This is a genomic window from Pseudomonas sp. ok272 (genome assembly GCF_900109995.1).
Taxonomy (GTDB): Bacteria; Pseudomonadota; Gammaproteobacteria; order Pseudomonadales; family Pseudomonadaceae; genus Aquipseudomonas.
In genome coordinates, this window is sequence record NZ_FOCB01000008.1 from 1 (window position 1) to 230,686 (window position 230,686).

Here is a 230,686-nt window from a genome sequence, read left to right on the forward strand (position 1 = left end):
CTTGCCAAGAGGCTGGATGTGCCGGCCTCTTCGCGAGCAAGCCCGCTCCCACCCTTGATCTTCAGTGAGCACAGTATTCGTGTACGACGCCGATCTCTTAGTGGGAGCGAGCCTGCTCGCGAAAGCGTCTAGCCGATCTACTTGAACCGCCGCTCCACGCCGCGTTCCACCAGGATCTTCGCCGAGATCTCTTCCACGGAGAAATGCGTGGAGTTGATGTGCGGGATGTTTTCGCGACGGAACAGGTTCTCCACTTCACGCACCTCGAATTCGCACTGGGCGTAGCTCGAATAGCGGCTGTTGGGCTTGCGCTCGTTGCGGATCGCGGTGAGGCGGTCGGGGTCGATGGTCAGGCCGAACAGCTTGTGCTGATGCGCGCGCAGGGCGGCCGGCAGTTGCAGGCGTTCCATGTCGTCTTCGGTCAGCGGGTAGTTGGCGGCGCGGATACCGAACTGCATCGCCATGTACAGGCACGTCGGGGTCTTGCCGCAACGCGACACGCCGACCAGGATCAGGTCGGCCTTGTCGTAGTAGTGGGTGCGGGCGCCGTCATCGTTGTCCAGGGCAAAGTTCACCGCCTCGATGCGCTCCATGTAGTTGGAGTTGTGGCCGATGGAATGGGACTTGCCCACCGAATACGAAGAATGCTCGCTCAATTCCTGCTCCAGCGGGGCAAGGAAGGTCGAGAAAATGTCGATCATGAAGCCGTTGGACGTGGCGAGAATCTCGCGAATGTTCTGGTTGACGATGGTGTCGAAGATGATCGGGCGAAAGCCGTCCTTCTCAGCGGCGGCGTTGATTTGTTGTACCATGGCCCGCGCTTTATCCACGCTGTCGATATACGGTCGGGTGAGCTTGGTGAAGGTAATGTTTTCGAACTGCGCCAACAGGCTTTGACCCAGGGTTTCGGCTGTAATACCGGTGCCATCGGAAATAAAGAAAGCAGATCGTTTCATTTGCGCCTTGGGCCTTAAGCTGGTGACGATTCTTGGATATGATAGGCGCGATTTGCCGGCCTGGATTGGCCCGCATTCTCACTTATTTTCCAGGTCCAGGCCATATCGCTGGCAATCGCTCTGAAGAGCCGCCAGTAACCTGAGCTTTTCCAACACAGTTAGTGGAGAGATCACCTTGGTAGAGTACGTAGTTTCCCTCGATAAGCTCGGCGTCCATGATGTAGAGCATGTGGGGGGCAAGAACGCATCCCTGGGCGAGATGATCAGTAATCTTGCGGGTGCCGGTGTCTCGGTCCCGGGTGGCTTCGCCACGACGTCTCAGGCGTATCGTGATTTCCTCGAGCTGAGCGGTCTGAACGAGCAGATCCACGCCGCGCTCGACGCGCTGGACGTTGACGACGTGAACGCCCTGGCCAAGACCGGTGCCCAGATCCGCAAGTGGATCATGGAAGCCGAGTTCCCGGAGAAGCTCAACGCCGAGATCCGCACCGCCTTCGCCGCACTGTCGGCCGGTAACCCGGATATGGCCGTGGCCGTACGCTCCTCCGCCACCGCCGAAGACTTGCCGGATGCCTCCTTCGCCGGCCAGCAGGAGACCTTCCTGAACATCCGTGGCGTCGAGAACGTGATTCGCGCGGCCAAGGAAGTGTTTGCCTCGCTGTTCAACGACCGCGCCATTTCCTACCGCGTACACCAGGGCTTTGATCACAAGCTGGTCGCCCTGTCGGCGGGTGTGCAGCGCATGGTCCGCTCCGAAACCGGTACCGCTGGCGTGATGTTCACCCTCGACACCGAGTCGGGCTTCCGTGACGTGGTGTTCATCACCGGCGCCTACGGCCTGGGCGAAACCGTCGTCCAGGGCGCGGTCAACCCGGACGAGTTCTACGTCCACAAGCACACGCTGGCTGCCGGTCGTCCTGCGATCCTGCGCCGCAACCTGGGCAGCAAAGCCATCAAGATGATCTACGGCGACGAGGCCAAGGCCGGTCGTTCGGTCAAGACCGTCGATGTGGACAAGGCCGAGCGCGCACGTTTCTGCCTGTCCGACGCCGAAGTCAGCGAGCTGGCCAAGCAGGCGATGATCATCGAGAAGCACTACCAGTGCCCGATGGACATCGAATGGGCCAAAGACGGCGACGACGGCAAGCTCTACATCGTTCAGGCCCGCCCTGAAACCGTGAAGAGCCGCACCCAGGCCAACGTCATGGAACGCTACCTGTTGAAGGAAACCGGCACTGTGCTGGTGGAAGGCCGTGCCATTGGCCAGCGCATCGGTGCCGGTAAGGTACGCATCATCAAGGACGTTTCCGAGATGGACAAAGTCCAGCCGGGCGACGTTCTGGTCTCCGACATGACCGACCCGGACTGGGAGCCGGTGATGAAACGCGCCAGCGCCATCGTCACCAACCGTGGCGGCCGGACCTGCCACGCGGCGATCATCGCTCGCGAGCTGGGGATCCCGGCGGTCGTGGGCTGTGGCAACGCCACCCAGTTGCTCAAGGACGGCCAGGGCGTCACCGTTTCCTGTGCCGAAGGCGATACCGGCTTCATCTTTGAAGGTGAACTGGGCTTTGACGTGAAGAAAAACTCCGTCGACGCCATGCCGGAACTGCCCTTCAAAATCATGATGAACGTCGGCAACCCGGACCGTGCATTCGACTTCGCGCAGCTGCCGAACGCGGGTGTGGGCCTGGCCCGCCTGGAGTTCATCATCAACCGCATGATCGGTGTGCACCCCAAGGCGCTGCTGAACTACGACGGCTTGCCACCGGAAATCAAGGAAAGCGTCGACAAGCGCATCGCCGGTTACGACGATCCGGTCGGTTTCTATGTCGAGAAACTGGTCGAGGGCATCAGCACCCTGGCCGCCGCGTTCTGGCCGAAAAAAGTCATCGTGCGCCTGTCGGACTTCAAGTCCAACGAATACGCCAACCTGATCGGCGGCAAGCTCTACGAGCCGGAAGAAGAAAACCCGATGCTGGGTTTCCGTGGTGCGTCGCGTTACATCAGCGAAGCGTTCCGTGACTGCTTCGAACTCGAATGCCGCGCCCTCAAGCGCGTGCGCAACGTCATGGGCCTGACCAACGTCGAAATCATGGTGCCGTTCGTGCGTACCCTGGGCGAGGCCAGCCAGGTGGTTGACCTGTTGGCTGAGAACGGCCTGGCGCGAGGTGACAACGGCCTGCGCGTGATCATGATGTGCGAGCTGCCGTCCAACGCAATCCTCGCCGAAGAGTTCCTTGAGTTCTTCGATGGTTTCTCCATCGGCTCCAACGACCTGACCCAGTTGACCCTGGGCCTGGACCGTGACTCCGGGATCATTGCGCACTTGTTCGACGAGCGTAATCCGGCGGTCAAGAAGCTGCTGGCCAACGCGATTGCCGCCTGTAACAAGGCTGGCAAGTACATCGGTATTTGCGGTCAGGGACCTTCCGATCACCCCGACCTGGCCAAGTGGCTGATGGAGCAGGGTATCGAGAGTGTTTCGTTGAACCCTGACTCCGTGCTGGAAACCTGGTTCTTCCTGGCCGAGGGCCAGGCTGCGGTTTGATACGCGAATGAAGTCTCGACCTGCTGCGGTGGGTCGAGGCTTTGAGATTCAAGTAGGGCGGGCTCCAGTGGATGCCGCCCTTTTTTGTGCAAGAGCATTATGCAAAGCAGCAGTCACTTATTTCCTGTCGCCTTGATCAGCGCCGAGCGTCGCGGCGATCTGAGCGAGGACGTCTATCGCTTGAAACCGGGTAACAGCCCCGACAGTACGGTGGAGCTGGCGGTGACTCGCTTGGGGATGGCCAATGAGTCCGTCGTGCGTGGCGTGCCGGTCATCCTGTTGCACGGTAGTTTCTCCAACCGGCGCTTCTGGTACTCCCCCAAGGGGCTTGGGTTGGGCGCATACCTGACTCGCGCCGGGTTCGATGTGTGGATCCCGGAGATGCGCGGCCACGGCTTGTCGCAGCGCAATCAGCAGTACCGTAAGAATCGTGTGGCCGACTATGCCCGCTATGACTTGCCCGCGATTGCCGCATTTGTCCGCGAGCAAAGCGGGCAGGTACCGCATTGGATCGGTCATTCCCTGGGGGGGATCACCCTGGCGGCTGCGCTGGGTGGACAGTATCTGGGTGCGCCGGCGGTGGCGTCGGCTGCATTCTTCGGGACGCAGGTCAGTCGCACCTACTGGTCGCTGAAAATTCCTCCGGTGGAGTGGGGTGGGCGCTTGATTCTCAAGCGCTTTGCCCAGCTTTCGGGTTCGCGCCTCAAGCGTGGCCCGGAAGACGAGCCCATCGGCCTGGCGCTGGAAAGCATGCGCTGGTACGGCCTGTTCGGGCGCTTCGGCGATGCCGAGAAAAACTGGTGGGCGGGGCTGGCGCAGGTGCAGGTGCCGGTATTGGCGGTCAGCGCCAGTAACGATCATCAGGACCCGGACTGGGCCTGCCGCAAGCTGTTCGAGCAAATCGGTTCCGAGAACAAACACTATGTGTGCTTGGGGCGTGAGCAGGGCTTCTCGGATAACTTCGGGCACGTTGAAATGCTGATCAGCAAGGCGGCGCAGGTCGAAGTCTGGCCGTTGGTTCAGCGTTGGTTAAGCGATCAGGTGGCACCCTTGCTGGCGCAAAACTCGGATTCTACCGGGGCAGTCTGAGGGGGAGGCTCTAACAAGGGCGTTTCGCTTCGAACAGTGAAGGGCTAAGATGTGACGCATTGAGTGTTTTTGGTCACTTTCAGTGGCCAATACAGTTCTGGAGTTCGTGGTGGCGGGGTTGAACCAGACTCTCCATCGCCCGTTTCATTTAATGTGCCATCCTCGATTGTCTGCCTCTTTTACAGGAGTTTTTCGATGAACCATTACCTCACGCCCGATCTGTGCGACGCCTACCCGGAGCTGGTCCAGGTGCTGGAACCGATGTTCAGCAATTTTGGCGGCCGTGATTCCTTCGGCGGCGAAATCGTGACCATCAAGTGTTTCGAAGACAACTCGTTGGTCAAGGAGCAAGTCGAGCTCAATGGCAACGGCAAAGTGCTGGTGGTTGATGGCGGTGGTTCACTGCGCCGCGCGTTGCTGGGCGACATGCTGGCGGAGAAAGCGGCGAAGAACGGCTGGGAAGGGCTGGTGATCTACGGTTGCATCCGCGACGTCGATGTCATCGCGCAAACCGACCTGGGCGTGCAGGCACTGGCCAGTCACCCGATGAAAACGGACAAGCGTGGCATTGGCGACCTCAATGTCGCCGTGACGTTTGCCGGTGTTACGTTCCATCCGGGCCATTACGTCTACGCGGACAACAACGGTGTGATTATCTCGCCAAGCCCGCTGAAGATGCCTGAGTAAGACCATGATCCAAGGCCAGGGGTGAGGATGTTCGAGGAAGAAAACGCGCAGTGGGGATTGGTCCATGCCCTGGTACTGGATGGCAAGGGTGGCGCGCGTTCGATTGCCCGGACGGAGCTCGATGAGCTGCAATTGCAGCCGGTCGAGAGCCTGTGGCTGCACTGGGATCGCAGTCATCCGCAAACCCGGACCTGGTTGCGCAAATCCAGCGGCCTGAGTGAGTTCAGCTGCGACCTGTTGCTCGAAGAGAACACCCGGCCGCGGCTGCTGGCATTGCCGGACTCCGAGTTGCTGCTGTTCTTGCGCGGGGTCAATCTCAACCCGGGCGCCGAGCCGGAAGACATGGTCTCGGTGCGGATCTTCGCGTCGGCCCAGCGGGTGATTTCCCTGCGGATGCGGCCTTTGCGCGCCACGGATGAATTGATCGTGCAATTGGCTGATGGAAAGGGGCCCAAAACCAGCTCTGAACTCATCCTCTATATGGCTCAGTACCTCACCCATAAGGTGCAGGATCTGGTCAGCGACCTGTCGGAAGTGGTCGATGAGGAAGAGGAAAAACTGGATTCCGACGAACGGTATACGCCCGAGCATGGGTCGATTTTACAAATCCGCCGGCGCGCGGCTGGGCTCAAGCGTTTTCTGGCGCCACAACGGGATATTTTTGGCCAGTTGACCCGGATAAAACTGCCCTGGTTCGTCGACGACGACGGCGATTACTGGAACGAATTGAACAACAGCCTGACGCGTTACCTCGAAGAGCTGGAATTGACCCGCGAGCGCGTGGGACTGGTTCTTGAGGCCGAAGACCGGCGATTGAGCGTCAAGATGAGCCGCACGATGTACCGTTTTGGCATCATCACCGGGATCTTTTTACCGATGAGTTTCCTGACCGGTCTGCTGGGCATCAACGTCGGCGGGATTCCGTTCTCGGCAAGCCCCTATGGCTTCGCGATTGCGTGCTCGATCATGGTCTCGGTGGCGCTGGGTCAATGGTGGTTGTTCCGGCGTTTGCGCTGGGTATGAAGGAGCGCCATGTGACCCGACGAAATTTGATCGCGTCTTTCACAGACATCACGAGAGGTGCGTATGCACGATCCGTTTGAACAGTCTTTGCGTGACATGCTCAAGGCATCACCGTCCACCCGCGACGATGACGCGTGCCTGGGGCGCGTACTGAAAACCGCCAACCGCCAGGTTGGCGCGGGTGATCTGTTCAGTTTGCTGGGGCGCTGGCTGCCGGCACTGATGATTGCCCTGAATAACGGATCGGCCCATGTCGCGCCGGTTTCCCGTCGTAAACCTACCGCTCGCACTGCTGCTAAGGCTGATTGAATATGGAACTTGATCTCTGGACCCAGAGCCTGGTCACAGCCATGACGGCGTTGTGGACCAAAGTGGCAAACTTCATTCCGAACCTGTTCGGCGCGCTGGTGGTGCTGCTGTTGGGTTTCGTCGTGGCCAAATTGCTCGACACCCTGCTGTCCAAATTGCTCGCGAAGTTGGGTCTGGATCGTTTGATGGGGGGCACTGGTCTGACCAAAATACTGTCCCGTGCCGGCCTTCAAGTGCCGATATCGACGCTGATCGGCAAAATTGTCTACTGGTTCGTTTTACTTATTTTCCTGGTTTCTGCTGCCGAGTCCCTTGGCTTGGAGAGAGTTTCAGCTACGCTGGACATGCTGGCGCTGTATTTGCCGAAAGTATTTGGCGCCGCGCTGGTGTTGTTGGTCGGGGTTCTGCTGGCTCAACTGGCCAATGGTCTGGTGCGCGGCGCAGCTGAAGGGGTAGGGCTCGATTATGCTGCCGGGCTGGGGCGGATCGCCCAGGGCCTGGTCATTATCATCAGTATTTCGGTTGCGATCAGCCAGTTGGAGGTCAAGACCGACCTGCTGAACCATGTGATCGTGATTGTGTTGATTACCGTTGGTCTGGCTGTTGCCTTGGCCTTGGGCCTGGGGAGCCGCGAGATCGCGGGTCAGATTCTTGCGGGAATCTATGTGCGTGAGTTGTATCAGGTTGGGCAACAAGTGCGTGTTGGTGAGGTCGAAGGCCAGATCGAAGAGATCGGCACGGTTAAAACTACATTGCTGACCGATGAGGGTGAGCTAGTCTCACTCTCCAATCGGATCCTCCTGGAGCAGCATGTAAGTAGCCGCTAACCCGGCAAACCCTGCTAATGTACGCCGCCGCAAAAAATGCCTGATGCCTGGGCTGCGGCGGACATTGACCTGACTGTCGGCCCGACTTGTTTTGAATAAAGCCCAAACGTTGTCCACGCGCTACGACCCCCGCGAGCTCTCTGATGAGGAGTTGGTCGCGCGCTCGCATACCGAGCTTTTTCACGTGACGCGCGCCTACGAAGAGTTGATGCGGCGTTACCAGCGAACATTATTTAATGTTTGCGCGCGATACCTTGGGAACGATCGCGACGCAGATGATGTCTGTCAGGAAGTGATGTTGAAGGTGTTGTACGGTCTGAAGAACTTCGAGGGCAAATCGAAGTTCAAGACATGGCTATATAGCATCACGTACAACGAATGCATCACGCAGTATCGAAAGGAACGGCGTAAGCGTCGCTTGATGGACGCTTTAAGTCTGGACCCCCTCGAGGAGGCATCTGAAGAGAAGATGCCGAAACCTGAGGATAAGGGCGGACTTGATCGCTGGCTGGTGTATGTGAACCCGATCGATCGGGAAATTCTGGTGCTACGATTTGTCGCAGAGCTGGAGTTCCAGGAGATCGCAGACATCATGCACATGGGCTTGAGTGCAACAAAAATGCGGTACAAACGCGCTCTAGATAAATTGCGTGAGAAATTTGCAGGCGTTGCTGAAACTTGAGTATCAGCGCAAATATCTCTTACGTGTAGGCAAGTTCTGATAGACTTGCCGCCGAGTTGTCCCCCGGTTTGCGGGACTGCTTTACAATCACCAGATGGGGATTTAACGGATGAAACTGAAAAACACCTTGGGCTTTGCCATTGGTTCTCTTATTGCCGCTACTTCTTTCGGCGTCCTGGCACAAGGCCAAGGCGCAGTTGAAGGCGAGTTGTCCTACGGCAAAAAGTACAACGACAGCGTTAAGAACGTTGAAGATGGCTACCAGCCAGGCGCCTCTATCGGCTACTTCCTGACCGACGATGTCTCGGTTAACCTGACCTACGGTCAAGATGATCACACCCGTTCGAACAACGGCACTGGCAACCAGAAGCTTGGTGGTGATCAGTTCGGTCTGAACTCCCAGTACCACTTCGGTACCGTAGGCGACGCTATCCGTCCTTACGTTCAAGGCGGTGTGAAGCACGGCAGCCTGACCAACGTTGCTGCCGATGGCCACACTGGTCGCGACCAGTCGACCTTCCTGACCGCTGGCGCTGGCGCCAAGTGGTACATCACCGACAACTTGTTCGCTCGTGCTGGCGTTGAAGCCGACTACAAGCTGGACAACGGCAAGTGGGACTACATCCCATCCGTAGGTCTGGGTCTGAACTTCGGTGGCAGCGGCGGCAAAGTCGCTCCAGCTCCAGTTGTTCCAGCACCGGCTCCAGAGCCAGTAGCAGAAGAGCCAGTTGCTGAAGTGGTTAAGGTTGAGCTGGACGTTAAGTTCGACTTCGACAAGGCTACTGTTAAGCAAAACAGCCTGTCCGACGTTCGTAACCTGGCTGACTTCATGAAGCAGTACCCACAAACCACTACCGTGGTTGCTGGTCACACTGACTCCGTAGGCCCAGACGCTTACAACATGAAGCTGTCCCAGCGTCGTGCCAACGCAGTGAAAGAAGTCCTGGTCAAAGACGGTATCGCTCCTAACCGTCTGGAAGCTCGTGGCTTCGGCGAAACTCAGCCTATCGCTGACAACGCCACTGAAGCTGGTCGTGCTATGAACCGTCGCGTAGAAGCAGCGGTTGAAGCTCAAGCTAAGTAATTAGCCTGCAGCTCTGAAAAACCCGGCTCCGGCCGGGTTTTTCTTTGCCTGCGATTTGTCGACTCCAAGGTGTTCTACGGGCACTGGGTCCCCGAGTGGGGTGTGGCAGGCTGCGACCTTTCGATGTCATTACTGGTGGCGCCTGCGAGCCGGATCGCCATGACCAGCGCCGGGCGGTGTTGGGGGCGTGCTCGACATTGAGGCAGGTACAACCGAGGTCCTTTCCGGGGCATCGCTGCCGTTGACCCAGGCCGGGGGGGCAGAGGCAGGTTTGCAAGGCATATGCCATTGCCGGCTGATTGTGTCGTGCGCTCGCGTGCGACCCCGTTGCCCGGCTATAATCGCCGCCTTATTTCGCCGCCGACCGAGTCAAGCCCGCCCATGTATACCCTGGCCCGCCAACTGCTGTTCAAACTGTCCCCTGAAACCTCCCACGATCTGTCCCTGGACTTGATCGGCGCGGGCGGACGTCTGGGCCTGAACGGCTTGCTGTGCAAGGCCCCGGCGCATGTGCCGGTGAATGTCATGGGCCTGGACTTCCCGAACCCGGTAGGGCTGGCCGCTGGCCTGGACAAGAACGGCGCGGCCATCGACGGGTTTGCCCAACTGGGCTTTGGCTTCGTCGAAATCGGCACCATTACCCCACGGCCCCAGCCGGGGAACCCCAAGCCACGCATTTTCCGCTTGCCGCAAGCCGAGGCGATCATCAACCGCATGGGCTTCAACAACCTCGGCGTCGATCACTTGCTGGCCCGTGTCGCGGCAGCCAAGTACACAGGCATCTTGGGGATCAACATCGGCAAGAACGTCGACACCCCGGTCGAACGGGCCGTCGACGATTACCTGATCTGCCTGGACAAGGTGTACGCCCACGCCAGCTACGTGACGGTCAACGTCAGCTCGCCCAATACCCCGGGCCTGCGCAGCCTGCAGTTTGGTGACTCGCTCAAGCAACTGCTCGAAGCCTTGCGCCAGCGCCAGGAAGACCTGGCCCAGTTACATGGCAAGCGTGTGCCGTTGGCGATCAAAATCGCCCCGGACATGACCGATGAGGAAACCGTGCAAGTGGCACAAGCGCTGATCGAAACCGGGATGGACGCGGTCATCGCCACCAACACCACCCTGAGCCGTGTCGGCGTCGAAGGCATGGAGCATGGTGACGAGGCGGGCGGTCTCTCGGGGGCTCCGGTGCGGGACAAGAGCACGCACACGGTCAAGGTACTGGCGGGTGAGTTGGCGGGACGTTTGCCGATCATCGCGGTGGGCGGGATTACCGAGGGCAAGCACGCGGCTGAGAAGATCGCTGCTGGCGCCAGCCTGGTGCAGCTCTACTCCGGCTTCATCTACAAGGGCCCGGCGCTGATTCGCGAATCGGTGGATGCCATTGCGGCATTGCGCTGAACGCGCAATAAAAAGGGCTCCTTGAAGGAGCCCTTGGGCCGAAGCCCGCCGTCCGGAGGGGACGTGCGTGGTTAAGTCGTTACTCGCTCAAGTTGTTGTGCAGCGTTCCTTTTTTTGGTTTTTGATCAGCCGACGGCGTGAAGCTCGTTGAGTCTATGGATTCCCGCAGTGCCGGTCATACCGTCCCAGTTGTCGCCGCGTCCTTCTCGCCAGCCGTTAATCCAGGCTTGACGTACCGACGGTAGAGTAAATGGGCAAAGCTCACGGGATTTACCACCAACGCCATATTGATATCCGCGCAAAAATGCTCTTTCCAACGGATCACGCTTAAGTCTTCTCATAGGGTGTTTCCCTCACTTGTTGACTGTAGTGTCGCGTCGACCTCAATCGAGGTCAGGCAGAAAACGACCTGCCGATGGCGGCTCGCTGCCGGCGTGGCGAGCCAAGGTGTTGACGTCGTTGCGGCGTCAACCTGTGTTGAGTTCTAACCAATGCGTCACATCGAGGGAATGATCGTTTTGTCATAAGGACGTAACGATATTGGTGCTAAAGCCATAAGAAAAAACACCGCTGTACCCGTTTGCTGGGCAAAGCCCGCTATGATCGGCCTTTGGCCACAGCATCCGGTGCAGGCTTGCGTACCAATGTCCGCCCGTGATGCTCGGGTACTATTCGACGAAGGGTCGAGTTAAGACATTTTGTTGCAACCAATTTTTTATCTGCCCGGGCATCTAAGCTCACTCCAGCCAGTTGGCGGATGAGCGGCCAGGGTGGGACGGCACACCTTCGTGCCACGCGAGCGCTCTTTTAGAAAAGCGCTTGATTGAAAACCGAGCGGGCAATGCGTTGCCCGTTCACGTATAGCCAAAGGCTTCCCGATGACTGATCGTTACGAACTCTTCCTCACTTGCCCCAAGGGCCTCGAAGGCCTGCTTATCGAGGAAGCCGTCGGGCTTGGCCTTGAGGAAGCGCGCGAGCACACCTCGGCCGTGCGCGGCATGGCCACCATGGAGACCGCTTATCGCCTGTGCCTGTGGTCGCGCCTGGCCAACCGGGTGCTGCTGGTCCTCAAGCGGTTCCCGATGAAGGACGCCGAAGACCTGTACCACGGCGTGCTGGATATCGAATGGCAAGACCATATGCTCAACGACGGCACCCTGGCCGTTGAGTTCAGTGGCCATGGTTCGGGCATCGACAACACCCACTTCGGCGCGTTGAAAGTCAAAGACGCCATTGTCGACAAGCTGCGCACCCCATCGGGCGAACGTCCATCCATCGACAAACTCAACCCGGACCTGCGCATTCACCTGCGCCTGGACCGTGGCGAAGCGATCCTGTCCCTCGACCTGTCCGGTCACAGCCTGCACCAGCGTGGCTATCGCCTGCAGCAAGGCGCGGCGCCGCTGAAGGAAAACCTCGCGGCCGCGATTCTGATTCGTTCCGGCTGGCCGCGTATCGCGGCTGAAGGCGGCGCGCTGGCCGACCCGATGTGCGGGGTCGGTACGTTCCTGGTGGAAGCGGCGATGATCGCGGCCGACATGGCGCCCAACCTGCGCCGTGAACAATGGGGCTTCACCGCCTGGCTGGGGCACGTACCGGCGCTGTGGAAAAAACTCCATGAAGAGGCCTCTGCTCGCGCCGCTGCCGGCCTGGCCAAGCCACCGCTGTGGATTCGCGGTTATGAAGCCGACCCACGGCTGATCCAGCCGGGCCGCAACAACGTCGAGCGTGCGGGCCTGAGCGAGTGGATCAAGATCTACCAGGGCGAAGTCGCGACCTTCGAGCCGCGTCCGGACCAGAACCAGAAAGGCCTGGTGATCTGCAACCCACCGTACGGCGAGCGCCTGGGCGACGAGGCGAGCTTGCTCTATCTCTACCAGAACCTTGGCGAACGCCTGCGCCAGGCTTGCCTGAACTGGGAGGCGGCGGTGTTCACCGGCGCGCCGGACCTGGGCAAGCGCATGGGCATTCGCAGCCACAAGCAGTACGCGTTCTGGAACGGTGCCTTGCCGTGCAAGCTGTTGCTGATCAAGGTGCTGCCCGATCAATTTGTCACTGGCGAGCGCCGTACCCCGGAGCAGCGCCAGGCCGAACGCGAGCAGGCAGCCTACGATCAGGCCCCGAGCGAGCCGCAAGAGCGCCAGTACAACAAGAACGGCAACCCGATCAAGCCGGCACCAGCGCCGGTTCCAGTGGTCGAGCAGCCACGGCTGAGCGAAGGTGGGCAGATGTTCGCCAATCGCCTGCAGAAGAACCTCAAGGCCCTTGGCAAGTGGGTCAAGCGTGAAGGCATCGACTGCTACCGTGTCTACGACGCCGATATGCCTGAATACTCGATGGCCATCGACCTGTATCACGACTGGGTTCACGTGCAGGAATACGTGGCGCCGAAATCCATCGACCCGGAAAAGGCCTCGGCGCGGATGTTCGATGCCCTGGCCGCCATTCCCCAGGCGCTGAACATCGACAAGAACCGTGTGGTGGTCAAGCGCCGTGAGCGGCAGAGCGGCACCAAGCAATACGAGCGTCAAAGTGCCCAGGGCAAGTTCGTCGAGGTCAACGAAGGCGGCGTCAAGTTGCTGGTCAACCTGACCGACTACCTCGATACCGGCCTGTTCCTGGACCACCGGCCAATGCGCATGCGCATTCAGAAAGAGGCGGCCGGCAAGCGCTTCCTCAACCTGTATTGCTACACCGCCACCGCCAGCGTGCACGCGGCCAAGGGCGGGGCGCGCAGTACCACCAGCGTCGATCTGTCGAAGACCTACCTGGACTGGGCGCGTCGCAATCTGTCGTTGAACGGGTTCTCGGACAAGAATCGCCTGGAGCAGGGCGACGTGATGGCCTGGCTGGAGAGCAACCGCGATGAGTTCGACATGATCTTTATCGATCCGCCGACCTTCTCCAACTCCAAACGCATGGAAGGCATCTTCGACGTGCAACGCGACCACGTGCAGTTGCTGGACCTGGCCATGGCACGCCTGGCACCGGGCGGGGTGTTGTACTTCTCCAACAACTTCCGCAAGTTCGAGCTCGAAGAAAACCTCACGGCCCGCTACGCCGTCGAGGAAATCACCGCACACACCATCGATCCGGACTTTGCCCGTAACAGCAAGATCCACCGTGCCTGGAAAATCATGGCGCGCTGATCGATTGGATCCATAGGGCCTTGATTTTTCTGGGCTCTATGGGCTTTTGGCGCTAGCCAAGCGGATGGTTGATGGCTATAACGTCAAGTAGCCAAGTGACATCACCGCACGCAGGCGTTCCGAGTGTTGCCTATGCTGTCGCACCCCGCTCGACCCAAGATCCTGGGCTTCATCAGTGAAGATGTTTCGGCCTGGCTCATCGCGTTGCTGGTTTTGCTGGCCGGCGGGATGCTGACGGGCCTGCTGGCGTGGGCCACACTCAATGCTTATCACCAGCAGGTGGCGCAACGCTTCCAACTGCTGGTCAGTGAGCGCAAGAGTCGGATCACCGAGCGCTTCGAGGAGCAGGAGCAGCGCCTGGACAGCCTGCGGCGTTTTTTCGTCAACTCCGATGCGGTCTCGCAGGAAGAGTTCGACGGGTACACCCAACCCTTGCTACAGCGCACCCTGGCCTATGGCTGGGTGCCGTTGGTGTCGGGGGAGCACCGCGCTGAGTTCGAGCAACAAGCGCGAGCTCTGGGTCTCAAGCAGTTTTCCATTCTCGATATCGATGCCGCGGGCAATACGCACGTGGCAGCGACGCGCGCGCAATACGCGCCGTTGTTGTACAGCCAGACACTGAGTGTGTCCGGCGCGCCGCTGGGGTTGGACCTGCTGGCCCAGCCCGAGCGTCACGCCGCCTTGGAGAAAGCCCGCGACCTGGGGGTGATGGTGGTGTCGCAACCACTGCAGTTGACGGGTGTCGACCCTGAATACGCCCATGGCGTGCTGCTGATAGAGTCTGTCGTGGGTCACCCGGTCGATGGCAGTACGGGGTTGCAGGGCTACGTATTGGCCGTCATCAGCATGCGGCAACTGGTGGCCGACGGTTTTCCGTTGCAAAGCCAGGACAACCTGGTTGTCGACATTCAAGGCCAGTCCGCCGATCGCCAGCCGCAAGTGCTCTACGCCTCAAGCAATGCAGTCGCCAGTCAGCCGCTGCGATATAGCTCGATCCTGCGCCTGGGGGACCAGGTCTACGACCTTGATATTCGTACCAGCGCCGCGTTCGAGCAGGCCAACCAGTCGACGATCAATAGCCTGGTGGTGATGGGAGGCTTGCTGAGCCTGTTGCTCAGTGCTCTGTTGTACATCCTGGTCAGCCAGCGCCAACGGGCCTTGGCGCTGGTGGAGCAGCGCACCCGCGAATTGCGCACACGTGAGCAGGAGTTGCGCCAGGCGCACTCCCAGTTGCAGGGCGTGCTGGATGCGGCGACTCAGGTGGCGATCATTGCCACCGACCTGCGGGGGGTGATTACAACCTTCAATGCCGGGGCCGAGCAGATGCTCGGGTATCGCGCCGATGAGGTGCTCGGCCAGACCGCGCTGCACAGCCTGCATCTGCCCAAGGAGCTGGCGGCGCGTGCCGCCGAGCTGAGCCTGCTGCACGGGTGGCCGGTACCGGCGAGCCAGGCGATGTGGTTGGACAGTGGCGACCCGCACGATCAGCAGGCTCGCGAGTGGACCCTGGTGCGCCAGGATGGCAGCCATGTGCTGGTGAACATGTTGGCCACCGCGGTACTCGATGAGCATGGCCTGCGCGTGGGGCATCTGGCGATCTGTATCGATATCACCGAGCGCAAGCGTGTACACGAGGCGCTGGCGGCGCGGGACCTGTTGCTCAAGAAACTCAGCGCCCATGTGCCGGGGGGGATCTACCAGTTCAAGATGGCGGCCGACGGTCACTTCAGTGTGATCTACGCCAGCGATGGCATCCGCGATATCTACGAGCTGGAGCCAGAGGTATTGCTCAAGAGCGCCGAGGCAATTTTTGAGCGCATTCACCCGCAAGATGTGAGTCGCGTACGGGCCTCGATCCGCGTCTCATCGCAACGACTCAGCCCGTGGCGCGAAGAGTACCGCGTGCTGTTGCCCACACGCGGCCTGCGCTGGGTGCGTGGCGAGGCAACCCCGGAGGAACTGCCCGGCGGCGGGGTGCTGTGGCATGGCTACATCTCAGATGTATCGGACATGAAGCGGGTCGAGGAAGAGTTACGAGCCTTGTCGGTGACCGACTCGCTGACCGGGATTCACAATCGGCGCTATTTCCAGGAGCGCCTGAGCACCGAAATGGCGCGGGTGGAGCGCAGCGGCGGGCAACTGGCGGTGATCATGCTGGACCTGGATCACTTCAAGCGCGTCAATGATGTGTATGGCCATGCGGCCGGTGACCGGGTGTTGCAGGCAATCTGCGAGCGCATCAGCCACCGTTTGCGCCGCACAGACGTGTTCTGTCGCCTGGGCGGCGAGGAGTTCATGGTGTTGTGCCCGGACGCTGACGGCCAGCAGGCCTATACCCTGGCGGTCGAGCTTTGGCAAAGCCTGCGGGCGACGCCGATTGATGGCCTGGGCACGGCGACGGCCAGTTTCGGGATTGCCAGTTGGCGTCTGGGCGAGGGGGCGGACGCGTTGCTGTTGCGCGCGGATTCCGGGGTCTACGCGGCGAAGCAGGCGGGTCGGGATCGGGTGGAGGAAGAGCTGCCCTAAAAGGCAGAACGCGGTCAACATGTGGGAGCAACGGTCTTAGCCATGCCGTTCGTCACCGCCATCGCGAGCAGGAATCTGGGTTGAGCCCGTAGGCGCGAGGCTTGCCCGCGAAGAGGCCAACCCATTCAACATCGATGTCGCCAGGCTTACCACCTTCGCGGGCAAGCCTCGCTCCTACAAGGAATTGAGCTGCGCCAATATCATCATTGACTGACCCGGCCCGCTCTCACCTTGAGCCCAGGCCTACAACGCCGACGGCGCTGCCGCCAGTTTCGGCTGGCGATACAGGTCCAGCAGCACCTGATCGAGCACCGAGGACGCGCCAAACGGGGCTTTGTCGTTGAGGATCGCCACCACGGCCCAGGTGTTGCCGTTGTTGTCACGGCTGAAGCCGGCGATGGCGCGCACGGTGTTCAGGGTGCCGGTCTTGACGTGGGCTTCGCCGCGCATGGCGGTGGTCTTGAGGCGTTTGCGCATGGTGCCGTCGGTGCCGGCAATCGGCATCGAGCTTTCGAACTCGGCCGAGTACGGGCTTCTCCAGGCGGCTTGCAGCATGCTCGCCATTTCCCGGGCGCTGACCCGCTCCGCGCGGGACAGACCGGAGCCGTTCTCCATCACCAGGTGCGGCGCGGTGATGCCTTTCTTCGCCAGCCATTGGCGCACCACTCGCTGGGCGGCCTTGGCATCGTCGCCATCGGCGTCGTTGCGGAACTTCGCGCCAAGGCTCAGGAACAACTGCTGGGCCATGGTGTTGTTACTGTATTTGTTGATGTCGCGGATGATCTCTGCCAGGTCCGGCGAGAACGCCCGGGCCAGCACCTTGGCATCCTTGGGAACCGCGCCCTGGCGGTCTTTGCCCTGGATGCTGCCGCCCAGCTCCTGCCAGATCGCGCGCACGGCGCCGGCGGTGTAGGTCGCGTGATCGAGCAGCGACAGGTAGGTCTGCGAGCTGCAGCCATCGGCCAACTGACCGGCGACGGTCACGATCACGCTGCCATCGGCCTGGGTGACTGGGTTGTAGCGCACGCCACCGGTGCACTGCTTGCCGCTGATGGGTTTGACCTGGTTGTCGACACGAATGTTGGCAATCGGCGGTTCGACGGAGACCAGGACCCGGCCCGAATCGTTGCGTGCCACGAAGCGCAGGGCCTTGAGGTTGACCATCAGTGCATCGGGCTTGACCAGGAACGGCTTGTTCTCGTCGTTGCCGTCGTCGTTGAACGTTGGCAACAGCGGCTGGTTGAAGAAGCTGCGGTCCAGGATCAGGTCACCGGTGACTTGCTGTACGCCATTGGCCCGCAGGTCGCGCATCAGCAGCCAGAGCTTTTCCATGTTCAGCTTCGGATCGCCGCCACCCTTGAGGTACAGGTTGCCGTGCAGGATGCCGCCGTTCAGGGTGCCATCGGTGTAGAACTCGGTCTTCCACTGATAGTTGGGGCCGAGCATTTCCAGGGCCGCGTAGGTGGTCACCAGCTTCATGGTGGAGGCTGGGTTGACCGAGACGTCGGCGTTGAACACAGTGGGGGTGCCGGGGCCGTTGAGGGGGATCATCACCAGCGACAGGGCGTTGTTCTGCAGCTTGCTGGCCTTGAGGGCTTTTTCGACATTGGGTGTCAGGGTGGTATTGACGGGGGCGGCGCTGATCGGGAAGGCCAGTGGCACGAGCAGACTGGCCAGTAACAAGGGACGCAAAGATTTGATCATATGAAATAAACCCTACAGCCGAGGGGAAAAAAAGATGAGGGCATGAAGATAAATTCCCTCTGTGGTCACGAAAGTGTCGGCATTATGCCCAAGGTATAGCGGCTTGTGCCGTACTGGAGGAGCCTAAACCTCTATTTTTTTTACCGGCGGTAGCGCCCGCCCCCCAGAGAGACGGGCAATCAGTGGCTGAAAATGCTAGAGTGCCGGCCGTAATTACTTATGAGGATTGTTCCAATGGCGACTAACCGTTCCCAGCGTCTGCGCAAAAAGCTGTGCGTTGATGAATTTCAAGAGCTGGGTTTCGAACTGAACCTGGATTTCAACGAAGGCCTGTCTGAAGAAGCCATTGACGCTTTCCTCGACGCTTTCCTCAAAGAAGCCATGGAAGCCAACGGTCTGGGTTATGTTGGCGGCGACGACTACGGTCTGGTTTGCCTGCAGAAGCGTGGCTCGGTGAGCGCTGAACAGCGTGCCGCCGTAGAAGCGTGGCTCAAGTCGCGTAGCGAACTGAAGAGCGCTGAAGTCAGCCCGCTGCTGGACGTTTGGTACCCGGAAAAGCCGATCAATTCGGTCGCTTGATGTTCTAGAAAAAACGGCGACCCAAGGGTCGCCGTTTTTTTATGCCTTATGCTTTACGCCAGTTGAGAATCAGCAGCGTCACCACCCCCGCGACAATCCCCCAGAATGCCGAACCGATGGAAAACAGTGTCAGCCCCGATGCCGTGACCATGAAGGTGATCAGCGCAGCCTCCCGCTCCTTGACCTCGCTCATGGCGATGCTCAGGCCGTTGATGATCGAGCCGAACAACGCCAGCGCCGCAATCGACAGCACCAGTTCCTTGGGCAGGGCGGCGAACAAGGCGGCCAGTGTGGCGCCGAAGGTCCCGGCAATGCCGTAGAAAATCCCGCACCACACCGCCGCGGTGTAACGCTTGTTGCGATCCTCGTGGGCATGCGGGCCGGTGCAGATCGCCGCACTGATGGCCGCCAGGTTAATCCCGTGGGAGCCGAACGGTGCCAGCAGCAACGAGGCGATGCCCGTGCTGGTGATCAGCGGCGAGGCCGGAACGTCGTAGCCATCGGCGCGCAGCACGGCGATGCCGGGCATGTTCTGCGAGGTCATGGCCACGACGAACAGCGGGATGCCGATGCTGATGGTCGCCGCGAGTGAGAAGTGCGGGGTGGTCCACACGGGTGTCGCGACTTCGAGCTGAAAGCCGGTGAAGTCCAGCAGACCCATCACGCCCGCCAGCGCAGTGCCGATCAGCAGCGCGGCCAGCACGGCGTAGCGCGGCGACAGGCGCTTGACCACCAGGTACGTGAAGAACATCCCCAGCACCAGGCCGGTGCGGTGCTGGGCGGCGACAAAAATCTCGCTGCCGATCTTGAACAGAATCCCGGCCAGCAAGGCCGCTGCGAGCGAGGCGGGAATCTTTTTCATCAGCCGTTCGAAGCTGCCGGTCATGCCGCAGATCGTCACCAGCACGGCGCAGGTGATGTAGGCGCCAATCGCCTCGCCGTAGGTCACCCCCGACAGGCTGGTGATCAACAGTGCCGCGCCGGGTGTCGACCAGGCGATGGTGATGGGGGTGCGATAACGCAGGGACAGGCCAATCGAGCACACCGCCATGCCAATCGAGATCGCCCAGATCCATGAAGAAATTTGTCCCGTGGTCAGGCCGGCGGATTGCCCGGCCTGGAACATCAGGACCAGCGAGCTGGTGTAGCCGGTCATCATCGCGATGAAACCGGCGACGATGGCTGAGGGCGACGTATCGGCCAGGGGACGAAGTCGTGTGTGCGTGGCGTCGTTCATGACGGTGGGATTCCTTCGTGCGGATGTTTCGTATTGTGGGACGAAGCCTAAACTCAAACGTAACCTATCGTTGCAATACAGCCGCTGGCGTAAACGGCCATACAGTGTGTTGCCACCTGAGGTTGTGTACAATGCGCCGTGTTTTTTACGCAAAACTTGCCCGCGACCCGCTGTGTCGTATTACAGTCATCGCCTGATCGCCGCAGTTCCTCCGACCCGAGAACCCATGAACGAACAGTTGCAGCCCCTCAAGAAACAACCGCGAGCAGGCAAAGCCGGCCGCAGCGGAACCCAGGACGATATGGTCTACGCACATATCTTCGAGGCCATCCTCGAACAACGCCTGGCGCCCGGTACAAAGTTGAGCGAAGAGGCGCTGGGGGAAATTTTCGGAGTCAGTCGCACCATCATTCGTCGCGCGTTGTCGCGCCTGGCCCATGAAGGCGTGGTGTTGCTGCGACCCAACCGTGGCGCGGTGGTGGCCAGTCCCAGTGTCGAAGAAGCGCGCCAGGTGTTCCTGGCACGGCGCCTGGTCGAGCGGGCGATCACCGAACTGGCGGTCGAGCATGCGAGTGCGGCAGAGCTGGCCGAGTTGCGGCAGATGGTCAATGACGAGCGCGACAGCTTCTCCCGTGGCGACCGTGGTGCGGGCATCCGGCTGTCCGGCGAGTTCCACCTGAAACTGGCGGAAGCGGCGAAGAACACCCCGCTGATCAGCTTCCAGCGCAGCCTGGTGTCGCAGACGTCCCTGATCATCGCCCAGTACGAAAGCGGCAACCGTTCGCACTGCTCGTACGATGAGCACACCCAACTGATCGACGCCATCGAAGCTCGCAATGTGACACTGGCGGTGGACCTGATGATGCATCACATGGACCACATCGACAGCAAGCTCAACCTCGACGAGGAAAGCGCTTCAGACGATTTGCACGCGGTGTTCTCGCATTTGCTGCAGACCAAGAAGCCGGGGCGGCCAACCGCTAAAGCCTGATCGACGGTGGTGCGGCTTTCGCGAGCAGGCTCGCTCCCACATTGGGCCAGTGTTCACAAAGCCCTGTGGGAGCGAGCCCGCTCGCGAAGGCGGTCTGAGAGGCGAGACAAACATCCCCGGCAACCCACGGTTGCCGGGGATTTTTTATGCCCGTGAACCTTAGCGCTGGTGCACCAGGTTGCCTGCGGCGTAGGTCTGCAACACCGTGCGGTCATCCCCCAGCGTCATCAAGACAAACAACGTCTCGGCAATGTTCTTCGCCTGTTTCAGGCGGTAGCTGAGCAGTGGCGTGGCGTTATAGTCCAGTACCAGGAAGTCGGCGTCGGTGCCGGGGTGCAGGGTGCCGATCTGGTCTTCCAGGCGCAGGGCGCGGGCACCGCCCAGGGTCGCCAGGTACAGCGATTTGAACGGGCTCAGGCGTGCGCCTTGCAGTTGCATGACCTTGTAGGCTTCGTTCAGCGTGTGCAGCAGCGAGAAGCTGGTGCCGGCGCCAACGTCGGTGCCCAGGCCCACGTTCAGGTTGTGCTTCTCGGCCATCGGCAGATTGAACAGGCCGCTGCCCAGGAAGAGGTTCGAGGTCGGGCAGAAGGCGACTGCCGAACCCGTTTCGGCCAGGCGCGCGCATTCGTCGTCGCACAGGTGCACGCCGTGGGCGAACACCGAGCGCTCGCCCAGCAGGTTGTAGTGGTCGTAGACGTCCAGGTAGCCCTTGCGTTCCGGGAACAGTTCCTTGACCCACTCGATCTCCTGCAGGTTCTCACTGATGTGGGTCTGCATGTACAGGTCAGGGAACTCGGCCAGCAGTTGGCCGGCGAGGGTCAGTTGCTCCGGGGTACTGGTGGGGGCAAAGCGCGGGGTGACGGCGTAGTGCAGGCGACCCTTGCCGTGCCAGCGCTCGATCAGCGCCTTGCTTTCGCGGTAGCCGGACTCGGCCGTGTCGGTCAGGTAGTCCGGCGCGTTGCGGTCCATCATCACCTTGCCGGCGATCATGCGCAGGTCGAGCGCTTGCGCGGCTTCGAAGAATGCGTCCACCGACTGCGGGTGCACGCTGCCGAACACCAGCGCCGTGGTGGTGCCGTTGCGCAGCAATTCCTTGATGAAGAGATCGGCGACCTGTTCGGCGTGGGCCTTGTCGGCGAACTGGCTTTCGCACGGGAAGGTGTAGGTGTTGAGCCAGTCCAGCAACTGTTCGCCGTAGGCGCCGACCATCCCGGTCTGGGGCAGGTGGATGTGGGTATCGATCAGTCCCGGGGTGATCAGGGCGTCCTGGTAATGGGTGATTTCAACGTCTGAGGGCAGGCTGGCGAGCAGTTCGCTGGCCGGGCCGACGGCGCTGATGCGGCCGTTCTCGGTGATCAGCAGGCCATCTTCAAAGTACTCGTACGAGGCTTCGATCCCCACCACGGCCGGGTCGGCAATGCTGTGCAGGATGGCGGCGCGGTAGGCTTTGCGAGTCAAGGGCATGGAATGTTCTCAGCGTGTGGCTTGGCTGCGGCGAGAGGCCGGCAGCAGTTTGGCAATCGGTTCGGCGCGCACGGTCTGCTGGCCGAAGTTGGCGTTGTAGGTGGCGATGATTTCGCCGGCGATGGAGATGGCGATTTCCACGGGCAACTTGCCTTTGACTTCGCCGATGCCCATCGGGCAGCGCATGCGTTGCACGGTGCTGCTGTCGAAACCGCGGTCGCGCAGGCGGTGTTCGAATTTCACCCGCTTGGTCTTCGAGCCGATCAGGCCGAAGTAGGTGAAGTCGTTGCGCTTGAGGATCGCGGCCGTGAGCTCCAGGTCGAGCGAGTGATTGTGGGTCATGACGATGCAGTAGCTGCCAGCGGGCAGGTTGTCGACTTCGTCCACGGGCTCCTCGCTGACGATTTTACGCACGCCAAGGGGGACCTGCTCGGGGAACTCGGCTTCGCGCGAGTCGATCCAGCGTACGCGGCAGGGCAGGCTGGCCAGCAAAGGCACCAGCGCCCGGCCGACGTGGCCGGCACCAAACACGGCAATCTGTGCTTGCACCTGGCCCATGGGTTCGAACAGCAGTACGGTGGCGCCGCCGCAGCACTGGCCCAGGCTGGCGCCGAGGCTGAAGCGCTCCAGGTGGGTGTCTTGCTTGCCGGCGGCGAGCATCTCGCGGCCGATGTGCATGGCCTTGTATTCCAGGTGGCCGCCACCGATGGTGTCGAACGTCTGGGTGGCGCTGATGACCATCTTCGAACCGGCATTACGCGGGGTAGAGCCGAGTTCTTCGATGATGGTCACCAGCACGCAGGGCTCGCCCCGGGATTGCAGGTCGGCGAGGGCGTCGATCCAGTTGTACATGTTCACCTCGACATCTGTGTTGTCTGTTCGGGCTTCTTCGCGACGCGGTTTCAGGACGACGCCAGCTCGGCTCCGGTCTGGGTCGCCTTTGCCACCTTCAACTGGCGCATCTGCTCACACCCCCACAGCACCCGCTCCGGTGTGGCCGGCGCGTCGATCTTGGGTTGGTGCTTGTAGTCGCCCAGGCTGGCGACAGCGTCCTTGATCGCGCACCAGGCCGCGATGCCGAGCATGAACGGCGGCTCGCCCACGGCCTTGGAGTGGAACACCGTGTCTTCCGGGTTCTTGCGGTTCTCCACCAGTTTGACCCGCAGATCCAGCGGCATGTCGGCCACCGCCGGGATCTTGTAGCTGGCCGGACCATTGGTCATCAGCTTGCCCTTGTTGTTCCAGACCAGCTCTTCCATGGTCAACCAGCCCATGCCCTGGATGAAGCCGCCCTCGACCTGGCCGATGTCGATGGCCGGGTTCAGCGAGGCGCCGACGTCATGCAGGATGTCGGTGCGCAGCATCTTGTACTCGCCGGTCAGGGTGTCGACGAGCACCTCGCAGCACGCCGCGCCGAAGGCAAAGTAGTAGAACGGACGGCCGCGGGCCTGGCTGCGGTCGTAGAAGATTTTCGGGGTCTTGTAGAAGCCGGTGCTGGAGAGCGAGACCTGGGCGAAGTAGGCCTGCTGGATCAAGGCTTCGAAGGTCAGGATGTGGTCGCGCACCCGCACGTGGCCGTTGTGGAACACCACGTCCTCTTCGCTGACCTTGTAGTGCCGCGCGGCAAACTCCACCAGGCGCTGCTTGATGATCTCGGCGGCGTTCTGGGCGGCCTTGCCGTTGAGGTCGGCGCCGCTGGAGGCGGCGGTCGGAGAGGTGTTGGGCACCTTGTCGGTATTGGTCGCGGTGATCTGAACCCGGTCGATGTCCACCTGGAACACTTCGGCCACCACCTGGGCGACCTTGATGTTCAGGCCCTGGCCCATCTCCGTGCCGCCGTGGTTCAAGTGGATGCTGCCGTCGGTGTAGACGTGCACCAGGGCACCGGCCTGGTTGAGGAAGCTGGCGGTGAACGAGATGCCGAACTTCACCGGGGTCAGCGCCAGGCCCTTCTTCAGGATCGGGCTGTTGGCGTTGTAGCGGCGAATCGCTTCGCGGCGCTCGGCGTACTGGCTGCTTTCTTCCAGTTCGGCGGTCATCTCTTCGAGCATGTTGTGCTCGACGGTCTGGTAGTAGTGAGTGATGTTGCGCTCGGTCTTGCCGTAGTAGTTGGCCTTGCGCACCGCCAGCGGGTCCCGGCCCAGGTGCCGGGCGATTGCGTCCATCACTTCCTCGATGGCGACCATCCCTTGCGGGCCGCCGAAGCCACGGTAGGCGGTGTTTGACGCGGTATTGGTCTTGCAGCGGTGACCGTTGATGGTCGCGTCGCCCAGGTAGTACGAGTTGTCCGAGTGGAACATCGCGCGGTCGACGATGGACGCCGACAGGTCAGGTGAGCAGCCGCAGTTGCCGGCCAGTTCCAGGGCAATGCCGTGCAGGCGCCCGGTGCTGTCGAAGCCCACGTCGTATTCGACGTAGAACGGGTGGCGCTTGCCGGTCATCAGCATGTCTTCGACCCGGGGCAGGCGCATCTTGGTCGGCTGGCCGGTCAGGTGCGCGATCACCGCGCACAGGCACGCGGGGCTGGCGGCCTGGGTTTCCTTGCCACCGAAACCGCCGCCCATGCGGCGCATGTCGACGACGATCTTGTTCATCGACACGTCCAGCACTTCAGCGACCAGCTTCTGCACTTCGGTGGGGTTTTGCGTGGAGCAGTAGACGATCATGCCGCCGTCTTCGGTGGGCATTACCGAGGAGATCTGGGTCTCCAGGTAGAAGTGTTCCTGGCCGCCGATGTGCAAGGTGCCTTGGATACGGTGTTCGGCGCTGGCCAGGGCGGTGGCGGAGTCGCCGCGCTGGTGGGTGTGGCTGTCGAGCACGAAGTGGCGCTTGCGCAGGGCCTCGACCACGTCCAGCACCGGTTCCAGGTCTTCGTATTCGATGATCGCCGCCATCGCGGCCTTGCGTGCGGTTTCCAGGTCTTTGGCGGCGACGGCGAGCACCGGTTGGCCGACGAACTGCACATCATCGATGGCCAGCAGCGGGTCGCCGGGGAGCAGCGGACCGATGTCCTTGAGGCCCGGTATGTCGTTGTGGGTGATGGCGATGCGTACACCTTCGAAGGCGTAGCAGGGCTGGGTGTCGATACTGATGATCCTGGCGTGGGCGCGATCCGACAGCCGTGCGTAGACGTGCAGTTGGTTGGGGAATTCGAGCCGGTCATCGATGTACTGCGCTTCCCCGCACACATGCTTGGTGGCGCTGTCGTGCTTGACGCTGCGGCCGACGCCGGTGGTGAGGTCCTGGGCAAACAGTTGCGCCAGTTCGGCTTGGGTCTTCTCTACAGCGTGATGATTAGACATAAGCGGTCACCCGAGTCTCGATGTGCGGTGTTTGCAGTTCGATGAAGTACTTGCGCAACAGGTTCTGTGCGCTGAGCAGGCGGTATTCCTTGCTGGCACGGAAGTCCGAGAGCGGCGTGAAGTCTTCGGCCAGGGCGGCGCAGGCGCGCTCGACGGTGGCCTGGTTCCACTGGGCGGCGAGCAACACCGCTTCGCAGCGCTTGGCGCGCTTGGGGGTGGCGGCCATGCCGCCGAAGGCTACGCGGGCATCGCTGATCACGCCGTTGTCGATGCGCAGGTTGAAGGCTGCGCACACGGCGGAAATGTCGTCGTCCAGGCGTTTGGAGACCTTGTAGGCGCGGAACAGTTGTTCGGCGCTGGCGCGCGGCACGATGATCTTCTCGATGAACTCGCTTTCCTGGCGCGCCGTGACCCGGTAATCGATGAAGTAGTCTTCCAGCGCCAGGGTGCGGCGGGTGTCGCCCTTGCACAGGACGATGTGGGCGCCGAGGGCGATCAGCAACGGTGGCGAGTCACCAATGGGCGAGGCGTTGCCGATGTTGCCGCCCAGGGTGCCCTGGTTGCGGATCTGCAATGAGGCGAAGCGTTGCAGCAGTTCGCCGAAGTCCGGGTACTCGGCCTTCAAGGCGTCGTAGCAGTCGGACAGGGCGGTGGCGGCGCCGATTTCCAGGCGGTCGTCGAAGTGCTCGATACGCTTCATCTCGGCGACGTTGCCAACATAGATCATCACCGGCAGGGTGCGGTGGAATTGGGTGACTTCCAGCGCCAGGTCGGTGCCGCCGGCCAGCAAGCGGGCTTGCGGGTAAGCGTCGTAGAGATCGGCCAGGTCGGCGACGGTCAGCGGCACCAGGCAGCGTTTGTCGCCACTGTTGAGTTCGCCGATGTCAGTCGGGGCGAAGGCCTTGAGGCGGGCGATGGTCTCGGTTTCGCGGGCATCGAACTGGTCCGGCTGCTTGCCGCAACAGGCCTGCTCGGCGGCTTCCAGGATCGGCCGGTAGCCGGTGCAGCGGCACAGGTTGCCGGCGAGGGCTTCATGGGCTTTGTGAGCGTCGGGGGCGTCGCTGTTTTTTTGCAGGGCAAACAGCGACATGACAAAGCCTGGGGTGCAAAAGCCGCACTGCGAGCCGTGGCACTCGACCATGGCGTGCTGCACGCTGTGCAGTTGGCCTTGGTGCTTGAGGTCTTCGACGCTGATCAGTTGTTTACCGTGCAGTGACGAAACGAATGTCAGGCACGAGTTGAGGCTGCGATAGCGAATGTGTTCGCGGCCGTCGGTATCGGCTTGCAACTCACCGACCACCACCGTGCAGGCGCCACAGTCACCGCTGGCGCAGCCTTCTTTGGTACCGGGTTTGCCCAAATGGTCGCGCAGATAGTTCAGCACGGTCAGGTTCGGGTCCAGGGCGTGCTCGCTACGGAGCTCCTGGTTTAGTAAAAACTGGATCACGGAAGGCCTCGCAGACTCATTATTGTTGTTGATCGACGAAAGCCGAATCTATCAGGTCTGACTTTTCGGTCAATCATTTTCTGACTTCAGGGTCAGGAAATTGGCTTTTTCCGATCAACACGCGTTTCATTGATTATTGACCCTTTGGGGCTACCTCGCTTTTTGCGTGCATCGTGCCAACTTCTGCACTGCTGGCCCTGCGTCATAGGCCATCAAGTGCGCTACACTGCGCCGCTTGTGCAGATCGAAAGTTTGAAGGACAACCATGACGTTCAAGGCGCCGGACAGCCTCGCCGAGCAAATCGCTCACCACCTCGCCGAGCGCATTATCTGCGGCGAAATGAAGCCGGGAGAGCGCATCCAGGAACAGAAGGTCACGCTGGCACTCAATGTCAGTCGCGGTTCGGTCCGCGAAGCCTTGCTGATCCTTGAGCGCCGCCACCTGATCGCGATCCTGCCGCGACGTGGCGCCCATGTCACCGAACTCACCGCGCACAAGGTACAAAGCCTGTGCACGCTGATGAGCGAGCTGTACATTCTGTTGGGCAATGCCGTGGCCAGTGGCTGGCAGTTGCAGTCCGACATGGCGCCGTTCCTGCAGATCCAGCAGCGCCTGCGTGCCAGCCTGGAGCGCCAGGACATCCGCACCTTCGTCGATGACAGCTTCAATGTGATGCGTGCGGCGTACCCGTTCGCCAACAACCCGTACCTGCAGGAGACCGTCGAGAACCTGCAGCCGGCGATGAGCCGCGCCTACTTCCTGGCCCTGGAACAACGCAAGGCCGAGATGAGCGAGTTCCTCGAACTGTTCGAGCGCTTGCTGGCGGCGGTGCTGGCCCGTGACCTGCCGCAGATTCGCGTGGTGCTCTCGGCATACGCCCAGCGCAGTTGCGAGCTGGTGCTGTCTGCGTTGCCGGCCGCCTAAGCGTGCGGCTCAAGTGCATCAAGCTGGCGGGGTTCAAATCCTTCGTCGATCCGACCACGGTGAACTTCCCCAGCAACATGGCGGCAGTGGTCGGACCCAATGGCTGCGGCAAGTCGAACATCATCGATGCCGTGCGTTGGGTGATGGGCGAGAGCTCGGCCAAGAACTTGCGTGGCGAGTCGATGACCGACGTCATCTTCAACGGCTCCACCACGCGCAAACCGGTGAGCCAGGCGAGTATCGAGCTGGTCTTCGATAACTCCGACGGCACGCTGCTCGGCGAGTACGCGGCCTATGCGGAAATCTCCATTCGCCGTAAAGTCACCCGCGAGAGCCAGACCACTTACTACCTCAACGGCACCAAATGCCGTCGTCGCGACATCACCGACATCTTCCTCGGCACCGGCCTGGGGCCGCGCAGCTATTCGATCATCGAGCAGGGCATGATCTCCAAGCTGATCGAGTCCAAGCCCGAGGACTTGCGCAACTTCATCGAGGAAGCGGCAGGCATCTCCAAGTACAAGGAACGCCGCCGCGAGACCGAAAACCGTATTCGCCGCACCCACGAAAACCTAGAGCGCTTGACTGACCTGCGCGAAGAGCTGGAGCGCCAGCTCGAACGCCTGCATCGCCAGGCCGAGGCGGCGAAGAAGTACCAGGAATACAAGGCCGAGGAGCGTCAGCTCAAGGCTCAGTTGTCGGCGTTGCGCTGGCAGGACTTGAACGAGCAGGTGGGTCAGCGCGAAGCGATCATTGGCAACCAGGAAGTGGGCTTCGAAGCCCTGGTGGCCGAGCAGCGCAACGCCGATGCGAGCATCGAACGCTTGCGCGATGGGCATCATGAGCTTTCCGAGCGCTTCAATCTGGTGCAGGGGCGTTTCTACTCGGTCGGTGGCGACATCGCCCGGGTCGAGCAGAGCATCCAGCACGGCCAGCAACGCTTGCGCCAGCTGCAGGACGACCTCAAGGAAGCCGAGCGCGCCCGCCTGGAAACCGAATCCCACCTGGGCCACGACCGCACCTTGCTGTTGACCCTGGGCGAAGAGCTGGACCTGCTCACTCCCGAGCAAGAAGTCACCCACGCTGCCGCCGAAGAAGCCGCTGCCCTGCTGGAAGCGTCCGAGTCCACCATGCACGGTTGGCAGGAGCAGTGGGACACCTTCAACCTGACCGCCGCTGAACCCCGTCGACAGGCGGAGGTTCAGCAGTCGCGCATCCAGCAATTGGAAACCAGCGTGGAGCGCCTGGCCGAGCGTCAGCGGCGGTTGGCGGAAGAGCGTGACTTGTTGGCGGCCAATCCTGAAGACGCGGCGATCCTTGAGCTCAGCGAACAACTGGCGGCCAGCGAAGCGACCCTCGAAGACTTGCAGGCCAGCGAAGAAGCGCAGGTCGAGCGCCTTGAGCAGTTGCGTCAGGAGCTGCAACTGGCCCTGACCAATCAGCAGCAGGCCCAGGGCGACCTACAGCGTCTCAATGGCCGGCTGGCCTCGCTTGAAGCGTTGCAGCAAGCGGCGCTCGATCCAGGTACCGGAACCGCCGAGTGGTTGCGCGAGCAGAACCTGGTCGCGCGCCCGCGCCTGGCCGAAGGCTTGAAGGTTGAAGCGGGTTGGGAACTGGCGGTGGAAACCGTGCTCGGCGCCGATCTACAAGCGGTGCTGGTGGATGACTTTGGCGATTTTGACCTGGCCGGGTTCACCCAGGGCGATCTGCGCTTGCTCAGCCCGGCCAGCGATGGCCTGCGTGCCCCGGGCAGCCTGCTGGACAAGGTCGAGGCACAGGTCGATCTGTCGCCCTGGCTGGGACAGGTCACGCCGGTGGACAGCCTTGAGCAGGCCTTGGCGCTGCGCGCTCAGTTGGCGGCGGGGCAGAGCGTGATCAGTCGCGACGGTTACTGGGTCGGTCGGCACTTCTTGCGGGTGCGCCGCGCCAGTGAAGCTGAAAGCGGCGTGCTGGCCCGAGGCCAGGAAATCCAGGGTCTTGGGCTAGAACGTGAAGAGCGTGAGGCCAGCGTTGAAACCCTGGAGACCACGTTGCAGAACCTGCGGGCCCAGCAGCGCCAGCAAGAAAACGGCCGCGAGCACTTGCGCCGTTTGCTGCAGGACGAAGCGCGGCAGCAGGGCGAGCTGAAGGCCCAGTTGTCTGCCGGCAAGGCCAAGGCCGAGCAATTGATGCTGCGCCGCACTCGTCTCGACGAAGAGTTGGGCGAGTTGGGCGAACAGCGTGAGTTGGAACACGAACAGATCGGCGAAGCGCGCCTGCAACTGCAGGACGCCCTCGACAGCATGGCGCTGGATACCGAGCAGCGCGAACTGTTGCTGGCCCAGCGCGACAGCCTGCGCGAGCGCCTGGACCGTGTGCGCCAGGAGGCTCGCCAGCATAAGGACCACGCCCATCAGTTGGCGGTGCGCCTGGGCTCACTCAAGGCGCAACACGACTCCACCCGCCAGGCGCTGGAGCGCCTGGAACTGCAGTCCGAACGCCTGACGGAAAAACGCGAACAGTTGAGCCTCAACCTGGAAGAGGGTGAGGCGCCGCTGGAAGAGTTACGGCTCAAGCTTGAAGAGTTGCTCGACAAGCGCATGAGTGTCGACGAAGAGCTGCGTACGGCGCAGATCGCCCTTGAAGACGCTGATCGCGAACTGCGTGAAGCCGAGAAGCGCCGCACCCAGGCCGAGCAGCAATCGCAGCTGATTCGCGGTCAGCTTGAGCAGCAGCGTATGGAATGGCAGGCCCTGACCGTGCGCCGCAAGACCTTGCAGGATCAACTGCTTGAGGACGGCTACGATCTGCATGGGGTGCTCGCCACGCTGCTGAGCGACGCCAACGAATCGGCGGCGGAGGAGGAACTCGAACGTATCGCGGCGCGGATCCAGCGCCTGGGTGCGATCAACCTCGCGGCCATCGACGAGTATCAGCAGCAGTCCGAGCGCAAGCAGTACCTGGATGCGCAAAACGCCGACCTGGTGGAAGCGCTCGACACCCTGGAAAACGTTATTCGCAAGATCGACAAGGAAACCCGTAACCGCTTCAAAGATACCTTTGATCAGATCAATGGCGGATTACAGGCGTTGTTCCCAAAAGTTTTCGGTGGCGGCAGCGCTTATTTGGAACTGACGGGCGAAGATCTACTCGATACAGGGGTGACGATCATGGCGCGTCCACCGGGCAAGAAGAACAGCACCATTCATTTGTTGTCGGGCGGTGAAAAAGCCCTGACGGCACTGGCGCTGGTATTCGCGATCTTCAAACTCAATCCGGCACCGTTTTGTATGCTCGATGAAGTTGACGCCCCGCTGGATGACGCTAACGTTGGACGTTATGCAAGATTGGTCAAAGAGATGTCGCAGACTGTGCAGTTCATCTATATCACCCACAACAAGATCGCCATGGAAATGGCCGATCAACTGATGGGGGTGACGATGCACGAGCCGGGATGTTCGCGTCTGGTTGCCGTGGATGTCGAGGAAGCGATGGCAATGGTGGATGCCTGAAGCCTTGGGTTGTAGGTTGTATGCCTGCCGGAAGTAAGGATTTTTACCCGTATTCGTTGATGGCTAATCGACATATTCACGCGAGCCTATGTGACAGACGGTGTAAAGTTACCTTTGGTCGTGCTAGTTTAATGTCAATTTTTCGTATACGTGGGCAAAACGCCTGTCAGAACATAGAGTTGGCGCCACGTTTTAAAGCGGTTTGCACGTTGTAAACCCCTTATTTTTCAGCATTTTTTATAGAGGCACGGGATTACATGGAAATCGGTCTGCGCGAGTGGCTGATCGTCATCGGCATTATTGTCATTGCCGGTATTCTTTTTGATGGCTGGCGGCGCATGCGTGGCGGCAAGGGCAAACTCAAGTTTCGCCTGGACCGCAGCCTGTCCAACCTGCCGGACGAGGACAGCAGTGCTGAACTGTTGGGCCCGCCGCGCGTGCTGGATACCCACAAAGAGCCGCAACTGGACGAGCACGATTTGCCATCGGTGAGCATGCCGGCGCGGGAGCCGCGTGAGTCGAGTTCCAAGCGTGGCAAGCGTGGCCACGGTGAACCGGCCCAGGGTGACTTGAACCTCAATCTCGACCTGGACGGCGGCCCGAGCTTCAGCAGCCGTGACGATGATTTCCCGGACGACAGCAAACCGTCGAGCGCCGCTGCCGAAAAAGAGCAGCCACGAGCCGAAGAAGTCCTGGTGATCAGCGTGATCTGCCGTGATACCGGTGGTTTCAAGGGGCCGGCCCTGTTGCAGAACATTCTGGAAAGTGGCCTGCGCTTCGGCGAGATGGACATCTTCCATCGCCACGAAAGCATGGCGGGTAACGGCGAGGTCCTGTTCTCCATGGCCAACGCGGTCAAGCCCGGGATCTTCGACCTGGACGACATCGATCACTTCAGCACCCCGGCCGTGAGCTTCTTCCTCGGCTTGCCGGGTCCGCGTCATCCCAAGCAGGCATTCGACGTGATGGTCGCCGCCGCTCGCAAGCTGTCCCAGGAACTCAATGGCGAGCTCAAGGATGACCAGCGCAGCGTACTGACCGCGCAGACCATCGAGCACTACCGTCAGCGCATCGTCGAGTTCGAACGTCGCGCCCTGACCCAGAAGCGTTGATTTGTAGGCGCCAGGCGCCGGCGAAGGCGATCTCGCTAACGCCTGCTTCTGCCGCCAGGCTTCTACAATGATTTGTACAGCATCAACAGATTGAGCAGCCTCGGCTGCTCTTTTGCTTTATGAGAGAACACCCATGACCGCCGCCGAAAACCGCATTCTAGCGCTACGTGCTGAGTTGGATCAGCATAACTACCGTTACCACGTACTCGATGAGCCGAGCATCCCGGACGCCGAGTACGACCGGTTGTTCCATGAGCTCAAGGCGTTGGAAGCGGCCAACCCCGAGCTGATCACCCGCGATTCGCCGACCCAGCGCGTTGGCAGCGCGGCGCTCTCGGCCTTTAGCCAGGTGCGCCACGAAGTGCCGATGCTCAGTCTGGGCAACGCCTTCGAAGAAACCGACATGCGCGAGTTCGATCGCCGGGTGACGGAAGGGCTGGACTTGCCCGTCGGCGACTTGTTCGGCGCCGGCGCCGAGGTTGAATACAGTTGCGAGCCCAAGCTCGATGGCCTGGCGGTCAGCCTGCTGTACCAGGACGGCGAGCTGGTGCGTGGCGCTACCCGAGGCGACGGCACCACGGGCGAGGACATCAGTGTCAACGTGCGCACCGTGCGCAACATTCCGCTCAAGCTGCAGGGCAGCGGCTGGCCGGCGACCCTCGAAGTGCGCGGCGAAGTCTATATGTCCAAGGCCGGTTTCGAGCGCCTGAATGCCACCCAGTTGGAGGTGGGCGGAAAGACCTTCGCCAACCCGCGCAATGCGGCGGCGGGCAGCTTGCGCCAGCTTGATTCGAAGATCACTGCCAGCCGCCCGTTGGAGTTCTGCTGCTACGGCCTCGGCCAGGTCTCGACAGATATCAGCGATACCCACATCGGCAACTTGCAGCAGCTCAAGGCGTGGGGCATGCCCGTCAGTCGCGAGCTGAAGCTGGCCAAGGGCATCGATGAGTGCCTGGACTACTACCGCGACATCGGCGAGCGTCGAAACGCGCTGCCCTATGAAATCGACGGCGTGGTGTTCAAGGTCAACAGCATCGCCGCGCAGCGCGAGTTGGGCTTCCGTGCCCGTGAGCCGCGCTGGGCGATTGCCCATAAATTCCCGGCGATGGAGGAGCTCACCGAGCTGCTCGATGTCGAGTTCCAGGTTGGCCGCACCGGGGCAGTGACGCCGGTCGCGCGACTCAAACCGGTGAAGGTGGCCGGCGTGACCGTCTCCAATGCGACGCTGCACAACATGGATGAGGTGACGCGCCTGGGCGTGATGATTGGCGACACGGTGATCATCCGTCGTGCCGGTGATGTGATCCCGCAAGTGGTGCAGGTGGTCATCGAGCGTCGTCCAGGCGATGCCCGCCCGGTACAGATCCCGCAGTCCTGCCCGGTGTGCGGCTCCCATGTCGAACGCACGCAACTGGTCAAACGCAGCAAGGGCCGCGAGACCCTCACCGAAGGCGCGGTGTACCGCTGTGTCGGGCGCCTGGCCTGTGGTGCACAGCTCAAGCAGGCGATCATTCATTTTGTCTCGCGCCGGGCCATGGACATTGAAGGGCTGGGCGAGAAGAGCGTCGAGCAGTTGGTCGATGAGGGGCTGGTCAGCTCGCCCGCGGATCTGTATGCGTTGACGTTCGAGCAGATCGTCGACCTGGAAGGCTTCGCGCAGCTGTCGAGCAACAACCTGCTGGCGGCCATCGCCGACAGTAAAAAGCCCGGGCTGGCGCGTTTTATCTACGCCCTCGGGATTCCCGATGTCGGCGAAGAAACGGCCAAGGTGTTGGCGCGCTCCCTGGGCTCGCTGGAGCGTGTTCAGCAGGCGCTGCCGCAAGTGTTGACGTACTTGCCGGATGTGGGCCTGGAAGTGGCCTACGAGATCCACAGTTTCTTTACCGATGCTCACAACCAGCAGGTGATCGAGCAACTGCTGGGCCATGGCCTGGAGATTCAGGATCAAGGTGAGCTGGGTGCCGAGTTTGCCGCCAGCACGACCCTCGGTGGCTTGCTCGACAAGCTGCATATTCCCTCGGTCGGCCCGGGTGGCGCGCAAAAGCTGGCGGACAAGTTCGGTTCGCTGCAGGCGGTGATCGCTGCCGATTGGCTGGACATGCGCCAGGCTCTGCCCGAGAAGCAGGCCAACGCGGTGCGTGAGTTCTTCGCCATTGAAGGCAATCGCCAGCAAGCGCTGGAAGCCGAGCAGCAGTTGTGCGCGTTCGGTATGCACTGGCAGAGCGAGAAGAAAATCGTCCAAGGGTTACCGTTGGCTGGGCAAACCTGGGTGCTGACGGGGTCGTTGGAGCTGATGAGCCGCGACATCGCCAAGGACAAGCTCGAAAGCCTCGGCGCCAAGGTGGCGGGCTCTGTGTCGGCCAAGACCTATTGCGTCGTCGCAGGTCCCGGTGCCGGTTCCAAATTGGCCAAGGCCAATGAGCTGGGCTTGAAGGTGTTGGACGAAGAGGCCTTTGTCGCGTTTCTACAGGGGCACGGCATCGCCGTGTAGTTGGCGGATCATGATCTATCCCTGGCTCGCTCCAGGGATAGATCGCCACATGCCGTTTCTTCGAGCGGCCCGGCGTGCAATAGCAAGTGCTTGAGTCCCCTCATGTTTTTAATCCGCGCCAACGGTTGTAACTTCGTCTGAGATAGGTACAATGGCGCGGCTCGCCGTCAGGTGAGCGTCGTTATGGTGACCCCATCGGTCCCCCCGCAACGATTACCCGTAAACCTGGTCAGATCCGGAAGGAAGCAGCCACAGCGGGAACATTGTGTGCCGGGGTGTGGCTGGTGGGGTTGCCTCCATAACGCCAGGCTTGTGACGTGCAAGTCGCCGGCGTTCGCTAGACCCGCGCTTTCCTCCTGTTCGAATCCCTCTCTCAAAAAATCCGTATGCCTCCTTGCGACTGCCGACCTGTGTGGTCTGTCGTGCGACAGCGCGTGTGCCTGTCCAGTCGAGCGGTTGCGCCCGACTGGTTTGCCGGGCGTTACTTGGCTTTGAGCTGGCCCTGTAGGTACATAGAGATCGAGCCATGGTCAGGGATTGCGCAGAGGATCACGCCGGGCGGGCCGGGAACTTTTTTGCTGTCTGCGGTGATCACGTTGTCCATGTGGAAATACTGTCTTCTCTCCAGGTTATTGGTGTGGACGGCGTAGTAAAGCAAGTCCCCCAGGGCTTTGGTGAAGACTTGATAGCATTGCTCCTCCTCGCTCAAGTTCATCTTTGCCAGTTCTTTTTGGCTAATGACATCCCATTGCATCATCACCGGCTCCTCGGGCGTTGACTTGGGGGTCGTCGCAGCAGTGTCCATCGCATAGCTGATTTTCGGCTTGTTATCGTTGTAGTTGTAGCGCAGGAACTTCCAATCCTTCATCGCGTAGGCCAGGGCTTTTTCCGGGTCCAGATAGAGCGTGGTGTCATAGGTGTTCTGGACGCGCTTGCCAATGAGCTCCGATGCGGCTTGAGCCGTTTGCAGGCTGGCGAACAAAGTGATGGTTGCCAGGGTGCTGGCGAGGGTGGTCATTCTCATGCGTGGTATCCGTTCCGCGGCGCGGGTGAATGGTGGCTTGGTGATGGCGTGTATGCTTGCATGGGCCCCTTGGATGGTCAACGGGGCGGGGTTGGAGTGGCTGACGCTCAGGGCCCGGCAGTCTCGTCGCTGGCGGTGTAGAGGCGGATGATGTCGTCGATTTCCCCGGACATTTTCATTCGCAGCAGCGTGCGCAAAATCCGTTGTACGGGCAGTTTCGGGTCGTTGCGGACATAGCAGCCAACATGCTGTTCCTGCAGCACCGCGACCGTGCGCAGTTTCCGTTGGGGTTCCAGCCGCTGATTGAACCAGTCCAGGGTCCATTGGTTGCTGATGCCGTAGTGGTTGCGCCCGGCCAGGAGTTTTTGCAGTACCTGGTCCTGATTGCGAGCGTCGTCGCGCCTGAACTGGAGGCTGTCGAACCGGGGTTGCAGGGTCGGGTAGCTGTAGCCGAGCACCGTGCCGATGGACTGCGCCTCGATACGGGCGAGGTCCGTCGAGGCGGGGCGGCCCTGGGTGGTGACGAGCAGGTCACGCTGGAACCACAGCGGAATGCTCCAGATGTAGTCGCCGGACTGGTTCGGCAGCCAGGCTTGGGCGGCATAGCAGCGAACATCGATCTCCGCGTGCTCCATGCTGCTCTGCACCCGAGCACGGGCCAGTACGTGGAACTCGGCAGGCATGTCGACCTGGGTGGCCAGGCTGAGCATCACATCGTACAAAATGCCCTGGGTCGGTCGACCTTGCTCGATCTGTACCATGGGCATGGCCCAGCTGTCGGTAATCGCAAACCGTAGAGGTGCGGGCGCGGCCAAGGCGCTGGTGCCGATCAACACTAAAGCCCCCAAGGCTGAACGCATAGACTCTCCAGCGGCTGCCGGGCACCGATTAAATGGCCCAGATCACCAGCTTAGCCACATTAGCCGAGCACACCGGATGCAATTTTGCCCCTGCTCCGCTAGCATTAGCCGCTTCTGCTTTCCAGTGGCGACGGTTTTCGATGAGTTATCAGGTTCTTGCACGTAAATGGCGTCCGCGCTCGTTCCGCGAAATGGTCGGCCAGACCCATGTGCTCAAGGCTCTGATCAATGCCTTGGACAGCCAGCGGCTGCACCATGCCTATTTGTTCACCGGCACCCGCGGCGTCGGCAAGACCACCATCGCGCGGATCATTGCCAAATGCCTGAACTGTGAAACCGGTATTACGTCGACGCCGTGTGGCGAGTGTTCGGTGTGCCGCGAGATCGATGAGGGGCGCTTTGTCGACCTGATCGAGATCGACGCCGCGAGCCGGACCAAGGTCGAAGATACCCGCGAGTTGCTCGATAACGTGCAGTACGCCCCGAGCCGCGGGCGCTTCAAGGTCTACCTGATCGACGAAGTGCACATGCTCTCCAGCCACTCGTTCAATGCGTTGCTCAAAACCCTTGAAGAGCCGCCGCCCTACGTCAAGTTCATCCTGGCGACCACGGACCCGCAGAAACTTCCTGCAACGATTTTGTCGCGGTGCCTGCAGTTCTCGCTGAAGAACATGACCCCGGAGCGGGTGGTCGAGCATTTGACCCACGTGCTGGGTGTCGAGAACGTCCCGTTCGAAGACGATGCCCTGTGGCTGCTGGGTCGCGCCGCGGACGGTTCGATGCGCGATGCCATGAGCCTGACCGACCAGGCCATTGCCTTCGGCGAAGGCAAGGTGATGGCAACCGATGTGCGGGCCATGCTCGGCACGCTGGATCACGGCCAGGTCTTTGATGTCCTGCATGCGTTGATCGAAGGCGATGCCAAGGCGTTGCTCGAAGCGGTGCGTCACTTGGCCGAGCAGGGTCCGGACTGGAATGGCGTGCTCTCGGAGATCCTCAACGTGCTGCACCGTGTGGCGATCGCCCAGGCGCTGCCGGAAGGTGTCGACAACGGCCATGGCGATCGTGATCGGGTGTTGGCCCTGGCCCAGGCGTTGCCAGCCGAAGATGTGCAGTTCTATTACCAGATGGGCTTGATTGGTCGTCGCGATCTGCCGCTGGCGCCCGACCCGCGCGGTGGTTTCGAGATGGTGCTGTTGCGAATGCTCGCGTTCCGCCCGGCCGACACCGCGGATGCACCGAGGCAACCGCTAAAGCCAGTGGGGATCAGCCAGGCCACAGTTGATTCCGCACACTCAGTGGCTGGCGCGCAACGTGTAGCGCCGGTAGCGGCCCCGGTTGCGGTCGCTGCGGCCCCGGTGGCCGAGGTGCCCGCGCCTGAGCCTGTTGCGCCCGTGCCGGAACCAGTGGTCGAGGCCGTGCCGGAGCCGGTGGTGGTTGCCGAGGCTGTCGTCGACCTGCCCTGGAACGACCCCGTAGAGCCTGTCATCGAGCCGCAGCCAGCCATCGAGCCGGTGCTGGAAACCGTCGCCGAGCAGCCTGACCTGACCCCTCTGCCTGGGCCTGTTCCGGACAGCGTGGTGCCGGATGCGCCGGAATGGGCCGCTGCGCCGATTCCCGAGCCGACCGTGGCTCACGTCGCGGCCGCTGCGCCGGAGATGGACCAGGACGACGAGCCGCCGCTGGATGAGGACTACATCGAGCCGGACATGGATTCGGCCTACAGCTACCTCGATGAGCTGGCCAGCGAGCACGCGGCAGAACCTGCGCCTGAACCCGAGCCGGAACCCGCGGCAATGCCGGCCACCGGGCTGGCGCTGCAGTGGCTGGAGCTGTTCCCCAAGCTGCAGATTTCCGGCATGACCGGCAGCATTGCGGCCAACTGCACCCTGATCGCCGTCGAGGGCGACAGTTGGCTGTTGCACCTGGACCCGGCCCACAGCGCGCTGTTCAACGCCACCCAGCAACGTCGACTCAACGATGCGCTGAACCAGTACCATGAGCGCACCCTGACGGTACGCATCGAGCTGATCAAGCCCGAGCAGGAAACCCCGGCCCAGGCGGCGTCGCGCCGACGTGCCAACCGCCAGCGCGACGCCGAGGATTCGATCCACGGTGATCCTTTGATCCAGCACATGATCCAGCACTTTGGCGCGGTGATCCGCAGCGATACTATTGAACCCGTCGAGGCCCTGGTCAGCCAGGGCTAATAACTGAGGGCGTTCGGCTCGATGAGCCGGGCGCTGTTCTTATCCAAGTAGATTTGAGGTGATTCCCATGATGAAAGGTGGCATGGCCGGCCTGATGAAGCAGGCGCAGCAGATGCAGGAAAAAATGGCCAAGATGCAGGAAGAACTGGCCAACGCCGAAGTCACCGGTAAAGCCGGTGGCGATATGGTCACCGTGGTGATGACCGGTCGTCACGACGTCAAGAGCGTGACCATCGACCCGAGCCTGGTAGAAGGCTTGAGCGAAGACGACAAGGAAATGCTCGAAGCCGTCGTCGCGGCCGCCGTCAACGACGCCGTGCGCAAGATCGAAGCCAACAGCCAGGACAAGATGTCCGGCGTGACCGCTGGCATGCAACTGCCACCGGGCATGAAGCTACCATTCTGATACGCATTGGCGTGTCAGGTGGACGACAAGAATGCCAGGCCCTTCGCCTGGCATTTTTGTTTGTGGCGATTGGGCGGATGAGCATTTGACGTCGGCCTTCGGGCGCGGGTATAAACCGCGTCTCGTTGAGTTGTCGGATTTTTCTGCCATGAGCTTCAGCCCTTTGATTCGCCAACTGATCGACGCCCTGCGTACGTTGCCCGGTGTCGGCCAGAAAACTGCCCAGCGCATGGCGCTGCAACTGCTTGAGCGCGACCGTAGCGGTGGTTCGCGGCTGGCCTTGGCGCTGAGCCAGGCCATGGAAGGTGTTGGCCACTGCCGGCTGTGTCGCACGCTGACTGAAGACGACCTGTGCCCGCAATGTTCCGACACCCGTCGCGATGACACCCTGCTGTGTGTGGTGGAAGGCCCGATGGATGTCTATGCCGTGGAGCAGACCGGGTTTCGCGGTCGCTACTTCGTCCTCAAGGGCCACTTGTCGCCGCTCGACGGCTTGGGGCCGGAAGCCATCGGCATCCCGCAACTGCTGGCGCGGATCGACGCGGCAGGCAGCTTCACCGAGGTTATTCTGGCCACCAACCCCACCGTAGAGGGTGAGGCCACCGCGCACTACATCGCGCAGTTACTCAGCAACAAGGGCCTGATCGCCTCGCGCATTGCCCACGGCGTGCCGTTGGGTGGTGAGTTGGAGTTGGTGGATGGCGGTACGCTGGCGCACTCGTTTGCCGGGCGTAAGCCGATCGTCCTGTAAGCCCGGCGGGGCAGCGGGTTCGCGGGCAAGCCTTAATGCCAGTCAGTTAAGGCGCCAAACCTGTGGGAGCGAGCCTGCTCGCGAAGACGGCAACACAGCCAACATCTCCGTTGACTGACCTACTGCTATCGCGAGCAGGCTCGCTCCCACGTGGGTTTCGCTTAACTGACTGGCATTAGGGCAAGCCTCGCTCCAAAGAAACGGCGCCTCGGTTTGCCCGCCTCAAACAAACCGGTTGTAAGCCAAGCAAGCGCTCGGTTAACGTCGGCGAACCCTTCAGTGGAGTTCGCCGATGCCTGCCTTCCAGGAATACTTCGATCCCAGCCATGAATTGGTCCGCGACAGCGTAAGGCGTTTCGTCGAGCGTGAGATCCTGCCTGACATTGATCAATGGGAGGAGGCCGAGGGTTTTCCCCGTGAGCTCTACCTCAAGGCCGGTGCCGCAGGCATCCTCGGCATCGGCTATCCCGAGGCGCTCGGTGGCAGTCACGAAGGCGATCTGTTCGCCAAGATCGCCGCCAGTGAAGAACTGATGCGTTGCGGCTCTGGTGGGTTGGTGGCGGGGCTCGGGTCGCTGGATATCGGCCTGCCACCCATCGTCAAGTGGGCTCGCCCCGAGGTGCGTGATCGGGTCGTGCCCCAGGTGCTGAGCGGCGAAAAAATCAGCGCCCTGGCGGTCACTGAACCCGGCGGTGGTTCCGATGTGGCCAACCTGCAAACCCGCGCGGTGCGCGAGGGCGACTTCTACCGGGTCAATGGCAGCAAGACCTTTATCACCAGCGGCATACGTGCCGACTTCTACACCGTGGCGGTGCGCACCGGTGAGCCGGGGTTTGCGGGTATCAGCCTGCTGTTGATCGAAAAGGACACACCAGGGTTCACCGTTGGCCGCCAGTTGAAGAAAATGGGCTGGTGGGCGTCAGACACTGCCGAGTTGTTCTTCAATGACTGCCGGGTGCCCATCGGTCATCTGATCGGTGCCGAAAACATGGGGTTCGCCTGCATCATGGGCAACTTTCAAAGCGAGCGCCTGGCGCTTGCCCTGATGGCCAACATGACAGCGCAACTGGCGCTGGAGCAAAGCTTGGGCTGGGCGCGACAGCGCGAGGCGTTCGGCAAGCCGATCGGCAAGTTCCAGGTGCTCAAGCATCGCCTGGCGGAAATGGCCACGGCGCTGGAGGTCTCGCGCGAGTTCACTTACCGCCAGGCGGCCAAGATGGCGGTCGGCAAGAGCGTGATCAAGGAAATCTCCATGGCCAAGAACTTCGCCACCGACACCGCCGACCGGATCACCCACGACGCGGTGCAGATCCTCGGCGGTCTGGGCTACATGCGTGAAAGCCTGGTGGAGCGGCTGTACCGTGACAATCGGATCCTGTCCATTGGTGGCGGCACGCGTGAAGTGATGAACGAGATTATCAGTAAGCAGATGGGGCTTTGACTCGAGGCTGCCGACGCCTTCGCGAGCAGGCTCGCTCCCACGGGGTGGGTGCCCCGGTGCAGGTGTTGGGTTTTACTGCTCGCTCAGCGCAAACCGGGTCAGGCAGAACGTCGGGATGCCCATGTCTTCAAGGCGTTGGGAGCCGCCCAGTTCCGGCAGGTCGATGATGGCCGCCGCTTCGAAGATCTTCGCGCCCATGCGTCGTGCCAGGTTGGCGGCGGCGATCAGGGTGCCGCCCGTGGCGATCAGGTCATCGAACATCAGTACCGAATCACCTTCGCACAGGCTGTCGGCGTGGACCTCGAGGAAGGCCTCGCCGTACTCGGTCTGATAGCCCTCGGCGAGGACGTCGGCAGGCAGCTTGCCCTGCTTGCGGAATAACACCAGCGGCTTGTTCAGTTGATAGGCGAGTACCGAGCCGATCAAGAAGCCACGCGCGTCCATGGCGCCGATGTGGCTGAAGTCGGCTTCGACGTAGCGGTGGGCAAAGGTGTCCATCACCAGGCGCAACGCCTTGGGCGATTGGAACAGCGGCGTGATGTCGCGAAAGATCACACCCGGCTTGGGGAAGTCGATGACGGGGCGGATCAGGGATTTGATGTCGAAGGCGTCAATGAGCATCGAAGGGGTGTCCTGGCAGGCTACAAACACAGCAGTATAACGGCGGTCGGGCCGGTTCGCGCGACCGCCAGTTAACCCTTAACTGTCCAGCGAACCGCCGGCCAGCGCGCACAGCTGGATCGGATCGAGGATGTGCACTTCCTTGCCTTCGGCGGCAATCAATTCGTTCTGCTGGAAGCGGGTGAACACCCGGGACACGGTTTCCACGGCCAGGCCCAGGTAGTTGCCGATTTCGTTGCGCGACATGCTCAGGCGGAACTGGTTGGCCGAGAATCCGCGGGCACGGAAGCGGGCCGATAGGTTGACCAGGAACGTGGCGATGCGTTCGTCAGCGGTTTTCTTCGACAGCAGCAACATCATTTGCTGGTCGTCGCGAATCTCGCGGCTCATCACGCGCATCAATTGACGGCGTAACTGCGGCAGTTGCAGGGCCAGTTCATCGAGGCGCTCGAAAGGAATCTCGCAGACCGAGGTCGTTTCCAGGGCCTGGGCGGAAACCGGATGGCTTTCGGTGTCCATGCCGGACAGGCCGACCAACTCGCTTGGCAGGTGGAAGCCGGTGATCTGCTCTTCGCCGCTGTCACTCAGGCTGAAGGTTTTCAGGGCGCCGGAGCGTACTGCAAAGACGGAGTCGAACTGGTCGCCCTGGCGGAACAGGAACTCGCCCTTTTTCAGGGGACGGCCGCGTTTTACGATCTCGTCCAGCGCATCCATGTCTTCCAAATTCAACGAAAGTGGCAGGCAGAGAGGGGCCAGGCTGCAATCCTTGCAATGAGCCTGGTTGTGAGCGCGCAGTTTTACTGGCTCAGACATTTCTTAAGTCCTTGTGGGAAAACACACATCAGACGTAAGGATAACCCGCGGGGTGGCCTTGAGACCAGTCTGCGGCAACATAGCGCAGGGCCATTGCATTTATAGGGCGTCTAGATCACCCGTGAGAAACGCTGGCGATTCTGCTGTTGCAGGTAGGCATCGAACACCATGCACACCGAGCGAACGAGCAGGCGTCCGGCCGGCAGGACCCGGATTCGTTCGCTGTCGAGTTCAATCAGGCCGTCGTCGGCCATCGCGTCCAGTTGCGGCCAAAGTTCGCCGAAATAGCCGCGAAAATCGATGTTGAAGGCGTGTTCGAGGGTGGCGAACTCCAGGTGGAAGTTACAGATCAACTGCTGGATCACGGCCCGGCGAATGCGGTCGTCCTGATTGCACAGCAAGCCACGGCTGGTTGCCAGTTGCGCGTTGGCCAGGGTGTTCTGGTACTCGTTGAGGTCGCTGCTGTTCTGGCAGTACAGGTCACCAATTTGACTGATGGCGGAGACGCCGAGGCCGACCAAGTCGCAATGGCCGTGGGTGGTGTAGCCCTGGAAGTTGCGCTGCAGGGTCGACTCTTCCTGGGCGATCGCCAGTTCATCATCGGGCAGGGCGAAGTGATCCATGCCGATGTAGCGATAGCCGGCGGCGGTCAGTTGCTCGATGGTGCGCTGGAACATCAACAGTTTCTCGGCCGGGGCCGGCAGGTCGTCGGTATTGATCCGCCGCTGTGGCATGAAACGCTCGGGCAGGTGGGCGTAGTTGAACACCGAGAGGCGGTCGGGTTGCAGGCTGATGACTTCGTCCACGGTACGGGCGAAGTTGTCGGCAGTTTGCTTGGGCAAACCGTAGATCAGGTCGATGTTGATCGAGCGAAACTGCAGGGTGCGCGCGGCGTCAATCACTGCACGGGTTTGTTCCAGGCTTTGCAGGCGATTGACCGCCCGTTGTACTTCGGGGTCGAGGTCTTGCAGGCCAATGCTTACGCGGTTGAAGCCCAGTTCACGCAGCAGGCCCATGGTGGACCAATCGGCTTCCCGCGGATCGATCTCGATACCGTAGTCACCCGAGTCGTCGTCCAGCAGGTTGAAGTGTTTGCGCAGGTGGGCCATCAACTGGCGCAGTTCGTCGTGGCTGAGGAAGGTCGGGGTGCCGCCGCCGAAGTGCAGTTGCTCGACTTTCTGCCCCGGATCGAGGTGGCAGGCGATCAGTTGGATCTCCTGCTTCAGCCGCTGCAGGTAGGGCAGGGCACGGCTGCGATCCTTGGTGATGACTTTGTTGCAGGCGCAGTAGTAGCAAATGTTCGCGCAGAACGGTACGTGAACGTACAGCGATAGCGGCCGCTGGGCCTTCCGGCTATCGCGCAGGGCGTGTAGCAGGTCGAATGAGCCCACGTGGCTGTTGAATTGCACCGCGGTCGGGTACGAGGTATAGCGGGGGCCCGCCAGGTCGTAGCGGCGGATCAAATCGGTGTCCCAACGAATGGTGTCGAGCATGCGGGCGTTCCCCCGGATAGGCTGGCAGTACCGGCGAGTCTAGGGGGTTGCCACGGTGGGCATGTTGATTTGCATCAACGCCAGCTTAGGGCGCGCCGCCGACTTAGTGACCCATCAGCCAATGCTGATGCGGCCCCGGCAATGTCCAGAGTCCGAACAGGATCACCAGCAGGCCACCGGTCATGCGCACGCTACGCTTGCGCAGCAACCCGGTGACCCGCTCGGCGGCCAGGCCGGTGGCGAGCAATACCGGCCAGGTGCCGAGGCCGAAAGCCAGCATCAGCAGCGCACTGTCGAGCGCATTGCCCTGGCTGGCGGACCAGAGCAGGGTGCTGTAGACCAGGCCGCACGGCAGCCAGCCCCACAGCGCACCCAGCAGTAACGCGCGCGGCAGGCTCGACACCGGCAGCAGGCGGTTGGCGACGGGCTGTATGTGGCGCCACAGGCCGCGTCCCAGGCTTTCGATGCGGGTCAGGCCGCTCCACCACCCGGCCAGGTACAGGCCCATGGCGATCAGCAGCAAGCCGGCCAGGACGCGCATGAACATCGCCGCCGGGCTGTTGGCCACGGCCCAGCCGGCCAGGCCGATCAACAGGCCGGCGGTGGCGTAACTGAGAATTCGCCCGAGGTTGTACGCCAGTAGCAGGCGAAAGCGCCGGCTGCGCTGTTCCTTGGGGATGGCCAGGGTCAGCGCGCCCATCAGGCCGCCGCACATACCCAGGCAATGCCCGCCGCCCAGCAGTCCGAGGATCAAGGCCGATACCAGCAGTGGCGCCAGTTCAAGCATGGGGTGGGGCCTTGTCGGTCGGCTTGGCTGGATCGACGGCCGGCGGCTGGTCGGCTTCGTGGATGGCGGCCTGGTGGTTAGGGTCCTGGTCGTCGAACAGGATGCTGTGGGCCGGGCCGTCGAGGTCGTCGTACTGGCCGCTGTCCACGGCCCAGAAAAAGATGTAGATGGCGATAGCGACGATCAGCAGCGCTGCCGGGATCATCACGTAGAGAGCTGGCATTTTTACTCCATGCCCGTGCGGCTCAGGCCGGCAGCGGGCGGGTTTCTGGCGTGGTGGGCGTTGGCGACGTCTTGGGCATGCGGGTCAGGCGCAACGCATTGAGGACCACGGTCAGCGAACTGATGGACATGCCCACCGCAGCCCATACCGGCGTGATCCAGCCGAGGGCGGCGAACGGCAACATGAGGCCATTGTACAGCCCGGCCCACAGCAGGTTCTCGATGATTACCCGGCGGGTCCGACGTGCCAGGCTGAAGGCTTGTACCAGGGCGTCCAGGCGGTTGGACAGCAGCACCGCATCGGCGTTGGTCTTGGCCAGGTCGGTGGCCGAGCCCATGGCCACGCTGATGTCGGCGGCGGCCAGCACGGGTACGTCGTTGACCCCGTCGCCGAGCATCAGCACCTTGCGCCCTTCCAGCTGCAGTTGGTTGAGCACCTGCAGTTTGTCGTCCGGGCGCAGGCCGCCACGGGCCTCGTCGATACCCAGTTCGGCGGCAACGCTGGCGACCATCGGCGAGCTGTCGCCCGACAACAGCAACGTCCGCCAACCCCGCGCCTTGCAGGCGGCGAGCAGGGCCGGGGCGTCGCTGCGCAGGCGGTCATCGAGCACGAACCAGGCGAGCGCGCCATGGCGGTCACCGAGCAACAGCCACTGGCCAGCTTCGTCGGGCATGCTCGGCACGGCACAGCCGCTGAGTTCGCAGACGAACCCCGGCTGGCCAATGCGCAGGCGCTGTTCGCCGACCACGCCTTCCAGGCCCAGGCCGGGTGTGCTCAGCACGTCTTCGGCGGCCAGCGGCGCACGGCCGAAGGCGCGGGCAATCGGGTGTTCGGAACGGTTCTCCAGGGCCGCGGCAAGCCCCAGGCACTGGTCGCTGTCGAGCGTGCCCAGTGGGCGGATCGAGCGCAGCGCCAGGCGTCCTTCGGTGAGGGTACCGGTCTTGTCGAAGATCACCGTATCGATCTGATTGAGCCCTTCGAGCACATGGCCGCGGGTCAGCAGCAGTCCCAGCTTGTGCAAGGTGCCCGTGGCGGCAGTGAGGGCGGTCGGGGTGGCCAGCGACAGGGCGCACGGGCAGGTCGCGACCAGCATCGCCAGGACAATCCAGAATGCCCTGGACGGGTCCAGCTCCCACCAGAGCAGGCCGATGGCGGCTGCGGCCAGTAGCGAAAACAGCAGGAACCATTGCGCGGCGCGGTCGGCAATTTGCGCCAGGCGCGGTTTCTCGGCCTGGGCGCGGTCCAGCAGGCGGACGATGGCCGACAGCCGGGTGTCCTGGCCCAGCGCGAGCACTTCAACGGTCAGCGCGCCCTCGACATTCAGGGTCCCGGCGGTCACGGCGTCGCCCTGGCTGCGCGGCTGGGGCAGGTATTCGCCGGTGAGCAGCGATTCATCGACGCTCGACTGGCCCTCAAGAATCTTGCCGTCAGCCGGCAGGATCGCGCCGGGATGGACCAGCACGCGGTCGCCCAGGCGCAACTCACTGAGCAGGATGCGCTCGCTCTGGCCGTCCGCACCCAGGCGCAGGCACGACGCCGGCAGCAGGTTGACCAGTTGGGCGGTGGCAGCGGCCGTTCGTTCGCGGGCGCGGCGTTCCAGGTACCGGCCCGCCAGCAGGAACAGGGCGAACATGCCCACGGCGTCGAAATACAGCTCGCCGACACCGGTGATCGAGGTCCAGATGCCCGCCAGGTAGGCCAAGCCAATGGCCAGCGAAACCGACACGTCCATGGTCAGGTGGCGAGTGCGCAGGTCGCGCATCGCCCCCTTGAAGAACGGCGCGCAGCTGTAGAACACGATGGGTGTGGTCAGGAACAGCGCGACCCAGCGCAGGATAGTGTGCAGCTCGGGGCTGAGGTCAATGTTGAACTCCGGCCAGGTGGCCATGGTGGCCATCATCGCCTGGAACCACAGCAGGCCCGCCACACCCAATTGGCGCAGGGCCAGGCGGTTTTCGCTGGCCAGTTGTTCGCTGGCGCGGTCGGCCTGGTAGGGGTGGGCGGCATAGCCGATGTGGCGCAGCTCACTGAGCAACTGGCTCAAGGGGATTTGTGCATCGGCCCAGCGCACGTACAGGCGATGATTGGACAGGTTGAGGCGGGCCTCGGCCACGGCGGGCAGGGCGCGCAGGTGTTTCTCGATCAGCCAGCCGCAAGCGGCGCAACTGATGCCTTCCATGAGTAGCGTGGTTTCAGCCAGGTCGCCGTCGTGGCGCACGAACGGTTGTTGCACATCGGCGCGGTCGTAAAGCGCCAGCTCATCCACCAGTTGCACCGGCAGGGTCTCGGGGTTGGCCGAGGCTTCGCTGCGGTGGCTGTAGTAGTGCTCCAGGCCACCGGCGACAATCGCCTCGGCCACGGCCTGGCAACCCGGGCAGCAGAGCTCGCGAGTCTCGCCGAGGATCACGGCGGTAAACCGACTGCCAGACGGGACGGGCAGGGCGCAATGGTAGCAGGGGGTTGGGGTGGTCATGCGATGGGATCTATATCGTCCGGAAGGGCCTCATCGCGAGCAGGCTCGCTCCCACCGTTGAGTATCGAATGTGGGAGTGAGCCTGCCCGCGATGCGCGAAGCGCGGCGTTACTGTTTCAAGTCTTCAGCGCCTTGCAGCGGCTCGTCGCCCAGCAGCAGGTCCTTGTCGTGGCCGACCTGTTCTTCCTCGAACATGCGCCATACGTGCTCGTCCTGGCTGCCCAGCAGCTCGACGAAGCGCCGGCCTTCAACCTTGTCGTTCAACTGGCCGATGTAGCGGCCCGGTTCAGCCTCGCTGCGGGTGAGGATGATCTTGCGGTCCTTTTCCGGCTGGGTTGGCGAGATCAGGTTCAGTTCCAGGGTCTGCGGTTGGCTGTTGCCGGCCAGGTGCAGGTCGACTTCGCCGGTCATGCCGTCCAGGTGCACGGTGGCACGCAGCAACAGGGTCTGGGCCAACAGCTCGCGGTCCAGCGAGCGGTTGATGCCTTTGCCGGCCTCGTAGTAGTTATCGTTGACCAGGTTGTCAGGGTTGTTCACCGCGATGGTCACCATCGACAGGGTCAGCGTTACCGAACAGGCCAGGATCCCGATGATGATCCAGGGCCAGAGGTGCTTGTACCAGGGGCTGGTGGCAGTTGCTGCGGGCATGATGACTTCTCTTGGTTCTTAGCGAATTTGTGGGCCGATGAATCGGCTCTTGGCTTCAACGTGGATGCTGTCGTCTTCGGCGTCCTTGAGGATGAATTTCACCTCGTTGGTGCTCGACGGCAACTGCTCCGGTGCGCTCGACAATTCGACCGGCATGCTGAAGATTTCACCGGCGGCCACCTTGATCTCACGCTTGCCTTGCAGCTTGAGGTCCGGCAGGCCGGAGGCGTCCAGCACGTAGGTATGGTCGCGCTGGTCCTTGTTCATGATCTTGAGGCTGTAGACGTTCTCGATCCGCCCTTCGGCGTTTTCGCGGTACAGCACGCGGTCCTTGCTGACGTCAAAGCCCACCAGCGAACGCATGAAGAACGCCGTCACCAGCAGACTGATCATCGCCAGCAACACCAGGGCATAGCCGATCAGGCGTGGGCGCAGTTTATGGGTTTTCTGCCCGGACAGGTTGTGCTCGGTGGTGTAGCTGATCAGGCCGCGCGGATAGTCCATCTTGTCCATGATGGCATCGCACGCATCGATACACGCCGCACAGCCGATGCATTCGATCTGCAGGCCATCGCGGATGTCGATGCCAGTGGGGCAGACCTGGACGCACATGGTGCAGTCGATACAGTCGCCCAGGCCTTGGGCCTTGTAGTCCGCACCCTTTTTGCGTGGGCCACGGGCTTCGCCCCGGCGGGGGTCGTAGGACACGATCAGGGTGTCTTTGTCGAACATCACGCTCTGGAAGCGGGCGTAAGGGCACATATAGATGCACACCTGTTCGCGCAGCCAGCCGGCGTTGCCATAGGTGGCGAGGGTGAAGAAGCCGACCCAGAAGTAGGACCAGCCGTCGGCCTGGCCGGTAAAGAAATCGATCACCAGCTCGCGAATCGGCGAGAAGTAGCCGACGAAGGTCATGCCGGTGACGAAGCCGATCAACAGCCACAGGCTGTGCTTGCTGAACTTGCGCAGGAACTTGTTGGCGCTCATTGGCGCCTTGTCCAGCTTGATGCGTTGGTTGCGATCGCCTTCAGTGACTTTTTCGCACCACATGAAGATCCACGTCCACACGCTCTGCGGGCAGGTGTAGCCACACCAGACGCGCCCGGCGTAGACCGTGATGAAGAACAGGCCAAAGGCGGAGATGATCAGCAGGCCCGACAGCAGGATGAAATCCTGGGGCCAGAAGGTTGCGCCGAAGATGAAGAACTTGCGCTCGGGCAGGTTCCACCAGACGGCTTGATGGCCGCCCCAGTTGAGCCAGACCGTGCCGAAATAGAGCAGGAACAACCCGGCGCCACCGAACATCCGCAGGTTGCGGAACAAGCCGGTGAAGGCGCGGGTGTAGATTTTTTCCCTGGGAGCGTAAAGGTCGACGCTGTTGTTGGCGTTCTTGTTGGGTGGCGTGACGTCGTGTACTGGAATCTGGTTGCTCATCATTACATCCCACGGCAGTGGAAAAACGCCTCGGTCAGTACGTGCCAACCGCGGTCAAAAAAGGGTGCTGCAGTGGCGCAATGATACGCCGGTAGCACTCGTGCAAGGGTGCGACCTTTGGTCGCGTTGGGGGAAATCAATCGATGGTGTAATGACTTGAATCAATTGACTTGTGAATTATGGACGGTTTTCCACGGTGTCGGGCTCATTCGTCCCAGGGATTGATCAGGGCAACGCCACTGGATTGAAAGTCACCGATGTTCCGCGTCACGACGGTAAGGCCATGCACCAATGCCGTGGCGGCGATCAAGGCGTCGCTCTCGTTGGTCTGGTCCGGAACATGCAGGCTGGCACAGCGCAATGCCACGGCGGCATCGACTGGCAGGATCCGCGCATCGAACGCTGGCATGACGTGGCGCTTGAGCCATGTGCGTAGCACCTTCCCTTGGGCGGGGTCACGACGCTCCATGCGCAGGACCCCGGTCTCCAGCTCCTTCAAGGTGATGGCCGAAATGAACATGCGCGGGGCAATCACCGTTTTGGCCCACGCGACGACGTTGGCATCCGCCTGGGGCTTGCGTAGTTCAGAAATGACGTTGGTGTCGAGTAGAAACATCAGGACAGGTCCACAGGGCGATGGGTGATCGTGGCACGCTCGGTATCGAACTCGATGTCAGCCGTTTCCGGCATCACCAGCAATTCGACGATGTCGGCATGGGTGCCGGTCAGCTGTTGGTAGTCCTCTATGCTTAGCAGCACATGGGCGGGTTTGCCTCGGTCAGTGATGAAAACCGGGCCCTGGCGAGCGGCTTTTTTGGCGCCACTTGTGTCTTGGTTGAACTCACGGCTGGAGATGGTGGTGACGGTCATGGTGCGCCTCCGGTTACCTGGCTGAATGTAGATACGTTACTACCTCGCTGTTGCGGGCGGCAAGTGTCAGGCTACAGACGGTCGGATTGATACCGGGGCTTGGTTCTGGCGGTCGTCACGAACAGCAAGCCAACCGCAGGGTTATAAGGTGTTCATGGAAATCAAACGTGATGGAAAGCTCATGCAGGGTGCCGGTCCGGATAGGCACTTGGCTAATGCTCGGGCGTGTGGCCATGAAGGCGGTAAGTTGAAGCGTGATTAATGTGTCCATATGTCTGGCGTTATAGTGCTCAATGAAGGGGTGAGGTATGTTTTGTTCGTGGCAGTCGTCGCTGCGACAACTCACTATTAATGGATATTGGTTAAGTGGACTTATATAAACAACTTGGCGGGTTGCTGGCTGTTGCGTTATCGCTGCTGGCGCCACCGGCCTGGGGGGCTGAGCCACAGGGCGCGCCCCGCCACCTGGTGTTTGTCTCGGATCCGCAGTACCCCTGGACGGATCTCATCGATGACGGTCTCCCGGACCCCGACGAGAACGCGCGGGCGAAGAGACAGATAGAACGACAGTATTCCGATATTGCCAACTTCAGGGCGCGACAGGGAGGGGCGCTGTCCGTGCCGGTGATGATCAATGGCGACATTACCGCGTTCGGTCATTCTGCTGAACGTTCGTATATGAAGTCGGTATTTGAAAGTAAGTTGGAAGGGGTTTATGACTACGGCCTGGGTAATCATGACTACGCCAATAATGTGGATGATTGCTTTTTGAATAACTGTGCGATCGGGAGTGTGATCGATCTTAAGGAGCGTTATTGGGGGAACGTCGCGACGTTCGATCTTGCGGCACGAGCTTCCGGGTTGCGGACGATCTATTACGGCAGTCTTGCGTATTCGAAGAGCTTTGGGGATGTGCACATGATCCAGCTGAACAATGAGCCGACTTATGCGGTGAGCTTTTCGGGTGGTAACCCCTTTGGCGGGAGCATTTTTGAAATCACCTCGGCACTTGACTGGCTGGAGCAGGACTTGAGGAAGGCGCGGGCTCAGGGGCGAATAATCATTGTGAACATGCACAAGGCCTATGACTGGCAGGGGGGCGCAGAGCAGATCGCCAGGTTCCAACAGCTGATTGAGCGGTACCGGGTGACAGCAGTGTTCGGAGGGCATGATCATTGGGGGGTGGGCAGTTACTTTGACTGGAACTCGCGGGAGTACTTCGGTGATGTGCCGGTGTTCCTGAGTGGGTCGGCGTCGCAGCAAAGTTATTTGATCGCCAGTTTCAGCGAGGACCGGCAACAGCTGAGTATCAGCGTTGTACGAGACAGCGACTGGAGCCAGCGCACCGAGGTGAAGGTGATCCCGGCGTTGAAATGATCGGCTGCAACGAAAACGGCCCCGTCCATTCACATGGGCGGGGCCGTTTTTTGTCGCTTCAAGCGTTTGCTTTACTCGGCGTCAGCTGCCTTCTCACCGTGAGACAGGCTGTAGACGTAAGCGGCCAGCAGGTGAACTTTATCGTTACCCTGCATCTGCTCTTGCGCAGGCATGACGCCCTGGCGACCGTAGCGGATGGTCTGCTGCAGTTGAGCGAAGCTCGAACCGTAGATGAACGCCGCCGGGTGAGTCAGGTTAGGTGCGCCCATTGCTGGTGTACCCTTGCCTTCCGGACCATGGCAGACCGCGCAGTTGGTGGCGAACAGCTTCTGGCCAGCAACCGGGTCGGCCTTCGCGCCTTCCGGCACTTTGCGCCCATCGAGGTTGGTCAGCACGTACGCGGCAACGTCAGCAACGCCTTGCTCGCCGATCACGTCAGCCCAGGCCGGCATCACGGCGTGACGACCAGCCATGATGGTGGCCTTGATGGTTGCCGGCTCGCCGCCCCAGCGCCAGTCGGCGTCGGTCAGGTTAGGGAAGCCATAGGCGCCCTTGGCATCGGAACCATGGCACACCGAGCAGTTGGAGGCGAACAGGCGGCCACCCATCTTCAGGGCTTGTGGGTCCTTGGCGACTTCTTCAATCGGCATGGCGGCGAACTTGGCGAAGATCGGGCCGAACTTGGCGTCCGACTTGGCCATTTCCTTTTCCCACTCGTGCACGCCGGTCCAGCCAGACTGGCCGTTGGCGAACGGGGTTTTGGTCTCGTTGTCGAGGTAGGTGTACCCCGGCAGCAAGCCTTTCCAGTTGCCCAGGCCTGGATACAGCGCCAGGTAGCCGAGGGCGAACACGATGGTGCCCACGAACAACATGAACCACCATTGCGGCAGTGGGTTGTCGTATTCCTCGATCCCGTCGAAGGCGTGGCCAACTTTCTCGTCTGTCTGTTCGCTGCGCTGGCCCTTGCGGGTGGACAGCAGCAGCCAGGTCAGGGCGAAGATGGTACCCAGACTGAGGACTGTGACATACAGACTCCAGAACGTAGTCATTCTTTGTTACTCCTAGAAGCGTGCTCGACGTGCTTGATGGCTTCGGGATCATCCGCGAAAGGCAGCAAGGTCGCGTCTTCAAACTCCGACTTGCGCTTGGGGCTGAATACCCACAGCGCCAGACCAATAAAGGCCACCATCACGACGACGGTGCCCAGGCCACGAATCATCCCGATATCCATCTAAATCACCGTTTGCTTTTGATGATGGTGCCCAGGCCTTGCAGATAGGCCACCAGCGCGTCCATTTCGGTCTTGCCCTTCACGGCATCCTTGGCACCGGCGATGTCTTCGTCGGTGTAAGGCACGCCCAGGGTGCGCAAGACTTCCATTTTCTTCGCGGTGTACTTGCCGTCGAGCTTGTTTTCCACGAGGAACGGGTAAGCCGGCATTTTCGACTCAGGCACGACGTTGCGCGGGTTGTACAAGTGCGCACGCTGCCAGTCATCGGAGTAACGGCCGCCAACGCGGGCCAGGTCCGGACCGGTACGCTTGGAACCCCACAGGAACGGGTGGTCCCAGACGCTTTCACCGGCGACCGAGTAGTGGCCATAGCGTTCGGTTTCGGCGCGGAACGGACGGATCATCTGCGAGTGGCAGCCGACACAACCGTTGGCGATGTAGATGTCACGGCCTTCCAGTTCAAGGGCGGTGCGAGGCTTCATGCCCTCGACCGGCTTGTTGGTGACGTCCTGGAAGAACAGCGGGACGATCTGGGTCAGGCCACCGATGCTGACAGCGATGACCATGAAGAAGGCCAGCAGGCCGATATTCTTCTCGACTACTTCGTGCTTCATCAGTGAGCTCCAACTACAACGATCTTGGCGGCAGCTTCAGCTTGTGCCGGGTCCGAGGCGCGGACGGTACGGAACACGTTGTAGGCCATGAACAGCATGCCGCTGGCAAAGAACGCACCACCGATGGCACGAACGATGAAGCCAGGGTGGCTGGCTTGTAGCGCTTCAACGAACGAGTAGGTCAGGGTGCCGTCTTCGTTGATTGCACGCCACATCAGGCCCTGGGTGATGCCGTTGACCCACATCGAAGCGATGTAGAGCACGGTACCGATGGTCGCGAGCCAGAAGTGAGTGTTGATCAGCGGGGTGCTGTACATCTGCTCGCGGCCGAAGATTTTCGGGATCATGTGGTACAGCGCGCCGATGGAAATCATCGCTACCCAGCCCAAAGCGCCGGCGTGTACGTGGCCGATGGTCCAGTCGGTGTAGTGCGACAGCGAGTTGACGGTCTTGATGGCCATCATCGGGCCTTCGAAGGTCGACATGCCGTAGAACGCCAGCGATACCACGAGGAAGCGCAGGATCGGGTCGGTGCGCAGCTTATGCCAGGCGCCCGAGAGGGTCATCATGCCGTTGATCATGCCGCCCCAGCTCGGAGCCAGCAGGATGATCGACATCGCCATGCCCAGGGACTGAGCCCAGTCCGGCAGTGCGGTGTAGTGCAGGTGGTGAGGACCGGCCCAGATGTACAGGGTGATCAGTGCCCAGAAGTGCACGATCGACAGGCGATACGAGTAGATCGGACGCTCGGCCTGCTTGGGAACGAAGTAGTACATCATCCCCAGGAAGCCGGTGGTCAGGAAGAAACCTACCGCGTTGTGGCCGTACCACCACTGGATCATTGCATCGGTCGCACCGGCATACGCCGAGTAGGACTTGAAGAAGCTGACCGGCAGCGAGGCGTGGTTGACGATGTGCAGCATCGCCGTCACGACGATGAAGGCGCCGTAGAACCAGTTGCCCACATAGATGTGCTTGGTCTTGCGCTTGGTGATGGTGCCGAAGAACACCAGACCGTAGGTCACCCAGACGATGGCCAGCAGGATAGCCAGGGGCCATTCCAGCTCAGCGTATTCCTTGGTGGTGGTGTAACCCAGCGGCAAGGTAACGATGGCGCCAACGATCACCGCTTGCCAACCCCAGAAGGTGAAGGCGGCGAGGCTGTCGGAAATCAGTCGCGTTTGGCAGGTACGCTGCACGACGTAATAAGAGGTGGCAAACAGTGCACATCCACCGAAGGCGAAGATCACCAGGTTGGTGTGCAGTGGGCGTAGGCGTCCAAAGCTCGTCCATTCCAGACCGAAGTTCAACTCCGGCCAGACCAGTTGCGAGGCGATGAAGACACCGAGCCCCATGCCAAGGATCCCCCAGACCACCGTCATGATGGCGAACTGGCGGACTACCTTATAGTTATAAGCAGTCGGACTGATTGCTGTGCTCATTCTAAGGTTCCACGGTTTGGGTGTTTTATTAGGGATAAAAATCGGCCGCAAGTATGGAGAAAGCGGGGGGTCATTGCAACGCGCCATGACCTGGGTCAATGCTTTCAAAAGCTGATTCTGCGGCCTTTCCATGCGCCGCGTAGGGACAAATTCGCCCTGGGGCAAAATGTCTCGGCGGACGAAAAAGGCGAGGGGGGCGGGTCAGTTGTAACCAGGTGTGTGCAAACGAGGCGGGCAGGTGACAGGTGGCAACTTGCGCGACAGCCGGTAACTACCAGCCTTTGCGGCCTGTCATCGAGCAGATTCGTTGAACGTATCCTGAGCGCTTGACCCGTGACCGGCTATTGCCAGTCCGCTTCGCAGCAGCTTAGACGTGAATTCGCAGAATCGAAAGGAGGGTTGTCGCGGGGTGCGACAATGGGTCGCAAAGGGGCAGGGAACTGCCGCATCCGGGGATGCGGCAGCGAAGCATTTACCGATTACTCATTATTGCCTGGTGGTTGTGGCGCTGGGGCCTTGGCATCGTGGGACAAGCTGTACACATACGCGGCCAGCAATTGCACTTTGTCGTTACCCAGTAGTTCGTTCTGCGCCGGCATGTGGCCCTGGCGGCCATGGCGAATGGTCTGTTGCAACTGGGCCAGGCTGGTGCCGTAGATGAACGCGGCCGGTTGCGTCAGGTTCGGCGCGCCCAGCACGTCCATGCCCTGGCCAGTGGCGCCATGGCAAGCGGCGCAGGTGGTGCTGAAGGCTTGCTGGCCGGCGGCCAGGTCGACATTGCTGTCGGCCGGCAGCGGCAGGCCAGCCAAGTCGTGACGGACATACGCCGCGACGTTCTTCACCCCGCTTTCTCCCAGTACTTCGCCCCAGGCCGGCATGGCCGCGATCCGGCCACCCATGATGGTGGTCTTGATCGTGTCGGCACTGCCGCCCCAGCGCCAGCTGCTGTCAGCCAGGTTAGGGAAGCCGAACGCGCCCTTGGCATCCGAGCCATGGCACACCGAGCAATTGGAGGCAAACAGGCGGCCACCCATTTTCAGTGCTTGTGGGTCTTTCGCCACCTCTTCCACGGGCATCGCCGCAAATTTGGCGTAGATCGGCCCATATTTGGCATCGGCCTTGGCCATTTCCTTGTCCCATTCCTTGGTCTGGGTCCAGCCGCCTTCATAGCCTGGCAGGATGCCTTTCCAGTTGCCCAGGCCCGGGTAAAGGATCAGGTAGCCGACGGCGAACACCAGGGTGCCGGCGAACAGCATGAACCACCACTGTGGCAGCGGATTGTCATATTCCTCGATGCCGTCGAAGGCATGGCCCATGGTCTGGTCGACGCTGTCCTTGGTTTCGCCCTTGCGGGTGCCGACCAAGAGCCAGGTCAGGCCGATCAGGCTGCCAATGGTCAGTACGCAGATCCACGTACTCCAGAAGGTGGTCATGGCCGGATGCTCCTTGTTGCAGGTTCTTGAGTGTTGGCGTCATCGGGCAACGGCTCGTCGGCGAAGGGCAGCAGGCGCGCTTCGGCAAATTCCGAGCTGCGCTTACCGTTGAACACCCACAGCGCCAGGCCGACAAAGGCCACGAACACCACGACCGTGCCCAGGCCGCGGATCATTCCAGTGCTCATTTCGCTTCCTAGAAAAGACAGGGCCATGGCTCACCTCTTGCTCTTGATTGCAGTGCCGAGCACTTGCAGGTAGGAGACCAGGGCGTCCATCTCGGTCTTGCCTTTCACCGAGTCTGCGGCACCGGCGATGTCTTCGTCGGTGTACGGCACGCCCAGGGTGCGCATCACTTCGAGCTTGGTCTGGGTGTCGCTGTTGTCCACCGGCTGGGTGACCAGCCATGGGTAGGCGGGCATCTTCGACTCGGGCACGACGTTGCGCGGGTTGTACAGGTGCGCGCGGTGCCAGTCATCGGAGTAGCGACCACCGACACGGGCCAGGTCCGGGCCGGTCCGCTTGGAGCCCCACAGGAACGGGTGGTCCCAGACGCTTTCACCGGCGACCGAGTAGTGGCCGTAGCGTTCGGTCTCGGCGCGGAACGGGCGGATCATCTGCGAGTGGCACTGGACGCAGCCTTCGCGGATGTAAATGTCGCGGCCTTCCAGCTGCAGCGCGGTGTAGGGCTTCATGCCTTCGACCGGCTTGTTGGTGACGTCCTGGAAGAACAGCGGGACGATCTGGGTCAGACCGCCGATGCTCACCGCGAGGACCATCAGCAGCAGCAGCAGGCCGACGTTTTTCTCAATCGTTTCGTGTTTCATGGCGGACTCCTCAGGCCATCTGCGCTGCGGCGGCGATTTCGGCAGGCTTGGCGTCACGCACGGTGCGCCAGGTGTTGTAAGCCATCAGCAACATGCCGCTGAAGAAGATCGCACCGCCCACCAACCGCACGACGAAGCCTGGGTGGCTGGCCACCAGGGTTTCGACGAAGGAGTAGGTCAGCGTGCCGTCTTCGTTGACTGCGCGCCACATGAGGCCCTGGGCGATGCCGTTGACCCACATCGAAGCGATGTAGAGCACGGTGCCGATGGTCGCGAGCCAGAAGTGCGCGTTGATCAAGCCGACGCTGTGCATCTGCTGGCGACCGAAGATTTTCGGGATCATGTGGTACAGCGCGCCAATGGAGATCATTGCCACCCAGCCGAGTGCACCGGCGTGTACGTGGCCGATGGTCCAGTCGGTGTAGTGAGACAGGGCGTTGACGGTCTTGATGGCCATCATCGGGCCTTCGAAGGTCGACATGCCGTAGAACGCGAGGGACACCACGAGGAAGCGCAGGATTGGGTCGCTGCGCAACTTATGCCAGGCCCCCGAGAGGGTCATCATGCCGTTGATCATGCCGCCCCAGCTCGGAGCCAGCAGGACCAGTGACATCACCATGCCCAGCGACTGCGCCCAGTCCGGCAGCGCGGTGTAGTGCAGGTGGTGCGGGCCGGCCCAGATGTACAGGGTGATCAGTGCCCAGAAGTGCACGATCGACAGGCGATACGAATACACCGGACGCTCGGCCTGTTTCGGCACGAAGTAGTACATCATCCCCAGGAAGCCCGCCGTGAGGAAGAAACCTACCGCGTTATGCCCGTACCACCACTGGACCATGGCATCGGTCGCACCGGCATACACCGAGTAGGACTTGGTCAGGCTGACCGGGAGTTCCAGGTTGTTGACGATGTGCAGGATGGCCACGGTAACGATGAAAGCCCCGAAGAACCAGTTGCCAACATAGATGTGCTTGGTCTTGCGCTTCACCAGTGTGCCGAAGAACACGATGGCGTAGGCGACCCAGACGATGGTGATCAGGATGTCGATCGGCCATTCCAGCTCGGCGTACTCTTTGGAGCTGGTGTAGCCCAGCGGCAGCGTGATCGCCGCCAGCAGGATCACCAGTTGCCAGCCCCAGAAGGTGAACGCGGCGATTTTCGGCGCGAACAGTTGGGTTTGGCAGGTGCGTTGCAGTGAGTAGTACGAAGCGGCGAACAGCGCGCAGCCACCAAAGGCAAAGATCACCGCATTGGTGTGAAGCGGGCGCAGGCGACCAAAGCTGGTCCAGGGCAAGTTGAAGTTCAGTTCGGGCCAGACCAATTGAGCCGCGAGAAAAACCCCGAGCCCCATGCCGACGATGCCCCATACCACCGTCATAATGGCGAATTGGCGGACCACCTTGTAATTATAGGCGGTGCTTGTAGAAGTGTTCATGGTTCCCCATCCACGGATCAGTTGAAGTGAAGGCGTCTGCACGCGGCAGCACGCTTCCTTCGCCTGGAGTTATAGGCAGATTAAAAGCGAGGTAAGCATGGGCAATGAAGTCGGGGGCGGTATTGACGGGGATCAATGGGCGAAGTGCGTGCGTGACCATGGCTGGCTGTGGGATGGCGCAGGCGTGCCGCTGTCGGACGCCTCGCGCACCTTGATCCTGGCCCATGGCGCAGGCGCACCGATGGACAGCAGCTTTATGAGCGACATGGCTGCACGCCTCGCCGCTCAGGGTGTCAACGTGCTGCGCTTCGAGTTTCCCTACATGGCCCAGCGACGTGTCGATGGCGGGAAACGCCCACCCAACCCGGCGCCCAGGTTGCTGGAGTGCTGGGCGCAGGTGTACGCACTGGTGCGACGTCATGTCGCTGGGCGGCTGGCCATCGGTGGCAAATCCATGGGTGGGCGCATGGCCAGTTTGTTGGTCGATGAGTTGGGGGCGGATGCGCTGGTGTGCCTGGGGTATCCGTTTTATGCGGTGGGCAAGCCGCAGAAGCCGAGGGTCGAGCATTTGGCCGGATTGAAGGCGCCGACCTTGATCGTCCAGGGCGAGCGCGATGCCTTGGGCAATCGGCAAGCGGTGCAAGGTTATGACCTGTCGCCGAGCATCGAGCTGATGTGGCTGGTGGCGGGGGATCATGACTTGAAGCCGTTGAAGGCTTCGGGGTTCAGTCATGAGCAGCATTTGGCGGCTGTGGCGCAGAAGGTGGCTGCATTTCTTCAGTGAAAGGTTGACTGCCAGCACTGACCTCTTCGCGAGCAGGCTCGCTCCCACAGTGATCGGTGGTGATAACGCCCTGTAGGAGCGAGGCTTGCCCGCGAAGACGGCGGCACAGCTCGCATAACCTTCAAGCCGATCATAAAAAACCCGGAAGCTTTCGCTGTCCGGGTTTTTTGTCGAGCCGTCGTGGTCAGCGGTTAAATCGCTCCACCAGCGAATACTGGGTGCTGGCGGTCTTGGTCAGCTCTTCGCTGAGCAGTGCCGAGTTTTGTGCCTGCTCCGAGGTCCGGTCGGCCAGATCGGAGATGTTGCTGATGTTGCGGCTGATCTCTTCGGCCACAGCGCTTTGCTCCTCGGTGGCCGCGGCGATCTGGGTGGTCATGTCGGTGATGTTGGCCACCGCTTCGCTAATCCCCACCAGTGCCTGGTCCGCTTCCAGCACCCTGGCCACGCCTTCCTCGGCCTGGCGATGTCCGGCTTCCATGGTTTGCACGGCGGTGCCGGCGGTTTGCTGGAGCTTGGCGATCAGGCTGTGGATCTGCCCGGTTGATTCGCTGGTGCGTTGCGCCAGTTGCCGCACCTCGTCGGCCACGACCGCAAAGCCACGTCCCATCTCGCCAGCACGGGCGGCTTCGATGGCGGCGTTCAAGGCCAGCAGGTTGGTCTGGTCGGCAATGCCTTTGATCACGTCCACAACGCCGCCGATCTCGTCGCTGTCCTTGGCCAGTTGGGTGACGGTCAGCCCGGTTTCACCGACCACCACCGACAAGCGCTGGATGGCGTCGCGGGTTTCACCGGCGATGTCACGCCCGCGGCTGGTCAGGCGATTGGCTTCCTGGGTGGCGTCAGCGGTGCGCTGCACATGGCTGGCGACTTCCTGGGTGGTGGCGGCCATCTGGTTGACGGCGGTGGCCACTTGCTCGGTTTCCAGGCGCTGGCGTTCCAGGCCGCTGGAGCTGTCGTGCGCCAGGGCATCGGATTGCCGCGCTTGTTCGGTCAGGTGCTCGGCGGTGTCCTGCAAGCGAGTGAGGCAGGTCTTCAGGCGGGCTTCCTGGCTGAGGATCGACATCTCCAGGCGTGCCTGCGCACCCCGGCTGTCGGTATACATCCGGGCGATCAGCGGGTCGGACGTGGTCTGCTCGGCCAGGCGCAGCAGGCGCTTGAGGCCGCGTTGTTGCCAGCTCAACCCGAGCAGGCCCAGCGGTACCGACAAGCCGGCCGCCAGGGCAAAGCCCCAGTGCGAGTTGAGGGTGGCGCCAATCATGAAGCTCAGTTGGCTGACCAGAATGAACGGCAGCCAGTCCTGGGCGACCGGCAGCCACTTGTCGGTGGAAGGAATCGCCGACTTGCCCTGGTTGATGCGTTGGTAGAGTGCTTCGGCGCGGCGGATCTGCTCGGCGCTGGGCTTGACCCGCACCGACTCGTAGCCGACCACCTGGCTGCCGTCGAACACGGGCGTGACGTAGGCGTTGACCCAGTAGTGATCGCCGTTCTTGCAACGGTTCTTGACGATGCCCATCCAGGGCAAGCCTTGCTTGAGCGTGCCCCACATATGCGCGAACACCGCCGCCGGCACGTCAGGGTGACGAACCAGGTTGTGTGGGGCGCGGATCAGTTCCTCACGGGAAAACCCACTGATCTCGACGAAGGCATCGTTGCAGTAGGTGATCACACCTTTGGCATCGGTGGTGGAGATCAATCGCTGTTGTGCCGGAAAGGTCCGTTCGCGTTGTGTGATGGGTTGGTTATTACGCATGGCTTTTTCAATCCGCAAGGCTTTGACAAGGTGTCGGCACTGAGGCGCTTTTATTGAATTTATTTTTTGCTTTGCATCAGGTTATGCGGGCTGTGGGATTCATCGTGTTATGACGTCAGATTAAAAGTTTTCAGGGTTTCCCAAAGTATTCGCTCAGCGTATGATTTCGCGCCCCATTCTCTTGGGGTTTGCGTGTGTCAATTAAAAGTCGTTGTTAGGTCGGCCTCCGTTTCGATGTGCCTCTAATAAATAAATAGTTACTAGCTAACTGAATTGATTGGCTTTTCAAGCGTATTCCGGATCATTGAGCGTGGTTCGGTGCAGTCATCGCATGAGGTGATGGCGGTAGCGTTGGGAATATAAAAAAGGTGGGGAAGTTGATGGGTAGCAAGGTTGCAATTATTGGGGCGTCATTTCGTTTTCCAGGCTCCACTTCGGCAACTTTTTGGCAGAACTTGCTGGAGGGACGCGATTTTATTACCCAGGTTGATCCGGCCCGTTGGTCCCATGACGAGTTCTTCCACCCTGACAAAGCCAATCCGGGCACTTCCTACACCTTTGCTGCCGGCACCCTGGGAGATATTTCCACCTTCGATGCAGGGTTCTTCAGCATTTCTCCACGCGAAGCCGCGATCATGGACCCTCAGCAGCGCCTGTTGCTTGAACTGGGCTGGGAAGTGTTCGAGAACGCCGGGGTAAAACCCTCGAGCGTGCGCGGCAGCCAGTGCGGTGTGTACCTGGGTATTGCCAGCACCGATTACGCCTATCGCCTGTCCCATGACCTGTCGTTGGTGGATTCCTCCACGGCCACGGGTAACACGCTGAGTATCGCGGCCAACCGGCTGTCGTATATCTATGATTTGCGCGGTCCGAGCATGGCGGTCGATACGGCCTGCTCCTCGTCACTGGTGGCTTTTCACCAGGCGTGCCAGGCCATTCAAAGCGGAGAGATCGACCAGGCGTTGACGGGCGGCGTCAGCCTGCACCTGCACCCCTTCGGTTTCCTGATCTTCTCCAAGGCCTCGATGTTGTCGCGCAAAGGGCGCTGCAACGTGTTCGATGAAGCCGGTGACGGTTACGTGCGCTCCGAAGGCGGCGGCTTGTTCTACCTCAAGGATTACGACAAAGCCGTTGCCGATGGCAACCCAATCCTGGCCGTAGTCGCGGGCAGTGCGGTCAATACCGACGGGCGCAAGTCCGGCTTGACCGTACCCAGTGCCGAGGCCCAGGCGGCATTGATGACGCAAGCCTACGCCAAAGCGGGCATTTCACCGGCCGACATCGATTACCTGGAGGCCCACGGCACGGGTACCCCGGTGGGTGATCCGATTGAAAGCCGGGCTATCGGCTTGGCATTGGGCCAGGCGCGTGCTGCCGACCAGCCGCTGCTGATCGGCTCGATTAAAAGCAACATCGGTCACCTGGAGGCCGCTTCCGGAGTCGCGGGCCTGATGAAGGCGCTGTATTGCGTTACCGAGCGGCAGGTACCGGCCACCATTGGTATCAAGAACCTCAATCCGCGTATTCCATTCGCCGAACTCAACCTCGATGTCGTCACGCGCAACCAAGCCCTCAAGCCCAACGGCACGCTGGTGGTGGGCGTCAACTCGTTCGGTTTTGGCGGTGCCAACGCCCACGTCATCTTGCAGAGCCACACCTGTGAGGCGTTACCGGCGGTGATTCCGGCTGTTTCGGCACCTGTGCCGTTGATGGTCACGGCCAAAGACAGCGCCGGGCTGGCCGACATGGCGCAGAGCATTGCCCAGCACCTGAGTGATAGTCCGGCTGCGAGCCTTTACGACGTCGCCTACCAAACCATGCTGCGTCGCGATCTACACGCCCAACGCGTAGTGGTCTTTAGCGGCGACCCGCAACAAAGCGCTCAGGCGCTGCTGGATTTCGCCCTGGATCCGGCCGTCCCGGCCTTGAGTTCAATCCTGGAGAGCGGGCGAGCACTGGATCACGTCAAGGGGCCGGTGTTTGTATTCTCCGGCAATGGCTCTCAGTGGGAGGGTATGGGCAGGGCGTTGTTGGGCGATGCGGTGTTCCATGCCGCCGTGAGTGAAGTCGACGCCATCTTCCAGCCGCTGTCTGGGTACTCGCTGATTGCCGAGTTGGCGGGCGAGTATGGGCAAGACCGCTATCAACTGACGGAAATCGCCCAGCCGGCGCTGTTCGCGCTGCAAGTAGGCGTGACCCGTATGTTGTTGAACCAGGGCGTAGTGCCACAGGTTGTAATGGGGCACAGCGTCGGTGAAGTGGCGGCCGCCTGGGCTTGCGGTGCGTTGTCGTTGGCCGATGCGACCCGAGTGATCTATCACCGCAGCCGCCTGCAAGGGTTGACTGCTGGCTCCGGGCAGATGTCCGCTGTTGGCTTGTCAGGTGACGACACGGCGAAGCTGTTGCAGGAGCTGGGCCTGACCGATGTGGTCGTGGCCGGCGAGAACAGTTTCAAGGGCGCCACCGTGGCGGGCTCCGTGGCCGGCCTGGAACGCTTGGAGCAGGTGCTGACTGAGCGCCAGGTGTTCGTCCGCCGACTTGGCCTGGACTACGCCTTTCATTCGCCGGCCATGGACATGATCGCTGAGCAGGTCGTCGACGCGTTGCGCGATATCGTCCCGCGTGCCAGCCAGATCCCGATGTACTCCACCGTCACGGGTGGCGAGTTGAGCGGGGAGTCCCTGGGTGCCGAATACTGGTGGCAGAACATTCGCCTCCCGGTGTTGTTCCAGTCGGCCTGCGAGACAGTGTGCCAACAGGGCTATAACGTTTTCGTAGAAGTCGGCCCGCACGCGATCTTGCGTAGCTATGTCACGGATGCCTTGGTTGCCCAGGAGCAGCAGGGCGTGATGATTGCCACGTTGCTGCGCGATAAAGATGCATTTGAACAGCTCACTCGCACCGTGGCCAAAGTACTGATCAGTGGCGTCGAAACCGATCTGCAATGCCTGTTTCCTCATGCCGGCCGTTTCGTGCGCTTGCCGAACTACGCGTGGCAGCGTGAGCGCCACTGGCACAGCGATACCCCCGAGTCGTCCGGCGTGCTGTCTCGCGAGGCGGTGCATCCACTGCTGGGTTACCCGGTCGCAGACCACGCGCTGACGTGGGATAACCGCCTGGACACGCAACGCTTCCCAACGCTGGCGGACCACAAGGTTGGCGATGCCGTGTTGTTCCCCGGTGCGGGTTTCACCGAGTTGGTCATCGCCGCCGCCCAGTGCTACCAGCCGGGCGAGTACGTCGATATCGAAGAGCTGGAGATTCACAGCCCGCTGGTGCTGCATGCCGATTCGAGCAAGCACGTGCGGGTGCAGATCGACAGCAGCGATGGCGCGATCAGCGTTGCATCGCGCAGCATTTCCCAGGATGAGCCGTGGGCGCGGCATGTGGTCGCTCGTCTGCCGGGCGAGGCTCGTGGCGTGTTGCTGGCTGAGCCGGCACCGGTACTGCCGACCCGGGTGCCGGACTTTACCCGTGCCGATCACTTGAACATGACGGCGGCCGTGGGCCTGAATTACGGCCCGGCCTACCAGGCCATCGAAGCCGGCTGGATCGACGGTGACCAAGTGCTGGCGCAGCTCATTGCGCCGAGCGAGATCAGTGAAGAGCTGGCGACGCTGCACCTGCACCCGGCGCTGCTGGACAGCGCGTTCCAACTCATCACCCAATTGTTGAGTCGTGATACCAAGGCGAGCAACGGTCTGGCGTTCATCCCGGTAAAGCTGGGGCGGATCAATTTCGCCACCTGCAGCCTGCCTCCATGCCTGGCCAAAGTGCGCCTGGTGCGCCGTTCGGAGCACTCTCTGCTCGCTGATTTCACCCTGTATGACGCCCAGGGCCAGGCGGTGGTTAGCATCAAGGACGCGCGGTTCCGCGCAGTCAAGTTGCACAAGGATCGCAGCGCGGAGTTGAAGCTGGTGGATTTCGCCGGTGTCGCCAAGCCTTATCCGCTGGCCGCTCGGGTGCCGGCGCTGCCTTCGTCGTCATTGCACGACGCGTTGGTACATAGCCTGGCCACGGTGATCGATGAGCCAGCACTGGTGCGTTACAGCCTGGAAGTCGACCCGCTGTTGGACAGCCTGTGTGCCAGCTTCGTATTGGAGGCTATCGAGCACCTGGGCGGTCAACTCAGCGCTGCGCAACGCCAGCAATGGCAGCTTCAGGCGTTGGAGTTGTCGGGATACCTCGATCACTTGCTGGAACAGGCGGTGCTCGACGGCAGCCTGATTGCCGGCGCTGACCACTGGCAGGTTGCCGATCAGGGGGAGCGTGTCAGTTCCAAGGACATCTGGCAGGAGCTGTTTCGCAGTTATCCGGAACACTTCCAGATCATCCATTCGGTGGGACGAGTTGGCCTGCATCTGCTGGGTTTGCTCAGCGGTGAAGTGAAGCTTGAAGCACTGCTGCCGCGAGAAACGTCGCCGGCCCAGTTGGCCCGCCAAGTGTTGGGCGCCAGTGGTTATCAGGCGTTGCTGGACGCGATCAAGCAACACATCGAGCAGCGGCTGGCCGTGTTACCGGCGGGCCAGCGTTTGCGCATTCTCGAGCTGGGTTTCGGGGGTGTGCCATTTGCCGCACAACTGTGCGCGCAGCTGGATTTTGACCGCGTCGACTACCAGTACAGCGCAACTGACCTGGAGCCGGCCAGCCTGCTTTCGGCCGAGTTTCCAGACTTGAAACTGCTGGCCCTGGCTGACGTTGCACCGGTGTCTGAGTTGCCTGGCAATGGCTTCGACCTGGTCCTGGCCGCCACCGATCTGGCAGCGCTGGAAACCATCAGCGAAGGCCTGCGCCACAGTGCGGCAAGGCTGTCGGCGGGTGGTCAGTTGCTGTTGTTGGCGCAACACCCGGCACGTTGGGCTGACTTCGTGTTTGGTGCGCAACCGGCCTGGTGGTTGGCTGGGCAGGAACAGCAACGTTTGTCGGCACAGCAGCGCCCAGGGTTCTGGCAGCAGGAACTGCGTCGTCACGGCCTGAGCGTCGACGACGCGTTGGAGTTCCTGCCGGCGATGTCCAGCGGCAGCTATGTGCTGGTCGGTGCGGCTGACAGCGTCGCGCCATTCGATCCGCAACCGCTGCCGGTACAGCGCTGGTTGTTGGTGGCCGATGAGCACGGTGCAGAAGGTGTATTCGCTCGTCAGTTGACCGATGCACTACGCGGGCAGGGGCAAGCCGTCGATGCGCTGGCACCGGCTTCGGCCGAGGTTATGGCCAGTGGTTTGCGCACAGGCCCGGCACCGCAGCATGTGCTGTTGCTCAGTGGCCTGTTCGGCACCGAGGGTCTGGATGCCCAGGCCGACCGCTGCATGCGCGCGGCTGCATTGGCCCAGGCGTGCGAACAGGCGGGCATGACCCCGGATTGCTGGCTGTTGACCCGAGGGGCGGCCGTGCATCTGCAACCGCCTGCCGGGCACGTGAACGAAGGTCTGTCCTCGCTGGCTGACGCCGCGCTGTGGGGCTTTGGTCGCACGCTCGCCAACGAAGCGGTGGGTTGCCGGGTGCGCCTGCTGGACCTGGGTGAAGGTGCCGGGGTCGAGGCGCTGTTGCCGGCCTTGTTGAATGCTGACGATGAAACCGAACTGGCTATCAGCGCCGCCGGGGATCGCTATGTTGCCCGTCTGCGCGTGCGTCCCGATCAGGTGCAGGACAGTGCCGAGATTGCCCACGCGGCGCAGGTCAGCCTTGGTTTCGAATTGCCCGGTCAACTGCGCAACCTGCGTTGGCAAGCCCATGCGCCGCGCATACCGGCGGGCGATCAGTTGGATATCGAGGTGCATGCCACTGGCCTGAACTTCCGCGATGTCATGTACGCCCTTGGCCTGTTGTCGGACGAGGCCATCGAGAACGGCTTCTCCGGGCCGACGCTGGGCTTTGAGTTTGCCGGTGTGGTGCGGGGCAAGGGAGCCCAGGTCGCGGGCGACTTCCAGCCGGGCGACCGGGTTGTCGGCTTCGGTCCATCGAGCTTCGCCAACCGCCTGGTCACCAATGCCAATGCGGTGGCGAAGATCCCCGAGGGCATGTCCTTTGAAGCGGCAGCGACGATCCCGAGTACGTTCTTCACGGTGTATTACGCACTGCATCACCTGGCACGCGTGGAGCCGGGCGAAAAAGTCCTGATCCATGGCGCGGCCGGTGGCGTCGGTATCGCCGCCATCCAAATCGCCAAGTGGCTGGGCGCTGAGATCTATGCCACCGCCGGCAGCGACGAGAAGCGCGACTTCCTGCGTCTGCTGGGCGTGGAGCACATCTTCGACTCGCGCTCGCTGGCGTTTGCCGATGAGATCCTGGCCATTACCGATGGCCGGGGTGTCGACGTGGTCCTCAACTCGCTGGCGGGTGAGGCGATCAATCGCAACCTGCAGGTCCTCAAGCCGTTCGGGCGATTCCTGGAACTGGGCAAGCGTGACTTCTATCAGAACACCCGCATCGGCCTGCGGCCATTTCGCAACAACATCAGCTATTTCGGCATCGACGCCGACCAGTTGATGAGCGAGCGTCCAGAGCTGACTCGGCGCTTGTTCGGCGACATGATGCAACTGTTCCGCGACGGCACGCTCAGCCCGTTGCCCTACCGTGAGTTCGACGCTAACGACATCGTCGAGTCCTTCCGCTACATGCAGCAGGCGCGGCAGATCGGCAAGATCGTCGTGACCTATCGCACGCCTATCCAGCAGGTGTTCAACGAGTCGGCCGTGCAGTCGCAGGCGTTGCAACTGGCCGCCGACGGTACTTACCTGGTCACGGGCGGGCTCAGTGGTTTCGGCTTGCGCACCGCGCAATGGCTGGTGGATAAAGGGGCTCGTCGCCTGGCACTGCTGGGACGGCGCGGGGCGGCCACCGAGGAGGCTCAAGCCGCGCTGACGGCATGGCGCGAGCAGGGCATTGAGGTGCAGGCCGTGGCTTGCGATATCACCGATAGTGCCCAACTGCGCAGCGTGCTGGTGGGTATCGAGGCCTCCACAGCGCCGTTGCGTGGCATTGTGCATGCCGCCACGGTGTTCGACGACGGGCTGATCCGCAATCTCACGCAAGAACAGTTGCAACGGGTGCTGGAACCCAAGGCCAAAGGCGCGCAATACCTGCACGAATTGACCGCGCACCTGGCGCTGGATTTCTTCGTCTTGTACTCGTCGGCGACCACCCTGTTCGGCAACCCGGGGCAGGCCAACTATGTGGCAGCCAACCACTGGCTCGAAGCCCTGGCGCGTCATCGTCTGCAGCAAGGGTTGCCCGCCACGGTCGTGCTTTGGGGTGCCATCGACGACGCGGGTTTCCTGGCGCGCAACCAGGAGATCAAGGATGCCCTGCAAAGTCGCATGGGCGGCGCGGCGTTGCAGTCGCAAGTAGCCCTCGACACCCTGGAACAACTGCTGCTGCAAAAGCGCTCCGGGCTCGGCGTACTGGAGCTGGAGTGGAAAGCCCTGTCGCGCTTCCTGCCGGCCGCTGGCGCACCCAAGTTCAGCGAGCTGGCCAGGTTGCACAATGGTGAGCAGGACGAAGAGAGCAATAGCGACGATATCCAGCGTCTGCTGCTGGAAATGGACGACCCGGAACTCATCGAGCTGTTTGCCGAAATGCTCAAGCAGGAGATTAGCGAGATCCTGCGCATTCCCACCAGCAAGCTCGATAGCAGCCGACCGCTCCAGGAGCTGGGGTTGGACTCGTTGATGAGCGTCGAATTGGTGGTGGCGGTCGAAGAGCGCTTTGGTATCCGCCTGCCGGTGATGGAACTGAGCGAAACCTCCAGCATCGCCAAGTTGACCGTGCGTATTCTTGAACTGCTGCGCGGTAGCCAGGACGCCGAGTCCGCCGCCAGCGTCGATGACACTGTACAGGCCATGACCGACGAGACCCTGGTGCGCCATGGCGCCGAGCTGTCCGAGGTGCAACGCGCGCTGTTCAGCGAAGGCGTGCGCCGTCCGGATTCCGAAACTTCCCGCTTGATTGAATGACCACTGACTATGACCACCAACCGTTCACCAGGGCTTGGCACTTCGATGAAGGACAAGCTGATCCAGCAAGCCCTGGAGCGACGCCTGCGCCAAGCAGGTGACAACACGCCAGCGGCTTCGTTGGCGGATGTGAACCTCAACGCCCGCTCCGTGCCTGAGCAGTTCTACCGCTTCGATCAGCACCCTGGCTATCAGCAGCTGCGGATCATGCATGACGGCGCGGCGCGTTTTGGCCTGAGCAACCCGTTCTTCAAGCTGCACGAGGACCTGGCCGGTGCCGAGACGACGATTCAGGGCCAGCGCTTCGTCAACTTTGCCAGCTACAACTACCTGGGGTACTCCGGGCACCCGGTGGTTGCCGAGGCGGCCAAGGCGGCCATCGACCGCTATGGCACCTCGGTATCGGCCAGTCGACTGGTGTCTGGAGACCGGCCAATCCATCGCGAATTGGAAGCCGAGTTGGCCAGGCTCTATGGCGTTGATGATGCCATCACCTTTGTCAGTGGACATGCCACCAACGTCACCACCATCGGCTATCTGTTTGGTCCTCGGGACCTGGTGGTGCATGACGAACTGATCCATAACAGCGTGCTGCAAGGCATTCAGTTGTCGGGTGCGCGGCGCCTGAGCTTCGCCCACAACGACTGGCAGGCCCTGGATCGTTTGCTCAGTGACCAGCGCCAGCATTTCGAGCGGGTGCTGGTAGTGCTCGAAGGCATCTACAGTATGGATGGCGACTATCCGGACCTGCCGCGCTTCGTCGAGCTCAAGCGCAAGCACCGCGTGTTCCTGATGGTCGATGAGGCTCACTCGTTGGGCGTCATGGGCGCCAATGGCCGGGGCATTCGCGAGCACTTTGACCTGGCGGGCGCCGATGTCGATATCTGGATGGGCACCTTGAGTAAAACCCTGGCCAGTTGCGGTGGGTATATCGCAGGTGAATCGGCGCTGGTAGAGCACCTGAAGTTCATGGCCCCGGGATTTCTCTACAGTGTCGGCATGCCGGCCTCGGCGGCGGCGTCGGCGTTGGCCGCCTTGCGGTGCATGGCCCACGACGGCGAACGGGTCGCGACCCTGCAAGCCCGTGGCAAGCAGTTCTTGGCGTTGGCCGCCGAGGCCGGCCTGGACACCGGTACCAGCACGGGGCTTGCGGTCATTCCGGTGATCACGGGCAGCTCCTTCAAGGCCACGAAACTGTCCGGGGCCTTGGCGCTACGGGGCATCAATGCCCAGCCGATCCTGCACCCTGCCGTGCCGGAGAAAGCCGCCCGGGTACGTTTCTTCGTTTCGTGTCAGCACACCCCCGAGCAAATTGCCGAAACCGTGGCGATCGTCGCCCAGGAGCTGAAGAAGCTCTAGGGACGTGGCGGTTCATGCGCGCGCTGGGGGCAGTCAGCATTGTGTGTGGATGCAGGTGCCCGCAGCCGCGCGGGTGTGGGGCCGCTGCTAGAACATGCCCTTGAGGTAGCGGCGCAGTTGACGACCGCGTGGCCAGTGGGCGAATCGGCCAGTGCTGGCGCGCGCAGCGTGTGCCTGCGCCTGTTGATGGCTGCAAGGCAGGCCACGAACCTGCACCAGATGCTGCAAGTCATCCGCTTGACTGATCGTGTGCGGCGATGCGGCGTCCTGCTGCGCGCGGCAATCAACCATCAGCGATGTCGGGGCGTCGCGTTCGGATGACGTCCAGGTGCCCGGACTGATGCGCCACACGGGCAGTCCGCAGGCCTTGGCGCGCAGGTGCACGTCGGCGGCTTCGCTCGCTGCCCACACCAGCAACTTGCCGCGTTCGCGGGCCACCTGCGCCATCAGCCCGCTGCTGTCCTTGGAGAACTTCAACTGGCCCCATCGGCTGTCGAGCAAGCGGCGCAAGGTGGCGTGTTGGCGACGAGGCACGCCAAGTACGGTTACGTTGCCGGCGAACAGCGAGTCCTGGTGTTTTTGCCGCGCCAATTGATGGGCCACGGTCATCACATCGCAGCGTTGGTCCGTCAGTGGATCGACATAACGGCAGTAGCGGATGTACGCCGCTGCCACCAGTTGTTCAAGGCTCGGCTGGGCCTGGCGACGAGGGATGGCCAGGCGATCATCGGTCAAGCCCCAGCCGGCATAGAATGGCAGGCCGAAACAGGTAACCGGGATGCCCTGGATCAGCGCCTCCAGCCCCGCCTGACTGGTGCCGACATAGACCCGTGCCGCCCGGCGTGCCAAGGAAGCCCAGGACACATGGCGGCTTTCCAGTGTGACGCCGCGGGCCAGGGCCGCGTCGAGCAGGCAGCTTTTCTTGTGGCCGTTGATGCAGTCGGGGTGAATGCGTACGCGGACATCCGCGGTGGGGTTTTGCGCCAGCGCTTCGTCGAGCATGCGAATGAAATCCGCCTCCCGAAGCCCGCCGCCAGGGATGGAGAAGTCACCATAGGTCTGGTCCACCACCAGGATCAGTGGTGTGTCGCGGCCCAGCGGATCGTCGGCGGGCAAGTCCGGAGCGTTGTTGTACTTGCCGATGCCACTGCTGCGCATCAGTGCGATCAACTCGTGCGCGGTGGCCAGTTCCGAGGGGAGCAGTGAGCTCGGGGTCTGTAGGATGTTCTCCAGCAACGACGGTCGATCGGCCAGGTAGTGGATGCCGATCGGGTCGACCACCATCGACATCGGTGTATCGCCTTCCACGCCAAGGGAAGAGGAGCGTAGAAAGCCGTCTTCCAGCGCCACATAAGGAATGTCCCAGCGCTTGCACAATACCCGTGCCTGGTCGGACGAGCGCTTGTAGCCGATCCCGGCAATCGCCTTCAAGCCCTCGGGCCGCGTTTTGCCACGCCGCCACAACCAATGGGGGGAGCCTTCGGGGTCGAGAAATTCGCTCAGGTGGAAGACTTTCCACATCACCCATTGCGACATGATCCCTACCCAGCCAGGGCCTTCCACCAGCGATTGAAGGGGAGGGAGTCGATTCATTTCGGGAGCGCTCATGGGTGGGGCGACAACCTGCGGCGCAGGTTGAGGACAGTGGGGACTGGCAGCAGGCGGTTCAACGTCACCGGGAACCTGTGTATCGAGGTGAAGCCATGGCGGGCATAGAGCGCCCGCGCACCGAGGTTGTTCGCCTGTACCTCAAGCTCGATGGTTCGATGACCGCTGTCCTGAGCCCGTTCGCAGGTCGCGTGCAACAGGGCGCTGGCCACGCCTTGGCGGCGTGCGGTCTTGCGCACACGCAAGCCATACAGGTAAAAGCCGTAGCGCCACTCGCGGCACTCACTGATCGCAAACAAGCCATAGCGCAGTAAGCCGCTGAGCAGGCCGAACTCATTGATGAACGGACGAATGCCGGGAGAGAACGGCCCGCGCCGGTGTTGTTTGAAGGCGGCATAACCTAGCGGGACGCCGTTGCGACAGGCTATCAGGACGCGGTCCCAGTTGATGGCCTGTGCCAGTAAGCGATAGCGGCAGTCTACGTCCCCGAGAATGAATGCCAGCGAGCCGCGCCCCGACGTGATCCAGCGGGCAATCGCCGGGTCGCGCTGCGCAATGCTGGACGCGAGGACGATGTGCAGCGGCTCAGTCATTGCGGGCGGGGATCAGGTGATCGATGAAGGTCTTGGCCAGCCGCTCCACGCCCAGGTCTGCCGGTGCACTGGCATTGCGCACGGTATTGGACCAGATGAAGTAGTTCGTATCGCCATTTGGCTCGCCGAGCGCGGTGTAAACATCGGGCAGGATGGGGACATGGTCGCCAAAGAAGCACAGCCCGGTAGGCGTCGTGCGCGCCAACAGGTGTTCACGCAGTTGGCCGAGCATGCGGTCGGCGTTGCTCAGGTGACGCACATAAGGGGCCAGGTCGCGCAGGTCATCCGGGAGCGGGCGGTCGAACCATTGCGCGCAGTCTGCGGCGTCGACGTTCTCCAGGTGCAGCGGGCCATGGTTTTCCATGGTGATGGCGTGAATGTACAGCGGCTGGGTACGGGATGGGTCGTCGAGCAAGGCGCTGATCTTTTCGCCCACGGCACAGTCACCGATGAAGGGGCCGGCTTTTTGCTGCTCGGTGAAGCTGCGCACGTCAATGAACTCGTCGAAGCCCAGCGCCGGCAGCACCTTGTCCCGACCGTAGAAACCGCCGACGTAAGGGTGTACGCATACCGTGCGGTAGCCCTGGCGCTTGAGTGCCGTGGCGATGCTGGCGACGCCCAGGCGCGCCAGGTGACGATAGGGGTTGAAACGGTGGACGCCGAGTTGATCGACCTTGATGCCGGTGAGGAAAGCGAACTCGGTGCGCACGGTGTTGGCGCCCCAGGCGGCCACATGCAGATTGCCCTGGGCCAGCGCTTCGCCCCGCAAGGTGTCGAAGTGGCTGAGTACCTGCGGGCGAATGCCAGGCCATAGCGCGCGCGCATCGAAGAACGATTCGCTTTGTACCGACACCAAGTCCGGCAGCCCGCTGGGGGAGGCGTCAGGCGCCTGCTCGGTGCAGAAAGGTGAGTTCAGTTGGGCGAGGTCCACGGGCCGGCGAGCGGCAAAGAAGTATGTCCAGAGGCAGGCGGCCAGCCCCCAGCGACTCAGGTCGAGGCTGGCATCAAAGGTCGGTTGGAGTGGCTTCAGTGCGCCAAGCATCATCAGCGCCAACCCGCCCAGCAGCCAACATGTCGCAACGACGGGGGCGTCGGTGCCGACGGGCTCGAAGTACAAGCCACAGGCCAGGTAGATCACAAACAGCACCGCCAGGCCAATGGCCTTGCCGATGCCGAAGAAGGGCAAGTACAGGCGTGGATAACGTACCGCGTCGCTGAAGTACTCGAAGTCCGCGCAGACGAAGGGCTCGCGCAGTGAGTGGTACTTGGCGTTGCTCACCAGCACGATCAGCAGCCACAGCGCCAGGACATTCACCGCGCTGAAATGGGCCCGGCCGGTGATCAGGTACAACAGGCCGACGGCAAAGGTCCAGGCGCCAGCGTGCAACAGCCAACTGCGCAATGGACGGCGCCAAACGGGGCGGGGGGCCAGGAGCATTTCCATGGCACACGACAGGAGAAATCCAACGACCACAATCGAGCACAAAGCGCTATTGAAAAAATCAGGCACCGTAATCCAGCCAACGCAAAATGATTGACGACAGCCGGGGCGGGATGACCGCCAAGGCCCAACATCCAAGGTTCAACGGGAACGGAAAACTGATGCGCGCCTGGTTCGCTGCCAGGCCCCGCTGAATCCGCCGCGCGGCTTTTTCCGGGCGCCACAGCAGGGGCTTGGGACCGGGCATTTCAAAGCACATTTTCGATTCGACGTAGCCGGGCATGATCACGTTGATCTTCACCCCATCTGGCGCCACCAGGTCGCGCATGGCTTCGCCGTACGCCTTGATTGCCGCCTTGCTGGCGCTGTAGCTGGGGGTGGCCGGCAGCCCGCGCCAGCCGGCCAATGAACTGAACAGGGCGATCTGCCCCGACTTGCGCGCGCGCATGGCGGGCAACGCGGCCTGTACGGTGGCCAGTGCCGCGAGCACGTTGATTTCGATCAGCGCGTGAGACAGTTCCCAGACCTCGCCTTCGCCGTTGTCGCCCGTCGAGGTATTGACCCCGGCACCGACAATGATCAGGTCCGGTTGTTCGCGGGCACTGATCTCACTGATCCAGTTGCGCAAGGCGTCGAGGTTTTGCACGTCCAGGGAATGGAGCACTACCCGGGCACCGGCGGCGCGGCACTGCGCGGCCATTTCTTCCAGGCGGTCAAGGCGTCGACCTTGCAGGATCAAAGTCACCCCCGGTGCCGCATAAGCAGGCGCCAGGGCACCACCGATACCGCCTGTGGCGCCGGTGATGAGAATGCAGCGTGGAGCGGGGGCGCGCGTCATAGGTACTGTTCAATTCTTGAGGTTTTGGCCAGCAACACTTCCACAGAGTTGGTCACGGCCATCTCAATACCGCAGCGGGTGTAGAAGCCGCCGTTGACCTGGGTGGTGTGAATCACCGTGCTGCGAAAGCGCTGGAACAGCGTTTCGTCAGGCGGTTGAGGTGAACTCCAGAACTCCTCAAGGCTGCCTTGGTGGGTCAGGCCATCGAGGTTGTAGATCGGGTCGCTCAGGGCGATGGTCGGTATGTTGTGCATCAACGACGATCCACCGACGGTGCTATTGACCGTGATCACGCCCGCGACATGAGACAACAACGTTGGCATGTGCCCGCTTTCGAGGAATTCCACTCGATCCGCGATGCCGAACTTATCGGCAATGCGCCGGGTGATGCGTTGGTAGTTGACGATGCCTGGGGTCAGGGGGTGATTCTTTACCACCAGTCGCGTGTCGCTGCCGGCATGACGGGCGAATGAGCCCAGCACATGCTTCAACACGTCCTTCATGTGTTTGAACGGCGAGTGGTCGCGGATCTGTGCATCGCTGTCCAGTTGCAGTGGCAGCAGGAAGGTGCGATGGCGATTGCGCGCCACCTCACTGATCACCTCGGAGTCGTGCCCCTTGGCCTTGAGCAAGCGCAGGCCCTGGCGAATGTAGCCCGCGTACTCAACCGCCGCGTTGAACGGTGCGTGGGTCTGGTAGTGAGGGAAGACGATTTTGTTCAGTGCGCCGCCGATGTGGTACGCCACATCGTGGAACGCCCGCGAAGCGAAAGACAGGCGGAACGCATTGCCGTTGTGATAACGCGGGATGTACTTGCCCACTTCGCGATACCACTCAGGGTCGCGGGGCAGCAACGAATGATTGTTGACTCCGTTGCGCTCAAGGGTGACCCAGTAGGGACGGAAGTAGCCTTCCTCGAACACATGCACGCGAATGCCCAGCGACTTGGCCAACTGCACCGCCGGTTGGTGCACCGGACGGCAGTCGCCGAACAGCACCACGTCGGTGATGTGCTCGGCCCGGAAGCACTGGCTGTAGAAATCCATCAGTTGCTCGGGGCGTGCCGAATAAAACACCCGGGCACCGCTGCCGTACAGGGTATCGCCAATGTTGAAGTTAACGGATTTGACGAGTTGCCCTTCGGCACGCAGGGCTTGCGCCAGCGCGGCGAAAAACGGCGAACTGACGCCCTGCAGCAACAGGAACGAGTTGCGTGGCTTGGCCGTTACCAGGCGCTTACTGCGCTGCACCGGAGCTACGAGGCTCTCAGGCGGCGTTTGAAGGGCGTAAGCAGTAAACGCAGGATCATCTCTGGCCATGTTGACGCTCTTCCTTGCTGAGGGACTTCATCCCAGTTCTGTATCTCGATTAACGTGCGTTCGGGTGTGGTGAATTTCTGGGTGATGCGGCTGACATAGGTCGGGTAGCGGATCAAGGTGCCGGCCACCAGCTCATCGAGCGTCAAGCGCCGGGTACGACGTGCCTGGACGTTCGCGCTCAGGTCCTGATCGCAGGTCAAACCCCAGCCGGCATAGAACGGCTGGCCGTAGGTGGTCACCGGAACACCGCGCAACAAGGCCTCGAAGCCGGATTGCGAGGTCAACACATGGACCTCGTCCACCTCGGGCAACAGTTCGTGAAAGGGCACATCGCCCACCACCTGATTGCACCAGTCGCTGGAGCGTTCTTCGTCAATGCCGGCCTCGCGGGTGCCGGCCAGTACTTCGGGGTGCGGCTTGTACAACAGCCACGCCGTTGGGTGGCGTGTGCGCACCGCCTTGAGCAAATCGAGATTGCGTCGGATCTGGTGCGCGCCGTAGTGGATCGACGCATCGGACTCCACCTGGCCGGGCACCAGAATCACCTTGTCGACGCCGGCCGGACGCTTCCACGTGCTGCCGGGCAGGTTGTACTTGGTGACCCCGGCCTTGCAGATCGCTTCACGCAAGGCAGCGGCTCGTTGCAGCAAACCCGGGCTGCACGGCTCATGTTGCAGCAGGTGCTCCAGGCGCGAAGGGCGGGTAGCGTCGTAATAGATGCCCAGGTCGTCGAAAACCCAGGACAGGGGACGAGTCTTCTTCGCGCCCAGGCCGACCGATCGCAGGAAGCCGTCTTCGACGCGGCCCAGGTGGTTGGCTTTGTTTTGTTGCGCCAATGTCAGGTCGTGCTGGCAACCCCAGGTCACCACCCCGGCGTCGCTCGCCAGATTTTTGGGATGCGGGGCGAAACGAATGGCCGAGCCATCGAAGAAGTCCTGCACCAACGGTTGCTTCCATGTGCTGAAACCGACCATCTGCAGGTCTTGCGGCAAGCGACTGCGCATCCGTCGTTGCAGTCCGAGCCAGGTCAGCACCGCCTCAGGTGGGCAAGGCTCGCCGGTCTCGGGATCAACGTAGCGCGGGTATTCCACCAGCGCGGCGTGCAGCAACTGTTCAAGACTCACCGGCTGGCGCCGCGTCGGCGCGGGCAGGGCATCGACGGTCAAGCCCCAGCCGGCATAGAACGGCATGCCAAAGGTATGCACGGGCACGCTCCACAACAAGGCGTCGAAGCCCAATTGCGAGGTCATCACATACACCGCCTGGACGGCCGACAGCAACTCGGCCGGGTGCACGTTATCGCTGATCAACTGCACCCGTGGCCGCTCGCGCAGCGCCGCCAGGTCAAAGTGCCCTTGCTTGCGCCCGGCCACCACATCCGGATGAACCTTGACCACCACTGTGCTGTGGGGGTGCTGGGCCAGTGCAGCCTCGAGCATGCGCTCGAAATCGGCGGCGGTCGCGCCTTGCAGCGAAGCATCGCCGCGGGTCTGATCGGCGACCAATACACAGGGCTGCGGCAGCGAATAGGGGTGGATGCGTGCGGCGTTGTACTTGGACACCCGTTCTTCGCACCAGCTCACTTGCAGGGCGCGGGCCCGCAGTATTTGCGCTTCGGTGAGCGGGACGGGAATCAATTGCTCCAGGCGCGAGGGGGCGCTGGCATCGTAGTAAATGCCCAGCGGGTCGACCACGAGTGATAACGGCGGATCGTCGCTACCCAGTCCCACCGAACGCAGGAAACCATCCTCGACCGTGAGCAATGGCAAGCCGGCGTCTCGCGCCGCCGCCTGGGCAACCAGGGCGCTGGGCTTACGGCCCCAGGCAAGCACCTCGTCTGCTTGAGCGAGGTCGCTGGCGGTGCCGTGGGCTAACCGATATTCGGGGAGTAACGCAGCAAGCGTGGAAATCCGCTGCGCACCCTTGGACAAAATCAGCAAAGTGCGCAGATGGGGAGAGTCTTGATCCATAAAAAACAGCGGCTATCCGTAACGAGCGCAGTCATTTGCCAGGCATGAGTAGGACATGTCTGACAGAAAAAGCTCAATCAAATTGGCCGCGCATACTAATACAAATGGCTTGGTGGCACTCACAAAATTACGATAATTCGGTAAGATTTTTCACATGCTGCATGTAGGAGCGCTTAAGTGGCATGAAGGGGACGTCTCTGCACGTTAGCGCGACCACCCATGGTGTGGTGGTGCTCGATCGTGAAGCCGAAACCACAGATGCCGACGTTCAGAGGTGGATCAGGCTAGAGGGAGAGCGTCAGCAAGTACTCATACTTCTCGCGTAGCAGGTCAAGCTTCCCGCGTTGCTGGTACTCGGCAATGGTCTTGGGACGCAGGAAATGCCACAGGGCATTTTGTAGGAAAAAATAGTCCGCGTTGCGCAGCGCGCTGGGTGCATCGAATCGCTGATCCAGTGCCTCGACATAACGGCTCAAGAACTCGCCACGGACCTTGGCAAACTGCACCATGTCCCGTTGACGAAACATCGCGCTCAGGTAGGCGCCCGCATCAAAGCCGACCCGGCCGATCTTCACCTCGCTCCAGTCGATCATCTGCAAGCCGGCAGGGGAGACAAAGAAGTTCTTGGCCAGGTAGTCCATGTGGCAGAAACAGCGCGGCGTCTGGTTGGCTTGTGCTTGGGCGCGACGCAACGCCGGCTGCAATTTGCGCAAGCGTGCGGCCAGGCCTTGAAAGCGCGCGTCGCCTGCGGGCAGCGCATCGAGCGAGGGCAGGTAGCGCACAAAGTTGAAGCGCCAGCGCAGCAGGTACCAAGGTCGGAAGAAATCCATCTCCCAGAACCGATAACCCTGGCGCCAGCTATTCGTTTGCACGTGCCGATTGGACCGCTCTTCAATCTCTGCAATACCCTGCGCAATCTGTGGCGCAATCCTGGCCATGCGCGGTGCTTGACCGTGCACAAAGCGTGTGAAGATCAGGCTTTCCCATGGTGTTTCAATGACGCCCAGGCAATCGGGGTGTTGGAAGTGCACGCTACCGGCCAGCGCGCCACGCTCACGATAAAAGCGCGCCTCCAGGCTGGAAATAAACAGCACCTTGCGGATCGACTTTTCTACCACGTCGAAGGTGTCACCACTGTGCAGGTGGGTTAGACGGTGATGGCGCACGTAATTGACGAACGAGGCGTTGGATTCAAGGTCTTGGGTGCTGACGTGGTACTCGCCCGGCGTGTAGCCGAACACATGAGCCAAACGCTTCTCCAGGCTGGCATGACCCCACCAGAAAACATCTTCACGGCTGTACGGCACTTGTTGCTTTGATTCGGTATCCATGGGCTCCAACTGTCGACAACCACTGTAGTGCGATCTGATGGTGCGCGTCGCGACTCATCAAACGAGGCGCGATAGTACGGATAACATCCAGTGATTGCTATTAATGCGGCGATTGCGTCGTCAACACACAGCGTCCGGCAAGGGTGATCAACGTTCCCTCTATGGCAGTGAGCCGCTACCATACGCGCCACTTCAATCAAGGAACGATAGCGTCCCCATGAATCACCTTCCTATCGCCAAAGAAGCACTCTGTGCCCAGGCGCAAGCCATCAGCCAGCTTGCAGAACGCCTTGATCACCAATTCCAGCACGCTGTCGAACTGATCCTCGGATGTAAGGGTCGTACTGCCGTTTGCGGCATGGGTAAATCGGGGCTGATTGGCCAGAAAATGGTTGCCACCTTCGCCTCTACCGGCACCCCGAGCTTCTTCCTGCATCCGGCCGAAGCCTTTCACGGCGACCTCGGCATGCTCAAGCCAGTCGACGTGCTGATCCTGATTTCCTACAGCGGCGAGACCGAAGAAGTCATCAAGTTGATCCCAAGCCTGAAATCCTTCGGCAACAAGATCATCGCCATGACCGGCAACGGCCAGTCCACGTTGGCCAAACATGCCGACATCTGGCTCGACATCGGCGTGGAGCGCGAAGTCTGCCCGAACAACCTGGCACCCACCACCTCGACACTGGCGACCATGGCCATGGGCGACGCACTCGCTGTCGCCCTCATCACCGCCCTCGACTTCAAACCCATGGACTTCGCCCGCTACCACCCCGGTGGCAGCCTTGGTCGTAAACTGCTGACCCGGGTCAGCGACGTCATGCACACCCATCTGCCCAAAACCACGCGCGATACCTCCTTTCACGACTGTTTGCTGGTCATGACCTCCAGCCGCCTGGGACTGGCGCTGGTGATGGATAACGACAAACTGATCGGCATCGTGACCGACGGCGACTTGCGCCGCGCACTGCTGGACAACCCTGGCGTGGTCAACGAAAACGTGGCGAGCTTCATGACCGCCAACCCCCATACCGTGAAGGCGAATGCACAGTTGTCGGAGGCTGAGGCTTATATGCTGGATCATAAGATTCGGGCGTTGCTGGTGACGGCGCAAGGGAGTGATGAGGTGGTGGGGGTTGTGGAGATATTTGATTAGAAGTGTTGTTTTGGTGTGTTTACATTTGATATTTTGGGTTGGGGTATATGAAAAAATTCTTTTGTAAAAATCCTTCAAAGTTTGAGAAGGAGCTAAATGCTATTGTTGAAACCAAGGACACCCTGAAAGTATCCTCTTTAGAGAATGGAATTATATTGCCGTTAAGGTTGACGACTCTTTCTAAGAAAAACACCTATGAGGGAGGGGTGTGTGATGGGGAGTTCAACTTCGTTGCCGGTTATTTTCGGAAGAGGAATGATTTCAAGGGCAATAAGACCTGCGTCCAGGCGTACTCTCCTGAAAAAGAAATAAGATATATAGATGAGGAGGTTGTTTTTGCGGGTATTTACTTTAATCATTTTGGTCATGCTATAACTGATGGGTTTTCCAGGTTGTGGTATTTATCAAAAGATAATCTTAAAGATAAAAAAGTTGTGTTCGTTAATGAGCCGGGTAATAAATACGACTGGATGAATATTCTTTGTTGTCTTGGGTTAACTAAAGACAATGTAATTGTTTTGCATGAAGATGAAAGCCCTATTAGATTTCGGAAAGTGCATATTCCGGATCAATCATTTTATTTTTTTGAAAGTTTTCATCAGGATATGATTGTTCCCTATGATTTGATTAGGCGGAATGTAGCGAGTAATGGCTCTGGCCCTGAAAGACTTTATTTGTCAAGAACCATGTTGAAGGATCCTGATTGCATCAATGAAGAGTATTTTGAAAGTCTGTACAAAGGCTTGGGTTATGAGGTTTTACATCTGCAGAATTTGAGTTTTTCCGAGCAGGTTGCAGCAATATCTTCCGCTAAAGAAATTGTATCGACTGTAGGCACTTTGACGCATATGGCGTTGTTTGCGGGAAATAATGTAAGTCTGGTTGGGTTGTTGCGAAGTAATAGTACGATTCCGGAGTTTCAGTATGTTATCGATAAAGTGAGGGAAGTGAATTTTGCTTATGTAGATGTAAGCTGTAATTTTTTACCTAGTCATGGTGAGTCGCGTGTATTTTATATTGGTCCAAATGAAAGCTGGAGAAGATTTTTTCTTGAGCGATATGACAGGCTCTTGAGTGGTGATATTTACGATTATATTGATCGCACGGGTCATAACGTTGGCGAGTACCTGAGGCGGTGGATAAATGTTTCTTTGAAGAGGAGGAATTTTAAATTTATCGCAAAGGCAAATATATATGACGTTGTTGAGAATTTGGAGAAGATAGAGTATTCGGGGCTTAAAGTTAAAGTTAGCGCAAGGAAAGAAATTGGTGATTTATATGATTTGGGAAAAAAGCTTCTAAATAAGAAATTTAATCTTCTTATTTCCAGAGATGGATCTGTATTTGACGTAGATAAAACGCTAGTGTTTTTGGCTGGTGGTCAACTGAAGGCGATCGTCGGAAAGTCGCATAATAATGAGGCTTATTGGAGTGTTATAGATGGTGGGCTTAAAATAATGTCTATCAAGGAGAGCGTCACGCATGAGTATTTCGAGCCAAAGATAAGTGGCGGGAAGATGTTTTTTTCCGGTGTTTTCAAAAGCAATCCATTTATTTTATTGCGCTTGGAAGAAGTCGTGGATGACAAGAAATCTTGAGCGAAAATTCGGGTGCGTTCTTGTCGTTAGACGGTGCAGCGCTTAGTTGGCACCGCTCTGGTATCTGGTCGACTGGGCAACTGATGGGGGGAGGTGGTGAGTGGGGCGTAATAATTTTTAAGCAAGAGCGTGATTCTAAAAAACATTGGGCAGGAGTATATTTCCGGCTGCGATGCAAGTCATTCGCCTGAGGTTAATATTTATGCAGGTGAGGTTCAAATTGGTTGGTTGTTGCGTGTTAGGTAAGTTGATTTTTTGCTAGGGGCTGATTTATGGTGCGACGACATACTTCTCTGTCGTCGCACTTTATTGGTCCAATCTTAAGAAGATTTTTCGTCCATATAGGCCAGTAAATTCTTATACATGTCTTGCAGGTTGGTCTTCGGATGCCATCCAAGAGTATTTAACTTTTGAGTGTCTAGGTTGATTTTTACAGTCGGTGCATAGCCTAGGTTTTCAAGATGCTCGGGCACCTTAATGACTACGTTGATTGTGTCCTGAGCGCACTCTTTGGCAACGAGTTCAGCCATGGCACGAATACTGATGTAGGTGTCACTGTTTGCCACGTTGTAGGCTTGGCCACTCTGGCCACACAACAGAATGATAAGCAGTGCAGTAATGGCATCGGCCGTATAAAGATAGTCCCTTTGTGTATCGCCCGGGGTGTGCAGAACAATGTCTTCACCGCGGCGAACGCTCGCACAGAATTGTGCGAATACCCGATTGTCTTCGGGGAAAATACCGGGGCCGAAAGTCAAGGTTAGGCGTGCTGTTTTTACCGGGACGCCATATTCACTGTGGTAGGCACAGCACAAGGTTTCTGCAGCCTGCTTGCTTTCTGGATAGCTGCTGCGTACTTGGAAAGGATCTATGTAACCAAAATCGATCTCGGATACTTTTCCCTCCTTGCTGACCGCACCATAGACTTCCATGGTCGACAAATACACCATCGAGGTCACGCCGTGCTCATGAGCGAAGCGAAGCAGGTTATCGGTTCCCCATAATGTAGTCTTGATAGTCTCCACCGGTGCCTGCACGAAGGATTTCGACTGGGTCACGCTGGCCGCATGCAGCACGTAATCGACAGGGCCTTCGATATCCAGTGGCGTGAGGATATCCCCCTCCAGGTACTGTAATTCGCTGCAGGCCGAATAGGCGGAAAAAGTGCGCTCGGCCTTTTTCTTGTCACGGACCAGGGCTATCACACGGGTTCGGTTCTGGTGTACATGGTTGGCGTACAGGATGGCCTTGACCAGTAGCCCGCCCATCAGGCCCGTGGCCCCGGTCACCAGCACGGTTTTATCTCTCAACATCGCCCATGGAACAGACTTCTCATGGGCGATTGCCTCAAGATCGTTAAGAAGTATCGCGCTTTCTTGTGGAAATAAAGGCATGGTCATTCCAATCCGTAAAGTTGAGTGTCTTCCCTGGAATCCAGAATGGCCCGGAAGATATAGAAGTCTATGGGAGTGGTAATCTTGATATTGATGCTTTCATAGAGCACGGAGTGCAATGGCTTTTCGAACCATTGCATCAATGTTGCGGAGTCGATCATATCCGTTTCCCCGCACTCGATGGCCTTCAGGTGAGCCGACAAAATATCTTTCAAATAGAAACTCTGGGGGGCTTTGGCGACTTCGCAATAGTTTCGGTCAAGAATCTCATTGGAAACCTTGTCCTGGGACGTCAGGATGATGGTCTCAATCGCTTTGGATACGGTAATAGCACTGCCATTGGCCAACACCGAGTCGATGTTGTCAGAAATCAACTTGGCGTTGATCAACGGCCTGACACCATCGTGGATGAGTACGACAGTGTCCTTCGGACACCGCTCGGAAATGCTGCGTAGCCCTCGGTAGATCGAGTCCTGCCCGGATGTGCCGCCCGGCACGATAGAGATGACTTTGTTGATATTGAACTTGGCAAGCAGGTTCTGAAGGTAGGGAATCCATTCTTCCAGGCACACGACCACGATGCTGTTGATATCGGGATGAGCTTCGAAATGCTCTAGCGTGTAAATGATGATCGGCTTGCCATGCAACTCCAGAAACTGTTTCGGCCTTGTTCTGGAGTTCATGCGCTGGCCGGTGCCCCCGGCGAAAATCAATGCAGTATTCATGATAATGGTCTCGATCAATCTTGAACGCAGTTCGTTGCTGAATCTGATGGCGCAGGTTTGAAAGCTTTTGTTTTGGTTTTTTGGTAGTCCAGCATGTCGTCATAAATACGCTTGCTACTGTCCAAGTCGCTGTGTGCGAAAAAGTCATTTTGGCGCGCAAGATAAAAGGGTTTGACGTTGCAATTATCCAGCATGTAGCTGCAGATATTGTTGACTAGTTCATCATGCTCAGTGCAGATCTCACCAAAGCCCATGGTGTCGTAGAAGAATCCACCTTCCTTGTAATGCGGTGGAAGTTTAGGCGGGTGGTAATAGACAACAGGTTTGCGCATGTAGGCAAAGTCAAATTGCACACCTGAATAATCGGTTACCATCAGGCTCGACTCGGTTAAGATCTCTTCATAGTTGATGCTCAATGAAGGTATGATTTCTATTCCATCACGCTTAGGGTAGTCGTCTATTTGAGCGCTAACCGTTGGGTGAAGTAGATAAATAATCTTATAGCCGGTTGCCTTGGCTGTTTCAATCAGGCGTGCGTCGGATAACAGTGAGTTATAGATTTTAAAGTAATCAGTATTTTTGAAGCCTGGGTAATAAGGTTTTGATTCATTTTTTGCCGTGGCGGGCATGGCGATATAGTTCCGCCAGGTGGGGGTTATGAGTATTTGCTTCTTGTCCTGGTTTACCAGTCCGTCATAGCGCGGGATTCCAGTAAGCTTTAGGGCCGACTTGTCTTCATATCCATATACAGGATGAGCAAGGTTTTGGATCTCGTATTTTGAGGCGCAGTAATATCTCTTCATGTTATTGAAGAGCCTGTTCGAGTTGAATGCCAGTTGCTGGACCGTCAAACCATGCTGGATGCAGGCTACGTCCGCACGGAGTAGATTTTGAAAGTAAATGATATCGCTGTCAGTGAACGAGTTAAATGAGTGGACGCCGCCATGGGTGGTGAAGATGGCTTCTGCATGAAGGAAGTGCAATTTATGCTTCAGGGTCCCGTATTTCAGCGGGCGATAGCCTTCGCTGCGCAGGCGAGCATAATCCGGCGATGTCTCGTTCAGGACGTACGCTGCTGATATTCCATCTTTGCGAGTGACGGCGTGCTTGTAGAAGTATTCGCCACAGTCACCCGCTTTGTAGAGCTTGTCATAGGTAAGCCAAATTCTGCTTCGGCTGAAAAATGGATAAGATAGCCAGTAGAGACAGCGAAGCGTGAAGAGCTGAGTGGGACACTTGTTGCTGAACAACATGTTGCTGAGTAATGCGTATTCAGCCTTGATCCGTGTGGTGAGCGTTGCCTTCTTCACGCTGATGGTTTTTTTGTTTGTAGCAAGGCGAAGGACGAACCCAGATGAGGCCCAATACGTTTTAGGAAGGCTGGAAGAGAGTCTGGATGTGTGGCGCTTCGTTATGATGGAGAGATCAACTAAATGGCCGTCGATCTTCAGCTTGAATGCAATGGCCCCAGGAGTAGATAGAAGTTTTTGTTTCGGTATTGCCACTTTGAAGGTGTGTCGCTTATGCACCGAAACGGAGAAGTACTTGGCGTGGGCGTAGCGATAGGTTTCTTGAACGATCAGTGGTTCTTTTGCATAGAACGCCAATAGCCGACACTTTGTTAGATCAACAAAATTATCTATAGAAGCTTCAATTATGAGGTTTTCTTCATCGTATTCAAGAAGCTCCAGCAGAACCTTTTGGTCGTTGGCCTTGAATAGAACTGTATTGTCTTGCTCGAGGAATGTATTTCCCTCGTAGTAAAAATATTTAGGGGTGTATTGGTCTTTGTACTTTAGATGCAGGAAGGTATATTTGATGAACTGTGTTAGTGTAAAAAACTTTGATTTTGTCGTGATTATGTCGGCATCTATTTGGTTGAGTAGATTGCCGCACAACTCAAAAAACGTTTCGACTTCTTCGTCGATAACATGTTTTGAGTTTGTATTTATGTTGTGTTGGAAGCGCCATTTTAGTTGGTAGGTGGCAGCGTGTTGTAGGTATTTAGGCAGGGTTCCGTCGCTATAGACGTGATTTTTGAAGAGTGGAATTAGAAAGTCTCTTGTCGTCTGCCAATACCACTCGGCCCTTAAGGCGAATGTCGAGCCCACCTCAGTTGACTCCAGGGAGTTGGTGGTCCTGAACGCAGCTGTTTTTGCGAACCCAAATTTCGGATTGGATTTGAGCAGACGGTAGATGAAGTCAAGGCCGAAATCGTATTCAAGCGATTCATTGAAACTACTGGAATCAAAGCATGCTTTTTTCAGGATGATTCCCGAAAATACGATTGGTACTAAATCAGGGTGCTCGTTCAACTCGATCAGTGCAGGCGAGTCTTTTCTGAAAATGAGATCGAACTTCTCGGTGTCCCTGAACAGGCAGGCGGTGTTGAGTGAAATAAATGAAACGAGTTTGGTCTGGGTTTTGAAAAAGACGCAAGCCTTCGCCAGTGAGCCGACAGGGAACATATCGCCAGGCAAGGCAAAGGTAATGTAGTCGCGGGTCGCGAGTTTGACGGCTTGATTGTAGGCCGCAGGAAGAGTGAGGTCCGGGCAGTCTACGAGGGTGATGAGCGAACGAAACCGTCTCAGCAAGCCCTCTGTCTCAGCCGCTTGTAAATCCTCGGTCGTCATGTTGAGGACGATAAGCTGCGGCAGTTGGTCGATTCGCTTAACGTCGGCCGTGAATTTCTGTACTAGAAACGATTTTATCGTCTCCAGGAAACGCTGAAGATTGCCAGTGTAGGGCACCACTGCGGTTAACATATGGATCCTTTCCTATTGAATTGAATATCAGTCGCTGCTGGCCTGGATGTTGACTGAGCGATCTACTGCTGTTGTTACAGAGTCGGGAAGTGCTCGCCTGTCGGCATCCAGCTAACGTGCTTGCACGTTGTAATGGGCTCTATGTCGACGTGCCCTTCCCGAGATTAAGCAGGATGTCGCGATGCCCGCTCTCTAGGTTTAGATGTAATACCGAGCCGCCTAGGCTTGCTGGGTAAAAAGCAGTAAAAAGCAGTAAAAAGCAGTAAACAGCGGTAACCAAGTGAAGAGGGTGTCCAGCGACTTGATTGGTTTGGAAGCGAACAGCGAGTGGTTTTTCCGGGGCTATCCACCGACTACAGGACGGTATTGCAGTAGCGGAGGAAGGGGCCGAGGCTTGCCAGCACGAGTAGGTGATGCTCGGTGCTGGCTACTTCGCGGCCGCGCTGTTCGGTGTAAACCAGGCTCTACAGCGCAATATCTGCCGATAGGCTCGAGGAGAGACCACACTACGGCGAAACGCCGGAGTGTGGCCAAAGCCTTGAGTCTGAGTTGCCCGGCAGAGTGACTGGGGCAATCGGGCTACCCGGTACTCGCTCTTAAAGGTGCTGAATGACCGCCGGTCAATTGGCGCCCAGTGCTCGTCCCAGTACCAGTGTTTGCACAATCGGCCCAATAATCTTCTGCCACTCGTAAACCGCTGCGTTGGTTACGTAAATCGTGTCATCGGGCTTCAACATAACCTGGCGGGCATAGAAAATGGCCGCGGGGTCGCGCATATCAATGCGCATGACTGTCGGTTTGGTCGCTTCACCTTCGCCCATTCGGAATACGAATACACCTTTAGGGTTGGCATTCGCTTCTTTCAGGCCGCCCACAGAGCCTAGGGCATCCAGCAGGCTGGTGTTCTGCGCAGGCAGGTCATGCAGGCCTGGGTCACCTACCGCACCCATGGCGACGAAGCGCTGGCGAGCTCGGTCGAGGATGACTTCCGAGTTCGGCTTGAGGACGAAGTTGTTCCCCGCCAACACGTCTTCGTAGTTGAAGCTGCTGGCTTGGTCGCCATTACGCACGGTGACGTTGACCAGATGCGGTTCCAGTACCGGGCCGCCGGCCTGGTTGACGGCGTCCAGCAGGGTCAGTGGGCCTTGCAGGGTGGAGAAGCGCCCCGGGGCTTTCACGGCGCCGGCTACGAGCACGGAGCCGGACAGGTCGCCCACCAGGTCGACGTGTGCCTGAACATCTGTGGTCACGCCCTTGAGCTTTTGGCGGATCAGGTTTTCGACCTGGATCAGGGTCATGCCAGCAACGAACTGATGCCCTACGTAAGGCAACGAGATCATGCCTTGGTCGTCGATGCGCACCTTGAGTTGGGTGCCGCCGGTGGAGAGTGGGGCGAACAGGCCGCTGCCTTCCGGAGCGTTATCGGTAATCAGCACATTGATCTCGTCTCCGCCCATCAGGCGTACGCTTTGCGCCAGGGGGCTGGAGACGTTCGCCTTGGCCGGTTTGGTGGCCGGACGCATGAACGGGGCGATAGTGTTGGCGTTGATCTCTACCAAGTCATACGCGGTGTTGCTGCTTTCGATGTCACCTTTGTAAGGGCCGGCACCGGACAGGGTGTTGGCGCAACCGGACAGGGTCAACGTCACCAGCAGCAAACCCGCGACAGCACTGTTTCGCATGCTCACGTTCAGGGGGCGAAGGGGCAGGGCAGTAAGGGATTTAATCACGATGATCCTCGATCGATGCAATTAGGAAGCGGGTAATGCCGTAGAGCAGCAATAGCGCCAGGAGGATGGTCGCCAGGTTGTACAGGCGCTCTGGATAGAGGGCGATCTGTGGGGTGTTCGGGCTGACCACGGTCACCAGGGTGCGAATTTTTTTGCTGGCTTCGATACGGGCGTTGTCGAGTGCGGCAACGGCGGTTTTGTAGGTTTCTTCGGCGATGCCGGCGTCCAGGGTCAACTGGTGGAAACGCGAGGCAACCACGTTGAGTTGGTCGCCATCGGGTGCGGACACCAGCAAGCGCTTTTCTGCGTTCAACTGCTCACGGATAGCATTGACCCGTTGCTGCTGTTGCTTGACCTGGGGGGAATCCGGGCGAAGTTTATAGAGCATCTGGGTGAGGACGGCACGTTCTTTGGAATGTTCGCCTTCCAGGGTGTCGATGATGCTGGCGCGACCTTGGGCGGAGCTTTTGCCGTCCAGAACTTTGTTGCGGTTCTGGAAGCTGAGCAACTCTTCCTTGCGCTGTGTGGAGTTCTTTCTGGCGCCTTCCAGTTCAGTTTGGGCAAAGCGCATCTGCTCGCGAGCGATGCTGTGGGAGACTTCGTTTACGAAGTGCTCGCTGGCTTCGAGTATGGTCTTGACCATCTCTTCGGCCAGTTCCGGGCTGAAGGCTTGTACTTCAACTTTCAGCAGACCGGTGGTTTCGTCGTAATGGGCCGAGACCATGCGCTGGTAGTACTCGAGCAGGTCTTCACGCGGGGTATCGGTCGACAGCCAGAAGAACGGGTCGTTGCGCTGCTTGCTGTACTGCTCGACCCAGTGCAGGCGGTCTTCGAGCAACAGCATCATGTCCATCGACATGATGTACTCGCGCAGGTACAGGGTCTCTTCTCGAGACGCCGGGTTGGCCCCCGTCAGCAGCATACTCAGGCCGGGCAATTGTGCACCCGGATTGCTACCTTCCTGACGCACCACGACCTGGGCGGAGCTGACGAAGCGGTCCGCAGCAAAGAAGCCGTAGTAGATGATGGCCAGTACCATCGGTACTACGATTAGCCCCATTGTCAGGCGCCAGCCCTTGAATTTACCCGTACTACTCATATGCACACGCATCCTTGAAATGAAACAGTCACGCCGTGGTTTTGGCGATCAGGTGTTGTAGGCCTTGATGCCTTCATCGACATCGTCATAGATCTGTACCCCGCCGTCGCACACCAGCAGCACGACGTCACAGAGCTTTTTGATTTCGGGCATGCTGTGGGAAACCAGCACCACCTTGGATTTTTGCAGGCGCTGCTGGAACACTTCCGCGCACTTGCGTTTGAAGTGCGCATCACCCACCGACATCACTTCATCGATCAGGTAATAGTCGAAGTCGAAGGCCATGCTCAGGCCGAACGCCAGGCGCGAGCGCATGCCGGAGGAGTAGGTCTTCACCGGCTCGTCGATCCAACTGCCGATTTCGGCGAAATCTTCGACGTAGGCGATCTTCTGGCGCATGGCTTCGCCCGTGGCGCCATAGACTCGGCTCACGAACTTGATGTTTTCCCGCCCGCTCATGCTGCCCTGGAAGCCACCGGATAAACCCACGGGCCAGGAAATGCTCTGGTCGGTGACGATGGTCCCTGAATCAGGGACATCGGCGCCGCCCAGCAGGCGCATCAAGGTTGACTTGCCCGCGCCGTTGCGGCCGATCAGGCCGATGTTTTTCCCCGCGGGGATCTTCAGGGACAGGTCGCGAAATACATGGCGACGGCCTTTGGGTGTCAGGTACGACTTGGTGATGTTTCTTAGCTCGAACACGGGAAGCCTGCGGTTAGCCGTTCTTGGTGGAGATCAAATGCAGTCGACGAACCCGGTAAGCGCCAAGGGAGACGAACAACAAAACCAGGGTAAAGGCGATCACGTAATGCACCGAAACACCGTCGACCGGCACGTAGTGCGGGAAGATTTCGGCGCGAATCAGCTCTAGCAGGTGCAGGAACGGATTGAGCAGTAGCAGCGGCAGCGCCGCGTGCGGCAGGTAAGCGGCCGGGATGAGTACGCCAGAGATGAAGTAGAGCGGAAAGAACATCATGCGTAGAAACAATGTGCTGCCGGGCATTGCATGGGCAATCAGTGCAAGCAGCACGCCCAGGCCAAAGGAGAACAGTACGCCGAGCAGGATGGTCAATATCCATTCGATCGGTGACTTGATGGACATGTCAAAGCCATACCAGGCAAAGCCAAATACCAGGATGGCGTATACGGTCGCCGAGAGACTGAACTCTACAAGTACGCGTGCGATAAAGGTGTCGAGCGGCTTGATCTGTTTATAGGCAAACAGCGAGCGGTTTTCCTTGGGGCTATTCATCAGGCGCAAGGCGGTGTTGCGAAACAACAGGAACGGGGCTAGGCCAACCAGGACAAAAACCTGGAAATCAATGCCGGCCATGGTTCGGCCGCGAAGTACAGTGATCACCACGCTTAGGATCAATAGGTGAGAAATCGGCTCGATCAGCGTCCAGATTGCCCCCATTCGACGCGCGCCCATCCGCGAACGCGCTTCGCGTAACACCAGGGCAAAGATGACGGATTTTTTGATTTGCAGGGCAGAGCGAGGCTTGAGCATGATTTACCGCACAGCACAACGACACGATGAGCGCGTTGTTTGAATTCAATTTCAGAGGACTACCCGTCTGTAGGACGAATCGCTTCCATTCGAGGGGCGGGAGGGTAAACGTTGGGGCAGACATGCGTCAAGTTGGGGAGTTCCCGGTCGCAAGACGGGAATTAGTCAGTGTTTATTGGGTTTGGGCGTGTCATCCAGGGATTGATGCGGGGAGAGTGAGGGCCACAAACACAAAAACACCGCCGGGTGGCGGTGTTTTTGTGTGGGTCAGTGTTACGAGGCAATCAACTGGCGCAGCACGTAGTGCAGGATCCCGCCTGCCTTGAAGTACTCCACTTCATTAAGCGTATCGATCCGGCACAGCACCTCGATTTTTTCGCGGCGACCGTCCTCGCGGGTGATCACCAGGGTCAGGTTCATCCGTGGCGTCAGTTCGACGCCGCTCAGGCCGAGGATGTCCAGGGTTTCGTGGCCGGTGAGGTTGAGGCTCTTGCGGTTCTGGTCGAGCTTGAATTGCAGCGGCAGCACGCCCATGCCCACCAGGTTGGAGCGGTGGATACGCTCGAAACTTTCGGCGATGACCGCCTTGACCCCCAGCAAGTTTGTGCCCTTGGCCGCCCAGTCGCGGCTCGACCCGGTGCCGTACTCTTGGCCGGCGATCACCACCAGTGGCGTGCCGTTGGCTTGGTAGCGCATGGCGGCGTCGTAGATCGGCAGCTTCTCGCCGGTCGGGATGTACAGCGTAGTGCCGCCTTCTTCGCCGCCAAGCATCTCGTTGCGAATGCGGATGTTGGCGAAGGTGCCGCGCATCATCACTTCATGGTTGCCGCGCCGTGAACCGTAGGAGTTGAAGTCCCGTGGTTGCACGCCTTTTTCGCGCAGGTAGCGACCGGCCGGGCTGTCGGCCTTGATGTTGCCGGCGGGGGAGATGTGGTCGGTGGTCACCGAGTCGCCCAGCAGCGCGAGGATCCGGGCGCCGCTGATATCGGCAATCACCGGCAAGGGGCCGCCGATGTTGTCGAAGAACGGCGGATGCTGGATGTAGGTGGAGTCCTCCTGCCACACGTACGTGGCGGCCTGCGGTACTTCGATGGCTTGCCACTGCTCGTCACCCTTGAACACCTCGGCATATTCCTTATGGAACATGGTCGTGTCGACCTGGGCCACGGCGTCGGCGATTTCCTGGCTGGTGGGCCAGATGTCGCGCAGGTATACCGGCTTGCCATCCTTGCCTTCACCCAGGGGCTCGCGGCTGATATCGGTGCGTACCGTGCCGGCCAGGGCGTAGGCGACGACCAGTGGCGGGGACGCCAGCCAGTTGGTCTTCACCAGCGGGTGCACGCGCCCTTCGAAGTTGCGGTTGCCCGAGAGCACCGAGGCCACGGTCAGGTCGCTGGCCTGGATGGCTTTTTCGATCGGCTCCAACAGCGGTCCGGAGTTGCCGATGCAGGTGGTGCAGCCATAGCCAACCAGGGAAAAGCCCAGTTGATCCAGATACTGGGTCAGGCCGGCCGCCTTGTAGTACTCGGTCACCACCTTGGACCCGGGCGCCAGCGAGCTTTTCACCCAGGGTTTGCGCGTGAGGCCTTTTTCCACGGCCTTTTTCGCCACCAGCCCGGCCGCCATCATCACGCTGGGGTTGGAGGTGTTGGTGCAGGAGGTGATGGCGGCGATCACCACTGCGCCATTTTTCAGGCGATAGGTGTGGCCTTCATATTCGTAGTCCGCTTCGCCAGCCAGGTCGGCGTTGCCCACGGCCACGCCACCGCCGCCTTCGCTTTCCAGGCGTCCCACTTCCTTGCTGGTGGGTTTGAGGTGCAGGCCGACGAAGTCACTGAAGGCCCGGGCGACGTTGGGCAGGGAAACGCGGTCTTGCGGGCGCTTGGGGCCGGCGAGGCTGGCTTCGACGCTGCTCATGTCCAGCGCCAGGCTGTCGGTGAACACCGGCTCTTTGCCGGGCAGGCGCCACAGACCCTGGGCCTTGCTGTAGGCCTCCACCAACTTGACCGTGGCGGCGGGGCGGCCGGACAGGCGCAAGTAGTCCAGCGTGACGTCGTCTACCGGGAAGAATCCACAGGTAGCGCCGTATTCCGGGGCCATGTTGGCGAGGGTGGCGCGGTCGGCCAGGGGCAGTTCGGCCAGGCCGTCGCCATAGAATTCGACGAACTTACCAACCACGCCTTTTTTGCGCAGCATCTGGGTGACGGTCAGGACCAGGTCGGTGGCGGTGATGCCTTCCTTGAGCTTGCCGGTGAGTTTGAAGCCGACCACTTCCGGGATCAGCATCGACACCGGCTGGCCAAGCATCGCTGCTTCCGCCTCGATCCCACCCACGCCCCAGCCCAGCACACCGAGGCCGTTGATCATGGTGGTGTGGGAGTCGGTGCCCACCAGGGTGTCGGGGAAGGCGTAGGTGCGACCGTCTTCATCCTTGGTCCACACGGTTCGCCCCAGGTATTCCAGGTTGACCTGATGACAGATGCCGGTGCCCGGCGGCACCACGGAGAAGTTGTCGAACGCACTCTGGCCCCAGCGCAGGAAGGCATAGCGCTCGCCGTTGCGCTGCATCTCGATGTCGACGTTCTGCTCGAACGCGCTGGGGCTGGCGAACGAGTCGACCATTACCGAGTGATCGATCACCAGGTCCACGGGCGATAGCGGGTTGATCCGCTGGGGGTCGCCACCGGCCTTGGCCATGGCCGCGCGCATGGCGGCCAGGTCGACCACGGCGGGGACGCCGGTGAAGTCCTGCATGAGTACCCGTGCCGGGCGGTATTGGATTTCCCGGTCGCTGCGCCGCTCCTTGAGCCAGGCGGCGAGGGCCTTGAGGTCGGCGCCGGTGACGGTCTTTTCGTCCTCCCAGCGCAGCAGGTTTTCCAGCAGGACTTTGAGCGACATCGGTAGTGTGTCGAGGTCGCCCAGGGATTTGGCGGCCTCCGGCAGGCTGAAGTAGTGGTAGGTCTTGTCGTCGACCTTCAGGGTTTTCAGGGTTTTGAGGCTATCGAGGGACGGCATTACGATCACTCCTTTGAATCCGCACGGCTACGGATTGAGGGGACGGGCAGAGCTCTTAACCTAGCTCCGTTTGGCATATCTGGCTAATAACTGGACGCTATGGACACGTCCGAGGTGGCGAAGTCGGCTATCATGCGCCGGTTTTCGTGACAGGCTTTGCGACAGGGCAAGGTTGCGCACCGTTGCCCAGGAGATTTAATGAACATCCTCTTTATGCATTGCCGGCCAGGTTTCGAAGGTGAAGTCTGCTCGGAGATCGCCGAGCACGCCGCCCGCTTGAACGTGGCCGGGTATGCCAAGGCCAAGACGGCCAGCGCCTGCGCTGAATTTGTGTGCACTGAAGAAGACGGCGCCGAGCGCCTGATGCGCGGCCAGCGGTTCTCGCAGTTGATCTTCCCGCGTCAATGGGCGCGTGGCATGTTCATCGACCTGCCGGAAACCGACCGCATCAGCGTTATCCTCGCGCACATGGTGGATTTCCCGGTGTGCGGCAGCCTTTGGCTGGAAATGGTCGACACCAACGATGGCAAGGAACTGTCGAACTTCTGCAAGAAGTTTGAAGTCCACCTGCGCAAGGCGCTGTTGGCGGCCGGCAAACTGGTGGATGACCCCAGCAAGCCGCGCTTGCTGCTGACCTTCAAGAGCGGTCGTGAAGTGTTTATGGGCCTGGCCGAGTCGAATAACTCGGCGATGTGGCCGATGGGCATTCCGCGCCTGAAGTTCCCCCGCGAGGCACCCAGCCGCTCCACCTTGAAGCTGGAGGAGGCCTGGCACCATTTCATCCCCCGCGATCAATGGGATGAGCGCTTGCACAGCGACATGACTGGCGTTGACCTGGGCGCGGCCCCGGGCGGCTGGACCTGGCAACTGGTCAACCGTGGCATGCTGGTGACGGCCATCGACAACGGTCCGATGGCCGAGAGCTTGATGGACACCGGGTTGGTCCAGCATTTGATGGCTGACGGGTTCACCTTCAAGCCCAAGCAGCCGGTGGACTGGATGGTCTGTGACATCGTCGAGAAGCCGGCGCGCAACGCGGCCATGCTCGAAGAGTGGATTGGCGAGGGCCATTGCCGTGAGGCGGTGGTCAACCTCAAGCTGCCGATGAAGCAGCGCTATGCCGAGGTCAAGCGTTTGCTGGAGCGGATCGAGGAAGGTTTCAAGGCGCGCGGGATCAAAGTCGATATCGGCTGCAAGCAGCTCTACCACGACCGCGAGGAAGTGACTTGTCACCTGCGTCGGCATGATGTGATCAAGCCCAAGAAACGCTGAGTCCGCAAATCCCTTGTGGGAGCGAGCCTGCTCGCGAAGGCATCGGCACATTGCGTATCGATGTTGACGGATCCACCGCGTTCGCGAGCAGGCTCGCGCCCACCTACACCCCAGATGACGATACACCCGGCCTTGCGCGACAATGCCGGCCAGTTCCAGGAGTTAACCATGAGTGAAATGATCGATACGCCGGTCGACGGCACGCTGGACGCCACGGGCCTCAATTGCCCGGAGCCGGTGATGATGCTGCACCAGCACGTGCGCGACCTGCCGGCCGGTGGCCTGTTGAAGGTAATAGCCACCGACCCGTCGACCCGCCGCGATATCCCCAAGTTCTGTGTGTTTCTTGGCCATGAGCTGGTGGGCCAGCACGAACAGGCTGGGACCTACCTGTACTGGATTCGCAAGAAGTCTGACTAAGCGTCGTATCCCCCCAAAAGAGGGCCTGCAATGGTAGCGAGTGCCAGTCAGTTAAGCGAAACCCGCGTGGGAGCGAGCAGGCTCGCTCCCACAGGTTTGGCGCCTTAACTGACTGACATTAGCGATTGCGGGCCTTCTGTTTTATTTATGCCTGGCTCACTGCCCGCTGACTGATGCGAATGCGTTTGCGTGCACTGCGCACCAGGCGGATCGACAGCATCAGCGCCGCGCAGCTCAGGCCGGCGATCAGGCCTTCCCACAGCCCACTCGGGCCGCTGGCCGGACGTATCCAGTCGGTCAGTCCCAGGATGTAACCCACTGGCAGGCCGATGCCCCAATAGGCAAACAGGGTCAGGATCATCGTCACCCGGGTGTCCTGATAGCCCCGCAGGGCGCCGGCGCAGATCACCTGGATCGCGTCGGAAAACTGGTACAGCGCGGCATACACGATCAGCATCGAGGCGATCTGGATCACTTCCCGGTCGGGGGTATAGATCGAGGCGATCGGCTCGCGCAGCAACAGGATCAAGCTGGCCGAGAAGGCTGCAAACACCAGCGCCGCGCCCAACCCGACCTTCGCCGCGAAACGCGCCTGGTACGGGTTGCCGGCCCCGAGCGCCTGGCCGACCCGTACCGTCACCGCCATCCCAAGGGAGTACGGAATCATGAACAGCAGCGAACTGATGTTCAGGGCGATTTGGTGCCCGGCCACCACGGTGGAGCCGAGGCTGCCGATCAACAGGGCGATGACCGCGAAGATGCTCGACTCGGCGAAGACCGCGATGCCAATCGGCAAGCCGATGCTGATCAGGCGCTTGATCACCGGCCATTGCGGGCGATCGAAACGAATCAGTACCCGGGTCTTGGCATAGAAGGGGGCCCAGCGGGTCCAGCCGGCCATGCTCAAGGCCATGAACCACATGACGATGCCGCTGGCCCAGCCGCAACCGACGCCGCCCAGGGCCGGCAGGCCGAAGTGGCCGTAGATCAACGCATAGTTCAGCGGGATGTTGAGCAGCAGGCCGCAGATGCCGATGACCATGCTCGGTCGGGTGCGGCCCATGCCATCGCTGTAACAGCGCAGCACGTAGTAGAAGCCAATGCCCGGGAAGCCGAAGGCGATCCCCTGCAGGTAGCCCATGCTCGGCTCGATCAACAGGGGGTCGACTTTCATCCAGTGCAGGATCGGCTCGGCGCTGAGCAGCAGGCCGCTGCCGATCAGCCCGACACACAGGGCCAGCCACATGGCTTGACGCGCCAACGGGCCGATCTGGTCAAGCTGGCCGGCACCAAAGCGTTGGGCGACTTTGGGCGTGGTGGCCAGCAGCACGCCGGACATCAGCAAGTAGACGGGAATCCAGATCGAGTTGCCCAGGGCCACCGAGGCCAGGTCCCGTGGGCTGACGCGGCCCGCCATGACCGCATCGACAAAGCCCATCGCCGTGGTCGCCAACTGCGCGATCATGATCGGCAACGCCAGGCTGAGCAGGCCCTTGAGCTCCAGGCGTACCGGGGTGGCCTGGTTGGGAGCAAGAGTGGGGGTGTTGCCAGTTGCAGAGTTCACAAGCGAAGCGTCCAGAGGGTTTTGAAGCACAGGACGGCGCATTCTACGCGTTGACGCGTCAGTCAGGAAAACTCCTGTGTTGCGGATTTGTAAGCTCGCCCCCTTGGCCGCTGCGCTACACTGCCGGTCCGCCAAAGGAGCCTGCCATGTTGATTGTTGCCGACGAAAATATCCCGCTGCTCGATGCCTTCTTCCAGGGCTTCGGTGAGATCCGCCGCGTGCCGGGGCGTTCCATCGATCGCGCCACGGTCGAGCAGGCTGACGTGTTGCTGGTGCGCTCGGTGACCAACGTCAACCGCGCCTTGCTCGAAGGCAGCAAGGTCCGGTTTGTCGGCACATGCACCATCGGCACCGATCACCTGGACCTGGATTACTTCGCGCAGGCCGGCATCACCTGGTCCAGCGCGCCAGGGTGCAACGCCCGGGGCGTGGTCGACTACGTGCTGGGCAGCCTGCTGACCCTGGCCGAAATCGAAGGCGTGGCGCTGGCCGAGCGTACGTATGGGGTGGTCGGCGCAGGTGAAGTGGGCGCTCGATTGGTCAAGGTGCTCAAGGGTCTGGGTTGGCATGTGCTGGTGTGCGATCCACCGCGCCAGGCCGCCGAAGGTGGCGACTATGCCAGCCTGGAGCAGGTTATTGCACAGTGCGATGTCATCAGCCTGCATACCCCGCTGAGCACCTCCGGCGAACAGTCGACCTGGCATTTGTTTGATCGCCAGCGGTTGCAGCAACTCAAACCCGGCGCCTGGCTGATCAACGCCAGCCGAGGCCCGGTGGTGGACAACGCCGCGTTGCGCGACGTGCTGCTGGAGCGCGAGGACCTGCAAGCGGTGCTGGACGTGTGGGAGGGCGAGCCCAGCGTTGATATCGCCTTGGCCGAACTGTGCGTGATCGCCACCCCGCACATCGCCGGCTACAGCCTCGATGGCAAGCAGCGCGGGACGGCGCAGATCTATCAGGCGTTCTGTCAGTTCATCGATCAAGCGGCCAGCGTCACCCTCGATCAGTTGTTGCCGGCCCCGTGGCTGGCGCAGGTGCACGTGAACGCCAGCAGCGATCCGGCATGGGCCTTGGCAATGTTGTGCCGTGGCGTATACGACCCGCGCCGCGACGATGCCGACTTTCGCCGCAGCCTGGTGGTCAGCGGTGCCGAACAGCGCGCCGCGTTTGACCTGCTGCGCAAACACTATCCCGAGCGGCGTGAGATCGATGGGCTGCAGGTGCGCATCGACGGTGAGTCGCCGCAGCTCAAGCAAATCGTCACGGCGCTGGGTGCGCAACTGATCTAAGGGCGCTAAGGCGTGCTCCCACAAGCTAGGCGCTGCTTCCAATAAAAAACCCGGCCTAACAGGTGGCCGGGTCGGAGGATGTGCGCCAGTGTCTCAACCTTGTTTGGCAGGCCTGACCAATCGCTGCTCCAGTTCGCGGCATGCGCTCTGGATCATGTCTTCAGTGATCGGTACTTCGCGGCCTTGGGCGTCAATAATGGCGCACCCCAGAGACTGGTGTGGCTGCGTGCGGATCACTTGAATCTTGTCATCGCTGCTGTGTTGCAAGGACATGGCCTGTCTCCTCATCAGGTTGTGCGCTTACTATAAATCCGCCAAATGACCGGGCTGTGACAGCTTCCTACAACAAGGCAGGCGGTCATTGCAGTCCATCAGAAATACCCCATGACTGCCACCCAGACCTTAGACCAATAGTTTCTAGGGGCTATTGTCACTCGGCATATTTAACCGGACTCATTGTGATTTACAGACGTTCCATGGAAGCGACCGGTGTAGGCTGGTAGCCATTAGCCCCTTCGGATGATTCTGATGCTGTCTGCCCGCCATCGCCGCGCCATTCGCCTGTCCAGTCGCTTTATCGCCCCGTATCGCTGGCAGGTCCTGGGTGCCTTGCTGGCGCTGATCATTACCGCCGGCATTACCTTGTCCATGGGCCAGGGCATTCGCCTGCTGGTGGACAAGGGGTTGATGACGCAGTCGCCGCACCTGCTCAACCAAACCATCGGCTTGTTCATGTTGCTGGTGCTCGGGCTGGCGGTCGGCACGTTTGTCCGGTTCTATTTGGTGTCATGGATTGGCGAGCGTGTGGTCGCCGACATTCGACGCAAGGTGTTCAACCACCTGATCTACCTACACCCCGGCTTTTACGAGGACAACCGCAGTTCGGAGATCCAGTCGCGGCTGACCGCCGACACCACGCTGCTGCAATCGGTGATCGGGTCGTCGCTGTCGCTGTTCCTGCGCAATGCGCTGATGGTGATCGGTGGCATCGTGCTGTTGTTCATCACCAACCCCAAGCTCACCAGTATCGTGGTCGTGGCGTTGCCCTTGGTGCTGGCGCCGATCCTGATCTTTGGCCGGCGGGTGCGCAGCCTGTCGCGCCTGAGCCAGGACCGCATCGCCGACGTGGGCAGTTACGTCTCCGAGACCCTGGGCCAGATCAAGACCGTACAAGCCTACAACCACCAGGCGCAGGACGAGCAGCGCTTCGCGGTGACGGTAGAGCAGGCCTTCGAGACCGCACGCAAGCGCATTCTCCAGCGCTCCTGGCTGATCACGCTGGTCATCGTCCTGGTGTTGGGCGCGGTCGGGGTGATGCTCTGGGTCGGTGGCATGGACGTCATGGCCGGGCGGATTTCCGGAGGGGAGCTCGCAGCCTTTGTGTTCTACAGCCTGATCGTCGGGAGTGCCTTTGGCACCTTGAGCGAGGTGATCGGTGAGCTGCAACGGGCGGCGGGCGCGGCGGAGCGAATCGCCGAACTGCTGCGCTCGGAAAATATCATCCGCCCTCCCGCCAGCGGTCTGGTGGCACTGCCGGAACGTGTGCGCGGTGAGTTGCAGCTTGAAGACCTGGCGTTTTCCTACCCCTCACGCCCGCAAAGCTACGCCATCGATGGCGTGAACCTGACCATCAAGGCCGGTGAGACCCTGGCGCTGGTCGGGCCGTCGGGCGCGGGCAAGTCGACGGTGTATGACTTGCTGTTGCGGTTCTATGACCCGGCCCGGGGGCGGATCCTGCTGGATGGTGTGCCATTGACCCAGCTTGATCCTCAGGATGTACGCCGGTGTTTTGCCCTGGTGTCACAAACCCCGGCACTGTTTTTCGGCAGCGTCGAAGAGAACATCCGCTACGGCAAGCCGTCGGCCACCCTGGCGCAGGTGCAGGAAGCGGCTAAGATCGCTTATGCCCACGACTTTATCGAGCAGATGCCCGACGGCTACCAGACGCACCTGGGCGATGGTGGGCTGGGTCTGTCTGGCGGTCAGCGCCAGCGCCTGGCGATCGCCCGGGCGCTGCTGGTGGACGCGCCGATCCTGCTGCTGGACGAAGCCACCAGCGCCCTCGATGCCCAAAGCGAACACCTGATCCAGCAAGCCTTGCCGAGCCTGATGAAGAACCGCACCACCCTGGTCATCGCTCACCGCCTGGCCACCGTGAAGAATGCCGACCGTATCGCGGTGATGGATCAGGGCACGCTGGTGGCGATCGGTACCCATCAGGAGTTGATCGCCAGTAATGCGCTGTATGCGCGATTGGCGGCGCTGCAGTTCAATGATGGTGTGGCACCGTAGGAGCGAGGCTTGCCCGCGAAGCGCTTGGCGCTCTTGAAGCCCCCTTCGCCGGCAGCGTGGCCCCTACAGGATCAGCATTACTGATCATCAAAGTAGCGTTCATGCCAATCCACCAGCGGCTGCGGTGCGTTGAGCTTCTGGCCGTAGATCACCGAGTACGACAGCACGTTCTGCACGTACTGGCGGGTTTCGTCGAAGGGGATGCTTTCGACCCAGACGTCGAAGCTCAGGTGATCGGCGCCGCGCAGCCATTGGCGCACGCGGCCGGGCCCGGCGTTGTAGGCGGCGGAGGCGAGCACGCGGTTGCCGTTGAACTGGCTGTGGACCTGGCTCAAGTAGGCGGCGCCCAGCTGGATGTTTTTGTCCGGGTTCAATACTTGCTGCGGCGAGGCCAGCGGGATGCTGAACTTGCGCGCGGTTTCCTTGGCGGTGCCGGGCATCAACTGCATCAGGCCGCTGGCGCCAACGCCCGAACGGGCGTCGTCCATGAAGGCGCTTTCCTGGCGAGTGATGGCGAACACCCAGCTTGAATGCAGGCCGCGGACCTTGGCTTCGCGCACCAGCGTATCGCGGTGGGCCATCGGGAAGCGGATGTCCAGGTCGTCCCAGTACTGCGCCTGGCTGATGGTGCGAATGGCCGGGAAGTACCATTTCAGGTCGTAGGCCAGCTTGGCCTGGGCGACCATTTCGTCGCGGTTGAAGTGACGGCTGACGTAGTACCACTCACGACGTCCATCGACGATCTGCCCGCGGGCATGGAACTCCAGTGCCCGGCGTACCCCTGGGGTGTTGCGCACCTTATTGATCAGCGCCTGGCTCAGGACCAGGGGCTTGTTGTTCAGGGAGTACGGCGATTGCGAGCGATCGGCCGCGAGGAACCCGTAGAAGTCGCGCTCACGGGCCAGGCCCTTGTACAGCACCTGAGCCTCTGGGTTCTGCGGTTGGGCCAGTTCCAGGCTGCGGGCCTGCCAGTAGCGCCAGCGGTTGGTGGTGGCCAGGTCCTGGGGCAGGCGGCGGGTCAACTGATAGGCGTCGTCCCAGCGCGCCAGGCGCAGCAGCAGGCGCAGGCGCCATTCGGACACGGTGTTGTCGCGCAGTTCCGGGTCGTACTTGGTCATGACATCGAGCGCGCGGCTGTCGAAGCGGCGTGCCAGGGTCAGGCCGATTTCCCGGGCGATGGCGACTTTTTCATCGCGGGAGAAATGCATGCTGCTGGCATAGCCGTCGAGCAGGGCCATGGCCTTGTCCGGGTCCTGGCGGGCCAGTCGGCGCAAGCCCAGGCTGACAACGTCGGACATGGCGGCATCGGCGGGGGCGAAGCGCGATGGCTGGTTGAGCAGCTCGGGTTTTTGCGCCACGTCCACCAGCAAGCGACCGCGCGGTGCCAGGGTGGTCATGCCGCTGACCAGGGCGTTGGCCAGCGGATAGTTGCGGGTCCCGGCGGCCAGCTTGGCGCGTTCCCAGCGTTTTTGTTCGGTCAGTTGGCCATCGGCCGCCCATTGGGCGAACAGGGCGTCACAGGCGCTCGGTTGGGACTTGCCGGTGAGCCAGAGCTTTTCGGTGTTGGCATACCCCTCGGCCTTGAGGTTATGGGTGATCTGGTAGTGCGCATTGAGGCAGTCCAGCTCAGTGAAATTGAGCTTGGGGTCGTAGTACTTGACGAACGTCACCCACTCACCGCGATCCGCCAGCCAGCGCAGCCAGCGCAGTTTCATCCAGTTGGCTTGTGGCAGGTCACCGTGCTCGGCGAGGAACTTCTCGATTTCCTGGTTGCTGGCGCTTTTCAGGCGTGCGGTCAGCTCGTCGTAGGCCAGGTAAGGCTCCAGAGGGTAATCACTCAGGGCCTGGCTGTAGCGAACGTAGGGGCCGGTATCGCCTTTGGCCAGGGCGCGCTTGGCTTCATCGTAATACTGGCGCTGGGTGGACAGGTCCACCGCCTGGGCGGATTGAACGGCAGTGGTCGAGAGAAGAAGGCACGATAAAAAGCTGAAAAGGCGACTGCGCATGAGACATCCGTGCAGAGAAATCATGATAGATGCTGGCCTAGGGCCGGCATTGATTGTCTTGTAGCTTAGCCTTTTGCCGGCAACGGGTGAAAGCTTTGCCGGCCCGCCGGTGTAAGTTCGCAACAATTGTTGTGCAGAGTCTCCACACAGTGAAATTGCGGGCCTTCTGAGGCCTTAAGTCAGGTAGAATGCGCGCCCGGTTTTTGGAGAAGCTCATGACCCTGCTCAAATTCAGCGATGTGTCCCTTGCTTTCGGCGCTATGCCGTTGTTGGACAAGGTGTCCTGGCAGATCGCCCGTGGTGAGCGGGTGTGCATCATCGGCCGTAACGGCACAGGCAAGTCCAGCATGATGAAGCTGGTCAAGGGCGATCAGAAGCCCGATGACGGTTCTGTATGGCGCGCACCTGGCCTCAAGATCGGCGAATTACCGCAAGAATTGCCAGTGGCCGACGAGCGGACAGTGTTCGACGTGGTGGCCGAAGGCCTGGACGGTGTGGGCGAGCTGCTTGCGCAGTACCATCACCTGAGCCAGAACATCGTCACCGACGCCGACCTGGACAAGCTGATGCACGTCCAGCACGACCTTGAAGCCCGTGATGGCTGGCGTTTGCAGCAATTGGTCGACAGCACCCTGAGTCGCCTGCAATTGCCTGCCGACAAGACCCTTGCTGAGTTGTCCGGCGGCTGGCGTCGTCGCGTCCTGCTGGCGCAGGCGCTGGTTTCCGAGCCAGATCTGCTGCTGCTCGACGAGCCAACCAACCACCTGGATATCGGTGCAATCGCCTGGCTCGAAGAAGCGCTGAAGGATTTCCAGGGCGCCGTGCTGTTCATCACGCACGACCGTTCTTTCCTGCAGAACCTGGCAACCCGCATCCTGGAACTGGATCGCGGTGGCCTGATCGATTGGAACGGCGACTACGCCAGCTTCCTGGTGCACAAGGAAGCCGCACTGTCGGCGGAAGAAACCGCCAATGCGCTGTTCGACAAAAAGCTGGCCCAGGAAGAAGTCTGGATCCGCCAGGGCATCAAGGCCCGCCGTACCCGTAACGAAGGCCGTGTGCGTGCCCTCAAAGCCCTGCGTGTTGAGCGCAGCGAGCGTCGCGAACGCACCGGCAAGGCCAATATCCAGCTCGATACGGCCGATAAGTCGGGCAAGCAGGTCATGGTGCTGGAGAACGTCAGCTTCCATCACCCGGACGGCCCGTTCCTGATCAAGGACTTCTCCATGGTCCTGCAGCGCGGCGACCGTATCGGTCTGCTGGGCGCCAACGGTACCGGCAAGACCACGCTGCTGAAGCTGATGCTCAGCGGCTTGCAGCCAACCAGCGGCACCGTGGAGGAGGGGACGCGGATCGATGTGGCCTACTTCGACCAATTGCGCCACCAGTTGGACCTGGAAAAGACCGTGATCGACAACGTCGCTGAAGGTCGCGACTTCATCGACATCGACGGCCAGAGCCGCCATGTGCTGAGTTACCTCGGCGACTTCCTGTTCAGCCCGCAGCGTGCCCGCACGCCGGTCAAGGCGCTGTCCGGTGGTGAGCGTGCCCGTCTGTTGCTGGCCAAGTTGTTCAGCAAGCCAGCGAACCTGCTGGTGCTCGACGAACCCACCAACGACCTCGATGTGGAAACCCTCGAGTTGCTGGAGGAGGTCCTGCTGACCTTCAACGGCACCGTGCTGATGGTCAGCCACGACCGGGCATTCCTCGACAACGTCGTCACCAGCACCTTGGTCTTCGAAGGTGAAGGCAAGGTCCGTGAGTACGTCGGTGGTTATCAGGACTGGCTGCGCCAGGGCGGCTCGCCGCGTTTGTTGGGCGTGACCGAGAGCAAATCCGGCAAGGCCGACTTGAACTCTGCCGTGGTGGACACCGCGCCTGCGCCAGCGGCTGCGGTCGAGGCTCCGGCGGCGAAGAAAAAGCTCAGCTACAAGCTTCAGCGCGAGCTGGAAGCCCTGCCGGGTGAGATCGACGCCAAGGAACAGCAGATTGCCGCGGTGGAAGCCGAGATGGCTGACGCCGGGTTCTACCAGCGTCCAGCGGTCGAGACCGCCAAGGTCATCGCTTCACTTGAGCAACTGCAAGCGGAGTTGGAAGTATTGGTCGAGCGCTGGGCCGAACTGGATGCCTGAGTGATCGGTTGTTGATGTAGAAAAACCCGGCCTCATGGAGATGAGTGCCGGGTTTTTCATATGGGGCACATGCGTGCAGGGTCAGCTTTTGATCAGGCGTACCGCCAGCACATCGCACGGCGCGCCATGTAGCACATCGTTGGCGGTGGAACCCAGCAGCAATGCCAGCCCGTGGCGACCATGGCTGCCGACCACGATCAGGTCACAGCTTTGCTCCTTGGCGAAATGGTGGATTTCCTGGCGCGGCTGGCCGTAGGTCAGGTGGCTGTTGTCCCTGGAGAGCTCGGGGTACTTGTTGATCAGGCGCTCCAGGCGCTCCTTGGCCTGGTCGAATTGCTGTTGCTGCAGTTGCGACAGGTCCATCGGCACGTCACCACCAAAGGCCATGGCCATTGGCTCGACGATGTGTACCAGGGACAATTTGGCGCCATTGCTGACGGACAACTCGCGGGCGCGATGGATCACAGGATCGCACTCTTCGGTTAGATCTACGGCGACCAGAATGTGGTGGTAGGGCATGAGGTGCACCTCCTGAGGATGGCGATGAGGATAAGTATGGCTGGTTTCAAGCGAATGGGGCTGGACCCGAATCAATTCGCCCATCAAGAATCGGGAGTACAGATATGACGGTCTGGATAGTGGTGTCAATCCTTGCGCTCGTGTTGAGCCCTTTGGCGTGGCTGCGTCCCTCACGTAGCCAGGGTGGTCGAATGGCCCTGCGCATGGAGGCGCGACGCATGGGATTGGCCATGCAGTTGGTGCCACAGGAGTGGCCGCACTGGTTAACCCCGGAGCCGCCGAGCCCGTGTGCGCAGTACCATCGACCACGCCGGGGCAATCGGCCGGCCTGCTGGAGCTATTGGCAAAAGGCGCCGGGTGTGTGGGTCAATCAGTGGCAGGAGGTCTGCGAGGATCCGGCGTTGCTGATTCATTTCCAGAAGTTGCCGGCCAACGTCTACAAGGTCGAAGCCGATAAGCAAATGATTACCCTGTATTGGGGGGAGAAGGGTGACGCCCAGGTGTTGCAGGACATCGATGCCACCCTCAAGGCGCTGGCCTGAAACAATAAAAAGCCCGACATCATCGTCGGGCTGGAGTTGGCCAGGCAGGCCGGAATTCTTCGTCTGTCGATCGTGCGCCGGCCACAGGCCAGCGCACACGCATATTCGTTTACTGTCCCCGTCAGCGTAGTCGCTCGAACGCGGTTTGCCGCGAATTAGGACGACGTTTCTAACTATTGATTCTATGAATGACTGCGCATGCGCCGGCGTGTTGTTGGGCTTGCGGGTGCCAAAATGACCGCAAAGTCGCGTTTCAGCACGCATTTCGGGCGATTGACAATTGTCGGAAATTCCGTGAAGGTGACACACCCAAATCAAACGGGCGTATGAATTGAGCGTTTGTATTTTCAGATCGCTCCTACAGAATCCCGACTATCGCGTTGGCGGGTGTGCCTGCTGGAATGGCGTTAGCATCGACGTTGTCGTCATGCCGAGCCAGAACATCAGCGTCCGACGTGTACTGTTCAGCTTCCATATCGTGGAGATCAGTTGATGATTTACGAAGGTAAAGCCATCACGGTTAAGGCTCTTGAAAGTGGCATCGTCGAACTGAAGTTCGACCTCAAGGGTGAGTCCGTCAACAAGTTCAACCGTCTAACCCTGAACGAACTGCGTCAGGCCGTGGACACCATCAAGGCAGATGCGTCGATCAAGGGCGTGATCGTCAGCAGCGGCAAGGACGTTTTCATCGTCGGCGCCGACATCACCGAATTCGTCGATAACTTCAAGCTGCCCGATGCTGAGCTTGTGGCTGGCAACCTCGAAGCCAACAAGATTTTCAGCGATTTTGAAGACCTCAATGTCCCGACTGTGGCAGCTATCAACGGCATCGCCTTGGGTGGCGGTCTGGAAATGTGCCTGGCTGCGGACTATCGCGTCATGTCCACCGTGGCCAAGATCGGCCTGCCGGAAGTCAAGCTGGGCATCTACCCAGGCTTCGGCGGCACCGTTCGCCTGCCGCGCATCATCGGTGCCGACAATGCCATCGAGTGGATCGCCGCCGGTAAGGAAAACCGTCCTGAAGACGCGCTGAAAGTAGGCGCTGTTGATGCGGTGGTTGCGCCAGAGAAATTGCAGGAAGCGGCTCTTGAGCTGATCAAGCGCGCCATCTGCGGCGAGTTCGATTACAAGGCCAAGCGCCAGCCGAAGCTGGAAAAGCTCAAGCTCAACGCCATCGAACAAATGATGGCGTTCGAAACCGCCAAGGGTTTTGTGGCTGGTCAGGCGGGTCCGAACTACCCGGCACCGGTCGAAGCCATCAAGACGATCCAGAAAGCCGCGAACTTCGGTCGCGACAAGGCGCTGGAAATCGAAGCTGCAGGTTTCGTGAAGCTGGCCAAGACCTCTGCCGCGCAGAGCTTGATCGGCTTGTTCCTGAACGATCAGGAGCTGAAGAAAAAGGCCAAGGCCTACGACGAAATCGCCAAGGACGTGAAGCAGGCTGCCGTACTGGGCGCTGGCATCATGGGTGGCGGTATCGCCTATCAGTCGGCCTCCAAAGGTACGCCGATCCTGATGAAAGACATCAACGAACACGGTATCGAGCAGGGCCTGGCAGAAGCTGCCAAGCTGCTGGTTGGCCGCGTTGATAAAGGTCGCATGACCGCAGCAAAAATGGCTGAAGTGCTCAACGGCATTCGTCCTACGCTGTCCTACGGCGATTTCGGTCACGTCGACCTGGTGGTCGAGGCCGTGGTCGAGAACCCGAAGGTCAAGCAGGCGGTGTTGGCTGAAGTCGAAGACCATGTCAAAGAGGACACCATCCTCGCCTCGAACACCTCGACCATTTCCATCAGCTTGTTGGCCAAGGCACTCAAGCGTCCGGAAAACTTCGTCGGCATGCACTTCTTCAACCCCGTGCACATGATGCCCCTGGTCGAAGTGATCCGTGGCGAGAAGTCCAGCGAGCTGGCCGTTGCCACGACCGTTGCTTACGCCAAGAAAATGGGCAAGAACCCGATCGTCGTCAACGATTGCCCGGGCTTCCTGGTCAACCGCGTCCTGTTTCCGTACTTCGGCGGTTTCGCCAAGCTGGTCAGCGCCGGTGTGGACTTCGTCCGTATCGACAAGATCATGGAAAAATTCGGCTGGCCCATGGGCCCTGCCTACCTGATGGACGTCGTCGGCATCGACACCGGCCACCATGGTCGCGACGTGATGGCCGAAGGCTTCCCGGATCGCATGAAAGACGACCGTCGTACGGCCATCGACGTGCTCTACGAAGCCAAGCGCCTGGGCCAGAAAAATGGCAAGGGCTTCTACGCCTACGAGACCGACAAACGCGGCAAGCAGAAGAAAGTGGCCGACCCGTCGGTGCTGGAAGTGCTCAAGCCGATCGTTTACGAACAGCGTGAAGTCACTGACGAAGACATCATCAATTGGATGATGATTCCGCTGTGCCTGGAGACCGTTCGTTGCCTGGAAGACGGCATCGTCGAGACCGCTGCCGAAGCCGATATGGGCCTGGTCTACGGGATTGGCTTCCCTCCATTCCGTGGCGGCGCGCTGCGCTACATCGACTCGATCGGTGTTGCCGAGTTCGTTGCCCTGGCTGACCAGTACGCTGATTTGGGCGCGCTGTACCACCCGACCGCGAAGCTGCGCGAAATGGCCAAGACTGGCCAGCGGTTCTTCGGTTAAGCGTCCAAACACTAGAGCGAGAGTGAAATTTTATGAGCTTGAATCCTAGAGACGTCGTGATTGTCGACTTCGGTCGTACTCCGATGGGCCGCTCCAAGGGCGGCATGCACCGCAACACCCGCGCCGAAGATATGTCGGCGCACCTGATCAGCAAATTGCTGGAACGCAACGTCAAGGTTGATCCGAACGAAGTCGAGGACGTGATCTGGGGCTGCGTCAACCAGACCCTGGAGCAGGGCTGGAACATCGCCCGCATGGCGTCCCTGATGACGCAGATCCCGCACACCGCTGCCGGCCAGACCGTCAGCCGCCTGTGTGGCTCGTCCATGAGTGCCCTGCACACTGCCGCGCAAGCGATCATGACCGGTAACGGTGATGTGTTCGTCGTGGGCGGCGTCGAGCACATGGGTCACGTGAGCATGATGCACGGTGTCGATCCGAACCCGCACATGTCGCTGTACGCGGCGAAAGCCTCGGGCATGATGGGCCTGACCGCGGAAATGCTGGGCAAGATGCACGGCATTAGCCGTGAGCAGCAGGATGCCTTCGGCGTGCGCTCCCACCAACTCGCCCACAAGGCGACCGTGGAAGGCAAGTTCAAGGACGAAATCATCCCGATGCAAGGCTACGACGAGAATGGTTTCCTGAAACTGTTCGACTACGACGAAACCATTCGTCCGGAAACCACCCTGGAAAGCCTGGCGGCGTTGAAGCCAGCGTTCAATCCAAAGGGCGGCACCGTGACAGCCGGTACCTCGTCGCAGATCACCGATGGTGCTTCGTGCATGATCGTGATGTCGGCGCAGCGTGCCCAGGACCTGGGTATCCAGCCGATGGCGGTGATCCGTTCGATGGCAGTGGCAGGTGTGGATCCGGCAATCATGGGCTATGGTCCAGTACCGGCCACACAAAAAGCACTGAAGCGCGCAGGTCTGAGCATCTCCGACATCGACTTCTTCGAACTCAACGAAGCTTTCGCCGCACAGGCCCTGCCAGTGCTGAAAGATTTGAAAGTGCTCGACAAGATGAACGAGAAGGTTAACCTGCACGGCGGCGCGATCGCCCTGGGCCATCCGTTTGGTTGCTCGGGTGCACGTATCTCCGGCACGCTGCTTAATGTCATGAAGCAGAATGGCGGCACCTTCGGTGTATCGACCATGTGCATTGGCCTCGGCCAGGGCATAGCCACCGTCTTCGAACGCGTCTAAGCGCTTCGTCGATGGAAGCCGGGGCCAAGTGCCCCGGTTTTTGTTTTTCAGAAGATTTTTATTTTTTATTTGATCGCATTCGAACGAGGCCCCTGAACATGTCGATACAACCCGGTCTCTACCAGCATTACAAAGGACCGCAGTACCGTGTTTTCAGTGTTGCACGGCACTCCGAGACGGAAGAAGAAGTGGTCTTCTACCAAGCCCTGTATGGGGATTACGGTTTTTGGGTGCGTCCCTTGAGTATGTTCCTGGAGTCAGTCGAGGTTGACGGCGAGCAGGTCCCACGCTTTGCTTTGGTGCAGGTCGAACCAAGCCTTTTTTCAAGGCCATAAGCTGAGGGCGCACAGAACCCCGTGCTTGACCTCACCTTGTTGCCACTATATATAGCGGTGCCGCGTCAGGCGCCAACCGCCTTTCACTTCTCGAATTCAGGAATTTTCTGATCCATGGGCAAATCGCTGGTCATTGTGGAATCCCCGGCTAAGGCCAAGACCATCAACAAGTATCTGGGCAACCAATACGTGGTGAAGTCGAGTATCGGCCATATCCGAGACCTGCCCACCAGCGGTTCGGCTAGCGCCAGCAAAGAGCCGGCTGCCAAGCGTGGCAAGGCTGCGGCTGGTGAAGTGCCACTGCTGTCGCCTAAGGAAAAGGCCCGCAAGCAACTCGTTTCGCGCATGGGTGTCGACCCCGATCATGGCTGGAAAGCCAAGTACGAGATCCTTCCGGGCAAGGAAAAGGTCATCGAAGAGCTGCGTCGGCTCGCCAAGGATGCTGACACCATCTATCTCGCAACCGACTTGGATCGCGAGGGGGAAGCCATTGCCTGGCACCTGCGCGAAGCCATCGGTGGTGATGACAGCCGCTACAAGCGCGTGGTGTTCAACGAAATCACCAAGAAAGCGATCCAGGAAGCCTTCTCCAAGCCGGGCGAGCTGGACATTGACCGTGTCAATGCCCAGCAGGCACGCCGCTTCCTCGATCGTGTGGTGGGCTACATGGTCTCGCCACTGCTGTGGTCCAAGATCGCGCGTGGTTTGTCGGCCGGCCGCGTGCAATCGGTGGCGGTGAAGTTGGTGGTGGAGCGTGAGCGCGAGATTCGTGCGTTCAACCCGGAAGAGTACTGGGAAGTGCACGCTGACCTCGGCACTGCCAAGGGCGCCAATGTGCGTTTTGAAGTGGCCCGTGAAAACGGCGAAGCCTTCAAGCCGCTCAATGAAGCCCAGGCCATGGCGGCGCTGGAGAAGCTCAAGTCTTCCAGCTACACCATCGCCAAGCGCGAAGACAAGCCGACCAGCAGCAAGCCATCGGCGCCATTCATCACGTCCACCCTGCAGCAGGCCGCGAGTAACCGCCTGGGCTTCGGCGTGAAGAAAACCATGATGATGGCCCAGCGCTTGTACGAAGCGGGCTACATCACGTACATGCGTACCGACTCGACCAACCTCTCGGCCGATGCCGTGGTGATGGCGCGGACCTACATCGAGGGTGAGTTCGGCGCGAAGTACCTGCCAGAAACCCCGAACGTGTACAGCAGCAAGGAAGGCGCACAAGAGGCTCACGAAGCGATTCGTCCTTCTGATGTGAACACCGACCCGAGCAAGCTGACGGGCATGGAGCGTGACGCTGAGCGCCTCTATGAGCTGATCTGGCGCCAGTTCGTTGCTTGCCAGATGTTGCCGGCCAAATACCTGTCGACCACGGTCAGCGTCGCTGCGAGCGGCTTTGAGCTGCGCGCCAAGGGCCGCATCCTCAAGTTCGACGGCTACACCCGTGTCATGCCGCAAATGGCCAAGCCGGGCGACGACGACGTTCTGCCGGACATGGCCCAGGGCGACGTGCTGAAGTTGATCAAGCTTGATCCAAGCCAGCACTTCACCAAGCCACCGGCGCGCTACTCGGAAGCGAGCCTGGTCAAGGAAATGGAAAAACGCGGCATCGGTCGTCCATCGACCTATGCAGCGATCATTTCGACCATTCAGGACCGCGGCTATGTAGCGCTGCACAACCGTCGTTTCTACTCGGAAAAGATGGGTGACATCGTTACCGAGCGCCTGTCGGAGAGCTTCTCCAATCTGATGGACTACGGCTTCACCGCCGGGATGGAAGAGAACCTCGATGACGTCGCCCAGGGCGAGCGTGATTGGAAGAGTGTGCTCGACGAATTCTACGGGGACTTCAAGAAGAAACTGGAAGTCGCTGAGAGCCCGGAAGGTGGCATGCGTGCCAACCAGCCGGTCATGACAGATATCCCGTGCGTGACCTGCGGTCGTCCGATGCAGATCCGTACCGCATCGACCGGCGTATTCCTCGGTTGCTCGGGTTACAGCCTGCCGCCTAAAGAGCGCTGCAAGGCCACCGTCAACCTGGTGCCGGGCGACGAAATTGCCGCGGACGACGAGGGTGAGTCGGAGTCCCTGGTGCTGCGCGGCAAGCATCGCTGCCCGATCTGCAGCACGGCGATGGATGCGTATTTGCTGGATGAGAAGCGCAAGCTGCACATCTGCGGTAACAATCCGGATTGCAACGGTTACGAGATCGAAGAGGGCAGCTATCGCATCAAGGGCTACGAAGGCCCGAGCCTGGAGTGCGATAAATGCGGCAGCGAAATGCAGCTCAAGACCGGTCGTTTCGGTAAGTTCTTCGGCTGTACCAACGCGACCTGCAAGAACACCCGTAAGCTGCTGAAAAGCGGCGATGCGGCACCGCCTAAGATGGATCCGGTGAAAATGCCCGAGCTCAAGTGCGAGAAGGTCAACGACACCTATATCCTGCGTGACGGTGCTTCCGGCTTGTTCCTGGCGGCCAGCCAGTTCCCCAAAAACCGCGAGACCCGTGCTCCACTGGTGATCGAGATCGTGCCGCACAAGGACGAGATCGATCCGAAGTATCACTTCCTCTGCGAAGCGCCGAAGAAAGACCCGGACGGTCTTCCAGCAGTGATTCGCTACAGTCGCAAGACCAAAGAGCAGTACGTGCAGACTGAGGTAGATGGCAAGCCTACCGGCTGGAAAGCGTTCTACGATGGCGGTAAATGGGTCGTTGAAGACAAGCGCGTAGCTAAGTAATAGCGATTGCGTTGCAAAAAGGCCCCGTACGAACCCTTGGGTTTGTACGGGGCCTTTTTTTGGCTTGCAGGTAACTTGTCTGATCCACGACACTGTTCAGCCTGCATTATGCGCCCTGTACCGTTGTGGAGACCGCCGTCATGGCCTATGAGCTTTATACCCGCACCAACCAAAAAATTTACTTTGCCGGTCTCTCGCTTGAAGCCTTGGCCCGAGTCGAAGATGGGCGGGCGATGAACGCTCCGGCGCTGGTCCAGGCAGGGCGTGAGTCAGCGCTGTTTCATCTGTATGGCGCATTGTTGGGGTTGTGTCACGAGATTGCCGGGTTCTATCGCCTGCCTCAGGCGAACGCGCCGCGTGCGGAGTTGTTGTTGACTCGCGAGGTGCTTGAAAGCATCGCTATCCCTGAGCTGGCCGAGATGGTGGAGCTGGCAAACAGCCCGCAAACCTGGCTAGCCAAGCTTCTGGTGGCCCATGCCGCGCTGTTTCAACCGCCCCGCGCGCCACACAAGCCCAAGGGAGATGTCACGCAGCCGTTGATCGTCGCCGTGAGTCTCGATGATGAGCCTGAGGACGAGTTGAGCAGGGAAGAGCTGGAGAGCTGGCGTCAGAACCTAAAGGCCTTGGCGATTCGCTTTCGTGAAGGGTTGAACGAGTGCTGAGGATGTAAGCGTGCGCTGATCTGAGCGCGGGGCCGCCGCGGCTGACGGTTTTGGTAACGTGCTGTCGGTCAAGATCTCGAGCGAAGTGGTGCCGATGGCTATATAATCTGCGCCTTTCGTGGAGAACAGACCTTTATGCCAACGTCCTTTCTAGAAATTGTCGAGCTGCCAGACGGCCGTATTGAGCTGCGCAGAGCGGAGGACGAGGGTTCTCTGGTAACTCTGGACTTCTCTGAAGACGCCAAAGCGTTCCTGCAAGGCCAGCATGTTGAAGTCGCCAAGGCGATGTTGAGTGTGGGCGTGCAGATGGCGGGGCGCCTGGCTGAAGGCGAATTCGACAAGGAAGAAGGGCCGCGGATTCTTCATTGATCCCGTCTGTCGGCTATTCGTGAAGCATTGTTATAGATAGTTGTTACAGATTGGCTTCTCTGTTCTGGAGAAGCCCTGCGCCTTTCAAGTGCGCGTGCGCGTCACTCAACCCAGTCGAATGTTCAGGCTTTGTGCCTCGCCAATACGAGCGGCGCTGATCAATTGTTGCCGTGCGCCACTGTTTAGCGGGTTCAGCCAGCTGACAACCGTGTGGCTGCGCCCCAGGCGCAGCGCTTCACACGCCAATTGCTGAGCGCTTTGGGTGCCACTGGGTTGAAGCAGCAAAATACGCTCGCGGTTCAGGCCTGCATCGCGCAACCAGGCCTGGGTCAGGCTGGCGGGCGGAGCAATCAGTGTCAGCCAGCGAGCATCCTGGTCCTGGCTCAGTTCCCTGAGGATCGGTGCCAGAAGGCTAAGGCAGTTCCCGGCCGCACCACGTAGTGACAGTTCACTGAATGCCTCGGGTTCGGCGCCCCAAGGCGACTCGACCACGTCTTTCAAAATCGGCGTCAGCGGCTGAGCCATAAACGCTTCGAACAGCGGAAGTTGTGTGTGCTGTGGTGTGTGGGGGAACTGCATAACGCCTCCTTTAGCGGCGAATGACGCCGACACTCAAGCCTTCGATCACCAGATCCTGATCCTTCAAATTGACTTCGATCGGGGCGAACTCGGGGTTTTCGGCAATCAGCCAGACTTTGCTGCCGTCGCGCTTGAAACGCTTGACGGTCACTTCGTCGCCAATACGGGCGACAACGATCTGGCCATTGCGGGCTTCACGCGTGGTGTGTACGGCGAGCAGATCGCCGTCGAAAATCCCCACATCCTTCATGCTCATGCCATGGACGCGGAGCAGGTAGTCGGCTCGAGGATGAAAGAAGGTGGGGTTGATGTTGCAGGACTCTTCGATGTGCTGCTCGGCCAGGATCGGCGCACCGGCAGCGACCCGGCCGATGATCGGCAGGGTAGACTCGTCGGCCTTGGCTTCAAAACCTGGAATGCGTATGCCGCGCGAAGCGCCGGGCGTCATTTCGATCGCGCCCTTGCGCGCCAGGGCCTTGAGGTGCTCTTCAGCCGCATTGGGTGACTTGAAACCCAGCTCCAGGGCAATTTCTGCACGGGTAGGTGGATAGCCGTTGTCTTCGAGGCAGCGTTTGATAAAAGCCAGAATCTCAGCTTGGCGTGGCGTCAGTTTTAGCATTTCGATCGCTCTGTCTTTTTATACAGTGACTGGGATTATATACAGTGAATTGATCTTGGCAATCCTCCATTTTGAGGTGGCGGCCAGGCGGTCAGTTTTCCAAAGGCTGGGGCGGTATCTGTAGGACGAAATACAGTCGTTGGCTTGTATGGTTAAATAGCTGACCGACCGTTCGCAAAACGAACTGGCAGACTTGACAAGGCACAGGCTGAAACGTATGTTTCAAACAAGTGTTTGTCAGGCGGAGTAGCCATGGCCCAGTCGGAAACCGTTGAACGCATTCTTGATGCTGCCGAGCAGTTGTTCGCGGAAAAAGGTTTTGCTGAAACTTCATTGCGGTTGATCACCAGCAAGGCTGGGGTCAATCTTGCCGCGGTGAATTATCATTTCGGCTCAAAGAAGGCCTTGATCCAAGCAGTCTTTTCGCGCTTTCTCGGGCCGTTCTGCGCCAGCCTCGATCGCGAGCTGGAACGCCGCCAGGCCAGGCCGGAGAACAAGCCGACGCTGGAGGAGTTGCTGGAAATCCTCGTTGAACAGGCGCTCGTCGTGCAGCCACGCAGCGGCAATGACCTTTCGATTTTCATGCGCCTGCTGGGGCTGGCGTTCAGCCAGAGCCAAGGGCACTTGCGACGGTATCTGGAAGACATGTACGGCAAGGTATTCCGCCGCTACATGATGCTGGTCAACGAAGCCGCACCTCGTATCCCGCCTATCGAATTATTCTGGCGCGTGCACTTCATGCTCGGTGCCGCTGCATTCAGCATGTCCGGGATCAAAGCCTTGCGGGCCATCGCTGAAACCGATTTTGGGGTCAATACCTCGATTGAGCAGGTCATGCGCCTGATGGTGCCGTTCCTCGCTGCCGGCATGCGCGCTGAAACCGGTGTGACTGATGAGGCGATGGCCGCCGCCCAATTGCGTCCTCGTAGTAAATCAGCGCCGGTTGTCGCCAAGGTTTAACTGCACACGGGTGGGCGCGGCAGCTGACATCCGCTAAGCTAGCCGCCCATGCCGACTCGTGTTTCAGACCCGCTCCCTTTTCTCTTTACCGACTGCGTAGCGCCGGGCAATGTCTTTGGCGACGCCGTCGTGTGTCTGCATCGAGCCAGGTACTTCAAAGACGCGCCGTGCGCGCATTTCGATATCAAGGAATCCTTATGACTGCTGGCCTGCAAGGCTCGTTGATGGTGGACGTCGCCGGTACCTGGCTGACGGCCGAAGATCGCCACCTGTTGCGCCAGCCCGAAGTGGGTGGGCTGATCATTTTTGCACGCAATATCGAGCACCCACGCCAGGTGCGTGAGTTGAGTGCATCGATCCGCGCCGTACGTCCTGACTTGTTGCTGGCGGTGGACCAGGAGGGCGGACGTGTGCAGCGTCTGCGCCAGGGTTTCGTGCGCCTCCCGGCCATGCGCGCCATTGCCGACAACCCTAATGCGCAGTACTTGGCCGAGCAGTGTGGCTGGATCATGGCCACGGAAGTATTGGCAGTTGGCCTGGACCTGAGTTTTGCACCGGTACTGGATCTCGATTATCAGCGCAGTGCGGTGGTCGGCACCCGTTCGTTCGAGGGTGATCCGGAGCGGGCAGCGTTGCTCGCCGGTGCCTTCATTCGCGGGATGAACCAAGCGGGCATGGCCGCCACGGGCAAGCATTTCCCTGGCCACGGCTGGGCTGAGGCGGATTCCCACGTAGCGATTCCCAATGATGAGCGCAGCCTTGATCAGATCCGCGCTAACGACCTGGTACCGTTTGCCCGCTTGAGCAAGCAGCTCGCGGCCGTCATGCCAGCCCATGTGATCTATCCGCAGGTTGACTCCCAGCCTGCCGGCTTCTCGCGTCGCTGGCTGCAGGACATCCTGCGGGGTGAGTTGCAGTTCGATGGGGTTATTTTCAGCGATGATCTGTCGATGGCCGGTGCACATGTGGTGGGTGATGCCGCCAGCCGCATCGAGGCCGCACTGACCGCAGGTTGTGACATGGGGTTGGTGTGCAATGACCGCGCGGCGGCCGAGCTGGCGCTGGCTGCGGCTCAGCGTTTGAAGGTCAAGCCGTCGGCGCGTATTGCCCGGATGCGGGGCCAGGCGTGCGCCAGCACTGACTACCGACAGGATCCACGCTGGCTGACCGCCCTCGGCGCGCTCAGAGACGCCCAGCTCATCGATTAAGGACATTGGCAATGACGGTTTACGCAATCATCGGTGGCACCGGCCTGACCCAGCTTGAAGGGTTGAACATTCATCGCTCGTTGGCACTCGACACGCCCTATGGTGCGCCGTCTGCGCAGATTCAGGTGGGCGAGTATGGCGGGCGTGAAGTGTTGTTTCTCGCTCGTCACGGCCACCCGCACCGACTGCCGCCGCATCAGGTCAACTATCGCGCCAACCTGTGGGCGCTCAAGCAGGCAGGTGCCGAGGCCATCCTGGCGGTGAACGCGGTGGGCGGGATTCATGCCTCCATGGGGACCGGGCATTTCTGCGTGCCTCATCAGTTGATCGACTACACCAGCGGTCGCCAGCACACCTATTTTGCCGATGATCTGGAGCAGGTTACCCATATCGACTTCAGCTACCCCTACAGCGAGTCGCTGCGCGAACAGTTGGTTGCCGCCCTGGCCGCCGAAGGTTGTGCCTACAGCAGTCACGGCGTGTACGCCTGCACGCAGGGCCCGCGCCTGGAAACCGTTGCCGAGATCGCCCGCCTGGAGCGTGATGGTTGCGATATCGTCGGCATGACGGGGATGCCCGAAGCCGCGCTGGCTCGTGAGCTGGAACTGGATTACGCCTGCCTGGCACTGGTGGTGAACCCGGCGGCCGGCAAGTCCACGGCAGTGATCACCATGGCCGAGATCGAGCAGGCGTTGCATGACGGCATGGGCAAGGTGAAGTCGACGCTGGCGCGGGTGTTGGCGGGCTGATAATGACCTGTCCAGCGTAAGTTTTTTCGCGAGCAGGCTCACTCCCACAGATGCGTTGGATGGCGCGGCTAGACCTTTGACTTGTCCGGCAGTGGTGCAAACAGTGCATCAATGTCGTCGCTCTGCAGCTTCCAGTCTCCGGTGGTGCGTCCATCCAGGACGCCGGCCGCGAGATCAGCCTTTTCCTTCTGCAAGTGTTGGATTTTCTCTTCGACTGTGCCCCGGGCAATCATCTTGTAGACGAACACGGGTTTTTCCTGGCCTATCCGGTAGGCGCGGTCAGTGGCCTGGTTTTCCGTCGCCGGGTTCCACCAGGGATCGTAGTGAATCACCGTATCGGCTTCTGTCAGGTTTAGGCCTACACCACCGGCCTTCAGGCTGATCAGAAAGATCTGATGCTTGCCGCTCTGAAAGTCTTTCACTGGCGTGCGCCGATCCCGGGTTTGTCCGGTCAGCAGCGCGTAGGCAATGCCGCGCTTGTTCAGCTCATCTTCGATCAGTGACAGCATCGAGGTGAACTGCGAGAACAGCAGGATCTTGCGGCCCTCGTCGAACAGTTCTTGAAGCATTTCCATCAAGCTGTCGAGCTTGCCGGAGGTGCTGCCGCGGGTGGGCAGGGCGCCTTCATTGACCAGGCGCAGGTCGCAGCAGACCTGGCGCAACTTGAGCAGTGCCTCGAGGATGATGATCTGGCTGCGCGCCACGCCTTTGCGGGTGATCTCGTCGCGCACTTTCTTGTCCATGGCCAGGCGCATGGTTTCGTACACGTCGCGCTGCGCCTCGTTGAGGTCGACCCAATGGATGATCTCGGTTTTCGGCGGCAATTCGGTCGCCACTTGCTCTTTGGTACGGCGCAGCAGGAACGGTTTGATCCGGCCATTGAGGTGTTGCAGGCGTGCGTCGCTGGCGTGCCTTTCGATGGGCACGCGGTAGTCGCGGTTGAAGCTTTTCACATCCCCCAGCCAGCCGGGCAGCAGGAAGTGGAACAGCGACCACAACTCGCCCAGGTGGTTTTCCAATGGGGTGCCGCTCAGGCATAGGCGTTGCCGGGCATTGAGCTCCCGTGCGGCCTGGGCGGCCTTGCTGCTGGGGTTCTTGATGTACTGCGCTTCGTCGAGCACCAGTATGTGCAACGGCTGCGCCGCCAGGCGTTCGAGATCCTTGGGCAGCAGGGCGTAGGTGGTGAGGATCAGGTCGTATTCGGCCAGATGCTCGAAATGTTTTTTGCGGGCCGCGCCGTACAGCGCCAACACCTTGAGCTGTGGGGCGAAGTGCGCCGCTTCATCGAGCCAGTTGGGGATCAGGCTGGTGGGCATCACCACCATGCAGGGCCGATCGAGGCGTCCGGCGTTTTTTTCGGTCAGGACATGGGCCAGGGTTTGTAGGGTTTTGCCCAGTCCCATGTCATCCGCGAGGATGCCGCCCACTTCCAGTTGTCGCAGCGATTGCATCCAGCTCAAGCCTTCGAGCTGATACGGGCGCAGCGTCGCATTCAGGCCCTCGGGCGCGCCGCAGGTGTAGTCCTTGATGTCGCGCAGGCGCTGGGCGAAGGTGCGGATGTGTTCGCCGCCCTCCCACAAGAGCGGCATGCCTTCCAGTGGATTGAGGCGGGTGGCATCGGCGGTGCTCAGGCGCAGCGTGGTTTCGCCGGACGCTTGCAAGTAGAACTCGCCGAGCGTCGCCAGCACGGGCTTGAGTCGTCCGAACGGTAGCGCGACTTGCAGCGGGCCGTACTCGGAGTTCGGGCGATTGGGGATGTTCACCAGGATCAACTCGTCGTCTCGACGCTTGGCCAGTCGTTCCGGATTAAGGATCTCGGTGTGCGAGCGCATCAGGTTGAGCAGGATCGGCAGCAGGCTCAGGCGCTCGCCGTTGACGATGATCCCCAGTTCCAGGTCAAACCAATCGCGCTCCGGGGCCTCGTCGACGGTGGCGTACCAGTCGTCCACGGTCGTCAAGTCGAAGCCGAAGTCTTCATCGATCTGCAGCTCCCAGCCTTGCTCGCGAAGCTTGGGGAGTTCGTTGAGGGTGAAGGTTAGCCACGCGCTGTCGTTGACCATCTCGTAGAGATCGCCAGCGCTTTCCGGGAGGGCCTTGCTTTGGCGGGTTGCGACCTTGAAGCCCAGTAGGCGTAGCTGCTCGCGGTAGGTCTTTTCCGCTTCCGGCTGGCGCTTTATCCGCAGTGTCTGATGTTCCTGGCGGATCAGGACGTCGGCATTCTTTTGCCCGCTGACGTATTCGTCCAGGTAGTTGAACGACAGCGCGGCGCGGTGCTGGATGTAGCGCTGCATCTTGCCGTTGCGCGGTTCAAAGGCGCTGAATTCGATGCTGGCCAGCCACAGGCGTGGTATTGGCGGCACGTCGTCCATCAGCTTTTGCGGTAAGGGCGCAGGCGAGCGGTTTTCCAGGATGGACTGCAGCTTTTCCAGCAGGTGCGCGTCTTTGGCGGCGGCCGGGTATTGCAGGGTGTCCTGGACTTTCAACAGCACGGCCGCGCAGTGCTTGCAGTTGACCCTGACCGGGCAACTGCAGGTGGCGTCGACCAGCAGCAACGTGGCTTTGGCGGATTCGCGCAGGGTGATGGTCTGGCGGTAGACGTTGCCACCAGAGCCTTCGCAACTGGCGGTGAGGGTGCTGTCCCCGGCCTCGACGATTCTGACGCGATTCTCCAGGGCGTAGCGGCGGCCACGCTCCAGGCTTTGCTCCTTGAATCGGCTGACCCAGGAAGGGCCCAGGGGTTTGCTCAGGCTCGGGGACATAGGGACTTCAATCAGTCCGGGTCGACAGCGGGGGCTTGTCGCTGCGCGGGCGCCGTCAGCGAGGTGATCTTGATCAGCAGGCCCAGGTGACCGTTGTCGAGGAAATTGAGTTGGCCGTTTTTGGTGTGGCTTTCCTGTTGCAGGCGCTCCGTGCTGCTGGCCAGACCGTTGCTGTCGAATTGATTGACCCAGAACTTGGCGTCCACATCGGTAAAGCGTCCTAGCTTCAGGTCCAGCGTGCCCTGGATCGGGAACTGGCCGAAGTGCTCGGGGCCGTCGCTGATCGAGACCTTGCTGGCGCTTTCGCCGAGGTTCTGTTGCCAGGCCTTGTGCAGCAGCACGGTGTAGTCGCTACTGGCCTGCAGCTTTTCCACTTCGGCGTTGAGGCTTGGCGTGCGCAGGTCGGCGGCAGTCACGGGTTGCGCACCTGCAGCCCAGTCTTCGGGCGCGGGGCGGCTGACGATGGCAGGCACGGCGTTTTGCCGGACCAGGATCATTTCAACTTGATACAGGCTGTCGGCAAACGCGGTGGGGGCGATCAACGTCAACAACAGGGTCAATGAGCGAAACAGGCGCATAGGGCGTCCTTCAAGCAGATTTCGGAGTGAGGTGCTCAAGCAGCGCCTCTACTGTATTAAAGCGCTCTTGCGGGCTTTCCATCGGCACCATGAATTTGAACATCGTGGCCCCTTCGAACTTGTAGCGTTTGGGCTGGCCCTGGATCAACTTGATCAGCGTCAGTGGGTCGACCGGTGTTTGCGCGTCGAACTCGATACGCCCACCCTGCGGGCCGCCGTCGACTTTCTTGATCCCCAGTTGCTCGGCTTGCAGCTTGAGCAGGGTCAGTCGTATCAGGTTCTTGGTCGGCTCTGGGAGCAGGCCGAAGCGGTCAATCATTTCCACCTGCAGGTCCTTGAGACCTTCTTCATCGGTGGCCGAGGCAATGCGCTTGTACAGGATCAGCCGTGCGTGAACGTCCGGCAGGTAGTCTTCGGGAATCAGTGCGGGCACCCGCAGGTTGACTTCCGGCCCACCGCCCAGGGGTTGGTCGAGGTTCGGTTGCTCGCCCTTGCGGATCGACTTCACCGCGCGTTCGAGCATTTCCATGTACAGCGTGAAACCGACTGCCTGGATCTGCCCGCTCTGGCCGTCGCCCAGCAGTTCGCCGGCACCACGGATCTCCAGGTCGTTGGTCGCGAGCACGAAGCCGGCACCGAGGTCCTGGGTGTTGGCGATGGCTTCCAGGCGTTTTTCCGCGTCCGGGGTGATTTGCTGGCGTGGCGGCGTGAGCAGATAGGCGTATGCCTGGTGGTGACTGCGCCCAACCCGGCCGCGCAACTGGTGCAATTGCGCCAGGCCGAACTTGTCGGCGCGCTCGATGATGATGGTGTTGGCGCTGGGCACGTCGATGCCGGTCTCGATGATGGTCGAGGCGATCAGCACGTTGAAGCGCTTGTGATAGAAGTCGCTCATCACCTGCTCGAGTTCGCGCTCGCGCATTTGTCCGTGGCCGATGGCGATGCGCGCTTCTGGCACCAGTTCGGCGAGGTCGGCGGCACATTTCTCGATGGTTTTCACGTCGTTGTGCAGGTAGTAGACCTGGCCGCCACGCAGCAATTCGCGCAGCAGTGCCTCTTTGACGGTGCTCTTGTTCTGCTCCATGACGAAGGTACGCACAGACAGTCGGCGGGCCGGCGGCGTGGCGATGATCGACAGGTCGCGCATGCCCGATACCGCCATGTTCAGCGTGCGCGGGATAGGCGTCGCGGTCAGGGTCAGGATGTCGACTTCGCTGCGCAGGGCCTTGAGCTGTTCTTTCTGGCGCACACCGAAGCGGTGCTCTTCGTCGATGATCACCAGCCCCAGGTTTTTGATCTTGACGTCGTCTTGCAGCAGTTTGTGGGTGCCGATGACGATATCGATCTTGCCTTCGGCCAGGTCGGCTACCGCGGCATTCACTTCCTTGGTCGACTTGAAGCGGCTCATCACTTCCACGGTCACCGGCCAGTCGGCGAAGCGATCACGGAAGCTGTTGTAGTGTTGTTGGGCGAGCAGGGTGGTGGGCACCAGGATCGCCACCTGCTTGCCGCCGTGCACGGCGATGAACGCCGCCCGCATGGCAACTTCGGTCTTGCCGAAACCCACGTCGCCGCACACCAGGCGATCCATCGGTTTGGGCGCGAGCATGTCGGCGCGCACGGCATCGATGGTGGTTTGCTGGTCTGGGGTTTCTTCGAACGGGAAGCCGGCGCTGAAGGTGGCATAGTCGGCCTTCGGATCGGCGAAGGCATGCCCTTCGCGGGCGGCGCGGCGGGCATAGATGTCGAGCAGCTCGGCGGCCACATCGCGTACCTGTTCGGCGGCCTTGCGCTTGGCTTTCTGCCACGTCTCGGAGCCCAGGCGGTGCAGCGGCGCGAGCGCATCATCACTGCCGGTGTAGCGGGCGATCAAGTGCAGGTTGGCCACCGGCACGTAGAGCTTGGCGCCCTCGGCGTATTGCAGCGTGAGGAACTCGGCGGCCTGGTTGTCGATCTCCAGGGTCGCCAGGCCAAGGTAGCGGCCGACGCCGTGGTCGATATGCACCACCGGCGCCCCTTCGCGCAGTTCGGTGAGGTTCTTGATCACCGCGTCGTTGTTGGCGTCGGTGCGCTTCTCGCGACGACGGCGCTGCATCACGCGCTGGCCGAACAACGGGCTTTCGGCCACCAGCGCCAGGGCCGGGTCGTCCAGCAGCAGGCCTTCGTCCAGGGGGGCGATGGTGATCGCCAGGCGGGCTTTGCTGGCGACGAAGTCCGGCCAGCTGTCGACCGTTTTTGGTTGCAGCTTCAAGCGTTGCAACAGTTCCAGCAACACTTCGCGGCGCCCCGCCGATTCGGCGGTGAACAGCACGCGGCCGGGGAATTCGTCGAGGAAGCTGGCCAGCGCGGCCAACGGCTGGTTGGCCTTGGCTTCGATCGCCAGGTTCGGCAGCTCCCGAGCGGGGAAGCGCTCGCGGCCTACGCCCGTTTCCACGTCCTGCTGGCTGGCCACCACGCGCGGCCAACCCTTGAGCCGGGCGAAGCAGTCTTCCACCGGCAGGAACAGCTCGGCGGGAGGCAGTAAAGGGCGGGATGGATCGACGCGGCGCTCTTCATAGCGATTGCGCACATCGTTCCAGAAGTTTTCCGCGGCCTGCTCGATGCCCGGCAGGGAAAACACTTGGGTGTCCTGGGGCAGGTAATCGAAGAGGGTGGAGGTTTCGTCGAAGAACAGCGGCAGGTAGTACTCGATGCCGGCGGGTGTAATCCCGCTGCTCAGGTCCTGGAAGATCGGGCAACGGCGGAAGTCCACGTCGAAGCGCTCACGAAACCGCGCCTTGAAGCGGGTAACGGCATCCTTTTGCAGTGGGAACTCGCGCGCCGGCAACAGCTTGACCGACTCGACCTTGTCGATGGAGCGCTGGTTTTCCGGATCGAAGGTGCGCAGCGTCTCGATTTCGTCATCGAACAGGTCGATGCGGTAGGGCAGTTTGCTGCCCATCGGGAACAGGTCGATCAGCGAGCCGCGCACGGTGAATTCGCCGTGCTCATACACGGTGTCGACGTACCGATAGCCGGTAGCTTCAAGCCGCGTGCGCATTTGCTCGACGTCGAGCTTCTGGCCGACGTCCAGCACCAGGCTGCTGCCCAGCAGGAACTTGGTCGGCGCCAGTCGATGCAGGGCCGTGGTGATCGGCACCACCAGCACGCCATGGCTCAGCTCGGGCAGTCGATAGAGGCTGGCGATGCGCTGGGAAATGATGTCCTGGTGTGGCGAGAACAAATCGTAGGGCAAGGTTTCCCAGTCGGGGAAATGCAGCACCGGCAAATCGGGGGCGAAAAAACTCAGCTCCTGTTCCAGCCGTTCAGCACTTTGGCTGTCGGCGGTCACGAGCAGGGTGAAGCGCTTGGCAGCGCTGGCGGCCTCGGCGATGGCCAGGCTCAGGGCGGCACCGGGCAGGTTGCCCCAATGCTGTTTACCTGCCGCGGCAGGGAGAAGCGGTAGACGCAGAACGGGCACGGAAGGTTGAGCTCCAAGCGTTGCGACAAAGTCGGTAAGTGTAGCGGCCTCGGGTGCAGGCTGTCAGTTGCAGACTGTGTCTATCTACACACTCTGCGCAAAATGTAGTGGTAATGACAAAAACGGCTGGTTATTTACGGGATATGTAGTGCCGAAATGGTGCGGTGTTACGGAGGGTTACAGACATGGCGCTGTGCTCCCCAAAACATAGCCTGCGCTGCAAGCCCCGGTTTTAAGGGCTTTGCGCGTGCCTTATTTTTTTTGAAGACGATTTTGTTACGGGTTGCGCGACAGGCGCGCATTGCTACGGGAGGGACTCGGCGGCATAATGTAGCCCCTTTTTTCAGCCCCTACATGTGGAAGGTTCCCGTGACTCAGAAGCCCGACCAGTGTCTTGGTGAATGGATCGACCGTGAAGCACTCGCAGAAGCGATGATTCCGCTTATCGGTCAGCTCTACCGCAATAATAATGTGGTGAGCTCGATCTATGGCCGCAGCCTGATCAACCGTTCAGTCATCGCGATTCTCAAAGCGCACCGCTTTGCGCGTCATCGTCAGTCCGATGACAGCGAATTGTCCGTTCACGAAACATTCCCGCTGCTCAAAGCCATGAGCGAACTCAAGCTCGGCGCTGCTTCGGTCGACCTGGGCAAGCTGGCAGTCAAATTCAAGGCCGAAGGCAACGGCCGTAGCGCCGAGCAGTTCGTGCGCGAAGAACTGGCCGATGTGGTAGGTCAGCAAAACGTCTCCGCCCGCAAAGGCACTGACGTTGTCCTGTACGGCTTCGGTCGTATCGGCCGTCTGCTGGCGCGCATCCTGATCGAAAAAACCGGTGGTGGCGACGGCCTGCGTCTGCGCGCCATCGTTGTGCGCAAGGGTGCTGATAACGATCTGGTCAAGCGTGCCAGCCTGTTGCGTCGTGATTCGGTACATGGTCCGTTCGATGGCACCATCACCATCGATGAAGCCAACAACACCATCACGGCCAACGGCAACCTGATCCAGGTTATCTACGCCAAGAACCCGACTGAAGTGGACTACACCCAGTACGGCATCAAGAACGCGCTGCTGGTGGACAACACCGGTGTATGGCGTGACGCTGATGGCCTGGGCCAGCACCTGGCTTGCCCGGGTGTCGACCGCGTGGTGCTGACTGCGCCTGGCAAAGGCAAGCTGAAGAACATCGTTCACGGCATCAACCACGGCGAGATCACCGCCGACGACAAGATCATTTCCGCCGCCTCCTGCACCACCAACGCCATCGTGCCGGTGCTCAAGGCTGTGAATGACAAGTTCGGCATCATCAACGGCCACGTTGAAACCGTTCACTCGTACACCAACGACCAGAACCTGATCGACAACTTCCACAAAGGCGATCGCCGTGGTCGTAGCGCAGCGTTGAACATGGTGATCACCGAGACCGGTGCCGCTACCGCTGCTGCCAAGGCCCTGCCTGAGCTGGCCGGCAAGCTGACCGGTAACGCGATCCGCGTTCCAACGCCAAACGTGTCGATGGCCATCCTCAACCTGAACCTTGAGAAAGCCGCCACCCGTGAAGAGATGAACGAGTACCTGCGCTACATGGCGCTGCACTCCGATCTGCATAAGCAAATCGACTTCGTCAACTCGCAGGAAGTGGTGTCCACCGACTTCGTTGGCTCGCGCCACGCCGGTGTAGTGGACGCTGAAGCGACCATCACCCAAGACAACCGCGTTGTTCTGTACGTTTGGTACGACAACGAGTTCGGTTACAGCTGCCAGGTAATTCGCGTGATGGAAGACATGGCCGGTGTAAACCCGCCAGCCTTCCCGCGCTAAGCCCTAGCCGCCGATGAAAACGCCTCGACACCGTCGGGGCGTTTTTGTTTGTGGGGGTTGAATCGAGAGGATGGCTTGGGCTTTTTTGCTCCGATAAAGACGTGGAGGTGTGTTGCATGAACTTGATCCAAAAGCGCTGTACTGCCTGGCTTGCGTTGGCCTGCGTGAGCGCCTTCAGCCAGGTCGCCATGGCCGCTGCCCAGACGTCACCCATCGATAGCGTCGTGCAAAACGCTGCTCGGGACGTCATGCAGCGCTACCACATTCCCGGCCTGGCCATTGCCGTCACCCACGACGGCAAGCGTCAGTTCTACAACTTCGGAGTGGCTTCCAGGGACACGCAGCAGCAGGTCACGAGCGCAACGTTGTTTGAAATCGGCTCGATCAGTAAAACCTTCACGGCAACCTTGGCGACCTATGCCCAGGCCAATGGTCGGCTTTCACTGGCGGACCATCCAGGCAAGTACCTGCCTGAGCTGGCGGGCAGTGCGTTCGACCAGGTGACATTGCTCAACCTGGCCACCCACACCGCCGGTGGTTTCCCCTTGCAGGTCCCGGATCAGGTGCAAAACCACCCGCAACTGATGCAGTACTTCAAGGCGTGGACGCCCACCTACCCGCCGGGAACCCAGCGCACCTATGCCAACCCCAGCATCGGTATGCTCGGGCTGCTGGTGGCGGACAGTATGAAGCTGCCATTCGCGGATGCCCTGGAGAAGCAACTGTTCCCGCAGTTGGGCATGCGCAGTAGCTTCATCAACGTGCCAGCGAACGCAATGCCGCGCTATGCCCAGGGCTACAACAAGCAGGACGCGCCGGTCAGGTTGAACCCGGGCGTGCTGGGTGACGAGGCCTATGGGGTGAAGACCAGTTCCGCGGACCTGATCCACTTTGTCGAGGCCAACCTGGGGATGGTCAAGGTTGAGGCAATTCTGGGCCAGGCGCTGGCACAGACGCGCGTGGGTTACTTTCGGGTCGGGGCCATGACCCAGGACTTGATTTGGGAGCAGTACGGCTATCCAGTGGCATTGGCGACGTTGCTGGAAGGCAACGCCGACCCGATGATTCTTGAGAGCCATGCCGTCACACCGCTGAGTCCGCCGCTGCCGCCTCAGGAGGCGGTCTGGATCAACAAGACTGGCTCCACGGGTGGGTTCTCGGCCTACGTGGCGTTTGTGCCTTCGAAAAAACTTGGCATCGTGGTGCTGGCCAACAAGAGCTACCCCAATGAGGCGCGGATTCGCCTGGCCTACCGGATTCTGAGCGAGCTGGATCGCTGAAGCCCCCGCCGCTGTGGGCACCATGGCGGAATGAGATTCACCGTTCGACGATCGATAAAAAGCAGGCAGCGATCTGTCACATAATGGCCAGCCCTGGAAAGTGCTGACTGGCAGGGCAGACAATTAGCGGGAGACGTCGGTGGCATTGCGCAGTGGATGGAAGCGGGCGGTTGGATGTGCGCTGTTGGCCAGTGGACTGGTGGGATGTGGCCAGGGTGAGTCCCAGGTGCATTTCGCCGGCCCGACCATGGGCAGCACCTATTCGATCCAGTATGTGCGCCGTGTCGGTGATCCGGGTTTGGCCGAGGTGAAGGCGCAGGTCGAGGCGATCCTGGCCGAGGTCGATCAGCAGATGTCGACTTACCGCAGTGACTCCGACATCTCACGGTTCAACGCGTTGCCGGGCAACAGTTGTCAGGTGATGCCGGCATCGGTGCTGCAGTTGGTCAGGGTTGGCGAGCAGTTGTCAGTGGACAGCGACGGCGCCTATGACCTGACGGTCGAGCCGCTGATGAACCTATGGGGCTTTGGTCCACAAGGTCGGGAGGAAAAGGTCCCGAGTGCCGCGGCCCTGGCGCAGGTGCGCGCGCGTGTGGGGCATGCGCACTTGCGGATCGACGGCGATCAGTTGTGCAAGGACGCGCCGGTCGAAGTTGATTTCGACAGCATTGCCGCGGGCTACACCGTCGATCGCATCGGTGAAAAACTCCAGGCCATGGGCATCGACAGCTTTCTGGTTGAGGCCACGGGGGAACTCAAGGTCGTCGGTAAGAAGCTCGATGGCAGCCCCTGGAAAGTTGCCCTGGAGGAGCCCCGCGATGATCGGCAGGTGATCGAGCGTGTGTTGGCGCTGGACGGATACGGGGTCTCGACGTCGGGAGACTACCGCAATTACTTCGAGCAGGACGGCCGGCGCTATTCCCACACCTTTGATGCCCGCAGCGGGGCGCCGATCCTGCATGACCTGGCGTCGGTCACGGTGATTCACCCTCAGGGGGTGCTGGCGGATGGCTTATCGACGCTGTTATTGATCCTGGGGCCCGAGCGAGCCTGGGATTACGCGGCCAAACACGGTGTCGCGGCATTTTTTGTGATGCGTACCGATACCGGGTTCGTCACACGAACCAGTCAGGCTTTTGAGCGCCTGAATGCTGGGAAAACCCCATGAACAGCGTTTCAATCGCAAGGATCGCTGGCGTTGTAGCGCAGGCAAAACTAGCCTACGACGCGACCAAGGGTTAATGTGCGCGGCGTTGACGCTTCTATAGACTGTTCCTGGGTTTTCGACTGACCCCAAAATTGTTCCTTCATGCCGCATGGCCGGCATGATTTAGCCGCAGGTGCCAACGGGGTGCCGCGGCCTGTTCTGAGGAGTACGCATGGCTGTCTACAACTACGACGTGGTGGTGCTGGGTTCCGGCCCCGCAGGAGAAGGTGCGGCAATGAATGCCGCCAAAGCAGGGCGCAAGGTGGCGATGGTCGATAGTCGTCGTCAGGTTGGCGGCAACTGCACTCACCTGGGCACTATCCCGTCCAAGGCGTTGCGGCACTCGGTCCGGCAGATCATGCAGTTCAACACCAATCCGATGTTCCGGGCCATTGGTGAGCCACGCTGGTTCTCGTTCCCGGACGTGCTCAAGAGCGCAGAGAAGGTCATCTCCAAGCAAGTTGCCTCGCGCACCGGCTACTACGCGCGTAACCGCGTCGATGTGTTCTTCGGTACCGGCAGCTTCGCTGACGAGCAGACCATCGAAGTGGTGTGCGCCAACGGCGTGGTCGAGAAACTGGTGGCCAAGCACATCATCATCGCCACCGGCTCGCGTCCGTATCGCCCGGCCGACATCGATTTCCACCACCCGCGTATCTACGATAGCGACACCATCCTCAGCCTCGGCCACACCCCGCGCAAACTCATCGTTTACGGCGCGGGCGTGATCGGTTGCGAATATGCCTCGATCTTCAGCGGCCTGGGGGTTCTGGTTGAACTGGTGGACAATCGCGGTCAGTTGCTGAGCTTCCTGGACTCGGAGATCTCCCAGGCCCTGAGCTATCACTTCAGCAATAACAACATCACCGTGCGCCATAACGAAGACTACGACCGTGTCGAAGGCGTGGACAACGGCGTGATCCTGCACCTCAAGTCCGGCAAGAAGATCAAGGCCGACGCCTTGCTCTGGTGCAACGGACGTACCGGTAATACCGACGCGCTGGGCCTGGAAAACATCGGTGTGAAGGTCAATGGCCGTGGCCAGATCGAAGTCGACGAAAGCTACCGCACCTGCATCCAGAACATTTACGGCGCGGGCGATGTGATCGGTTGGCCAAGCCTGGCCAGTGCCGCCCATGACCAGGGCCGCTCGGCCGCTGGCAGCATCATCGAAAACGGTAGCTGGCGCTTCGTCAACGACGTGCCCACCGGGATCTACACCATTCCGGAGATCAGTTCGATCGGCAAGAACGAGCAGGAACTGACGCAGGCCAAGGTGCCGTATGAAGTCGGCAAGGCGTTCTTCAAGGGCATGGCCCGGGCGCAGATCGCCGGTGAGCCACAAGGCATGCTGAAGATCCTGTTCCACCGCGAGACGCTGGAAGTGCTGGGCGTGCACTGCTTTGGCTATCAAGCGTCGGAGATCGTGCACATCGGCCAGGCGATCATGAACCAGCCGGGCGAGTTGAACACGCTGAAGTACTTCGTCAACACCACGTTCAACTACCCGACCATGGCCGAAGCCTATCGGGTAGCCGCATACGACGGCCTCAACCGGCTTTTTTGAGTGGCTCCGGCCGGTGGCCTGAGCCGGCCGGGGAGACCGATTTCAGCAATTCTCAAGGGTGGCAATGGCCAAACCGGGAAAGTCTGTAATCAGGCTGTCAACGCCGAAGTCAGCGAGCCTGCGCATCAGCGCGGGTTCGTTGACCGTCCACACCGACACATGCAGCCCCTGGCGCTGCGCCTTCTCCAGGCGTTCCGGCGTACACAGGGTCCAGTTCAGCGCCAGAATCTCACAGCCATAGCTTTGCGCGACCTTCAGCGGGTCGAGCCAGGCGTATTCGGCCACCAGCCCACGGGACACGTCGGGCACCAGGTCTAGGGCCGCTTTCAACACTTCCCGTGAGCTTGAGGTGATGGTCACCTTGTCGAGCAGACCGTGCCGTTGGGCCATTTCACGGATCGCCAGCACGGTGGTGGCGGCGCGGGTGCGCGAGGCACTTTTGACTTCCAGCTGCCAGTGCTCGAAATCGCATTGCTCGAACAGTTCCTCTAGCGTTGGAATCGGGCACGGCGTGATCCAGCCCGGCCCGCCCTTGCGCGCATCGTAGGTCACCAGGTCCGCCGCCGTATGCTCGACGACCTTGCCGCGACGGTCAGTCGTGCGCTTGAGCGTCGGGTCGTGAATGACCATCAGTTCGCCGTCCATGGACAGGTGCAGGTCCAGTTCGCAACGGCGCACGCCGTGCTTGAGGCATTGCTGGAAGCTGGTCAGGGTGTTTTCCGGTGCTTCGCCTTTGGCGCCGCGGTGGCCGTAGATAAGGGTCACGATGCTTCCTTAGTTAATTGCCGGATTCAGTGTGTTCACGGGCCAGGCGTCGTTCCTGGGCCTGTCGTTGCAGGATATAGCGGGCCAACAGTTGGCGCTGGGCATCGGTCAAGTGTTCGAACTCGGTGCCGATGTCAAAACCAGTGCCCTTGGCGTCGCAATGGGTCACGCGTGCGCGCAGCAGCAGGCCAAGGGCTTGCGGCATGAGCACCAGCTTGACCGCCAGGCGACTGTCGGCGGCAATCGGGGTCGGGTGCTGGAAGTCGATCCCGCCCTCGGAAATGATCACTGGCTGTGGTGCGCCGATCTGCCCGAGCACCGTCAAGGCCACCACCTGGCCCAGCAGGTCGATGCGTTTGTTCAGGACTTTCAGGTACGCGGCAGTGTTTCGATCGCGTTCGCTGATCTGGCGCAGCAGGTGCTGGGATTCGAATTCGCTCAGGTGCAGTTCACTGAGCAGGTTGAATAGCGGCGAAGTATCTTGCAACACTTCCTGGCCTGTAGCGGCGGGGCCGGACAGGGGCTGAATATCCAGTGCGATCGTGTCCTCGATACGGTAGTATTCGCGGCGATCTGCTTCATCTAGTGTCGACATGGCGAACCCATGGTAGCGGCGGTGGTCTGAGTGTAAAGCTGGATATCGACCCCCGCCACAAGGACGTTCCTTTTCCCTCCGAACAAGCCCCGACATGTTCAGACCACTCTTCGTATTTATTGGCACGCGTTATACCCGTGCAAAGCGCCGCAATCATTTTGTGTCATTCATTTCCCTGACGTCGATGATCGGGCTCGCCCTTGGCGTGGTCGTGATGATCGTGGTGTTGTCGGTCATGAACGGCTTCGATCATGAGATGCGCACCCGTGTGCTGGGCATGGTGCCCCACGCGACCATCGAGTCCGGCGAGCCGATCGGTGATTGGCAAAGCCTGGCCGCCAAGGTCAAGCAGAATCCGCAGGTGCAGGCGGTCGCGCCGTTCACCCAGATGCAGGGCCTGCTGACCAACAACGGCCAGGTGTCCAAGGTGTTGCTCAATGGCATCGACCCGGCGCTGGAGCGGCAGGTCTCGATCATCGACAACTTCATGCAGCAGGGCAAACTCGACGACCTGGCGCCGGGCAGCTTTGGCATCGTGATCGGTGACAAGGCCGCGGCCAAGCTGGGCGTGGCGATCGGCGACAAGCTGACCTTCGTCGCCCCGGAGGTCACCGTGACCCCGGCCGGGATGTTCCCGCGCATGAAGCGCTTCACCGTGGTGGGCATCTTCCATGTTGGCGCGGGAGAGATCGACGGCTACCTGGGGATCACCAATCTCGACGACCTGGCACGCCTGCACCGCTGGAAGCCGGAACAGGTGCAAGGCTTGCGCCTGAAGTTCGACGACTTGTTCCAGGCCCCACGTACCGCCTGGTCGATTGCCCAGCAGTTGGGTGAGAACCACTATTACGCCCGCGACTGGACCCGCACCCACGGCAACCTGTACCAGGCCATCCGCATGGAAAAAGCCATGATCGGCCTGCTGTTGCTGCTGATCGTTGCGGTTGCAGCGTTCAATATCATCTCCACGCTGGTGATGGTGGTGAACGATAAGAAGGGCGATATCGCGATCCTGCGCACCCTCGGTGCCACGCCGGGCACGATCATGGCGATTTTCATGGTCCAGGGCACGGTAATCGGCGTCGTTGGTACCGCGATTGGTGCGGTGGTGGGGATGTTGGCGGCGCTGAATGTCAGCGCGGCCATCTCTGCTCTTGAAGGGCTGATCGGGCACAAATTCCTTAACGCTGACGTGTACTTCATCGACTACCTGCCTTCGCAATTGCAGGCCCAGGACGTGTTGATGGTCTGCGGCGCGGCGTTGGTCCTGAGTTTTCTCGCCACCCTGTACCCCGCCTGGCGTGCTGCACGCACCCAGCCGGCGCAGGCGCTACGTTATGAGTGAGTCGGGTATGACTGAAAAAGCAATCTTGAGCTGCCGCGACCTGGGCAAATCCTACGAGGAAGGTCCGGAGTCGGTGGTGGTGTTGTCCGGTTTGCAGCTGGAGTTGCATCCGGGTGAGCGCGTGGCGATTGTCGGCACCTCGGGGTCGGGCAAGAGCACCTTGCTCAACCTGCTGGGCGGGCTTGATACGCCGTCCAAAGGGAGCGTCTGGCTGGCCGGTGAAGAGCTGTCGGCACTCAATGAGAAGGCGCGTGGTCAACTGCGCAACCGCTCGTTGGGGTTCGTCTATCAGTTCCACCACTTGCTGCCCGAGTTCACGGCGCTGGAAAACGTCTGCATGCCGCTGCTGATCGGCAAGACCGCGATCCCCGAGGCTCGCCAGCGCGCCACGGCGCTGTTGGAACGGGTCGGTCTTGGCCATCGCCTGGAGCACAAGCCGGCGGAGTTGTCCGGTGGCGAGCGCCAGCGTGTGGCCATCGCCCGGGCCCTGGTGAACAATCCCGGCCTGGTGATGCTCGACGAGCCGACCGGCAACCTCGATGCTCACACCGCCCAAGGCATCCAGGACTTGATGCTGGAACTCAGCACCTCGATGCGCACGGCGTTCCTGGTGGTGACCCACGACATGAACCTGGCACGTCAGATGGACCGTGTATTGCACCTGCAAGAAGGTTGCCTCACGTCCATCTGATGGCTTGCAACCCGGCGCCTGAAAAGGTGCCGGGTTCTTTATTTCTATACGGTGCCCCCGCCAATGTTCAGACCGTTATCGATCTTTATCGGCATGCGCTATACCCGCGCCAAGCGCCGCAATCGCTTTGTTTCGTTTATCTCGATGACCTCGATGATCGGCCTCGCCCTGGGCGTGCTGGCGATGATCGTGGTGCTGTCGGTGATGAACGGCTTCCAGCGGGAGATGAGCTCGCGCATTCTCGGCATGGTGCCCCACGCGACCATCGTTGGCGTCAAGCCGATCGACGACTGGGCGCCGGTGGCCGCAGCGGCCATGCAGCATCCCGAGGTGACTGCCGCCGTGCCATTCACCGAGATGGAGGGCATGCTCTCCTATAAAGGGGCGATGCAGCCGATCCAGATCAGTGGGGTTGACCCGGCGCAGGAGGGCAAGGTGTCCATCGTCGCCCAGCACATCGTGCAGGGACGTCTGGATGACCTGAAACCGGGCGAGTTCGGCGTGGTGGTGGGGGAGCTCACAGCCCGCAGGTTTCGCTTGAACGTCGGTGACAAGATCACCCTGATCGTCCCTGAAGTCAGCAGTGCGCCGGGCGGCATCACCCCGCGCATGCAGCGCCTGAATGTGGTGGGCGTGTTCAAGGTCGGCGCCGAGCTGGATGGCTCGATGGCATTGATCCACGTCGCCGACGCCGCACAGATGCAGCACTGGGAACCGAATCAAGTGCAGAGCGTGCGCCTGGCAGTCAAGGACCTGTATGCCGCGCCGCAGGTGTCGGCAGCGATTGCCAGTGGCTTGGGCGCCGGGTTCAAGGCCGACGACTGGACCCACACCCAGGGCAGCCTGTTCAGTGCCATGAAGATGGAAAAGACCATGATTGGCCTGTTGTTGCTGATGATTGTCGCGGTAGCGGCGTTCAATATCATCGCGACCCTGATCATGGTGGTGAACGACAAGGGCGCGGACATCGCGATCCTGCGCACCATCGGCGCCACGCCACGGCAGATCATGGCGATCTTCATGGTTCAGGGCACGGTGATCGGCATCGTTGGCACGCTGATTGGCGGCATCCTCGGCGTGATCGCGGCGTTGAACGTCAGTGAGTTGGTGGGCTGGGTGGAGCGCGTCAGCGGCCAGCATATCTTCAGTTCCGATGTGTACTTCGTCAGCAACCTGCCTTCGGAACTCCAGGGGGGGGACGTGCTGTTGATCTGTTCCGCCGGTTTCATCCTGAGCTTCCTGGCTACCGTCTACCCAGCCTGGCGGGCGGCGAAGGTCGAGCCGGCGGATGCCCTCAGGTATTCGTAGGGCCTGAAGCCGCTATCGCCGGAAAGCCGGTCTCGCTCCCACAGGATCTTCACCTTGTGGGAGCGAGCCTGCTCGCGAAGAGGCCGCCATCACCGACCTCACGCCTTCTGCGGCAGTTCAATCACAAACCGCGTCCAGCCCTGGCCTGATTCGCAACGAATCGTCCCGCCATGGGCGCGGATGATCGACTGGGTTATCACCAGTCCCAGCCCCGCATGTTCACTGCTGCCTTCGTGGCGCGCCGGGTCGGCACGGTAGAAACGGTCGAACAAGCGCGGCAGCAATGTCTGCGGGATGCCTTGCCCGGTGTTTTCGATGCTCAGGCTCAGTCCCTTGCCCTCATCAACAATCTGCAACTGAATGTCACCTTGGGGTGGGGTGAAGCGCAGGGCGTTGTCGAGCAAGTTAGAGAGCGCGCGGCGCAGCATGTTGCGATCACCGAGGAGGCTGGCGTTGCCCCGGCGAGACAGTTTGATCTGGGCGTCCTCGGCCAGGGGCGCATAGAACTCCAGCAGTAGATCCGCTTCCGCCGCCAATTGCAGCGGCTCGCGCTTGGGCATCAGCAAACCGTGATCGGCCTTGGCCAGATACAGCATGTCGTTGACCAGTTGCGCCATCCATTGCAGTTCTTCGAGGTTGCTGTGCAGGGCTTCGCGATAGTCCTCAAGCGCTCGGGGGCGGGTGAGGGTGACTTGGGTGTGGGTCAACAGGTTCGACAGCGGCGTGCGCAGTTCATGGGCAATGTCGGCGGAGAACGCGGACAGGCGCTGGAACGAGTTGTCCAGTCGCCCGAGCATGGCGTTGAAGGCGTGGGCCAGTTCGGCCAGCTCCGGGGGCATCTGTTCTTCGGGCAGGCGTTGGGTCAGGGAGCTGGCGGATACCCCGGCAGCGACCTCGCTCATGCGTCGTAGCGGGCGCAAGCCGCTGCGAGCGGCCCAGGCACCGAGCAGCGCGGTGGCCAGGGCCGAGAGACCGACGGTCAGCCAGATTAGGTGTTGCATGCGCTGCAAGAAGTGCTGGTGATGGGTGATGTCCAGGAACAGGGTCAACTGAGCAGCCTCGGGCTTGTCCGGCTCAAGCGGCACACTGTAGACGCGATAGGCGGTGCCGGCGCTTTGCAGGCTGTAGAAGCCAGGCGGGGTGGGCAGCTTGAGGGGCACGTTCACCGCGTTGTCGAACCACTGGCTGCCGTCGGCGCCACGGACCCTGAGCGCCAGGTCGGTTTGATGGCTCATTTCATCCTGCAATTGGGGCTTTCGGCTGGCAAATAGCGCCAGGGTATCAGCCCCCTGCAGCGCACTTCGCAGGGCGACCAGCTTGCTGTCGAGCAACTGCTGGTCCAGTTCGATGAAGTGGCTTTCGCTGGCGCGGCTGAACAACACCCCGGCAAACAACGACACCACGGCGGTGCAGGCGGCAAACAGCAGGGCCAGGCGCGTACTCAAGGACAGGCGGCGCATCACGCGGGACGCTCTTCAAGCACATAGCCCATGCCGCGCACGGTATGGATCAACTTGTTGGGGAAGTCATCGTCAATCTTCAGGCGCAGTCGGCGGATCGCCACTTCGATCACGTTGGTGTCGCTGTCGAAATTCATGTCCCAGACCTGGGAGGCAATCAGCGACTTGGGCAGCACTTCGCCCTGGCGGCGCAGGAGCATTTCCAGCAGGGCGAATTCCTTGGCCGTCAGGTCGATACGTTGGCCGTTGCGTTCGACCCGGCGGCGGATCAGGTCCAGGCGCAGGTCGGCCAGTTGCAGGCTGGTTTCCTGCTGGCTCGTGCTGCCCCGGCGCAACAGGGTGCGGACCCGGGCCAGCAGCTCGGAGAAGGCGAAGGGCTTGACCAGGTAGTCATCGGCGCCCAGTTCCAGGCCGTGGACGCGGTCTTCCACGGCATCGCGGGCGGTGAGGAACAGCACCGGCGTATCCAGGCCGGCACCGCGCACCGCTTGCAGGATCTGCCAGCCGTCGCGGCCCGGCAGCATCACGTCGAGAATCAGCAGCGCATAGTCGCCGGTCAGGGCCAGGTGCTGGCCGGTGTTGCCATCGGCCACCAGCTCGGCATTGAACCCGGCCTCGCTCAGGCCCTGGCGCAGGTAGTGGCCGGTTTTCGGTTGGTCTTCGACGATCAGCAGTTTCATGGACGACTCAAGGTAAATGGAACAGGTGCGTTATACCGTGGTGTACCGCGGCGCTGGGCAACCTTACAAAGTTGTAATCTAACCGTCAGCTAGCTGGCAGCGCTGCGCCGGTAGAGTTTCCCACAGGCTGAACCCCATCTTGTTGGAGTGTGATCATGTTTTTGCGTAATCGACTGGTACTGGCGGGCTGTTTGTTGGCGTTGAGTTTTCCGGTCTTTGCCTCGCCGGCGCAGACCTATGCGTTTGGTGCGCCGGCCCCCGCGGCCAAGGCCACGCGTACGGTCGAGATTGTCATGGGCGACATGACGTTCACCCCCAAGGCGCTACAGATCAAGGCCGGCGAAACCGTGCGCTTCGTGCTGGTCAATAAAGGCCAGTTGTTGCACGAGTTCAACCTGGGGGATGCGAAGATGCACGCCGAGCACCAGGCCGAAATGATGAAGATGCAGCAAAGCGGGATGCTCACCCCGACCGGCATGAAAGCCGCGCCAATGGACCATGTGGCGATGGGGCACGGTTCGATGGCCGGCATGGATCATGGCGCCATGACCCACGATGATCCCAACAGTGTACTGGTGGAACCGGGCAAAACCGCCGAGCTGACCTGGACCTTCAAACAGGCCAGCAACCTGGAGTTTGCCTGCAACATCCCCGGTCATTACCAGGCGGGCATGGTCGGCAAGGTGACTGTCAGTCAGTAAGCACTCAAAGGCGGATGCAAAGACTGATAGAATCGGCTGATTCTTCAGTCAGGTTTCCGCCATGCATCCCGCAGCCGAACACTCGCCGCTGGGTAAATCCAGTGAATACATCGCCACTTACACGCCGTCCTTGCTGTTCCCGATCCCGCGTACCGCGAAATGGGCCGAATTGGGCCTGACGGCAGATACCCTGCCGTACAAGGGCGTGGACTTCTGGAATTGCTTTGAACTGTCGTGGTTATTGCCCTCGGGCAAGCCGGTGGTGGCCATCGGTGAGTTCAGTATCCCGGCAGATTCGCCGAACATCATCGAGTCCAAGTCGTTCAAGTTGTACTTGAACTCGCTGAACCAGACGCCATTTGTCGATACCCCGACCCTTGAGGCTACGCTGGTCAACGACCTGTCTGCGGTGGCGGGCAAACCGGTGGGCGTGCGCATTCGCAGCCTGGACGAGGTGCAGGCCGAAGGCGTCGTGGCATTGCCGGGCGTGTGCATCGATGACCTGGATATCAGCGTCAGCAACTACGAACACCCGCGCCCCGAGCTGCTGCGTTGCGATGAGTCGCGCATCGTCGAGGAGAGCGTTCATAGCCATTTGCTCAAGTCCAACTGCCCGGTCACCCGTCAGCCGGACTGGGGCAGTGTCGCGGTGGAGTACCGTGGTGCGGCGCTGGATCATGCCAGCCTGCTGGCCTATCTGGTGAGCTTCCGCCAGCACTCGGACTTTCACGAGCAGTGCGTCGAGCGGATCTTCCTCGACCTGCAACGGTTGCTCAAGCCGGAGAAATTGACGGTGTACGCGCGTTATGTGCGTCGCGGCGGGTTGGACATCAACCCGTATCGCAGCACTGAAGCGGTGCAGTTACCGAACCATCGCCTGGTTCGGCAATAAAAAAAGCCCCGCTATCGCTAGCGGGGCTTTTTCGTATGTGGGGCGTTAGATCCCGATGTTACCCAGGGTCTGCATGATGTTGCGCAAGGTGGCGGCCAGTGCCGGGTGTTCGAGCTCGAAGCGTTCTACGGCCAGATTGACGCCGTCCGCCAGGCTGGTGTCAGGCGACGCCGCTTCCAGTTTGATCTGCGCATCGATCTTGAGCATCAGCTCTTGCAGGTGCTCACGCTCTTCCGTTGTGAGCGGTGGATTCTGCTCCAGTTGCTCGCGCAGAGTGTTGAGCTGTTCTTGCAGTTCGCGGGCAGGCATGGCTACTTTCCTTTTATCGATCGGCATTGGCATAGACCGCCTTGGCGCGCCAAAGGTCTACGTCTGGTCCTTAGATTAATCCACTGGCGAAGGAAGTGCATGATCTTGATCAAGAAGCGTTGGTCAGGGCCTCTCGCCTTTGTGCCGACGAAGACTGATGTCCGAGAGGCAGGTGTCCAGTTCGCCCAGGTGATCGATCACCGAGTGCACGCCCAGGCCGAACAGGTGCAGCGTTGCCTTGCCGCGCTTGAGTTCCCGTTCTTGCTGGCTCAAGGCGTGCCATTCGTGCGGTGCCAGGCCGCAGAGTGAGCCGCACGATGCCAGGCCAATGGTCCACAACCCGGCGTTGAGACCCGATTGCAGCAAGCGCGGTTCGCCGCTGACCAGGATGCAGCCGTCCAATCGCCCGATGTTCAACGCCATCAATGCTTGCCAGCACGCGTCAGGGGAGGGCCATTGGCGGGCATTCAAGGTGCGCGGGCCGGGGCTGATCCAGTCCGGCAGCAGCGCGGTCAACGCGTGGCTTTGGGGAATCGGTAGCTCGTCGAGCCAGGCGCAGGGGATACTTTGCCGTTGCAGGCTCTCCAGGGCATCCAGCGCGCCGGGTGTCAGGTGCGAGCGGTCGACAGGGTGGTCGATGCCCTGGCGGCTACGGGCGCCGAAATCCACCAGGCAGCCGCTCAGTCCAAACAGTACGGCAGTCGGGCTGGGCGTGATGTGGGGGAGGGTTTGAGCGTGGGGCATGTCAACATCCCTGAAATAGTCCCAGAGGCTATTGGTGCTCGATGACAGTTGAGTGACAGGTGGTGAATCAGCCAGGGTCGTCACCGTCGCGGTGTGGGATTTGCTGGGATGCTGCCTAAATGTAATTATCCGTCTTATACTAGCCATCGTATCGCTCGGGCTTTGCGCCCGTGCCAGTAAAATCCAAGGAGTTTCTGCTTATGCGCTGGAGCAATTGCCTGGCTCGACTGACTGTATGTGCCGGTGTCCTTCTGGCCCCATTCGCGGCCCAGGCGGCCTCGGAGGACGATCCTTGGGAAAGTATCAACCGCCCGATCTACACGTTCAACGATGTGCTGGACACCTATGCCCTCAAGCCGCTGGCGCAGGGTTACCAGTTCATCACGCCGAGCTTCCTGGAAGACGGCATCCACAATATGTACCGCAACATCGGTGACGTCGGTAACCTGGCCAACGACATCCTGCAGGCCAAGCCGCATGCTGCCGGCGTTGATGTCTCGCGCGTGCTGATGAACACCATTTTCGGCGTTGCCGGGTTCTTCGATGTGGGCACCAAAATGGGCCTGCACCGCAACGACGAAGACTTCGGTCAAACCCTCGGCTACTGGGGCGTGCCAAGCGGTCCCTATGTGATGCTGCCGATCCTGGGTCCAAGCACCGTGCGTGATGCGCCGTCCAAGTACGTCGACAGCTATGCCGAACCCTACCGTTACATGAACGACATTCCAGCGCGCAACATGGCGATCGGCCTGGACATTATCGATGCCCGCGCCAGCTTGCTGCCGGCTGAGAAGTTGGTCAGTGGCGACAGATACACCTTCATTCGCAATGCCTACCTGCAAAACCGCGAATTCAAGGTCAAGGATGGCAAGGTTGAAGACGATTTTTAACGCTTCACCTGCATAACAAGAAGGCGGCCCATGGGCCGCCTTCTTTGTTTGAATTGTGCTCAGCTCATCCGAAGGATTGTAAGTCCAAGTTTCTGGCTGTCAGTGCCTTGCGCCTTGATCCAGACCACTTCGGTCTCGGCTTCCAGGCCCTTGAGCGCAGTGTGCTCGGATTCGATACGTACCTTCAGTTGGTCGCCAACCTGAAACGAGCGGGCGGCCCGGACCTGCATGCCGCTGCTGGAAAGGTCGATACACACGGCGGGGATCAGGTCGCCAGCATGGATAAGCGTCACATTGGCATCGACCCGCATGCGAATGAAATCGCGCTTCTCACTGTAGTCACGATCGGTTTGGCTCATGGGCTCGATCCTTCCATTGTGTTGGGGATTTAGCTGTTCTTATAACTCCCGGTGATTTGCGAAGTAAAGACGCCTGATGACCATCGGCGTGAGCTTGAAACGCCTCGCGGATGGGAGTACCGTCTGCGCCTTAGAAGGGCACCTCTGATGAACATGCTTGTAGGGCAAATGCTCCAAAGCAGTGCGACAGAGAGGCTAGAAAGCGAATCCAGTAGTATGAGCCGGGCCCGTTGTCCTGCCAGCTACGCCAACCTAATTCTGGCGCCGTTTGCCCACATGCAAAAAACCAGTGCCACGCTGCTGATAATCGATGACGACGAAGTAGTGCGCGCGAGTCTCGCGGCCTATTTGGAAGACAGCGGGTTCAGCGTCCTACAAGCCAGTAATGGCCTGCAGGGGTTAGCGGTCTTCGAGCAAAACCATCCTGACCTGGTGATCTGCGATCTGCGCATGCCGCAGATGGGCGGGCTCGAACTCATTCGCCAGGTCACCGACCTTTCGCCGCAAACGCCGGTGATCGTGGTTTCGGGTGCCGGTGTGATGAACGATGCGGTCGAGGCGCTTCGCCTGGGCGCCGCGGACTACCTGATCAAACCGCTGGAAGACCTGGCCGTGCTTGAGCACTCGGTGCGCAGAGCCCTGGATCGTGCGCGGCTGCTCCTGGAAAACCAGCGTTATCGTATCAAGCTGGAGACGGCCAACCGCGAACTCGAAGCCAGTCTGAACCTGCTGCAGGAAGACCAAAACGCTGGTCGCCAGGTGCAGATGAATATGTTGCCGGTCAGCCCCTGGATGATCGACGAGTTCAAGTTCGCCCACCAAATTATCCCTTCGTTGTATTTGTCGGGTGATTTTGTTGACTACTTCCGGGTTGACGAGCGTCGGGTAGCGTTTTATCTGGCGGACGTCTCCGGGCATGGCGCGTCGTCGGCATTTGTCACCGTGCTGCTGAAGTTCATGACCACGCGCTTGCTGTTTGAATCCAAGCGCAACGGTACTTTGCCGGAATTCACGCCGTCGGAAGTCCTCGGCCATATCAACCGAGGCCTGATCAGCTGTAAGCTGGGCAAACATGTCACGATGGTCGGTGGCGTCATCGACGAGGAGACAGGTTTGTTGACCTATAGCATCGGCGGACACCTGCCGTTGCCCGTGTTGTACACACCCGACAGTGTGGGTTATCTCGAAGGCCGTGGCCTGCCGGTGGGTTTGTTCAATGAAGCCACCTATGAAGACCACGTGGTCGAGTTGCCGCCGGTGTTCAGCTTGACGCTGATGTCCGATGGCATTCTGGACCTTTTGCCAGAACCTACACTCAAAGAAAAAGAGGCTGCCTTGCCACAACGGGTAAGGTCAGCGGGCGGCAGCCTGGATGGTCTGCGGCAGATTTTTGGATTGGCCACGCTCGGGGAGATGCCGGATGATATCGCCCTGTTGGTGTTGAGCAGGAATCTTTAATGAGTACCGGTAGAATCCAGTTCGCCGAGCAGGACGGCACCTTCGTCCTGAAGTTCGTCGGTGAAGTTCGCCTGACCCTGTGTTCGGCGTTGGATGCGACTATCGAACGGATCTTCACCGCGTTGAACTTCAACGCCATCGTGATCGATCTGACCGAAGCTCGCAGCATCGACAGCACCACGCTGGGCCTGTTGGCCAAGCTCTCGATCATGTCGCGGCAAAAGGTCGGCCTGCTGCCGACTGTCGTCACCACCCACGAAGACATCACCCGTCTGCTCGAGTCCATGGGCTTTGAGCAGGTGTTCAACATCGTTGACCGCCCGGTGCCGTGTCCGGAGTGCTTGACCGACCTGCCAGACCAGGACCAGTCCGAGGAAGTCGTGCGGATCAAGGTGCTGGAAGCCCACAAGATCCTGATGGGGCTGAACGACTCCAATCGTGAGGCATTCCATGATCTGGTGAACGCGCTGGAGCGGCACTGATACTCCGCTAACCAGGCGCACAAAAAAGGGCGAATCCATCAAGGTTCGCCCTTTTTGCGTTTACCTGGCGTTGATTACAACTTGGCCTGCAGCAGCGCCTCCAGTTTTTCCTGGTCGCGGGCGAACTGACGGATGCCTTCGGCCAGTTTCTCGGTCGCCATGGCGTCCTCGTTCGACGCCCAGCGGAACTGTGCTTCGTTCAGGCTCTGGCGTGCTTCACCTGCATGGCCGGGTACCAGTTTGCGTTCCAGCTTGCCGGTGTCGGCGGCTAGCTTGTCGATCAGGTCCGGGCTGATGGTGAGTCGATCACAGCCGGCCAGTTGTTCGATCTGATTGAGATTGCGGAAGCTCGCGCCCATGACCACGGTCTTGTAGTCATTGGCCTTGTAGTAGTTATAGATGCGCGTCACCGACTGCACGCCGGGATCATCGGCGCCGCTGTAGTCATTGCCGTTGGCCTTTTTGTACCAGTCGTAGATACGCCCCACGAATGGCGAGATCAGGAACACCCCGGCCTCGGCACAGGCAGCAGCCTGGGCGAAGGAAAACAGCAAGGTCAGGTTGGTCTGGATGCCTTCGCGCTCCAGTTTCTCGGCGGTGCGGATGCCCTCCCAGGTGGAGGCGATCTTGATCAATACGCGCTCACGGCCAATGCCGGCTTTGTCGTACAACTCAATCAGGCGGTGCGCGCGCGCGAGCATTGCTTCGCTGTCGAACGACAACCGCGCATCCACCTCGGTGGAAATACGCCCCGGGATCACCTTCAGGATTTCCTGGCCTACCGAGACGCCAAAGCGGTCACTGGCCAAGCCCACATCACCCTTGCAATCATTGACGCTGGCGTTGAGCAGTTCGGCGTAGGCCGGGATGGCGGCGGCCTTGAGCAGCAGGGACGGGTTGGTGGTGGCATCGACCGGCTTGACGCGGGCGATAGCCTCGAAGTCGCCGGTATCGGCCACTACGGTAGTGAATTGTTTGAGTTGTTCCAGCTTGGAAGTCATGAGCGTGCTCTATCCTGTGGGTCTGATGACATTACCCGAGCGCCGACAACCACTCAAGGGCGCAAATGCGTAACAACGGCGTGGGCAGTAACATCCTGAAAACACCGGTTTGAAAGGTCTGGCCTGTCTAGTAACTACGATGTCAAAACAGGCCGCAGGTTCAACCGCAGTGACGGTTAACGCCCCTCAAGCAGCGCCGCCGCCTGGTCCAGCAAGGCCAGGGGTTCCTTGGTCTTGTGGATGTCCACTGACAGCAGCTGACGAAACTTTCTAGCCCCCGGGAACCCGCTGCCCAGGCCCAGTACATGGCGGGTGATGTGGTGCATCGAGCCACCCGCATCCAGGTGTGCGGCGATATACGGCCGCAGGCGGGCCAGTGCCTCAGCGCGGGTGATCACCGCAGCGGTGCTGCCGAATAACTGCTGATCCACCTCAGCGAGCACATAGGGATTGTGATAGGCCTCGCGGCCCAGCATCACGCCGTCAAACGTCTGTAAATGCTCGTGGCAGGCCTCCAGCGTCTTGATCCCACCGTTGAGAATGATTTCCAGCTCCGGGAAGTCGGTCTTCAACTGTGCTGCCACGTCATAACGCAGTGGTGGAATGTCCCGATTCTCCTTTGGCGACAAACCCTCCAAAATCGCGATCCGTGCATGCACGGTAAAACTGGTGCAGCCGGCATCGCGCACGGTCCCGACGAAATCACACAATTGTGCGTAGCTGTCGCGGCCATTGATCCCGATCCGATGCTTGACCGTCACCGGAATCGACACCGCGTCACGCATCGCCTTCACGCAATCGGCGACCAACTGCGGATGCCCCATCAGGCAGGCGCCAATCATATTGTTCTGCACCCGATCGCTCGGGCAACCGACATTGAGGTTCACTTCATCATAACCGTGCTCCTGCGCCATCCGCGCGCACGCCGCCAAGTCAGCCGGCACACTGCCGCCCAGCTGTAACGCCAAGGGATGCTCGGCGTCGTTGTGGCGCAGGAAGCGTTCGTGATCGCCGTTGAGCAGGGCGCCGGTGGTGACCATCTCGGTGTAGAGCAAGGCATGCTTGGAGAGCAGGCGCAGGAAATAGCGGCAGTGATGATCGGTCCAATCCATCATAGGGGCAACGCTAAAGCGCCGAGACAGTGCGGGACTTGATTCTGTTGGGCTAAAGCTCTGTTTTGGAATCATTTTACTCAACGTGTTTTCAGCGTGTTTTAGGGCGTGATCAGGTGATATTAACGGTCGCGGGTACAATGTACCCACTTAAAAACGACGTGTACCACTTTCAATAGGGGCGCGATCAGCCCCAGAAAGCGTGCCGATGGCACGGTCAGTTACATCGCTCGGATCCGGATTACACGCGACGGGTTGCAAGTCTACCAAGACAGCCAGATCTGCGCCTGGAAACAGGCGGCTCAAGCGCGGGTGCGGCGACGTGAGGCTGAGCTGGATCAGCTTGGCGCCATCGAATGGCCCAAGCGAAAAGGGGGCATCGCCATGAAATCAATCCGGTCTGCAGCCTCAGCCCGATGGCTCGGCGATATCACTTGAGCTTGAGATAGCCGTCAACACTCTAAATATCGCTGGGCGCAGGATTGTCGACTCGAAGTTCGATCGCTGGAGGGCTAGTTGGCCAATAACGTGGCCGTTGATGGTATTGATCAGCAATGCAGCATCCGCGTTTGGATCGGATGAGCCCAGGTTGGCCAGCGCTGCGTGCATAATCCGTGCATAAGCTCGCCCCCAGTCGTGTAAGACCGGGCGCAGTTCGGGGTGGCGAGCGGCCGCCAGATGCAGCTCGATGATGGTGATCCCCATACTGGGGTCTTCGATCATCTGTTGCGTCGAATGACGGGCGATCGCGGTTGCCAGTGATGCGAGTTCGACAGGTGTTGACACAAACTCCTGGAGCATCTCGGCAAGTGCTCGAATGTTGCGGTTGGCAACCAGCACCATGGCCTCGCGAATCAACTCCTCCCGCGTACCGAAGTAGTACGCCACGGAGCCGTGGCTCGCCGTTGCTTGCGCGACAACGGTTCTGAACGTGACCGACCCGGGCCCGTCTTTTACGATGATGCGCAGGGCGGCAGCGAGTAACGCATTGCGTCGCTCGGTCCCGCGAACGGTCAGGTTCGCGGGCGCTCTATTGGACTTCGATCGTACGCTGAAGTCGTCGTCAGAAGGCTTGCTCATAAGGCGTTATCGTTACCTGAAAATGGCCGATCCTAGCACAGGCCAAGACCGGCCATTTGTCCAGTGGTTATACCGCTTTAGCGCCGGGTTTTCGGGGCAGTCGCACATGCACTTCGCTGATGCCAACGATGTCTCCCTCCTGGTCGGTGGCCTCGACGGTAATGATCGCGAAGTCGTTGCCATTGTTCAGTACGTGCACATCGCGCACCTTGCCACGGCAGGTAATGGTGTTGCCCACCGGACCTGGCTTGGTGAACTTGCTGTCTACCAGGAACACATCGGCCAACGGGCCGAACGCGCGTAATACCGTCGATGCCATGAATGACATGTTCATCATGCCGTGCTGAACCGTTTTCGGCGTACCGAACACCTGGGCCCGCTCGCACCAGGCCGGGTTCATATGCACCGGATTGAGGTCGAGGCTGGCCAGGCCGTAACGATGAATCAGGTCCTGGGTGATTTCGTACACCAGCGGGTCCAGCGGGTCACCGGCCTTGAGGTCATCCAGGTAGGGAATGGGGCGGTCCAGTGCTTGGGTAGAATAGTGCATGGCTTAATCTCCTTAGTGTCAGGCGGTCGCGAAACGACGGACATCATGGGCGGTTGGAGGCAAGATCAGCGTCCCCGAGAACTCAACTTTCTTGCGCCCGTTTTGATTGGTCAAAATGGTGTGGGTGGTGATGTACGCCTTGTCGCGACGCCAGAAGCGGTCGCTGGTTTCCTGGGTCTGCGTCAAGCGGTCTCCCACGCGGATCGGCTCGATTACTTCGATCTTCTGGAACGGGTTGCGCGCCCCGGGCGTTCTGATCCAGGAGCCGGTGTCGCCTGGTTGCGCGAACCAGAAGGCGATGGTGGTGATGAATACCGGGTGCACAATGATCGTCCCGTGCGGTGCATGGCTGCGCGCGTATTCGGGATCGACGAAGAGTGGGTGCGTTTCCCCCAGCGACTTGTTGTAGGCCAGCACGTCCTCTTCGTGGACGACAAATGTGCGTGGGTTCTTGCGCATCTGGCCGACTTTGACCGTATCCCAGAACTCACATTGCTCCCAGGTGGCGAGGAAATCGCGTGAGAATCCGCGCTGCCGCTCAGTGTGTACCAGGTGCTCAAATACCTCGGTGTTTTGACTCATGGCGCATTGCTCCTGCGGTTAATTAGTTCTCCGGATGGAGAAGTATTGGTGCGTGAGAGGTCCCGGGGCGACACATTTCCCCTATTCGAGAGTGGCTAGTCGATGTACATCTGTTCGATGTTCTGGGCGTATTTGTGCTCTATCGCCTTGCGCTTGAGCTTCAAGGTGGCGGTGAGTTCATCGCCTGCGGCCGGCCATTCGGCGGCAAGGAGAGTGAAGCGCTTAACCTGCTCGACCCGGGACAGTCGCTGATTGCCACGCTCCACGCCGGCGGCGACCGCAGCCAAAACCTCCGGATGGGATGCCAGCGTGGTAATGGGCCCGGTTATTTGCCGTGCCGCTGCCCAGGCCTTCGCGTAATCAGGGTCGAGCACAATCAATGCGATGTTGTATGGGCGAGCATCACCGACAACGCATACCGAGCCAATCAATGGGTCGCCGGACTTGATCATGGCTTCGATATTGGCTGGGGACATGTTTTTACCGCTTGAGTTGATGATCAGCTCTTTTTTACGGTCGGTAATCCACAGATACCCGTCATCATCCAGCCGCCCGACATCACCTGTTCGATACCAGCCATCCTCGCTTAACGCTTCGGCGGTTTTCTCGGGTTGATGGTGATAGCCCTGCATGACCGGCAAACCCCGCAGCAGCACTTCACCGTCTTTGGCGATGGCTATTTGCATGCCGGGCACGGCCCGTCCGACGCTGCCAGGTTTGGACTGCCCCGGTTGTCCCATGGCGCCACACGCACAGGTTTCCGTTGCGCCATAGATGTTTCCGATCGGTAGACCCAGCGCGGCAAAGAACGCTAGAACATGCCGTGGCGTCGGAGCCGTGCCGGTGTTCAAAACCCGGGCTTGGTCGAGTCCAAGCTTGGCCCGCAGTGGTGCAAAGTAATCGGCGTCCGCTTGTCCCGATGCCGGGCTTGGGGATGAAGATGGTTGTGCCTCGCCATGAGCACTGAGCGCACGGTGCAGCTCTGCCTGGGCGTGTTCGGGTAATCGGGCAAAATCGGCCTCGATGCCGGCTTTTAGCTTCTCCCACAACCGTGGGACCGCAAAAAAATAGGTCGGCTTGACGATTGTGAGGTACACCGGCAGTAGTTTTTGATCGGGACAAATCGTGACTTCGACCCCGAAAAGGACCGCGCAGTAGTATTGTCCGACGCGGCCCGCAACATGAGCATGGGGCAGCCAGGAGATGATCCGCCCACCCTCGCCAAGCTGCATGATCGTGCCCATGCTTTGAGCAGCACTGAGCAGGTTCGCATGACTCAGGCGCACGCCTTTCGGCGCACCGGTAGTGCCCGAGGTATAAACCAATGTGAGAAGGTCTTCTGCGTGGACCGATTTCGCGGCCTCTGCCAGGGGAATGCGCTGACGGGTTGTTTTCATCAGTTGCCGCAGCTCAATGATCGGCCAGCGTGCGGTAGCGACCTGGGCGGGAAGATCATCGATGACGGCCACTGTGTCGAGCATGTCGAGGTATTTCTCGGCCTCGGTGAGTCGCCCGAGGAGACCCGCTTCGGTGATCAGCAAGTTTATCCCCGCGTCCCTGGTCATGTAGTCCAGTTGTTCGGGGGAGGACGTCGGGTACAGCGAAACGGGTACACCGCCGGCGGCGAGCACGGCTGCATCGGCAACGTAGAACTCCAGGGTGTTGCCCATCAGGAGGCCTACTGACTCGTCCTTCCTCACCCCGATTTCACGCAGCACCGCCGCCAAACGGCCGACCTGATCAGCGAACTCGCTACGACTCAAGGTCGTGACGGGATCCAGCGCACGTAAAAAGACCGCGTCTGGCGCGCGGGCAACGAAGTGATCCAGTTCATGCAGGAAATTTCGATGCCCCACGTCACAGGGACTCATGCTGGCGACCTTCATGAATATGTCCTTTGAGGGTGTTGTTATTATTTTATTCTCCATCTGGAGAATATTTGCGAGATACCTATCTGTCAACGCAGCATTGAATTTTATTCACCGAGTGGAAAAATTGGCGTGCAGGGCGCCTAGAGAATCTGGGGCGATTCAGTTAGGGCACATGGAGGTGTCGACTTCAGTCACAAAAATGGGCGGCCTTGGTAGGTCGCCCATTTTTTTGATCAGCGCAAAAGGGTGTGTACTAAGGCCGTGACTAGAGATCCAGGCCATCCTGGATCACCGCCAGAAAGGTGTCTTCATCGAGTCTCATCGGTGCCGGCTTCGGCTGGCCCGGGCCGGCGCTGGTCTGGATTTGCCATTGGGGCTCGCCGTGATCGTTCTCGATACGGTAGATGTAGCGTTCCTTGCCGTTGCCCAGGATGTCGACGCGTCCGGTGCCGCCGGCGATGAAGCGAGCGATGGGGTCGAGGGTGAGGGTCTTGTGGTTGCCTTCGATTTGCAGCTTGTCGATGGCGTAGTTGAAGGTGGCGCCTGTTGGCAGGCTTTCGAAGACGCGGGTCGGGACGCGGCGGATGCTCAGGCCCGCTTCGATCAGCGGTTCGAGCCACGTCTCAAGCACGTTGTACATCTCATAGACTTGCGTAGGCCAATGCTCGATCGCCGTGTCGTCACTGGCCTCCGCGTCAGCCCGAGTTCGTTGTTTTTGCTTCAGTTTTACGGCGAGCTCTTCGGCCTTACTCATTGCGATTTCCTATCGTGCACAGAGGGGGTTGTTAGCCACTTCACGTTACTTCACCTTAGGGGGAATTGGCCAGCCGCTTGCTGTCACAATGGGCTGTATCCCGATGTCTCGCCAGCGTCAGAACTTAGTGTAGGAGTTGCGACGATGGATTATTCGCCTCTGAAGGAAAGAGCCAATGAATAAACGCTATGTAGGGTTAGTGTTGTGCATGCTGATACTGGGTGGCGTCGGCATCAGCGGCGCTCGCCAGTCCCAGGAGAGCACGTCTCGCCCCGAGTCGGTGGCCGGGGTATTTGATTACTACCTGCTGGCACTGTCCTGGTCGCCGACGTTCTGCCTGACTCGCCCGGACAACGCGCAATGCACAGGCAAGGGCTACGGTTTTGTGTTGCACGGGCTATGGCCGCAGTACGCCAAGGGCGGCTGGCCGCAGTCGTGCGCGCCGATGACGCAGCTAACGCCATCTGAACGGGCGCAAGGGCGAGCGGTGTTCGTGACGCCGCAGCTACTCAAGCACGAATGGGCCAAGCACGGGACGTGCAGCGGCCTGGACGCCGCGGCATATCTGGAGCATGCCGACAAAGCCGTGGGGGCGGTAAAGGTGCCCGCGAAGTTGCAACCCTTCAATCGGGAGGTCTACTTTAAGGCACGGGACATAGCCCAGATGTTCCGTGAGAGTAATCCCGGCCTGCCCGTCGATGGTGTGGTGGTGATGTGTCGTGGACCGCAGTTGTCGGAGGTGCGGGTGTGCATGGACAAGGCGTTGTCGTTTCAAGCGTGTGGCAAAGGCGTCAGGAGTAATTGCCGCGCAGGGGATATTCGGGTGCCACCGGTTCGTTAGATTTGGGCCAGCGTGCGTTGAATGCGTGCGTCGGGTTCTGGCGGGCAAGTTGCACAGTCCTGTGCGACGGAGGCTTCGTATGGGCGTCTTGCTGTTTGCTCCTCGTCATCGCCGTAAGATAAGCTCGCCCGCATTAAGGGATCCGGGTGTTTGCTGGTGCCTTACTCTTCAAGGATGACGTTTTGCCTACCCCTATTCATGATCCGAATTACGCCCCTGGTGGGCCTCTAAAACGCTTGCCGCTGCGCAAGGCGGCGCTGCTATTCATTGGTGCGGTATGCCTGAGTTTGTGCGGCTTGCTGTATCTGCAACTGGAGCAGTCCCGCGAACACGACCTGAAAACCGCGCAACTGGCGTCGACGAACTTGACGCGGGCGATGGCCCAGCAGGCGCAGGACACCTTTCTGGAAGCGGACTTGGTGGTTACCAGCCTGGTCGACTGGATTCAGGCCGACGGCTATGACGCCACGCAAAACCCGCGTTTGCAACCCGCATTTGCGCGGCGCGCTCAGGTGCTGGGGCAACTGCACGGGTTGTTCCTGTTCGACAAGGACGGTCAATGGGTCGTGACATCCTTCGGCGATCTGCCGCGGCGCGGCGGTGTGGCGGATCGGGAGTACTTCAAGTTCCACCAACAGAACCCGCTTGCACAAACCCACATCGGGCCAGCGGTTCGCAGTCGGCAGAACGGCGAATGGATCATTCCGCTTTCGCGGCGGGTCAACGATCGAAATGGCGAGTTCCTGGGCGTGCTGCTGGCCGGGATCAAGATGTCGTACTTCGACCAGTTCTTTAAAAGCTTCAACCTCGATAACAACGGTGCGATGTTCTTGGCGCTGGCGGATGGCACGCTGCTGGCTCGACGCCCCTATGAGGAGGCGCTCATCGGTGAGTCCCTGGCCCAGGGCCAGATTTTCCAGAGGTACTTGCCACAGGCCTCGGCGGGGACCGCGATGATTCGCTCCGAGCTGGATGGAGTCACTCGTTTGTATGGCTATCGTCAGTTGGAGGCCTATCCGCTCGTGGTCTCGGCGGCAGCACCCGAGGAGGTGATTCTTCGTAGCTGGTATGCCAATGCCGTCCAGTCCAGTGTGATTGTGGCGCTGGTGGTGCTGGGCGTTGGGCTGTTCGGCTGGGTGTTTGTGCAGCAGGTGCGCAACGGCGAGCGGATCGAGACTGACTTGCGTGAGGCGCAGGCGCGCCTGGAAGTGATTGCGACCCACGACAGCCTGACCGGGCTGGGAAATCGTCGCTTGTTCGAGCGGGCGCTGGAGGTCGAGTTCGCGCGCGGCGCCCGTCAACAGCAGTCGTTGGCGCTGATCATGTTCGATATCGACTTCTTCAAGCGCTACAACGACGCCTATGGCCATGTGAACGGCGACCAGTGCCTGGCGCGGGTCGCTGACGTGGTCAAGCGTTGCTGTCAGCGCAAGTCCGACTTGGCGGTGCGCTACGGTGGTGAGGAGTTCGCCGTATTGTTGCCAGACACGGATGCGCAGGGGGCATTGGCGATTGCCGAGCAGATCCGTCACGCGATCAAGGAGGAGCAGATCATTCATTCCGGTTCGCCATCGGGGTATTTGACGGTGAGCCTGGGTTGCCACGCGTTTGTGCCGAAGGGCGGCGACAGCGTCGAGGTGTTTATCGAGCGTTCTGATACGGCGCTGTATCAGGCGAAGAACTTCGGTAGAAACCGTACGGTGGTGTCGGGCGACAACACGGCGGTCAATGAGCGTCAGGAAGCCGCTTCACTTCCGTCCTAGGTTCTTTTCAGAATCTTCTTACAGCGATCCCTTCGGTGATTGATTAGCCTTGCGAAGCTTTTGGCTGGCCAATACACGTCACCCATCATCGGGTGCTGTTCCGGGCATTGTGGCCCCTTGCGACGCTCTCAGAGGCGAGCGGGGGGGCAGTGTCTGAACGCAATCATCGCGGAGTCGCTTCTCTATGCAATTCAATACCTACAGCAGCAACAGCCTGAAAGTGGGCGGTGTTGCATTGTCGGCACTCGTCGTCGCTGCAATCGCATTCTCCAGTTTCTACACGGTCGATGAAAAGGAGCGCGGCGTTGTGCTGCGCAACGGTGCGTTGGTTGGCACCGCCGAGCCCGGGCTTGCGTTCAAGATCCCGCTGATCGAGACGGTGAAATTTATCAGCGTGCAGAATCAGACGAGCCACTACGCCAAGATGCAGGCGTACTCACAGGACCAACAGTCCGCAACGCTTTCTGTATCGGTCTCCTGGCATGTGGAGCCAGGTCAGGTTGCAGAGCTTTACAGAAGCTATGGCGAAGTCGACGCAATGGTCTCGCGCCTAATCAGCCGGCAAGTTCCGACTCAGGTAGAGAATGTCTTTGGTCGTTACACGGCTATTCGGGCGGTTCAAGATCGCGGCCAGTTCGTCACCGATGTGGCGAATGCCCTGAAATCGACCATTCATGGGCCGGTTAGCATTGATAGCGTGCAAATCGAGAACATCGATTTCTCGGACGCTTACGAGAAGTCTATCGAGGAGCGGATGAAGGCCGAGGTCCAGGTGAAGACCCGTGAGCAGATGCTGGCGACCGAGAAAATCCAGGCACAGATCCAGATCACCCAGGCCCAGGCTGAAGCCGACTCCAGGCTCGCGCAAGCCAAGGCCGACGCTGAGGCAACACGCTTGCGCGGGGATGCCGAAGCCGATGCGATCAGGGCCCGAGCGGCTGCCCTGGCCAGCAACCAGAATCTCGTCGAGTTGATCAAGGCTGAGCGTTGGGATGGCAAGTTGCCTCAGACCATGCTGCCAAACATGGTATTGCCTTTCCTCGATGCGAAAAAGTGATTGGCGCAACGCACTGCGCCTAGCGTCGTAGCGTGCGCCCCAACGGCTGGCGCATGTGCCGTACGGCCTGTGCGGTCTGGCGATGGATGAAATCAATTGTCCGTGCCCAGGGCACTTCTCGTATAACGTTGGCTCATCAGCAAGGCGTCGCGAAGCGTGAGGCGTGCGGCGCCTTTTCTTGAACCAGGAGCCTGTGATGAGCGTGCCCGTTCTGAGCGAAATCAGTCTGTACCTGCACCGCCTGGGTTACTCCGCACCACCAGCCCCGACCCTGGATACCCTGCGCACGCTGCAACTGCGTCATACCCGTACGTTCGTCTTCGAGAATCTCTCGCCCCTGGCGGGAGAGCCGGTGTTGCTGGACCTTGAGTCGATCCAGCGCAAGCTGCTGCACGACCGTCGCGGCGGCTACTGCTACGAGCTCAATTACCTCTACATGACCTTGTTGCAGCACCTGGGTTACGCGGTGCGCGGTATCACCGGGCGTGTGGTGATGAATACTGCCAAAGACGCCTGGGTGGCGCGCACCCATCGCCTGACCCTGCTGACTCTGGAGGGAGTGCGCTATATCACCGACGTGGGCTTCGGCGGCATGGTACCGACTGCACCGCTGTTGCTCGATACCGAAGACGAACAGGTCACGCCCCACGAGCCCTATCGCATCACCCAGCATGACGGCAGCTATACGCTGCACGCCAAGGTCGCCGGGCAGTGGTGGGCAATGTATGTGTTTGACCTGCAACGCCAGGGTGATATCGATTATGAGATCGGCAACTGGTACGTCTCGACCCATCCCCAGTCTCCGTTTTTGCAGCGCCTGATGGTGGCGCGTACCGGGGAGGGCGTGCGTCGGACCCTGAACAACGGGAGTTTTGCCATTCATCACATCGGTGCCCCCAGTGAGCGGCGAGAGATTACCGGCACGGTGGAACTGTTTGACCTGCTGGAGAGCGAGTTCGGTATTCGCGTGCCAAATCATCCGATGCTGGAGGAGGTCATTGCCCGGTTGATCGAGCCTGCGTGAGCAAAGTAGCGACGAGAAACGAAAAACCTGATCGGTTGGACAATTTTTTTGGTGGGCGGATTTCAGCGAAAAAGCGCGTGCTAGTGGGGTGCAAGCAGGTGGGGCTGGCTGCCTGTTCATAATGCGACTGGTAAGTTGTATACAATACTATGGACATTTATCTTTGGTATTGCATACAGTGCGCCCATAACAAAAAACCAGGGATCCCCCCCACGATGAAAACGCCCTCTGTTTCACACCAACGGCCTGAGGATGAAAACCTTGGCGTCGGCGCGAATATGGCCTACGGCCTGCAACACGTTCTGACCATGTATGGCGGTATCGTTGCGGTACCACTGATCATCGGCCAGGCCGCCGGGCTTTCTCCGGCAGATATTGGTTTGTTGATTGCGGCATCGTTGTTTGCAGGGGGGTTGGCGACACTGCTGCAAACCCTGGGTGTACCTTTTTTTGGTTGTCAGCTGCCGCTGGTACAGGGTGTTTCGTTTTCCGGCGTTGCCACCATGGTGGCGATTGTCAGCAGTGGCGGCGAAGGTGGTTTTCAGTCGATTCTCGGGGCGGTGATTGCCGCATCCTTGATTGGCTTGCTGATTACGCCGGTGTTCTCGCGCATTACCAAGTTCTTCCCACCCCTGGTCACCGGCATTGTGATCACCACCATCGGCCTGACGCTGATGCCGGTCGCGGCACGCTGGGCCATGGGTGGCAACAGCCACGCCGAGAGCTTCGGCAGCATGGAGAACATCGGCCTGGCGGCGGTGACCCTGATGCTGGTGTTGCTGCTCAGCAAAATCGGCAGTGCGACCATCTCGCGCTTGTCGATCCTGCTGGCCATGGTGATCGGCACGCTGATCGCGGTGTCCCTCGGCATGGCGGACTTTTCCAGCGTCACCGAAGGTCCGATGTTCGGTTTCCCGACACCGTTTCATTTCGGCATGCCAACCTTTCACTTCGCCGCCATCCTGTCGATGTGCATCGTGGTCATGGTGACGTTGGTGGAAACCTCGGCAGACATCCTGGCCGTCGGTGAAATCATCGACACCAAGGTCGACTCCAAGCGCCTGGGCGATGGCCTGCGCGCTGACATGCTGTCGAGCATGATTGCGCCGATCTTTGGTTCCTTTACCCAAAGCGCATTCGCTCAGAACGTCGGGCTGGTGGCGGTGACGGGGATCAAGAGTCGCTTTGTGGTGGCCACGGGCGGCATCTTCCTGGTGGTCCTCGGCTTGCTGCCCTTCATGGGGCGGGTCATCGCTGCAGTCCCGACCTCCGTGCTCGGTGGCGCCGGTATCGTATTGTTCGGCACCGTGGCGGCGAGCGGAATCCGTACGTTGTCCAAGGTCGACTACCGTAACAACGTCAACCTGATCATCGTTGCGACCTCCATCGGCTTTGGCATGATCCCGATTGCCGCACCGAACTTCTACGACCACTTCCCAAGCTGGTTCGCCACCATCTTCCATTCGGGCATCAGTTCGTCGGCGATCATGGCGATCCTGCTCAACCTGGCCTTCAACCACTTCACCACCGGCAACTCGGACCAGCAGTCGGTGTTCGCTGCCGGCACTGAGCGTACCCTGCGCTTCCAGGATCTGGCAGCCTTGCGCGAAGGGGACTACTTCGCCGATGGCAAACTGCACGATTGTGATGGCAAGGAGATCCCAGTGGTGGTGGATGAGCACGGTCACGGTGCGCCGGAGCATCGTCCGGCACATGCCAAAAGCGGTGAGCATGTCTGACCGCGTAACCGAGTAAAAAAGGGCCAGCCCGTCGAGTGGACGGGCCGGTCCTTTTTCGTTGAGTGGTGCGGCGTTTTCGTCGCCCACAAAAAAGCCCCTGATCTTTCGATTCAGGGGCTTTTTGTTGTTGCTGTCTGGCTCCACGACCTGGACTCGAACCAGGGACCCAGTGATTAACAGTCACTTGCTCTACCAACTGAGCTATCGCGGAATGCGCCGTATGTTACTGATTAAAAAGAACAAGTCAACAATTTATTGTGTGCGCGGTGGTTTTTCCCGGTGAGCGGTCGTAATGAGCCGGCGAGAAGGGCATTGCCATGATTGATGGTTACCAGAACGCCAGAGCCGGTCTACCATGGCCGCCCGGAAGTGGTTTCACGCGCTGCCGGCCCTCAGCCGAAAAAGGTAAGCGCCATGACTCACCAACCGTTACCCACGATTAATCTTCTCAGTGGGGTGCTTTCATGAGCATCGCCCAGATCAGCCTGCCCAAGGGCGTGGGTCCCCATGCAGAAAAACTCTTCGATGCCATCACCCAGGCCAGCACCGCCGCTGAGCTGAACCGTGCCGGGGGCAAGGCCGAAGGTTTTGTGCTGGGGCTGGAAAGTACCAAGGCAATCAAAAGCCAAGTCGCCGAGTCGCTGTATGTCGTTTATGACGACGCCGCGAGTCAGCGTGCAAGTGAACTGGCGAGCTAGCCGCCGAAGGTCAGGGTGCCGAGCATGAACTTGGCATACAGCGCGGTGGCGGCCAGTTGCACCAGCCACAGGGCCAGGCCGCCGAGAAACACCCCGCTCGCCACTTGCAGTACCAGGTTGCTCCCGCGCTTGGTCGGGGGGCGAGGGGTGAAGTGCTGCAGTTCGTCGTCGCGGTCGGCGCGCAGGTCAAGATCATGGTTTTTCATGGGGGCTCTCGCAGGCATTCGGGTGTATTCAACGTCGCTTGATAGGTAGGCAGTCTAGAGGTTGTGCAGAGGTTTCAGAGGCAAATAAAAACGGGAAGCCCAAAGGCTTCCCGTTTTTCGTATCACGCAACGACTCAGATCACCGCGACGATAGCCTTGGTCACCACGTCGATGTTGCTCTGGTTCAGCGCGGCCACGCAGATGCGGCCGGTGTCCAGGGCATAGATACCGAACTCGCTGCGCAGGCGGGTCACTTGCTCAACCGTCAGGCCAGAGTAGGAGAACATGCCACATTGGCGACCGACGAAGCTGAAGTCGTGATCCGGTGCGAGCTTGGCCAGGGTTTCAACCATCTGGATCCGCATGCCGCGAATGCGCAGGCGCATTTCGGCCAGTTCCTGTTCCCACTCGGCACGCAGCGCTGGGCTGTTGAGCACGGCGGCCACGATTGTTGCGCCGTGGGTCGGTGGGTTGGAGTAGTTGGTGCGGATCACGCGCTTGACTTGCGACAGGACGCGCGCGCTTTCTTCCTTCGACTCGCTGACGATGGACAGTGCGCCCACACGTTCGCCGTACAGCGAGAACGACTTGGAGAACGAGCTGGAGACAAAGAAGTTCAGGCCGGACTCAGCGAACAGACGCACTGCCGCCGCGTCTTCGTCGATGCCGTCGCCAAAGCCCTGGTAGGCCATGTCGAGGAATGGCACGAGGTTCTTCGCCTTGACCACTTCCAGTACGTCCTTCCAGTCCGCTGGGGTCAGGTCGACGCCGGTCGGGTTATGGCAGCAGGCGTGCAGCACCACGATGGCGTTGGCTGGCAGGGCGTTGAGGTCTTCCAGCAGGCCGGCACGGTTCACATCGTGAGTCGCGGCATCGTAGTAGCGGTAGTTCTGCACCGGGAAACCGGCGGTTTCGAACAGGGCGCGGTGGTTTTCCCAGCTTGGGTCGCTGATGGCCACAACGGCGTCGGGCAGCAGTTGCTTGAGGAAGTCGGCGCCGATCTTCAGGGCGCCAGTGCCACCAACGGATTGGGTGGTGACGACACGGCCAGCCGCCAGCAGCGGCGAATCAGCGCCAAACAGCAGCTTTTGCACGGCCTGGTCGTAGGCGGCAATACCGTCGATTGGCAGATAGCCACGGGAAGCGTGTTGAGCGGCCCGAATCGTCTCGGCTTCGACAACGGCGCGCAGGAGTGGAATTTTCCCTTCCTCGTTGCAGTAAACACCGACCCCCAGGTTGACCTTGTTGGTACGAGTGTCAGCGTTGAATGCTTCGTTGAGGCCCAGGATAGGATCGCGTGGTGCCATTTCGACAGCGGAGAACAGGCTCATTATTGCGGCGGCTCTGAATGGAATGTGGAGGGACGTGTGGCGCTCCAGCCGAATGCACTAGAGCGGTGCACAAACGGGGAGCAAGTATAGGGCTCATCACCGGGCAGAGCGACAGGCGTTTGTGCTTTTCGGGCAAGTTTCTCGGTTTATTTTTCGGCCGTTCGTCGTAGGGCCATGGCAGGCGCTGATGACACATGTAGGACGTTTGCCTTGAAACTAGCGGCATTCGCCACCACATCAACGGGTATCATGATTTTTCCCTGCGACATACGTCGCGAGCGCCGTTCATCCGTGTCGCCCGGTTTGCCCGTGCCGGATTGAACCCAGAGGTCCGTTATGTCCGAATTCCAGCTCGTCACCCGCTTCCAGCCCGCTGGCGATCAGCCGGAAGCCATCCGCTTGCTGGTCGAGGGCATCGATGCCGGGCTGGCGCACCAGACGTTGTTGGGGGTGACCGGTTCCGGCAAGACCTTCAGCATCGCCAACGTGATCGCACAAGTGCAGCGCCCGACCCTGGTGCTGGCGCCGAACAAGACCCTGGCCGCGCAGTTGTACGGTGAGTTCAAGGCATTCTTCCCGAACAATGCCGTCGAGTACTTCGTTTCCTACTACGACTACTACCAGCCCGAAGCCTACGTGCCGTCGTCCGATACGTTCATCGAGAAGGACGCCTCGATCAACGACCACATCGAGCAAATGCGGCTGTCGGCGACCAAGGCCCTGCTGGAGCGCAAGGATGCGATCATCGTCACCACGGTGTCGTGCATCTACGGCCTGGGCAGCCCCGAAACCTACCTGAAAATGGTGTTGCACATCGATCGCGGCGACAAGCTCGATCAGCGCGCCCTGGTGCGCCGCCTGGCCGACCTGCAATACACCCGCAACGACATGGACTTTGCCCGCGCCACCTTCCGCGTGCGCGGCGATGTGATCGACGTCTACCCGGCTGAATCCGACCTGGAAGCGATCCGCATCGAGCTGTTCGACGACGAGGTGGAAAGTCTCTCGGCCTTCGATCCGCTGACCGGCGAGGTGATCCGCAAGCTGCCGCGTTTTACCTTCTACCCCAAGAGCCACTACGTGACACCGCGCGAAACCCTGCTCGGCGCCATCGAGGGGATCAAGGTCGAATTGCAGGAGCGCCTGGACTACCTGCGCTCCAACAACAAGCTGGTGGAAGCCCAGCGCCTGGAACAGCGCACCCGGTTTGACCTGGAGATGATCCTGGAGCTGGGCTACTGCAATGGCATCGAAAACTATTCGCGCTACTTGTCCGGCCGCGACTCCGGGCAGGCCCCGCCAACCCTGTTCGATTACCTGCCGGCCGACGCCTTGCTGGTGATCGACGAATCCCACGTCAGCGTGCCGCAGGTGGGCGCGATGTATAAAGGCGACCGTTCGCGCAAGGAAACCCTGGTTGAGTACGGCTTCCGCCTGCCGTCGGCGCTGGACAACCGGCCGATGCGTTTCGATGAGTTTGAAAGCATCAGCCCACAGACGATTTTTGTCTCGGCCACCCCCGGCAACTATGAGGCCGAACATGCCGGCCGAGTGGTCGAGCAACTGGTGCGGCCGACCGGGCTGGTAGACCCGCAAATCGAAATCCGCCCGGCGTTGACCCAAGTCGACGACTTGCTCTCGGAAATCGGTAAGCGCGTGGCGCTGGGGGAGCGGGTGCTGGTGACCACGCTGACCAAGCGCATGTCCGAAGACTTGACCGATTACCTGGCCGATCATGGGGTCCGGGTGCGTTATCTGCACTCGGACATCGACACGGTGGAGCGGGTCGAGATCATTCGCGACCTGCGCCTGGGCACCTTCGATGTGCTGGTGGGGATCAACCTGCTGCGTGAAGGCCTGGACATGCCGGAGGTGTCGCTGGTGGCGATCCTCGATGCCGACAAGGAAGGTTTCCTGCGCTCCGAGCGTTCGCTGATCCAGACCATCGGCCGGGCGGCGCGTAACCTCAATGGCCGGGCGATCCTGTACGCTGACCGCATCACCGGCTCCATGGAGCGGGCGATTGGCGAGACCGAGCGGCGTCGCGAAAAGCAGATCGCCTTCAACCTGGCCAATGGCATTACCCCCAAGGGGGTGTTCAAGGACGTCGCCGACATCATGGAAGGCGCTACCGTGCCGGGTTCGCGCAGCAAGAAGCGCAAGGGCATGGCCAAGGCCGCCGAGGAGAGCGCCAAGTACGAGAACGAACTGCGCTCGCCGAACGAGATCGCCAAGCGCATCCGCGTGCTGGAAGAGAAGATGTACCAGTTGGCCCGCGACCTGGAGTTCGAGGCCGCGGCCCAGACCCGCGACGAAATCGCCAAGATGCGCGAGCGGTTGTTGGCGGTTTGATCGTCAGCGCCGGATAGGGGATCTTCGCGAGCAGGCTCGCTCCCACACTGATCTTCAGTGGCCTCAAATGTTGTGCCTGGCTTGGATCCTTTATGGGAGCGAGCCTGCTCGCGATAGGGCCAGTCGAGGCACCGCAGAGACTCGCTAGTGCGCCTCACCGGCCTTCAATCCCGCCGGCAACGCCTTGGTCAACAGGATCGCCAGCATGCTCACCCCGAGCGCAATCCCGACAAAGTGGAACGCATCGTTGTAGGCCATGATCGACGCCTGCTGGTGGGCGATTTCGCTGAGCTTGCCCAGTGCCGCCGTCTCGCTGCCGAAGCGGTCGGTCAGCGACGCCAGGCGTTCGGCCACCTGCGGGTTGGTGGGCACAATCGCCTCACGCAAGTAGTCGAAGTAGGTCTTGGTGCGCGCGTCCAGCAGGGTGGCGAGCAGCGCGATGCCGATGGCGCCGCCCAGGTTGCGCAGGATGTTGAACAGACTCGACGCCGAGCCGGCATCCTGGGGCAGGATGTAGGCGGTGGCGATCAGCGAAATGGTCACCATGATCAGCGGCTGGCCGAGGGCGCGGATGATTTGGATCTGATTGAACTGCGGCCCGGCGAAGTCCGGGTTGAGCACGCCCGAGGAAAAGCTCGCCAGGCCGAACAGGCCGAAGCCAAAGGTACACAGCCACTTGGGCGAAATGTACTTCATCAGCTTGGGCACCAGCGGAATCAGGAACAGCTGCGGCACGCCCATCCACATGATCACCTCGCCGATCTGCAACGAGTTGTAGTTCTGGATCTGCGCCAGGTACAGCGGCAGCAGGTAGATCGAGCCATATAGCCCCACGCCCATGCCCAGGCTGGAAATGCTCGACAGGCCGAAGTTGCGGTTGCGCAGGATGCCCAGGTTGATCAGCGGATTGGGTTTGGACACCTGCACGATGACAAAGGTGATCAGGCTGACCAGGGCGATGCTGCCCAGGGTGACGATCAGGCTCGATTCCAGCCAGTCCTTGCGATGACCTTCCTCCAGGAACACCTGCAAGCAACCCAGGCCGACGCCCAGGGTGAGGATGCCGGTGTAGTCGGTGCTTTTGAGCAGTTCCCAGTGCGATGCTTTCTTCTCCAGGCCATACATCAGGCCGGCGATCATGAGTAGGCCGGGCGGGATGTTGATGTAGAAGATGTACTCCCAGCCCCAGTTTTCCGTGAGCCAGCCGCCCAGGGTCGGGCCGATGGAAGGCGCGAAGGTCGCCGTCATGGCGAACATCGCCATGCCTTTGGCGCGGTGGTGTTCGGGGAGCTTGATCAGGGTCAGGGTGAACGCCAGCGGAATCAACGCGCCGCCGGTGAACCCCTGCAGGGCGCGGAACACAATCATGCTTTCCAGGCTCCAGGCCATGGAACACAGCAGCGAGGCCACCAGGAACCCCAGCGACACCCACACTGCCAGGCGGCGCGCCGACAGCAACTGCACCAGCCACGCGGTGAGCGGGATCATGATGATTTCCGCCACCAGGTAGGAGGTGGAAATCCATGAGCCTTCCTCCAGGGTGGCCGACAGCGCGCCCTGGATGTCCTTGAGCGAAGAATTGGTGATCTGGATATCGAGCACCGCCATGAAGGCGCCGAGCATCACGCTCATCACCGCAATCCAGTCCCGCCGAGTCGGTTCGCCGACTGGGCGGATCAGTTGATCACCGGCCATCGACAGGGTCTTTGACGTTCACTTTGACCGTGACCGACATCCCGGGGCGGATCTTGCCGGCCAGCGGGTTGTCGGCGGCGAAGGTCAGCTTGACTGGGATCCGTTGCACGACTTTGGTGAAGTTGCCGGTGGCATTGTCTGGTGGCAGCAGGCTGAACTGCGCGCCCGAGGCGGCGAACAGACTGTCGATGCGAGCTTCGATGGGCGTGTCGCCGTAGGCATCGAAGATCAGTTGGGCCTTTTGTCCGGGCTGCATACGGCCGATCTGGGTTTCCTTGAAGTTGGCCTGGATCCAGATGTCCTGGTCCGGGACGATCGACAACAGGTAGGCGCCGGCTTGCACCACCTGGCCATTACGGGCGGCGCGCTGGCCGATCAGGCCGCTGATGGGCGCGTAGATCGCGCAGCGGGTCAGGTTCAACTGTGCCTGGGCGAGATCGGCGCGGGCATTGGCGATCTGTGCGTCGAGGCGCTTGAGTTCGGCGTTGAGGGCATTGACCTGTTGGCGCTGTGCCTGGGCATCGGCCTGGGCCTTGGTCACCTGTGAGCGGGCGATGTGGTTTTCGGCGGACAGGGTGGTGACCCGCTCTTCCGACACATAGCCCGGTTTACGCAGCGTTTCGGCGCGCGACAAGTCGATTTGCGAGCGGCCGAGGCTGGCCTGGCTGGACGCGACCTGCGCGTCGCTGGAGGCGATCAGGCTGGCTTGCTGGGTCAGTTTGCTCTGCGCTTGCAGGTGCTCGGCCTCGCGGGTGGCGAGGGCGGCGTTGGCGCGGTCGATGGCCAGTTGGAAGTCGTCGCTTTCAAGCTTGATCAGCCGTTGGCCTTTTTCCACGTGCTGGTTGTCCTGCACCAGCACCTCGTCGATGCGGGCGCTCAACTGGCTGGAGACACGGGTGATTTCGCCCTGGACATAGGCGTTATCAGTGCTTTCATAGAAGCGTCCCTTGAGAAACCATTCGGCAAAGAAGCCGCCGGCAATCAGCAGGACAATGATCAGGAAAATAAACAGGCGACGCTTGAGTTGGGCAGGCATGGGCAGACTGTAGTCGGGAAAGTGTAAGGAAATTTATCAGGCGCTGAATCTGTCACATAGCCGACCAGTGGTAAATGCCACCTAAGGCGAATCAGCTGTTCAGCGGCCTCCAGGGCTTTTGTAGCCCCAAGCTTGGCTTAAATGCCCTGCTGACTGGAGCGGGGCGGGTGTCGCCTGTTACCATTCGGCCTTTGTTTCATCTCCGCTTTTCATCTTCTTTCGAGACACGCCATGACCACCGTCCGCACTCGCATCGCGCCATCGCCTACCGGCGATCCCCATGTCGGCACCGCTTACATCGCTTTGTTCAACTACTGCTTTGCCAAGCAGCATGGCGGTGAGTTCATCCTGCGCATCGAAGACACCGATCAGTTGCGTTCGACCCGCGAGTCCGAGCAGCAGATTTTCGACGCCTTGCGCTGGTTGGGCATCGATTGGGCCGAGGGGCCGGACGTCGGTGGGCCGCATGGCCCTTATCGCCAGAGCGAGCGTGGTGATATCTACCAGAAGTACTGCCAGCAGTTGGTGGACATGGGGCATGCCTTCCCGTGCTTCTGCACCAGCGAGGAATTGGACCAGATGCGCGCCGAACAAATGGCGCGCGGCGAAACCCCGCGCTACGACGGCCGTGCGCTGCTGCTGTCCAAGGAAGAAGTCGCCCAGCGCCTGGCCGCCGGCGAGCCCCACGTGATCCGCATGAAGGTGCCGACCGAAGGTGTGTGCGTGGTGCCGGATATGCTGCGTGGCGACGTCGAGATCCCGTGGGATCGCATGGACATGCAAGTGCTGATGAAGACCGACGGCCTGCCGACGTACTTCCTGGCCAACGTGGTCGACGACCACCTGATGGGCATCACTCACGTATTGCGTGGCGAGGAATGGCTGCCATCGGCGCCAAAGCTGATTCTGTTGTACGAGTACTTCGGCTGGGAGCAGCCGCAGCTGTGCTACATGCCGCTGCTGCGCAACCCGGACAAGAGCAAGCTGTCCAAGCGCAAGAACCCGACATCGGTGACGTTCTACGAGCGCATGGGCTTCATGCCCGAGGCGATGCTCAACTACCTGGGCCGCATGGGCTGGTCGATGCCGGACGAGCGCGAGAAGTTCTCGCTGCAAGAGATGGTCGACCATTTCGACCTCTCGCGCGTCTCCCTGGGCGGGCCGATCTTCGACGTCGAGAAGCTGTCTTGGCTCAACGGCCAGTGGCTGCGTGACTTGCCGGTGGAAGAGTTCGCCAGCCGCATGCAGACCTGGGCGCTGAACCCCGAGTACATGATGAAGATTGCCCCGCATGTGCAAGGCCGGGTTGAAACCTTCAGCCAGGTCGCACCGCTGGCCGGATTCTTCTTTGCCGGTGGCGTGAACCCGGATGCCAAGCTGTTCGAGTCCAAGAAGCTCTCGGGCGACCAGGTTCGTCAGTTGATGCAGTTGATCCTGTGGAAGCTCGAAAGCCTGCGTCAGTGGGAGAAGGACAGCATCACCGCGACCATCCAGGCCGTGGTCGAATCCCTGGAGCTGAAGCTGCGTGATGCCATGCCGCTGATGTTCGCCGCCATCACCGGCCAGGCGAGCTCGGTCTCGGTGCTCGATGCCATGGAAATCCTCGGCCCGGACTTGACCCGTTTCCGTCTGCGCCAGGCCATCGACCTGCTCGGTGGCGTGTCGAAGAAAGAAAACAAAGAGTGGGAAAAGCTGCTGGGCGCTATCGCCTGACACGCTGCATGAAGGACTGATGGCCATTGTGCATGCCTGTCGTTGGGTGCGCAGTGGTCGCCAGACCCCCGGATTTTCGGGGGGAGGGCGGTAAGTGATTGTTCTGTCGGCAAAAAATTTTAAATTATTTGAAAAATAAGTTTGACAGACTTTCGATACGCCCTTAAGATTCGCCCCGTCCTCAGCGATGAGGGGCTATAGCTCAGCTGGGAGAGCGCTTGCATGGCATGCAAGAGGTCGACGGTTCGATCCCGTCTAGCTCCACCAATTTACACTTCAAGGTCTGGCCACACCGGTCTTGAAGCGATCAGCGCTCAGCGCTGATCAGTTGTATAGAAGGGTTTGCGTCCCCTTCGTCTAGTGGCCTAGGACACCGCCCTTTCACGGCGGTAACAGGGGTTCGAGTCCCCTAGGGGACGCCAGTATTACAGAAGTGATGTCGCAAGATGCCACTCCGCCGCGAGGCGAAAAATCTGGGGCTATAGCTCAGCTGGGAGAGCGCCTGCATGGCATGCAGGAGGTCAGCGGTTCGATCCCGCTTAGCTCCACCAATTTACAGTTCAAGGTCTGGCCACACCGGCCTTGAATCGATCAGCACTCAGCACTGATCAGTTGTATAGAAGGTTTGTGTCCCCTTCGTCTAGTGGCCTAGGACACCGCCCTTTCACGGCGGTAACAGGGGTTCGAGTCCCCTAGGGGACGCCACGATTACCCGCTCTGCGGGATTTATAGGGGTCATTCAATTATTGAATGGCCCTTTTGTTTGTCTGGCGTTTGGCCAACCCGCTTAATCCTCCCTTCTAGTTCTCCTGACCAACGGTCAAATTAAAGACTTGCGTAAAATTATTATGAGAATAATATTTCTATCGTAATATTCGGAGGCATCGATGAACGACAAAAAAGCGCAAACCCGTGAACGCATTCTCCAGGCCGCCAGTTCTGCGCTGGTCCAGCGCGGCCCGGCCGAGCCCAGCGTGGGCGAAGTGATGGGGGCTGCCGGCCTGACCGTGGGTGGCTTCTACGCGCACTTCGACAGCAAGGACGCGATGATGTTGGAGGCGTTCACTCAACTGCTGGGTCAGCGTCGGGCGCTGATCGCGAACATGGATGACAAGTTGACCGGCGAAGAGCGCCGGGCGTTGGTGGCGGCGTTCTACCTGTCTCGCCGACACCGCGACTCCACTGAGAATGCCTGTCCGATCCCGGCGTCAGTCGGGGAGATGGGACGCTTGCCGGATGACTTTCGGCTGGCGCTGAGCGAGCACCTCGAACTGATGGTCGCGCAGTTGGCCAGTAGCCCGGAAGACATCGACAAGGCATTGGCGGACTTGGCATTGATGGTCGGTGGGTTGAGCCTGGCGCGGGCGCTTGGCGCGGGTGAGTTGTCTGATCGATTGCTGCGTGCCGCCAAGTCGGCGGTGTTATGACCTGAAGCGCTGGCCTGTGGAGATGCACGATGAGCACATTAAGTTGGGTTCGAGGCGTAAACGCTACGTTGGGCTGGGTAGCCCCCGGGATGATCGCGAGCAAGATGCGCCAGGCGTTCATGACGCCGCGAGAGCTACCGCCGCGGGAGTGGGAAATGCCGCTGTTGGCGAGCGCCGAGCGCATCACCCTGCGTTTTGGCCTCTCGGCCTTGCGCTGGGGGCAGGGGCCGACGGTGCTGCTGATGCACGGCTGGGAAGGCCGTCCGACACAGTTCGCCAGCCTGATCAGCGCGTTGGTCGACAGCGGCTACACCGCGGTCGCCATCGATGGCCCAGCCCACGGTCGGTCCCCGGGGCGTGAAGCCAATGTGATGCAATTCGCCCGCGCCCTGCTGGAAGCCGCGGCCGAGCTGCCGCCCTTGCGCGCCGTCATCGGCCATTCCATGGGCGGGGCCAGCGCGATGCTTGCCGTACAACTGGGCTTGCGTACCGAAACCCTGGTCACGATCGCGGCGCCCGCGCGAATCCTTGCAGTGTTGCGTGGCTTTGCCCGCTACGTCGGCATGCCGCCCAAGGCGCGCTCGGCGTTTATCCGGCAGATCGAGCAGGGTGTCGGGATCCAGGCGTCACGGCTCGATGTCGCGCACTACCAGTTGACGATGCCGGGCCTGATCGTGCATGCCGAGGACGATCCCTTCGTCTTGGTCGGGGAGTCGCAGTTGATCCACGACGCCTGGTTCGACAGTCGCCTGTTGCGCCTGGAGCAGGGCGGTCACCAGCGCGTATTGGCCGACCCGCGCTTGATCGAAGGCGTGCTGGCGTTACTCGCGGCGCGTGCCGTACAGGCGCGCCAATCGGCCTGATCATCCGCTACACTGCCCGGGCGAAATCATCTGACCGGGAGTGTGGCATGGGCTGGGATCGGGCAACGCCGTTCATCATTGACCTTGAGGTGGCCGCTGAGGACATCGACGGGTTGGGGCACGCCAATAATGCGGTGTACGTCACCTGGCTCGAACGTTGCGCCTGGCGCCACTCTCAGCGCCTTGGGCTGGACCTGACCGAGTATCGGCGCCTTGATCGGGCCATGGCCGTAGTGCGCCACGAAATCGACTACCTGGCGGCAGCCTACGAGGGCGACGAGTTGCAGTTGGCGACCTGGATCGTTGATTGGGACCAGCGCCTGAAAATGACCCGGCACTTCCAACTGATCCGCCCCAGCGACAACACCACGCTGCTGCGTGCGCAAACCACCTTTGTCTGCATCGAGCTGTCCACCGGCCGGCCCAAGCGCATGCCGGCCGAGTTCATCGAAGGCTACGGCCCGGCGCTGCCCGCCATCGCCTGATCAAAACCCTATCCCCTGAATGCAGAAACGGCACCCGAAGGTGCCGTTTCTATTGGTGCTGCGTGTCGCTCAGGCGATCAACCCAGGCCCGCCTGCTGAACCAGGGTCAGCAGAGGTTGTGGGTAGACGCCCAGGAAGAACGCGAGCAGGGCGATGGCCAACAGCATCACGCCTCCGGCCTTCTGTTCCCAGTGCAGCTCGGCATCGACGCGGCGCAGGTTTGGCTCGATCAGGTACAGGGTGACCATCACGCGCAGGTAGTAGAAGACGCCGATGGCGCTGCCCAGTACCAGGGAGCCGACCAGCCACCATTGGTGCGCTTCGACACCGGTGGCAATGATGTAGAACTTGCCGATGAAGCCCGCGGTCAGCGGGATACCGGCCAGGGACAGCATCATCACGGTCAGTACGGCAGTCAGGTACGGACGACGCCAGAACAGGCCGCGGTACTCGTACAGCGCGTCGGCGTCACGGCCCTTGTACGGCGAGGACATCAGGGTGATCACACCGAACGCGCCGAGGCTGGTGACCACGTAGGTGACCAGATACACGCCAATGGCTTCCAGGGCCAGGCCTTTGCTCGCCACCAGGGCGATCAGTAGGTAGCCGAAGTGGGCGATGGACGAGTAACCCAGCAGACGCTTGAGGTTGCTCTGGGTCAGTGCCAGCAGGTTGCCGAACAGGATCGATGCAATGGCGATCACGGTCAGGACGTTGCTCAGCACGGCAGTGTTGGCAGCTGGGGAGATCTGGAACAGACGCACCATGACCGCAAACACCGCGACTTTCGAGGCAGTCGCCAGGAACGCGGCGACAGGGGCCGGGGCACCTTCGTACACGTCCGGCGTCCACAAGTGGAAAGGCACCAGGGACAGTTTGAACGCCAGGCCCACCAGCATCATCGCCAGGCCCAGTTGCGCCAGCGGGCTGGCCGCGCCGCTGGCGGCCAGGGCATGACCGATACCGCTGAAGCTCAGGCTGCCAGCATCGGCATAGAGCAGCGCCATGCCGAACAACAGGAACGCGGAACCGGCAGCCGACAGCACCATGTACTTGATGCCGGCTTCCAGGGAGCGCTTGTTGAAGAAGGCGTAGGCCACCAGGCCGTAGACCGGCACCGAGAGCAGTTCCAGGCCGATGAACAAGCCGGCCAGGTGCTGCGCGCTGACCAGCACGATACCGCCGGCCGCAGCCAGCAGGATCAGCAGGTACAACTCTTCGCGGTTGCCCGGGTAGCCCGTGCCGCCTTCGCCGAGATAGGCGTGGGCGAGGGTGACGCAGGCCAGGGTCGCAACCAGGATCAGTGCGATGTACAGCAGTGCGAAGTTGTCGACCAGCATCAGCGGGGTGACGACCAGCGGCGCGACCTTGAGTGCTGGCAGGATCGACAGCAAGGCCAGGTTAAGACCCGCTACCGAGAGCAGGAAGGTCTGTGAGTGGTTGCGGCGCCATGCGATAGCCAGCATCACCACAATCACGGTGAGGCTGGTGATCAACAGTGGCGCTAGCGCGATAAAGTGTTGAATCGTGAATTCCATAGCGCTCTTACCGGGCCGAAGCGAGTTGAGTGAAGGCGGTACCGAGCCATTGCTGCACGCCATGCATGGTGGCGGCAGAGGTATCGAGGAACGGTTGCGGGTAAACGCCGATATAGATCAGCAACGCCGCAAGGCCCAGCACCATGATCAGTTCGCGAGCATCCATGCCGTGCAGCACCGCGTCCGATTTGGACGGGCCGAAGTAGGCACGGTGAATCATGATCAGCGAGTAGACCGAGCCGAACACCAGGCCCGAGGTGGCAATCGCGGTGATCCATGGCGCACTGGCGAAGGTGCCAATGAGGATCAGGAACTCACCGACGAAGTTGCCCGTGCCCGGCAAGCCCAGGGAGGCCGCCGCGAAGAACAGGCTGATGGCTGGCAGGTAGGCGATCTTCGACCACAGGCCACCCATCTCACGCATGTCGCGCGTGTGGGTACGCTCGTAGAGTTGGCCGCTGAGGATAAACAGTGCGGCTGCCGACAGGCCGTGAGCCAGCATCTGGATCACCGCCCCTTGCAGGGCCAGTTGGCTGCCGGAGTAGATGCCGATCAGCACGAAGCCCATGTGCGAGACGCTGGAGAACGCGATCAGGCGTTTGATGTCGGTCTGGGCAAACGCCAGGAACGCACCGTAGAAGATCCCGACCAGACCCAGGGTCATGGCGATCGGCGCGAACTCGGCCGAAGCATTCGGGAACAGCGGCAGGGCGAAACGCAGCAGGCCGTAGGCCGCCGTCTTCAGCAGGATACCCGCCAAGTCCACGGAGCCGGCAGTCGGCGCCTGGGCGTGGGCGTCCGGCAGCCAGGAGTGGAACGGCACCACCGGCAGCTTGACCGCGAAGGCGATGAAGAAACCGAGCATCAGGATGTACTCGGTGGTCATCGACATCTTGGTCTTCAGCAGGTCGGCGTAGTTGAAGGTAATCACGCCAGTGCTGTTGAAGTTGACCAGGACCAGGCCCAGGATCGCCACCAACATGATCAGGCCGGAAGCCTGAGTGAAGATGAAGAACTTGGTGGCCGCGTAGATCCGGGTTTTCTTGCCGTCGGACGAACTATGACCCCAGAGCGCGATGAGGAAGTACATCGGCACCAGCATCATTTCCCAGAAGAAGAAGAACATGAACAGGTCGAGGGCGAGGAACACTCCGACCACACCGCCCAGGATCCACATCAGGTTCAGGTGGAAGAAACCCACGTGACGCTGAATCTCTTTCCAGGAGCACAGTACCGAGAGGATACCCAACAGGCCGGTCAGCAGGATCATCAACAGCGACAGGCCGTCGAGGGCCAGGTGCACGTTGATGCCGAAGCGCTGGATCCAGACATGCTTGAACTCAAGCGCCCAGGTCGGATCGGCGCCAGGCGCCGGTGCAAATGAGTAGTCACCGTGGGCCCACAGCCAGAGGCCGAGGGCGAGTTCCAGGGTCATGGTCAACAGCGCAATCCAGCGCGGGAGGGTAGAGCCGAAGCGCTCACCCATCCAGCACAGCAGGCCGCCGATGAAGGGGATCAGGATTAGCCAGGGCAGAATCATGACGGGCTCGTTTCCTTTCGCAAATTCGCAAGGTTCATATCAGACCGCTACCAGCACGACAGCACCGATGACCAACACGGCACCAGCAGCCATCGAGGCAGCGTACCAACGCAATTGACCGGTCTCGGTGCGGCTCAGGGCGTTGTGACCGCCTTTGGCCATACGCGGGATCAGACCGATGGTCTGGTCGAACGGGTCTTTGCGCAGCAGGTGGCTGATCGCAAGGTACGGCTTGACGAACAGTTTGTCGTAGATCCAGTCGAAGCCCCAGGCGGCGAACCACCAGGCCGACAGGAAGCGACCGACGCCGCTGTTGGCGATGGCGGTGACGAAGCGGCGCTTGCCCAGGAACAGCAGGGCGGCCAGCAGGATACCGGCCAGGGCAATGGCGCCCGAGGCGATTTCCAGGCTGTGCTTGGCTTCGCCGCCGGCATGGCCGACGCTTTGTGGCAGTACGCCGTGCAGGGGCGGCACGATCATCGCGCCAATGGCGGTCGACAGCACGATCAGCACCGACAAGGGCAGCCAGTGGGCAATGCCGTGACCCGCGTGGGCTTCGGTCTTGGCTTCACCGTGGAACGTGATGAAGATCAGGCGGAAGGTGTAGAGCGAGGTCATGAACGCACCGACCAGGCCGGCGTACAGCAGGCCGTGGTTGCCGCTGGCGAACGCTTCCCAGAGGATTTCGTCTTTGGAGTAGAAACCTGCGGTCACCAATGGCAGGGCCGCGAGGGCCGCGCCGCCGACGATGAAGCTGGCGTAGGCCAACGGCAGTTTCTTCCACAGGCCGCCCATCTTGAAGATGTTCTGCTCGTGGTGGCAGGCAACGATCACCGCACCGGACGCCAGGAACAGCAGGGCCTTGAAGAAGGCGTGGGTCATCAGGTGGAAGATCGCGCCATCCCAGGCACCCACGCCCAGGGCCAGGAACATGTAGCCAATCTGGCTCATAGTCGAGTAGGCGAGGATCCGCTTGATGTCGGTCTGTACCAGGGCCGCGAAGCCGGCCAGGACCAGGGTCACGCCGCCCACGATGCCCACCAGGTGCAGGATGTCCGGCGCCAGGGTGAACAGGCCGTGGGTACGGGCGATCAGGTAGACACCGGCGGTTACCATGGTCGCGGCGTGGATCAGGGCCGACACCGGGGTCGGGCCCGCCATCGCGTCCGCCAGCCAGGTTTGCAGCGGCAGTTGTGCGGATTTGCCGACCGCGCCACCCAGCAGCATCAGGGTCGCCAGGGTGATCCAGAAGTCACCGACCTGGAACTTCTGCGGTGCCAGCACCAGCAGTTCCTGGATGTTCAGCGTGCCCACCTGGATGAACAGGATGAACAGGCCGATGGCCATGAACACGTCGCCGATACGGGTGACGACAAAGGCCTTGAGTGCGGCGTTACCGTTGTTGCGGTTGCTGTAGTAGAAACCGATCAACAGGTACGAGCACAGGCCTACGCCTTCCCAGCCGAAGTACAGGAACAACAGGTTATCGCCCAGCACCAGGAACAGCATGCTGGCGATAAACAGGTTGGTATACGCGAAGAAGCGCGAGTAACCGTCTTCACCGCGCATGTACCAGGACGCGAACAGGTGGATCAGGAAGCCCACGCCCACCACCACGCCAAGCATGGTGATCGACAGGCCGTCGACGTACAGGGCGAAGTCAGGCTTGAAGCCCTCGACCGCCATCCACTGCCACAGCACCAGGGTGTAATGACCACCTTCGGGTGGCGCGACGTTGAATTGCCAGATCACATAGGCCGCGACAATTGCCGACAGGCCGATGGAGCCGACGCCGATCAGCGCCGCGAGGTTTTCCGAGAGTCGGCCACGGGAGAACGACAGCAGCAGGAACCCGATCAGGGGAAATACGAAAGTCAGGAAGATAAGGTTCATCCGCGCATCTCACTGGCAGCGTCGATATCGAGCGTGTGGAAGCGGCGATACAGCTGCAGCAGGATCGCCAGGCCAATACTGGCCTCGGCGGCTGCCAGGCTGATCACCAGGATGAACATGACCTGTCCATCCGGCTGGCCCCAACGGGCGCCCGCAACGATGAAGGCCAATGCCGCGGCATTCATCATCACTTCCAGGCTCATCAACACGAAAAGAATGTTACGGCGCACCATCAGGCCGACCAGGCCGAGGCAGAACAGGATGCCGGCAACCGCCAGACCATGCTCCAAAGGGATAGCAGGCATCGTCATTGCTCCTTGGCTTCGTTGCGGCCCAAGTGGAACGCCGTGACCGCTGCGGCGAGCAGCAGCATCGAGGCGAGTTCGACCACCAGCAGATAAGGACCGAACAGGCTGATGCCCACTGCCTTGGCGTCTACGGTGGTCAGGCCAATGGCGGCACCGCTGGAGTGGCTGAACAGCACATACAGCAGTTCAGCCAGCAGCAGCGCCGCGAGCACGACCGGACCCAACCAGATACCGGGCTTGAGCCACACGCGCTCTTGCTGGACGGCAGCGGGGCCAAGGTTGAGCATCATCACCACGAACACGAACAGCACCATGATGGCGCCCGCGTAGGCGATCACTTCGAGTACGCCGGCAAAGGGTGCGCCGAGGCTGAAAAAGGTCATCGCCACGGCAATCAGCGAAATGATCAGGTAGAGCAGGGCATGCACCGGGTTGGTGTTGGTGATCACGCGAAGCGTGGCCACAACCGCGATACCCGATGCGAAGTAGAAAGCGAATTCCATCTTTACTTCTTCCTTAAGGCAGCAAGCTCTTCACGTTGATCGGCTCGGCTTCGTTCTGCGCGGAACCTTTCGGCTTCCCGGCAACGGCCATACCGGCAACCCGATAGAAGTTGTAGTCAGGGTTTTTACCAGGGCCGGAGATCAGCAGATCTTCTTTCTCGTAAACCAGGTCCTGACGCTTGAACTCGGCCATCTCGAAATCCGGTGTCAGCTGGATCGCGGTGGTCGGGCAGGCTTCCTCGCAGAGGCCGCAGAAAATGCAGCGCGAGAAGTTGATGCGGAAGAACTCCGGGTACCAACGACCGTCGTCGGTTTCGGCCTTCTGCAGTGAGATGCAACCCACCGGGCACGCCACGGCGCACAGGTTGCAGGCCACACAACGCTCTTCGCCATCAGGGTCGCGAGTCAGGACGATACGGCCACGGTAGCGCGGCGGCAGGTACACCGCCTCTTCCGGGTATTGCAGGGTGTCGCGCTTGCGAAAGCCATGGCCGAAAATCATGACCAGGCTGCGCAACTGGGTACCAGTACCCTTAACGATGTCGCCAATATATTTGAACATGGGTCAAATCCTCACTGAACCGCGCCCGCAGGCGTGTTCAACAACACAACGGCAGCGGTCACCAGCAAATTGATCAGGGTCAGCGGCAGGCAGAATCTCCAGCTGAAATCCATCACCTGGTCATAGCGCGGGCGCGGAATAGAGGCGCGCAGCAGGATGAACAGCATGATGAAGAACGCGGTCTTCAATGCGAACCAGAAGAAAGCCAGTTGCGGCAGGATGCCGAACGGACCGTGCCAGCCACCGAAGAACAGCGTGACCAGCAGCGCCGAGATCAGAATGATGCCGATGTACTCGCCGACGAAGAACATGCCCCATTTCATGCCGGCGTATTCGATGTGGTAACCGTCAGCCAGTTCCTGCTCTGCTTCCGGCTGGTCGAACGGGTGACGGTGAGTCACGGCGACGCCGGCGATGAAGAAGGTACAGAAACCGAAGAACTGCGGGATGATGAACCACAGGTTCTGCGCCTGGTACTCGACGATGTCGCGCATGTTGAACGAGCCAACCTGCACCACGATGCCCATCAGGGCCAGGCCCATGAACACTTCGTAGGACACGGTCTGGGCCGAGGCACGCAAGGCACCCAGCAGGGCGAACTTGTTGTTGCTCGACCAGCCGGCGAACAGCACCGCATAGACCGACAGGCCGGCCATGGCGAAGAAGAACAGCAGGCCGATGTTCAGGTCCGCCACGCCCCAGGTCGGGGTGATCGGGATGATTGCGAAGGCAATCAGCAAGGCGCTCATGGCCACGACCGGGGCCAGGGTGAAGATCACCTTGTCGGCAAACGGCGGTGTCCAGTCTTCCTTGAAGAACATCTTGAGCATGTCGGCGGCGATCTGGAACATGCCGAATGGGCCCACGCGGTTCGGACCGTAGCGGTCCTGCCACCAGCCCAACAGGCGACGCTCGACGAAGGAGAGCAGCGCGCCCGCGACAACCACCGCCAGCAGGATCACGATGGCCTTGACCACCGCGAAGATGGTGTCGATCACTTCAGGGGTGAACCAGGTCATTGAGCTGCCTCCTGCAGACCGTCAACGGACTTGCCAAAGATCGCCGGTGGAATGCCCGCCAGGCCGGCTGGCAATGCCACCAGGCCTGCGCCCAGCTCTTCGTTGATGCGCAGCGGCAGACGCAGGGTCTGGCCGGCTACGTTCAAACTCAGCAGGGCGCCGTCATTGACGCCCAGGCGGTCGGCTTCGGACTTGGCCAGTGCCACGTAGGCAGCCGGGATGCGCTCTTGTACCGGCGCGGCCTTGGAAGAGGTCTCTTCACTGCCGAACAGGTGGAAGAACGGCACCACTTGCCAGGTGCCCTGGGCCGGGTTGAAAGCGCGAGGCACGGTGGCGAACCAGTTCAGCGAATCACCCTGGCTTTCGATCAGGCGGGTGCCCGGATCGCCAGCGCGGATATGACCACCGACTTCGTCCTGGAACTTGTTCCAGGCCTGTGGCGAGTTCCAACCCGGCGACCAGGCGAACGGCACTTGTTGGCGCGGCTCGACCGAGCCCGAGTAACCTTCCATGGAGAAGGCGAACGCGGTGTCGTTGTCTTGCGGGGTGCGTGGTTCATGCACGCTGATGTCGGCGCGCATGGCGGTACGACCGGAATAACGCAGCGGTTCGCGGGCCAGTTTCATGCCCTTGATGCGGAACGCAGCGGACGGCGCGGCGTCGACAATGCGCGCCAGTTGCGGCGTGCTCGAAGCAACGGCAGCGGTCGCGTGGTCGAGCTGGGTCCAGTCGATTGGCTGGTTCAGCAAGGTGGCGCGCAGGGCGTGCAGCCAGCGCCAGCCTTCGTGGACCAGGATGCTGGCGTCCATGTATTTCGGGTCGAATACCTGGAAGAAGCGCTGGGCGCGGCCTTCCTGGCTGACCAGGGTGCCATCGCCTTCAGCGAAGCTGGCGGCTGGCAGGACCAGGTGCGCACGATCGCTGGTGGCGGTTTTCTGGTGGTCGGCAACGATCAGTACTTTGGCCGCGTTCAGCGCTGCATCGACCTTGGCCGAGTCAGTGCGGGTGTACAGATCGTTTTCCAGGACGACGATGGCATCGGCCTGGCCATCGATCACGGCTTGCAGCGCAGCATCCACCGATTCGCCACCGAGCATGGCCAAGCCGAGGCTGTTGGCTTCCGGCACGATCAGGCTGATGGAACCGTTCTTCTCGCGCAGCTTGAGGGCCTTGGCGATGTTGGCAGCGGCTTCGATCAGGGCCTTGGAACCCAGTGAGGTGCCGGCGATGATCAGTGGGCGCTTGGCTGCCAGCAGGGCGTCGGCGATACGCTTGGCCAGGGCCAGGGCGTCGCTGTCCAGGCCTTCAACGGCCGGGGCGCTGACGTCGAGGGCGTGGGCCACGGCGAAACCGATGCGGGCCAGGTCGTCAGGTGCGGCGTGTACGCATTCTTCGGCGATATCGTCGAGCTTGGTGTCAGCCAGGCTGGCGATGAACAGCGGGTTCAGCGCGTTCTGGCCGATGTTCTTCACGGCAGCGTCGAGCCACGGCTGGACGCGCATCGCGTCGGCCATGTCTTCGGCCTTGCCCTTGACCGACTGGCGCAGGGCCAGGGCCATGCGCGCGGCGGTCTGGGTCAGGTCTTCACCCAGGACAAAGATCGCGTCGTGGTCTTCGATGTCACGCATATTCGGAACGGGCAGCGGGCTGTCGTTCAGCACTTGCAAGACCAGGCGGATGCGCTCCAGCTCATCGGCTTCGATGCCGCTGTAGAAGTGCTCGGCACCGACCAGTTCGCGCAACGCGTAGTTGCTTTCGAGGCTGGCGCGGGGCGAACCGATGCCGACGATGTTACGTCCGCGCAGCAGCTCGGCGGCCTTGTCCAGTGCTTCGTCCAGGCTCAGTTTCGCGCCGTTGGCCAACAGCGGTTGGCGAGGGCGGTCTTCACGGTTGACATAGCCATAGCCGAAACGGCCACGGTCGCACAGGAAGTACTGGTTCACCGAACCGTTGTAGCGGTTTTCGATCCGGCGCAGTTCACCGTAGCGCTCGCCCGGGGAGATGTTGCAACCGCTGGAGCAGCCATGGCAGATGCTCGGCGAGAACTGCATGTCCCATTTGCGGTTGTAGCGCTCGGAGTGAGTCTTGTCGGTGAACACACCGGTCGGGCAGACCTCGGTGAGGTTGCCGGAGAACTCGCTTTCCAGGGTGCCGTCTTCAACGCGACCGAAGTACACGTTGTCGTGGGCGCCGAATACGCCCAGGTCGGTGCCGCCGGCGTAGTCTTTATAGAAGCGTACGCAGCGGTAGCAGGCGATGCAGCGGTTCATTTCGTGGGAAATGAACGGGCCCAGTTGCTGGTTCTGGTGCGTGCGCTTGGTGAAGCGATAGCGACGCTCGTTGTGGCCGGTCATGACCGTCATGTCTTGCAGGTGGCAGTGACCGCCTTCCTCGCACACAGGGCAGTCGTGCGGGTGGTTGGTCATCAACCATTCAACGACGCTGGCGCGAAAGGCCTTGGACTCTTCATCTTCGATGGAGATCCAGGTGCCGTCGGTGGCTGGCGTCATGCAGGACATGACGATCCGACCACGGGTGTCGTTCTCGTCGGTGTACTGCTTGACCGCGCACTGGCGGCAAGCGCCAACGCTGCCAAGGGCAGGGTGCCAGCAGAAATACGGGATATCGAGGCCTAGCGACAGACATGCCTGTAACAGGTTGTCTGCCCCATCGACTTCGAGCTCTTTGCCGTCTACGTGGATAGTGGCCATGGTTCAAAGTTCTTCGTTGGCCCGGTGTCAGCGGGCGTGGCTAATGGAATCTTGTTGTTCGCGCGAATCAACACAGCCGCTTGCGGCGTCATCACACGAGAAGGCGAAGGGCACGGGCCCTTCGCCTGTTTAAACGTTATGCGCCGACTACGATCGGCCTTGCCAGGGGCGGGACGGCGGCGCTGGTAGGCGCGATGCCGGCTTCGAACTCTGGACGGAAGTATTTGATTGCGCTGCCCAATGGCTCCACGGCGCCCGGTGCGTGAGCACAGAAGGTCTTGCCTGGGCCGAGGAAGCCGACCAGACCCAGCAGGGTCTCGATATCGCCGGGCTGGCCTTCGCCGTTCTCGATCGCCATCAACAGCTTGACGCTCCAGGGCAAGCCATCGCGGCAAGGGGTGCAGAAACCGCACGACTCGCGGGCGAAGAACTGCTCCATGTTGCGCAGCAACGACACCATGTTCACGGTGTTGTCCACGGCCATGGCCAGGCCGGTACCCATGCGGGTGCCCACCTTGGCGATACCGCCAGCGTACATTTGTGCGTCGAGGTGCTCGGGGAGCAGGAAGCCGGTACCGGCGCCGCCTGGCTGCCAGGCCTTGAGGGTGTAGCCGTCGCGCATGCCGCCGGCGTAGTCCTCGAACAACTCGCGACCGGTGACGCCGAACGGCAATTCCCACAGGCCCGGGTTCTTGACCTTGCCGGAGAAGCCCATGAGCTTGGTGCCCATGTCTTCACTGCCGGCCCGGGCCAACGATTTGTACCACTCCACGCCGTCGCCGATGATCGCCGGCACGTTGCACAGGGTCTCGACGTTGTTCACGCAGGTCGGCTTGCCCCACACGCCAACGGCGGCCGGGAAGGGCGGCTTGGAGCGCGGGTTGGCGCGACGGCCTTCGAGGGAGTTGATCAATGCGGTTTCTTCACCGCAGATGTAACGCCCGGCGCCGGTGTGGACGAACAGCTCGAAATCGAAGCCGCTGCCCAGGATGTTCTTGCCCAGCAGGCCCGCGGCCTTGGCTTCTTCCACGGCACGGTTGAGGTGCTTGGCGGCGGTGGTGTACTCGCCCCGCAGGAAGATGTAGCCACGGTAGGTCTTCAGTGCGCGGGCACTGATCAGCATGCCTTCGATCAGCAGATGGGGCAATTGCTCCATCAGCATGCGGTCTTTCCAGGTGTTGGGCTCCATTTCATCCGCGTTGCACAGCAGGTAGCGGATGTCGATGGACTCGTCCTTGGGCATCAGGCCCCACTTCACGCCCGTGGGGAAGCCTGCGCCGCCACGGCCCTTGAGGCCGGCGTCCTTGACGGTCTGGACGATATCGTCCTGGGCCATGTCGGCAAACGCCTTGCGTGCAGCGGCGTAGCCGTTCTTGGCCTGGTACTCGTCGAGCCACACAGCCTCGCCATCGTCACGCAGGCGCCAGGTCAGAGGGTGAGTCTCTGGCGAGCGCTGGATGCGGTTGGCGGGGCCGAAGGAAGTCAGGGTCATACGTAGCCCTCCAACAGTTTGGCGACGCCAGCAGGCTGTACGTCACCGAAAGTGTCGTCGTCGATCATCAACGCCGGTGCCTTGTCGCAGTTGCCGAGGCAGCAGACAGGCAGCAGGGTGAAACGACCGTCGGCGGTGGTCTGGCCCAGGCCAATGCCCAGCTTGCTCTGGATTTCGCTGACCACCGACTCGTGGCCACCGATGTAGCAGACCATGCTGTCGCAGACGCGAATGATGTGGCGGCCAACGGGCTGGCGGAAGATCTGGCTGTAGAACGTCGCCACGCCTTCAACGTCGCTGGCCGGGATGCCGAGGATCTCGCCGATGGCGTACAAGGCGCCGTCGGGCACCCAGCCACGTTCCTTCTGGACGATCTTCAGGGCTTCGATCGACGCCGCGCGCGGGTCTTCGTAATGATGCAGCTCGTGCTCGATGGCCGAGCGCTCGGTTTCACTCAAGGTGAAACGGTCTGTCTGGATAAGCGTGCTATTCATGCTTAGCGGTCCACGTCGGCCATAACGAAATCGATGCTACCCAGGTACGCAATCAAGTCCGCGACCATCTCGCCTTTGATCACCGAAGGGATCTGCTGCAAGTGCGGGAAGCTTGGGGTGCGAATCCGGGTGCGGTAGCTCATGGTGCCGCCATCGCTCGTCAGGTAGTAACTGTTGATGCCCTTGGTCGCTTCGATCATCTGGAAGGATTCGTTGGCCGGCATGACCGGGCCCCACGAAACTTGCAGGAAGTGCGTGATCAGGGTCTCGATGTGCTGCAGCGTGCGCTCTTTGGGTGGCGGCGTGGTCAGCGGGTGATCCGCCTTGTACGGTCCTTCCGGCATGTTGCGCATGCACTGTTCGATGATCTTCAGGCTCTGGCGCATTTCTTCGACACGCACGATGCAACGGTCGTAGGCATCGCCGTTGGCCGCCAGCGGTACTTCGAATTCGAAGTTCTCGTAGCCGGAGTACGGGCGCGCCTTGCGCAGGTCGAAATCGCAACCGGTGGAACGCAGGCCGGCACCGGTGACGCCCCATTCCAGGGCCTCTTTGGTGTTGTAGGCAGCGACGCCAATGGTCCGACCCTTGAGGATGCTGTTGTCCAGTGCGGCTTTCTGGTACTCGTCCAGGCGCTTGGGCATCCAGTCGATGAATTCCTTGACCAGGCGTTCCCAGCCACGCGGCAGGTCGTGGGCCACACCGCCGATGCGATACCAGGCCGGGTGCAGGCGGAAGCCCGTGATGGCCTCGATCACCTTGTAGGCTTTTTGGCGGTCGGTGAAGGTGAAGAACACCGGCGTCATGGCTCCCACGTCCTGGATATAGGTCCCCAGGAACAGCAGGTGGCTGGTGATGCGGAAGAACTCGGCCATCATGATGCGGATGGTGTCGACCTTCTCGGGCACCTTGATGCCGGCCAGCTTCTCGACCGAGAGCACGTACGGCAGGTTGTTCATCACGCCGCCGAGGTAGTCGATACGGTCGGTGTACGGGATGAAGCTGTGCCAGGACTGACGCTCGGCCATCTTCTCGGCACCACGGTGGTGGTAGCCGACGTCTGGCACGCAGTCGACGATCTCTTCGCCGTCCAGCTGCAGGATGATGCGGAACGCGCCGTGGGCCGAAGGGTGGTTCGGGCCCAGGTTGAGGAACATGTAGTCCTCGTTGGCGCCCGAGCGCTTCATGCCCCAGTCTTCAGGCTTGAAGCGCGCGGCTTCTTCCTCAAGCTGTTGCTTGGCCAGGGTCAGGCTGAACGGATCGAATTCGGTGGCGCGGGCCGGGAAGTCCTTGCGCAGCGGGTGACCTTCCCAGGTCGGCGGCATCATGATGCGCGACAGGTGCGGGTGGCCGGGGAAGTCGATGCCGAACATGTCCCACACTTCGCGCTCGTACCAGTTGGCGTTGGGCCAGATACCGGTCACGGTCGGAATGCTGAGGTCGCTCTCGGACAGGGCAACCTTGATCATCACATCGCTGTTACGTTCCAGCGACATCAGGTGATAGAACACGGTGAAGTCGACGCCGCTCGGCAAGCCCTGGCGCTTGGTACGCAGACGCTCGTCCACGCCATGCAGGTCATAGAGCATGACGTACGGCTTGGGCAGGTTGCGCAGGAAGGTCAGGACTTCGACCAGCTTGGCCCGGGCAACCCAAAGCACCGGCATGCCGGTGCGAGTAGGCTGGGCGGTAAACGCCTCGGGGCCAAAACGGTTGTTCAGTTCGACGACCACATCCTGGTCGTCTGCCTTGTAAGGCGGGATGTACAGAGCACTGCCTGTAGTCATGGTTATTTATCGCTTTCGGTCAACGTAAAGAATGAAACCAGCTTCTTGTTTCTTTGCAGGAACAGTTCTGGATCAGACTTCGTCGGGGCTGCGCAGGTTGGTGACTGCGATTCGCTGTTCGCGGCGCTGTTCCTTCTGCGAAGGCATCTCGGCGCGATAAACGCCTTGATCGCCAACGACCCAGGACAGTGGGCGACGCTCCTGGCCAATCGACTCCTGCAACAGCATCAGGCCTTGCAGGAAAGCTTCAGGGCGGGGCGGGCAGCCAGGCACGTAGACGTCCACCGGCAAGAACTTGTCCACCCCTTGAACCACGGAGTAGATGTCGTACATGCCGCCGGAGTTGGCGCACGAACCCATGGAGATAACCCACTTCGGCTCGAGCATTTGCTCGTAGAGACGCTGAATGATCGGCGCCATCTTGATGAAGCAGGTGCCGGCGATAACCATGAAATCCGCCTGGCGCGGCGATGCCCGGATAACCTCGGCGCCGAAGCGTGCGATGTCGTGGGGCGCCGTGAAGGCGGTGGTCATTTCCACGTAGCAGCACGAAAGGCCGAAGTTGTACGGCCACAGGGAGTTCTTACGCCCCCAGTTGACCGCGCCGTTCAGCACGTCTTCGAGCTTGCCCATGTAGATGTTTTTGTGGACTTGATCTTCTAACGGATCGGAAACGGTTTCCCGCTCGCCGATCGGGTACTGCTCGTTAGGAGCATCCGGGTCGATCCTGGTGAGATTGTATTGCATTGCCAAAGCCTCATTGTTTCAGCTTCGCTTGCCGCTTACGACGAGCTTCCGGAGCCCAGTCAAGGGCACCCACTCGGAATAGGTAGACAAGGCCTGCCAACAGAATTGCTATGAAAACGAGAGCTTCGACGAATCCGGTCCAGCCGCTTTCGCGGACAGACACAGACCATGCAAAGAGAAAGAGGGCTTCGATATCGAAGATCACGAAGAGCATCGCGACCAGATAGAATTTGGCTGAGAGCCGCAAGCGGGCGCCACCTGTAGGTAGCATGCCGGACTCGAACGGTTCGTTTTTGCTGCGGCCCCAGGCTTTTGACCCGAGGAGGCTGGAGACGCCGAGCATGAAAGCGCAAAGGCCGACTACGCCTAGAAGGAAAATGGCAAAGCCCCAGTTGTGGGCCATGAGTCCTGTCGCTTCGGGCATGCTGGTAATCCTTAACAGAGAGCAAGGGTCTCTGAGCTTGATAAAAAAATAAAGCAGTGACGATATGTCGCAGCGCAATCAATCGCGGTGATTTTATGGCTAAACACCCTGCAAGTAAAATTCCTATGGCGAAATTATTTATAAGAATAAGGACATAGCACCACCTCGAAGCCCTGTGGCCCTTGGCCCATGGGCATTAGCCGGCATTTCGCCAATTATGTTTTGTAGAGGATGTAACGAATATAACCCTTGCTAAATGATAATCAATATTGTTTGGCGTGAGAATTAAACTGTTTGCGCCGTGGGAAGTTGGGTAGTTGTCTTACATGGGCGTTACTGCAAGTAGCGGCGGGGTGGTTTTTAACCGATTTTTCGGGTGGCGGTCGTGCTCTGGATCAAAGTTTTCCAGTCGCACTCCATTCCCTGTGGGAGCGAGCCTGCTCGCGAACGCGATCTGTCAGACAGCACCTGTGCCGGAGGTGGCGGCCGCTTCGCGAGCAGGCTCGCTCCCACGGGTTTTCATGGTCATGAGAAATCAGGCGCAAAAAAAACGCCCCGAACCAGTCGGGGCATCAGAGGTGCAGCGCTGCGGTTAGCTTTTTACTCAGTCCGCAGCGGCTGTTGTCTCAGCGAAGTCGATCAGTGGAACTGTTCTTCTTCAGTCGAACCGGTCAGTGCGGTTACCGAGGACGAGCCACCCTGGATCACGGTGGTCATGTCGTCGAAGTAGCCGGTGCCCACTTCCTGCTGGTGAGCCACGAAGGTGTAACCCTTGGCGGCGTCAGCGAATTCCTGCTCTTGCAGCTTCACGTAGGCAGTCATGTCGTTGCGGGCGTAGTCGTGCGCCAGGTTGAACATGCTGTGCCACATGTTGTGAATGCCGGCCAGGGTGATGAATTGGTGCTTGTAGCCCATGGCGGACAGTTCGCGCTGGAACTTGGCGATGGTCGCGTCGTCCAGGTTTTTCTTCCAGTTGAAGGAAGGCGAGCAGTTGTACGACAGCAGTTGGTCCGGGTATTCCTTTTTGATCGCTTCGGCGAAGCGACGGGCTTCGTCCAGGTCTGGCTTGGCAGTTTCGCACCAGATCAGGTCGGCGTACGGCGCGTAGGCCAGGCCGCGAGCGATAGCCTGGTCCAGGCCGGCGCGTACTTTGTAGAAACCTTCCTTGGTGCGCTCGCCAGTCACGAATGGCTGGTCGTACGGGTCGCAATCAGAGGTCAACAGGTCAGCCGCGTTGGCGTCGGTACGGGCCAGGATGATGGTCGGCGTGCCAGCAACGTCAGCTGCCAGACGAGCAGCGGTCAGCTTTTGTACGGCTTCCTGGGTTGGAACCAGTACCTTGCCGCCCATGTGGCCGCATTTCTTAACCGAGGCCAACTGATCTTCGAAGTGAACGCCGGCGGCGCCTGCTTCGATCATGCTTTTCATCAGTTCGTAAGCGTTCAGAACGCCGCCGAAACCGGCTTCGGCGTCAGCCACGATTGGCGCGAAGTAGTCGATGTAACCCTGGTCGCCCGGGTTCTTGCCGGCTTTCCACTGGATCTGGTCGGCGCGACGGAACGAGTTGTTGATGCGCTTGACCACGGTTGGAACGGAATCCACCGGGTACAGCGACTGGTCGGGGTACATGGATTCGGCAGAGTTGTTGTCTGCCGCCACTTGCCAGCCCGACAGGTAGATAGCCTGGATGCCGGCTTTAACCTGTTGAACTGCCTGGCCGCCGGTCAGGGCACCCATGCAGTTGACGAAGTCTTTTTCAGGACGGAAGGACGGGTGTGCGCCCTGTGTCACCAGTTTCCACAGCTTGTCGGCACCCATTTTTGCAAAGGTGTGCTCGGGTTGAACCGAGCCGCGCAGGCGGACCACGTCAGCAGCGGAGTAATCGCGTGTCACGCCTTTCCAGCGTGGGTTTTCAGCCCAGTCTTTTTCGAGGGCTGCAATTTGCTGTTCGCGTGTCAGTGCCATGGAGATAAACCTCGTCGCATAGGTCTTGGTGGAAAATTCCGTAGCCAACCACGTATTCGGTGCGTGGGAGGCGGCTGCTCGCTGACCAGAGGCTTAGGCGCTCAAGTCGGGTTCAACGGGGAGGGCGACGGGATGAACGATGGGCTCGAGGATGAAAGCTGAGCAGGTACAGGCGAACTGCTGGGCGCATTCGGGCATCGTGGGCCTTTATACGATCATCAGTGTGTTGCCGGGCTACCTATTACGCTTCCGTCCCTCGGGACAACTTCGTTCCAGTCGCAACCTCGTCAAACACACCTTGTGGGCGGTACAGACACGAATCGGCTCAGGTCGATAAGGTGAGAGCGGCGATCCGAAGGCCCTTGCCAGGGCCCCTGATTAGCGGGAGCGAGGCCATCATGCCTTTGCTTTTTTGACGCGTCAAATGTTTTGTAGTGCTTTTTTTGAAGCACTACATATTTGCTCGGCTGCGACTCGCCAGTCAGTATTCGGTGGATTAGTCCAGGGTCTCGACCTTGACCTTCAGGGTCATGTCATCTCGGCCCTGAGTCCCGTAGTAGCGCGTCGTACCCGATTTGTCGGCCTGGTTCTGGCGGTTGATGCCGGCCAGGGTGATCCACTCGCCAAGACGACCGCTGACACGTGTGTCGGTACTTTGCACGTCCACTACATCGGGGCGTTCCTGGCTCATGCGGTCACGATTGGTGCTGATGGCCAGGTGCACAGTGTCGCCGGTGACGCTGGCGGTGACGTAGAAACCTTGGGTGACATTGCGGTACTCGGTCTGGCTTTGCAGGCGCCCGTAGGTGTCGGTCTGGACGTTGGTGAGCGGTACGCTCTGGCCGGTCTGGATCAGGGCGGGAACGCCTTCGCTGGCCTGAATCTGCTGGGTGCCGCCTTCGCGGCTGGCGGTGCTGTAGTGGATGGTCCGGGCCTGTTGGTCGCCGCTGTCCTGTTGATTGTCCCCGCGGGTGTCGATGGTGATCAGCAGGCGCTTGGGAGCGGTGTCGAGTTGGCCGAGAAGGGCTTTAAGTTCGTCGATCTTGGCGGGATCGGCGTTGACGATCAATTTGTTTTCGTAGGCGCTGACGGTGCCATCCTTGCCAATGAAGTTCTGTGCCACCGGCAGCAGGTCGGCGCTGGTGCGGTTGTTGAGCGGCACCACCTCGGTCGCGGCCATGAGCGAAAAACTGCAGCTCAGCAGTAGCGTGGTGAGCAGGGTGCGTAGGGACATGTCCGTTATCTCCGCGTTCAAAGCTTGATAGTGCCAGTTTGTCGGCCGGCGATGGCGCAAGTTGAATCGTAGACGGCAAAACGCCCCGGCATCGGTGGATGGCGGGGCGTTTTGTGGTGTTCTTCAGGTGGCTATCGCGAGCGGTCTTGCTTCCACAGAGTCGTGCACGAACTTTGTGAGAGCGAGCCTGCTCGCGAAGACGCAGCGACTCGGGTTCAAGCCGAGTTGCGCACCATGTCAACGTGCGGAATCCCTGCTTCCAGGAACTCCTCGCTGACGATCTTGAAGCCCAGTCGCTCATAAAACGGCGTGGCATGAACCTGCGCGCTGAGCATCTGCTGCTTGAGCCCGCGTTTCTCGGCTTCAAGGATAACCGCTTGCATCAAGGCATCACCCACCTTCAGACCGCGCCAATCCTTGAGCACCGAAACCCGGCCGATATGGCCGTCGGGCAGCAGGCGGGCGGTGCCTATCGGAAAGTCGCCTTCAAGGGCGAGGAAGTGCACGGCGCTAGCGTCGTCTGCATCCCATTCCAATTCAGGCGGGACCGATTGCTCGGCAATGAACACCGCTTCACGAATGCGCCGGATCTCGGCGTTATCCTTTTGCCAGTCTGCGACACCTACGTGAATTCTATTCATCAGCAAACCCCAGGCTTCCTTGCTTGACCAGTTCGCACAGCAGGCCACGGCCGTCTTCGTCGCTCAGCCACTGGCCAAGGTTGTCGACGTGCAGTGCGTCGGCAGCGCAAATCATCTTCAACAGTTCACGCAGTTTACCCGGTAGGTAACGGCTCTGGCCGCTGGCGAACAGCAGCAGGTCGTCGTCCACTTCGGACCAGGCCATGCGTGCGCTTGGGTTGCGAATCAGCACCGCGCCTTGTTCCAGCGCGTTCAGCACGTCGTCTTCGGCGAGGTCTTCGGGGCCGGCTACCAGCTCAGGGTAGCGCGGTTCGGTCATGAACTGGCCGAACCAGGTCAGCAGCAGGCGTTCGTCGCTCATGTGCTCGGCCAGCAGGCTCTTGAGGCGATCGAGTGCGTCGTGCTGGATCTGGTGCGGGTCGACGACAGGTTGCGCGTCGGCGTCGGTGTAGCGCTCTTCGTCAGGCAGGAATTGGCTGAGGAAGTCGGTGAAGTGGGTCAGCACTTCAGCGGCACTCGGAGCGCGGAAGCCCACCGAGTAGGTCAGGCAGTTATCGACGGCTACGCCCCAGTGGGCCAGGCGCGGTGGCAGGTACAGCATGTCGCCCGGTTCCAGAACCCATTCGTCCGTGCCTTCGAAGTCGGCCAGGATGCGCAGGTCGGCGTGTTGCAGCAGCGGGCTCTCGGAGTCGCACATCTGGCCGATCTTCCAGCTGCGCTGGCCATGGCCTTGCAGCAGGAACACGTCGTAGTTGTCGAAATGTGGGCCAACGCTGCCGCCTGGGGCGGCGAAGCTCATCATCACGTCATCGATGCGCCAGCTTGGCAGGAAGCGAAAGTTTTCCAGCAGTTCGCTGACTTCCGGGACGAACTGGTCGACGGCCTGCACCAGCAGGGTCCACTCGCGCTCTGGCAGCTTGCTGAATTCGTCTTCGGCGAATGGGCCGCGACGCAATTCCCAAGGGCGCTCGCCATGCTCGATCACCAGGCGCGATTCGACTTCTTCTTCCAGCGCCAGGCCGGCCAGTTCGTCGGCATCGATCGGGCTTTCGAAGTCAGGAATCGCCTGGCGGATCAGCAGGGGTTTCTTCTGCCAGTAGTCGCGCAGGAATTCCCGTGCCGTGATGCCGCCCAAGAGTTGAAGAGGAATGTCAGGATTCATGTGTAACCTATTGAAAAAAAGCACTTTTCAGACGGGAATAAAAACGCCCGGCGCGGCCGGGCGTCTCAAACGGGTCAGCGGTCGATCAGATACGTCGGGCTTGCTCGACAGCGTTGCCGATGTAGTTGGCCGGGGTGAGCAGTTTCAGCTCGGCCTTGGCCTCGGCAGGCATGTCCAATCCATCGATGAACGTCTGCAGCGCTTCGGGGCTGATGCCCTTGCCGCGGGTCAGCTCTTTGAGTTTTTCGTACGGGTTCTCGATGTTGTAGCGGCGCATCACCGTCTGGATCGGCTCGGCCAGTACTTCCCAGCAAGCGTCCAGGTCAGCAGCGATTTTCTGAGCATTCAACTCAAGCTTGCTGATGCCCTTGAGGCTGGCTTCGTACGCGATCACGCTATGGGCAAAACCCACGCCGAGGTTGCGCAGTACGGTGGAGTCGGTCAGGTCACGCTGCCAGCGAGAGATCGGCAGTTTGCTGGCCAGGTGCTGGAACAGGGCGTTGGCGATCCCCAGGTTGCCTTCGGAGTTTTCGAAGTCGATCGGGTTGACCTTGTGCGGCATGGTCGAGGAACCGATTTCGCCGGCAATGGTGCGCTGCTTGAAATAGCCCAGGGAGATGTAGCCCCAGATATCGCGATCGAAGTCGATCAGGATGGTGTTGAAGCGCGCAATCGCATCGAACAGCTCGGCAATGTAGTCGTGGGGCTCGATTTGCGTGGTGTACGGGTTGAAGCCCAAGCCCAGTTCGTCTTCGATGAAGGCGCGGGCGTTGGCTTCCCAGTCGATCTGCGGGTAGGCCGACAGGTGGGCGTTGTAGTTGCCTACGGCGCCGTTGATCTTGCCCAGCAGCGGCACGGCGGCGACCTGGGCGATCTGGCGCTCCAGTCGGTAAACCACGTTGGCCAGCTCTTTGCCCAGGGTGGTCGGCGAAGCCGGTTGGCCGTGGGTGCGCGACAGCATCGGAACGTCGGCGAAGCGGATCGCCAGTTCGCGGATCGCCTCGGCGGTTTGGCGCATCAGCGGCAGCATCACTTCATCGCGGCCTTCGCGCAGCATCAGGGCGTGGGACAGGTTGTTGATGTCCTCGCTGGTGCAGGCGAAGTGGATGAACTCGCTGACGTTGGCCAGTTCTGGCAGCTTGGCCGCTTGCTCTTTGAGCAAGTACTCGATGGCTTTGACGTCGTGATTGGTGGTGCGCTCGATTTCTTTGACGCGCTCGGCGTGCTCCAGGGAGAAGTTTTCCGCCAGTTCATTGAGAACGGCGTTGGCCTCGGCGGAAAAGGCTGGCACTTCCGGGATAGCAACGTGGGCGGCCAGGCGCTGGAGCCAGCGCACTTCAACCAGGACGCGAGCACGGATCAGGCCGTATTCGCTGAAAATAGGGCGCAGGGCCTGGGTTTTGCCGGCGTAGCGGCCGTCAACAGGGGAAACCGCAGTGAGCGAAGAAAGCTGCATGGGGTGTTCTCGGACAGTCGGGCAACGAAATGGGGCGCATATCATACATGAAAAAATTCGCCGGTCCGTTGCCAACTGACCGGCGTATTACGCCTGACGCGGTGTATCGATCTCTTGAGGCGACTTACTCGTTGCGCATCAATGGGTAAAGCTCTTTGAGCAATTTGCGGCGGCTGATCACCAACTGCCAGCGATGGCCGCCCAATTGCCGCCACAGGCGTGCCGAGCGAATCCCGGCCAGCAACAGGGCGCGGATTTTCGAGGCATTGCTGGGTTGCTGCAGGTTGCGCATGTCGCCATGCACCTGGATGCGTTGGCGCAGGGTGCTGAGGGTGTCCTGGTACAGCGCGCCTGCGGCCGCGATCACGTTTTCGTGGGCGGGGCCGAAGTGTTCAACCTGGGACTGGATCTGTGGCAGGCGCTTGCCGATCACTTCCAGCAGGTCCGTGCGCTTGGCCAGTTGCCGCTCAAGGCCGAGCATTGACAGGGCGTAGCGCAAGGGTTCGCGCTGCAGGGTGTTCGGGTCGCGTTCGAGGGCGCCAATCAGTGCGCGATAGCCTTCACGCAGGCTGATGTCGTCGCCACCGTAGACTTCCAGGGTGTTCTTGGGGTCGACGATCAGCAGGCTGCCGAGCATGCAGGCCATGCTGGCTTCACTGACCTGGCCGGTCTTGGCGATCCGGTCCACCAGCACGGCGGCCAGAAACACGCCGCCCAGTGCCGTCAGTTGTTCCTGAGTAGGGCTCATGCCTTGCTGCTCCAGGGCTCTGCGACTTCGATGACACCGCCGCCCAGGCAGATTTCGCCGTCGTAGAACACCACCGATTGACCTGGGGTGACCGCGCGTTGCGGGTCATCGAAGGTGGCGCGGTAGCCGGTAGCGGTTTTCTCCAGGGTGCACGCTTGGTCACTCTGGCGATAGCGCACTTTCGCGCTCAGGCGACGTGGTTCGCTCAGGTCGATGGGGTTGACCCAATAGATCTCGGAAGCGAGCAGGGCGCCGGAGAACAGCCACGGATGGTTGTTGCCCTGGCCGACGATCAGTTCGTTGTGCTCCAGGTCCTTGACCAGCACGTACCACGGCTCGTCGCTGGCGTCTTTCAGGCCGCCAATGCCCAGGCCCTGGCGCTGGCCGATGGTGTGGTACATCAGGCCGTGATGGCGGCCGATCACCTCACCTTCGGTGGTCTTGATTTCGCCGGGCTGGGCGGGCAGGTACTGTTTCAGGAAGTCGCTGAAGCGCCGTTCGCCAATAAAGCAGATGCCGGTGGAGTCCTTCTTCTTGGCCGTCGCCAGGTCGTGTTTCTCGGCAATCGCGCGGACTTCAGGCTTCTCCAGCTCGCCCACCGGGAACAGAGTCTTGGCAATCTGCTCGCCGCCGACGGCGTGGAGGAAGTAACTCTGGTCCTTGTTCGGATCCAGGCCCTTGAGCAGCTCCGTGCGGCCATCGATGTCGCGGCGACGCACGTAGTGGCCGGTGGCAATCAGGTCGGCGCCGAGCATCATGGCGTAGTCGAGGAACGCCTTGAACTTGATTTCGCGGTTACACAGGATGTCCGGGTTCGGCGTGCGGCCGGCCTTGTATTCGGCCAGGAAGTGCTCGAACACGTTGTCCCAGTATTCGGCGGCGAAGTTGGCGGTGTGCAGCTTGATGCCAATCTTGTCGCACACGGCCTGGGCGTCGGCCAGGTCATCCATGGCAGTGCAGTAGTCCGTTCCATCGTCCTCTTCCCAGTTCTTCATGAACAGGCCTTCCACCTGGTAGCCCTGCTCGATGAGCAGAACGGCGGAAACGGAAGAGTCCACGCCGCCGGACATGCCGACAATGACGCGCTTCTTTGGGGTGTCAGAAGGGGCTGGATCACGCATAGGAGTTTAATGAGTGTCTTGAAAAAGGACGCGATTCTATCAGGCTGGCGGCCTCAAGGCTAAAGAGAAGGTCGGATCAGTTCGAGACTGAAGCGTTTGCCGTCCAGGTAATCGTCGATGCAGCGGATGATCAGCTCGCTACGCCAGTGGTCGCGTTGGGCCAGCAACTCGTCTCGCGTCAGCCACTTGGCGCCGACGATGCCGTCGTCCAGTTGATAGTCCGGGTGATGTTTGATTGCTTGGGCAATGAAGCAGACCCTTTGGTAGGTCACGCCGTTGCTCGGGGCTGTGTAGAGGTAAATACCCACCACGCCGGTGGGCTCGACGTCCCAGCCGGTTTCTTCGAGGGTTTCGCGTACGGCGGCTTCGGTCAGGGTTTCGTTGGGGTCAAGGTGCCCGGCCGGTTGGTTGAGGACGATTCGCCCGTGCTTGAGCTCCTCGACCATCAGGAAGCGGCCGTTGTCTTCGACGATCGTGGCGACGGTGATGTGGGGTTGCCAGGTCATGGAATATCCTCGGACTTGATGGCTGAAAGGCGGGCCCTGGTGGGAGGGAGCCTGCTCGCGAACGCGGTGGGTCAGTCAATATCGGTGTTGGATGATAAACCGTTATCGCGAGCAGGCTCGCTCCCACAGGGGCGCCAGAAACACAAACCCCGGCACGGGGCCGGGGCTTGTGATGTTCCCTTACAACCTTACACCAGCGCAGCAATCGCCGTGTTGAAGGTGTTGCTTGGGCGCATGGCCTTGCTGATCAGCTCGGCATTGGCGTGGTAGTAACCGCCGATGTCCACTGGCTTGCCCTGGACGGCGTTGAGCTCGGCAACGATGGTCGCCTCGTTCTCGGTCAGGGTCTTGGCCAGTTGGCTGAACTGCGCTTGCAGTGCGCTATCTTCAGTCTGGGCGGCCAGGGCCTGGGCCCAGTACAGCGCCAGGTAGAAGTGGCTGCCGCGGTTGTCGATGTTGCCGACTTTGCGCGATGGCGACTTGTTGTTGTCCAGGAACTGGCCAGTGGCCTGGTCCAGGGTCTTGGACAGCACCAAGGCTTTCGGGTTGTTGTAGTTCACACCCAAATGCTCAAGGGAGGCGGCCAGGGCCAGGAACTCACCCAGCGAATCCCAGCGCAGGAAGTTCTCTTCCAGCAGTTGTTGCACGTGCTTCGGCGCCGAGCCACCGGCGCCGGTTTCGAACAGGCCGCCACCGTTCATCAGCGGTACGATCGACAGCATCTTGGCGCTGGTGCCCAGTTCCATGATCGGGAACAGGTCGGTCAGGTAGTCGCGCAATACGTTGCCGGTCACCGAGATGGTGTCCTTGCCTTCGCGGGTGCGGGCGAGGGTGAAGGTCATCGCGTCGACAGGCGACATGATGCGGATGTCCAGGCCGCTGGTGTCGTGATCCTTCAGGTAGGCCTGAACTTTCTCGATCACCACGCCGTCGTGGGCGCGCATTGGGTCCAGCCAGAAGATTGCCGGGGTGCTGCTTGCGCGAGCACGGTTGACGGCCAGCTTGACCCAGTCCTGGATCGGCGCGTCTTTGGTCTGGCACATGCGGAAGATGTCGCCGGCTTCAACCGCTTGCTCCAGCAGCAGGTTGCCCTTGCTGTCGGTCACGCGGACCACGCCATTGGCCTTGATTTGGAAGGTCTTGTCGTGGGAGCCGTACTCTTCGGCTTTCTTCGCCATCAGGCCAACGTTGGGCACACTGCCCATGGTGGTTGGGTCGAAAGCGCCATTGGCCTTGCAGTCTTCGATGACTGCCTGGTAGATGGTGGCGTAGCAGCGATCCGGGATCACGGCCTTGGTGTCGTGCAGTTGGCCGTCGGTGCCCCACATTTTGCCGGAGTCGCGGATCATGGCCGGCATCGACGCGTCGACGATCACGTCGCTGGGTACGTGCAGGTTGGTGATGCCTTTGTCCGAGTTGACCATCGCCAGCGAAGGGCGTACAGCGTAGACCGCCTGGATGTCAGCTTCGATCGCGGCTTGTTGCTCGGCCGGCAGGGCCTTGATGCGAGCGTACAGGTCGCCGATGCCGTTGTTCAGGTTGAAGCCGATCTGTGCCAGCACGTCAGCGTGCTTGGTCAGTGCGTCTTTATAGAACTCGGCAACGATCTGGCCGAACATGATCGGGTCGGAGACCTTCATCATGGTGGCTTTGAGGTGGACCGACAGCAGCACGCCTTTTTGCTTGGCGTCTTCGATCTCGGCGGCAATGAAGCTGCGCAGGGCGTTCTTGCTCATGACGGCGCAATCGAGGATCTCACCGGCTTGCACGGTGGTTTTTTCTTTCAGGACGGTGGCAGTGCCGTCTTGAGCGATCAGTTCGATTTTGACAGCGTCAGCGGCGTCGATCAGAGCGGCTTTTTCGCTGCCGTAGAAATCGCCGGTGCTCATGTGAGCGACGTGGGATTTGGAGTCTTTGGCCCAGGCGCCCATTTTGTGCGGGTGCTTGCGCGCGTAGTTCTTGACCGACAACGGTGCGCGACGGTCGGAGTTGCCTTCACGCAGGACCGGGTTTACCGCGCTGCCCTTGATCTTGTCGTAGCGGGCCTTGGCTTCTTTGTCGGCATCGCTGGTGATGGTTTCCGGGTAGTCCGGCAGGGCATAGCCCTGGGCCTGCAGTTCTTTGATCGCCGCTTGCAGTTGCGGAACCGAAGCGCTGATGTTCGGCAGCTTGATGATGTTGGCTTCAGGCGTAACGGCCAGGGCGCCCAGTTCGGCGAGGTGGTCGGCTACGGCTTTGTCGCCCAGTTGCTCGGGGAAGCTGGCCAGGATACGCCCCGCCAGGGAGATATCGCGGGTTTCGACGGTGATATCGGCCGAAGCGGTGAAGGCTTCGACGATAGGCAGCAGCGAATAGGTGGCGAGGGCGGGAGCTTCGTCGGTGAAGGTGTAGATGATCTTCGAGCGGGTGGGCATATTCGGATTAACTCTCTTCTTTGCTAGAGCGTGCGCAGAAACTCGAGGAGCGCCGGGTAAGCGCGTTCGTTCAAAGTCATCCATGAGCCGAATGTCGAGGTTTCTTCGCGGTGATGTTGGGTGCATCAGTCGAGCGTCAAGCGGGTGGGCCGCTGTGGCGGCCCGGCTTTTCGGGCGGAAAGTCTCGTCGTAGAGAGGTCCGCCGTCGTGACTCTGTGGTCAGCGACGGCATTATACATAGGTAGCTGGCAATCTGCCGATGGTTCATATGTATCTCGACTCGTCCATTGGTCTAAAGGTCGCAGGCGAGGGGTGAGCGTAGCGTCCTCCCAGGTGCTTGAGTTTGGCGCTTTCCCCTTTGCTTTCAGGCTTGTAGATGGCGAACTGTGTGGCGTTGCGATAAATGCCTGGGGTGGAGGGTTTGCGCGCCGATTCAACTGGGGTACGCTCGGGCCAAGCCAGATGTTCAATCCAAACAATGGAGTTCAGCATGGGATACAAGAAGATTCAGGTTCCAGCAGTCGGCGACAAAATCACCGTCAATGCAGACCATTCTCTCAATGTTCCTAACAACCCGATCATTCCCTTCATCGAAGGCGATGGTATTGGCGTTGATATCAGCCCGGTCATGATCAAGGTTGTCGATGCTGCTGTTAAGAAGGCTTACGGCGGCGAGCGCAAGATTTCCTGGATGGAAGTGTACGCTGGGGAAAAAGCGACTCAGGTTTACGATCAGGACACCTGGCTGCCCCAGGAGACCCTGGATGCGGTCAAGGACTACGTGGTTTCCATCAAGGGCCCGCTGACCACGCCGGTCGGTGGCGGCATCCGCTCGCTCAACGTGGCCCTGCGCCAGCAACTCGATCTGTATGTCTGCCTGCGTCCAGTGCGCTGGTTCGAAGGTGTACCTAGCCCGGTCAAGAAGCCTGGCGACGTCGACATGACGATCTTCCGTGAGAACTCCGAAGACATCTACGCGGGTATCGAGTGGAAAGCCGGCTCGCCTGAGGCGACCAAGGTCATCAAGTTCCTTAAAGAAGAAATGGGTGTCACCAAGATCCGTTTCGACGAAAACTGCGGCATCGGCGTCAAGCCGGTTTCCCTGCAAGGCACCAAGCGCCTGGCGCGCAAGGCCCTGCAGTATGTGGTCGACAACGACCGCGACTCGCTGACCATCGTCCACAAAGGCAACATCATGAAGTTCACCGAAGGTGCCTTCAAGGAATGGGCCTACGAAGTGGCGGCAGAAGAGTTCGGCGCCACCTTGCTCGACGGCGGCCCGTGGATGCAGTTCAAGAACCCGCGTACCGGCAAGAACGTCATCGTCAAGGATGCCATCGCCGATGCCATGCTCCAGCAGATTCTGCTGCGTCCGGCTGAATACGATGTGATCGCGACCCTGAACCTGAACGGTGACTACCTCTCCGACGCCCTGGCGGCGGAAGTGGGCGGGATCGGTATCGCGCCGGGTGCCAACCTGTCCGACACCGTGGCAATGTTTGAAGCGACCCACGGCACTGCGCCCAAGTATGCCGGCAAAGACCAGGTAAACCCGGGCTCGCTGATTCTCTCGGCGGAAATGATGTTGCGTCACATGGGTTGGACCGAAGCGGCGGACTTGATCATCAAGGGCACCAACGGCGCGATCTCGGCCAAGACCGTGACCTATGACTTCGAGCGCCTGATGGACGGCGCGACGTTGCTGTCGTCTTCTGCGTTTGGTGATGCGCTGATCTCGCACATGTAAGTACGTCTGCCTCAAGCAAAAAAACCGGCCGGCTCATGGGAATGAGTCGGCCGGTTTTTTTATGATCGGGGCGTGCAGTTGTTGGGGCGTTATGCGGTCACGGTTTGTCCTTGGGGAGTGTCCTCGGGGGCTGTGTGCGCTTCCTTGATATTGTCGATGCAGACCGCGTGCAACCCTTTTGGCCCCTGGATGATCTCGAAGGACACCGGCTGGCCCGCCTTCAGGGTTTTATAGCCGTCCATTTGGATCGCCGAGTAATGCGCGAACAGATCCTCTGTCTTGCCGTCTTCATTGACGAAGCCATACCCCTTGGCATTGTTGAACCACTTGACCTTACCGCTGACCTTGACACCTGACATACCCAACTCCCTCTGCAATAGACTCCATCACTGGAGTATCATCCAGTTAATCCTCGGTAAACCGCTTGAAGCGGGATCGACCGGCACGGACTTTTTTACCCACTGTGGGCTCTATTGGTTGTAACACTGTTTTGCCGATAGTCAAGGTGACCGGATAGTCGGAGTTGAAAAGCTCCAGGGCCGCCCCCACCACTGTATTTAGCTCAACTGACGAACCTTTCTTTCCATGCATGCAATCAGCCAGATTCGACTAACATTCAATCAGGATCGCCCGGATTCACACGACGACGATTCCGCAGGCATTGCTGTACAGGAGGCAAAGCCTGCCTTACAGGCACCGCCGATGTACAAGGTGGTTTTGTTCAATGATGACTACACACCGATGGATTTCGTCGTCGAAGTGCTCGAGGTGTTTTTTAACCTGAATCGTGAGCTGGCGACCAAGGTAATGCTGGCCGTTCATACAGAAGGACGGGCAGTATGTGGATTGTTTACCCGCGACATCGCCGAGACCAAGGCCATGCAGGTCAACCAGTACGCCCGGGAAAGCCAGCATCCGCTACTCTGTGAAATCGAGAAGGACGGTTAACGCCGACCACTTGGGTATGAGGTGAAGCTATGTTAAACCGCGAGCTCGAAGTCACCCTCAATCTCGCCTTCAAGGAGGCGCGTTCGAAACGTCATGAGTTCATGACCGTCGAACATCTCCTGTTGGCTCTATTGGATAATGAGGCTGCCGCCACCGTTTTGCGTGCCTGTGGCGCAAACCTCGACAAGCTCAAGCATGACCTGCAAGAGTTCATCGACTCCACCACGCCTTTGATTCCTGTCCATGACGAGGATCGCGAAACCCAGCCAACCCTGGGCTTCCAGCGTGTACTGCAGCGTGCTGTGTTTCATGTACAGAGCTCGGGTAAGCGTGAAGTCACCGGTGCTAACGTGCTGGTTGCAATCTTCAGTGAGCAAGAAAGCCAGGCCGTGTTCCTGCTGAAACAGCAGAGCGTCGCCCGCATCGATGTCGTCAACTATATCGCCCATGGTATCTCCAAGGTGCCGGGGCACGGCGATCACTCCGAGGGTGAGCAGGATATGCAGGATGAAGAAGGTGGAGAGCCTTCTTCTTCAAGTAATCCCCTGGACACCTACGCCAGCAACCTCAATGAATTGGCGCGCCAGGGTCGTATCGACCCATTGGTCGGGCGCGAGATGGAAGTTGAGCGCGTCGCGCAGATCCTCGCGCGTCGACGCAAGAACAACCCGTTGCTGGTAGGCGAGGCGGGCGTGGGTAAAACCGCGATTGCCGAAGGCTTGGCCAAGCGCATCGTCGATAATCAAGTGCCTGACCTGCTGGCCAACAGCGTGGTGTATTCCCTTGATCTGGGCGCGTTGCTGGCGGGGACCAAGTACCGTGGCGACTTTGAAAAGCGTTTCAAGGCGTTGCTCAATGAATTGAAGAAGCGTCCGCAGGCGATCCTGTTCATCGACGAGATCCACACCATCATTGGTGCCGGTGCGGCGTCCGGTGGTGTCATGGATGCCTCGAACCTGCTCAAGCCGCTGCTGTCCTCGGGTGATATCCGGTGTATTGGCTCGACCACATTCCAGGAGTTCCGCGGGATTTTCGAGAAGGATCGGGCCCTGGCGCGACGCTTCCAGAAAGTCGATGTGTCGGAGCCGTCGGTGGAAGACACCATTGGCATCCTGCGTGGCCTGAAGGGGCGCTTCGAGCTCCATCACGGCATCGAGTACAGTGATGAGGCCCTGCGCGCCGCAGCCGAACTGGCATCGCGCTACATCAATGACCGGCACATGCCGGACAAAGCCATCGATGTCATCGATGAGGCGGGTGCCTACCAGCGCCTGCAGCCGGTCGAGAAGCGGGTCAAGCGCATCGAGGTGCCTCAGGTCGAGGACATCGTTGCGAAGATCGCGCGGATTCCACCCAAGCACGTCACCAGTTCTGACAAGGAGCTGCTACGCAACCTTGAGCGTGACCTGAAGCTGACGGTGTTTGGCCAGGATGCGGCGATCGATTCGCTGTCCACCGCGATCAAGCTGTCGCGCGCCGGCCTCAAATCGCCTGACAAGCCGGTAGGCTCGTTCCTGTTCGCCGGCCCTACGGGCGTGGGCAAGACCGAGGCCGCGCGGCAATTGGCCAAGGCGCTGGGGATCGAGCTGGTGCGTTTCGACATGTCCGAGTACATGGAGCGCCACACCGTATCGCGTCTGATCGGTGCGCCTCCAGGCTATGTCGGTTTTGACCAGGGTGGTTTGTTGACCGAGGCCATTACCAAGCAGCCTCATTGCGTATTGTTGCTCGATGAAATCGAGAAGGCGCATCCGGAAGTCTTCAACCTGCTGTTGCAGGTGATGGATCACGGTACGCTGACCGATAACAACGGGCGCAAGGCGGACTTCCGCAACGTGATCGTCATCATGACGACCAACGCCGGTGCCGAAACTGCAGCTCGCGCTTCGATTGGTTTCACGCATCAGGACCACTCGTCCGATGCGATGGAAGTGATCAAGAAGAGCTTTACGCCAGAGTTCCGTAACCGTCTGGACACCATTATCCAGTTTGGTCGCCTCAGTCATGAGGTCATCAAGAGCGTGGTGGACAAGTTCCTTACCGAGTTGCAGGCGCAGTTGGAAGACAAGCGCGTGCAGTTGGAAGTGACCGATGCCGCGCGCAGTTGGTTGGCAGCCGGTGGTTACGATTCGGCCATGGGGGCCCGACCAATGGCACGCTTGATCCAGGATAAGATCAAGCGTCCGCTGGCTGAGGAGATTCTCTTTGGCGAGCTGGCCGACCATGGCGGTGTGGTGCACATCGACATCAAGGACGGCGAACTCACCTTTGAGTTCGAAACCACGGCTGAAATGGCCTGACGGTTGTCGTGATAAAGCAAAAAGGCGCCGAAAGGCGCCTTTTTGCTGTCTGCCTGCCCCTGTGGGAGCGAGGCCGGCTTGCTGGCGAAGAGGCCAGTGCATCCAGCGTCAAGGCAAGCTGGCCCGCCGCAATCGCGAGCAGACTAGTGCCCACGTGGGCTGTCAAATCGCAGGCAAACAAAAACGCCCGGTATGAGCCGGGCGTTTTGTATTGACTTGATTAGCGAGCGCGGTAAGTGATGCGCCCTTTGCTCAAGTCATAGGGCGTCAGCTCGACGCGCACTTTGTCACCGGTAAGAATACGAATGTAGTTCTTGCGCATCTTGCCGGAGATATGCGCGGTTACGACGTGCCCATTTTCCAACTCCACACGAAACATGGTGTTGGGCAGGGTGTCGACGACAGTGCCTTCCATTTCGAAGCTGTCTTCTTTCGACATGCAGTAAAGCCCTCGGTATCCAATGAATGGCCCGGTGCAACTGCGCCAGGCAAAAGCGGCGTGCATTGTGCCCGAAAAATGGGGTTTAAGCCAAGAGCTTTAAGGGGTGACCCTAGTTCAGTACCACCCAGCGCTGATTTATCAGCAGCTCGATGGGGCGATACTGGGTCTTGTAATTCATTTTTTTGCAGTTCTTGATCCAATACCCGAGATACACCGCGTCCAGCCCCTGGCGCTGTGCTTCGCTGATTTGCCAGAGGATCGCGTACCGTCCCAGGCTGCGGCGTTCCTCCTCGGGCTCGTAGAAGGTGTAGACCGCCGACAAACCGTTGGGTAGCAGGTCGGTCACCGCAATGGCCAGTAGCCGACCTTCCAGGCGGAACTCATAGAAGCGCGAGAACGGCAGGTCGCGGACCAGGAAGGTGGAGAATTGATCGCGGCTGGGCGGGTACATGTCGCCGTCAGCGTGGCGCTGCTCGATATAACGTTGGTACAGGTCGAAATATTCTTCACTGAAGCCGGGCTTGGCCGGGCGCACGTGTAAATCGGCGTTGCGCTTGAAAATACGCTTCTGCTGCCGGTTTGGCGCGAATTGGGCGACGGGAATGCGTGCCGGCACGCAGGCATTGCAATTCTGGCAATGGGGCCGGTACAGGTGGTCGCCACTGCGACGAAAGCCCATCTCTGACAGGTCGGCATAGACATGCACGTCCATGGGCTGGCTAGGGTCGAGGAACAGCGTTGTCGCCTGCTCCTCCGGCAGGTAGCTGCAAGAGTGGGGCTGAGTGGCATAAAACTTGAGGCGCGCCAACTCGGTCATGAATCAACCCTCGGGTCTGGCTGTTCGATTAAGTGTAAGCCACGGGCGCAAAAGTCGCCTAGCAAACCCATGTGGCCTGGTTGGGTTGGTCGAGGTGTTGCGCGAGAAAGCGCGCAAACTCAAGGCGGGGGATCGAGCGGGCGCCCAGGCTGTGCAGGTGCTCGGTTGGCATCTGGCAATCGATCAGGACAAAACCGGCGGTCTTGAGGTGTTGGACGAGCGTGGCAAAGCCAAACTTGGAGGCATTGTCGGCGCGGCTGAACATCGACTCACCAAAAAACAGCTGCCCCATTGCCAGTCCGTAGAGGCCACCCACCAGGGCGCCTTGATCCCAGACTTCCACCGAGTGGGCGTGGCCGCGGGCGTGCAACTCGATGTAGGCGTTTTGCATGGCGGCGGTGATCCACGTGCCATCGGCGTACTCGCGCGGTGCCGCGCAGGCGCTGATGACGGCCGCGAAATCCTGGTCGAACGTCACGTGGTAGCGCTTTTGTCGCAGCAGTTTGCCGAGGCTGCGCGACACATGCAGCTCTTCGGGAAACAGTACGGTGCGTGGGTCCGGGGACCACCAGAGGATTGGTTGGCCTTGTGAGAACCAGGGGAAGCAGCCATGACGATAGGCTTGAATCAGGCGATCGGCGGACAAGTCGCCACCCGCGGCGAGCAGTCCGTTGGGCTCGCGCATGGCCCTTTCCAAGGGTGGGAAGCTCAGGGAGTCACGTTGTAACCAGGTCAGCATGGCATCCAGCTTGTCAGAGGGGGAGGGCGGCGGCAGGTCCGACCTGCCGCGAAGTTGTCTGATTCAGTTGTCGTCGAGGTATTTTTCAGCGTCCAGCGCGGCCATGCAACCGGCACCGGCAGAAGTCACCGCCTGGCGATAGACATGGTCGGCGACGTCGCCGGCGGCAAACACCCCTTCAATCTCGGTGGCGGTGGCATTGCCTTCGCTGCCGCCGCGCACCCGCAAGTAACCGTCATGCATCCGCAGTTGGCCAGCGAACAGGTCGGTGTTGGGCTTATGGCCAATGGCAATGAATACGCCCATCAGCGGTAGTTCCTGGGTTGCGCCGGTGAGGCTGTCGCGCAGGCGAGCGCCGGTGACACCGCTCGCATCGCCCAATACTTCGTCCAGGCTCTGGTTCCAATGCAGGCGGATATTACCCGTTGCGGCTTTTTCGAACAGCTTGTCCTGAAGGATCTTCTCCGCGCGCAGCTTGTCCCGGCGGTGGATCAGGTGGACTTCCTTGGCGATGTTGGACAGGTACAGCGCCTCTTCGACGGCGGTATTGCCACCACCGACGACAGCGACCACCTGGTTGCGATAGAAGAACCCATCGCAGGTGGCGCAGGCGGACACGCCTTTTCCGGCGAAGGCTTCTTCGGAGGGCAGGCCCAGGTACTGCGCCGAAGCGCCGGTGGCAATGATCAGTGCGTCGCAGGTGTAGGTGCCGTTGTCGCCGGTGAGCTCAAACGGGCGCTGCTGCAACTTGGCGGTGTGGATGTGGTCGTAGACGATCTGTGTATCAAAGCGCTCGGCGTGTTTTTGCATGCGCTCCATCAGGACCGGGCCGGTCAGACCTTCGACGTCGCCGGGCCAGTTGTCGACCTCGACCGTGGTCGTGAGCTGGCCACCTGCCTGCATTCCGGTAATGACGACGGGCTTGAGATTGGCGCGAGCGGCGTAGACGGCGGCACTGTAGCCAGCCGGGCCGGAACCTAGAATGATTAGACGTGAATGCTTAGCTACGCTCATAAAAACACCTCATAAGCCTTTGTCACAAAAGACAATGCATGCTCAAATTGACGCGTGCTCCACGTACTTTTGGCTATGCTCTACCCGACGGTTTGAAGCATGTCATCAGACTCACAAACCCGTACAATGCCGACCTGTAACACTATATTCAGCAGGCGCCGTGTTTATAAGAGCCAGGACGCAGTGTTAAAAGTAGTCCCAGTTGTGCCTGTTCACTTTTTTACCTGCCTGGATTGGGCAGTTTTTTATAGTCATTCAACAGATGGACGCGCCTTGGGCGCAGGAATAGAAGCGTTTTGAAGAAATCCACCGCAGCACCTAAAACTGTTGTTCCGCTTTGGCGTCAGCACTTGCACTACCGGCTCAAGGAAGGTGCGCTGATCGCCATTGGCGCCTTGTGCCTGTTCCTGATGATGGCCTTGCTGACCTATGGCAAGGACGATCCGGGCTGGAGTCATAACAGCAAGATCGACGATGTGCAGAACTTCGGTGGCCCGGCCGGCTCCTATAGCGCCGACATCCTGTTCATGGTGCTGGGTTACTTTGCCTATATCTTTCCGCTGCTGCTGGCGATCAAGACCTACCAGATTTTCCGCCAGCGGCACGAGCCGTGGCAGTGGAGCGGCTGGCTGTTTTCCTGGCGCCTGATCGGCCTGGTGTTTCTGATCCTGTCGGGGGCCGCCCTGGCCCACATTCACTTCCATGCCGCGACCGGGTTGCCGGCGGGTGCCGGCGGTGCGCTCGGTGAAAGCCTGGGGGACCTGGCCAGGAATGCGCTGAACATCCAGGGCAGTACCTTGATGTTCATTGCCCTGTTTCTGTTTGGCCTGACGGTGTTCACCGACCTGTCGTGGTTCAAGGTCATGGACATCACCGGCAAAATCACCCTGGACCTTTTCGAACTGTTTCAGGGCGCCGCCAATCGCTGGTGGACGGCCCGTACCGAACGCAAGCAACTGGTTGCGCAACTGCGTGAAGTCGATGATCGGGTGCATGAAGTATCCCCGACCGTCACCGACAAGCGCGAGCAGACCAAGGTCAAGGAGCGTTTGCTTGAACGCGAGCAGGCCTTGAGCAAGCACATGTCCGAGCGCGAAAAACAGTTGCCTCCGGTGATCGCCCCGGCGCCGCCGAAGCCGGCAGCCCCCAGCAAACGCGTGGAAAAAGAGAAACAGGCGCCGTTGTTTGTCGACAGTGCCGTGGAAGGCACCTTGCCACCGATCTCGATCCTTGACCCTGCGGAAAAGAAACAGCTCAACTATTCCCCTGAGTCGTTGGCCGCGGTCGGCCATTTGCTGGAAATCAAGCTCAAGGAGTTTGGCGTAGAAGTCACCGTGGATTCGATTCACCCGGGGCCGGTGATCACCCGCTACGAGATCCAGCCTGCCGCGGGCGTCAAGGTTAGTCGCATCTCTAACCTGGCCAAGGACCTGGCGCGCTCGTTGGCAGTGACCAGCGTTCGCGTGGTCGAAGTGATTCCGGGCAAGACCACGGTCGGTATCGAGATTCCCAACGAAGATCGCCAGATCGTGCGCTTCTCCGAAGTGCTGTCGACGCCTGAATACGATGACGCCAAATCCCCGGTCACCCTGGCCCTGGGCCACGACATCGGCGGTAAGCCGATCATCGTCGACCTGGCGAAAATGCCGCACTTGCTGGTGGCCGGTACGACCGGTTCCGGTAAGTCGGTGGGGGTGAACGCGATGATCCTGTCGATCCTGTTCAAGTCCGGCCCGGAAGACGCCAAGCTGATCATGATCGACCCGAAAATGCTTGAACTGTCGATCTACGAAGGCATCCCGCACCTGTTGTGCCCGGTGGTCACCGACATGAAGGATGCTGCCAATGCCTTGCGCTGGAGCGTGGCCGAGATGGAGCGGCGCTATAAGCTGATGGCGAAGATGGGCGTGCGTAACCTGTCGGGCTTCAACCAGAAGGTCAAGGAAGCCCAGGATGCCGGCACACCGCTGGCGGACCCGCTGTACAACCGCGAAAGCATTCACGACGAAGCACCGCTGCTGACCAAGCTGCCGACCATCGTGGTGGTGGTCGACGAATTTGCCGACATGATGATGATCGTCGGCAAGAAGGTCGAAGAGTTGATCGCCCGTATCGCCCAGAAGGCCCGTGCTGCCGGCATTCACTTGATCCTTGCGACCCAGCGTCCGTCAGTGGATGTGATCACCGGCCTGATCAAGGCCAACATCCCGACCCGCATGGCGTTCCAGGTGTCGAGCAAGATTGACTCGCGGACCATCATCGACCAGGGCGGTGCCGAGCAACTGCTGGGGCACGGTGACATGCTCTACATGCCACCCGGCACCAGCCTGCCGATTCGGGTTCACGGCGCGTTCGTGTCCGACGATGAAGTTCACCGGGTGGTTGAAGCCTGGAAGCTGCGCGGTGCTCCTGAGTACAACGACGATATTCTCAACGGTGTCGAGGAAGCGGGCAGCGGCTTTGAAAATGGCGGCGGCGGTGGCGACGACGATGCCGAAACCGATGCGCTCTACGACGAAGCGGTGCAGTTCGTACTGGAAAGTCGCCGGGCGTCCATCTCCGCGGTACAGCGCAAGCTCAAGATCGGCTACAACCGCGCTGCGCGCATGATCGAGGCCATGGAAATGGCTGGGGTCGTGACCTCCATGAACACCAACGGTTCGCGTGAAGTCCTGGCCCCTGGCCCTTCACGCGATTGATCGGCGCCGCGTGATCGCACGCGGCGCGCCATTGATTCGAACATCTACGAGGATTCCCATGCGTCTTATCCGCATGTTGCTGCTGCCGGTATTGGCTTTAACCACGCTCTCGGCCCACGCCGATAACAAGGATGTGGCGCGCCTGACCCAATTGCTGGAAAAGTCGCAGACCCTCACCGCGACGTTCTCCCAGTTGACCCTCGATGGCAGTGGCACCCAGTTGCAGCAAACCGCCGGTGAGATGTCGCTGCAGCGTCCCGGCCTGTTCTACTGGCACACCAATGCCCCGGCCGAGCAAACCGTGGTGTCCGACGGCAAGAAAGTCACCCTGTGGGACCCGGACCTGGAGCAGGTCACGATCAAGAAGCTCGACCCGCGCCTGACCCAGACCCCGGCGCTGCTGCTGTCCGGCGATGTCTCGCAAATCAGCGAAAGCTTTGACATCAGCGCCAAGGAAGCGGGCGGGGTGATCGACTTCACCCTCAAGCCGAAAACCAAGGACACGCTGTTTGACAGCCTGCGCCTGTCGTTCCGCAACGGCCTGGTCAATGACATGCAGCTGATCGACAGTGTCGGCCAGCGCACCAATATCCTGTTCACCGGGGTCAAGGCCAACCAGCCAATCCCGGCCTCCACGTTCAAGTTCGACATTCCGAAAGGCGCGGATGTGATTCAAGAGTAAGACGCGGGACCTTGTGGGAGCGAGCCTGCTCGCGAAGGCGGCGGGACAGTCAACACTGAGGGTGACAGGCCCACCGCCTTCGCGAGCAGGCTCGCTCCCACAGCGATTACGATGAGTGGAACCAGGAACCAGTGAGGTTGCAAACGCAGTGATGGACTTGTTTCGCAGCGCCCCGATCGCCCAGCCCTTGGCCGCCCGCTTGCGTGCGGCCAACCTGGATGAGTACGTCGGTCAAGAGCACCTGCTGGCGCGCGGCAAGCCATTGCGCGAGGCACTGGAGCAGGGTGCCCTGCACTCGATGATCTTCTGGGGCCCGCCCGGGGTGGGCAAGACCACCTTGGCGCGGTTGCTGGCGGAAGTCTCGGATGCGCACTTTGAAACGGTCTCGGCGGTGCTGGCCGGGGTCAAGGAAATCCGCCAGGCCGTCGAGATCGCCAAGCAGCAGGCCGCGCAATACGGTCGCCGCACGATCCTGTTCGTCGACGAAGTGCACCGCTTCAACAAGTCGCAACAAGATGCGTTCCTGCCCTATGTCGAAGACGGCACGTTGATCTTCATCGGGGCCACCACCGAAAACCCGTCCTTTGAACTGAACAACGCCTTGCTGTCCAGGGCGCGGGTCTATGTCCTCAAAAGCCTCGACGAGGCCGCGCTGAACAAGTTGGTGCAACGTGCGCTGAGCGAAGAGCGTGGCCTCGGCAAGCGCCACTTGAGCCTTAGCGACGAAGGCTTCCAGATGCTGTTGTCGGCGGCCGATGGTGATGGCCGGCGCCTGCTCAATCTGCTGGAGAATGCCTCGGACCTGGCCGAAGACGACAGCGAGATCGGCGTCGACCTGCTGCAAAGCTTGCTCGGCGACACCCGTCGACGCTTCGACAAAGGCGGCGAGGCCTTCTACGACCAGATATCCGCCCTGCACAAATCGGTGCGCGGCTCCAACCCGGACGGCGCGTTGTACTGGTTCGCGCGAATGATCGACGGTGGTTGCGACCCCTTGTACCTGGCTCGGCGCGTGGTGCGCATGGCCAGTGAAGACATCGGTAACGCCGACCCCCGTGCGCTGAGCCTGTGCCTGGCCGCGTGGGATGTGCAGGAGCGTCTCGGCAGCCCCGAAGGGGAGTTGGCGGTGGCGCAGGCGATTACCTACCTGGCCTGCGCGCCCAAAAGCAACGCGGTGTACATGGGCTTCAAGGCCGCCATGCGCAGTGCGGCCGAGCACGGTTCATTGGAAGTGCCACTGCACTTGCGCAATGCCCCGACCAAACTGATGAAGCAACTCGGCTATGGCGATGAATACCGCTACGCCCACGATGAGCCGGACGCCTATGCGGCGGGCGAAGACTATTTTCCCGAGGCGCTGGAGCCCCAGCCGTTCTACCGGCCGGTACCGCGAGGCTTGGAGTTGAAGATCGGCGAAAAGCTCAATCATTTGGCGCAACTGGATCGGCTGAGTCCCCGGCAGCGGAGAAAATAGTGATTCGAACGATTCTTGCGGTGTCCGTGGCCGGTATCGCTGGTACATTACTGCGTTTCGCCGCCAGCACGTGGGTCAGCGCCCATTGGCCACGGCATTTTTACGCAGCGACCTTGGCGGTCAACCTGGTGGGTTGCCTGCTCATTGGTTTGCTCTACGGCTGGTTCCTGACGCGTGGGGACGTGCCCATCGAGATTCGTGCCGGCCTGATCGTCGGCTTTGTAGGTGGCTTGACCACTTTTTCATCCTTTTCACTGGATACGCTGCGCTTGCTGGAAAGCGGGCAGGCGGCCATCGCCTTCGGGTATCTGGCCATCAGCGTGTTCGGCGGGCTGCTCGCAACGTGGGCTGGCCTGTCCCTGACCAAACTTTGATAAACGAGAGACCGACATGCTCGATTCCAAACTGTTACGTAGCAACCTTCAGGACGTAGCGGACCGCCTGGCATCCCGTGGCTACACGCTGGATGTTGCGCGCATCGAAGCGCTGGAAGAACAGCGCAAGACCGTCCAGACCCGCACCGAAGCACTGCAGGCTGAACGTAATGCGCGCTCCAAGTCCATCGGCCAGGCCAAGCAGCGCGGTGAAGACATCGCGCCGCTTATGGCGGACGTCGAGCGCATGGCGGGCGAGTTGAGTGCCGGTAAAGTCGAGCTGGACGCGATCCAGACAGAAATGGACTCGATCGTGCTGGGTATTCCCAACTTGCCGCACGAGTCGGTGCCGGTCGGTAAAGACGAAGATGACAACGTCGAAGTGCGTCGCTGGGGCACGCCAACCGCGTTCGATTTCGAGGTCAAGGACCACGTGGCCCTGGGCGAGAAGTTCGGCTGGCTGGATTTCGAAACCGCCGCCAAGCTGTCCGGCGCCCGCTTTGCCCTGCTGCGTGGGCCGATTGCTCGCCTGCATCGCGCCCTGGCGCAGTTCATGATCAACCTGCACACCAGCGAACACGGCTACGAAGAGGCCTACACGCCTTATCTGGTCCAGGCGCCGGCCTTGCAGGGCACTGGCCAGTTGCCGAAGTTCGAGGAAGACCTGTTCAAGATCTCCCGTGAAGGCGAAGCCGATCTGTACCTGATCCCGACGGCCGAAGTGTCGTTGACCAATATCGTCGCCGGCGAGATCGTTGATGCGAAACTGCTGCCGATCAAGTTCGTGGCCCACACGCCGTGCTTCCGCAGTGAAGCGGGTGCGTCGGGCCGCGATACCCGTGGCATGATCCGCCAGCACCAGTTCGACAAAGTCGAGATGGTGCAGGTCGTTGAGCCTTCGACCTCGATGGAGGCCTTGGAAGGCCTGACCGCCAACGCGGAAAAAGTCCTGCAGTTGCTCAACCTGCCTTACCGCACCCTGGCGCTGTGCACCGGCGACATGGGCTTCAGCGCGGTCAAGACCTATGACCTGGAAGTGTGGATCCCGAGCCAGGACAAGTACCGCGAGATTTCGTCGTGCTCCAACTGCGGCGACTTCCAGGCCCGTCGCATGCAGGCGCGCTTCCGCAACCCGGAAACCGGCAAGCCGGAGCTGGTGCACACCCTCAACGGTTCCGGCCTGGCGGTCGGTCGTACCCTGGTAGCGGTGCTGGAGAACTACCAGCAGGCCGACGGCTCGATCCGTGTGCCTGACGTGCTCAAGCCTTACATGGGCGGCCTTGAGGTCATCGGCTAAATGGAATTTCTGCCGCTGTTTCATAACCTGCGCGGCAGTCGAGTATTGGTCGTCGGTGGGGGGGAAATTGCCTTGCGCAAATCCCGCCTGCTGGCCGATGCCGGCGCGTTGTTGCGGGTCGTTGCACCCGAGATCGAAGCGCAATTGAGTGAGCTGGTGGATGGCAGCGGCGGGGAGCTGGTGTTGCGCGGTTATCTGGAGTCGGACCTCGACGGTTGCGGGCTGATCATCGCCGCCACCGACGATCCCTTGCTCAACGCACAGGTTTCCCAGGATGCGCATCGGCGTTGTGTGCCGGTCAATGTGGTGGACGCGCCAGCCCTGTGCAGCGTGATCTTCCCGGCGATCGTCGACCGCTCGCCGTTGGTGATTGCCGTGTCCAGCGGCGGCGATGCGCCGGTGCTGGCACGCTTGATCCGCGCCAAGCTGGAAACCTGGATCCCCTCGACCTACGGTCAGTTGGCGGGTTTGGCCGCGCGTTTTCGCCATCAGGTCAAAGGTTTGTTCCCGGATGTGCAGCAGCGCCGCGCGTTCTGGGAAGACGTGTTCCAGGGCCCGATTGCCGACCGCCAGTTGGCCGGCCAGGGGGCTGAAGCTGAGCGTCTGTTGCTGGCCAAGATCAATGGCCAGGCCGCCAGCGCTACCGGCGAGGTGTATCTGGTGGGGGCGGGGCCGGGTGATCCGGACTTGCTGACCTTCCGTGCATTGCGCCTGATGCAGCAAGCGGATGTGGTGCTGTATGACCGCCTGGTGGCCCCGGCGATCCTCGAGTTGTGCCGTCGCGATGCCGAGCGCATTTATGTCGGCAAGCGCCGCGCCGATCACGCCGTGCCGCAGGACCAGATCAACCAGCAACTGGTGGACCTGGCCAAGCAAGGCAAGCGTGTGGTGCGGTTGAAGGGCGGCGATCCGTTCATCTTCGGCCGGGGCGGCGAAGAGATCGAGGAACTGGCGGCCCACGGAATTCCGTTCCAGGTGGTGCCGGGAATCACCGCCGCCAGCGGTTGCGCTGCGTATGCGGGGATTCCGCTGACGCACCGTGATTACGCGCAGTCGGTGCGTTTTGTCACCGGTCACTTGAAGGATGGCAGCACCGATCTGCCGTGGGCCGATCTGGTGGCGCCCGCACAAACCCTGGTGTTCTACATGGGGTTGGTGGGGTTGCCAGTGATCTGCCAGCAATTGATCCATCACGGGCGCTCGGCGGATACCCCGGCGGCGTTGATTCAGCAGGGCACCACCGCCAATCAGCGGGTCTTCACCGGCACCTTGGCCAACCTGTCACAGCTGGTGGCGGAGCACGAAGTGCATGCGCCGACCCTGGTGATCGTAGGGGAAGTGGTGCAACTGCGTGAGAAGCTGGCGTGGTTTGAAGGGGCTCAGGCGCAGGTCTGAGTTGCTGCCTTCGCGAGCAGGCTCGCTCCCACAGTAGGTCTTCAGTGAACACAGGTTGTGTGAACGCTGGAAGACCCCTTGTGGGAGCGGGCTTGCTCGCGAAGAGGTCGGTCCGCCACCCTCTATGCTGACTGACCCGCCGCCTTCGCGAGCAAGCCCGCTCCCACAGTTTGCTGGATGATTCGGCGCATCGCCCGGCCACTCTTCCTCGTGTGGGAGCGAGCCTGCTCGCGAAGAGGCCCTTAAAACCCATCCAAACCCTAGGCCTTGCGCCAAATCCCTTTGCCACTCAACCGCTGCCGATCATGGGGGACGGTGAAGTCCTGTGTCGGACCCTTTGGCACGACGCCCGTCGGATTGATGGTCCGCTGGCTGCCGTAGTAGTGACGCTTGATGTGGGTAAAGTCCACGGTTTCGCCAATCCCCGGCCATTGGTACAGCTCACGCAGCCAGTTCGACAGGTTCGGGTAGTCGGCAATACGGCGCAGGTTGCACTTGAAGTGCCCGTGGTACACCGCGTCAAAGCGAATCAGCGAGGTGAACAGGCGAATGTCGGCTTCGGTCAGGTACTCGCCACTCAGGTAGCGGTGCGTGCCCAGTAATACCTCAAGCCGCTCCAGCTCGGCAAACAGCTCATCGAATGCTTCTTCGTAGGCCTGTTGTGTCGTGGCAAAGCCTGCGCGATACACACCGTTGTTTACCGCGGGATAGATACGGGCGTTGAGCTCGTCAATCTGTGCGCGCAGGTGTTGCGGATAGAAATCCAGGTCGTTGCCGGTCAGGTCGTCAAAGGCTGAGTTGAACATGCGCAGGATCTCTGCCGACTCGTTGTTGACGATGCGCTGTTGTTGCTTGTCCCAGAGCAGGGGCACCGTGACGCGACCGCTGTAGTCAGCCGCGTCGGCGGTATAGCGCTGGTACATGAAGGCGAAATCATCGAGCGTGTCGCCCGTGGAGCCGAGTGTCTTGTCGAAGGTCCAGCCGTTCTCCAGCATCAACCAACTGACCACCGACACATCGATCAGTGCTTCGAGCCCTTTGAGCGTGCGCAGGATCAGCGTGCGATGCGCCCAGGGGCAGGCCAGCGAGACATAAAGGTGGTAACGACCCGCCTCGGCCGGGAAACCGCCGTCGCCGCTGGGGCCGGCGCTGCCATCGGCGGTCAACCAGTTTCGGCGTTGTGCCTGTTCGCGACGGAACGTGCCGTCGCTGTTGTTTTCGTACCACTGATCCCGCCATTGGCCTTCAACGAGCAACCCCATGGTCTGACTCCTCAAGCGATTTACGTGGGTGCCAAGTCTATGCCCATGTGGTCGAGTAAACAGCGCAAAGGGTCGGCGTTGATGATCGGTTAAATCGATGTGTCACGGGCGTCCCAGTATTGCTGGGCCAGGGCAAAGGCGTCTGCGCGTGGCGTGCCGAGGCCGCGCAAGGCCAGGGCCATGGTGGCGATCAGTGCCAGTTGCGGGTAGCTGTCGACCACCTCGCCACGCCACACGGCTTTCAAGTGCTCGGGGTCGAGCGTCGCTGGCTTGACATGACGTTGGGCGGCCAGGGCTGGCCATTCTTCGTCCCAGCTCTCGCCTCCGGTCGTGCCGTACAGATGGCTGATGGTGTCCGGGTTGATCTCGATTTCGCCGCCGTCGCCCTTGATCACGATGACGTTGTCGCCCAGCAGGCCGCTGGCATCGCGGTGTACGCCCTGGTAGCCGGGGTGGAAGATGCTTTGCAGGCCACAACGGGCACCCAGGGGATTGAGAATCCGCGCCAGGGAATGGATCGGCGAGCGCAGACCCAAGGTGTTGCGCAAGTCGATCATCCGTTGCAGTTGCGGGGCCCAATCGCCCAGCGGCATGAAGGCCAGGTTGCCGTTGTCCAGGGCTGCGCCGGTTTGCTGCCAGGTGCGGCACAACGGGATGTGCAGGTAGTCCAGCAGTTGCTCGCTGTACAGGCGCCCGGCGGTGTGCGCGCCGCCGCCGTGCATCAGGATGCGCACGCCGTTTTGCGCCAGGCATTTGGCCGCCAGCAGGTACCACGGCAGATGGCGTTTTTTACCGGCGTAGGTCGGCCAGTCAATGTCCACCGTCAGTGCCGGGGCGTGCAAGCGCTCGCGCAGGGCCTCGGTGAAGCCGGCCAGCTCTTCGGGGCTTTCTTCCTTGTGCCGCAACAGCATGAGGAAGGCGCCAAGCTGGGTGTCTTCGACCTTGTCGTCGAGCAACATACCCATGGCTTCGCGGGCTTCTTCGCGGGTCAGGCTGCGCGCGCCGCGCTTGCCTTTGCCCAGGATTCGTACGAATGGGGCGAAGGGGTGCTCGGCGGGTGTTTCGGTGATCGGCGGGGCGAAATCGGTCATAGACAATTCGTCGGTTTGGGCAGGCCCGCCAGCTTGGCGGCGAGTTTGGCGGGAGTGCCTTTGAACAAGCGATTCAGGTGCAGGCTGTTGCCTTTGTCCGGGCCCAGCTTGAGTGCGGTGTACTTGATCAGCGGGCGGGTGGCCGGTGACAGCTGGAACTCCTGATAGAAGCTGCGCAGCAGTTCGAGGATCTCCCAGTGCTCCGGGCTCAGCTCGATCTCTTCGGCTGCCGCCAGGGCGCTGGCGACCTCTGCCGACCAGTCGTCGAGGTCGAGCAGAAAGCCGTCCTTGTCCAGTTCGATCGTGCGGGCACCGACGGTCAGCGCATTCATAGCCAGCTGTTGACCTTGTCGTGATGGATCGACAGCTCGACGAACGCCGGGTAGTCGAGCGCGACGGCCCAGTCCGGAACGCCGATGGCCCGCGCTTGCGCATCGTCGGCCAACACCGACAGTTTCAGGCGTCGGGCGTTGAGCGTATCGAAGGGCGCGGTGCCCGGTTGCAGGGCATACACCGCATCGCCACACAGCATCAGGCCATCGTCCTTGCCAATCAGGCGCAGGCAACTGCTCAGGCGGTCGTCGCCGAACGGGGAGTGAGACAACACATGCAAGGTCGACATCAGAGAGTAATCACCTGGTCATAACGGTCAATGAGGGCGGTGATGGCCGTGCTGTCCAGCGCCTGGGCGTCTTCCAGCGATAGGGCATCGAGGGCCAGGCCCCGTTGTGCGGCGCTGTCGGCGCAGACAAACAGGTCGTCGACACCAAACATCGGCAAGGCTTGCAGGTTGGCGCTCAGGTCCTTTTGCTGCACGGCCCTGGCGTTCTGTTGCGTGGCCAGTTGGAACACGCCGTCATCGAGAAACAGCAGGCCGATAGGCAGGTCAAAGGCGCCGCCGGCCAACACGATGTCCAGCGTCTCGCGGGCGCTTGGGCCGGACCAAGGGGCGTGGCGGCTGATGACCAACAGGGACTTAGCCATGCTCAAGGTCCTCCAAAGCAGATCAGGCGGTCGACGTCCTGGACGGCATCGTGCAACTGGCCAAGGCCGGACAATTCCCACGGCGCGCTGATATTAATCGCCGTGCGCTGGTAACGCTGGGCTTCGGCCTCATCGAGCACACCGCGCTTGAGGGCGGCGGCAATACACACCACCGCGTCGAGTTGCTGCTCACTGACAAAGTGGCGCCATTGCGCGGCGACATCCTGCTCATCCTGTGGCGTGACCAGGCTGTTGGAGGCGTTGTAGACGCCGTCCTGGTAGAAAAATAGCCGCACGATCTGATGCCCGCCGGCCAGCGCGGCCTGGGCAAACAGCAGGGCGCGGCGCGAGGAGGGCGCGTGGGGCGCGGAAAACAGCGCAATGGCGAATTTCATGGCGAACTCTGACAACAAATCTGCGGCCATGATAAAGCTTTATCGGCGGGGCGGCGAAGGGCGATTCAACGTGGCAGGTAGCCCAGTTGCCAGCGCAGGGGAATCATCAGTGATGCAAACCCGAGCACGGCGGCCACCAGGCCACTGGCGTATAGCGCCTGCAGGTCAAAATAGTGTTCGAGTACCGCACCCAGCACGGCGCCGGCCAGCATGCCGCTCCAGGGAATCAATTGCACCCGCCAGCCTGTGCGGCGCTCGCCGAGTGCCCAGCGTCCCAGGCCGCGACCGAAGCGCGACAAGGCGCCGGTAACGTAGGTCAGCCCGATGGGCAAGCCGTTGACCTGTTCGACGGCGGCGTTGAGCATGCCCATGGCCACGATGGCGGCCACCAAGGCCGGGAACCGCGTTTCCAGGGGCCAGGCGGCGGCAGCGCATAACAAGGCGGCGATGCTCAGCATCAACGGCAGGGCGCGGCGCCGACCCAGGCGACTGACGATGACGCCCAGCGCGTTACCCATCACAAACATGAGAATCAGCGCGAACAGGCGCAGGATCTGGCTCCCGTCACCGTCGCTGATGGCCACGGCCAGGCGCGTGGTGTTGCCGCTCATGAACGAGACAAAATCGCCGGTGGCCATGAAGCCGATGGCATCGGTCATGCCGGCCAGTACCGACAGGCTGGCCACCAGGCATAAACCGACCCGGCCACGCCATTTATGGGTGTGCAGTTGGTATGCAGTTGGCGTGGGGTTGGTTGAGGCCGGCAACATCGGCTAGGGTTCCAGGCCGTGCAAGTCGCAGTATTCCTGCCAGTCCATGCCCGCCATCTGCGCCACCTCTTTGTGCACTTCCCGCCGTTGGGCGGCGAAGTCCTCGGGGCTGGCGGCGGTCAATTGCAGGGTCAGTTCCCAGGCGAACAGGCCCTGTCGCTCGGCTTCAGCCTCGAAGGCTTCGTGCAGCCGCTCATCGCGGTACTGGGCCATGGTTTCGCCCTTGGCCTGGGCTTGCAAGGGGTTGAGGTGATCAAGTGTCTCGCGCACCTGCGGGTGCGCATCGAGAAAACGTTGCAGTGCCAGTTCGTGCTGCGATTCGATCAGGGGCATGGATCATCCTTGTCAAAAGCAAAGTCTACGTGGCGTGCCAGTGGTTGCCTTGATCGGGATCAGGAGGTCTTCTGTTTGTTGGCTTTGGCCTCGGCTGCCAGGCACTCCAGGGCGAATTGCTCGGTGTAGGTCATTTGGATCGGTGTGGTTTCGCCCTTGACGGTGCGCTCGCCATCGAGGATGTAGCGAATGCGCTTATCGGTCACACCGATGCGCTTGGCAATCCAGGAGGGGGTTTGGCCGATCTGGCTGATCAACTTGTCGGCGTAGTCGGTGGACGGTTTGTAGCGCTCGGCATTGGGGGTCATTGGCTTTCCAGCAAAGGTGTGGCTTGGATAATGGCGCGATAGGGTGCGCCCATTGGTGCGGTCTGTCGCCTGCTATATGAAGTAAAGCAGAGCGGCAGTGCTTCGGGGCGCGCACGGGCGGTGATACAGTCGCGTTTTTCTCGCCTGTAAGGAAACACAATGCGTATGTTGACGGTGGCAATGGCCGGTCTGATGCTGGCAGGTTGCGCGGGCTCGACCATGAAAGAGGCGCGCTCCCAGACCCCCTACAAGACGCTCACCTCGAACAAGCCGGACCTGGTGGTCGCCCAGTGCGTGCAATTCGCCTGGCAGGACGAAGCAGTCTTTGGCGTGGACGCCAGCGGTTACCTGCAGCCGGGCGACAGCGGCGGCTTCACCGTCTACACCCGCTCCGCCGAGTCGTTCATCGACGTGCAAAGTGGCACCTTGAAGTACTACGCGATTGTCGACGACTGGGTGGCCAAGCGCCGGCTGGCGGCGCTGGCAACCTGCCTGTAAGGCTCAGCCGTCCAGGCGCTTCTGGAAGAAGAAGCGCTTGCCGCCCGGTGGGTAGTCGGCAATCTGCCCGACCTCGATAAACCCGTGCCGGCGGTAAAAATCAGGTGCCTGGAAATCGAACGTGTCGAGGTACATGCCAATGCACGAGTGCTGACGCGCCTGTGCTTCGATCTTGTGCATCAGTTGCGAGCCAATGCCTTGTCCTCGCAACTGTTCGGGCACGGACAGCAAGTCGATGTACAACCAGTGATAGAACAGCCTGGCAAACAGCCCACCGACCACTTCATCGCTGTGTTCATCACGCACCAGCAAGGCGATTTGCTGATACTGGCCATCGCCGGCCTTGGCGATGTTATAGGCCCGCAGCGGTTCGAGAATCGCCAGGCGTTCTTCGGCGGTGGGGGCTAGCGACAGTTCTATGCGCAGGGTCATGGGCGACGTCCTTGTGTCGTTCGGGGGGAGCGAAACAGATTACCGGCTGGGGCGCGCCGTGTGAATAAGTGCCGCCGTACACGGCTTGCATCCTGGTCCTGACTTTTTCAAAGCCAAAAAAAAGCCCGCGGTAAGGGGTGCGGGCTAAATGTTCCTTGAATGAGCGGGGCGAATATAAGCGCTGGGCGCCACAGGCACAGTGAAAGATTTTTCATCTGCCCAGGTCGAGCTAAACGAGTTAATGCTGGCGTGCATAAAAAAGCCGGCTTCGAGGGGCAGGCTAAAGATGAAGCAATCATCAGGTGAGCTATAACGGTGCGACGCCACTAACGCGATGTTAGTGGCTGCTGTGTTTGTTGCCTTTAACAGTGACGGTAACTTTATAAGGCCCCATACCATGAGTTTGATATGGGGCTGTCTAGCGTCATGCGGGTTGTTCAGGTTGACTGTATAACCCTATTACTGAGGGAGCTTATCAATAGGGCCGCAACCGCCAATGATCTTGGAAATAGATACCGATGGAGTAAACAGGTAATCATAAGAGCAGTTTTTTTGCTGATTGTACACTTGTCCTGTGCAGCCAGAAATGAAGATTACGCTGGAGACTACTGCAGCGGCCAGGGAGATCTTGAGCTTTTTCATCTTGAATCCTTTAGTTGTAAGACTTGTAGGTGCCAGGCTGTATTACCGGGGGCAGGCTAGCAGGTGGCAACGATTTGGCCTTTAAGAAAAGTCTTAAATGTTAAATTTTTTAGTTCGTTGGGTGCCTAGGGTAGTTGCCGGCTATGGCCGGCGTCAGCCAGAAATATATGGCTGCTTCATGTCAGTATTAAATGGGGGGCTTTTAAGGGTTGTCTTATAGTGCGTAAAACGATCGCGACGCACACTTGACCTGAAGCGACACCGGTTATGCACAGGATTGAAGTATTTAGTCGTGAAGGGCGGTGTCGATTTTATTGAGTGAGGAGGCAGGTGTGAAAGGTCGGCGCATGACAGTCGTGGTGTTGTGCGCGAACACAGGCCTGTTGCTTAATTACAGTCGTCTGCTCAAAGCCATTGGCTATTTCACTATCGGTCTCTGCTCGAATATGCAGTATGTACTGCGCGCACTGGAGCGAGGCCTGCCGTTCGACTATTTCATTTTCGATAACTTTACGTGCAAAAGTCATGACCGGCATACCTTATTAAGCCTGAGACGCCGAGTCTGCCATGGGCAAGTTTTTACTGGTCAGTGAAATGACCTTCAAGCAGCGGCGTGATTTTTCTCGGTGGGTCGACGAGCACAGCGTGCCCTTGCTGAATGTCTTGCAACAGCCCGTTCGTGAGGTCGAATTGGCGAGTGTCATGAGCGTCTGTCATGAACCCCGCGTAGGCGGTGAAGCGCTTACCCAATGGGGCGAGCATCTCAGTACAGATGACTTCAGAAACGCCTGATCAACGTTCTTCAATCGAACCTTTCTTCTCGTAGGAAAGATCTGCGATCGTCGTTCTGCTCGGCTTTCAGCATCCACTCCGCGCCCACAAGTTTGCCAGGCGGACTCCGCCCCAACACCGTCATCGGATCCTCGAATCCGTGGACGTAGCCCAGAGCGAACGCTCCGCACTGATAGCCCATAAGGCGCAACAATTCGTCTGGCAGTGTACGAGCAATTTCCAGCGGACAGGACAGGAACTGGTTTTCCTCTTGTCGAAGCCAGCCGAGCGCATAAGTCAAGTTGATGGCCGATCGGACTCGGTTGGAGCGATTGGCTCCGCCGCCGTGGTACACCTTTCCGTCGTAGACGAGCACTGATCCCTTTTCCATCTCCGCTGGATAGCTGGCTGTATGCTTAAACTCGACGCTGCGCCCCGCTCGATGGCTGCCAGGTACGATGCGCGTGGCACCCATCTTCTCGGAGTAATCGGTCATCGCCCATAGGGTGTTGCATTGCACGTGATAGTCGTTGGGAAAGGGGTACATGTCCCAGGCTACCTCGTCTTGATGGAGTGTCTGTGCTTTTGCACCCGGGTGAATGGACACGACCTGCGTGCAATGAATCTGAAACGTCGTAGCGTGAGAGAGAAAACGCCGAGTGGTATCGAGAATAGTCGGATTGAGGATCAACTCACGCGCCCCTGTAGATCGCGCAATTAGGCCGCCGGTGCGTTTGGTCAGTCTGCCGAGAATGCCGTCGGACCCGAAGGACGTCACCGCCGTGTAGGGTTCGAGTTCTTCGGCGATGCGATCCATAGTGATGCCGGGCACGAGTTTGTCAATGATGGCGTAGCCGTGCTCGCGCAAGCACTGCACTACTTCCGATGCTGTAGCGGTGTTGGGAAGGTGAATCAGGGACATAGAGAATCCTCCATGGCAGGTCGTTTTCCGTTGGGCAAACCGTTGCCGATGCCGCGCAGTTATTCGCTGGGGCACTCACGGTCTGACAGGTTTCGTAGAGTCGATTAGCGCTAACTGGTATAGATAAATGATTCGGGCGCCCATTACGGATGGGGCATAACGTTGTACAACGTAGGCACGCAACCGAGCCGGATCGATACTCTGCTGATGGTTCCCGGCCAGCACCGCCTTGACTCGTGCTATCAGCGCGGAGGTATCCTCTGATGCGATCAGCAGGTCAGGAGTAATGCCCCGCAAAATTTCCGTAAGGCCGCCTACGGCAAAAGCTACTACCGGGACGCCGGTAGCCAGCGCTTCAATGCTGACTCCTCCGAACTCTTCATACGCTGATGGCATCACGATCAGGCGGCAGGCCGCTATCGCCAGGGGGATTTCGTGATTCGGGATGAAGCCTGTAACCGTCACCCAGTCCTGCAATCCGGCCTTGTCAATTGCGTACCGCAGCCGATCCCGTTGTGTCCCGTCGCCAACGATCAGCAACTCACACTCTTGCTCGCGAAGTGCTTGAGCGAGCGGGATGAGATGTTGCCATCCCTTTTCTTTCGCGATACGGCCGACAAAACCTACCGTTTGCCGCCGTAGATTATGATGTTTGCGGAACGCAACTACGTCTTCTTGCAGGGACGGCGCAAATTGTGTGGTGTCGACTACGTCGGGAACGATCTCGACATGATGAGCATCGCGTGTGAGTTGGGAGGCGGTTCGTTGGGTTAGGGCGACTACCGCGAAGGCCGTGCGCACTGCTTTGCGTTCCAGCCACCGGGCCAGGCCGTGCTGAAGTATGTCCAGCCGGGAATGCGGCGTGTAGACCGCGAGACGAGAGCAGTGCACCGTCAGGATCAACGGGCATCGTAGCAATCGAGGCGCTAAACAAGCGACCAGCAGCGCCGGAATTTGCCCGTCGAGATGCGCGTGAACGATATCGAAATCATGCTTACGCCCTTTTCGGAGCAGTGCACACAGTGTTGCCATCGCCCACGACTGTGCTAGACCCATCAAACCACTGAATTCGGACCGTATCTTCGGCATAGGTAGTAGCATGCGCTCGACCCACAGAAGCGGAATCAGCTGTCGCAGCTTGGGCAGTCCGGGGAACCCGATGGTCATGACATGTTGATGGATACCTTCCTGAGCAAGCCAAACTGCTTGTCGCCAGGTCTGAATCTGCATGCCTCCTACCGAGTCGTACGCCGCTGGCCACGAGTCAGCATCTGGATGATGGAAAAAAGGTGTCAGCTTCAAAACTTTCATAGGAGTTAGGCCTTTGGTAAATGAATTAGGGCCGAGGGCTATTCGAGAGTGCAGAGAGCTCAGGTGACGATGTCGTCTGTTAGCCTGGTGTGCAGCAAAAGCATCAACGCGTCGATGGAGAAAGCTCGCTCAACGGAGGTCAACATACCGGTCTGGATGTCGAGTGTTGCTTCCAGTCGGCTGAAAACCTGCTCCCAGTCACGTGTATTCAATTCAACCCTATCGAGGGCCGAAACATTTTTAGGGGTTTCGCCAGTCACATTGCAGATCGTGTAAATGACGAGTTGGTGAATGAAGTGGGGTGTCATATCTGTGGTCATCTTCTGATTGAACTTCAGTTAGCTATGGGCTGTTGTGCTGGCGAGGCGCTTGCATGACGCTTTGCGTTGCGGGCGATCTGGCGAGCAATTCTCAAAGCATTGGCCTGGATCGTCAGAGTGGGATTCACTCCGCCGGGGTAGGGCATGTAGCTACCGTCCGCAACGTAGACGTTATCCAGCGAATGGAGCTTGCCATCCCGATCCACCACAGACGTTCGCGGATCGTCACCAGCGCGACAGGTGCCGTGTAGGTGAGTGCTGCCCATCGCGAAATTCGAGGCTTCATGTTGGATATCCCGCGCGCCGGAGGCCCTGAGCCAATCGGCTGAGCGCTCCACCATATAACCTAGGCGTGCTAGATCCTGTGGATTCGTTGTGTAGTCGATCATCAAGCGCGGCAGTCCCCATGAGTCCGTACTACTGGAAAGTCGGATCCGATTCCCGAGAGACGGATGGTCAGCAATAACGGTTTCTACGCGTAATACCAGGCCATCACCTTGCAGAAGGCTCCAGTCGTCGTGCTTGGCTTCATAGATCAGTCCGCCGACACCGGTCGGACAGCGCTCGTCCAGATAATGGTCAAGCGTGCAGACCGTCGAAAACGGACCCCGATAACCTATTAGATGATCGTCGATTTGTTGCCGGCCAAGATGCACCGCGCCCTGGGAATACTCGCTGAGCTTCATGCAAAGACCCCTACCGACTATATCGTGCTCATTTCCAAGCCCCCTTGGCGCATAAGGTGTGATTGAGCGCAGCAGGAGCGCTGCCGTTTGAATTGCATTGCAAGCCAACACAAAACAGTGCCCACGGATGGAACGAACTTGACCAGTTGCGGTGTCCATGCATCGCACTGTGCTGACGCAATCGTATTTTTCTTGCATTAGCGCGATAGCCTTCACGCCGGTCAACAGCAGCAGGTTGGGCATATCGGCCAATGGACCGAGCCAAGAAGTCACTACATCGCGCTTGGCGCCGCGCGTGCATTGTGCCGTTATACATAAGGAGCAGTGGTCGCAGAGGTTGCGGTCGATCGCAACAGGAGTCGGGCGGGGTGATAGACCAAGCCGAAGGGCTCCCTCCCAAAGATGTTCCGCGGGCAGGCTCAGTGTATTTGGAGCTTTTCTTCGGCTGCACTCAAACCCAGCGTGGTCGATGGATAGAATCGACTCTATCTCATTGTAAAAAGGAGCGAGATCGGAAGCGCCGATAGGCCATTTCACGGGCAAACCCTCGACACGAATACGATCGCTGGGGTCGAAATCGAACTCTGTGTACCGAAACGAGGCGCCGCCATAGAAAACCGTACCGCCACCAAGATTGCGTGTGCTCCATGGCCATCCACGTAGATTCCATCCTTGTTCGGAATTACCAGCCAATGCATGTTCGGCATGCGCGTCAACGTCCGCATTCTTCGCGCTGGACTTGAGTCTTGCACCCTCCTCCAGCAAGAGGGTGCGAAGTCCGGCCCGAACGAAGGTGTCTGTAGCAACCGCACCAGCAGCCCCGCTACCAATGATGACAACGTCGAAAGGATCATCCTGTAGGGTGTTTGACCGTAGTCCATACATATGGGATGTACCAAGCGGACGGTCTTCGATGTATTGATCTAATGAATGAGTCATTGTTAATAATCGCTCTCTGGCATGGTTGCATGGAGGCGCTCAGTGAAGATGCCTCGAAATCTTTATCGAATTCATTAAACCAATAAGCTATAAGCGCGTAGTTATCGGCTTAGGTGATAGTGCATTCAGAATGTCTCGAGTGTTTTGTCGATGGGAAGAAAATTATGCTCATAAAAAGCACGCTGTATTCGTCTGATTCAACTAACCATAGCAGAGGGTTCAGCGCGGAAAGATAAATATCTCAAATTTAATTTTTATGTAAGGCGAGGGTGTAGTACGCCTCCTGAAGCTTTGTAGGTCTGTTCTTTATCGATGTTTCAGGGCTTTTCTGGCATCATATATGCTCAAGTCGCATAAATTGTAACGTGCCAGCTTCATCTGTTGACGGTGCCAAAAATTCACTATATTTATATTTCCAGTGGTCGGGTTTAGTTCGGCGCGATGCACATGGAATGAAGAAGCGGGATTTGTTTAATTAAACTTGGTTTTCTTATATAAGGCGCGCTTGCCGTATGGGTATGATCGGCGAGTTGGTGCTCCGTGATGTCTTGTGTTTAGTGGCCGGGCAAAGCAGATGCCGTTGGCCGTGGTTGACTGACGAGGAGGAGACGAGTGCCTTGTTGCCATAAATCCTTTACATAACAGAGAGAGTCTTATGCGTAACATGCGACTTCAATTCGAAGATGAGTGTTATCCGGTCTGGATTGGTGCTCGATGCCTGGATGAGATCATATCGAAATTGCGTGAGCTCAGCGCGTCAAGCTATCACTTGATTACCGATAGAACAGTCAGTCAGTTGCATGCGGGCGTATTGTATGAGCAACTTTCTGCTCAAACTATTGCTAGTCTTTGGGTCGTCGACAATGGCGAATTATTCAAATCCTTGGGAACTGTTGAGTATCTTGCGCAGGAAATGGTGCTGGGCGGCATCGACCGGGGCAGCGTGATTGTTGCAGTGGGTGGCGGAGTTGTCGGAAATATTGCGGGACTTGTAGCCGCATTGCTGTTTCGCGGCATTCGTTTCGTACATGTGCCGACAACATTAATTGCGGCGGCGGATTCAGTGGGTTCACTCAAGCAGGCAGTGAATCTTTCTGTAGGTAAAAACCTGCTGGGCTGTTTTCACAAGCCTACGGCTGTTTTGATTGATATTGACTTCCTGCGGACATTGCCAGCGACGCAGGTCCGGTCTGGCATGTACGAGATCATCAAGAACGCATTGACCGTTGCCACCGAAAACATTCCGCTGCTCGAAAGTGGATTGAAGCAGGACGCAAATTATTCTGATACGGAGCTCATGGTCATTGTCGAGGTAGGTTTGCTTGCAAAGCAAAAGGTGATGGAAGCCGACAAGTGCGAGCGGAAAGAGGCCCTTGTGTTCGAGTATGGCCACACGGTCGGCCACGCAATAGAACTGGCTGCTGAGGGGAGAGTACCGCATGGTGAAGCCGTCGGCCTCGGAATGATCGTGGCAGCGGAAGCTGCCAGTCGCTTAGGGCGGCTGAGCGAAGCAGACCGGAGTCTTCATTATCGGCTACTCACACGTAACGGGCTGACAGTTCGGTTGCCGGTCGGAGTTACTGTCGCCGCAGTGATGACGCTGCTGCGTCTGGACAACAAGCGAGGTTATGTCTGCGCTCGTCCTGACCAAGTTGCCATGATCTTGCTTGACGGCCTGGGAGTTCCGGCCGGACCGGTCGGTAGACCTTTGATACTGGTTGACGCCTCGCTAATTCAGTCTTGCATTGAGGATTGCCTAACGGGGATCAAGGAGATTGCTGTCGAGGAAAGTTGTAAGTGACAAGTTCGCTTTTCATGCCCGGGCCCATGGCGGGCTGGCTGATCTCTAACTCTTCGGTGTTTCGCGATCGACGCACCATTGGATCTAGGTAAGTGCGATAACGATGAACGACCTTCTTGTTAACCAGCCTGTCCAGGCAGCCTCTATGGGGCTGATGCACATTAATATTGGTCGAGTACTGAGTCACTTGCGTACCGCAGCCGCCCCAGAACCCATTGACCGATATCTGGTGGCTTGCGCTGGCGTGCAATTCTGGGCAGACCTGCTTGCTGTGGGAAAACTGAACGGAGTGCTTGGCGATACGACGATGGAAGAACTCGAAGAGCAGCTTCGCCGCGCTGAATGCGAAGCCGATTGTGTCGCGCAGGTGATGCTGGGGCGGGTAGAGGCTGCGTCCGAAGACATCGATCACCTCACATCTGCGAGTGTGAGTGTCGCGCTCCATGCAGACTCATCACCCGATTTTCTGAGCAAAGTGCTCCACCTGCCAATGCCGGAGTGCTGCGGCTACGACCTTGCCGATCTCACGTTGATTGCCGGCGACGTCGACCGATTGATCGCGCAGGTGAGCCTTGAACGGGCCTTCCTGATTGTAGGGGTCCGCACCGGCGGAACATACCTTGCTCCGCTCTGGAAGGCAGTGTTGACTGAGTTGGGTGCCGCAGATGTGCATTGGTGCACGGTGCGGCCGCGAGAAGGATGCGTGATGTCTGATGGCTTGGAAACTGCTCGGGCCTGGTTGGAGCATCAGTTTGCTCCCGTGATCGTGGTGGTGGATGATCGGCCAGATACCGGGGCCACCATGGAACGTGTAGCTGCGCGGTTGCGCGAGCCCAGCGCCGATCTATGGTTCTCGAGCGTCGGAAGGCTTTGGCATGGCATGACGGCTCATCCGCAGCCATCACACCCAATGGCTTACGTGAATCGCGACGCGCGTGCACCACGGCTTTGGGAATGCTTGCTACCTGAAGAACAGCCTGAATTCATCGCACGACTGCAGGACACAGCGGGCATACCTTCGTTCCCTGCTCAGGCGCGACTGCATTTCCGGTGTCCACAAGGTGAGGTGCGTTACGGGTTCGGTCGCGCCTGGCTCCCGTGGAACGATCCGCGGATTTTGATTGGTTATCGGCCTTTGGTGAACCCACACAAGACGCCGATCGAAATTCTCGGACCTGATGGTGGGGCGCTGTTACATCTGCGTTTCATCGGTGATGGCGTGTTCGGTCGTGCGGAGTTCGAGCGCGTGCGGAGGATGGGAGCTACGGGTGCAGCCTGGCTCGTTGACGGTTATGCCATCACGGTCGACATTGGGGCTAAACGATCATTCCAGGAGCAGTTTCACGCCGCGAGCCAGCCGAGACGAGCCGACTTACTGCTTCAAGTGGCGAAGTGGCTGGCTATTCCTGCATGGGAAACCATTGCCCATACACACCACAGCCCTGTGGTAATGGCACTTGACCCGCGCTGGTCGGCAATGGCAGATACGATGCGAAAACGCTGCGGTTGCGATCCGCTGCATGAGATATCTGAGCCATTGAGCGCATTTCTAACGGAGCCGGTACCGTGGCCGGGACGGGCGGGCAGGGCGTTCCGCTCATCGTTGCGTTATGGCAGTGGCGGTTGGCATTGGCAGGTTGACCAGCACGGAACGCTTCATCGCTTTCAACTGGAAGCTAACTGGGGCGACATTAGCTTTCCTGAGCTGGAGTTGGCAGCTTTCATTCTCGAAAATCGCCTGGCGATCGAAGACGCTGGGCAGCTCGTATCACTGTGCGGTCTTGCCTGGTCGAGCGTCCGGGAGAGCTTTTCGCTAGCTGCGCTCATGATCGTCGAGTCTAGGATACGCAGCGTGAGAGTACCCAGCGACACTGGACGCATCACCCTCTGCGAAGATTTCCATCAATTGATCAGAACCACTTCCGAGTTGGCCGAGATCGACGCTCCTTCCTGGAAATGACATGGACAGACCCCCCCACATCGTTACCGACATTTACACCGCACAGCCCAGGCTGCGGGCAGTCAGTTCTAGTGGCGCCACGGTGACACTCTCGGACGGCAAACAGTACATAGACCTGATGAATGGTAAAGGCAGCGTCACGCTCGGGCACCATCACCCAGTAGTGAATTCAGCGATTACGCGCCATTTACACAGCCGGCTAGCATCGGCGACCTGCTGGAGCGACCTTCATGAGATGCTCTCAAACCGGATCATCGACGACATCGGAATGGATGAAGCACGGCTTGCCCTATTCAGCACGGGGACGGAAGCCTGCCGGGCCGCCGTTCAGGTTGCGCGGCAATTCACGGGCCGGCACATCATTGTGAGTGCGGGTTATCACGGCTGGGGCGACTATTGGACCAGCAGCGACTACTTGCTGGAAGCCAATGCGAGTGGAGTTATTGACTTCTACTTTGTGCCGGAACTGCTGGAACAGGTGCTTGAGCAGCATCGCGGACAAACGGCCATGGTGATTTTGTCGCCCGACTACGTCCACTTGCAACCGAATACACTTTGTCGGCTGGCGCAGATCGCACGACATGAGGGGGTGCTGCTGTGCTGCGATGACGTCAAGCAAGGCTACCGCTCGGTGTGCGGCTCCCAATTTTCAGGGAGGGTCGGCTTCCATGCCGATCTGTACACCTTCGCCAAAGGATTGGCGAATGGCCACCGACTGTCGTGCCTGATGGGCCGACCCGATGTGATGGCGGCGGCGAAGGAGTTTACCTATACCGGCTATTTTGACACGATCCCGATCGTGGCGGCGTTGGCCACGCTGGACTACATGGACAGCCACGACGGTTACCAGCGATTGGTCCAATGTGGAGCCACCCTTGCTTCAGAAATGCGTAATATTGTGCAGCGCAGGGAGCTGCCGATCGAGATATACGGCGATGGTCCACTGCTGCAAATCGTGGGTGCCACCGAGGCATTGGACCAGGCCTTGTACGCGAATTGCGCCATCGCGGGCTTACTTCTATACGAAGGGGACAATCAAGCTATCTCGCTCGCGACCGGCGAAGTGCTTGACGAATTGCTCGAACGTTTCGAGAAAGGACTCACTGCCACTTCGCAACGGTTCGGAAGAGGCGATCCTGCGTCAATTAGTCCGCAGCGGCGCTTCCAGGCGGCCTTTCACATGATGGACGGAGCCAGCGATGTAGTTCCTGTCGAGGAAGCGATTCGTTGGATCAAGGGCGCGCGATGAGCTCGTCATCCCTAGCGTCGATGATGGGTAGGCGCATCTTGCTGCTATCACCGCACGCGGATGATATTGCCTATTCCATAGGCGGCATCGTCGCGCAGCTTTCCATGCAAGCGGATATCCGTCTCATGACAATCTTCGGTCACAGCGGTTGGGTACTGCCGCAGGCTTTGTGCGAGAAATCTGTAGATGCGATATCGGTAGAGCGGGAGCGAGAAGATCGTGCGTATTGCGCGCGACGGCGGATCAATTACGACCACCTGTCCTTTCCGGACAGCTTCGTGATGGGATATGACAAAGAGACGGAACTTAGCATCTCCGCCACCGATGACCCCAGGACCGAAGGTGTCGTGAACTTGATTCGTAACGCCGTGGCGCATCGAGTGCCTCAGGTCGTGCTTGCTCCCTGCGGCCTTGGCGGGCATGTCGATCATCAGATCGTCCGAATTGCCGCAGACGCGCTGCATCACGTCGAAGTCCTTTACTACGAAGACGTTCCCTACAGCTCAAACTTGCCGCTTCCCGAGCTCGAAAGACAGCTTGCCGTTCAAGGCCTAACACCCGCCATGACGGCCGACATCGAAGTTGTGTTGGAAAGTAAATGCGAGGACATGTGGGGATACCGCTCACAGACCAGTGCATCCACCATCGCTGAGATGCTGCTACATGCCGGTCGTGTCGGCATCGACACCGCACGATATGCGGAGCGTCTGTGGCGCCGCGTGAACTGAATTCGTTCTAGTGAAAGAATTGATCCAGAACAACCGCTGGCTAGATCTCGTGGCTGTCCAGGTCAGACCGAATTAACCCTGATTGACGGAGGCATCCATGTTGGAAAAACTAGCAATTTACGGAGGGAAAAGGGTCCACGACGGGAATTGGCCCAATTGGCCCCAGAGCACTGAGAGCACACAGCGTAATGTTAATGCCGTGCTGGGCGGTCACCGGTGGTCCATCAGTGGTCAATACCGTGGGCAGCCGTCTTGGGAAGAGCGTTTCGGACACGCGTTTGCTGTTTACACAGGCGCCAGGTATTGCGTGCCGTCCTCGACGGGGACCGCCAGTTTGAGCATGGCGTTGGAGGCCAGCGAGGTCGGGGCATACGACGAGGTGATCGTGCCAGGTGTGAGCTGGGTTACGTCAGCATCCGCGGTGCTCGGAATCAATGCTATTCCCGTCCTGACCGACGTGGAGACAAAGACGGGCTGCCTTGATCCCGTGGCAGTTGAACGCGCAATTACGCCGCGTACGCGAGCCATAACTGTGGTGCATCTTGGATCGGCGGTCGCCGATTTGGATCGCCTGGTGGCGATCGCCCAAGCGCGCTCCATTCCATTGATCGAAGATTGCGCACAGGCACATGGCGCCCGGTACGCCGGTCGGCATGTGGGTTGCTTCGGTGCGGCAGGTACTTTTTCGATGCAGCACAGCAAGCTGCTGACGAGCGGAGAGGGTGGGGCAGTAATTACCGACAACCCGAGCCTCGCACGCCGTCTGGCACATCTGCGGGCCGACGGCCGAACGCTCTCCGCGCAGCCGCCTAGAATGGACGAGATGGCGCTGGTCGAGAGCGCGGAGATCATGGGTAACAACCACTGTCTCTCCGAATTTCATGCCGCGATCTTGGTGGCGCAACTAGAAGTGTTGGACGAGCAACTGGCACATAGGCGTCGTAATGCCGCCGTTCTGGACAGCTTTCTGGTTGCTCTTGGTTTCCTGCCACAGGCTACCTCCCCTCGCACCACGGAACGGGCGTATTACACCTACGTAGTGCGATTGCCGCAGTCGATTGTCGAGACCCAGGGCGCTGAACGGTTTG

At 60.2% G+C, this 230,686-nt stretch carries 195 protein-coding genes, 5 tRNA genes and 1 other RNA gene (1 of these 201 cut by a window edge); 86 read left to right on the forward strand and 115 right to left on the reverse strand.

The genetic code is table 11. The annotated features are described in order from the left end of the window. Window positions 1–137: 137 nt before the first annotated feature. Window positions 138–956 (reverse strand): posphoenolpyruvate synthetase regulatory kinase/phosphorylase PpsR, encoded by an 819-nt coding sequence (locus BMW74_RS13125; protein WP_093420535.1) that lies wholly within the window; start codon window positions 954–956, stop codon window positions 138–140. 175 nt (window positions 957–1,131) lie between these two features. Here BMW74_RS13125 and ppsA point away from each other — a divergent pair, with 175 nt between their 5' ends. From ppsA to BMW74_RS13170, 9 genes are all read left to right on the forward strand, one after another. Then, window positions 1,132–3,507: a phosphoenolpyruvate synthase gene (ppsA, locus tag BMW74_RS13130; protein WP_093420548.1), complete on the forward strand. Its 2,376-nt coding sequence runs from the start codon at window positions 1,132–1,134 to the stop codon at window positions 3,505–3,507. A 99-nt stretch (window positions 3,508–3,606) separates the two neighbouring features. Beyond that, complete coding sequence (locus BMW74_RS13135; RefSeq protein WP_093420557.1) at window positions 3,607–4,596, forward strand: alpha/beta fold hydrolase; 990 nt, start codon at window positions 3,607–3,609, stop codon at window positions 4,594–4,596. A gap of 195 nt (window positions 4,597–4,791) precedes the next feature. Beyond that, on the forward strand, window positions 4,792–5,283 hold the full coding sequence (rraA, locus tag BMW74_RS13140) for a ribonuclease E activity regulator RraA (RefSeq protein WP_093420563.1): 492 nt from the start codon (window positions 4,792–4,794) through the stop codon (window positions 5,281–5,283). Window positions 5,284–5,310: 27 nt separating this feature from the next. Continuing rightward, complete coding sequence (locus BMW74_RS13145; RefSeq protein ID WP_093420567.1) at window positions 5,311–6,306, forward strand: zinc transporter ZntB; 996 nt, start codon at window positions 5,311–5,313, stop codon at window positions 6,304–6,306. A gap of 57 nt (window positions 6,307–6,363) precedes the next feature. After that, window positions 6,364–6,615 carry a CrfX protein gene (locus tag BMW74_RS13150; protein ID WP_371911753.1) on the forward strand — a complete coding sequence of 84 codons (252 nt, stop codon included), beginning with the start codon at window positions 6,364–6,366 and terminating at the stop codon, window positions 6,613–6,615. Between the two features lie 2 nt (window positions 6,616–6,617). Further along, window positions 6,618–7,442, forward strand: coding sequence for a mechanosensitive ion channel family protein (locus BMW74_RS13155; RefSeq protein WP_093420577.1), 825 nt, complete (start codon window positions 6,618–6,620; stop codon window positions 7,440–7,442). 91 nt (window positions 7,443–7,533) lie between these two features. Then, on the forward strand, window positions 7,534–8,124 hold the full coding sequence (gene sigX / locus BMW74_RS13160; RefSeq protein ID WP_093420581.1) for an RNA polymerase sigma factor SigX: 591 nt from the start codon (window positions 7,534–7,536) through the stop codon (window positions 8,122–8,124). Window positions 8,125–8,233: 109 nt separating this feature from the next. Further along, window positions 8,234–9,208 carry an OmpA family protein gene (locus BMW74_RS13165; protein WP_093420586.1) on the forward strand — a complete coding sequence of 325 codons (975 nt, stop codon included), beginning with the start codon at window positions 8,234–8,236 and terminating at the stop codon, window positions 9,206–9,208. A gap of 381 nt (window positions 9,209–9,589) precedes the next feature. After that, on the forward strand, window positions 9,590–10,609 hold the full coding sequence (locus BMW74_RS13170) for a quinone-dependent dihydroorotate dehydrogenase (RefSeq protein WP_093420589.1): 1,020 nt from the start codon (window positions 9,590–9,592) through the stop codon (window positions 10,607–10,609). A gap of 125 nt (window positions 10,610–10,734) precedes the next feature. On the opposite strand, the gene rmf is transcribed toward BMW74_RS13170, so the two are convergent. Then, window positions 10,735–10,950: a ribosome modulation factor gene (gene rmf, locus BMW74_RS13175; protein WP_003223300.1), complete on the reverse strand. Its 216-nt coding sequence runs from the start codon at window positions 10,948–10,950 to the stop codon at window positions 10,735–10,737. 537 nt (window positions 10,951–11,487) lie between these two features. On the opposite strand from rmf, the gene rlmKL reads away from it, so the two are divergent. Further along, the gene (gene rlmKL / locus BMW74_RS13180; RefSeq protein ID WP_093420594.1) at window positions 11,488–13,758 is read left to right on the forward strand and encodes a bifunctional 23S rRNA (guanine(2069)-N(7))-methyltransferase RlmK/23S rRNA (guanine(2445)-N(2))-methyltransferase RlmL; all 2,271 of its coding nucleotides are present in this window, start codon (window positions 11,488–11,490) and stop codon (window positions 13,756–13,758) included. Between the two features lie 132 nt (window positions 13,759–13,890). Next, complete coding sequence (locus BMW74_RS13185; protein WP_093420598.1) at window positions 13,891–16,284, forward strand: sensor domain-containing diguanylate cyclase; 2,394 nt, start codon at window positions 13,891–13,893, stop codon at window positions 16,282–16,284. 243 nt (window positions 16,285–16,527) lie between these two features. On the opposite strand, the gene dacB is transcribed toward BMW74_RS13185, so the two are convergent. Further along, window positions 16,528–17,988 carry a D-alanyl-D-alanine carboxypeptidase/D-alanyl-D-alanine endopeptidase gene (dacB, locus tag BMW74_RS13190; protein ID WP_093420603.1) on the reverse strand — a complete coding sequence of 487 codons (1,461 nt, stop codon included), beginning with the start codon at window positions 17,986–17,988 and terminating at the stop codon, window positions 16,528–16,530. A gap of 234 nt (window positions 17,989–18,222) precedes the next feature. On the opposite strand from dacB, the gene BMW74_RS13195 reads away from it, so the two are divergent. After that, entirely contained in the window at window positions 18,223–18,567 is a 345-nt protein-coding gene (locus tag BMW74_RS13195; RefSeq protein WP_093420608.1) for a YggL family protein, read from the forward strand. A gap of 46 nt (window positions 18,568–18,613) precedes the next feature. Here the strand turns inward: BMW74_RS13195 and BMW74_RS13200 are convergent, their stop codons facing one another. Beyond that, on the reverse strand, window positions 18,614–19,804 hold the full coding sequence (locus BMW74_RS13200; RefSeq protein ID WP_093420612.1) for a benzoate/H(+) symporter BenE family transporter: 1,191 nt from the start codon (window positions 19,802–19,804) through the stop codon (window positions 18,614–18,616). Between the two features lie 226 nt (window positions 19,805–20,030). Here BMW74_RS13200 and BMW74_RS13205 point away from each other — a divergent pair, with 226 nt between their 5' ends. Then, a complete protein-coding gene (locus BMW74_RS13205; RefSeq protein WP_093420617.1) occupies window positions 20,031–20,795 on the forward strand; it encodes a GntR family transcriptional regulator in 765 nt (254 codons plus the stop codon). A gap of 159 nt (window positions 20,796–20,954) precedes the next feature. On the opposite strand, the gene guaD is transcribed toward BMW74_RS13205, so the two are convergent. The 4 genes from guaD to xdhA are packed head-to-tail and all read right to left on the reverse strand — an operon-like array spanning window position 20,955 to window position 27,008. Further along, window positions 20,955–22,259 (reverse strand): guanine deaminase, encoded by a 1,305-nt coding sequence (guaD, locus tag BMW74_RS13210; RefSeq protein ID WP_093420622.1) that lies wholly within the window; start codon window positions 22,257–22,259, stop codon window positions 20,955–20,957. A gap of 9 nt (window positions 22,260–22,268) precedes the next feature. Beyond that, window positions 22,269–23,111, reverse strand: coding sequence for a xanthine dehydrogenase accessory protein XdhC (gene xdhC / locus BMW74_RS13215; RefSeq protein WP_093420627.1), 843 nt, complete (start codon window positions 23,109–23,111; stop codon window positions 22,269–22,271). Window positions 23,112–23,161: 50 nt separating this feature from the next. Next, complete coding sequence (xdhB, locus tag BMW74_RS13220) at window positions 23,162–25,561, reverse strand: xanthine dehydrogenase molybdopterin binding subunit (RefSeq protein WP_093420632.1); 2,400 nt, start codon at window positions 25,559–25,561, stop codon at window positions 23,162–23,164. Then, complete coding sequence (gene xdhA, locus BMW74_RS13225; RefSeq protein ID WP_093420637.1) at window positions 25,554–27,008, reverse strand: xanthine dehydrogenase small subunit; 1,455 nt, start codon at window positions 27,006–27,008, stop codon at window positions 25,554–25,556. The genes xdhB and xdhA overlap by 8 nt, the downstream gene beginning before the upstream one ends. Window positions 27,009–27,273: 265 nt before the next feature. On the opposite strand from xdhA, the gene BMW74_RS13230 reads away from it, so the two are divergent. From BMW74_RS13230 to ffs, 5 genes are all read left to right on the forward strand, one after another. Then, entirely contained in the window at window positions 27,274–27,933 is a 660-nt protein-coding gene (locus BMW74_RS13230; protein WP_093420642.1) for a GntR family transcriptional regulator, read from the forward strand. Between the two features lie 2 nt (window positions 27,934–27,935). Continuing rightward, complete coding sequence (smc, locus tag BMW74_RS13235) at window positions 27,936–31,424, forward strand: chromosome segregation protein SMC (RefSeq protein ID WP_093420646.1); 3,489 nt, start codon at window positions 27,936–27,938, stop codon at window positions 31,422–31,424. Window positions 31,425–31,681: 257 nt separating this feature from the next. Next, window positions 31,682–32,536, forward strand: a complete 855-nt coding sequence (gene zipA, locus BMW74_RS13240) for a cell division protein ZipA (RefSeq protein WP_093420649.1) — start codon at window positions 31,682–31,684, stop codon at window positions 32,534–32,536. A gap of 133 nt (window positions 32,537–32,669) precedes the next feature. Next, the gene (gene ligA / locus BMW74_RS13245) at window positions 32,670–35,027 is read left to right on the forward strand and encodes an NAD-dependent DNA ligase LigA (protein WP_093420653.1); all 2,358 of its coding nucleotides are present in this window, start codon (window positions 32,670–32,672) and stop codon (window positions 35,025–35,027) included. A 193-nt stretch (window positions 35,028–35,220) separates the two neighbouring features. Continuing rightward, window positions 35,221–35,317, forward strand: an RNA gene (gene ffs / locus BMW74_RS13250) — signal recognition particle sRNA small type. A 191-nt stretch (window positions 35,318–35,508) separates the two neighbouring features. Here the strand turns inward: ffs and BMW74_RS13255 are convergent. Together BMW74_RS13255 and BMW74_RS13260 are read right to left on the reverse strand one after the other, a co-directional pair. After that, a complete protein-coding gene (locus BMW74_RS13255) occupies window positions 35,509–36,045 on the reverse strand; it encodes a hypothetical protein (protein WP_139208408.1) in 537 nt (178 codons plus the stop codon). A gap of 113 nt (window positions 36,046–36,158) precedes the next feature. Then, window positions 36,159–36,911 carry a substrate-binding periplasmic protein gene (locus BMW74_RS13260; RefSeq protein ID WP_093420663.1) on the reverse strand — a complete coding sequence of 251 codons (753 nt, stop codon included), beginning with the start codon at window positions 36,909–36,911 and terminating at the stop codon, window positions 36,159–36,161. 140 nt (window positions 36,912–37,051) lie between these two features. On the opposite strand from BMW74_RS13260, the gene dnaX reads away from it, so the two are divergent. The 4 genes from dnaX (at window position 37,052) to BMW74_RS13280 (ending at window position 41,719) form a co-directional block, all read left to right on the forward strand. After that, a complete protein-coding gene (gene dnaX, locus BMW74_RS13265) occupies window positions 37,052–39,121 on the forward strand; it encodes a DNA polymerase III subunit gamma/tau (RefSeq protein WP_093420667.1) in 2,070 nt (689 codons plus the stop codon). Between the two features lie 67 nt (window positions 39,122–39,188). Beyond that, window positions 39,189–39,527 carry a YbaB/EbfC family nucleoid-associated protein gene (locus BMW74_RS13270; RefSeq protein ID WP_093420672.1) on the forward strand — a complete coding sequence of 113 codons (339 nt, stop codon included), beginning with the start codon at window positions 39,189–39,191 and terminating at the stop codon, window positions 39,525–39,527. Window positions 39,528–39,675: 148 nt separating this feature from the next. Further along, window positions 39,676–40,278 carry a recombination mediator RecR gene (recR, locus tag BMW74_RS13275; RefSeq protein ID WP_093420677.1) on the forward strand — a complete coding sequence of 201 codons (603 nt, stop codon included), beginning with the start codon at window positions 39,676–39,678 and terminating at the stop codon, window positions 40,276–40,278. Window positions 40,279–40,570: 292 nt separating this feature from the next. Continuing rightward, entirely contained in the window at window positions 40,571–41,719 is a 1,149-nt protein-coding gene (locus BMW74_RS13280) for an acyl-CoA dehydrogenase family protein (RefSeq protein ID WP_093420682.1), read from the forward strand. A 72-nt stretch (window positions 41,720–41,791) separates the two neighbouring features. Here the strand turns inward: BMW74_RS13280 and BMW74_RS13285 are convergent, their stop codons facing one another. The 10 genes from BMW74_RS13285 to BMW74_RS13330 form a co-directional block, all read right to left on the reverse strand. Then, the gene (locus BMW74_RS13285; RefSeq protein WP_093420687.1) at window positions 41,792–42,340 is read right to left on the reverse strand and encodes an adenine phosphoribosyltransferase; all 549 of its coding nucleotides are present in this window, start codon (window positions 42,338–42,340) and stop codon (window positions 41,792–41,794) included. A gap of 78 nt (window positions 42,341–42,418) precedes the next feature. Then, entirely contained in the window at window positions 42,419–43,153 is a 735-nt protein-coding gene (gene fnr / locus BMW74_RS13290; RefSeq protein ID WP_093420692.1) for a fumarate/nitrate reduction transcriptional regulator Fnr, read from the reverse strand. 110 nt (window positions 43,154–43,263) lie between these two features. Beyond that, entirely contained in the window at window positions 43,264–44,646 is a 1,383-nt protein-coding gene (gene hemN, locus BMW74_RS13295; protein WP_093420696.1) for an oxygen-independent coproporphyrinogen III oxidase, read from the reverse strand. Between the two features lie 103 nt (window positions 44,647–44,749). Further along, window positions 44,750–45,433 carry a sulfite exporter TauE/SafE family protein gene (locus BMW74_RS13300; RefSeq protein WP_093420700.1) on the reverse strand — a complete coding sequence of 228 codons (684 nt, stop codon included), beginning with the start codon at window positions 45,431–45,433 and terminating at the stop codon, window positions 44,750–44,752. Continuing rightward, the gene (gene ccoS / locus BMW74_RS13305; RefSeq protein WP_093420705.1) at window positions 45,426–45,656 is read right to left on the reverse strand and encodes a cbb3-type cytochrome oxidase assembly protein CcoS; all 231 of its coding nucleotides are present in this window, start codon (window positions 45,654–45,656) and stop codon (window positions 45,426–45,428) included. The genes BMW74_RS13300 and ccoS overlap by 8 nt, the downstream gene beginning before the upstream one ends. Window positions 45,657–45,678: 22 nt before the next feature. After that, entirely contained in the window at window positions 45,679–48,129 is a 2,451-nt protein-coding gene (locus tag BMW74_RS13310; protein ID WP_093420710.1) for a heavy metal translocating P-type ATPase, read from the reverse strand. Between the two features lie 108 nt (window positions 48,130–48,237). Further along, the gene (locus tag BMW74_RS13315) at window positions 48,238–48,777 is read right to left on the reverse strand and encodes a FixH family protein (protein ID WP_093420715.1); all 540 of its coding nucleotides are present in this window, start codon (window positions 48,775–48,777) and stop codon (window positions 48,238–48,240) included. Between the two features lie 18 nt (window positions 48,778–48,795). Then, window positions 48,796–50,211, reverse strand: a complete 1,416-nt coding sequence (ccoG, locus tag BMW74_RS13320; RefSeq protein WP_093420719.1) for a cytochrome c oxidase accessory protein CcoG — start codon at window positions 50,209–50,211, stop codon at window positions 48,796–48,798. Between the two features lie 205 nt (window positions 50,212–50,416). After that, entirely contained in the window at window positions 50,417–50,827 is a 411-nt protein-coding gene (locus BMW74_RS13325; RefSeq protein WP_093420722.1) for a type II toxin-antitoxin system VapC family toxin, read from the reverse strand. After that, entirely contained in the window at window positions 50,827–51,081 is a 255-nt protein-coding gene (locus tag BMW74_RS13330) for a type II toxin-antitoxin system Phd/YefM family antitoxin (protein WP_093420726.1), read from the reverse strand. The genes BMW74_RS13325 and BMW74_RS13330 overlap by 1 nt, the downstream gene beginning before the upstream one ends. A gap of 366 nt (window positions 51,082–51,447) precedes the next feature. On the opposite strand from BMW74_RS13330, the gene BMW74_RS13335 reads away from it, so the two are divergent. After that, entirely contained in the window at window positions 51,448–52,458 is a 1,011-nt protein-coding gene (locus BMW74_RS13335) for a metallophosphoesterase family protein (protein WP_093420730.1), read from the forward strand. Between the two features lie 71 nt (window positions 52,459–52,529). On the opposite strand, the gene ccoP (BMW74_RS13340) is transcribed toward BMW74_RS13335, so the two are convergent. The 8 genes from ccoP (BMW74_RS13340) to ccoN (BMW74_RS13375) all read right to left on the reverse strand — a co-directional run bounded on the left by ccoP (BMW74_RS13340) (window position 52,530) and on the right by ccoN (BMW74_RS13375) (window position 59,440). Then, window positions 52,530–53,507, reverse strand: coding sequence for a cytochrome-c oxidase, cbb3-type subunit III (gene ccoP / locus BMW74_RS13340; RefSeq protein WP_093420735.1), 978 nt, complete (start codon window positions 53,505–53,507; stop codon window positions 52,530–52,532). Further along, on the reverse strand, window positions 53,504–53,689 hold the full coding sequence (locus BMW74_RS13345; protein ID WP_093420740.1) for a cbb3-type cytochrome oxidase subunit 3: 186 nt from the start codon (window positions 53,687–53,689) through the stop codon (window positions 53,504–53,506). Before BMW74_RS13345 ends, ccoP (BMW74_RS13340) begins: the two co-directional genes overlap by 4 nt. Before the next feature lie 5 nt (window positions 53,690–53,694). Further along, window positions 53,695–54,303: a cytochrome-c oxidase, cbb3-type subunit II gene (ccoO, locus tag BMW74_RS13350; RefSeq protein WP_093420744.1), complete on the reverse strand. Its 609-nt coding sequence runs from the start codon at window positions 54,301–54,303 to the stop codon at window positions 53,695–53,697. After that, window positions 54,303–55,745: a cytochrome-c oxidase, cbb3-type subunit I gene (ccoN, locus tag BMW74_RS13355; RefSeq protein WP_093420748.1), complete on the reverse strand. Its 1,443-nt coding sequence runs from the start codon at window positions 55,743–55,745 to the stop codon at window positions 54,303–54,305. The genes ccoO (BMW74_RS13350) and ccoN (BMW74_RS13355) overlap by 1 nt, the downstream gene beginning before the upstream one ends. Window positions 55,746–56,224: 479 nt before the next feature. Continuing rightward, window positions 56,225–57,178 (reverse strand): cytochrome-c oxidase, cbb3-type subunit III, encoded by a 954-nt coding sequence (ccoP, locus tag BMW74_RS13360; RefSeq protein WP_093420752.1) that lies wholly within the window; start codon window positions 57,176–57,178, stop codon window positions 56,225–56,227. Beyond that, complete coding sequence (locus tag BMW74_RS13365; RefSeq protein ID WP_093420756.1) at window positions 57,175–57,393, reverse strand: cbb3-type cytochrome oxidase subunit 3; 219 nt, start codon at window positions 57,391–57,393, stop codon at window positions 57,175–57,177. Before BMW74_RS13365 ends, ccoP (BMW74_RS13360) begins: the two co-directional genes overlap by 4 nt. 3 nt (window positions 57,394–57,396) lie before the next feature. Beyond that, a complete protein-coding gene (gene ccoO, locus BMW74_RS13370; protein ID WP_093420760.1) occupies window positions 57,397–58,005 on the reverse strand; it encodes a cytochrome-c oxidase, cbb3-type subunit II in 609 nt (202 codons plus the stop codon). 10 nt (window positions 58,006–58,015) lie between these two features. Beyond that, the gene (ccoN, locus tag BMW74_RS13375) at window positions 58,016–59,440 is read right to left on the reverse strand and encodes a cytochrome-c oxidase, cbb3-type subunit I (protein ID WP_093420764.1); all 1,425 of its coding nucleotides are present in this window, start codon (window positions 59,438–59,440) and stop codon (window positions 58,016–58,018) included. A gap of 97 nt (window positions 59,441–59,537) precedes the next feature. On the opposite strand from ccoN (BMW74_RS13375), the gene BMW74_RS13380 reads away from it, so the two are divergent. Beyond that, window positions 59,538–60,224 (forward strand): alpha/beta family hydrolase, encoded by a 687-nt coding sequence (locus tag BMW74_RS13380; RefSeq protein WP_093420768.1) that lies wholly within the window; start codon window positions 59,538–59,540, stop codon window positions 60,222–60,224. Window positions 60,225–60,408: 184 nt separating this feature from the next. On the opposite strand, the gene BMW74_RS13385 is transcribed toward BMW74_RS13380, so the two are convergent. Further along, complete coding sequence (locus BMW74_RS13385) at window positions 60,409–61,974, reverse strand: methyl-accepting chemotaxis protein (RefSeq protein WP_093420773.1); 1,566 nt, start codon at window positions 61,972–61,974, stop codon at window positions 60,409–60,411. Window positions 61,975–62,354: 380 nt separating this feature from the next. Here BMW74_RS13385 and BMW74_RS13390 point away from each other — a divergent pair, with 380 nt between their 5' ends. Together BMW74_RS13390 and BMW74_RS13395 are read left to right on the forward strand one after the other, a co-directional pair. Then, on the forward strand, window positions 62,355–69,926 hold the full coding sequence (locus BMW74_RS13390; RefSeq protein WP_093420778.1) for a type I polyketide synthase: 7,572 nt from the start codon (window positions 62,355–62,357) through the stop codon (window positions 69,924–69,926). A gap of 9 nt (window positions 69,927–69,935) precedes the next feature. Continuing rightward, window positions 69,936–71,285 (forward strand): aminotransferase class I/II-fold pyridoxal phosphate-dependent enzyme, encoded by a 1,350-nt coding sequence (locus tag BMW74_RS13395; protein WP_093420783.1) that lies wholly within the window; start codon window positions 69,936–69,938, stop codon window positions 71,283–71,285. 87 nt (window positions 71,286–71,372) lie between these two features. On the opposite strand, the gene BMW74_RS13400 is transcribed toward BMW74_RS13395, so the two are convergent. From BMW74_RS13400 to BMW74_RS13430, 7 genes are all read right to left on the reverse strand, one after another. Further along, window positions 71,373–72,878, reverse strand: a complete 1,506-nt coding sequence (locus BMW74_RS13400) for a capsular polysaccharide export protein, LipB/KpsS family (protein ID WP_093420788.1) — start codon at window positions 72,876–72,878, stop codon at window positions 71,373–71,375. Between the two features lie 11 nt (window positions 72,879–72,889). Beyond that, on the reverse strand, window positions 72,890–73,486 hold the full coding sequence (locus BMW74_RS13405) for a GNAT family N-acetyltransferase (RefSeq protein ID WP_093420793.1): 597 nt from the start codon (window positions 73,484–73,486) through the stop codon (window positions 72,890–72,892). Further along, window positions 73,479–74,924: an LTA synthase family protein gene (locus BMW74_RS13410; RefSeq protein ID WP_256562567.1), complete on the reverse strand. Its 1,446-nt coding sequence runs from the start codon at window positions 74,922–74,924 to the stop codon at window positions 73,479–73,481. Before BMW74_RS13410 ends, BMW74_RS13405 begins: the two co-directional genes overlap by 8 nt. A gap of 64 nt (window positions 74,925–74,988) precedes the next feature. Continuing rightward, window positions 74,989–75,765: an SDR family NAD(P)-dependent oxidoreductase gene (locus tag BMW74_RS13415; protein ID WP_093420803.1), complete on the reverse strand. Its 777-nt coding sequence runs from the start codon at window positions 75,763–75,765 to the stop codon at window positions 74,989–74,991. After that, a complete protein-coding gene (locus BMW74_RS13420) occupies window positions 75,762–77,084 on the reverse strand; it encodes a capsule biosynthesis protein (protein WP_093420808.1) in 1,323 nt (440 codons plus the stop codon). The genes BMW74_RS13415 and BMW74_RS13420 overlap by 4 nt, the downstream gene beginning before the upstream one ends. After that, window positions 77,021–79,054, reverse strand: a complete 2,034-nt coding sequence (locus tag BMW74_RS13425; protein WP_093420813.1) for a capsular polysaccharide biosynthesis protein — start codon at window positions 79,052–79,054, stop codon at window positions 77,021–77,023. The genes BMW74_RS13420 and BMW74_RS13425 overlap by 64 nt, the downstream gene beginning before the upstream one ends. Before the next feature lie 284 nt (window positions 79,055–79,338). Then, window positions 79,339–80,385, reverse strand: coding sequence for a phosphotransferase family protein (locus BMW74_RS13430; protein ID WP_093420818.1), 1,047 nt, complete (start codon window positions 80,383–80,385; stop codon window positions 79,339–79,341). 217 nt (window positions 80,386–80,602) lie between these two features. On the opposite strand from BMW74_RS13430, the gene BMW74_RS13435 reads away from it, so the two are divergent. Together BMW74_RS13435 and BMW74_RS13440 are read left to right on the forward strand one after the other, a co-directional pair. Further along, on the forward strand, window positions 80,603–81,538 hold the full coding sequence (locus BMW74_RS13435) for a KpsF/GutQ family sugar-phosphate isomerase (protein WP_093420822.1): 936 nt from the start codon (window positions 80,603–80,605) through the stop codon (window positions 81,536–81,538). Window positions 81,539–81,585: 47 nt separating this feature from the next. Next, window positions 81,586–83,136 (forward strand): glycosyltransferase family 61 protein, encoded by a 1,551-nt coding sequence (locus tag BMW74_RS13440; RefSeq protein WP_093481573.1) that lies wholly within the window; start codon window positions 81,586–81,588, stop codon window positions 83,134–83,136. A gap of 320 nt (window positions 83,137–83,456) precedes the next feature. Here BMW74_RS13440 and BMW74_RS13445 read toward each other — a convergent pair whose 3' ends face one another. The 8 genes from BMW74_RS13445 to acnA all read right to left on the reverse strand — a co-directional run bounded on the left by BMW74_RS13445 (window position 83,457) and on the right by acnA (window position 95,374). Next, on the reverse strand, window positions 83,457–84,536 hold the full coding sequence (locus BMW74_RS13445) for an NAD-dependent epimerase/dehydratase family protein (protein ID WP_093420832.1): 1,080 nt from the start codon (window positions 84,534–84,536) through the stop codon (window positions 83,457–83,459). Further along, complete coding sequence (locus tag BMW74_RS13450; RefSeq protein ID WP_093421454.1) at window positions 84,533–85,255, reverse strand: IspD/TarI family cytidylyltransferase; 723 nt, start codon at window positions 85,253–85,255, stop codon at window positions 84,533–84,535. Before BMW74_RS13450 ends, BMW74_RS13445 begins: the two co-directional genes overlap by 4 nt. Before the next feature lie 14 nt (window positions 85,256–85,269). Next, complete coding sequence (locus tag BMW74_RS13455; protein ID WP_093420837.1) at window positions 85,270–88,020, reverse strand: CDP-glycerol glycerophosphotransferase family protein; 2,751 nt, start codon at window positions 88,018–88,020, stop codon at window positions 85,270–85,272. A gap of 620 nt (window positions 88,021–88,640) precedes the next feature. Then, window positions 88,641–89,702 carry a polysaccharide biosynthesis/export family protein gene (locus BMW74_RS13460; RefSeq protein ID WP_093420841.1) on the reverse strand — a complete coding sequence of 354 codons (1,062 nt, stop codon included), beginning with the start codon at window positions 89,700–89,702 and terminating at the stop codon, window positions 88,641–88,643. A 40-nt stretch (window positions 89,703–89,742) separates the two neighbouring features. Further along, window positions 89,743–90,849, reverse strand: a complete 1,107-nt coding sequence (locus BMW74_RS13465; protein WP_093420845.1) for a KpsE/RkpR family capsule polysaccharide export protein — start codon at window positions 90,847–90,849, stop codon at window positions 89,743–89,745. A 48-nt stretch (window positions 90,850–90,897) separates the two neighbouring features. After that, window positions 90,898–91,551: an ABC transporter ATP-binding protein gene (locus tag BMW74_RS13470; RefSeq protein ID WP_093420850.1), complete on the reverse strand. Its 654-nt coding sequence runs from the start codon at window positions 91,549–91,551 to the stop codon at window positions 90,898–90,900. A gap of 13 nt (window positions 91,552–91,564) precedes the next feature. Next, complete coding sequence (locus tag BMW74_RS13475) at window positions 91,565–92,359, reverse strand: ABC transporter permease (protein WP_093420854.1); 795 nt, start codon at window positions 92,357–92,359, stop codon at window positions 91,565–91,567. 273 nt (window positions 92,360–92,632) lie between these two features. Next, window positions 92,633–95,374 carry an aconitate hydratase AcnA gene (gene acnA / locus BMW74_RS13480; RefSeq protein WP_093420859.1) on the reverse strand — a complete coding sequence of 914 codons (2,742 nt, stop codon included), beginning with the start codon at window positions 95,372–95,374 and terminating at the stop codon, window positions 92,633–92,635. 198 nt (window positions 95,375–95,572) lie between these two features. Between acnA and rlmM the strand changes: the two genes are divergently transcribed. Further along, a complete protein-coding gene (gene rlmM / locus BMW74_RS13485) occupies window positions 95,573–96,646 on the forward strand; it encodes a 23S rRNA (cytidine(2498)-2'-O)-methyltransferase RlmM (RefSeq protein ID WP_093420864.1) in 1,074 nt (357 codons plus the stop codon). Between the two features lie 168 nt (window positions 96,647–96,814). Next, a complete protein-coding gene (gene tusA, locus BMW74_RS13490) occupies window positions 96,815–97,066 on the forward strand; it encodes a sulfurtransferase TusA (protein ID WP_093420869.1) in 252 nt (83 codons plus the stop codon). A gap of 145 nt (window positions 97,067–97,211) precedes the next feature. On the opposite strand, the gene BMW74_RS13495 is transcribed toward tusA, so the two are convergent. After that, entirely contained in the window at window positions 97,212–98,630 is a 1,419-nt protein-coding gene (locus BMW74_RS13495; protein ID WP_093420875.1) for an MATE family efflux transporter, read from the reverse strand. Window positions 98,631–98,776: 146 nt separating this feature from the next. Here BMW74_RS13495 and pdxB point away from each other — a divergent pair, with 146 nt between their 5' ends. Continuing rightward, the gene (pdxB, locus tag BMW74_RS13500) at window positions 98,777–99,919 is read left to right on the forward strand and encodes a 4-phosphoerythronate dehydrogenase PdxB (RefSeq protein ID WP_093420880.1); all 1,143 of its coding nucleotides are present in this window, start codon (window positions 98,777–98,779) and stop codon (window positions 99,917–99,919) included. A gap of 93 nt (window positions 99,920–100,012) precedes the next feature. Here the strand turns inward: pdxB and BMW74_RS13505 are convergent, their stop codons facing one another. Beyond that, window positions 100,013–100,192 carry a PA1571 family protein gene (locus tag BMW74_RS13505; protein WP_093420885.1) on the reverse strand — a complete coding sequence of 60 codons (180 nt, stop codon included), beginning with the start codon at window positions 100,190–100,192 and terminating at the stop codon, window positions 100,013–100,015. Window positions 100,193–100,438: 246 nt separating this feature from the next. On the opposite strand from BMW74_RS13505, the gene BMW74_RS13510 reads away from it, so the two are divergent. Continuing rightward, the gene (locus BMW74_RS13510) at window positions 100,439–102,211 is read left to right on the forward strand and encodes an ABC transporter transmembrane domain-containing protein (RefSeq protein ID WP_175479216.1); all 1,773 of its coding nucleotides are present in this window, start codon (window positions 100,439–100,441) and stop codon (window positions 102,209–102,211) included. Window positions 102,212–102,288: 77 nt separating this feature from the next. On the opposite strand, the gene BMW74_RS13515 is transcribed toward BMW74_RS13510, so the two are convergent. Then, on the reverse strand, window positions 102,289–104,217 hold the full coding sequence (locus tag BMW74_RS13515) for a transglycosylase SLT domain-containing protein (protein WP_093420894.1): 1,929 nt from the start codon (window positions 104,215–104,217) through the stop codon (window positions 102,289–102,291). Between the two features lie 215 nt (window positions 104,218–104,432). On the opposite strand from BMW74_RS13515, the gene BMW74_RS13520 reads away from it, so the two are divergent. Beyond that, a complete protein-coding gene (locus BMW74_RS13520) occupies window positions 104,433–106,349 on the forward strand; it encodes an ATP-binding cassette domain-containing protein (RefSeq protein ID WP_093420898.1) in 1,917 nt (638 codons plus the stop codon). An 81-nt stretch (window positions 106,350–106,430) separates the two neighbouring features. On the opposite strand, the gene BMW74_RS13525 is transcribed toward BMW74_RS13520, so the two are convergent. Next, on the reverse strand, window positions 106,431–106,868 hold the full coding sequence (locus BMW74_RS13525; RefSeq protein ID WP_093420903.1) for a universal stress protein: 438 nt from the start codon (window positions 106,866–106,868) through the stop codon (window positions 106,431–106,433). Between the two features lie 104 nt (window positions 106,869–106,972). On the opposite strand from BMW74_RS13525, the gene BMW74_RS13530 reads away from it, so the two are divergent. The 7 genes from BMW74_RS13530 (at window position 106,973) to BMW74_RS13565 (ending at window position 115,360) form a co-directional block, all read left to right on the forward strand. Beyond that, window positions 106,973–107,410 carry a hypothetical protein gene (locus tag BMW74_RS13530; RefSeq protein WP_093420907.1) on the forward strand — a complete coding sequence of 146 codons (438 nt, stop codon included), beginning with the start codon at window positions 106,973–106,975 and terminating at the stop codon, window positions 107,408–107,410. Between the two features lie 492 nt (window positions 107,411–107,902). Then, a complete protein-coding gene (gene fadB, locus BMW74_RS13540) occupies window positions 107,903–110,050 on the forward strand; it encodes a fatty acid oxidation complex subunit alpha FadB (protein ID WP_093420917.1) in 2,148 nt (715 codons plus the stop codon). Window positions 110,051–110,082: 32 nt separating this feature from the next. Next, window positions 110,083–111,258 (forward strand): acetyl-CoA C-acyltransferase FadA, encoded by a 1,176-nt coding sequence (gene fadA / locus BMW74_RS13545; RefSeq protein WP_093420923.1) that lies wholly within the window; start codon window positions 110,083–110,085, stop codon window positions 111,256–111,258. 98 nt (window positions 111,259–111,356) lie between these two features. After that, window positions 111,357–111,593 (forward strand): DUF1653 domain-containing protein, encoded by a 237-nt coding sequence (locus tag BMW74_RS13550; RefSeq protein WP_093420927.1) that lies wholly within the window; start codon window positions 111,357–111,359, stop codon window positions 111,591–111,593. Window positions 111,594–111,707: 114 nt separating this feature from the next. Next, complete coding sequence (gene topA / locus BMW74_RS13555; protein ID WP_093420930.1) at window positions 111,708–114,329, forward strand: type I DNA topoisomerase; 2,622 nt, start codon at window positions 111,708–111,710, stop codon at window positions 114,327–114,329. A 140-nt stretch (window positions 114,330–114,469) separates the two neighbouring features. Further along, the gene (locus BMW74_RS13560; protein ID WP_093420935.1) at window positions 114,470–114,991 is read left to right on the forward strand and encodes a DUF6586 family protein; all 522 of its coding nucleotides are present in this window, start codon (window positions 114,470–114,472) and stop codon (window positions 114,989–114,991) included. A gap of 135 nt (window positions 114,992–115,126) precedes the next feature. Beyond that, window positions 115,127–115,360 (forward strand): hypothetical protein, encoded by a 234-nt coding sequence (locus tag BMW74_RS13565; RefSeq protein ID WP_093420940.1) that lies wholly within the window; start codon window positions 115,127–115,129, stop codon window positions 115,358–115,360. Window positions 115,361–115,465: 105 nt separating this feature from the next. On the opposite strand, the gene sulA is transcribed toward BMW74_RS13565, so the two are convergent. Continuing rightward, the gene (gene sulA, locus BMW74_RS13570) at window positions 115,466–115,939 is read right to left on the reverse strand and encodes an SOS-induced cell division inhibitor SulA (protein ID WP_093420944.1); all 474 of its coding nucleotides are present in this window, start codon (window positions 115,937–115,939) and stop codon (window positions 115,466–115,468) included. A gap of 10 nt (window positions 115,940–115,949) precedes the next feature. After that, window positions 115,950–116,558 (reverse strand): transcriptional repressor LexA, encoded by a 609-nt coding sequence (lexA, locus tag BMW74_RS13575; RefSeq protein ID WP_093420948.1) that lies wholly within the window; start codon window positions 116,556–116,558, stop codon window positions 115,950–115,952. 252 nt (window positions 116,559–116,810) lie between these two features. On the opposite strand from lexA, the gene BMW74_RS13580 reads away from it, so the two are divergent. The 3 genes from BMW74_RS13580 (at window position 116,811) to BMW74_RS13590 (ending at window position 119,475) form a co-directional block, all read left to right on the forward strand. Next, on the forward strand, window positions 116,811–117,518 hold the full coding sequence (locus BMW74_RS13580) for a TetR/AcrR family transcriptional regulator (RefSeq protein ID WP_093420952.1): 708 nt from the start codon (window positions 116,811–116,813) through the stop codon (window positions 117,516–117,518). 197 nt (window positions 117,519–117,715) lie between these two features. Further along, window positions 117,716–118,726 carry a beta-N-acetylhexosaminidase gene (gene nagZ, locus BMW74_RS13585; RefSeq protein WP_093420957.1) on the forward strand — a complete coding sequence of 337 codons (1,011 nt, stop codon included), beginning with the start codon at window positions 117,716–117,718 and terminating at the stop codon, window positions 118,724–118,726. An 11-nt stretch (window positions 118,727–118,737) separates the two neighbouring features. After that, a complete protein-coding gene (locus BMW74_RS13590) occupies window positions 118,738–119,475 on the forward strand; it encodes an S-methyl-5'-thioinosine phosphorylase (protein ID WP_093420961.1) in 738 nt (245 codons plus the stop codon). 68 nt (window positions 119,476–119,543) lie between these two features. Here the strand turns inward: BMW74_RS13590 and BMW74_RS13595 are convergent, their stop codons facing one another. The 3 genes from BMW74_RS13595 to mfd are packed head-to-tail and all read right to left on the reverse strand — an operon-like array spanning window position 119,544 to window position 126,272. Next, window positions 119,544–122,234, reverse strand: a complete 2,691-nt coding sequence (locus tag BMW74_RS13595; RefSeq protein WP_093420966.1) for a DEAD/DEAH box helicase — start codon at window positions 122,232–122,234, stop codon at window positions 119,544–119,546. An 11-nt stretch (window positions 122,235–122,245) separates the two neighbouring features. After that, window positions 122,246–122,812, reverse strand: a complete 567-nt coding sequence (locus BMW74_RS13600) for a CsiV family protein (RefSeq protein ID WP_093420970.1) — start codon at window positions 122,810–122,812, stop codon at window positions 122,246–122,248. Window positions 122,813–122,822: 10 nt separating this feature from the next. After that, window positions 122,823–126,272: a transcription-repair coupling factor gene (mfd, locus tag BMW74_RS13605; RefSeq protein WP_093420975.1), complete on the reverse strand. Its 3,450-nt coding sequence runs from the start codon at window positions 126,270–126,272 to the stop codon at window positions 122,823–122,825. Window positions 126,273–126,626: 354 nt separating this feature from the next. Here mfd and BMW74_RS13610 point away from each other — a divergent pair, with 354 nt between their 5' ends. From BMW74_RS13610 to sthA, 4 genes are all read left to right on the forward strand, one after another. Next, on the forward strand, window positions 126,627–128,090 hold the full coding sequence (locus BMW74_RS13610; protein ID WP_093420980.1) for a glyceraldehyde-3-phosphate dehydrogenase: 1,464 nt from the start codon (window positions 126,627–126,629) through the stop codon (window positions 128,088–128,090). Window positions 128,091–128,206: 116 nt separating this feature from the next. Further along, on the forward strand, window positions 128,207–129,370 hold the full coding sequence (gene ampC, locus BMW74_RS13615; protein WP_093420985.1) for a class C beta-lactamase: 1,164 nt from the start codon (window positions 128,207–128,209) through the stop codon (window positions 129,368–129,370). A 181-nt stretch (window positions 129,371–129,551) separates the two neighbouring features. After that, window positions 129,552–130,538: an FAD:protein FMN transferase gene (locus tag BMW74_RS13620; RefSeq protein ID WP_256562572.1), complete on the forward strand. Its 987-nt coding sequence runs from the start codon at window positions 129,552–129,554 to the stop codon at window positions 130,536–130,538. Window positions 130,539–130,749: 211 nt separating this feature from the next. Beyond that, window positions 130,750–132,144, forward strand: a complete 1,395-nt coding sequence (sthA, locus tag BMW74_RS13625) for a Si-specific NAD(P)(+) transhydrogenase (protein ID WP_093420990.1) — start codon at window positions 130,750–130,752, stop codon at window positions 132,142–132,144. A 42-nt stretch (window positions 132,145–132,186) separates the two neighbouring features. Here sthA and BMW74_RS13630 read toward each other — a convergent pair whose 3' ends face one another. Next, window positions 132,187–132,909 carry a glycerophosphodiester phosphodiesterase gene (locus BMW74_RS13630; RefSeq protein WP_093420993.1) on the reverse strand — a complete coding sequence of 241 codons (723 nt, stop codon included), beginning with the start codon at window positions 132,907–132,909 and terminating at the stop codon, window positions 132,187–132,189. Between the two features lie 13 nt (window positions 132,910–132,922). Further along, the gene (locus BMW74_RS13635; protein WP_093420997.1) at window positions 132,923–133,504 is read right to left on the reverse strand and encodes a PilZ domain-containing protein; all 582 of its coding nucleotides are present in this window, start codon (window positions 133,502–133,504) and stop codon (window positions 132,923–132,925) included. A 94-nt stretch (window positions 133,505–133,598) separates the two neighbouring features. Here BMW74_RS13635 and BMW74_RS13640 point away from each other — a divergent pair, with 94 nt between their 5' ends. The 3 genes from BMW74_RS13640 to BMW74_RS13650 all read left to right on the forward strand — a co-directional run bounded on the left by BMW74_RS13640 (window position 133,599) and on the right by BMW74_RS13650 (window position 136,848). Further along, on the forward strand, window positions 133,599–134,849 hold the full coding sequence (locus tag BMW74_RS13640; RefSeq protein WP_093421001.1) for a lipoprotein-releasing ABC transporter permease subunit: 1,251 nt from the start codon (window positions 133,599–133,601) through the stop codon (window positions 134,847–134,849). Window positions 134,850–134,856: 7 nt separating this feature from the next. Then, window positions 134,857–135,540 carry a lipoprotein-releasing ABC transporter ATP-binding protein LolD gene (gene lolD, locus BMW74_RS13645; RefSeq protein WP_175479217.1) on the forward strand — a complete coding sequence of 228 codons (684 nt, stop codon included), beginning with the start codon at window positions 134,857–134,859 and terminating at the stop codon, window positions 135,538–135,540. Window positions 135,541–135,603: 63 nt separating this feature from the next. Beyond that, window positions 135,604–136,848 (forward strand): lipoprotein-releasing ABC transporter permease subunit, encoded by a 1,245-nt coding sequence (locus tag BMW74_RS13650; protein WP_093421011.1) that lies wholly within the window; start codon window positions 135,604–135,606, stop codon window positions 136,846–136,848. Between the two features lie 98 nt (window positions 136,849–136,946). On the opposite strand, the gene BMW74_RS13655 is transcribed toward BMW74_RS13650, so the two are convergent. Next, window positions 136,947–138,308 carry a heavy metal sensor histidine kinase gene (locus tag BMW74_RS13655; RefSeq protein ID WP_093421016.1) on the reverse strand — a complete coding sequence of 454 codons (1,362 nt, stop codon included), beginning with the start codon at window positions 138,306–138,308 and terminating at the stop codon, window positions 136,947–136,949. Further along, window positions 138,308–138,988 carry a heavy metal response regulator transcription factor gene (locus tag BMW74_RS13660; protein ID WP_093421021.1) on the reverse strand — a complete coding sequence of 227 codons (681 nt, stop codon included), beginning with the start codon at window positions 138,986–138,988 and terminating at the stop codon, window positions 138,308–138,310. Before BMW74_RS13660 ends, BMW74_RS13655 begins: the two co-directional genes overlap by 1 nt. A gap of 155 nt (window positions 138,989–139,143) precedes the next feature. Here BMW74_RS13660 and BMW74_RS13665 point away from each other — a divergent pair, with 155 nt between their 5' ends. Next, the gene (locus BMW74_RS13665; protein WP_093421026.1) at window positions 139,144–139,689 is read left to right on the forward strand and encodes a copper-resistant cuproprotein CopI; all 546 of its coding nucleotides are present in this window, start codon (window positions 139,144–139,146) and stop codon (window positions 139,687–139,689) included. 61 nt (window positions 139,690–139,750) lie between these two features. Beyond that, window positions 139,751–140,581, forward strand: coding sequence for an NADPH-dependent 7-cyano-7-deazaguanine reductase QueF (gene queF / locus BMW74_RS13670; protein WP_093421030.1), 831 nt, complete (start codon window positions 139,751–139,753; stop codon window positions 140,579–140,581). 45 nt (window positions 140,582–140,626) lie between these two features. Here queF and BMW74_RS13675 read toward each other — a convergent pair whose 3' ends face one another. Beyond that, window positions 140,627–140,890 carry a DUF4404 family protein gene (locus BMW74_RS13675; RefSeq protein WP_093421036.1) on the reverse strand — a complete coding sequence of 88 codons (264 nt, stop codon included), beginning with the start codon at window positions 140,888–140,890 and terminating at the stop codon, window positions 140,627–140,629. Window positions 140,891–141,013: 123 nt separating this feature from the next. Continuing rightward, a complete protein-coding gene (locus BMW74_RS13680; protein ID WP_093421040.1) occupies window positions 141,014–141,634 on the reverse strand; it encodes an HAD superfamily inactivated hydrolase PcrP in 621 nt (206 codons plus the stop codon). Window positions 141,635–141,834: 200 nt separating this feature from the next. Here BMW74_RS13680 and BMW74_RS13685 point away from each other — a divergent pair, with 200 nt between their 5' ends. Next, complete coding sequence (locus BMW74_RS13685) at window positions 141,835–142,524, forward strand: MlaA family lipoprotein (RefSeq protein ID WP_093421045.1); 690 nt, start codon at window positions 141,835–141,837, stop codon at window positions 142,522–142,524. A 59-nt stretch (window positions 142,525–142,583) separates the two neighbouring features. On the opposite strand, the gene BMW74_RS13690 is transcribed toward BMW74_RS13685, so the two are convergent. Further along, window positions 142,584–142,883 (reverse strand): PilZ domain-containing protein, encoded by a 300-nt coding sequence (locus BMW74_RS13690; protein ID WP_093421050.1) that lies wholly within the window; start codon window positions 142,881–142,883, stop codon window positions 142,584–142,586. A 276-nt stretch (window positions 142,884–143,159) separates the two neighbouring features. Here BMW74_RS13690 and rssB point away from each other — a divergent pair, with 276 nt between their 5' ends. Continuing rightward, entirely contained in the window at window positions 143,160–144,341 is a 1,182-nt protein-coding gene (gene rssB, locus BMW74_RS13695; RefSeq protein ID WP_093421464.1) for a two-component system response regulator RssB, read from the forward strand. Further along, window positions 144,341–144,823, forward strand: coding sequence for an anti-sigma factor antagonist RssC (gene rssC, locus BMW74_RS13700; RefSeq protein ID WP_093421055.1), 483 nt, complete (start codon window positions 144,341–144,343; stop codon window positions 144,821–144,823). The genes rssB and rssC overlap by 1 nt, the downstream gene beginning before the upstream one ends. 74 nt (window positions 144,824–144,897) lie before the next feature. Here the strand turns inward: rssC and tal are convergent, their stop codons facing one another. From tal to BMW74_RS13740, 7 genes are all read right to left on the reverse strand, one after another. Further along, window positions 144,898–145,824, reverse strand: a complete 927-nt coding sequence (gene tal, locus BMW74_RS13705) for a transaldolase (protein WP_093421059.1) — start codon at window positions 145,822–145,824, stop codon at window positions 144,898–144,900. A 176-nt stretch (window positions 145,825–146,000) separates the two neighbouring features. Beyond that, window positions 146,001–147,011, reverse strand: coding sequence for a tRNA dihydrouridine(20/20a) synthase DusA (gene dusA / locus BMW74_RS13710; protein ID WP_093421064.1), 1,011 nt, complete (start codon window positions 147,009–147,011; stop codon window positions 146,001–146,003). A gap of 333 nt (window positions 147,012–147,344) precedes the next feature. Continuing rightward, on the reverse strand, window positions 147,345–148,016 hold the full coding sequence (locus BMW74_RS13720) for a TetR/AcrR family transcriptional regulator (RefSeq protein ID WP_093421070.1): 672 nt from the start codon (window positions 148,014–148,016) through the stop codon (window positions 147,345–147,347). Between the two features lie 67 nt (window positions 148,017–148,083). Beyond that, window positions 148,084–148,566: a MaoC family dehydratase gene (locus tag BMW74_RS13725; RefSeq protein ID WP_093421075.1), complete on the reverse strand. Its 483-nt coding sequence runs from the start codon at window positions 148,564–148,566 to the stop codon at window positions 148,084–148,086. Between the two features lie 18 nt (window positions 148,567–148,584). Further along, on the reverse strand, window positions 148,585–149,148 hold the full coding sequence (locus BMW74_RS13730; protein WP_093421080.1) for a MaoC family dehydratase: 564 nt from the start codon (window positions 149,146–149,148) through the stop codon (window positions 148,585–148,587). Between the two features lie 95 nt (window positions 149,149–149,243). Beyond that, entirely contained in the window at window positions 149,244–151,034 is a 1,791-nt protein-coding gene (locus BMW74_RS13735) for an AMP-dependent synthetase/ligase (RefSeq protein WP_175479218.1), read from the reverse strand. Window positions 151,035–151,284: 250 nt separating this feature from the next. After that, window positions 151,285–151,773: a hypothetical protein gene (locus BMW74_RS13740; protein ID WP_093421089.1), complete on the reverse strand. Its 489-nt coding sequence runs from the start codon at window positions 151,771–151,773 to the stop codon at window positions 151,285–151,287. A 175-nt stretch (window positions 151,774–151,948) separates the two neighbouring features. Between BMW74_RS13740 and BMW74_RS13745 the strand changes: the two genes are divergently transcribed. The 5 genes from BMW74_RS13745 (at window position 151,949) to BMW74_RS13765 (ending at window position 158,197) form a co-directional block, all read left to right on the forward strand. Next, entirely contained in the window at window positions 151,949–152,614 is a 666-nt protein-coding gene (locus BMW74_RS13745; RefSeq protein ID WP_093421094.1) for a ribonuclease T2 family protein, read from the forward strand. A 182-nt stretch (window positions 152,615–152,796) separates the two neighbouring features. Beyond that, window positions 152,797–154,377, forward strand: coding sequence for a sensor domain-containing diguanylate cyclase (locus tag BMW74_RS13750; protein WP_093421099.1), 1,581 nt, complete (start codon window positions 152,797–152,799; stop codon window positions 154,375–154,377). A gap of 184 nt (window positions 154,378–154,561) precedes the next feature. Continuing rightward, entirely contained in the window at window positions 154,562–155,434 is an 873-nt protein-coding gene (locus BMW74_RS13755; RefSeq protein WP_093421104.1) for a prohibitin family protein, read from the forward strand. 196 nt (window positions 155,435–155,630) lie between these two features. Then, the gene (locus tag BMW74_RS13760; protein ID WP_093421109.1) at window positions 155,631–156,458 is read left to right on the forward strand and encodes an arylamine N-acetyltransferase family protein; all 828 of its coding nucleotides are present in this window, start codon (window positions 155,631–155,633) and stop codon (window positions 156,456–156,458) included. Between the two features lie 215 nt (window positions 156,459–156,673). Further along, window positions 156,674–158,197 (forward strand): nucleobase:cation symporter-2 family protein, encoded by a 1,524-nt coding sequence (locus BMW74_RS13765; RefSeq protein WP_093421114.1) that lies wholly within the window; start codon window positions 156,674–156,676, stop codon window positions 158,195–158,197. A gap of 135 nt (window positions 158,198–158,332) precedes the next feature. Here the strand turns inward: BMW74_RS13765 and BMW74_RS13770 are convergent. Beyond that, window positions 158,333–158,408 (reverse strand) — tRNA-Asn (locus BMW74_RS13770). Window positions 158,409–158,661: 253 nt separating this feature from the next. Here BMW74_RS13770 and BMW74_RS13775 point away from each other — a divergent pair. After that, the gene (locus tag BMW74_RS13775; RefSeq protein ID WP_093421118.1) at window positions 158,662–158,895 is read left to right on the forward strand and encodes a hypothetical protein; all 234 of its coding nucleotides are present in this window, start codon (window positions 158,662–158,664) and stop codon (window positions 158,893–158,895) included. On the opposite strand, the gene BMW74_RS13780 is transcribed toward BMW74_RS13775, so the two are convergent. Together BMW74_RS13780 and BMW74_RS13785 are read right to left on the reverse strand one after the other, a co-directional pair. Beyond that, window positions 158,892–159,101: a hypothetical protein gene (locus tag BMW74_RS13780; protein WP_093421123.1), complete on the reverse strand. Its 210-nt coding sequence runs from the start codon at window positions 159,099–159,101 to the stop codon at window positions 158,892–158,894. The genes BMW74_RS13775 and BMW74_RS13780 overlap by 4 nt on opposite strands. A gap of 134 nt (window positions 159,102–159,235) precedes the next feature. Next, entirely contained in the window at window positions 159,236–160,432 is a 1,197-nt protein-coding gene (locus BMW74_RS13785; protein WP_093421128.1) for an amino acid aminotransferase, read from the reverse strand. Between the two features lie 336 nt (window positions 160,433–160,768). Between BMW74_RS13785 and uvrB the strand changes: the two genes are divergently transcribed. Continuing rightward, window positions 160,769–162,784, forward strand: a complete 2,016-nt coding sequence (uvrB, locus tag BMW74_RS13790) for an excinuclease ABC subunit UvrB (protein WP_093421133.1) — start codon at window positions 160,769–160,771, stop codon at window positions 162,782–162,784. Between the two features lie 144 nt (window positions 162,785–162,928). On the opposite strand, the gene BMW74_RS13795 is transcribed toward uvrB, so the two are convergent. Together BMW74_RS13795 and BMW74_RS13800 are read right to left on the reverse strand one after the other, a co-directional pair. Beyond that, the gene (locus BMW74_RS13795; RefSeq protein ID WP_175479221.1) at window positions 162,929–164,419 is read right to left on the reverse strand and encodes an MDR family MFS transporter; all 1,491 of its coding nucleotides are present in this window, start codon (window positions 164,417–164,419) and stop codon (window positions 162,929–162,931) included. A gap of 49 nt (window positions 164,420–164,468) precedes the next feature. Beyond that, entirely contained in the window at window positions 164,469–165,515 is a 1,047-nt protein-coding gene (locus BMW74_RS13800; protein ID WP_093421143.1) for an HlyD family secretion protein, read from the reverse strand. A gap of 231 nt (window positions 165,516–165,746) precedes the next feature. Between BMW74_RS13800 and gltX the strand changes: the two genes are divergently transcribed. The 8 genes from gltX to BMW74_RS13840 all read left to right on the forward strand — a co-directional run bounded on the left by gltX (window position 165,747) and on the right by BMW74_RS13840 (window position 170,003). Further along, on the forward strand, window positions 165,747–167,228 hold the full coding sequence (gene gltX, locus BMW74_RS13805) for a glutamate--tRNA ligase (protein WP_093421147.1): 1,482 nt from the start codon (window positions 165,747–165,749) through the stop codon (window positions 167,226–167,228). A gap of 191 nt (window positions 167,229–167,419) precedes the next feature. After that, window positions 167,420–167,495: transfer RNA gene (locus BMW74_RS13810), tRNA-Ala, on the forward strand. Window positions 167,496–167,574: 79 nt separating this feature from the next. Further along, window positions 167,575–167,650 (forward strand) — tRNA-Glu (locus BMW74_RS13815). 53 nt (window positions 167,651–167,703) lie between these two features. Further along, a tRNA-Ala gene (locus BMW74_RS13820) sits at window positions 167,704–167,779 on the forward strand. Between the two features lie 78 nt (window positions 167,780–167,857). After that, window positions 167,858–167,933 (forward strand) — tRNA-Glu (locus BMW74_RS13825). Between the two features lie 182 nt (window positions 167,934–168,115). After that, entirely contained in the window at window positions 168,116–168,655 is a 540-nt protein-coding gene (locus BMW74_RS13830) for a TetR/AcrR family transcriptional regulator (RefSeq protein ID WP_093421150.1), read from the forward strand. Between the two features lie 29 nt (window positions 168,656–168,684). Next, window positions 168,685–169,518: an alpha/beta fold hydrolase gene (locus BMW74_RS13835; protein ID WP_093421155.1), complete on the forward strand. Its 834-nt coding sequence runs from the start codon at window positions 168,685–168,687 to the stop codon at window positions 169,516–169,518. Between the two features lie 47 nt (window positions 169,519–169,565). Continuing rightward, the gene (locus BMW74_RS13840) at window positions 169,566–170,003 is read left to right on the forward strand and encodes an acyl-CoA thioesterase (protein ID WP_093421158.1); all 438 of its coding nucleotides are present in this window, start codon (window positions 169,566–169,568) and stop codon (window positions 170,001–170,003) included. 77 nt (window positions 170,004–170,080) lie between these two features. On the opposite strand, the gene nuoN is transcribed toward BMW74_RS13840, so the two are convergent. From nuoN to BMW74_RS13950, 22 genes are all read right to left on the reverse strand, one after another. Further along, the gene (nuoN, locus tag BMW74_RS13845; RefSeq protein ID WP_093421163.1) at window positions 170,081–171,541 is read right to left on the reverse strand and encodes an NADH-quinone oxidoreductase subunit NuoN; all 1,461 of its coding nucleotides are present in this window, start codon (window positions 171,539–171,541) and stop codon (window positions 170,081–170,083) included. 7 nt (window positions 171,542–171,548) lie between these two features. After that, on the reverse strand, window positions 171,549–173,081 hold the full coding sequence (nuoM, locus tag BMW74_RS13850) for an NADH-quinone oxidoreductase subunit M (protein WP_093421168.1): 1,533 nt from the start codon (window positions 173,079–173,081) through the stop codon (window positions 171,549–171,551). Between the two features lie 39 nt (window positions 173,082–173,120). Beyond that, window positions 173,121–174,974: an NADH-quinone oxidoreductase subunit L gene (nuoL, locus tag BMW74_RS13855; protein WP_093421172.1), complete on the reverse strand. Its 1,854-nt coding sequence runs from the start codon at window positions 174,972–174,974 to the stop codon at window positions 173,121–173,123. Beyond that, window positions 174,971–175,279: an NADH-quinone oxidoreductase subunit NuoK gene (gene nuoK / locus BMW74_RS13860; RefSeq protein WP_093421177.1), complete on the reverse strand. Its 309-nt coding sequence runs from the start codon at window positions 175,277–175,279 to the stop codon at window positions 174,971–174,973. Before nuoK ends, nuoL begins: the two co-directional genes overlap by 4 nt. Window positions 175,280–175,281: 2 nt before the next feature. After that, on the reverse strand, window positions 175,282–175,785 hold the full coding sequence (gene nuoJ / locus BMW74_RS13865) for an NADH-quinone oxidoreductase subunit J (RefSeq protein ID WP_093421181.1): 504 nt from the start codon (window positions 175,783–175,785) through the stop codon (window positions 175,282–175,284). A 13-nt stretch (window positions 175,786–175,798) separates the two neighbouring features. After that, complete coding sequence (gene nuoI / locus BMW74_RS13870) at window positions 175,799–176,347, reverse strand: NADH-quinone oxidoreductase subunit NuoI (protein WP_093421186.1); 549 nt, start codon at window positions 176,345–176,347, stop codon at window positions 175,799–175,801. Window positions 176,348–176,358: 11 nt separating this feature from the next. Then, a complete protein-coding gene (gene nuoH / locus BMW74_RS13875) occupies window positions 176,359–177,366 on the reverse strand; it encodes an NADH-quinone oxidoreductase subunit NuoH (RefSeq protein ID WP_093421191.1) in 1,008 nt (335 codons plus the stop codon). Further along, window positions 177,363–180,077, reverse strand: a complete 2,715-nt coding sequence (nuoG, locus tag BMW74_RS13880; RefSeq protein ID WP_093421196.1) for an NADH-quinone oxidoreductase subunit NuoG — start codon at window positions 180,075–180,077, stop codon at window positions 177,363–177,365. Before nuoG ends, nuoH begins: the two co-directional genes overlap by 4 nt. 136 nt (window positions 180,078–180,213) lie before the next feature. Continuing rightward, window positions 180,214–181,569, reverse strand: coding sequence for an NADH-quinone oxidoreductase subunit NuoF (gene nuoF, locus BMW74_RS13885; RefSeq protein WP_093421200.1), 1,356 nt, complete (start codon window positions 181,567–181,569; stop codon window positions 180,214–180,216). Then, window positions 181,566–182,063 (reverse strand): NADH-quinone oxidoreductase subunit NuoE, encoded by a 498-nt coding sequence (nuoE, locus tag BMW74_RS13890; protein ID WP_008020715.1) that lies wholly within the window; start codon window positions 182,061–182,063, stop codon window positions 181,566–181,568. The genes nuoF and nuoE overlap by 4 nt, the downstream gene beginning before the upstream one ends. Before the next feature lie 2 nt (window positions 182,064–182,065). Next, on the reverse strand, window positions 182,066–183,850 hold the full coding sequence (nuoC, locus tag BMW74_RS13895; protein ID WP_093421204.1) for an NADH-quinone oxidoreductase subunit C/D: 1,785 nt from the start codon (window positions 183,848–183,850) through the stop codon (window positions 182,066–182,068). A 72-nt stretch (window positions 183,851–183,922) separates the two neighbouring features. Beyond that, on the reverse strand, window positions 183,923–184,597 hold the full coding sequence (locus BMW74_RS13900) for a NuoB/complex I 20 kDa subunit family protein (RefSeq protein ID WP_093421209.1): 675 nt from the start codon (window positions 184,595–184,597) through the stop codon (window positions 183,923–183,925). Between the two features lie 10 nt (window positions 184,598–184,607). Beyond that, a complete protein-coding gene (locus tag BMW74_RS13905; protein ID WP_003223812.1) occupies window positions 184,608–185,021 on the reverse strand; it encodes an NADH-quinone oxidoreductase subunit A in 414 nt (137 codons plus the stop codon). 639 nt (window positions 185,022–185,660) lie between these two features. Then, window positions 185,661–186,986, reverse strand: a complete 1,326-nt coding sequence (aceA, locus tag BMW74_RS13910) for an isocitrate lyase (RefSeq protein WP_003446991.1) — start codon at window positions 186,984–186,986, stop codon at window positions 185,661–185,663. 496 nt (window positions 186,987–187,482) lie between these two features. Further along, window positions 187,483–188,220 carry a secretin N-terminal domain-containing protein gene (locus BMW74_RS13915; RefSeq protein ID WP_093421213.1) on the reverse strand — a complete coding sequence of 246 codons (738 nt, stop codon included), beginning with the start codon at window positions 188,218–188,220 and terminating at the stop codon, window positions 187,483–187,485. Between the two features lie 215 nt (window positions 188,221–188,435). After that, window positions 188,436–188,861, reverse strand: a complete 426-nt coding sequence (locus tag BMW74_RS13920) for a GNAT family N-acetyltransferase (RefSeq protein WP_093421218.1) — start codon at window positions 188,859–188,861, stop codon at window positions 188,436–188,438. After that, on the reverse strand, window positions 188,854–190,023 hold the full coding sequence (locus BMW74_RS13925) for a ribosomal protein uL16 3-hydroxylase (protein ID WP_093421222.1): 1,170 nt from the start codon (window positions 190,021–190,023) through the stop codon (window positions 188,854–188,856). Before BMW74_RS13925 ends, BMW74_RS13920 begins: the two co-directional genes overlap by 8 nt. Before the next feature lie 85 nt (window positions 190,024–190,108). After that, on the reverse strand, window positions 190,109–191,479 hold the full coding sequence (gene purB / locus BMW74_RS13930; protein ID WP_093421227.1) for an adenylosuccinate lyase: 1,371 nt from the start codon (window positions 191,477–191,479) through the stop codon (window positions 190,109–190,111). A gap of 124 nt (window positions 191,480–191,603) precedes the next feature. After that, window positions 191,604–192,227: a high frequency lysogenization protein HflD gene (gene hflD / locus BMW74_RS13935; RefSeq protein ID WP_093421231.1), complete on the reverse strand. Its 624-nt coding sequence runs from the start codon at window positions 192,225–192,227 to the stop codon at window positions 191,604–191,606. Then, window positions 192,224–193,348 carry a tRNA 2-thiouridine(34) synthase MnmA gene (gene mnmA, locus BMW74_RS13940; protein WP_093421236.1) on the reverse strand — a complete coding sequence of 375 codons (1,125 nt, stop codon included), beginning with the start codon at window positions 193,346–193,348 and terminating at the stop codon, window positions 192,224–192,226. The genes hflD and mnmA overlap by 4 nt, the downstream gene beginning before the upstream one ends. A gap of 59 nt (window positions 193,349–193,407) precedes the next feature. Beyond that, complete coding sequence (locus BMW74_RS13945; protein WP_093421241.1) at window positions 193,408–193,854, reverse strand: NUDIX hydrolase; 447 nt, start codon at window positions 193,852–193,854, stop codon at window positions 193,408–193,410. Between the two features lie 188 nt (window positions 193,855–194,042). Beyond that, the gene (locus BMW74_RS13950; RefSeq protein WP_093421246.1) at window positions 194,043–196,268 is read right to left on the reverse strand and encodes an NADP-dependent isocitrate dehydrogenase; all 2,226 of its coding nucleotides are present in this window, start codon (window positions 196,266–196,268) and stop codon (window positions 194,043–194,045) included. Window positions 196,269–196,758: 490 nt separating this feature from the next. Here BMW74_RS13950 and icd point away from each other — a divergent pair, with 490 nt between their 5' ends. Continuing rightward, window positions 196,759–198,015: an NADP-dependent isocitrate dehydrogenase gene (gene icd / locus BMW74_RS13960; protein ID WP_093421254.1), complete on the forward strand. Its 1,257-nt coding sequence runs from the start codon at window positions 196,759–196,761 to the stop codon at window positions 198,013–198,015. An 89-nt stretch (window positions 198,016–198,104) separates the two neighbouring features. On the opposite strand, the gene cspD is transcribed toward icd, so the two are convergent. Then, complete coding sequence (gene cspD, locus BMW74_RS13965; protein WP_093421258.1) at window positions 198,105–198,374, reverse strand: cold shock domain-containing protein CspD; 270 nt, start codon at window positions 198,372–198,374, stop codon at window positions 198,105–198,107. Window positions 198,375–198,600: 226 nt separating this feature from the next. On the opposite strand from cspD, the gene clpS reads away from it, so the two are divergent. Continuing rightward, window positions 198,601–198,963 carry an ATP-dependent Clp protease adapter ClpS gene (clpS, locus tag BMW74_RS13970; protein WP_093421263.1) on the forward strand — a complete coding sequence of 121 codons (363 nt, stop codon included), beginning with the start codon at window positions 198,601–198,603 and terminating at the stop codon, window positions 198,961–198,963. A gap of 29 nt (window positions 198,964–198,992) precedes the next feature. Beyond that, window positions 198,993–201,263, forward strand: coding sequence for an ATP-dependent Clp protease ATP-binding subunit ClpA (clpA, locus tag BMW74_RS13975; RefSeq protein ID WP_093421267.1), 2,271 nt, complete (start codon window positions 198,993–198,995; stop codon window positions 201,261–201,263). Between the two features lie 220 nt (window positions 201,264–201,483). Here the strand turns inward: clpA and infA are convergent, their stop codons facing one another. The 4 genes from infA to trxB form a co-directional block, all read right to left on the reverse strand. Then, window positions 201,484–201,702 carry a translation initiation factor IF-1 gene (infA, locus tag BMW74_RS13980; RefSeq protein ID WP_002553999.1) on the reverse strand — a complete coding sequence of 73 codons (219 nt, stop codon included), beginning with the start codon at window positions 201,700–201,702 and terminating at the stop codon, window positions 201,484–201,486. A 112-nt stretch (window positions 201,703–201,814) separates the two neighbouring features. After that, on the reverse strand, window positions 201,815–202,522 hold the full coding sequence (locus BMW74_RS13985) for an arginyltransferase (protein WP_093421272.1): 708 nt from the start codon (window positions 202,520–202,522) through the stop codon (window positions 201,815–201,817). Window positions 202,523–202,580: 58 nt separating this feature from the next. Then, the gene (gene aat, locus BMW74_RS13990; protein ID WP_093421277.1) at window positions 202,581–203,261 is read right to left on the reverse strand and encodes a leucyl/phenylalanyl-tRNA--protein transferase; all 681 of its coding nucleotides are present in this window, start codon (window positions 203,259–203,261) and stop codon (window positions 202,581–202,583) included. A 63-nt stretch (window positions 203,262–203,324) separates the two neighbouring features. Further along, window positions 203,325–204,275 carry a thioredoxin-disulfide reductase gene (gene trxB / locus BMW74_RS13995; RefSeq protein ID WP_093421282.1) on the reverse strand — a complete coding sequence of 317 codons (951 nt, stop codon included), beginning with the start codon at window positions 204,273–204,275 and terminating at the stop codon, window positions 203,325–203,327. Between the two features lie 296 nt (window positions 204,276–204,571). Between trxB and BMW74_RS14000 the strand changes: the two genes are divergently transcribed. The 6 genes from BMW74_RS14000 to cysG all read left to right on the forward strand — a co-directional run bounded on the left by BMW74_RS14000 (window position 204,572) and on the right by cysG (window position 212,196). Next, entirely contained in the window at window positions 204,572–206,974 is a 2,403-nt protein-coding gene (locus BMW74_RS14000) for a DNA translocase FtsK (RefSeq protein ID WP_093421286.1), read from the forward strand. A 58-nt stretch (window positions 206,975–207,032) separates the two neighbouring features. After that, on the forward strand, window positions 207,033–207,656 hold the full coding sequence (gene lolA, locus BMW74_RS14005) for an outer membrane lipoprotein periplasmic chaperone LolA (protein ID WP_093421290.1): 624 nt from the start codon (window positions 207,033–207,035) through the stop codon (window positions 207,654–207,656). A 151-nt stretch (window positions 207,657–207,807) separates the two neighbouring features. After that, entirely contained in the window at window positions 207,808–209,130 is a 1,323-nt protein-coding gene (locus BMW74_RS14010; protein ID WP_093421294.1) for a replication-associated recombination protein A, read from the forward strand. Continuing rightward, complete coding sequence (gene crcB, locus BMW74_RS14015; RefSeq protein ID WP_093421298.1) at window positions 209,130–209,504, forward strand: fluoride efflux transporter CrcB; 375 nt, start codon at window positions 209,130–209,132, stop codon at window positions 209,502–209,504. The genes BMW74_RS14010 and crcB overlap by 1 nt, the downstream gene beginning before the upstream one ends. 16 nt (window positions 209,505–209,520) lie before the next feature. Next, window positions 209,521–210,801 carry a serine--tRNA ligase gene (gene serS / locus BMW74_RS14020; protein ID WP_093421303.1) on the forward strand — a complete coding sequence of 427 codons (1,281 nt, stop codon included), beginning with the start codon at window positions 209,521–209,523 and terminating at the stop codon, window positions 210,799–210,801. Continuing rightward, a complete protein-coding gene (gene cysG / locus BMW74_RS14025) occupies window positions 210,802–212,196 on the forward strand; it encodes a siroheme synthase CysG (protein ID WP_093421307.1) in 1,395 nt (464 codons plus the stop codon). A 260-nt stretch (window positions 212,197–212,456) separates the two neighbouring features. On the opposite strand, the gene BMW74_RS14030 is transcribed toward cysG, so the two are convergent. The 9 genes from BMW74_RS14030 to BMW74_RS14070 form a co-directional block, all read right to left on the reverse strand. Then, window positions 212,457–213,458 (reverse strand): glutathione S-transferase family protein, encoded by a 1,002-nt coding sequence (locus BMW74_RS14030; RefSeq protein WP_093421312.1) that lies wholly within the window; start codon window positions 213,456–213,458, stop codon window positions 212,457–212,459. An 89-nt stretch (window positions 213,459–213,547) separates the two neighbouring features. Further along, window positions 213,548–214,549 carry a glycosyl transferase family protein gene (locus BMW74_RS14035; RefSeq protein WP_093421317.1) on the reverse strand — a complete coding sequence of 334 codons (1,002 nt, stop codon included), beginning with the start codon at window positions 214,547–214,549 and terminating at the stop codon, window positions 213,548–213,550. Beyond that, complete coding sequence (locus BMW74_RS14040; protein ID WP_093421321.1) at window positions 214,546–214,881, reverse strand: TusE/DsrC/DsvC family sulfur relay protein; 336 nt, start codon at window positions 214,879–214,881, stop codon at window positions 214,546–214,548. The genes BMW74_RS14035 and BMW74_RS14040 overlap by 4 nt, the downstream gene beginning before the upstream one ends. After that, the gene (gene tusB, locus BMW74_RS14045) at window positions 214,878–215,171 is read right to left on the reverse strand and encodes a sulfurtransferase complex subunit TusB (RefSeq protein WP_093421326.1); all 294 of its coding nucleotides are present in this window, start codon (window positions 215,169–215,171) and stop codon (window positions 214,878–214,880) included. The genes BMW74_RS14040 and tusB overlap by 4 nt, the downstream gene beginning before the upstream one ends. After that, the gene (tusC, locus tag BMW74_RS14050; RefSeq protein ID WP_093421331.1) at window positions 215,171–215,533 is read right to left on the reverse strand and encodes a sulfurtransferase complex subunit TusC; all 363 of its coding nucleotides are present in this window, start codon (window positions 215,531–215,533) and stop codon (window positions 215,171–215,173) included. Before tusC ends, tusB begins: the two co-directional genes overlap by 1 nt. A 2-nt stretch (window positions 215,534–215,535) precedes the next feature. Beyond that, on the reverse strand, window positions 215,536–215,928 hold the full coding sequence (gene tusD / locus BMW74_RS14055) for a sulfurtransferase complex subunit TusD (RefSeq protein WP_093421468.1): 393 nt from the start codon (window positions 215,926–215,928) through the stop codon (window positions 215,536–215,538). A 65-nt stretch (window positions 215,929–215,993) separates the two neighbouring features. Further along, complete coding sequence (locus BMW74_RS14060) at window positions 215,994–216,698, reverse strand: YoaK family protein (RefSeq protein ID WP_093421335.1); 705 nt, start codon at window positions 216,696–216,698, stop codon at window positions 215,994–215,996. Between the two features lie 3 nt (window positions 216,699–216,701). Further along, window positions 216,702–217,031, reverse strand: coding sequence for a DUF6388 family protein (locus tag BMW74_RS14065; protein ID WP_093421340.1), 330 nt, complete (start codon window positions 217,029–217,031; stop codon window positions 216,702–216,704). 59 nt (window positions 217,032–217,090) lie between these two features. Beyond that, window positions 217,091–217,339 carry a hypothetical protein gene (locus BMW74_RS14070; RefSeq protein WP_093421344.1) on the reverse strand — a complete coding sequence of 83 codons (249 nt, stop codon included), beginning with the start codon at window positions 217,337–217,339 and terminating at the stop codon, window positions 217,091–217,093. Between the two features lie 159 nt (window positions 217,340–217,498). Here BMW74_RS14070 and BMW74_RS14075 point away from each other — a divergent pair, with 159 nt between their 5' ends. Further along, complete coding sequence (locus BMW74_RS14075; protein WP_093421347.1) at window positions 217,499–217,837, forward strand: hypothetical protein; 339 nt, start codon at window positions 217,499–217,501, stop codon at window positions 217,835–217,837. 3 nt (window positions 217,838–217,840) lie between these two features. Here BMW74_RS14075 and BMW74_RS14080 read toward each other — a convergent pair whose 3' ends face one another. The 3 genes from BMW74_RS14080 to BMW74_RS14090 all read right to left on the reverse strand — a co-directional run bounded on the left by BMW74_RS14080 (window position 217,841) and on the right by BMW74_RS14090 (window position 219,438). Next, window positions 217,841–218,269: a GNAT family N-acetyltransferase gene (locus tag BMW74_RS14080; protein ID WP_093421352.1), complete on the reverse strand. Its 429-nt coding sequence runs from the start codon at window positions 218,267–218,269 to the stop codon at window positions 217,841–217,843. Window positions 218,270–218,728: 459 nt separating this feature from the next. Then, entirely contained in the window at window positions 218,729–218,911 is a 183-nt protein-coding gene (locus tag BMW74_RS14085; protein ID WP_093421355.1) for a DUF4223 family protein, read from the reverse strand. A gap of 311 nt (window positions 218,912–219,222) precedes the next feature. Then, window positions 219,223–219,438: a hypothetical protein gene (locus tag BMW74_RS14090; RefSeq protein ID WP_093421358.1), complete on the reverse strand. Its 216-nt coding sequence runs from the start codon at window positions 219,436–219,438 to the stop codon at window positions 219,223–219,225. A gap of 40 nt (window positions 219,439–219,478) precedes the next feature. On the opposite strand from BMW74_RS14090, the gene BMW74_RS24840 reads away from it, so the two are divergent. Beyond that, window positions 219,479–219,703, forward strand: coding sequence for a hypothetical protein (locus BMW74_RS24840; RefSeq protein ID WP_139208411.1), 225 nt, complete (start codon window positions 219,479–219,481; stop codon window positions 219,701–219,703). A 10-nt stretch (window positions 219,704–219,713) separates the two neighbouring features. Here the strand turns inward: BMW74_RS24840 and BMW74_RS14100 are convergent, their stop codons facing one another. The 4 genes from BMW74_RS14100 to BMW74_RS14115 form a co-directional block, all read right to left on the reverse strand. Then, complete coding sequence (locus BMW74_RS14100) at window positions 219,714–220,604, reverse strand: phytanoyl-CoA dioxygenase family protein (protein WP_093421366.1); 891 nt, start codon at window positions 220,602–220,604, stop codon at window positions 219,714–219,716. 75 nt (window positions 220,605–220,679) lie between these two features. After that, a complete protein-coding gene (locus BMW74_RS14105; RefSeq protein ID WP_093421371.1) occupies window positions 220,680–221,915 on the reverse strand; it encodes a glycosyltransferase in 1,236 nt (411 codons plus the stop codon). 59 nt (window positions 221,916–221,974) lie between these two features. Then, window positions 221,975–222,235, reverse strand: a complete 261-nt coding sequence (locus BMW74_RS14110) for a DUF6137 domain-containing protein (RefSeq protein ID WP_139208412.1) — start codon at window positions 222,233–222,235, stop codon at window positions 221,975–221,977. A 14-nt stretch (window positions 222,236–222,249) separates the two neighbouring features. Further along, a complete protein-coding gene (locus tag BMW74_RS14115; RefSeq protein WP_093421378.1) occupies window positions 222,250–223,860 on the reverse strand; it encodes a GMC oxidoreductase in 1,611 nt (536 codons plus the stop codon). 655 nt (window positions 223,861–224,515) lie between these two features. Between BMW74_RS14115 and BMW74_RS14120 the strand changes: the two genes are divergently transcribed. From BMW74_RS14120 to BMW74_RS14140, 5 genes are all read left to right on the forward strand, one after another. Beyond that, window positions 224,516–225,661: an iron-containing alcohol dehydrogenase gene (locus BMW74_RS14120; protein WP_093421383.1), complete on the forward strand. Its 1,146-nt coding sequence runs from the start codon at window positions 224,516–224,518 to the stop codon at window positions 225,659–225,661. 103 nt (window positions 225,662–225,764) lie between these two features. After that, on the forward strand, window positions 225,765–227,621 hold the full coding sequence (locus BMW74_RS14125) for a hypothetical protein (RefSeq protein ID WP_093421388.1): 1,857 nt from the start codon (window positions 225,765–225,767) through the stop codon (window positions 227,619–227,621). A gap of 1 nt (window position 227,622) precedes the next feature. After that, window positions 227,623–228,870, forward strand: a complete 1,248-nt coding sequence (locus BMW74_RS14130; protein ID WP_093421393.1) for an aminotransferase class III-fold pyridoxal phosphate-dependent enzyme — start codon at window positions 227,623–227,625, stop codon at window positions 228,868–228,870. Then, the gene (locus BMW74_RS14135) at window positions 228,867–229,598 is read left to right on the forward strand and encodes a PIG-L deacetylase family protein (protein ID WP_093421398.1); all 732 of its coding nucleotides are present in this window, start codon (window positions 228,867–228,869) and stop codon (window positions 229,596–229,598) included. The genes BMW74_RS14130 and BMW74_RS14135 overlap by 4 nt, the downstream gene beginning before the upstream one ends. Window positions 229,599–229,695: 97 nt before the next feature. After that, window positions 229,696–230,686, forward strand: the 5' portion of a protein-coding gene (locus BMW74_RS14140; protein WP_093421403.1) for a DegT/DnrJ/EryC1/StrS aminotransferase family protein. 284 nt of this gene lie beyond the right edge of the window; the window shows 991 of its 1,275 coding nt (coding positions 1–991); the start codon lies at window positions 229,696–229,698; the stop codon falls past the right edge of the window.

Coding starts and splice junctions, on each gene's coding strand:
- BMW74_RS13195 (WP_093420608.1), top strand. CDS start 18,223: ATGGCGACTAACCGTTCCCAGCGTCTGCGCAAAAAGCTGTGCGTTGAT.
- BMW74_RS13475 (WP_093420854.1), bottom strand. CDS start 92,359: ATGCTCAAGCCTCGCTCTGCCCTGCAAATCAAAAAATCCGTCATCTTT.
- topA (WP_093420930.1), top strand. CDS start 111,708: ATGGGCAAATCGCTGGTCATTGTGGAATCCCCGGCTAAGGCCAAGACC.
- BMW74_RS13420 (WP_093420808.1), bottom strand. CDS start 77,084: ATGGCCAGAGATGATCCTGCGTTTACTGCTTACGCCCTTCAAACGCCG.
- BMW74_RS13985 (WP_093421272.1), bottom strand. CDS start 202,522: ATGACCGAGTTGGCGCGCCTCAAGTTTTATGCCACTCAGCCCCACTCT.
- BMW74_RS13300 (WP_093420700.1), bottom strand. CDS start 45,433: ATGCTTGAACTGGCGCCACTGCTGGTATCGGCCTTGATCCTCGGACTG.
- BMW74_RS14080 (WP_093421352.1), bottom strand. CDS start 218,269: ATGACCCTGCGCATAGAACTGTCGCTAGCCCCCACCGCCGAAGAACGC.
- BMW74_RS13920 (WP_093421218.1), bottom strand. CDS start 188,861: ATGAATAGAATTCACGTAGGTGTCGCAGACTGGCAAAAGGATAACGCC.
- infA (WP_002553999.1), bottom strand. CDS start 201,702: ATGTCGAAAGAAGACAGCTTCGAAATGGAAGGCACTGTCGTCGACACC.
- hemN (WP_093420696.1), bottom strand. CDS start 44,646: ATGCTCGACACCATTCGTTGGGACACCGATTTGATCCGCCGCTACGAC.
- tal (WP_093421059.1), bottom strand. CDS start 145,824: ATGACTTCCAAGCTGGAACAACTCAAACAATTCACTACCGTAGTGGCC.
- BMW74_RS13280 (WP_093420682.1), top strand. CDS start 40,571: ATGCCTGCCTTCCAGGAATACTTCGATCCCAGCCATGAATTGGTCCGC.
- BMW74_RS13775 (WP_093421118.1), top strand. CDS start 158,662: ATGAGCATCGCCCAGATCAGCCTGCCCAAGGGCGTGGGTCCCCATGCA.
- xdhB (WP_093420632.1), bottom strand. CDS start 25,561: ATGTCTAATCATCACGCTGTAGAGAAGACCCAAGCCGAACTGGCGCAA.
- BMW74_RS13365 (WP_093420756.1), bottom strand. CDS start 57,393: ATGGCCCTGTCTTTTCTAGGAAGCGAAATGAGCACTGGAATGATCCGC.
- rssB (WP_093421464.1), top strand. CDS start 143,160: ATGCAAAAAACCAGTGCCACGCTGCTGATAATCGATGACGACGAAGTA.
- BMW74_RS13600 (WP_093420970.1), bottom strand. CDS start 122,812: ATGCGCCTGTTTCGCTCATTGACCCTGTTGTTGACGTTGATCGCCCCC.
- BMW74_RS13580 (WP_093420952.1), top strand. CDS start 116,811: ATGGCCCAGTCGGAAACCGTTGAACGCATTCTTGATGCTGCCGAGCAG.
- BMW74_RS13740 (WP_093421089.1), bottom strand. CDS start 151,773: ATGAGTAAGGCCGAAGAGCTCGCCGTAAAACTGAAGCAAAAACAACGA.
- acnA (WP_093420859.1), bottom strand. CDS start 95,374: ATGCCGTCCCTCGATAGCCTCAAAACCCTGAAAACCCTGAAGGTCGAC.
- BMW74_RS14120 (WP_093421383.1), top strand. CDS start 224,516: ATGCGTAACATGCGACTTCAATTCGAAGATGAGTGTTATCCGGTCTGG.
- rlmM (WP_093420864.1), top strand. CDS start 95,573: ATGAACATCCTCTTTATGCATTGCCGGCCAGGTTTCGAAGGTGAAGTC.
- lexA (WP_093420948.1), bottom strand. CDS start 116,558: ATGCTAAAACTGACGCCACGCCAAGCTGAGATTCTGGCTTTTATCAAA.
- BMW74_RS13915 (WP_093421213.1), bottom strand. CDS start 188,220: ATGTCCCTACGCACCCTGCTCACCACGCTACTGCTGAGCTGCAGTTTT.
- BMW74_RS13785 (WP_093421128.1), bottom strand. CDS start 160,432: ATGAGCCTGTTCTCCGCTGTCGAAATGGCACCACGCGATCCTATCCTG.
- BMW74_RS13200 (WP_093420612.1), bottom strand. CDS start 19,804: ATGAACGACGCCACGCACACACGACTTCGTCCCCTGGCCGATACGTCG.
- ccoG (WP_093420719.1), bottom strand. CDS start 50,211: ATGAGCAACCAGATTCCAGTACACGACGTCACGCCACCCAACAAGAAC.
- guaD (WP_093420622.1), bottom strand. CDS start 22,259: ATGCCCTTGACTCGCAAAGCCTACCGCGCCGCCATCCTGCACAGCATT.
- BMW74_RS13345 (WP_093420740.1), bottom strand. CDS start 53,689: ATGGATATCGGGATGATTCGTGGCCTGGGCACCGTCGTCGTGATGGTG.
- BMW74_RS14090 (WP_093421358.1), bottom strand. CDS start 219,438: ATGACTTTTGCACGTAAAGTTATCGAAAATGAAATAGTCGAACGGCAG.
- BMW74_RS13330 (WP_093420726.1), bottom strand. CDS start 51,081: ATGACCGTCACCACCATCTCCAGCCGTGAGTTCAACCAAGACACAAGT.
- BMW74_RS13520 (WP_093420898.1), top strand. CDS start 104,433: ATGACCCTGCTCAAATTCAGCGATGTGTCCCTTGCTTTCGGCGCTATG.
- BMW74_RS13450 (WP_093421454.1), bottom strand. CDS start 85,255: ATGAATACTGCATTGATTTTCGCCGGGGGCACCGGCCAGCGCATGAAC.
- BMW74_RS13390 (WP_093420778.1), top strand. CDS start 62,355: ATGGGTAGCAAGGTTGCAATTATTGGGGCGTCATTTCGTTTTCCAGGC.
- clpS (WP_093421263.1), top strand. CDS start 198,601: ATGCATGCAATCAGCCAGATTCGACTAACATTCAATCAGGATCGCCCG.
- BMW74_RS13735 (WP_175479218.1), bottom strand. CDS start 151,034: ATGAAGGTCGCCAGCATGAGTCCCTGTGACGTGGGGCATCGAAATTTC.
- mnmA (WP_093421236.1), bottom strand. CDS start 193,348: ATGCGTGATCCAGCCCCTTCTGACACCCCAAAGAAGCGCGTCATTGTC.
- BMW74_RS13835 (WP_093421155.1), top strand. CDS start 168,685: ATGAGCACATTAAGTTGGGTTCGAGGCGTAAACGCTACGTTGGGCTGG.
- BMW74_RS13685 (WP_093421045.1), top strand. CDS start 141,835: ATGCGCTGGAGCAATTGCCTGGCTCGACTGACTGTATGTGCCGGTGTC.
- BMW74_RS13550 (WP_093420927.1), top strand. CDS start 111,357: ATGTCGATACAACCCGGTCTCTACCAGCATTACAAAGGACCGCAGTAC.
- BMW74_RS13690 (WP_093421050.1), bottom strand. CDS start 142,883: ATGAGCCAAACCGATCGTGACTACAGTGAGAAGCGCGATTTCATTCGC.
- aceA (WP_003446991.1), bottom strand. CDS start 186,986: ATGGCACTGACACGCGAACAGCAAATTGCAGCCCTCGAAAAAGACTGG.
- BMW74_RS13255 (WP_139208408.1), bottom strand. CDS start 36,045: ATGACCACCCTCGCCAGCACCCTGGCAACCATCACTTTGTTCGCCAGC.
- BMW74_RS14110 (WP_139208412.1), bottom strand. CDS start 222,235: ATGACCACAGATATGACACCCCACTTCATTCACCAACTCGTCATTTAC.
- zipA (WP_093420649.1), top strand. CDS start 31,682: ATGGAAATCGGTCTGCGCGAGTGGCTGATCGTCATCGGCATTATTGTC.
- pdxB (WP_093420880.1), top strand. CDS start 98,777: ATGTTGATTGTTGCCGACGAAAATATCCCGCTGCTCGATGCCTTCTTC.
- BMW74_RS13900 (WP_093421209.1), bottom strand. CDS start 184,597: ATGCAATACAATCTCACCAGGATCGACCCGGATGCTCCTAACGAGCAG.
- BMW74_RS13595 (WP_093420966.1), bottom strand. CDS start 122,234: ATGTCCCCGAGCCTGAGCAAACCCCTGGGCCCTTCCTGGGTCAGCCGA.
- BMW74_RS13840 (WP_093421158.1), top strand. CDS start 169,566: ATGGGCTGGGATCGGGCAACGCCGTTCATCATTGACCTTGAGGTGGCC.
- serS (WP_093421303.1), top strand. CDS start 209,521: ATGCTCGATTCCAAACTGTTACGTAGCAACCTTCAGGACGTAGCGGAC.
- BMW74_RS13185 (WP_093420598.1), top strand. CDS start 13,891: ATGCTGTCGCACCCCGCTCGACCCAAGATCCTGGGCTTCATCAGTGAA.
- ccoP (WP_093420752.1), bottom strand. CDS start 57,178: ATGACCACCTTCTGGAGTACGTGGATCTGCGTACTGACCATTGGCAGC.
- nuoG (WP_093421196.1), bottom strand. CDS start 180,077: ATGGCCACTATCCACGTAGACGGCAAAGAGCTCGAAGTCGATGGGGCA.
- BMW74_RS14030 (WP_093421312.1), bottom strand. CDS start 213,458: ATGGGGTTGCTCGTTGAAGGCCAATGGCGGGATCAGTGGTACGAAAAC.
- dnaX (WP_093420667.1), top strand. CDS start 37,052: ATGAGTTATCAGGTTCTTGCACGTAAATGGCGTCCGCGCTCGTTCCGC.
- lolD (WP_175479217.1), top strand. CDS start 134,857: ATGACTGAAAAAGCAATCTTGAGCTGCCGCGACCTGGGCAAATCCTAC.
- BMW74_RS13510 (WP_175479216.1), top strand. CDS start 100,439: ATGATTCTGATGCTGTCTGCCCGCCATCGCCGCGCCATTCGCCTGTCC.
- icd (WP_093421254.1), top strand. CDS start 196,759: ATGGGATACAAGAAGATTCAGGTTCCAGCAGTCGGCGACAAAATCACC.
- BMW74_RS13430 (WP_093420818.1), bottom strand. CDS start 80,385: ATGGATACCGAATCAAAGCAACAAGTGCCGTACAGCCGTGAAGATGTT.
- BMW74_RS13720 (WP_093421070.1), bottom strand. CDS start 148,016: ATGAGCAAGCCTTCTGACGACGACTTCAGCGTACGATCGAAGTCCAAT.
- BMW74_RS14075 (WP_093421347.1), top strand. CDS start 217,499: ATGCGTATGTTGACGGTGGCAATGGCCGGTCTGATGCTGGCAGGTTGC.
- BMW74_RS13260 (WP_093420663.1), bottom strand. CDS start 36,911: ATGCGTTCAGCCTTGGGGGCTTTAGTGTTGATCGGCACCAGCGCCTTG.
- fadB (WP_093420917.1), top strand. CDS start 107,903: ATGATTTACGAAGGTAAAGCCATCACGGTTAAGGCTCTTGAAAGTGGC.
- BMW74_RS14130 (WP_093421393.1), top strand. CDS start 227,623: ATGGACAGACCCCCCCACATCGTTACCGACATTTACACCGCACAGCCC.
- BMW74_RS14040 (WP_093421321.1), bottom strand. CDS start 214,881: ATGAATGCGCTGACCGTCGGTGCCCGCACGATCGAACTGGACAAGGAC.
- BMW74_RS24840 (WP_139208411.1), top strand. CDS start 219,479: ATGGGCAAGTTTTTACTGGTCAGTGAAATGACCTTCAAGCAGCGGCGT.
- ccoO (WP_093420760.1), bottom strand. CDS start 58,005: ATGAAACACGAAACGATTGAGAAAAACGTCGGCCTGCTGCTGCTGCTG.
- sulA (WP_093420944.1), bottom strand. CDS start 115,939: ATGCAGTTCCCCCACACACCACAGCACACACAACTTCCGCTGTTCGAA.
- nagZ (WP_093420957.1), top strand. CDS start 117,716: ATGACTGCTGGCCTGCAAGGCTCGTTGATGGTGGACGTCGCCGGTACC.
- BMW74_RS13440 (WP_093481573.1), top strand. CDS start 81,586: ATGAAAAAATTCTTTTGTAAAAATCCTTCAAAGTTTGAGAAGGAGCTA.
- BMW74_RS13640 (WP_093421001.1), top strand. CDS start 133,599: ATGTTCAGACCACTCTTCGTATTTATTGGCACGCGTTATACCCGTGCA.
- BMW74_RS13515 (WP_093420894.1), bottom strand. CDS start 104,217: ATGCGCAGTCGCCTTTTCAGCTTTTTATCGTGCCTTCTTCTCTCGACC.
- BMW74_RS13455 (WP_093420837.1), bottom strand. CDS start 88,020: ATGTTAACCGCAGTGGTGCCCTACACTGGCAATCTTCAGCGTTTCCTG.
- BMW74_RS13530 (WP_093420907.1), top strand. CDS start 106,973: ATGACGGTCTGGATAGTGGTGTCAATCCTTGCGCTCGTGTTGAGCCCT.
- nuoM (WP_093421168.1), bottom strand. CDS start 173,081: ATGATTCTGCCCTGGCTAATCCTGATCCCCTTCATCGGCGGCCTGCTG.
- BMW74_RS13380 (WP_093420768.1), top strand. CDS start 59,538: ATGGGCAATGAAGTCGGGGGCGGTATTGACGGGGATCAATGGGCGAAG.
- BMW74_RS13565 (WP_093420940.1), top strand. CDS start 115,127: ATGCCAACGTCCTTTCTAGAAATTGTCGAGCTGCCAGACGGCCGTATT.
- BMW74_RS14010 (WP_093421294.1), top strand. CDS start 207,808: ATGGACTTGTTTCGCAGCGCCCCGATCGCCCAGCCCTTGGCCGCCCGC.
- rlmKL (WP_093420594.1), top strand. CDS start 11,488: ATGACTGATCGTTACGAACTCTTCCTCACTTGCCCCAAGGGCCTCGAA.
- BMW74_RS13285 (WP_093420687.1), bottom strand. CDS start 42,340: ATGCTCATTGACGCCTTCGACATCAAATCCCTGATCCGCCCCGTCATC.
- BMW74_RS14035 (WP_093421317.1), bottom strand. CDS start 214,549: ATGACCGATTTCGCCCCGCCGATCACCGAAACACCCGCCGAGCACCCC.
- BMW74_RS13680 (WP_093421040.1), bottom strand. CDS start 141,634: ATGCCCCACGCTCAAACCCTCCCCCACATCACGCCCAGCCCGACTGCC.
- clpA (WP_093421267.1), top strand. CDS start 198,993: ATGTTAAACCGCGAGCTCGAAGTCACCCTCAATCTCGCCTTCAAGGAG.
- uvrB (WP_093421133.1), top strand. CDS start 160,769: ATGTCCGAATTCCAGCTCGTCACCCGCTTCCAGCCCGCTGGCGATCAG.
- BMW74_RS13425 (WP_093420813.1), bottom strand. CDS start 79,054: ATGGATCAAGACTCTCCCCATCTGCGCACTTTGCTGATTTTGTCCAAG.
- BMW74_RS14125 (WP_093421388.1), top strand. CDS start 225,765: ATGAACGACCTTCTTGTTAACCAGCCTGTCCAGGCAGCCTCTATGGGG.
- BMW74_RS13760 (WP_093421109.1), top strand. CDS start 155,631: ATGAGCGTGCCCGTTCTGAGCGAAATCAGTCTGTACCTGCACCGCCTG.
- BMW74_RS13155 (WP_093420577.1), top strand. CDS start 6,618: ATGGAACTTGATCTCTGGACCCAGAGCCTGGTCACAGCCATGACGGCG.
- BMW74_RS13745 (WP_093421094.1), top strand. CDS start 151,949: ATGAATAAACGCTATGTAGGGTTAGTGTTGTGCATGCTGATACTGGGT.
- BMW74_RS13145 (WP_093420567.1), top strand. CDS start 5,311: ATGTTCGAGGAAGAAAACGCGCAGTGGGGATTGGTCCATGCCCTGGTA.
- purB (WP_093421227.1), bottom strand. CDS start 191,479: ATGCAGCTTTCTTCGCTCACTGCGGTTTCCCCTGTTGACGGCCGCTAC.
- BMW74_RS13230 (WP_093420642.1), top strand. CDS start 27,274: ATGACGTTCAAGGCGCCGGACAGCCTCGCCGAGCAAATCGCTCACCAC.
- BMW74_RS14065 (WP_093421340.1), bottom strand. CDS start 217,031: ATGCCCCTGATCGAATCGCAGCACGAACTGGCACTGCAACGTTTTCTC.
- lolA (WP_093421290.1), top strand. CDS start 207,033: ATGCGTCTTATCCGCATGTTGCTGCTGCCGGTATTGGCTTTAACCACG.
- nuoK (WP_093421177.1), bottom strand. CDS start 175,279: ATGCCTGCTATCCCTTTGGAGCATGGTCTGGCGGTTGCCGGCATCCTG.
- BMW74_RS14135 (WP_093421398.1), top strand. CDS start 228,867: ATGAGCTCGTCATCCCTAGCGTCGATGATGGGTAGGCGCATCTTGCTG.
- tusD (WP_093421468.1), bottom strand. CDS start 215,928: ATGAAATTCGCCATTGCGCTGTTTTCCGCGCCCCACGCGCCCTCCTCG.
- BMW74_RS13205 (WP_093420617.1), top strand. CDS start 20,031: ATGAACGAACAGTTGCAGCCCCTCAAGAAACAACCGCGAGCAGGCAAA.
- aat (WP_093421277.1), bottom strand. CDS start 203,261: ATGCTGACCTGGTTACAACGTGACTCCCTGAGCTTCCCACCCTTGGAA.
- BMW74_RS14085 (WP_093421355.1), bottom strand. CDS start 218,911: ATGAAAAAGCTCAAGATCTCCCTGGCCGCTGCAGTAGTCTCCAGCGTA.
- BMW74_RS13270 (WP_093420672.1), top strand. CDS start 39,189: ATGATGAAAGGTGGCATGGCCGGCCTGATGAAGCAGGCGCAGCAGATG.
- BMW74_RS14105 (WP_093421371.1), bottom strand. CDS start 221,915: ATGAAAGTTTTGAAGCTGACACCTTTTTTCCATCATCCAGATGCTGAC.
- dusA (WP_093421064.1), bottom strand. CDS start 147,011: ATGATTCCAAAACAGAGCTTTAGCCCAACAGAATCAAGTCCCGCACTG.
- fadA (WP_093420923.1), top strand. CDS start 110,083: ATGAGCTTGAATCCTAGAGACGTCGTGATTGTCGACTTCGGTCGTACT.
- BMW74_RS13655 (WP_093421016.1), bottom strand. CDS start 138,308: ATGCGCCGCCTGTCCTTGAGTACGCGCCTGGCCCTGCTGTTTGCCGCC.
- rraA (WP_093420563.1), top strand. CDS start 4,792: ATGAACCATTACCTCACGCCCGATCTGTGCGACGCCTACCCGGAGCTG.
- hflD (WP_093421231.1), bottom strand. CDS start 192,227: ATGAGCCCTACTCAGGAACAACTGACGGCACTGGGCGGCGTGTTTCTG.
- BMW74_RS13400 (WP_093420788.1), bottom strand. CDS start 72,878: ATGAATCGACTCCCTCCCCTTCAATCGCTGGTGGAAGGCCCTGGCTGG.
- nuoN (WP_093421163.1), bottom strand. CDS start 171,541: ATGGAATTCACGATTCAACACTTTATCGCGCTAGCGCCACTGTTGATC.
- xdhC (WP_093420627.1), bottom strand. CDS start 23,111: ATGTACAACTGGATCGACGCCCTCGCCGACCTGCAATCCCGGGGCGAG.
- BMW74_RS13800 (WP_093421143.1), bottom strand. CDS start 165,515: ATGCCTGCCCAACTCAAGCGTCGCCTGTTTATTTTCCTGATCATTGTC.
- BMW74_RS13525 (WP_093420903.1), bottom strand. CDS start 106,868: ATGCCCTACCACCACATTCTGGTCGCCGTAGATCTAACCGAAGAGTGC.
- nuoE (WP_008020715.1), bottom strand. CDS start 182,063: ATGAATAGCACGCTTATCCAGACAGACCGTTTCACCTTGAGTGAAACC.
- cspD (WP_093421258.1), bottom strand. CDS start 198,374: ATGTCAGGTGTCAAGGTCAGCGGTAAGGTCAAGTGGTTCAACAATGCC.
- gltX (WP_093421147.1), top strand. CDS start 165,747: ATGACCACCGTCCGCACTCGCATCGCGCCATCGCCTACCGGCGATCCC.
- BMW74_RS13765 (WP_093421114.1), top strand. CDS start 156,674: ATGAAAACGCCCTCTGTTTCACACCAACGGCCTGAGGATGAAAACCTT.
- BMW74_RS13755 (WP_093421104.1), top strand. CDS start 154,562: ATGCAATTCAATACCTACAGCAGCAACAGCCTGAAAGTGGGCGGTGTT.
- BMW74_RS13925 (WP_093421222.1), bottom strand. CDS start 190,023: ATGAATCCTGACATTCCTCTTCAACTCTTGGGCGGCATCACGGCACGG.
- BMW74_RS13135 (WP_093420557.1), top strand. CDS start 3,607: ATGCAAAGCAGCAGTCACTTATTTCCTGTCGCCTTGATCAGCGCCGAG.
- ccoS (WP_093420705.1), bottom strand. CDS start 45,656: ATGCCAGCTCTCTACGTGATGATCCCGGCAGCGCTGCTGATCGTCGCT.
- cysG (WP_093421307.1), top strand. CDS start 210,802: ATGGAATTTCTGCCGCTGTTTCATAACCTGCGCGGCAGTCGAGTATTG.
- BMW74_RS13650 (WP_093421011.1), top strand. CDS start 135,604: ATGTTCAGACCGTTATCGATCTTTATCGGCATGCGCTATACCCGCGCC.
- BMW74_RS13315 (WP_093420715.1), bottom strand. CDS start 48,777: ATGCCCGCAGCAACTGCCACCAGCCCCTGGTACAAGCACCTCTGGCCC.
- BMW74_RS14115 (WP_093421378.1), bottom strand. CDS start 223,860: ATGACTCATTCATTAGATCAATACATCGAAGACCGTCCGCTTGGTACA.
- BMW74_RS13445 (WP_093420832.1), bottom strand. CDS start 84,536: ATGACCATGCCTTTATTTCCACAAGAAAGCGCGATACTTCTTAACGAT.
- BMW74_RS13405 (WP_093420793.1), bottom strand. CDS start 73,486: ATGACTGAGCCGCTGCACATCGTCCTCGCGTCCAGCATTGCGCAGCGC.
- trxB (WP_093421282.1), bottom strand. CDS start 204,275: ATGAGCGTAGCTAAGCATTCACGTCTAATCATTCTAGGTTCCGGCCCG.
- ligA (WP_093420653.1), top strand. CDS start 32,670: ATGACCGCCGCCGAAAACCGCATTCTAGCGCTACGTGCTGAGTTGGAT.
- BMW74_RS13165 (WP_093420586.1), top strand. CDS start 8,234: ATGAAACTGAAAAACACCTTGGGCTTTGCCATTGGTTCTCTTATTGCC.
- nuoF (WP_093421200.1), bottom strand. CDS start 181,569: ATGACCCTGACTTCCTTCGGCCCCGCCAACCGCATCCAGCGCTCGCCA.
- BMW74_RS13505 (WP_093420885.1), bottom strand. CDS start 100,192: ATGTCCTTGCAACACAGCAGCGATGACAAGATTCAAGTGATCCGCACG.
- ampC (WP_093420985.1), top strand. CDS start 128,207: ATGAACTTGATCCAAAAGCGCTGTACTGCCTGGCTTGCGTTGGCCTGC.
- fnr (WP_093420692.1), bottom strand. CDS start 43,153: ATGTCTGAGCCAGTAAAACTGCGCGCTCACAACCAGGCTCATTGCAAG.
- dacB (WP_093420603.1), bottom strand. CDS start 17,988: ATGATCAAATCTTTGCGTCCCTTGTTACTGGCCAGTCTGCTCGTGCCA.
- nuoH (WP_093421191.1), bottom strand. CDS start 177,366: ATGACCTGGTTCACCCCTGAAGTGATCGACACCATCTTCGCGGTGGTC.
- BMW74_RS13945 (WP_093421241.1), bottom strand. CDS start 193,854: ATGACCTGGCAACCCCACATCACCGTCGCCACGATCGTCGAAGACAAC.
- sthA (WP_093420990.1), top strand. CDS start 130,750: ATGGCTGTCTACAACTACGACGTGGTGGTGCTGGGTTCCGGCCCCGCA.
- BMW74_RS13665 (WP_093421026.1), top strand. CDS start 139,144: ATGTTTTTGCGTAATCGACTGGTACTGGCGGGCTGTTTGTTGGCGTTG.
- nuoI (WP_093421186.1), bottom strand. CDS start 176,347: ATGTTCAAATATATTGGCGACATCGTTAAGGGTACTGGTACCCAGTTG.
- BMW74_RS13950 (WP_093421246.1), bottom strand. CDS start 196,268: ATGCCCACCCGCTCGAAGATCATCTACACCTTCACCGACGAAGCTCCC.
- BMW74_RS14070 (WP_093421344.1), bottom strand. CDS start 217,339: ATGACCCCCAATGCCGAGCGCTACAAACCGTCCACCGACTACGCCGAC.
- BMW74_RS13675 (WP_093421036.1), bottom strand. CDS start 140,890: ATGCCTGCCCGCGAACTGCAAGAACAGCTCAACACTCTGCGCGAGCAA.
- rssC (WP_093421055.1), top strand. CDS start 144,341: ATGAGTACCGGTAGAATCCAGTTCGCCGAGCAGGACGGCACCTTCGTC.
- BMW74_RS13395 (WP_093420783.1), top strand. CDS start 69,936: ATGACCACCAACCGTTCACCAGGGCTTGGCACTTCGATGAAGGACAAG.
- BMW74_RS13635 (WP_093420997.1), bottom strand. CDS start 133,504: ATGTCGACACTAGATGAAGCAGATCGCCGCGAATACTACCGTATCGAG.
- BMW74_RS13415 (WP_093420803.1), bottom strand. CDS start 75,765: ATGACGCGCGCCCCCGCTCCACGCTGCATTCTCATCACCGGCGCCACA.
- tusB (WP_093421326.1), bottom strand. CDS start 215,171: ATGTCGACCTTGCATGTGTTGTCTCACTCCCCGTTCGGCGACGACCGC.
- BMW74_RS13325 (WP_093420722.1), bottom strand. CDS start 50,827: ATGTTTCTACTCGACACCAACGTCATTTCTGAACTACGCAAGCCCCAG.
- BMW74_RS14100 (WP_093421366.1), bottom strand. CDS start 220,604: ATGTCCCTGATTCACCTTCCCAACACCGCTACAGCATCGGAAGTAGTG.
- BMW74_RS13660 (WP_093421021.1), bottom strand. CDS start 138,988: ATGAAACTGCTGATCGTCGAAGACCAACCGAAAACCGGCCACTACCTG.
- nuoJ (WP_093421181.1), bottom strand. CDS start 175,785: ATGGAATTCGCTTTCTACTTCGCATCGGGTATCGCGGTTGTGGCCACG.
- tusA (WP_093420869.1), top strand. CDS start 96,815: ATGAGTGAAATGATCGATACGCCGGTCGACGGCACGCTGGACGCCACG.
- recR (WP_093420677.1), top strand. CDS start 39,676: ATGAGCTTCAGCCCTTTGATTCGCCAACTGATCGACGCCCTGCGTACG.
- BMW74_RS13730 (WP_093421080.1), bottom strand. CDS start 149,148: ATGAGTCAAAACACCGAGGTATTTGAGCACCTGGTACACACTGAGCGG.
- BMW74_RS13465 (WP_093420845.1), bottom strand. CDS start 90,849: ATGAGTAGTACGGGTAAATTCAAGGGCTGGCGCCTGACAATGGGGCTA.
- BMW74_RS13410 (WP_256562567.1), bottom strand. CDS start 74,924: ATGCTCCTGGCCCCCCGCCCCGTTTGGCGCCGTCCATTGCGCAGTTGG.
- ccoO (WP_093420744.1), bottom strand. CDS start 54,303: ATGAAGCACGAAGTAGTCGAGAAGAATATCGGCCTGCTGGCCTTCTTC.
- BMW74_RS13830 (WP_093421150.1), top strand. CDS start 168,116: ATGAACGACAAAAAAGCGCAAACCCGTGAACGCATTCTCCAGGCCGCC.
- ccoP (WP_093420735.1), bottom strand. CDS start 53,507: ATGACTACGTTCTGGAGTCTGTATGTCACAGTCCTCAGTCTGGGTACC.
- ccoN (WP_093420764.1), bottom strand. CDS start 59,440: ATGAACACTTCTACAAGCACCGCCTATAATTACAAGGTGGTCCGCCAA.
- BMW74_RS13435 (WP_093420822.1), top strand. CDS start 80,603: ATGAATCACCTTCCTATCGCCAAAGAAGCACTCTGTGCCCAGGCGCAA.
- queF (WP_093421030.1), top strand. CDS start 139,751: ATGCATCCCGCAGCCGAACACTCGCCGCTGGGTAAATCCAGTGAATAC.
- BMW74_RS13905 (WP_003223812.1), bottom strand. CDS start 185,021: ATGCCCGAAGCGACAGGACTCATGGCCCACAACTGGGGCTTTGCCATT.
- BMW74_RS14060 (WP_093421335.1), bottom strand. CDS start 216,698: ATGTTGCCGGCCTCAACCAACCCCACGCCAACTGCATACCAACTGCAC.
- rmf (WP_003223300.1), bottom strand. CDS start 10,950: ATGAGAAGACTTAAGCGTGATCCGTTGGAAAGAGCATTTTTGCGCGGA.
- BMW74_RS13610 (WP_093420980.1), top strand. CDS start 126,627: ATGTGGAAGGTTCCCGTGACTCAGAAGCCCGACCAGTGTCTTGGTGAA.
- BMW74_RS13385 (WP_093420773.1), bottom strand. CDS start 61,974: ATGCGTAATAACCAACCCATCACACAACGCGAACGGACCTTTCCGGCA.
- BMW74_RS13125 (WP_093420535.1), bottom strand. CDS start 956: ATGAAACGATCTGCTTTCTTTATTTCCGATGGCACCGGTATTACAGCC.
- BMW74_RS13310 (WP_093420710.1), bottom strand. CDS start 48,129: ATGACCACCCCAACCCCCTGCTACCATTGCGCCCTGCCCGTCCCGTCT.
- BMW74_RS13560 (WP_093420935.1), top strand. CDS start 114,470: ATGGCCTATGAGCTTTATACCCGCACCAACCAAAAAATTTACTTTGCC.
- nuoL (WP_093421172.1), bottom strand. CDS start 174,974: ATGAACCTTATCTTCCTGACTTTCGTATTTCCCCTGATCGGGTTCCTG.
- ccoN (WP_093420748.1), bottom strand. CDS start 55,745: ATGAGCACAGCAATCAGTCCGACTGCTTATAACTATAAGGTAGTCCGC.
- tusC (WP_093421331.1), bottom strand. CDS start 215,533: ATGGCTAAGTCCCTGTTGGTCATCAGCCGCCACGCCCCTTGGTCCGGC.
- BMW74_RS13780 (WP_093421123.1), bottom strand. CDS start 159,101: ATGAAAAACCATGATCTTGACCTGCGCGCCGACCGCGACGACGAACTG.
- BMW74_RS13725 (WP_093421075.1), bottom strand. CDS start 148,566: ATGCACTATTCTACCCAAGCACTGGACCGCCCCATTCCCTACCTGGAT.
- BMW74_RS13460 (WP_093420841.1), bottom strand. CDS start 89,702: ATGCGAAACAGTGCTGTCGCGGGTTTGCTGCTGGTGACGTTGACCCTG.
- BMW74_RS13590 (WP_093420961.1), top strand. CDS start 118,738: ATGACGGTTTACGCAATCATCGGTGGCACCGGCCTGACCCAGCTTGAA.
- BMW74_RS13170 (WP_093420589.1), top strand. CDS start 9,590: ATGTATACCCTGGCCCGCCAACTGCTGTTCAAACTGTCCCCTGAAACC.
- nuoC (WP_093421204.1), bottom strand. CDS start 183,850: ATGACTACAGGCAGTGCTCTGTACATCCCGCCTTACAAGGCAGACGAC.